At 56.2% G+C, this 229,739-nt stretch carries 224 protein-coding genes, 6 tRNA genes, 3 rRNA genes and 1 other RNA gene (2 of these 234 cut by a window edge); 105 read left to right on the top strand and 129 right to left on the bottom strand.

The genetic code is table 11. The features are described from left to right. On the top strand, positions 1-543 hold the final stretch of the coding sequence (locus ACAM29_RS15915) for an S-(hydroxymethyl)glutathione dehydrogenase/class III alcohol dehydrogenase (protein ID WP_369624689.1). It extends 573 nt beyond the left edge of the window; 543 of the gene's 1,116 nt are visible here — the last part of the coding sequence; its start codon lies beyond the left edge, outside the window; its stop codon occupies positions 541-543. A 14-nt stretch (positions 544-557) separates the two neighbouring features. Next, positions 558-1,409 carry an S-formylglutathione hydrolase gene (gene fghA, locus ACAM29_RS15910; protein ID WP_369624688.1) on the top strand — a complete coding sequence of 284 codons (852 nt, stop codon included), beginning with the start codon at positions 558-560 and terminating at the stop codon, positions 1,407-1,409. Between the two features lie 73 nt (positions 1,410-1,482). On the opposite strand, the gene ACAM29_RS15905 is transcribed toward fghA, so the two are convergent. Together ACAM29_RS15905 and ACAM29_RS15900 are read right to left on the bottom strand one after the other, a co-directional pair. Beyond that, a complete protein-coding gene (locus tag ACAM29_RS15905; RefSeq protein WP_091825850.1) occupies positions 1,483-1,959 on the bottom strand; it encodes a peroxiredoxin in 477 nt (158 codons plus the stop codon). 54 nt (positions 1,960-2,013) lie between these two features. After that, a complete protein-coding gene (locus tag ACAM29_RS15900; protein WP_206837272.1) occupies positions 2,014-2,367 on the bottom strand; it encodes a YacL family protein in 354 nt (117 codons plus the stop codon). Between the two features lie 95 nt (positions 2,368-2,462). Here ACAM29_RS15900 and ACAM29_RS15895 point away from each other — a divergent pair, with 95 nt between their 5' ends. Together ACAM29_RS15895 and ACAM29_RS15890 are read left to right on the top strand one after the other, a co-directional pair. After that, positions 2,463-3,806 carry an ABC1 kinase family protein gene (locus ACAM29_RS15895; protein WP_369624687.1) on the top strand — a complete coding sequence of 448 codons (1,344 nt, stop codon included), beginning with the start codon at positions 2,463-2,465 and terminating at the stop codon, positions 3,804-3,806. Next, complete coding sequence (locus ACAM29_RS15890; RefSeq protein WP_369624686.1) at positions 3,803-4,564, top strand: SDR family NAD(P)-dependent oxidoreductase; 762 nt, start codon at positions 3,803-3,805, stop codon at positions 4,562-4,564. Before ACAM29_RS15895 ends, ACAM29_RS15890 begins: the two co-directional genes overlap by 4 nt. A gap of 16 nt (positions 4,565-4,580) precedes the next feature. Here the strand turns inward: ACAM29_RS15890 and ACAM29_RS15885 are convergent, their stop codons facing one another. Further along, positions 4,581-4,985: a 3D domain-containing protein gene (locus ACAM29_RS15885; protein ID WP_091825864.1), complete on the bottom strand. Its 405-nt coding sequence runs from the start codon at positions 4,983-4,985 to the stop codon at positions 4,581-4,583. A gap of 83 nt (positions 4,986-5,068) precedes the next feature. Here ACAM29_RS15885 and ACAM29_RS15880 point away from each other — a divergent pair, with 83 nt between their 5' ends. After that, positions 5,069-5,731: a 2OG-Fe(II) oxygenase gene (locus ACAM29_RS15880; protein WP_369624685.1), complete on the top strand. Its 663-nt coding sequence runs from the start codon at positions 5,069-5,071 to the stop codon at positions 5,729-5,731. A 3-nt stretch (positions 5,732-5,734) separates the two neighbouring features. Here ACAM29_RS15880 and ACAM29_RS15875 read toward each other — a convergent pair whose 3' ends face one another. Then, positions 5,735-6,727 carry a serine/threonine protein kinase gene (locus ACAM29_RS15875; RefSeq protein ID WP_369624684.1) on the bottom strand — a complete coding sequence of 331 codons (993 nt, stop codon included), beginning with the start codon at positions 6,725-6,727 and terminating at the stop codon, positions 5,735-5,737. A 246-nt stretch (positions 6,728-6,973) separates the two neighbouring features. Here ACAM29_RS15875 and ACAM29_RS15870 point away from each other — a divergent pair, with 246 nt between their 5' ends. After that, positions 6,974-7,447, top strand: coding sequence for a YbjN domain-containing protein (locus ACAM29_RS15870; RefSeq protein ID WP_091825870.1), 474 nt, complete (start codon positions 6,974-6,976; stop codon positions 7,445-7,447). Positions 7,448-7,489: 42 nt separating this feature from the next. Here the strand turns inward: ACAM29_RS15870 and gcvA are convergent, their stop codons facing one another. After that, on the bottom strand, positions 7,490-8,380 hold the full coding sequence (gcvA, locus tag ACAM29_RS15865) for a transcriptional regulator GcvA (RefSeq protein ID WP_354408187.1): 891 nt from the start codon (positions 8,378-8,380) through the stop codon (positions 7,490-7,492). 137 nt (positions 8,381-8,517) lie between these two features. Here gcvA and ACAM29_RS15860 point away from each other — a divergent pair, with 137 nt between their 5' ends. Further along, the gene (locus ACAM29_RS15860; protein WP_091825876.1) at positions 8,518-8,703 is read left to right on the top strand and encodes an RSP_7527 family protein; all 186 of its coding nucleotides are present in this window, start codon (positions 8,518-8,520) and stop codon (positions 8,701-8,703) included. Positions 8,704-8,726: 23 nt separating this feature from the next. Here the strand turns inward: ACAM29_RS15860 and ACAM29_RS15855 are convergent, their stop codons facing one another. The 7 genes from ACAM29_RS15855 to tkt form a co-directional block, all read right to left on the bottom strand. Continuing rightward, positions 8,727-10,112: an HD-GYP domain-containing protein gene (locus tag ACAM29_RS15855; protein WP_369624683.1), complete on the bottom strand. Its 1,386-nt coding sequence runs from the start codon at positions 10,110-10,112 to the stop codon at positions 8,727-8,729. A 56-nt stretch (positions 10,113-10,168) separates the two neighbouring features. Beyond that, the gene (locus tag ACAM29_RS15850) at positions 10,169-11,047 is read right to left on the bottom strand and encodes an EamA family transporter (RefSeq protein ID WP_369624682.1); all 879 of its coding nucleotides are present in this window, start codon (positions 11,045-11,047) and stop codon (positions 10,169-10,171) included. Positions 11,048-11,130: 83 nt separating this feature from the next. Beyond that, positions 11,131-11,394 carry a hypothetical protein gene (locus ACAM29_RS15845; RefSeq protein ID WP_369624681.1) on the bottom strand — a complete coding sequence of 88 codons (264 nt, stop codon included), beginning with the start codon at positions 11,392-11,394 and terminating at the stop codon, positions 11,131-11,133. A gap of 303 nt (positions 11,395-11,697) precedes the next feature. After that, on the bottom strand, positions 11,698-12,762 hold the full coding sequence (fba, locus tag ACAM29_RS15840; RefSeq protein ID WP_091825889.1) for a class II fructose-bisphosphate aldolase: 1,065 nt from the start codon (positions 12,760-12,762) through the stop codon (positions 11,698-11,700). 34 nt (positions 12,763-12,796) lie between these two features. After that, positions 12,797-13,963, bottom strand: a complete 1,167-nt coding sequence (locus tag ACAM29_RS15835; RefSeq protein ID WP_206837298.1) for a phosphoglycerate kinase — start codon at positions 13,961-13,963, stop codon at positions 12,797-12,799. A gap of 34 nt (positions 13,964-13,997) precedes the next feature. Continuing rightward, entirely contained in the window at positions 13,998-15,017 is a 1,020-nt protein-coding gene (locus tag ACAM29_RS15830) for a type I glyceraldehyde-3-phosphate dehydrogenase (protein WP_206837301.1), read from the bottom strand. Positions 15,018-15,095: 78 nt separating this feature from the next. Next, complete coding sequence (gene tkt, locus ACAM29_RS15825; RefSeq protein WP_369624680.1) at positions 15,096-17,090, bottom strand: transketolase; 1,995 nt, start codon at positions 17,088-17,090, stop codon at positions 15,096-15,098. Between the two features lie 273 nt (positions 17,091-17,363). Between tkt and metK the strand changes: the two genes are divergently transcribed. From metK to ACAM29_RS15780, 9 genes are all read left to right on the top strand, one after another. Continuing rightward, positions 17,364-18,554 carry a methionine adenosyltransferase gene (metK, locus tag ACAM29_RS15820; protein ID WP_369624679.1) on the top strand — a complete coding sequence of 397 codons (1,191 nt, stop codon included), beginning with the start codon at positions 17,364-17,366 and terminating at the stop codon, positions 18,552-18,554. Positions 18,555-18,781: 227 nt separating this feature from the next. Beyond that, a complete protein-coding gene (locus ACAM29_RS15815; protein WP_369624678.1) occupies positions 18,782-19,510 on the top strand; it encodes a 16S rRNA (uracil(1498)-N(3))-methyltransferase in 729 nt (242 codons plus the stop codon). A 34-nt stretch (positions 19,511-19,544) separates the two neighbouring features. Then, positions 19,545-20,498, top strand: a complete 954-nt coding sequence (gshB, locus tag ACAM29_RS15810; protein WP_091825907.1) for a glutathione synthase — start codon at positions 19,545-19,547, stop codon at positions 20,496-20,498. Between the two features lie 35 nt (positions 20,499-20,533). Further along, positions 20,534-21,442, top strand: a complete 909-nt coding sequence (locus ACAM29_RS15805; RefSeq protein WP_369624677.1) for an energy transducer TonB — start codon at positions 20,534-20,536, stop codon at positions 21,440-21,442. 37 nt (positions 21,443-21,479) lie between these two features. After that, on the top strand, positions 21,480-22,052 hold the full coding sequence (locus ACAM29_RS15800; RefSeq protein WP_091825912.1) for a YqgE/AlgH family protein: 573 nt from the start codon (positions 21,480-21,482) through the stop codon (positions 22,050-22,052). Between the two features lie 13 nt (positions 22,053-22,065). Then, a complete protein-coding gene (gene ruvX, locus ACAM29_RS15795) occupies positions 22,066-22,548 on the top strand; it encodes a Holliday junction resolvase RuvX (protein WP_369624676.1) in 483 nt (160 codons plus the stop codon). Beyond that, a complete protein-coding gene (gene pyrR / locus ACAM29_RS15790) occupies positions 22,523-23,032 on the top strand; it encodes a bifunctional pyr operon transcriptional regulator/uracil phosphoribosyltransferase PyrR (protein WP_091825917.1) in 510 nt (169 codons plus the stop codon). Before ruvX ends, pyrR begins: the two co-directional genes overlap by 26 nt. A 20-nt stretch (positions 23,033-23,052) precedes the next feature. Further along, positions 23,053-24,063: an aspartate carbamoyltransferase catalytic subunit gene (locus ACAM29_RS15785; RefSeq protein WP_091825920.1), complete on the top strand. Its 1,011-nt coding sequence runs from the start codon at positions 23,053-23,055 to the stop codon at positions 24,061-24,063. 4 nt (positions 24,064-24,067) lie between these two features. Beyond that, a complete protein-coding gene (locus ACAM29_RS15780; RefSeq protein ID WP_369624675.1) occupies positions 24,068-25,342 on the top strand; it encodes a dihydroorotase in 1,275 nt (424 codons plus the stop codon). Between the two features lie 175 nt (positions 25,343-25,517). Here the strand turns inward: ACAM29_RS15780 and ACAM29_RS15775 are convergent, their stop codons facing one another. The 8 genes from ACAM29_RS15775 to ACAM29_RS15740 form a co-directional block, all read right to left on the bottom strand. Beyond that, complete coding sequence (locus ACAM29_RS15775) at positions 25,518-26,489, bottom strand: TRAP transporter substrate-binding protein (RefSeq protein WP_369624674.1); 972 nt, start codon at positions 26,487-26,489, stop codon at positions 25,518-25,520. Between the two features lie 58 nt (positions 26,490-26,547). Beyond that, positions 26,548-27,810, bottom strand: coding sequence for a TRAP transporter large permease (locus tag ACAM29_RS15770; RefSeq protein WP_369624673.1), 1,263 nt, complete (start codon positions 27,808-27,810; stop codon positions 26,548-26,550). A 12-nt stretch (positions 27,811-27,822) separates the two neighbouring features. After that, a complete protein-coding gene (locus ACAM29_RS15765) occupies positions 27,823-28,392 on the bottom strand; it encodes a TRAP transporter small permease (RefSeq protein WP_369624672.1) in 570 nt (189 codons plus the stop codon). After that, positions 28,389-29,102 carry a class II aldolase/adducin family protein gene (locus ACAM29_RS15760; protein ID WP_369624671.1) on the bottom strand — a complete coding sequence of 238 codons (714 nt, stop codon included), beginning with the start codon at positions 29,100-29,102 and terminating at the stop codon, positions 28,389-28,391. The genes ACAM29_RS15765 and ACAM29_RS15760 overlap by 4 nt, the downstream gene beginning before the upstream one ends. Positions 29,103-29,162: 60 nt before the next feature. Further along, a complete protein-coding gene (locus ACAM29_RS15755) occupies positions 29,163-30,023 on the bottom strand; it encodes a VOC family protein (RefSeq protein WP_369624670.1) in 861 nt (286 codons plus the stop codon). An 86-nt stretch (positions 30,024-30,109) separates the two neighbouring features. Beyond that, positions 30,110-31,066, bottom strand: coding sequence for a LysR substrate-binding domain-containing protein (locus ACAM29_RS15750; protein ID WP_369624669.1), 957 nt, complete (start codon positions 31,064-31,066; stop codon positions 30,110-30,112). A gap of 146 nt (positions 31,067-31,212) precedes the next feature. Continuing rightward, complete coding sequence (locus ACAM29_RS15745) at positions 31,213-32,382, bottom strand: PilT/PilU family type 4a pilus ATPase (protein ID WP_369624668.1); 1,170 nt, start codon at positions 32,380-32,382, stop codon at positions 31,213-31,215. A 24-nt stretch (positions 32,383-32,406) separates the two neighbouring features. Next, complete coding sequence (locus tag ACAM29_RS15740; RefSeq protein WP_369624667.1) at positions 32,407-33,441, bottom strand: type IV pilus twitching motility protein PilT; 1,035 nt, start codon at positions 33,439-33,441, stop codon at positions 32,407-32,409. Between the two features lie 97 nt (positions 33,442-33,538). On the opposite strand from ACAM29_RS15740, the gene ACAM29_RS15735 reads away from it, so the two are divergent. The 9 genes from ACAM29_RS15735 (at position 33,539) to ACAM29_RS15695 (ending at position 41,578) form a co-directional block, all read left to right on the top strand. After that, entirely contained in the window at positions 33,539-34,231 is a 693-nt protein-coding gene (locus ACAM29_RS15735; protein ID WP_354408068.1) for a YggS family pyridoxal phosphate-dependent enzyme, read from the top strand. 27 nt (positions 34,232-34,258) lie between these two features. Beyond that, entirely contained in the window at positions 34,259-35,086 is an 828-nt protein-coding gene (gene proC, locus ACAM29_RS15730; RefSeq protein WP_206837331.1) for a pyrroline-5-carboxylate reductase, read from the top strand. Between the two features lie 20 nt (positions 35,087-35,106). Next, entirely contained in the window at positions 35,107-35,664 is a 558-nt protein-coding gene (locus tag ACAM29_RS15725; protein ID WP_369624666.1) for a YggT family protein, read from the top strand. A gap of 19 nt (positions 35,665-35,683) precedes the next feature. Then, the gene (locus ACAM29_RS15720; RefSeq protein ID WP_091825939.1) at positions 35,684-36,856 is read left to right on the top strand and encodes a homoserine O-acetyltransferase; all 1,173 of its coding nucleotides are present in this window, start codon (positions 35,684-35,686) and stop codon (positions 36,854-36,856) included. Beyond that, positions 36,846-37,436, top strand: a complete 591-nt coding sequence (gene metW, locus ACAM29_RS15715) for a methionine biosynthesis protein MetW (RefSeq protein WP_206837337.1) — start codon at positions 36,846-36,848, stop codon at positions 37,434-37,436. Before ACAM29_RS15720 ends, metW begins: the two co-directional genes overlap by 11 nt. 13 nt (positions 37,437-37,449) lie before the next feature. Next, positions 37,450-37,902 (top strand): DUF4426 domain-containing protein, encoded by a 453-nt coding sequence (locus ACAM29_RS15710; protein WP_206837340.1) that lies wholly within the window; start codon positions 37,450-37,452, stop codon positions 37,900-37,902. Between the two features lie 8 nt (positions 37,903-37,910). Further along, complete coding sequence (locus tag ACAM29_RS15705) at positions 37,911-38,519, top strand: XTP/dITP diphosphatase (RefSeq protein WP_206837343.1); 609 nt, start codon at positions 37,911-37,913, stop codon at positions 38,517-38,519. Beyond that, on the top strand, positions 38,516-39,658 hold the full coding sequence (hemW, locus tag ACAM29_RS15700; protein ID WP_369624665.1) for a radical SAM family heme chaperone HemW: 1,143 nt from the start codon (positions 38,516-38,518) through the stop codon (positions 39,656-39,658). Before ACAM29_RS15705 ends, hemW begins: the two co-directional genes overlap by 4 nt. Before the next feature lie 63 nt (positions 39,659-39,721). Further along, positions 39,722-41,578 carry a methyl-accepting chemotaxis protein gene (locus ACAM29_RS15695; protein WP_369624664.1) on the top strand — a complete coding sequence of 619 codons (1,857 nt, stop codon included), beginning with the start codon at positions 39,722-39,724 and terminating at the stop codon, positions 41,576-41,578. Between the two features lie 6 nt (positions 41,579-41,584). Here the strand turns inward: ACAM29_RS15695 and ACAM29_RS15690 are convergent, their stop codons facing one another. Genes ACAM29_RS15690 through ACAM29_RS15665 form a run of 6 tightly spaced genes read right to left on the bottom strand, consistent with a single transcriptional unit; the run spans position 41,585 to position 46,146 of the window. Beyond that, a complete protein-coding gene (locus ACAM29_RS15690) occupies positions 41,585-42,319 on the bottom strand; it encodes an HAD family hydrolase (protein ID WP_369624663.1) in 735 nt (244 codons plus the stop codon). Then, positions 42,312-43,223 (bottom strand): tyrosine recombinase XerC, encoded by a 912-nt coding sequence (gene xerC, locus ACAM29_RS15685; RefSeq protein WP_354408051.1) that lies wholly within the window; start codon positions 43,221-43,223, stop codon positions 42,312-42,314. Before xerC ends, ACAM29_RS15690 begins: the two co-directional genes overlap by 8 nt. A 1-nt stretch (position 43,224) precedes the next feature. Further along, positions 43,225-43,923 (bottom strand): DUF484 family protein, encoded by a 699-nt coding sequence (locus tag ACAM29_RS15680; protein ID WP_091825958.1) that lies wholly within the window; start codon positions 43,921-43,923, stop codon positions 43,225-43,227. Then, positions 43,920-44,750 (bottom strand): diaminopimelate epimerase, encoded by an 831-nt coding sequence (gene dapF, locus ACAM29_RS15675; protein WP_369624662.1) that lies wholly within the window; start codon positions 44,748-44,750, stop codon positions 43,920-43,922. Before dapF ends, ACAM29_RS15680 begins: the two co-directional genes overlap by 4 nt. Positions 44,751-44,765: 15 nt before the next feature. After that, positions 44,766-46,019, bottom strand: coding sequence for a diaminopimelate decarboxylase (gene lysA, locus ACAM29_RS15670; protein ID WP_369624661.1), 1,254 nt, complete (start codon positions 46,017-46,019; stop codon positions 44,766-44,768). Beyond that, a complete protein-coding gene (locus ACAM29_RS15665) occupies positions 46,012-46,146 on the bottom strand; it encodes a lipoprotein (protein WP_206842283.1) in 135 nt (44 codons plus the stop codon). The genes lysA and ACAM29_RS15665 overlap by 8 nt, the downstream gene beginning before the upstream one ends. 139 nt (positions 46,147-46,285) lie before the next feature. Here ACAM29_RS15665 and cyaY point away from each other — a divergent pair, with 139 nt between their 5' ends. Then, complete coding sequence (cyaY, locus tag ACAM29_RS15660) at positions 46,286-46,606, top strand: iron donor protein CyaY (protein WP_091825970.1); 321 nt, start codon at positions 46,286-46,288, stop codon at positions 46,604-46,606. Between the two features lie 88 nt (positions 46,607-46,694). Here the strand turns inward: cyaY and waaA are convergent, their stop codons facing one another. Continuing rightward, positions 46,695-47,960: a lipid IV(A) 3-deoxy-D-manno-octulosonic acid transferase gene (gene waaA / locus ACAM29_RS15655; RefSeq protein ID WP_369624660.1), complete on the bottom strand. Its 1,266-nt coding sequence runs from the start codon at positions 47,958-47,960 to the stop codon at positions 46,695-46,697. A 126-nt stretch (positions 47,961-48,086) separates the two neighbouring features. Here waaA and ACAM29_RS15650 point away from each other — a divergent pair, with 126 nt between their 5' ends. From ACAM29_RS15650 to ACAM29_RS15640, 3 genes are read left to right on the top strand one after another with little or no spacing between them, the layout of a single operon-like run. Continuing rightward, on the top strand, positions 48,087-49,094 hold the full coding sequence (locus ACAM29_RS15650; RefSeq protein WP_369624659.1) for a glycosyltransferase family 2 protein: 1,008 nt from the start codon (positions 48,087-48,089) through the stop codon (positions 49,092-49,094). After that, positions 49,084-49,455: a GtrA family protein gene (locus tag ACAM29_RS15645; RefSeq protein WP_091825977.1), complete on the top strand. Its 372-nt coding sequence runs from the start codon at positions 49,084-49,086 to the stop codon at positions 49,453-49,455. The genes ACAM29_RS15650 and ACAM29_RS15645 overlap by 11 nt, the downstream gene beginning before the upstream one ends. Beyond that, the gene (locus ACAM29_RS15640; RefSeq protein ID WP_369624658.1) at positions 49,452-50,240 is read left to right on the top strand and encodes a ChbG/HpnK family deacetylase; all 789 of its coding nucleotides are present in this window, start codon (positions 49,452-49,454) and stop codon (positions 50,238-50,240) included. The genes ACAM29_RS15645 and ACAM29_RS15640 overlap by 4 nt, the downstream gene beginning before the upstream one ends. Before the next feature lie 25 nt (positions 50,241-50,265). Here ACAM29_RS15640 and ACAM29_RS15635 read toward each other — a convergent pair whose 3' ends face one another. Genes ACAM29_RS15635 through ACAM29_RS15620 form a run of 4 tightly spaced genes read right to left on the bottom strand, consistent with a single transcriptional unit; the run spans position 50,266 to position 55,704 of the window. Continuing rightward, positions 50,266-51,735, bottom strand: a complete 1,470-nt coding sequence (locus ACAM29_RS15635; RefSeq protein WP_369624657.1) for a glycosyltransferase family 39 protein — start codon at positions 51,733-51,735, stop codon at positions 50,266-50,268. Positions 51,736-51,740: 5 nt separating this feature from the next. Then, on the bottom strand, positions 51,741-53,513 hold the full coding sequence (gene msbA, locus ACAM29_RS15630) for a lipid A export permease/ATP-binding protein MsbA (protein ID WP_206837371.1): 1,773 nt from the start codon (positions 53,511-53,513) through the stop codon (positions 51,741-51,743). After that, the gene (locus ACAM29_RS15625) at positions 53,503-54,525 is read right to left on the bottom strand and encodes an NAD-dependent epimerase (protein WP_369624656.1); all 1,023 of its coding nucleotides are present in this window, start codon (positions 54,523-54,525) and stop codon (positions 53,503-53,505) included. The genes msbA and ACAM29_RS15625 overlap by 11 nt, the downstream gene beginning before the upstream one ends. 9 nt (positions 54,526-54,534) lie before the next feature. Beyond that, positions 54,535-55,704, bottom strand: coding sequence for a nucleotide sugar dehydrogenase (locus ACAM29_RS15620; RefSeq protein ID WP_369624655.1), 1,170 nt, complete (start codon positions 55,702-55,704; stop codon positions 54,535-54,537). Between the two features lie 148 nt (positions 55,705-55,852). Between ACAM29_RS15620 and lpxL the strand changes: the two genes are divergently transcribed. After that, positions 55,853-56,782 carry an LpxL/LpxP family Kdo(2)-lipid IV(A) lauroyl/palmitoleoyl acyltransferase gene (lpxL, locus tag ACAM29_RS15615; protein WP_254774996.1) on the top strand — a complete coding sequence of 310 codons (930 nt, stop codon included), beginning with the start codon at positions 55,853-55,855 and terminating at the stop codon, positions 56,780-56,782. On the opposite strand, the gene asnB is transcribed toward lpxL, so the two are convergent. Then, the gene (gene asnB / locus ACAM29_RS15610) at positions 56,783-58,630 is read right to left on the bottom strand and encodes an asparagine synthase (glutamine-hydrolyzing) (RefSeq protein WP_369624654.1); all 1,848 of its coding nucleotides are present in this window, start codon (positions 58,628-58,630) and stop codon (positions 56,783-56,785) included. It abuts the gene before it with no gap. Beyond that, positions 58,630-59,706: a glycosyltransferase gene (locus tag ACAM29_RS15605; protein WP_369624653.1), complete on the bottom strand. Its 1,077-nt coding sequence runs from the start codon at positions 59,704-59,706 to the stop codon at positions 58,630-58,632. Before ACAM29_RS15605 ends, asnB begins: the two co-directional genes overlap by 1 nt. 104 nt (positions 59,707-59,810) lie before the next feature. On the opposite strand from ACAM29_RS15605, the gene ACAM29_RS15600 reads away from it, so the two are divergent. After that, on the top strand, positions 59,811-60,578 hold the full coding sequence (locus tag ACAM29_RS15600) for a glycosyltransferase family 2 protein (protein WP_369624652.1): 768 nt from the start codon (positions 59,811-59,813) through the stop codon (positions 60,576-60,578). Between the two features lie 11 nt (positions 60,579-60,589). Here ACAM29_RS15600 and ACAM29_RS15595 read toward each other — a convergent pair whose 3' ends face one another. The 5 genes from ACAM29_RS15595 to ACAM29_RS15575 are packed head-to-tail and all read right to left on the bottom strand — an operon-like array spanning position 60,590 to position 65,669. After that, positions 60,590-61,630, bottom strand: a complete 1,041-nt coding sequence (locus ACAM29_RS15595) for a glycosyltransferase family 4 protein (RefSeq protein ID WP_369624651.1) — start codon at positions 61,628-61,630, stop codon at positions 60,590-60,592. Then, the gene (locus tag ACAM29_RS15590) at positions 61,627-62,463 is read right to left on the bottom strand and encodes a hypothetical protein (protein WP_369624650.1); all 837 of its coding nucleotides are present in this window, start codon (positions 62,461-62,463) and stop codon (positions 61,627-61,629) included. Before ACAM29_RS15590 ends, ACAM29_RS15595 begins: the two co-directional genes overlap by 4 nt. After that, complete coding sequence (locus ACAM29_RS15585) at positions 62,447-63,700, bottom strand: O-antigen ligase family protein (protein ID WP_369624649.1); 1,254 nt, start codon at positions 63,698-63,700, stop codon at positions 62,447-62,449. Before ACAM29_RS15585 ends, ACAM29_RS15590 begins: the two co-directional genes overlap by 17 nt. Continuing rightward, positions 63,697-64,791: a glycosyltransferase gene (locus tag ACAM29_RS15580; RefSeq protein WP_369624648.1), complete on the bottom strand. Its 1,095-nt coding sequence runs from the start codon at positions 64,789-64,791 to the stop codon at positions 63,697-63,699. Before ACAM29_RS15580 ends, ACAM29_RS15585 begins: the two co-directional genes overlap by 4 nt. After that, entirely contained in the window at positions 64,788-65,669 is an 882-nt protein-coding gene (locus tag ACAM29_RS15575) for a mitochondrial fission ELM1 family protein (protein WP_369624647.1), read from the bottom strand. Before ACAM29_RS15575 ends, ACAM29_RS15580 begins: the two co-directional genes overlap by 4 nt. 241 nt (positions 65,670-65,910) lie before the next feature. Between ACAM29_RS15575 and ACAM29_RS15570 the strand changes: the two genes are divergently transcribed. After that, the gene (locus ACAM29_RS15570) at positions 65,911-66,906 is read left to right on the top strand and encodes a branched-chain amino acid aminotransferase (protein ID WP_369624646.1); all 996 of its coding nucleotides are present in this window, start codon (positions 65,911-65,913) and stop codon (positions 66,904-66,906) included. A 69-nt stretch (positions 66,907-66,975) separates the two neighbouring features. On the opposite strand, the gene glnE is transcribed toward ACAM29_RS15570, so the two are convergent. Continuing rightward, positions 66,976-69,888, bottom strand: a complete 2,913-nt coding sequence (gene glnE, locus ACAM29_RS15565) for a bifunctional [glutamate--ammonia ligase]-adenylyl-L-tyrosine phosphorylase/[glutamate--ammonia-ligase] adenylyltransferase (protein WP_369624645.1) — start codon at positions 69,886-69,888, stop codon at positions 66,976-66,978. Continuing rightward, positions 69,889-70,542 (bottom strand): inorganic triphosphatase, encoded by a 654-nt coding sequence (locus tag ACAM29_RS15560; protein ID WP_369624644.1) that lies wholly within the window; start codon positions 70,540-70,542, stop codon positions 69,889-69,891. A 168-nt stretch (positions 70,543-70,710) separates the two neighbouring features. Here ACAM29_RS15560 and ACAM29_RS15555 point away from each other — a divergent pair, with 168 nt between their 5' ends. From ACAM29_RS15555 to argA, 4 genes are all read left to right on the top strand, one after another. Continuing rightward, positions 70,711-71,388, top strand: a complete 678-nt coding sequence (locus tag ACAM29_RS15555; protein ID WP_354408003.1) for a TIGR00153 family protein — start codon at positions 70,711-70,713, stop codon at positions 71,386-71,388. Between the two features lie 27 nt (positions 71,389-71,415). Next, complete coding sequence (locus ACAM29_RS15550; protein WP_369624643.1) at positions 71,416-72,681, top strand: inorganic phosphate transporter; 1,266 nt, start codon at positions 71,416-71,418, stop codon at positions 72,679-72,681. A gap of 98 nt (positions 72,682-72,779) precedes the next feature. After that, the gene (gene argE / locus ACAM29_RS15545) at positions 72,780-73,943 is read left to right on the top strand and encodes an acetylornithine deacetylase (protein ID WP_369624642.1); all 1,164 of its coding nucleotides are present in this window, start codon (positions 72,780-72,782) and stop codon (positions 73,941-73,943) included. Positions 73,944-73,965: 22 nt separating this feature from the next. Further along, entirely contained in the window at positions 73,966-75,306 is a 1,341-nt protein-coding gene (argA, locus tag ACAM29_RS15540; protein WP_242530054.1) for an amino-acid N-acetyltransferase, read from the top strand. Here argA and ACAM29_RS15535 read toward each other — a convergent pair. From ACAM29_RS15535 to ald, 6 genes are all read right to left on the bottom strand, one after another. Beyond that, complete coding sequence (locus ACAM29_RS15535) at positions 75,290-76,672, bottom strand: ATP-binding protein (RefSeq protein ID WP_206837427.1); 1,383 nt, start codon at positions 76,670-76,672, stop codon at positions 75,290-75,292. The genes argA and ACAM29_RS15535 overlap by 17 nt on opposite strands. Continuing rightward, entirely contained in the window at positions 76,669-77,355 is a 687-nt protein-coding gene (locus ACAM29_RS15530) for a response regulator transcription factor (RefSeq protein ID WP_091826037.1), read from the bottom strand. The genes ACAM29_RS15535 and ACAM29_RS15530 overlap by 4 nt, the downstream gene beginning before the upstream one ends. After that, positions 77,355-77,690, bottom strand: a complete 336-nt coding sequence (locus tag ACAM29_RS15525) for a PepSY domain-containing protein (protein ID WP_354407991.1) — start codon at positions 77,688-77,690, stop codon at positions 77,355-77,357. The genes ACAM29_RS15530 and ACAM29_RS15525 overlap by 1 nt, the downstream gene beginning before the upstream one ends. A gap of 116 nt (positions 77,691-77,806) precedes the next feature. Next, positions 77,807-77,998: a DUF2892 domain-containing protein gene (locus ACAM29_RS15520; protein ID WP_206837432.1), complete on the bottom strand. Its 192-nt coding sequence runs from the start codon at positions 77,996-77,998 to the stop codon at positions 77,807-77,809. Between the two features lie 23 nt (positions 77,999-78,021). Further along, positions 78,022-78,255, bottom strand: coding sequence for a hypothetical protein (locus ACAM29_RS15515; protein ID WP_091826045.1), 234 nt, complete (start codon positions 78,253-78,255; stop codon positions 78,022-78,024). A gap of 49 nt (positions 78,256-78,304) precedes the next feature. Continuing rightward, positions 78,305-79,426 (bottom strand): alanine dehydrogenase, encoded by a 1,122-nt coding sequence (gene ald / locus ACAM29_RS15510; RefSeq protein ID WP_091826048.1) that lies wholly within the window; start codon positions 79,424-79,426, stop codon positions 78,305-78,307. A 135-nt stretch (positions 79,427-79,561) separates the two neighbouring features. Here ald and ilvD point away from each other — a divergent pair, with 135 nt between their 5' ends. The 4 genes from ilvD (at position 79,562) to ACAM29_RS15490 (ending at position 86,408) form a co-directional block, all read left to right on the top strand. Next, positions 79,562-81,394, top strand: coding sequence for a dihydroxy-acid dehydratase (gene ilvD, locus ACAM29_RS15505; protein WP_369624641.1), 1,833 nt, complete (start codon positions 79,562-79,564; stop codon positions 81,392-81,394). Positions 81,395-81,570: 176 nt separating this feature from the next. After that, a complete protein-coding gene (gene ovoA, locus ACAM29_RS15500; protein ID WP_369624640.1) occupies positions 81,571-83,673 on the top strand; it encodes a 5-histidylcysteine sulfoxide synthase in 2,103 nt (700 codons plus the stop codon). 70 nt (positions 83,674-83,743) lie between these two features. Continuing rightward, a complete protein-coding gene (locus tag ACAM29_RS15495; RefSeq protein ID WP_206837443.1) occupies positions 83,744-84,973 on the top strand; it encodes a nucleoside recognition domain-containing protein in 1,230 nt (409 codons plus the stop codon). A 100-nt stretch (positions 84,974-85,073) separates the two neighbouring features. Further along, positions 85,074-86,408, top strand: a complete 1,335-nt coding sequence (locus tag ACAM29_RS15490; protein ID WP_369624639.1) for a DASS family sodium-coupled anion symporter — start codon at positions 85,074-85,076, stop codon at positions 86,406-86,408. Positions 86,409-86,450: 42 nt separating this feature from the next. Here ACAM29_RS15490 and ACAM29_RS15485 read toward each other — a convergent pair whose 3' ends face one another. Beyond that, positions 86,451-86,855, bottom strand: coding sequence for an acyl-CoA thioesterase (locus tag ACAM29_RS15485; protein WP_091826062.1), 405 nt, complete (start codon positions 86,853-86,855; stop codon positions 86,451-86,453). Positions 86,856-87,058: 203 nt separating this feature from the next. Between ACAM29_RS15485 and ACAM29_RS15480 the strand changes: the two genes are divergently transcribed. From ACAM29_RS15480 to phoR, 14 genes are all read left to right on the top strand, one after another. Beyond that, complete coding sequence (locus ACAM29_RS15480; protein ID WP_091826065.1) at positions 87,059-88,102, top strand: substrate-binding domain-containing protein; 1,044 nt, start codon at positions 87,059-87,061, stop codon at positions 88,100-88,102. Positions 88,103-88,214: 112 nt separating this feature from the next. After that, positions 88,215-89,603 carry a phosphate ABC transporter permease subunit PstC gene (pstC, locus tag ACAM29_RS15475; protein ID WP_206837445.1) on the top strand — a complete coding sequence of 463 codons (1,389 nt, stop codon included), beginning with the start codon at positions 88,215-88,217 and terminating at the stop codon, positions 89,601-89,603. Then, the gene (gene pstA / locus ACAM29_RS15470) at positions 89,596-90,870 is read left to right on the top strand and encodes a phosphate ABC transporter permease PstA (RefSeq protein ID WP_369624638.1); all 1,275 of its coding nucleotides are present in this window, start codon (positions 89,596-89,598) and stop codon (positions 90,868-90,870) included. Before pstC ends, pstA (ACAM29_RS15470) begins: the two co-directional genes overlap by 8 nt. 86 nt (positions 90,871-90,956) lie before the next feature. Then, entirely contained in the window at positions 90,957-91,778 is an 822-nt protein-coding gene (pstB, locus tag ACAM29_RS15465; protein ID WP_277987763.1) for a phosphate ABC transporter ATP-binding protein PstB, read from the top strand. Positions 91,779-91,867: 89 nt separating this feature from the next. Then, positions 91,868-92,842 carry a PstS family phosphate ABC transporter substrate-binding protein gene (locus ACAM29_RS15460; RefSeq protein WP_091826072.1) on the top strand — a complete coding sequence of 325 codons (975 nt, stop codon included), beginning with the start codon at positions 91,868-91,870 and terminating at the stop codon, positions 92,840-92,842. After that, a complete protein-coding gene (locus ACAM29_RS15455; protein ID WP_369624637.1) occupies positions 92,832-95,027 on the top strand; it encodes an ABC transporter permease subunit in 2,196 nt (731 codons plus the stop codon). The genes ACAM29_RS15460 and ACAM29_RS15455 overlap by 11 nt, the downstream gene beginning before the upstream one ends. Before the next feature lie 10 nt (positions 95,028-95,037). Beyond that, positions 95,038-96,705: a phosphate ABC transporter permease PstA gene (gene pstA, locus ACAM29_RS15450; RefSeq protein ID WP_175527631.1), complete on the top strand. Its 1,668-nt coding sequence runs from the start codon at positions 95,038-95,040 to the stop codon at positions 96,703-96,705. A gap of 50 nt (positions 96,706-96,755) precedes the next feature. After that, the gene (gene pstB / locus ACAM29_RS15445; protein ID WP_254775002.1) at positions 96,756-97,553 is read left to right on the top strand and encodes a phosphate ABC transporter ATP-binding protein PstB; all 798 of its coding nucleotides are present in this window, start codon (positions 96,756-96,758) and stop codon (positions 97,551-97,553) included. 29 nt (positions 97,554-97,582) lie between these two features. Further along, positions 97,583-98,344, top strand: a complete 762-nt coding sequence (phoU, locus tag ACAM29_RS15440; RefSeq protein ID WP_091826081.1) for a phosphate signaling complex protein PhoU — start codon at positions 97,583-97,585, stop codon at positions 98,342-98,344. A gap of 70 nt (positions 98,345-98,414) precedes the next feature. Further along, positions 98,415-98,960 carry a chorismate lyase gene (locus ACAM29_RS15435; RefSeq protein ID WP_242530055.1) on the top strand — a complete coding sequence of 182 codons (546 nt, stop codon included), beginning with the start codon at positions 98,415-98,417 and terminating at the stop codon, positions 98,958-98,960. A 16-nt stretch (positions 98,961-98,976) separates the two neighbouring features. Then, positions 98,977-99,867 (top strand): 4-hydroxybenzoate octaprenyltransferase, encoded by an 891-nt coding sequence (gene ubiA, locus ACAM29_RS15430; RefSeq protein ID WP_091826084.1) that lies wholly within the window; start codon positions 98,977-98,979, stop codon positions 99,865-99,867. 105 nt (positions 99,868-99,972) lie between these two features. Beyond that, positions 99,973-100,668, top strand: coding sequence for a phosphate regulon transcriptional regulator PhoB (phoB, locus tag ACAM29_RS15425; RefSeq protein ID WP_091826085.1), 696 nt, complete (start codon positions 99,973-99,975; stop codon positions 100,666-100,668). 45 nt (positions 100,669-100,713) lie between these two features. After that, a complete protein-coding gene (locus ACAM29_RS15420; protein ID WP_369624636.1) occupies positions 100,714-101,052 on the top strand; it encodes a hypothetical protein in 339 nt (112 codons plus the stop codon). After that, on the top strand, positions 100,940-102,001 hold the full coding sequence (phoR, locus tag ACAM29_RS15415; protein ID WP_369624635.1) for a phosphate regulon sensor histidine kinase PhoR: 1,062 nt from the start codon (positions 100,940-100,942) through the stop codon (positions 101,999-102,001). Before ACAM29_RS15420 ends, phoR begins: the two co-directional genes overlap by 113 nt. Here the strand turns inward: phoR and cysZ are convergent. Next, positions 101,955-102,740 carry a sulfate transporter CysZ gene (gene cysZ, locus ACAM29_RS15410; protein ID WP_091826090.1) on the bottom strand — a complete coding sequence of 262 codons (786 nt, stop codon included), beginning with the start codon at positions 102,738-102,740 and terminating at the stop codon, positions 101,955-101,957. The two genes, phoR and cysZ, sit on opposite strands and share 47 nt — an antisense overlap. A 121-nt stretch (positions 102,741-102,861) precedes the next feature. Here cysZ and ACAM29_RS15405 point away from each other — a divergent pair, with 121 nt between their 5' ends. Then, positions 102,862-103,800 carry an NADP-dependent oxidoreductase gene (locus ACAM29_RS15405; protein ID WP_369624634.1) on the top strand — a complete coding sequence of 313 codons (939 nt, stop codon included), beginning with the start codon at positions 102,862-102,864 and terminating at the stop codon, positions 103,798-103,800. Here ACAM29_RS15405 and ACAM29_RS15400 read toward each other — a convergent pair. Genes ACAM29_RS15400 through ACAM29_RS15390 form a run of 3 tightly spaced genes read right to left on the bottom strand, consistent with a single transcriptional unit; the run spans position 103,789 to position 105,172 of the window. Next, positions 103,789-104,286 carry a hypothetical protein gene (locus tag ACAM29_RS15400; RefSeq protein WP_091826096.1) on the bottom strand — a complete coding sequence of 166 codons (498 nt, stop codon included), beginning with the start codon at positions 104,284-104,286 and terminating at the stop codon, positions 103,789-103,791. The two genes, ACAM29_RS15405 and ACAM29_RS15400, sit on opposite strands and share 12 nt — an antisense overlap. Before the next feature lie 17 nt (positions 104,287-104,303). Further along, positions 104,304-104,561: a hypothetical protein gene (locus ACAM29_RS15395; protein WP_369624633.1), complete on the bottom strand. Its 258-nt coding sequence runs from the start codon at positions 104,559-104,561 to the stop codon at positions 104,304-104,306. 2 nt (positions 104,562-104,563) lie between these two features. Continuing rightward, complete coding sequence (locus ACAM29_RS15390; protein ID WP_091826101.1) at positions 104,564-105,172, bottom strand: YjaG family protein; 609 nt, start codon at positions 105,170-105,172, stop codon at positions 104,564-104,566. Positions 105,173-105,311: 139 nt separating this feature from the next. Between ACAM29_RS15390 and ACAM29_RS15385 the strand changes: the two genes are divergently transcribed. The 4 genes from ACAM29_RS15385 (at position 105,312) to ACAM29_RS15370 (ending at position 111,505) form a co-directional block, all read left to right on the top strand. After that, complete coding sequence (locus tag ACAM29_RS15385; protein ID WP_091826104.1) at positions 105,312-105,863, top strand: TRAP transporter small permease subunit; 552 nt, start codon at positions 105,312-105,314, stop codon at positions 105,861-105,863. Next, complete coding sequence (locus ACAM29_RS15380) at positions 105,860-107,239, top strand: TRAP transporter large permease subunit (protein WP_369624632.1); 1,380 nt, start codon at positions 105,860-105,862, stop codon at positions 107,237-107,239. Before ACAM29_RS15385 ends, ACAM29_RS15380 begins: the two co-directional genes overlap by 4 nt. 112 nt (positions 107,240-107,351) lie before the next feature. After that, a complete protein-coding gene (locus tag ACAM29_RS15375; RefSeq protein ID WP_369624631.1) occupies positions 107,352-109,598 on the top strand; it encodes an EAL domain-containing protein in 2,247 nt (748 codons plus the stop codon). An 11-nt stretch (positions 109,599-109,609) separates the two neighbouring features. Beyond that, complete coding sequence (locus tag ACAM29_RS15370; RefSeq protein WP_369624630.1) at positions 109,610-111,505, top strand: ATP-binding protein; 1,896 nt, start codon at positions 109,610-109,612, stop codon at positions 111,503-111,505. Here the strand turns inward: ACAM29_RS15370 and rep are convergent. Further along, complete coding sequence (gene rep / locus ACAM29_RS15365) at positions 111,480-113,495, bottom strand: DNA helicase Rep (RefSeq protein ID WP_369624629.1); 2,016 nt, start codon at positions 113,493-113,495, stop codon at positions 111,480-111,482. The genes ACAM29_RS15370 and rep overlap by 26 nt on opposite strands. Positions 113,496-113,722: 227 nt before the next feature. Here rep and ACAM29_RS15360 point away from each other — a divergent pair, with 227 nt between their 5' ends. After that, positions 113,723-114,967: a putative bifunctional diguanylate cyclase/phosphodiesterase gene (locus ACAM29_RS15360; protein ID WP_369624628.1), complete on the top strand. Its 1,245-nt coding sequence runs from the start codon at positions 113,723-113,725 to the stop codon at positions 114,965-114,967. On the opposite strand, the gene ACAM29_RS15355 is transcribed toward ACAM29_RS15360, so the two are convergent. Further along, positions 114,936-116,450: a YifB family Mg chelatase-like AAA ATPase gene (locus ACAM29_RS15355; protein ID WP_369624627.1), complete on the bottom strand. Its 1,515-nt coding sequence runs from the start codon at positions 116,448-116,450 to the stop codon at positions 114,936-114,938. The two genes, ACAM29_RS15360 and ACAM29_RS15355, sit on opposite strands and share 32 nt — an antisense overlap. 29 nt (positions 116,451-116,479) lie before the next feature. Further along, positions 116,480-116,767, bottom strand: a complete 288-nt coding sequence (locus ACAM29_RS15350) for an accessory factor UbiK family protein (protein ID WP_091826125.1) — start codon at positions 116,765-116,767, stop codon at positions 116,480-116,482. A 299-nt stretch (positions 116,768-117,066) separates the two neighbouring features. Here ACAM29_RS15350 and glnK (ACAM29_RS15345) point away from each other — a divergent pair, with 299 nt between their 5' ends. The 4 genes from glnK (ACAM29_RS15345) (at position 117,067) to ACAM29_RS15330 (ending at position 121,452) form a co-directional block, all read left to right on the top strand. Next, complete coding sequence (glnK, locus tag ACAM29_RS15345) at positions 117,067-117,405, top strand: P-II family nitrogen regulator (protein WP_091826128.1); 339 nt, start codon at positions 117,067-117,069, stop codon at positions 117,403-117,405. 46 nt (positions 117,406-117,451) lie between these two features. Next, positions 117,452-118,726, top strand: a complete 1,275-nt coding sequence (locus tag ACAM29_RS15340) for an ammonium transporter (RefSeq protein WP_091826130.1) — start codon at positions 117,452-117,454, stop codon at positions 118,724-118,726. A 159-nt stretch (positions 118,727-118,885) separates the two neighbouring features. Then, complete coding sequence (glnK, locus tag ACAM29_RS15335) at positions 118,886-119,224, top strand: P-II family nitrogen regulator (RefSeq protein ID WP_091826224.1); 339 nt, start codon at positions 118,886-118,888, stop codon at positions 119,222-119,224. Positions 119,225-119,403: 179 nt separating this feature from the next. Then, entirely contained in the window at positions 119,404-121,452 is a 2,049-nt protein-coding gene (locus ACAM29_RS15330) for a putative bifunctional diguanylate cyclase/phosphodiesterase (RefSeq protein WP_369624626.1), read from the top strand. A 7-nt stretch (positions 121,453-121,459) separates the two neighbouring features. Here ACAM29_RS15330 and ACAM29_RS15325 read toward each other — a convergent pair whose 3' ends face one another. After that, complete coding sequence (locus tag ACAM29_RS15325) at positions 121,460-121,612, bottom strand: entericidin A/B family lipoprotein (protein WP_242530056.1); 153 nt, start codon at positions 121,610-121,612, stop codon at positions 121,460-121,462. Between the two features lie 125 nt (positions 121,613-121,737). On the opposite strand from ACAM29_RS15325, the gene astA reads away from it, so the two are divergent. Next, positions 121,738-122,781, top strand: coding sequence for an arginine N-succinyltransferase (gene astA / locus ACAM29_RS15320; RefSeq protein ID WP_354407953.1), 1,044 nt, complete (start codon positions 121,738-121,740; stop codon positions 122,779-122,781). On the opposite strand, the gene ACAM29_RS15315 is transcribed toward astA, so the two are convergent. Then, entirely contained in the window at positions 122,747-124,087 is a 1,341-nt protein-coding gene (locus tag ACAM29_RS15315) for an ATP-binding protein (RefSeq protein WP_091826139.1), read from the bottom strand. The genes astA and ACAM29_RS15315 overlap by 35 nt on opposite strands. Further along, positions 124,084-124,794, bottom strand: a complete 711-nt coding sequence (locus ACAM29_RS15310) for a response regulator transcription factor (RefSeq protein WP_354407949.1) — start codon at positions 124,792-124,794, stop codon at positions 124,084-124,086. The genes ACAM29_RS15315 and ACAM29_RS15310 overlap by 4 nt, the downstream gene beginning before the upstream one ends. 139 nt (positions 124,795-124,933) lie before the next feature. Between ACAM29_RS15310 and ACAM29_RS15305 the strand changes: the two genes are divergently transcribed. After that, positions 124,934-125,398, top strand: coding sequence for a Spy/CpxP family protein refolding chaperone (locus ACAM29_RS15305; protein ID WP_369624625.1), 465 nt, complete (start codon positions 124,934-124,936; stop codon positions 125,396-125,398). Positions 125,399-125,425: 27 nt separating this feature from the next. Here the strand turns inward: ACAM29_RS15305 and ACAM29_RS15300 are convergent, their stop codons facing one another. From ACAM29_RS15300 to ftsY, 9 genes are all read right to left on the bottom strand, one after another. Next, a complete protein-coding gene (locus tag ACAM29_RS15300; protein WP_369624624.1) occupies positions 125,426-125,863 on the bottom strand; it encodes a heme-binding protein in 438 nt (145 codons plus the stop codon). A gap of 21 nt (positions 125,864-125,884) precedes the next feature. Next, positions 125,885-126,577, bottom strand: coding sequence for a tRNA (guanosine(46)-N7)-methyltransferase TrmB (gene trmB / locus ACAM29_RS15295; protein ID WP_091826147.1), 693 nt, complete (start codon positions 126,575-126,577; stop codon positions 125,885-125,887). Positions 126,578-126,625: 48 nt separating this feature from the next. Continuing rightward, a complete protein-coding gene (locus ACAM29_RS15290; protein WP_206842294.1) occupies positions 126,626-127,423 on the bottom strand; it encodes a thiazole synthase in 798 nt (265 codons plus the stop codon). Positions 127,424-127,479: 56 nt separating this feature from the next. Continuing rightward, complete coding sequence (gene thiS / locus ACAM29_RS15285) at positions 127,480-127,680, bottom strand: sulfur carrier protein ThiS (protein ID WP_091826150.1); 201 nt, start codon at positions 127,678-127,680, stop codon at positions 127,480-127,482. Continuing rightward, positions 127,658-128,059, bottom strand: a complete 402-nt coding sequence (locus tag ACAM29_RS15280) for a DUF423 domain-containing protein (RefSeq protein ID WP_206837490.1) — start codon at positions 128,057-128,059, stop codon at positions 127,658-127,660. The genes thiS and ACAM29_RS15280 overlap by 23 nt, the downstream gene beginning before the upstream one ends. A 99-nt stretch (positions 128,060-128,158) precedes the next feature. Then, a complete protein-coding gene (gene rpoH / locus ACAM29_RS15275; protein ID WP_091826154.1) occupies positions 128,159-129,016 on the bottom strand; it encodes an RNA polymerase sigma factor RpoH in 858 nt (285 codons plus the stop codon). A gap of 167 nt (positions 129,017-129,183) precedes the next feature. Beyond that, positions 129,184-130,173: a permease-like cell division protein FtsX gene (gene ftsX, locus ACAM29_RS15270; RefSeq protein WP_369624623.1), complete on the bottom strand. Its 990-nt coding sequence runs from the start codon at positions 130,171-130,173 to the stop codon at positions 129,184-129,186. Beyond that, positions 130,166-130,831: a cell division ATP-binding protein FtsE gene (gene ftsE / locus ACAM29_RS15265; RefSeq protein WP_369624622.1), complete on the bottom strand. Its 666-nt coding sequence runs from the start codon at positions 130,829-130,831 to the stop codon at positions 130,166-130,168. Before ftsE ends, ftsX begins: the two co-directional genes overlap by 8 nt. 9 nt (positions 130,832-130,840) lie before the next feature. After that, on the bottom strand, positions 130,841-132,418 hold the full coding sequence (ftsY, locus tag ACAM29_RS15260) for a signal recognition particle-docking protein FtsY (protein WP_369624621.1): 1,578 nt from the start codon (positions 132,416-132,418) through the stop codon (positions 130,841-130,843). Between the two features lie 106 nt (positions 132,419-132,524). Here ftsY and ACAM29_RS15255 point away from each other — a divergent pair, with 106 nt between their 5' ends. Next, positions 132,525-133,727 carry a hypothetical protein gene (locus ACAM29_RS15255; RefSeq protein ID WP_369624620.1) on the top strand — a complete coding sequence of 401 codons (1,203 nt, stop codon included), beginning with the start codon at positions 132,525-132,527 and terminating at the stop codon, positions 133,725-133,727. A gap of 18 nt (positions 133,728-133,745) precedes the next feature. Beyond that, complete coding sequence (rsmD, locus tag ACAM29_RS15250) at positions 133,746-134,363, top strand: 16S rRNA (guanine(966)-N(2))-methyltransferase RsmD (protein ID WP_206837501.1); 618 nt, start codon at positions 133,746-133,748, stop codon at positions 134,361-134,363. On the opposite strand, the gene ACAM29_RS15245 is transcribed toward rsmD, so the two are convergent. Then, the gene (locus ACAM29_RS15245) at positions 134,337-134,954 is read right to left on the bottom strand and encodes a TetR family transcriptional regulator (protein WP_206837503.1); all 618 of its coding nucleotides are present in this window, start codon (positions 134,952-134,954) and stop codon (positions 134,337-134,339) included. The two genes, rsmD and ACAM29_RS15245, sit on opposite strands and share 27 nt — an antisense overlap. 275 nt (positions 134,955-135,229) lie before the next feature. On the opposite strand from ACAM29_RS15245, the gene coaD reads away from it, so the two are divergent. Next, complete coding sequence (gene coaD / locus ACAM29_RS15240; protein ID WP_091826165.1) at positions 135,230-135,712, top strand: pantetheine-phosphate adenylyltransferase; 483 nt, start codon at positions 135,230-135,232, stop codon at positions 135,710-135,712. Between the two features lie 32 nt (positions 135,713-135,744). Then, a complete protein-coding gene (locus tag ACAM29_RS15235) occupies positions 135,745-135,993 on the top strand; it encodes a YfhL family 4Fe-4S dicluster ferredoxin (RefSeq protein ID WP_091826167.1) in 249 nt (82 codons plus the stop codon). 43 nt (positions 135,994-136,036) lie between these two features. Here the strand turns inward: ACAM29_RS15235 and ACAM29_RS15230 are convergent, their stop codons facing one another. Genes ACAM29_RS15230 through ACAM29_RS15220 form a run of 3 tightly spaced genes read right to left on the bottom strand, consistent with a single transcriptional unit; the run spans position 136,037 to position 139,552 of the window. Continuing rightward, positions 136,037-136,573, bottom strand: coding sequence for a DUF501 domain-containing protein (locus ACAM29_RS15230; RefSeq protein ID WP_206837506.1), 537 nt, complete (start codon positions 136,571-136,573; stop codon positions 136,037-136,039). Next, positions 136,560-138,635 carry an ATP-dependent DNA helicase RecG gene (gene recG / locus ACAM29_RS15225; protein WP_369624619.1) on the bottom strand — a complete coding sequence of 692 codons (2,076 nt, stop codon included), beginning with the start codon at positions 138,633-138,635 and terminating at the stop codon, positions 136,560-136,562. Before recG ends, ACAM29_RS15230 begins: the two co-directional genes overlap by 14 nt. Next, on the bottom strand, positions 138,632-139,552 hold the full coding sequence (locus ACAM29_RS15220; protein WP_091826171.1) for a hydrogen peroxide-inducible genes activator: 921 nt from the start codon (positions 139,550-139,552) through the stop codon (positions 138,632-138,634). The genes recG and ACAM29_RS15220 overlap by 4 nt, the downstream gene beginning before the upstream one ends. Before the next feature lie 49 nt (positions 139,553-139,601). Between ACAM29_RS15220 and ACAM29_RS15215 the strand changes: the two genes are divergently transcribed. Next, positions 139,602-140,438 (top strand): SDR family oxidoreductase, encoded by an 837-nt coding sequence (locus tag ACAM29_RS15215; protein WP_369624618.1) that lies wholly within the window; start codon positions 139,602-139,604, stop codon positions 140,436-140,438. Here ACAM29_RS15215 and ppk1 read toward each other — a convergent pair whose 3' ends face one another. After that, positions 140,439-142,613, bottom strand: coding sequence for a polyphosphate kinase 1 (gene ppk1, locus ACAM29_RS15210; protein WP_091826229.1), 2,175 nt, complete (start codon positions 142,611-142,613; stop codon positions 140,439-140,441). A gap of 50 nt (positions 142,614-142,663) precedes the next feature. Continuing rightward, positions 142,664-143,674: a porphobilinogen synthase gene (gene hemB, locus ACAM29_RS15205; RefSeq protein WP_369624617.1), complete on the bottom strand. Its 1,011-nt coding sequence runs from the start codon at positions 143,672-143,674 to the stop codon at positions 142,664-142,666. A gap of 198 nt (positions 143,675-143,872) precedes the next feature. Here hemB and elbB point away from each other — a divergent pair, with 198 nt between their 5' ends. Continuing rightward, the gene (elbB, locus tag ACAM29_RS15200; RefSeq protein ID WP_369624616.1) at positions 143,873-144,526 is read left to right on the top strand and encodes an isoprenoid biosynthesis glyoxalase ElbB; all 654 of its coding nucleotides are present in this window, start codon (positions 143,873-143,875) and stop codon (positions 144,524-144,526) included. 247 nt (positions 144,527-144,773) lie between these two features. On the opposite strand, the gene ACAM29_RS15195 is transcribed toward elbB, so the two are convergent. From ACAM29_RS15195 to radC, 9 genes are all read right to left on the bottom strand, one after another. Beyond that, on the bottom strand, positions 144,774-145,520 hold the full coding sequence (locus ACAM29_RS15195; protein ID WP_369624615.1) for a 3-hydroxybutyrate dehydrogenase: 747 nt from the start codon (positions 145,518-145,520) through the stop codon (positions 144,774-144,776). A gap of 54 nt (positions 145,521-145,574) precedes the next feature. Continuing rightward, a complete protein-coding gene (locus ACAM29_RS15190) occupies positions 145,575-146,645 on the bottom strand; it encodes an MJ1255/VC2487 family glycosyltransferase (protein ID WP_369624614.1) in 1,071 nt (356 codons plus the stop codon). Further along, positions 146,645-147,175, bottom strand: coding sequence for a phosphatase PAP2 family protein (locus tag ACAM29_RS15185; protein ID WP_091826179.1), 531 nt, complete (start codon positions 147,173-147,175; stop codon positions 146,645-146,647). Before ACAM29_RS15185 ends, ACAM29_RS15190 begins: the two co-directional genes overlap by 1 nt. Positions 147,176-147,268: 93 nt before the next feature. Next, a complete protein-coding gene (locus ACAM29_RS15180; protein WP_369624613.1) occupies positions 147,269-148,156 on the bottom strand; it encodes an alpha/beta hydrolase in 888 nt (295 codons plus the stop codon). An 8-nt stretch (positions 148,157-148,164) separates the two neighbouring features. Beyond that, positions 148,165-148,977 carry a bifunctional DNA-formamidopyrimidine glycosylase/DNA-(apurinic or apyrimidinic site) lyase gene (mutM, locus tag ACAM29_RS15175; RefSeq protein WP_091826184.1) on the bottom strand — a complete coding sequence of 271 codons (813 nt, stop codon included), beginning with the start codon at positions 148,975-148,977 and terminating at the stop codon, positions 148,165-148,167. Beyond that, a complete protein-coding gene (locus ACAM29_RS15170; protein ID WP_369624612.1) occupies positions 148,970-149,872 on the bottom strand; it encodes a DMT family transporter in 903 nt (300 codons plus the stop codon). The genes mutM and ACAM29_RS15170 overlap by 8 nt, the downstream gene beginning before the upstream one ends. A gap of 125 nt (positions 149,873-149,997) precedes the next feature. Beyond that, on the bottom strand, positions 149,998-150,165 hold the full coding sequence (rpmG, locus tag ACAM29_RS15165; RefSeq protein WP_027854336.1) for a 50S ribosomal protein L33: 168 nt from the start codon (positions 150,163-150,165) through the stop codon (positions 149,998-150,000). Between the two features lie 13 nt (positions 150,166-150,178). Next, the gene (rpmB, locus tag ACAM29_RS15160; RefSeq protein WP_091826187.1) at positions 150,179-150,415 is read right to left on the bottom strand and encodes a 50S ribosomal protein L28; all 237 of its coding nucleotides are present in this window, start codon (positions 150,413-150,415) and stop codon (positions 150,179-150,181) included. A gap of 198 nt (positions 150,416-150,613) precedes the next feature. Then, positions 150,614-151,288, bottom strand: coding sequence for a DNA repair protein RadC (gene radC, locus ACAM29_RS15155; protein WP_369624611.1), 675 nt, complete (start codon positions 151,286-151,288; stop codon positions 150,614-150,616). Positions 151,289-151,398: 110 nt separating this feature from the next. On the opposite strand from radC, the gene coaBC reads away from it, so the two are divergent. The 5 genes from coaBC to slmA are packed head-to-tail and all read left to right on the top strand — an operon-like array spanning position 151,399 to position 156,054. Beyond that, a complete protein-coding gene (gene coaBC, locus ACAM29_RS15150) occupies positions 151,399-152,619 on the top strand; it encodes a bifunctional phosphopantothenoylcysteine decarboxylase/phosphopantothenate--cysteine ligase CoaBC (protein ID WP_369624610.1) in 1,221 nt (406 codons plus the stop codon). After that, positions 152,616-153,071: a dUTP diphosphatase gene (dut, locus tag ACAM29_RS15145; RefSeq protein WP_091826192.1), complete on the top strand. Its 456-nt coding sequence runs from the start codon at positions 152,616-152,618 to the stop codon at positions 153,069-153,071. The genes coaBC and dut overlap by 4 nt, the downstream gene beginning before the upstream one ends. 41 nt (positions 153,072-153,112) lie before the next feature. After that, complete coding sequence (locus tag ACAM29_RS15140) at positions 153,113-154,501, top strand: phosphomannomutase/phosphoglucomutase (protein WP_369624609.1); 1,389 nt, start codon at positions 153,113-153,115, stop codon at positions 154,499-154,501. A 28-nt stretch (positions 154,502-154,529) separates the two neighbouring features. Then, positions 154,530-155,432, top strand: a complete 903-nt coding sequence (argB, locus tag ACAM29_RS15135; RefSeq protein WP_091826195.1) for an acetylglutamate kinase — start codon at positions 154,530-154,532, stop codon at positions 155,430-155,432. A 10-nt stretch (positions 155,433-155,442) separates the two neighbouring features. Beyond that, positions 155,443-156,054 (top strand): nucleoid occlusion factor SlmA, encoded by a 612-nt coding sequence (gene slmA, locus ACAM29_RS15130; protein WP_369624608.1) that lies wholly within the window; start codon positions 155,443-155,445, stop codon positions 156,052-156,054. Between the two features lie 9 nt (positions 156,055-156,063). Here the strand turns inward: slmA and ACAM29_RS15125 are convergent, their stop codons facing one another. The 3 genes from ACAM29_RS15125 to gpmI are packed head-to-tail and all read right to left on the bottom strand — an operon-like array spanning position 156,064 to position 160,120. Next, entirely contained in the window at positions 156,064-157,401 is a 1,338-nt protein-coding gene (locus tag ACAM29_RS15125) for a S41 family peptidase (protein ID WP_091826198.1), read from the bottom strand. A 23-nt stretch (positions 157,402-157,424) separates the two neighbouring features. Next, a complete protein-coding gene (locus ACAM29_RS15120; protein ID WP_369624607.1) occupies positions 157,425-158,561 on the bottom strand; it encodes a murein hydrolase activator EnvC in 1,137 nt (378 codons plus the stop codon). Between the two features lie 5 nt (positions 158,562-158,566). Next, a complete protein-coding gene (gpmI, locus tag ACAM29_RS15115; protein WP_354407878.1) occupies positions 158,567-160,120 on the bottom strand; it encodes a 2,3-bisphosphoglycerate-independent phosphoglycerate mutase in 1,554 nt (517 codons plus the stop codon). 166 nt (positions 160,121-160,286) lie between these two features. On the opposite strand from gpmI, the gene ACAM29_RS15110 reads away from it, so the two are divergent. The 3 genes from ACAM29_RS15110 to secB are packed head-to-tail and all read left to right on the top strand — an operon-like array spanning position 160,287 to position 161,463. Next, complete coding sequence (locus tag ACAM29_RS15110; protein WP_091826201.1) at positions 160,287-160,700, top strand: rhodanese-like domain-containing protein; 414 nt, start codon at positions 160,287-160,289, stop codon at positions 160,698-160,700. 5 nt (positions 160,701-160,705) lie between these two features. Beyond that, positions 160,706-160,960 carry a glutaredoxin 3 gene (grxC, locus tag ACAM29_RS15105; RefSeq protein ID WP_206837549.1) on the top strand — a complete coding sequence of 85 codons (255 nt, stop codon included), beginning with the start codon at positions 160,706-160,708 and terminating at the stop codon, positions 160,958-160,960. A gap of 26 nt (positions 160,961-160,986) precedes the next feature. Then, complete coding sequence (gene secB / locus ACAM29_RS15100; RefSeq protein WP_091826204.1) at positions 160,987-161,463, top strand: protein-export chaperone SecB; 477 nt, start codon at positions 160,987-160,989, stop codon at positions 161,461-161,463. A 21-nt stretch (positions 161,464-161,484) separates the two neighbouring features. Here the strand turns inward: secB and ACAM29_RS15095 are convergent, their stop codons facing one another. Beyond that, entirely contained in the window at positions 161,485-162,132 is a 648-nt protein-coding gene (locus tag ACAM29_RS15095; RefSeq protein ID WP_354407873.1) for a DTW domain-containing protein, read from the bottom strand. 98 nt (positions 162,133-162,230) lie between these two features. Between ACAM29_RS15095 and ACAM29_RS15090 the strand changes: the two genes are divergently transcribed. After that, positions 162,231-163,055, top strand: coding sequence for an HDOD domain-containing protein (locus ACAM29_RS15090; protein ID WP_091826208.1), 825 nt, complete (start codon positions 162,231-162,233; stop codon positions 163,053-163,055). 144 nt (positions 163,056-163,199) lie between these two features. Here the strand turns inward: ACAM29_RS15090 and rrf are convergent. From rrf to ACAM29_RS15020, 14 genes are all read right to left on the bottom strand, one after another. Beyond that, positions 163,200-163,315: ribosomal RNA gene (rrf, locus tag ACAM29_RS15085) — 5S ribosomal RNA — on the bottom strand. A 166-nt stretch (positions 163,316-163,481) separates the two neighbouring features. After that, positions 163,482-166,368: ribosomal RNA gene (locus tag ACAM29_RS15080) — 23S ribosomal RNA — on the bottom strand. Positions 166,369-166,597: 229 nt separating this feature from the next. Further along, positions 166,598-166,673 (bottom strand) — tRNA-Ala (locus tag ACAM29_RS15075). A gap of 38 nt (positions 166,674-166,711) precedes the next feature. After that, positions 166,712-166,788, bottom strand: a tRNA-Ile gene (locus ACAM29_RS15070). A gap of 98 nt (positions 166,789-166,886) precedes the next feature. Then, a 16S ribosomal RNA gene (locus tag ACAM29_RS15065) occupies positions 166,887-168,429 on the bottom strand. Together the 16S, 23S and 5S rRNA genes with 2 tRNA genes alongside form the textbook arrangement of a ribosomal RNA operon. A gap of 543 nt (positions 168,430-168,972) precedes the next feature. Next, complete coding sequence (tatC, locus tag ACAM29_RS15060; RefSeq protein WP_091827459.1) at positions 168,973-169,749, bottom strand: twin-arginine translocase subunit TatC; 777 nt, start codon at positions 169,747-169,749, stop codon at positions 168,973-168,975. Further along, positions 169,746-170,096, bottom strand: coding sequence for a Sec-independent protein translocase protein TatB (gene tatB / locus ACAM29_RS15055; RefSeq protein ID WP_369624606.1), 351 nt, complete (start codon positions 170,094-170,096; stop codon positions 169,746-169,748). The genes tatC and tatB overlap by 4 nt, the downstream gene beginning before the upstream one ends. Before the next feature lie 11 nt (positions 170,097-170,107). Continuing rightward, a complete protein-coding gene (tatA, locus tag ACAM29_RS15050) occupies positions 170,108-170,365 on the bottom strand; it encodes a Sec-independent protein translocase subunit TatA (RefSeq protein WP_091827461.1) in 258 nt (85 codons plus the stop codon). Positions 170,366-170,459: 94 nt separating this feature from the next. Next, on the bottom strand, positions 170,460-170,792 hold the full coding sequence (locus ACAM29_RS15045; protein ID WP_091827462.1) for a phosphoribosyl-ATP diphosphatase: 333 nt from the start codon (positions 170,790-170,792) through the stop codon (positions 170,460-170,462). Continuing rightward, entirely contained in the window at positions 170,785-171,195 is a 411-nt protein-coding gene (gene hisI, locus ACAM29_RS15040) for a phosphoribosyl-AMP cyclohydrolase (RefSeq protein ID WP_369624605.1), read from the bottom strand. Before hisI ends, ACAM29_RS15045 begins: the two co-directional genes overlap by 8 nt. Positions 171,196-171,271: 76 nt before the next feature. Further along, complete coding sequence (gene ubiB, locus ACAM29_RS15035) at positions 171,272-172,903, bottom strand: ubiquinone biosynthesis regulatory protein kinase UbiB (RefSeq protein WP_369624604.1); 1,632 nt, start codon at positions 172,901-172,903, stop codon at positions 171,272-171,274. Between the two features lie 37 nt (positions 172,904-172,940). Beyond that, positions 172,941-174,509: a GGDEF domain-containing protein gene (locus tag ACAM29_RS15030; protein WP_369624603.1), complete on the bottom strand. Its 1,569-nt coding sequence runs from the start codon at positions 174,507-174,509 to the stop codon at positions 172,941-172,943. 122 nt (positions 174,510-174,631) lie between these two features. Further along, on the bottom strand, positions 174,632-175,255 hold the full coding sequence (locus ACAM29_RS15025) for a thiol:disulfide interchange protein DsbA/DsbL (RefSeq protein ID WP_091827466.1): 624 nt from the start codon (positions 175,253-175,255) through the stop codon (positions 174,632-174,634). A 125-nt stretch (positions 175,256-175,380) separates the two neighbouring features. Then, positions 175,381-175,983, bottom strand: a complete 603-nt coding sequence (locus tag ACAM29_RS15020; protein ID WP_206837934.1) for a cytochrome c — start codon at positions 175,981-175,983, stop codon at positions 175,381-175,383. A 203-nt stretch (positions 175,984-176,186) separates the two neighbouring features. Here ACAM29_RS15020 and yihA point away from each other — a divergent pair, with 203 nt between their 5' ends. After that, positions 176,187-176,858, top strand: coding sequence for a ribosome biogenesis GTP-binding protein YihA/YsxC (gene yihA / locus ACAM29_RS15015; protein WP_369624602.1), 672 nt, complete (start codon positions 176,187-176,189; stop codon positions 176,856-176,858). A gap of 166 nt (positions 176,859-177,024) precedes the next feature. On the opposite strand, the gene polA is transcribed toward yihA, so the two are convergent. Then, the gene (polA, locus tag ACAM29_RS15010; protein WP_369624601.1) at positions 177,025-179,769 is read right to left on the bottom strand and encodes a DNA polymerase I; all 2,745 of its coding nucleotides are present in this window, start codon (positions 179,767-179,769) and stop codon (positions 177,025-177,027) included. Between the two features lie 99 nt (positions 179,770-179,868). On the opposite strand from polA, the gene ACAM29_RS15005 reads away from it, so the two are divergent. From ACAM29_RS15005 to uvrD, 3 genes are all read left to right on the top strand, one after another. Continuing rightward, positions 179,869-180,147, top strand: a complete 279-nt coding sequence (locus tag ACAM29_RS15005; protein ID WP_369624600.1) for a DUF2782 domain-containing protein — start codon at positions 179,869-179,871, stop codon at positions 180,145-180,147. 6 nt (positions 180,148-180,153) lie between these two features. Further along, complete coding sequence (locus tag ACAM29_RS15000; protein ID WP_369624599.1) at positions 180,154-181,125, top strand: homoserine kinase; 972 nt, start codon at positions 180,154-180,156, stop codon at positions 181,123-181,125. A 103-nt stretch (positions 181,126-181,228) separates the two neighbouring features. Further along, positions 181,229-183,439 carry a DNA helicase II gene (gene uvrD / locus ACAM29_RS14995; protein ID WP_369624598.1) on the top strand — a complete coding sequence of 737 codons (2,211 nt, stop codon included), beginning with the start codon at positions 181,229-181,231 and terminating at the stop codon, positions 183,437-183,439. 4 nt (positions 183,440-183,443) lie between these two features. On the opposite strand, the gene astB is transcribed toward uvrD, so the two are convergent. From astB to ACAM29_RS14955, 8 genes are all read right to left on the bottom strand, one after another. Further along, on the bottom strand, positions 183,444-184,769 hold the full coding sequence (gene astB / locus ACAM29_RS14990; protein WP_369624597.1) for an N-succinylarginine dihydrolase: 1,326 nt from the start codon (positions 184,767-184,769) through the stop codon (positions 183,444-183,446). Further along, positions 184,766-186,244, bottom strand: coding sequence for a succinylglutamate-semialdehyde dehydrogenase (gene astD, locus ACAM29_RS14985; RefSeq protein ID WP_369624596.1), 1,479 nt, complete (start codon positions 186,242-186,244; stop codon positions 184,766-184,768). The genes astB and astD overlap by 4 nt, the downstream gene beginning before the upstream one ends. 2 nt (positions 186,245-186,246) lie before the next feature. Continuing rightward, on the bottom strand, positions 186,247-187,467 hold the full coding sequence (locus ACAM29_RS14980) for a hydrolase (protein WP_369624595.1): 1,221 nt from the start codon (positions 187,465-187,467) through the stop codon (positions 186,247-186,249). 63 nt (positions 187,468-187,530) lie between these two features. Further along, complete coding sequence (locus ACAM29_RS14975) at positions 187,531-188,286, bottom strand: sulfite exporter TauE/SafE family protein (protein ID WP_354411507.1); 756 nt, start codon at positions 188,284-188,286, stop codon at positions 187,531-187,533. After that, complete coding sequence (locus tag ACAM29_RS14970; RefSeq protein ID WP_254775052.1) at positions 188,283-189,530, bottom strand: EAL and HDOD domain-containing protein; 1,248 nt, start codon at positions 189,528-189,530, stop codon at positions 188,283-188,285. The genes ACAM29_RS14975 and ACAM29_RS14970 overlap by 4 nt, the downstream gene beginning before the upstream one ends. A gap of 106 nt (positions 189,531-189,636) precedes the next feature. Next, entirely contained in the window at positions 189,637-190,176 is a 540-nt protein-coding gene (locus ACAM29_RS14965) for a DUF411 domain-containing protein (protein WP_369624594.1), read from the bottom strand. Between the two features lie 78 nt (positions 190,177-190,254). Beyond that, positions 190,255-190,596, bottom strand: a complete 342-nt coding sequence (locus ACAM29_RS14960; protein WP_369624593.1) for a hypothetical protein — start codon at positions 190,594-190,596, stop codon at positions 190,255-190,257. A 143-nt stretch (positions 190,597-190,739) separates the two neighbouring features. Next, complete coding sequence (locus ACAM29_RS14955; protein ID WP_369624592.1) at positions 190,740-191,639, bottom strand: DUF1853 family protein; 900 nt, start codon at positions 191,637-191,639, stop codon at positions 190,740-190,742. Positions 191,640-191,797: 158 nt separating this feature from the next. Between ACAM29_RS14955 and ACAM29_RS14950 the strand changes: the two genes are divergently transcribed. Further along, positions 191,798-192,586, top strand: a complete 789-nt coding sequence (locus ACAM29_RS14950) for a TIGR00266 family protein (protein ID WP_369624591.1) — start codon at positions 191,798-191,800, stop codon at positions 192,584-192,586. Positions 192,587-193,101: 515 nt separating this feature from the next. Here ACAM29_RS14950 and ACAM29_RS14945 read toward each other — a convergent pair. The 3 genes from ACAM29_RS14945 to ACAM29_RS14935 form a co-directional block, all read right to left on the bottom strand. Further along, entirely contained in the window at positions 193,102-193,635 is a 534-nt protein-coding gene (locus ACAM29_RS14945) for a hypothetical protein (RefSeq protein ID WP_369624590.1), read from the bottom strand. Positions 193,636-193,642: 7 nt separating this feature from the next. After that, entirely contained in the window at positions 193,643-194,098 is a 456-nt protein-coding gene (locus ACAM29_RS14940; protein ID WP_369624589.1) for a hypothetical protein, read from the bottom strand. 410 nt (positions 194,099-194,508) lie between these two features. Beyond that, positions 194,509-194,632: non-coding RNA, RtT sRNA (locus tag ACAM29_RS14935), on the bottom strand. 476 nt (positions 194,633-195,108) lie between these two features. On the opposite strand from ACAM29_RS14935, the gene ACAM29_RS14930 reads away from it, so the two are divergent. Together ACAM29_RS14930 and ACAM29_RS14925 are read left to right on the top strand one after the other, a co-directional pair. Continuing rightward, positions 195,109-196,149, top strand: a complete 1,041-nt coding sequence (locus ACAM29_RS14930; protein WP_369624588.1) for a hypothetical protein — start codon at positions 195,109-195,111, stop codon at positions 196,147-196,149. Further along, on the top strand, positions 196,146-196,382 hold the full coding sequence (locus ACAM29_RS14925; protein WP_369624587.1) for a hypothetical protein: 237 nt from the start codon (positions 196,146-196,148) through the stop codon (positions 196,380-196,382). The genes ACAM29_RS14930 and ACAM29_RS14925 overlap by 4 nt, the downstream gene beginning before the upstream one ends. A gap of 130 nt (positions 196,383-196,512) precedes the next feature. On the opposite strand, the gene ACAM29_RS14920 is transcribed toward ACAM29_RS14925, so the two are convergent. Both ACAM29_RS14920 and ACAM29_RS14915 read right to left on the bottom strand, forming a co-directional pair. After that, positions 196,513-196,938: a restriction endonuclease gene (locus tag ACAM29_RS14920; RefSeq protein WP_369624586.1), complete on the bottom strand. Its 426-nt coding sequence runs from the start codon at positions 196,936-196,938 to the stop codon at positions 196,513-196,515. A 34-nt stretch (positions 196,939-196,972) separates the two neighbouring features. Next, complete coding sequence (locus ACAM29_RS14915; protein WP_369624585.1) at positions 196,973-197,302, bottom strand: hypothetical protein; 330 nt, start codon at positions 197,300-197,302, stop codon at positions 196,973-196,975. Positions 197,303-197,435: 133 nt separating this feature from the next. Between ACAM29_RS14915 and ACAM29_RS14910 the strand changes: the two genes are divergently transcribed. Next, on the top strand, positions 197,436-198,305 hold the full coding sequence (locus ACAM29_RS14910) for a hypothetical protein (RefSeq protein WP_369624584.1): 870 nt from the start codon (positions 197,436-197,438) through the stop codon (positions 198,303-198,305). Positions 198,306-199,479: 1,174 nt separating this feature from the next. Here ACAM29_RS14910 and ACAM29_RS14905 read toward each other — a convergent pair. Beyond that, a complete protein-coding gene (locus ACAM29_RS14905; protein ID WP_369624583.1) occupies positions 199,480-200,454 on the bottom strand; it encodes a site-specific integrase in 975 nt (324 codons plus the stop codon). Between the two features lie 109 nt (positions 200,455-200,563). Between ACAM29_RS14905 and ACAM29_RS14900 the strand changes: the two genes are divergently transcribed. Beyond that, the gene (locus ACAM29_RS14900) at positions 200,564-201,487 is read left to right on the top strand and encodes an HNH endonuclease (RefSeq protein WP_369624582.1); all 924 of its coding nucleotides are present in this window, start codon (positions 200,564-200,566) and stop codon (positions 201,485-201,487) included. 179 nt (positions 201,488-201,666) lie between these two features. Here the strand turns inward: ACAM29_RS14900 and ACAM29_RS14895 are convergent, their stop codons facing one another. The 4 genes from ACAM29_RS14895 to ACAM29_RS14880 form a co-directional block, all read right to left on the bottom strand. Continuing rightward, positions 201,667-203,670, bottom strand: a complete 2,004-nt coding sequence (locus tag ACAM29_RS14895; protein ID WP_369624581.1) for a hypothetical protein — start codon at positions 203,668-203,670, stop codon at positions 201,667-201,669. Positions 203,671-203,725: 55 nt separating this feature from the next. After that, positions 203,726-203,899 carry a hypothetical protein gene (locus tag ACAM29_RS14890; RefSeq protein ID WP_369624580.1) on the bottom strand — a complete coding sequence of 58 codons (174 nt, stop codon included), beginning with the start codon at positions 203,897-203,899 and terminating at the stop codon, positions 203,726-203,728. 202 nt (positions 203,900-204,101) lie between these two features. Beyond that, on the bottom strand, positions 204,102-205,058 hold the full coding sequence (locus ACAM29_RS14885) for a nuclease-related domain-containing protein (RefSeq protein WP_369624579.1): 957 nt from the start codon (positions 205,056-205,058) through the stop codon (positions 204,102-204,104). A gap of 152 nt (positions 205,059-205,210) precedes the next feature. Beyond that, positions 205,211-205,287: transfer RNA gene (locus tag ACAM29_RS14880), tRNA-Arg, on the bottom strand. Positions 205,288-205,575: 288 nt separating this feature from the next. On the opposite strand from ACAM29_RS14880, the gene ACAM29_RS14875 reads away from it, so the two are divergent. From ACAM29_RS14875 to ACAM29_RS14855, 5 genes are all read left to right on the top strand, one after another. Beyond that, positions 205,576-206,013 carry a cytochrome c5 family protein gene (locus ACAM29_RS14875; RefSeq protein ID WP_091827546.1) on the top strand — a complete coding sequence of 146 codons (438 nt, stop codon included), beginning with the start codon at positions 205,576-205,578 and terminating at the stop codon, positions 206,011-206,013. Positions 206,014-206,114: 101 nt separating this feature from the next. After that, a complete protein-coding gene (locus ACAM29_RS14870) occupies positions 206,115-206,966 on the top strand; it encodes a DNA ligase (protein WP_369624578.1) in 852 nt (283 codons plus the stop codon). Positions 206,967-207,061: 95 nt separating this feature from the next. Next, a complete protein-coding gene (locus tag ACAM29_RS14865; RefSeq protein WP_369624577.1) occupies positions 207,062-207,958 on the top strand; it encodes a phosphate/phosphite/phosphonate ABC transporter substrate-binding protein in 897 nt (298 codons plus the stop codon). Continuing rightward, the gene (locus tag ACAM29_RS14860) at positions 207,955-210,087 is read left to right on the top strand and encodes a putative bifunctional diguanylate cyclase/phosphodiesterase (RefSeq protein WP_369624576.1); all 2,133 of its coding nucleotides are present in this window, start codon (positions 207,955-207,957) and stop codon (positions 210,085-210,087) included. Before ACAM29_RS14865 ends, ACAM29_RS14860 begins: the two co-directional genes overlap by 4 nt. Continuing rightward, a complete protein-coding gene (locus tag ACAM29_RS14855) occupies positions 210,066-210,977 on the top strand; it encodes a hypothetical protein (RefSeq protein ID WP_369624575.1) in 912 nt (303 codons plus the stop codon). Before ACAM29_RS14860 ends, ACAM29_RS14855 begins: the two co-directional genes overlap by 22 nt. A gap of 21 nt (positions 210,978-210,998) precedes the next feature. Here the strand turns inward: ACAM29_RS14855 and hisF are convergent, their stop codons facing one another. Genes hisF through hisB form a run of 4 tightly spaced genes read right to left on the bottom strand, consistent with a single transcriptional unit; the run spans position 210,999 to position 213,821 of the window. Next, positions 210,999-211,772, bottom strand: coding sequence for an imidazole glycerol phosphate synthase subunit HisF (gene hisF / locus ACAM29_RS14850; protein WP_091827487.1), 774 nt, complete (start codon positions 211,770-211,772; stop codon positions 210,999-211,001). 11 nt (positions 211,773-211,783) lie between these two features. Then, positions 211,784-212,524: a 1-(5-phosphoribosyl)-5-[(5-phosphoribosylamino)methylideneamino]imidazole-4-carboxamide isomerase gene (gene hisA, locus ACAM29_RS14845; protein ID WP_091827488.1), complete on the bottom strand. Its 741-nt coding sequence runs from the start codon at positions 212,522-212,524 to the stop codon at positions 211,784-211,786. A gap of 52 nt (positions 212,525-212,576) precedes the next feature. Next, entirely contained in the window at positions 212,577-213,224 is a 648-nt protein-coding gene (gene hisH, locus ACAM29_RS14840; protein WP_369624574.1) for an imidazole glycerol phosphate synthase subunit HisH, read from the bottom strand. 3 nt (positions 213,225-213,227) lie between these two features. Next, a complete protein-coding gene (gene hisB / locus ACAM29_RS14835) occupies positions 213,228-213,821 on the bottom strand; it encodes an imidazoleglycerol-phosphate dehydratase HisB (protein WP_091827547.1) in 594 nt (197 codons plus the stop codon). 149 nt (positions 213,822-213,970) lie between these two features. Here hisB and ACAM29_RS14830 point away from each other — a divergent pair, with 149 nt between their 5' ends. The 4 genes from ACAM29_RS14830 (at position 213,971) to ACAM29_RS14815 (ending at position 217,586) form a co-directional block, all read left to right on the top strand. Beyond that, entirely contained in the window at positions 213,971-216,127 is a 2,157-nt protein-coding gene (locus ACAM29_RS14830; RefSeq protein WP_369624573.1) for an AsmA family protein, read from the top strand. Beyond that, positions 216,124-217,167, top strand: a complete 1,044-nt coding sequence (gene mutY / locus ACAM29_RS14825) for an A/G-specific adenine glycosylase (protein WP_354408977.1) — start codon at positions 216,124-216,126, stop codon at positions 217,165-217,167. Before ACAM29_RS14830 ends, mutY begins: the two co-directional genes overlap by 4 nt. Before the next feature lie 15 nt (positions 217,168-217,182). Continuing rightward, positions 217,183-217,455 carry an oxidative damage protection protein gene (locus tag ACAM29_RS14820; RefSeq protein ID WP_354408975.1) on the top strand — a complete coding sequence of 91 codons (273 nt, stop codon included), beginning with the start codon at positions 217,183-217,185 and terminating at the stop codon, positions 217,453-217,455. Positions 217,456-217,510: 55 nt separating this feature from the next. Continuing rightward, positions 217,511-217,586 (top strand) — tRNA-Phe (locus tag ACAM29_RS14815). A 65-nt stretch (positions 217,587-217,651) separates the two neighbouring features. Here the strand turns inward: ACAM29_RS14815 and ACAM29_RS14810 are convergent. Continuing rightward, positions 217,652-220,009, bottom strand: a complete 2,358-nt coding sequence (locus ACAM29_RS14810; RefSeq protein ID WP_369624572.1) for an EAL domain-containing protein — start codon at positions 220,007-220,009, stop codon at positions 217,652-217,654. A gap of 827 nt (positions 220,010-220,836) precedes the next feature. Here ACAM29_RS14810 and ACAM29_RS14805 point away from each other — a divergent pair. Next, complete coding sequence (locus ACAM29_RS14805; protein WP_302847906.1) at positions 220,837-220,968, top strand: hypothetical protein; 132 nt, start codon at positions 220,837-220,839, stop codon at positions 220,966-220,968. A 103-nt stretch (positions 220,969-221,071) separates the two neighbouring features. Here the strand turns inward: ACAM29_RS14805 and ACAM29_RS14800 are convergent. The 3 genes from ACAM29_RS14800 to znuA all read right to left on the bottom strand — a co-directional run bounded on the left by ACAM29_RS14800 (position 221,072) and on the right by znuA (position 222,349). After that, a tRNA-Leu gene (locus ACAM29_RS14800) sits at positions 221,072-221,158 on the bottom strand. Positions 221,159-221,233: 75 nt separating this feature from the next. Further along, positions 221,234-221,320: transfer RNA gene (locus ACAM29_RS14795), tRNA-Leu, on the bottom strand. Positions 221,321-221,380: 60 nt separating this feature from the next. After that, positions 221,381-222,349 carry a zinc ABC transporter substrate-binding protein ZnuA gene (gene znuA, locus ACAM29_RS14790; RefSeq protein WP_369624571.1) on the bottom strand — a complete coding sequence of 323 codons (969 nt, stop codon included), beginning with the start codon at positions 222,347-222,349 and terminating at the stop codon, positions 221,381-221,383. Between the two features lie 68 nt (positions 222,350-222,417). On the opposite strand from znuA, the gene ACAM29_RS14785 reads away from it, so the two are divergent. The 5 genes from ACAM29_RS14785 to ACAM29_RS14765 are packed head-to-tail and all read left to right on the top strand — an operon-like array spanning position 222,418 to position 226,987. After that, positions 222,418-222,915: a Fur family transcriptional regulator gene (locus ACAM29_RS14785; RefSeq protein ID WP_369624570.1), complete on the top strand. Its 498-nt coding sequence runs from the start codon at positions 222,418-222,420 to the stop codon at positions 222,913-222,915. Next, positions 222,908-223,696: a zinc ABC transporter ATP-binding protein ZnuC gene (znuC, locus tag ACAM29_RS14780; protein ID WP_369624569.1), complete on the top strand. Its 789-nt coding sequence runs from the start codon at positions 222,908-222,910 to the stop codon at positions 223,694-223,696. The genes ACAM29_RS14785 and znuC overlap by 8 nt, the downstream gene beginning before the upstream one ends. Further along, on the top strand, positions 223,689-224,486 hold the full coding sequence (gene znuB / locus ACAM29_RS14775; protein WP_091827548.1) for a zinc ABC transporter permease subunit ZnuB: 798 nt from the start codon (positions 223,689-223,691) through the stop codon (positions 224,484-224,486). The genes znuC and znuB overlap by 8 nt, the downstream gene beginning before the upstream one ends. Next, a complete protein-coding gene (locus ACAM29_RS14770; protein ID WP_369624568.1) occupies positions 224,483-225,820 on the top strand; it encodes an MATE family efflux transporter in 1,338 nt (445 codons plus the stop codon). The genes znuB and ACAM29_RS14770 overlap by 4 nt, the downstream gene beginning before the upstream one ends. A 60-nt stretch (positions 225,821-225,880) precedes the next feature. Beyond that, positions 225,881-226,987: a sorbosone dehydrogenase family protein gene (locus ACAM29_RS14765; protein WP_369624567.1), complete on the top strand. Its 1,107-nt coding sequence runs from the start codon at positions 225,881-225,883 to the stop codon at positions 226,985-226,987. An 18-nt stretch (positions 226,988-227,005) separates the two neighbouring features. On the opposite strand, the gene ACAM29_RS14760 is transcribed toward ACAM29_RS14765, so the two are convergent. The 3 genes in view from ACAM29_RS14760 to prlC are tightly spaced (at most 11 nt apart) and all read right to left on the bottom strand, a layout consistent with a single transcriptional unit that may run on beyond the window. Next, positions 227,006-227,620 (bottom strand): DNA-3-methyladenine glycosylase I, encoded by a 615-nt coding sequence (locus ACAM29_RS14760; protein ID WP_369624566.1) that lies wholly within the window; start codon positions 227,618-227,620, stop codon positions 227,006-227,008. Beyond that, the gene (locus ACAM29_RS14755; protein WP_091827500.1) at positions 227,610-227,885 is read right to left on the bottom strand and encodes a YheV family putative zinc ribbon protein; all 276 of its coding nucleotides are present in this window, start codon (positions 227,883-227,885) and stop codon (positions 227,610-227,612) included. The genes ACAM29_RS14760 and ACAM29_RS14755 overlap by 11 nt, the downstream gene beginning before the upstream one ends. Positions 227,886-227,896: 11 nt before the next feature. Further along, positions 227,897-229,739 carry the 3' portion of an oligopeptidase A gene (gene prlC / locus ACAM29_RS14750; RefSeq protein ID WP_369624565.1) on the bottom strand. The gene runs 188 nt beyond the window's last position, so the window shows 1,843 of its 2,031 coding nt (coding positions 189-2,031); its start codon lies off the right edge, out of view; the stop codon is at positions 227,897-227,899.

Raw genomic sequence — 229,739 nt, 5'->3', positions numbered from 1 at the left:
ATCTTTGGTTTGGGCGGCATCGGTTTGTCCTGCATCCAGGGCGCCCGCATGGCCAATGCGGCGCGCATCATCGCCATCGACGTTAACGAAGACAAGTTCGAGATGGCACGCCAGTTCGGTGCCACCGACTGCGTCAACCCGAAAGACTTCTCCGATCCGATCCAGCAGGTGATCGTCGACATGACCGACGGCGGCGTGGACTACTCCTTCGAGTGTATCGGTAACGTTCAGGTTATGCGTTCTGCACTGGAGTGCTGCCACAAGGGTTGGGGTGAATCCATCATCATCGGTGTTGCCGGTGCAGGTGAAGAGATTTCCACCCGTCCGTTCCAGCTGGTGACCGGTCGCGTCTGGAAAGGCTCCGCCTTCGGTGGCGTCAAGGGCCGCAGCCAGCTGCCGGGCTACGTTGAGGACTACATGAACGGCAAGATCGAGATCGATCCGTTCATCACCCACACCATGGGTCTGGAGGACATCAACAAGGCGTTTGACCTGATGCACGAAGGCAAGAGCATCCGCTCGGTGATTCTGTTCGAACAGTAATCAAGGAGAGTCCCATGACTCAAGCAGCCCCCGAGCTGGTCGCCAGCAACAAATGCTTTGACGGTTGGCTCAAGCGCTACAAACACAGTTCGACGACGACCGGCACGGAGATGGTGTTTGCCATCTACCTGCCACCGCAGGCACAAACGCAGCCGGTACCGGTACTGTACTGGCTGTCGGGCCTGACCTGTACGGATGAGAACTTTATGCAGAAAGCCGGTGCCCAACGCGTTGCCGCCGAACTGGGCGTCGCCATTGTTGCGCCGGATACCAGTCCGCGTGACACCGACCTGCCCGGCGAGCATGACAGCTACGATTTCGGCTCCGGTGCCGGTTTTTATGTGAATGCGACCGAGACGCCCTGGTCTGCTCACTATCGCATGTACGATTATGTGACCGACGAGCTGCCGGCACTGATCGAACAGCATTTTCCGGTAACCCCAAAACGCGCCATCAGTGGCCACTCCATGGGCGGTCACGGTGCGCTGATCTGTGCTTTGAAGAATCCGGGCCGATATGTATCGGTATCGGCTTTCGCGCCGATCAGTAATCCGATCAACTGCCCGTGGGGCGAAAAGGCGTTTTCAGGCTATCTGGGCACTGATCGCGAGGCATGGAAAGCCTGGGACAGCTGTGAACTGATCGCAACCGCGAAAGAACGGCTGCCGATTCTGGTGGATCAGGGCGAGGCGGATGATTTCATGCAGGAACAGCTCAAGCCGGAAGCGCTGAAAGCAGCCTGTGCGTCGGCGGGACATCCGCTGGAGCTGCGCATGCGCCCCGGTTATGACCACAGCTACTTCTTCATCGCCAGCTTTATCGAAGACCACCTGCACCATCATGCCAGGGCGCTGATATCGGCCTGATATCAGCATAAAAAAACGCCGACTGCACAGAGTGCAAGTCGGCGTTTTTTATTGAGGCTCAGAACCTCAACACTTACAGTGCGGCCAGAACGGTCTCGGCGCTGCTCTTGTCGATGCCTTTTTCGTCGATGTTCAGCAGCTCGATCTTGCCGTCGTTGACGATCATGGCGTAGCGCTGGCTGCGCTTGCCGAACTGGATGCCGGACAGGTCCTGATCCAGGCCCATGGCAGAGGCAAATTCACCGATGCCGTCGGCCAGCATGATAATTTCGTCGGCGTTCTGATCCTTGCCCCAGGCGTCCATTACGAACACGTCGTTGACCGCGGTGCAGATGATGCTGTCCACGCCCTTGGCCTTGATCTCGTCAGCCTTGACCACGAAGCCCGGCAGGTGGGTCATGGAGCAACCCGGGGTAAAGGCGCCCGGTACCGCAAACAGTACCACTTTCTTGCCGGCGAAGAGGTCAGCGGTCTGAACCGCTTCCGGCCCTTCCTTGCCCATCACGCGCAGTTCTACATTGGGAATAGTGTCACCGATCTGGATGCTCATATGATCTCTCCATAGCGTTATTGTTGACTGATTTACTCGGGATTGTAGCAGATCCTATTCATCAAGATAGTCAATCCAGCCACGCAGCAGACCGATAAAATCCTCCAGCCCCGACTCGCAGGCTTCATCGGCCAGACCAAAGCCTCCTTCCAGCTCATCCAGATCGCCTTCAGCCTGGAGCCAGACGCGTGCGCTTTCGCTGTCCAGCTGCAGACTCAACTCTTGCCCATGCCAATCAAACTGCCCACGACGATCACTCAGCAGGGTTTCGGCTCGCTGCAGGATGCGTTCGGCTTCGCCCCGGTTATCACCCAGCGCCTCGCTCAGCCAGCGACCAAACAGCGCCTGTTCCATCTCGACGATCGCTTCGGGCTGATCGTAGAGGTCTCGTCTGAATTCGTATTCCATCGCGTTGTCTCACTCATGCATCCACTCGCGCCAGACGCGCGTAAGATGGAAATAGTACACCACCTGAACCGGGACCGGATGTCCCAGGAGATCCCATGACCGACACCCACAGCAAACCCCGCCGTGCTGCAGCAGTGCCCAGCAGCCGTTTTTCACGCATGGCCAGCCTGACCGGCCTGGCCGGGCGGGTGGCCGGCAATCTGGTTACCGAAGGCAGCAAGCAGTGGATGCAGGGCCGACGACCGGCGCTGTCCGAGCTGCTGCTCAGCCGCAAGAACCTGGAGCAGGTCGCCGACAAGCTGGCACGGATGCGCGGGGCGGCGATGAAGCTTGGCCAACTGATCTCCATGGACTCAGGGGCGCTGTTGCCACCGGAACTGGCAGCGGTACTGGAGCGGCTGCGTGATGATGCGGTGATCATGCCCGCGGCTCAGCTGGTCGGCGTACTGGAAAGCAACTGGGGCAGCGACTGGGATCAGCGCTTGGCGCAGTTCAGTTTTGATCCGGTGGCCGCCGCCTCCATCGGGCAGGTACACAAGGGCCGCACCCATGGCGGACGCGAGCTGGCGATCAAGATTCAGTATCCAGGTGTGCGTCGCAGCATCGACAGCGATATCGACAATGTTGTTTCCCTGCTGCGCCTCAGCGGTCTGCTGCCGCGGGAATTGGACATCGACCCGCTGGTGGCTGAAGCCAAGCAGCAGCTGCGGCTGGAGACGGATTACCTGCATGAGCAGCAACAGCTGCTGGCCTACGATGCGGCGCTGCTGGGCTTTCGTCATTATGATGCCCTGGCACTGCCCGGCGTCGACACCGAATTATCCACAGAACAGATCCTGTGCATGGATTTCATCGAGGGGGTCAGTCTGAAACAGGCGGCCGCTGAACAAGTCGCGCTCAAGGATCATATCCCCGCCCTGCTGCTGGAGCTGTTCTTCTGTGAGCTGTTTCAACTGCACTGCGTGCAGACCGATCCCAACCCGGCCAACTACCAGTACAACCTGCAGCAGGACCGGCTGGTATTGCTGGATTTTGGCGCCGTGCGCCGTTTCTCGATCGACTTTGTACTGCAGTATCACCATGCCATCTGTGCCGCCACCGATCGTAACCAGACGGAACTGGCGCAGGCACTGGAAACGCTGGGCTTTTTCAGTCAGCGTCATGATGCCGCCAACCGCCAGGTTGTGCTGGACATTTTCATGGAAGCCACTGAACCGCTGCGCACGCCGGGGGCCTATGATTTTGGCAACTCAGATCTGGCCCAGCGGATTCATCAGCGCGGCATGGCGATCAGCAGCGACCCGGACGCCTGGCATACACCACCGGCAGATGTGCTGTTTCTGCACCGCAAGATGGGCGGGCTGTTCATGCTCGCCTCCCAGCTCGGTGCCAACGTCGATGTTCATGTCATCTTCAATCGCTATCGGGAGCTTTCATGAGCCTGTTGAGTTCGTTCGATTCCCCCATCACTGCTGTACTGATCGGTGCCAGCGGCGGCATTGGCCAGGCGGTGCTGGCACAGCTGCTGGACGAACCTCGGGTCAGCCGGGTATACGCTTTCGCTCGCCGGATTCCCGAGCCACTGAAACAACAGACGGAACGCAATCCGGATCGGCTCAGCCTGCACCCCATCGACTTGAGTCAGGAAGACTCCATTATCGCCTGTGCCGAACAGCTCAAGGACGTAACCCCAAATCTGGTATTGATCACCTCGGGGCTTTTGCATTCAGAGGAGAGTCTGCCGGAGAAAAGCTGGCGCAACCTGGAGAGTGATTACTTCCAGCAGCAGATGCAGATCAATGCGTTGGCACCGGCCTTGCTGGCCAAACATCTGATCCCACTGCTGCCGAAGGATCAACGAGCAGTATTTGCGGCGCTGTCGGCACGGGTAGGCAGTATCGGAGACAACCGGCTCGGTGGCTGGTACAGCTACCGCGCCAGCAAGGCGGCGTTAAACATGCTGCTGCGCTGTACCGCTATTGAAGCCAAACGGCGCTGGCCCAAACTGGTGGTGGCGGGGTTGCATCCAGGCACCGTGGATACACCGCTGTCAGAACCGTTCCAGGCCCGTGTACCGGAAGGAAAATTGTTTACGCCCGAGTTTTCGGCCCGCTCACTGCTGCAGGTGATCGATGACCTGACACCAATGGATTCAGGCAATGTGTATGCTTGGGACGGTCAGCTGATTCAGCCCTGATGCGGTAGCGGGGACCTCAACCTTCGTCTGAAACCGGCTTCCAGCGGATGGTGACATCGCGAACACCCCAGTCGAGCGCGGCCCCAACATCCTCGCCCATGTAAATGTCGATCTTGCGCTCCCAACGGGGGTGCATCTTATCCAGTACCCGGTAGGTGCCCGGCAGGCCTTCGATCTGTACCTGCATGTTGTAATCCAGGCCTTCTTCCAGCAGATCACGTGACACGGCAATCGCTTTCATTCCCGGTTTCAAGCGATCACCCCAGGCGGCAATCGCCGGGTTCCCCACCGTTTGCTCAGGTACCGAGTTATAGGCGGACGCCCTGACATCAAGTGCATGCTGCTCAGGTGCCGACTCGGCACAGCCCGAGAGCAGCAACCCACCGGCGAAGAGCAGACACTTGTATGAAGAAGATGGCATTTATCACCCTGATCGAATCTTTTGCGTGACTTTACCACTAACCGGGGGTATATAGCATCATCTCTGTTATGGAGGATACCCCTGTGTATTCACCGCCCGAACTTGATCTCGACCTGACCCAAAGCCTGTACGATAAGATCGCTGACGCACTGGTTGAGCAGGGCTATATCATTCTGCCCTCTGCCTTGCCTGAATCACTTGGCCATGCGCTGCGTCAGCACCTGCAGGCAATGGATGACGAGCAGTTTCGTCGCGCCGGTATCGGTCGTGAACAGGATCACCAGCTGCACGGCGAGATCCGCCGTGATCAGATCCGTTGGCTGAGCCATCAGTCACTGATCGAGGCACAGTATCTGCGGTGGATGAACGATTTGCGTGAAGGGCTGAACCGGCGGCTATTCATGGGGCTGTTCGATTATGAGGCTCACTTTGCCCACTATCCTGAAGGCGCGTTCTACAAACGGCACCTGGATGCCTTCCGTGGCCAAACCAACCGCGTGCTGACAACGGTGTTTTACCTCAACCCTGACTGGCAACCTGAGCTTGGGGGCGAACTGTTGATCTGGCCGACCCACGACAGCGAAGAGGTGGTCGAAAAGGTGGTGCCCCAGATGGGCACGCTGGTGGTTTTCCTCAGCGAGCGTTTTCCGCATGAAGTACTGCCGGCACGTGCCGATCGCTACAGCATCGCCGGCTGGTTCCGGGTCAATACCAGCATCAACAACCAGATCGACCCGCCCCACTGAGCCCTACAACAGTTTAAGCGGCGGCTGTTGCAATGCGCTCAGCTGTTCGCGCAACTGCAGGATATGCTCACCCCAGTAGCGTTCGGTGTTGAACCAGGTGAAGTTGTGCGGAAAAGCCGGGTCTTCCCAGCGCCGGGCAAGCCAGGCACTGTAATGCATCATTCTCAGGGTACGCAGTGCCTCTACCAGATGCAGCTCACGCGGATCAAAATCAGCGAACTCACTGTATCCCGCGATCACCTCAGCCAGCTGCAGCTGCTGCTGCACGCGGTCATCGCCGGTCAGCAGCATCCACAGGTCCTGAATCGCCGGGGCCATGCGCGCATCATCAAAATCGACAAAGTTGGGCGTATCATCACGCCAGAGAATGTTGCCGCCATGACAGTCGCCATGCGCGCGAATCAGCTTCACCTCACCGGCGGCGGCAAAGCAGGCCTCGATCCCGTCGAGCAGATCGGCGCAGAGACTGGTGTACGCCTCACGCAGTGAAGACGGAATAAAGCCTTCACTGATCAATGCCACACTGTCACGACCGTAGGTCTGGATATCCAGCGCCGGACGGTGCACGAAGGGGCGCACAGCTCCGACCAGGTGGATTCGCCCCAGAGTCTGCCCCAGCTGATACAAATGGTCGGGGTCATCCAGCTCCGGTGCGCGCCCACCTCGGCGCTTGAACAGGGAGAACCGATAATCCTTGAAATGGAACAGGCTTTCACCGGCACTGTTGGTCAAGGGTGCTACCACCGGCAACTCCTGCTCAACCAACTCAAAACAGAGCTGATGTTCTTCCAGGATCTGTTCATCACTCCAGCGCAAGGGGCGGTAAAACTTGGCGATCAGTGGTTCACTTTCCTCTATACCCACTTGATAGACGCGGTTCTCGTAGCTGTTCAGTGCCAGAATACGGCCATCACTGAGGTAGCCCATCGACTCCACCGCATCAATCACAGTATCGGGCGTCAACTGGTAGAACGGTTGGAGATTTTCTTGCTGCATGAGTCACCCCGAGTCAGATAGAACGGCATTCCAGTATCATCATTTGCCACTTAGGAATCGCTAGGATGACTTGGTATGCAAAGATAAACCACCTTGATTTATTATGAACCTGCTCTTTTACCAGGAAAGATCAGGTTCTGTAATTGCAGGAAATGCCATATGTCACATCAGTCCAACGGCACTGAAGGTATAACCGAATGGGAAGGTGTACAATAAAGGACCTCAACTTAAAACATGGAGATAGTTATGAAAGCAGCATCTATTCTGCTGTTGGCAGCAGGAGTTGGCACCATGAGCAATGTTACCGGCGTTCAGGCGTCTTCTCTTGTTGAGGCCTCCGATCCGGAGAAGATCGTTCAACTGGCCCGTGGCTTCGGTTCCGCCACTTTGGGAACAGATGACTATGGTGACCCGCTTATTACGGGCCGGATTGACAGTAACAAATATGGTATCTATTTCTACAACTGCGAAGACAACAAAGACTGTGAAAACATCGTATTTTCCGCTGCCTGGGCTGACCAGCCTGTATCCTTGCAGAGAATCAATGAGTGGAACGAGACACAGCTTTTTGGCACGGCTTACCTGGACGAAGACGGCGACCCGAACATCGACATGCCCGTTAATTTGAAATATGGCGTCAGCAGCAGCAACTTCGATGACACTATCGACTGGTGGATGCTGACCATGAAGGAATTCGAAAAGTACATCCAGGACAACTGACCCACTATAGCTGACGCTGACTCATCCAGGAATAAGTCAGCGTCAGGCTTCGGATACAGGTGTCAGGTCCTGCTGCATCTCCTGCAGAATCCAGTCACGAAACGCTTGCATGCCATAGGTGAGCTGGCGCTTCTCCTGATAGACCAGATAGAACGCCCTTGGTTTGTCCAGCGTGATATCAAACGGCACCACCAGCTGTCCCGCTTCCAGTTCTCGCTGCACCAGCGCCCGATCAGCCAGTGATACACCTATCCCTTCAATGGCCGCCGACACGGCCAGTGCGGTACTGGAGAAAGACATGGTTCGGGTTGATGTGTTGGCTCTGACGCCCAGCTGCTGCAGAATCTGCTGCCATTCCTGCCTCCGTCCACTGACGTGAATAAGCGTTCGCTTGAGCAGATCTTCAGGGCTGTTCAGCCCCTCTGCCAACTTGGGGCTGCACACCGGCGTCGAGACCAGATAGCGCAGAAAATGGATATCCACCCCCCGCCAGTTGCCTTCGCCGTAATACACCGCCATATCGGTATCGGAGTGCTCGAAATCGATAAAGCCAGTGGTGGAGCTGAAGCGCAGCTCCACGTCCGGGTACTGCTCCTGAAAGCGGGTAATGCGAGGCACCAGCCAGCGGGTCAAAAACGCAGGCGCTACGCTGATGTTGACCGCACTCAGGTTCGGTGATGTCATCAAACGCCGCGTTGCACTTTCAATTTCATCCAGCGCCAGCTGTACGGAAGGAAGGTAGCGCTCGCCGGCCGCGGTCAGACTGACCTTGCGTTTCTCGCGCCGAAACAGCTTCAAGCCCAAAAATTCTTCAAGCAACTTGATCTGATGGCTGATCGCAGACGGGGTCACGAACAGTTCCTCTGCAGCTTCGTTGAAGCTCAGGTTTCGCGCGGCAGACTCGAAACTGCGCAGGGCGTTGAGCGGTGGCAGACGGCGGATGGTGGCGCTCCTCTTATAGTTTAGTTTTTTTCAACTATAGCCTGAAAAACAATCTTTTGTGGCAATGCAGCATAGACCTTAGTATAACGCCTGAAAATTAACCCCCATTTGAGGAGCTCTACTCGAAAATGTCCGACTTCAATCGCATGGTAATGACACAAAATGGAATGGTAGACGTGGATTACTATGTTGAACAAGCTCGCCGTGAGCGTGCTGAATTCATCATGCAGGGAATCGCGTCACTGTACCGCCGCGTTGCTCGCCTGTTGAAACCGCGTCGTCCGCTGGCAGGTGCCACCGCGCTGGTTAACTGAGACAGAGTAGACTGTGGAGCGGGTCACAATCCCGCTCCTGCATTCACTTCAGCGACATCCAGTTCCTGAATCGCGGCTTTCAGCGCTGCAAAACAGTCGGCATCGATTGCCGTGTGCAAGTTCTCCGCCATCATCTCCAGTGCCTGTGCTACCGGAATGGCTCCTCGATAGGGGCGCTCAGCCGTAATGGCATCGAAGATGTCTGCGGTTGTGATAATCCGGGTTTCCCGCGTGATCTGTTCTGCCTTGAGCTGTTTGGGATATCCCTTGCCATCCAGCCGTTCATGGTGAGCTCCAGCCACCTGTGCCAATTCGCTGAATACGCCAATACGCGACAGAATCTCTTCCGTAAAGCGGGCATGATTCTGTACCTGTTGCCATTCATCCGCATCCAGCTTGCCAGGTTTGTCGAGAATGCTGTTACTCACGCCCAGCTTACCGATATCGTGCAGCAGTGCACCACGTCGAAGCCAGCGGCGCCGTTGCGGCTCAATACCCAACTGCTCGGCTATCAGATCGGTATAGAGCGCCACTCGCTCGCTGTGACCGGCGGTGTAGGGACTTTTGGCATCCACTACCTGACCAAAGGCTGCAGCCACTCGGTCCAGGTAGTCTTCATTCACCTCAATTTCATGTCCTGCCGGCGACAGAGCCAGCACGCGTTCAGGCAGCTCTGGGCTGGCCAGCATCGACCAGAAGTCAGCCGACTCGGCTGCCTGCTCAAGGGCTTTCACCAATGCCGGATCAAACCATTGGCCGCTGCGCGCTCGCGCCTCATCCAGCGCTGCATCAGGCCCGGCCGCGGCATGGAACACCTCCACCACCTGCGCCAGTAGCGCCACGCGTGAATACAACGGAATGGCCTCACCGGACCGTTGTTCGGGTTGACCTGTTCCGCTCCAGTGTTCATCCAATGAATGAATACCGGCCGCTACCGACTCACTGAAACCCAGATCTCGCGCAATGGATGCACCCCGTTCACAGCGGGTCGCAATCAGCTCAGTGGCAATGGATTCACCGTTGCGGGCAATATTCAACAGCCGCTTGAAACGTTCGGCAACACCGGCATCACGCCCGGTATGCTGCAGCAGAAACCTGATCACCTGCGTCAGGCTACCGTTAACCCATTTAAAGTCACGCTTGAAGCCAAGATCATCCGTGCCATACAGCTGACAGATACGCGCGGCATTGCTGCTGCAGCCCAAGTCTTTCAGTAAAAGCGTGTAATACAGCTCCCAGCGTGCAGCGTCATCCAGGCCCAGCTGATCCGCCAGATGCATACCAATCCAGCAACAACGCATGCAATGCCCCGGTGGTTGCCCCTCGGTCATGTCCAGCGCATGCGACAATGCACTGATCAGCTCTGACAGTTTCATGCCGGTGGTACCGGCCAGATTCCAGCGTTCCATTCATCGCTCCAGCAACATGTCTGGTACTCAGTATACGCACAGAGCAGCGGGTTGAGTCACCCTGCCCGCAACTCGGCCCGCGTCCACTGACGCCAGCGAGCATTCACCCAAAGCGACAACAGGATAACCGCGCCACCGATCAGCAAACGCGGGATGTCCGCATCCCGATTCCAGATCACGAGGTTGACGACCAGCCCGGCCGGCACCAGTGCATTATTCATGATGCCCAGCGTACCGGCATCCACCTGAGTCGCACCCTTGTTCCAGAAAAAGAACCCCAGCCCTGAAGCCACCAGCCCAAGCCAACTCAACACTGTCCAGTGTGTTGTCGTCTGAGGCAGACGTTCCATGTTACCCAGCATCAGAAAGGCGGGCAGTACCAGTGCAAACGCTCCGATAAAGAAAAAGCCAAACACCTGCCAGAGATTTTGCCCATCAGGATAATAGTGGCGCACCAAATGAGCATAGCCGACCTGACCCGCCGCAAAGGCAAGATTGGCCAACTGCAGAATCAGAAAACCGGTAATAAACGCCTCGCTGACACCATCGTAGCGGATAATTGCCGCGCCCAGCACAGCGACCAGCGTCGAGATAATGGGCCCGAGGCTGAAACGACGTTTCAGTGCGTTATCCACCAGTGCCACATAGAGCGGCGTGAAAATGGTGAACAGCAGCACCTCCGGCACACTGAGATATTCAAACGAGAGATACAGACAGGTATAGGTCAGCCCGAATTGCAGCGCCCCAACCAGCGTGACACCGACCATAAACCCGGGTGCAAAACGGGCAGGACGCAGCAGCGGGATAAATATCATCCCCGCCAGCACAATGCGAGTCAGGACTGAAAAGTAACTGTCCACCTGACCGGCGAGATACTCACCGATCAGGCTGAAAGACACCGCCCACAGCAGCGTGACGGCAATCAGGTAGTTCATTCACTATGCTCCAGCATGATGGCATTACGCCGCAAGCATACTGGATTTTATCCCTTGAGCAGACCTGCTTGGTAGCAAGCGGTTCAACTTTGCGAGCGCGGCTGCATTACCAGCTCGGCCCATGACTGGGTCGATGTCAGATCCGGCCCTGTCACCTTGCCGGCCTCTTCCAATGCGCTGCTCTGTGTCTGCACACGCTGCGGGGCATGTGGATTGATTACATGCGGCACCTCTTCAGTATTGAACATGACCAGCCGAGGCGGACCACTCATCAAAAGGGGCTGCAGGACCTGAGGCAAGCCGGCAAAAGTCAGTATAACTGTCAGGATCATAATCAGACGCAGCATGGACGTTCTCCTTGAATCGTTTCTGAACAAGCAACATCAAAAGCTGTGCCATATTAATCAAAGCCATTTGATATCAATTGGTTACAAACAAAATCAAGCGAAGATCATAAGCGTTCGGGGTTTGGCAGAAAGCAATACTGCCAAAAGTGTCGCAGTATACTTGACATATTGTGACGTGAAGAACCTATTTATTTAAAATCAATGAGTTATGGCGTATCTTTTTAGCAACACACATTTACCCAACGTCCAGAAAGACAAAACCCGGCCTGAGCCGGGTTCTGGGGTATCGCATGTGCGCTCCGATCAGTTGATCTTTGCGTCCAGTTCTCCGCGCTCGTAACGCTCGGACATATGCTCCAGCGAGATCGCCTTGATCTTGCTGGCATGACCGGCGGTACCAAAGGCTTCGTAACGGGCGACACAGATCTCGGTCATCGCTTGCATGGTGGCCTTGAGGAATTTGCGCGGGTCGAACTCGGCCGGGTTTTCGGCCAGGAAGCGACGCACGGCACCGGTAGACGCCAGACGCAGGTCGGTGTCGATGTTGACCTTGCGCACACCGTACTTGATGCCTTCAACGATCTGCTCCACCGGTACACCGTAGGTTTCCGGAATCTCGCCACCGAACTGGTTGATCACCGCCAGCCATTCCTGAGGAACGGAGGAGGAACCGTGCATCACCAAGTGGGTAGTGGGGATACGTTCGTGGATCGCACGGATGCGGTCAATTGCCAGAATATCGCCTGTCGGCGGCTTGGTGAACTTGTAGGCACCGTGGGAGGTACCGCATGCGATCGCCAGCGCATCCACGTTGGTGGCCTTGACGAAGTCGGCGGCTTCATCCGGATCAGTCAGCATCTGGTCGTGGGTCAGGATACCCTCAGCGCCAATACCGTCCTCTTCACCGGCCTGTCCGGTTTCCAGCGAGCCCAGGCAGCCCAGTTCGCCTTCAACGGAGACACCACAGGCGTGCGCCATCTCAACGGTACGACGGGTGACGTCGACGTTGTAGGCATAATCGGTCGGGGTCTTGCCGTCTTCGCCCAGAGAGCCGTCCATCATGACTGAGGAGAAGCCCATGGCGATGGAACGCTGGCAGACTGCCGGGCTGGTACCGTGGTCCTGGTGCATGCACACCGGCACGTCCGGGAACTCTTCGATCGCCGCCAGAATCATGTGGCGCAGGAAGTTGGAACCGGCGTACTTGCGCGCACCGGCAGAGGCCTGAACGATCACCGGCGAGTCGGTCTTGGCCGCCGCTTCCATGATCGCACGCATCTGCTCCAGGTTGTTGACGTTGAACGCCGGAATGCCGTAGCCATATTCGGCGGCATGGTCCAGCAGCTGACGCATGGAGATCAAAGCCATGGTTTCACCCTTTGAATTGGTTCATCAAAAAATCTTATTTGGCTGCACGCTGTTCCAGCATGGCAACCGCCGGCAGTACCTTGCCTTCCACAAACTCCAGGAAGGCACCACCGCCAGTGGAGATGTAAGAGATCTTATCAGCGATGTCGTATTTATCCACCGCAGCCAGCGTGTCGCCACCACCAGCGATGGAGAAACCGGCGCTGTTAGCGATCGCCAGTGACAATGCCTTGGTGCCTTCGCCGAACTGATCGAACTCGAACACGCCGACCGGTCCGTTCCAGATAATGGTGCCGGCGCTGGTCAGCAGAGCAGCCAGGTTCTTGGCAGATTCGGGGCCAATGTCCAGAATCATTTCGTCGTCGGCTACGTCGTCAGCGGACTTGATCACCGCTTCAGCGGTCTCGGCGAATTCCTTGGCAACAACGACATCAACCGGCAGCGGGATGTTGACCTTTTCCATCAGCGCCTTGGCCGCCGGAATCAGATCATGTTCGCACAGAGACTTGCCCACCGGCTTACCAGCTGCCGCGAGGAAGGTGTTGGCGATACCGCCACCGACGATCAACTGATCGCACTTCTCGGACAATGCATTCAGCACTTCCAGCTTGGTGGACACCTTGGAGCCGCCAACGATGGCAGCCATCGGACGAGCCGGGTTGTCCAGCGCCTTGGCCAGCGCATCCAGTTCATTGGCCAACAGCGGACCTGCGCAGGCGATGGGAGCGAATTTGCCAACACCATGGGTCGAGGCCTGAGCGCGGTGGGCTGTACCGAAAGCATCCATCACGTAGACATCACACAGTGCCGCCATCTTTTTCGACAGCTCTTCGTTGTCCTTTTTCTCGCCCGGATTGAAGCGTACGTTTTCCAGCAGGACCAGTTCACCTTCACCCACTTCAAAGCCGCCGTCCAGCCAGTCCTTGACCAGCGGTACCGGACGCTGCAGCAGTTTGCTGATATGTTCGGCCACCGGCGCCAGCGAGTACTTTTCTTCGTATTCGCCTTCGGTGGGGCGGCCCAAGTGGGACATTACCATCACTTTGGCACCGGCTTTCAGTGCCACTTCGATGGTGGGCAGAGAAGCACGGATACGGGCGTCGGAGGTCACTTGACCATCCTTGACCGGAACATTGAGATCTTCACGGATCAGCACGCGCTTGCCGGCCAGATCCAGATCAGTCATCTTCAAAACGCTCATCAGAGGGATTCCTGTTTCTTGTTAGTTCAGTCAATCAGTCCTTGAGCTGCAGCCAGTACCGGGAGAGATCCAGCATCCGGTTGGCAAACGCCCATTCATTGTCAAACCAGCACAACAGCTTCAGCAGTCGGCCACAGGACACCCGCGTTTGGGTACCGTCAACCACCGCCGAACGGGGATCCGTATTGAAATCCACCGACGCGTGTGGCTCTTCGGTATAGCCCAACAGCCCGGCCAGTTCATTGTCGGCCGCTGCGCGCAGCATGGCGTTGATCTGTTGCGGGTCGGTATCCTGCTGCAGGTTCACCGACAGGTCCATTAGCGAAACGTTGATGGTCGGCACCCGCACGTGCAAACACTCGAAGCGCCCGGCCAGATGCGGCAACAGACGATCAATTCCACGGCTCAAGCCGGTATCCACGGGGATAATCGACTGCATGGCACTGCGCGCCAGCCGCAGGTCACTGCGGTGATAGCTGTCGATCACCGGCTGATCATTCATCGCCGAGTGGATGGTAGTCGTCACCCCACTTTCGATGCCGAAGTGGCGATCCAGTAGATCCAGCACCGGCACCACACAGTTGGTGGTGCAGGAGGCCGCCGAGGCGATGCGGTGTTCTGCCTTGAGGCTGGACTCGTTAAAGCCAAATACCACTGTGGCATCGATATCCGCCTGCGCCGGGTGCGAATACAGCAACCGCTTGGCACCGCTGGCCAGATGACGCTCGGCATCGGCTCGAGTGCGAAAGGCGCCGGAACATTCCAGCACTAGGTCCACATCCAGCTCGCCCCAGGGAATCTGCTCGGGCTCTGCCAGGCTGAATACCCGGATACGGTCACCGTTGATCAGCAGGGCTTCGCCGTCGTTTTCGACAGAACAGGGAAAGCGCCCATGAGTGGTGTCATAACGGGTCAGGTAGGTGAGCGTGTCCAGATCCGACAGCTCATTGATCGCCACCACCTGCAACTGGTGCTGCAGGCCGCGTTGATAGACCGCCCTGAGCACGCCCTGGCCGATACGGCCATAGCCGTTGATCGCGATTCTGTAGCTCATCCGGCGCTCATGCTGACCAGAACTGCAACAACATGCCGCCGGGCGCACAGAGTGCCCGGCAGTACGTTTTGCAGCGGTTTACAGCAGGCCTTCAACAGTGCTGACCACATTCTCGACGGTGAAGCCGAAGTGCTTGAACAGGTCGCCGGCCGGGGCGGATTCGCCGAAGCTGCGCATGCCGACGATGGCGCCGTTCAGGCCCACGTACTTGTACCAGAAATCGGCGTGAGCCGCTTCCACGGCAACGCGAGCGGTAACGGCGGCGGGAAGTACCTGCTCCTTGTACGCCGCATCCTGCTTGTCAAAACGCTCGGTACAGGGCATGGAAACTACACGGATCTGCTTGCCCTTGGCGCTCAGCGCATCGGCTGCGTCCATGGCCAGACCGACCTCGGAGCCGGTGGCGATCAGGATCGCATCCGGAGTACCGGCGCAGTCACGCAGGATGTAGCCACCGCGTTCAATGGCGTCGATCTGAGCCGCATCGCGGTTCTGGTGCGGCAGGTTCTGACGCGAGAAAATCAGCGCGCTGGGGCCGTCGGTGCGCTGCACGGAAGACTTCCACGACACGGCGGATTCCACCGCGTCACAGGGACGCCAGGTTTCCATGTTCGGGGTCAGACGCAGGTTGGCGATCTGCTCGATCGGCTGATGCGTCGGGCCATCTTCGCCCAGACCGATGGAGTCATGGGTGTAGACGAACAGCACGCGCTGCTTCATCAGGGCGGCCATGCGCACTGCGTTGCGGGCGTACTCCATGAATACCAGGAAAGTGGCGCCGTAGGGAATGAAACCGCCGTGCAGGGCAATACCGTTCATGATCGCGCTCATGCCGAATTCGCGCACGCCGTAGTGGATGTAGTTGCCGTTGGCATCATTGCGGCTCAGGCCCTTGGAGCCGGACCAAAGCGTCAGGTTGGAACCGGCCAAATCGGCAGAGCCGCCCATAAATTCCGGCAGCATCGGACCGAAGGCTTCGATGGCATTCTGCGAGGCCTTGCGCGAGGCGATGGTGTCGCCCTTCTCGGCCACTTGGGCGATCCAGGCATCCGCCTTTTCAGCGAAGTCGGCCGGCAGGTCGCCGGACAGACGGCGCAGCAGTTCTTCGGCCAGTTCCGGGTACGCGGTCTGATAGGCGCTCAGTCGCTCATTCCAGTCATTTTCGGCGTTGGAGCCAGCTTCACGCGCATCCCAAAGCTCATACAGCTCTTCGGGGATTTCAAATTCAGGATGTGCCCACTGCAACGCGTCACGCGCCAGCATGATCTCATCATGGCCCAGAGGCGCACCGTGGCACTCTTCCTTGCCCTGCTTGTTGGGCGAACCGAAACCGATGATAGTCTTGCAGCAGATCAGGGTCGGCTGCTCGGTGTTTTCACGAGCATTCTCGATGGCAGCACGAATCTGGTCGCTGTCGTGACCATCGATGTCACGGATCACTTGCCAGCCGTAGGCTTCGAAACGTGCCGGAGTATCGTCAGTGAACCAGCCTTCCACTTCGCCGTCGATGGAGATGCCGTTGTCATCCCAGAATGCGATCAGTTTGCCCAGACCCAAAGTACCGGCCAGAGCACAGGCTTCGTGAGAGACCCCTTCCATCAGGCAGCCATCGCCCATAAAGGTGTAAGTGTAATGGTCGATGATGTCGTGACCGTCACGGTTGAACTGGGCCGCCAGCGCTTTTTCGGCAATCGCCATGCCCACGGCGTTGGTGACACCCTGACCCAGCGGACCGGTGGTGGTTTCAACACCCGGGCAGTAGCCGTATTCCGGATGACCGGCAGTCTTGCTGTGCAGCTGGCGGAAGTTCTTCAGATCATCGATGCTGACATCGTAGCCGGTCAGGTGCAGCAGCGAGTAGATCAGCATGGAGCCATGGCCGTTGGACAGCACGAAGCGGTCACGGTCATACCAGTGCGGGTTGCCGGGGTTGTGCTTCATGAAGTCGTTCCACAACACTTCGGCGATATCCGCCATGCCCATGGGGGCACCCGGGTGACCGGATTTTGCTTTCTGTACGGCGTCCATGCTCAATGCGCGAATGGCATTGGCAAGTTCTCGGCGAGAGGACATCAATCTACTCCTGGGGCTGGACCCAACCTTGAGGTTTACGGAATCGGAATATAAAGGCGCAATTTTCGCCCAGATAGCGACCAGCTTCAAATCCATTTGTGCAAATGGAGTGTTTTTCATGCAGTCATCGCAAAATTTTCAGCCAAAATCGAACCAGATGTTATGCACAACCCCTGCGCTGACGTTAAAATGTGCGGTTTATTCAACCCAAACCGTATCAGCCCGGCATCGCCCCGGCTGCTCCTAACCACTGTGTGAGGATTATTACCGGAAATGAGCGAATATAGCCTGTTCACCTCCGAGTCCGTGTCTGAAGGGCACCCGGACAAAATTGCCGACCAGATTTCCGATGCCGTCCTGGACGCCATCATCGCGGAAGACAAGTATGCCCGTGTTGCCTGTGAAACCATGGTCAAGACCGGTGTGGCGATCGTCTCCGGCGAAATCAGCACTTCGGCCTGGATCGACCTGGAAGATCTGGTACGCGGCGTGATCTGTGATATCGGCTACACCTCTTCTGACGTGGGTTACGATGGCGAAACCTGCGGCGTGATCAACATCATCGGCAAGCAGTCCGTGGATATCGCCCAAGGCGTTGACCGCAGCCGTCCGGAAGATCAGGGTGCCGGTGACCAGGGCCTGATGTTCGGTTACGCCTCCAACGAAACCGACGTGCTGATGCCCGCGCCAATCACTTTCTCTCACCGCCTGGTGGAACGTCAGGCCGAAGCACGCAAGTCTGGCCTGCTGCCTTGGCTGCGTCCCGACGCCAAGTCACAGGTGACCTGCCGCTATGAAAACGGCCAGCCGGTGGCGATCGATGCAGTTGTACTGTCTACCCAGCACAACCCGGACGTGTCCCAGGCCGACCTGCAGGAAGCGGTACAGGAGCTGATCATCAAGCACGTACTGCCGGCAGAACTGCTGCACAAGGGCACCCAGTATCACATCAACCCGACCGGCAAGTTCGTCATCGGCGGCCCGGTGGGCGACTGTGGTCTGACCGGCCGCAAGATCATCGTGGACACCTACGGCGGCATGGCCCGTCACGGTGGTGGCGCGTTCTCCGGCAAGGACCCGTCCAAGGTAGACCGTTCCGCTGCCTACGCCGGTCGCTACGTAGCCAAGAATATCGTTGCCGCCGGCCTGGCCGACCGCATCGAGATTCAGGTCTCCTACGCCATCGGCGTGGCCGAGCCGACTTCGGTATCGATCAATACCTTCGGCACCGGCAAAATCAGCGACGACAAGATCATCGAACTAGTGCGCGAGCACTTTGATCTGCGTCCGTACGCAATCACCCGTATGCTCGACCTGCTGCACCCGATGTACCGTCAGACCGCGGCCTACGGCCACTTCGGTCGCGATCCCTTCGAGATGACTGTGGGTGATGACACCTTTATGGCCTTCCCCTGGGAGATGACCGACAAGGCTGACGCTTTGCGTGCGGCGGCTGGTCTGTAAGTTCGATCGACTCCAAGGCGGTGAGGCCAAGTCTGGCTGACCGTCTGCCGCCAGGACGGCGGCAGCCGAGCCCCCATGGATGGGTTCACGGCGTGTCAGACAGGCTTGGCCTCACCGACCCGAAGAGTCTTTTGCCGAGACAGCCTTTCGGCCTTCCCACCACAACTGGCATCCCCCACCTGCCCTGCGCCATAATAGCGGCTGAACTTTCAGTCAGCAGGACCGCTATGCGTATCCCCCGGGTATATGAATCCCAGCCTTTGGCCCCTGGCCTCTGTATCGACCTCGGCGATACCACCATCCAGCACGTCATCCGTGCCCTGCGCCTGCGCGAAGGCGATCGCATCTGCCTGTTCAACGGCGATGGTCATGAATACCCTGCCGTGCTGACTCAGGTCGACAAGCGCTCGGCCCAGGCAACGCTGGAACCGGCACTGACACCGACGGTCGAATCAGCATTGCAAATTCATGTCGGGCAAACCCTGTCCCGCGGTGAGCGGATGGATTATGTAGTACAGAAAGCCACCGAGATGGGCGTCAGTCGTATTACACCGCTGACCAGCGAACGCTGCGAGGTCAAACTCAAGGCCGAACGTGAAGACAAGCGTCTGCGTCACTGGCAGCAGGTAGCTATCAGCGCCTGCGAGCAGAGCCAGCGTACTCGGGTACCCGAGATCGCCGAAGTCAGCCCGCTGCTGGACTGGATTCAAACCGTCGAAGCCGATCTCAAACTGGTACTGCATCACCACACGGCTCGCCCGCTGCAGACGATGGAAGCGCCCGGCTCGGTTGCGCTGCTGATCGGCCCCGAGGGCGGACTGACCGAAGCCGAAGTGGACGCGGCACTGGCCGCCGGCTTCGAACCGGCCGCCTTTGGCCCGCGGGTGATGCGCACCGAAACCGCACCGGTTGCGGCCTGCGCCATTCTGCAGTATCTCTGGGGCGATCTGGGTTAAGATTGAACGCACATTCAGCACAGGAATTTTTCAGATGACGATTAAAGTCGGCGTGGTGATGGACCCCATCGAGCAGATCACCTACAAAAAGGACAGCTCACTGGCGATGCTCTGGGCCGCGCAACGCAAGGGCTGGGAGCTGCACTACATGGAGCAGCAGCACCTGTTCCTGCGTGACGGCAAGGTGAAGGGGCAGATGGCACCGCTGAAGGTGGCCATGGACCCGGACAACTGGTTTGAGCGCGGCGAGTATGTGATCCGCGACCTGGCCGAGCTGGACGTGATCCTGATGCGCAAGGACCCGCCGTTCGATAACGAATTCATCTACAGCACCCACCTGTTGGCGATGGCGGAATCCGAGGGCACCCTGATCGTCAACCGTACCGGCAGTTTGCGTGACTTCAATGAAAAGTTGTTTGCCACCCACTTTCCACAATGCTGCCCGCCGGTACTGGTGACACGCCGGGCCGATCTGTTGCGCCAGTTCCACGCTGAGCACAAGAATGTCATCTTCAAGCCGCTGGACGGCATGGGCGGCTCGTCCATCTTCCATATTCGTGAAGACGGCACCAACCTGGGCGTCATCATCGAGACCCTGACCGCCCACGGTACCCAGACCATCATGGCGCAGAAGTACATCCCCGAAATCAAGGACGGCGACAAACGCATCCTGATGATCAACGGTGAGCCTGTACCCTATGCGCTGGCCCGTATTCCCATGGCCGGTGAAACCCGTGGCAACCTGGCCGCCGGCGGTCGTGGCGAAGGCCGCCCACTCACAGATCGCGATCGCTGGATCTGTGAACAGGTCGGCCCAACGCTGAAAGAAAAGGGCCTGCTGTTCGTGGGTCTGGATGTGATCGGCGACTACCTGACCGAAATAAACGTCACCAGCCCTACCTGCATCCGCGAACTGGACCAGCAGTTTGATCTGGATATCGGCATGCAACTGATGGACTGCATTGATGAGGTATTGAAAACACGATGATCAAAAGGGGCACGCACCTGCCGCTTTGGCATATTATGAACAGAGATCGCTTCGGCTTCATGCTGTTCATTGCCACGGCAGTACACGGTGTGCTCCTGCTTGCCTTGAGCTTCTCACTCCCTGAACGAGAACCTCCGCGCCAGACACTGGATGTCACCCTGGCGCAGTATCCGCAGCAGGACGCACCGGACAAGGCCGACTTCATTGCCCAACATAACCAAATGGGCAGCGGGAGCAATGATGACGCTACCACTCCGGCTACCACTGAAATGGCGCCACTGGCCAGTGAAAAACCCCAGGAGCAAGCCGCTCAGCAGGCACCCGCACCGCCAGAACCTGAGCAACCCCCGGCACCGGAACCCGAGCCGGGCAACAGCCCCGAACAACAGGAGAGCCAGGCACAGGGCCAGAAGGCTATTGTCGCTACTCAAAGCGAGCAAAAGCCCCGCGCCAGCGAGCCGAAGCCACAACAGGCCGCGGCTGCTCCTCCACCGGTCAACGCCAACTCCACTTCATTGCTAAACCGGGCTTTGGAAATGGCCAGTCTGCAGACACAACTGGATCTGGAGCGTGAAACGCGTGCCAGAAAGCCTCGTGTCCTGCGCCTGACATCAGCCTCTACCCAGGCACATTCCTATGCCAGCTATCTGGATAACTGGCGTCGCCGAGTCGAGACCGTGGGCAACCTGAACTACCCGGAGCAGGCCCGCAATCAGGGGCTGCAGGGCAAACTGCGACTGCTGGTGGCACTGCGCCCTGACGGCAGTGTCGAAAACATCGAAATTCTGCAGTCCTCCGGCCACCGAGCACTTGATGAGGGTGCCATTCGCATCGTACAGCTGGCTTCTCCGTTCCAGAGTTTTCCCATTGAGCTGCGCAAGGAAGTGGATCGACTTGAAATCATTCGTACCTGGAAATTTGAGAAACAGACACGGGTGTACTAAGCCTTAACCATACCCAAGCGGCGAAGAGAGATTCACCATGTCCCACACACTTACCTCACTTCGTGATCATTTCCTGATCTCCATGCCGCATCTGCATGATGAGACCTTCACCCAAACAGTTGTCTACATCTGCGACCACAGCGAGTACGGCGCCATGGGGATTGTCGTCAACCGTCCCAGCGGTATTCGCCTGTGTGACCTGCTGTCACACCTGGAGCTGGAAGACAACACCGGACTCTGGTCCGAACGCCCGGTGTTCAATGGCGGTCCTGTACGAGATGATCGCGGCTTTGTACTGCACCGCACCGAACCGCAGCAGCAGTGGCTATCCAGCCATCCCATCAATGACGAAATCAGTCTGACCACTTCACTTGATATTCTGGAGGCGATCGCACGCAACGAGGGCCCTGATACCTTTCTGGTCGCCTTGGGTTACGCAGGCTGGGGTCCAGAGCAACTGGAGCAGGAAATGTGCGACAACCTCTGGTTAAGCTGTCCGGCAAATTCAGATATACTTTTCCATCTGCCGCTGGAAGACCGCCTGCAGGCGGCTGCCGCGACTCTGGGTATCAACCTGAACCTGTTGCCGGCCCATGCCGGACACGCCTGACTGAACGGACTTGATGAGCAGCGACACCCAACAGGTGCTGGGGTTTGACTTCGGCACCACACGCATAGGTCTGGCCATCGGCCAGAGCCTGACCGCCACTGCCACCCCGATTGAGCCAGTGCGGGCTCGCGACGGCATGCCTGACTGGTCACAACTGGATGCTGCCATTGCCGGGTGGCAGCCTGACGCACTGGTAGTGGGCATTCCACTCAACATGGACGGCACCATCTCCGAGATGGCACGCCGCGCACGCAAGTTCGCCAACCGGATTCAGGATCGCTACCAGCTGCCCTGTTATCTCTGTGACGAACGCCTGACCACTGCAGAAGCCAAACGCATTCACCTGGACGCCGGCGGCGGCACCAACTTCAAGCAGGAATCGGTCGACGGTATCGCCGCCCGCCTGATTCTGGAGGACTGGTTCAACAGTCCCGACCGCATTCCCAGCCACACCCGACTGGAGGACCTCTATGGTATCGGGAACACTGAGTGTTGATGCACTGCTCGACAAGATGGCGAGCGAAACCCGCGCCCTGATCACCCGTCGCGATCTCAAGGACCCGCTGATGATCGGCATCCGTACCGGCGGTGTCTGGCTGGCAGAGCGCTTGCATCGGCAGCTGGAACTGACCAGCCCGCTGGGCGTATTGGATATCAGCTTCTACCGTGACGATTTCACTCAGGTGGGCATCAACCCGAAAGTACAGCCCAGCCAACTGCCCTGCGCCACCGAAGGCCGGGACATTCTGCTGGTGGACGATGTCATCATGAGTGGCCGCACCATTCGCGCCGCCTTGAACGAACTGTTTGACTATGGCCGTCCCGCTTCCGTCAGCCTGATTACCCTGTTGGATCTGCAGCGCCGTGAGCTGCCGATTCAGGCCGATGTGATCGGCGGCACTCTGGCACTGGGACCGGACCAGCTGGTCAAGCTGAACGGCCCGGAACCCCTTACCCTGACCATCCGTCAGCGTGACTGAACCGACAAGAGACTGCATCCATGTTTGAGGCCAATGACCCGAACTCCATTCAGCTGACCGCTGACGGTCAGCTGCGGCACTTCCTCACCACCGAGGGGCTGCCGCGAGAGCTGTTGATCGAGATTCTCGACACGGCGGATTCTTTCGTCGACATGGGCGAGCAGCAGGTGAAGAAAGTCCCGCTGCTGCGTGGCAAAACCGTTGCCAACCTTTTTTTCGAAAACAGCACCCGTACCCTGTCCACCTTTGAACTGGCCGCCAAACGCCTGTCGGCGGACGTGCTGAACCTGAACATCAACACTTCGTCCACCAAGAAAGGGGAAACCCTGAAGGACACGTTGATGACCCTGCAGGCGATGCACTCCGACATGTTTGTTGTTCGCCATGCCGACAGCGGCGCCGCCCATTTCATCGCTCAGCACGTGACACCCAATGTTGCCGTGATCAACGCCGGTGATGGCCGTCACGCCCACCCGACTCAAGCGATGCTGGACATGCTTACCATCCGTCGTCACAAAGGGGAATTCGCCCCGCTGAAGGTCGCTATTGTGGGTGATATTCTGCACTCCCGCGTGGCCCGCTCGCAGATCCATGCCCTGCGCACCTTGGGCGTGCACGAGATACGCGTCATCGCGCCCAAAACACTTCTGCCGCGCCACATCGAGGCCCTGGGCGTTAAGGTGTATACCGAGATGGCATCAGGGCTGCGCGATGTGGATGTCATCATGATGCTGCGTTTGCAGAAGGAACGCATGCAGAGCGCCCTGCTGCCGAGTGAAGCCGAGTTCTACAAGCTCTACGGCCTGAACCGCGACAAACTGGCCTATGCCAAGCCGGATGCGGTGGTGATGCACCCCGGCCCGATCAATCGCGGCGTCGAGATCGAGTCCGAGGTCGCCGATGGCCCGCGCTCGCTGATTCTGGATCAGGTAACCAATGGCATCGCCGTACGTATGGCTGTCATGTCCAAAGCGATGAGCGGTCAGCTGTCCCAGCGAGCCGCCACTGACAATGCATCACGGGAGGCCTGAGTTGATGAATATTCTGATTTCCGGTGGCCGCGTGATCGATCCGGCTCAATCGCTTGACCAGATCACCGACCTGTATATCAGCCAGGGTGAAATTTGCGCCATTGGCGCCGCTCCCGAAGGTTTTCATGCCGATGAGGTGATCAATGCTGAAGGTCAGATCGTCTGCCCCGGCCTGATCGACCTGTGCACTACCCTGCGCGAGCCGGGCCAGACCCGCAAGGGCACCATCGCCAGCGAAACCGCCGCGGCCGCGGCCGGTGGCATCACCACGCTTGTCGTGACGCCCGACACCAGTCCGATAGTGGAAACCGCTGCCGTGGCCGAATTGATCCAGGATCGCGCCGCCGATATCGGCTTTGCCCGAGTCCTGCCCATGGGGGCTCTAACCCAGGGCTTGCAGGGTGAACAGCTCGCACCGCTGCACGGACTGGCCAGCTCCGGCTGCATCGCCTTTACCAACCTGCGCCGTCCCTTCGGTAACAGCCAGATTCTCCTGCGCTGCCTTGAATATGCGGCCACCCACGACCTGCTGGTGGTGTTCCAGGCACAGGATGCTGCACTGGCTGCGAACGGTTGCATGCATGACGATACCACCAGTACCCGGCTGGGCCTGAACGGCATTCCCGAAGCGGCCGAAACCATCGAGGTATCACGCTGCCTACTGCTGGTGGAACAAACCGGTGTGCGCGCCCACTTCGGTCAGCTCTCCTGTGAGCGCTCGGTACGGATGATCGAAGCCGCCCGTGAGCGCGGTCTGCAGGTCAGTGCCGATGTGGCGATCCAGAACCTGTTGCTGACCGATGAAAGCGTCAACGGCTTCAACTCGGCCTATCATGTGCAGCCGCCGCTGCGCAGCCAGCTTGACCGAGCCGGGTTACGCCAGGGACTGGTTACCGGCACCATCAGCGCCATCTGCTCCGACCATCAGCCGCATGACCCCATCGCCAAACAGGCACCCTTCGCGGCAACCGAGCCCGGTATGAGCGGGCTGGAAACCCTATTGCCGCTGAGTCTTCGACTGGTGGAACAGCAGTTGCTGAAGCTGCCGCAGCTGATTGAGTCACTGACGATTGCCCCTGCCCGCATTCTGGGTCTGGATGCCGGCACACTGGAAGTGGGGTCTCAGGCCGATATTTGCGTGTTTGATCCTGCAACCGAATGGACTGTGAGCGAGGACAGCCTGAGGTCCGCCGGCAAGAATACGCCATTCCTCGGTCAGACACTCAAGGGACAGGTCAAAGCCACCCTGATGGATGGTCGCATCGTGTTCCGGCGTTAAATTACGCACTGACGCTAGCCAATAGCTTGTCGACACCGCGAACAAGAAAGGGCGGTTCTGTTCAGAACCGCCCTTTTTACACTTACTTGCTCACCATGAAGCTAAATATTATTAATTCTTAGCTTTAAAAATCAAAGTTTGACGTAGGTACATATATCAAAAATACCTGTATAAATCATTTTAGCTGCGCAGCTTCCTTTTCTAAAGCAACCAAAGCAGGTGCCCGCTTACGCCACTCCTCATACCAAGAATCAATTGAGCTTCCGAAGAATTCACGGTCTACCTTAACAACTTTAGCACCAGATTCTTTAATCTTCCCTAGATAAACCTCATCTAATTCGCTATACACCTTAAACATTTCATCTAGATGCTTCGTCACCAGTTGCTTTATGATTTCACGATCACCATCCTGCAAAGTTTGCCAAGTCCTTCCAGAAAAAACAGCTACCATGGGTAACAACATATGCGAGGAATCAATTACTATTTCTGCGTGATCAAGATACCGAGTGTTCCAAGTGCCCTCAAAATCTATCTGCATACCATCAATTTGCCCATTTGCAAAGGCATCATAAAGAGCAGGTAAAGGGAGGGGTGTCGGAGCCGCACCAAGCTTGATCCAAAAGTCTCTCTCTGGCTCAACCGGCATGGTTCGAATTTTACGTCCAGTCAGGTCATCTACTGTGTTGACCTCACGATTGACTAGTATTTGACGCATCCCGGCCGTACCATAACCCAGCCCTACCAAACCTAGAGAACTCAGCTCCTCTAACATTTCTTTAGCGGTTTCTCCATGAAGTAGGGTTCTTGCTTGCTCTATCGTATCAACAAGATAAGGCGCAAATAATGCTGCAAAGTTTGAACGTCGATTAGAAATTTCACCTGCTGCCAAAAAAGCTCCATCGAGAGCGCCACGCTGCATTTGTTGCAACATCATGGCTTCATTACCAAGCTGACCTGAAGGATATATATTAACTTCAATACGTCCTTCCGTTCGTTCAGATAACTCTTCTGCAAAAGCCTCTGCAGATTTTGTCCATTGATGACTAGGTGGCGTTATCATTCCCAGCCTCAATGTTTGAGCATTGCTCATTATAGGCAAGACCATTAAAAATAGAGCTGTTGATAGTAATCTTATTTTTGTTTTCATCTTATTCTCCTAATGCACTTCATGGTTTAATCAGTCTAGGATATTGATCAATAAAGCTTCAGATCATGAATGTAACAAGAGCAGGTACAATAGCAAGTAGTAACAAAACTAACAGCATCACACCAAGATAAGGCGCCAACAAAATTGCTATTCGTTCTGCTTTAACACCGGATAGTGCAGATGCCGTAAACAGAGCGGAACCAACTGGTGGCGTCAAGAGCCCCATAACTAGAGTCAAACAAACAATAACACCAAAGTGATATGGGTTAATATTATAAACATCAACGGCCACTGGCAGTAATACTGGAACAACAAGTATTAGAGCAGGAATTGGATCCAGTACCATACCAATTACAAGAAGTAATGCCATTACTAGTAAAATGAATACAGTTGGTGATTGAGATATAGACTGTATCCACTGAGCAGTGATCATTGGTATATTTTCAAAGGTTATAACCCAGCCAAATACTTGAGCAGCAGCAATCATCATTAAGACCATTGCAGAATTTCGAGCCGTACGCTGAAGAGCTGGCCAGAAGGAATCAAAAGAGAACTCTTTATAAACAAAACGCCCTATTAGAATAGCACCAACACAGGCGAGTGCTGCCGCTTCAGTCGGTGTAGCAAGCCCTCCAAGGATACTGCCAACAATAATGAATGGTACAAGCCCAGCCGCCAAGCCTTCTCTCACAGCAACAAAACGCTCAGTCAAAGTTAGACCATCATTACTCGGAAAATCATGCCGACGAGCCATCCAGCCAATCAAAGCCAGAAATGCACAACCCAACAAAAGCCCAGGAACAATTCCAGCTATGAACAAGTCACCGATTGAAATTTGGGCAATCACTCCAAAAATAACAAATAACATTGATGGTGGAATGATCGGAGCCAGCAGGCCCCCTGCTGCAGTCAATGCCACCGCTGCGTCTTTTTTATACCCAGCTCGCTCCATCTCTGGCACTGCCATTCTGGTCATAATTGTAATCTGAGCGACTGTTGACCCTAATATCGAGGCCATCATCATGTTAGAAATGAGGTTTACGTAAGCCAGGCCACCTTTCATGGAGCCAATCATCGCCATAGACATAGACATAAGTCTTCGTGCGATTCCCCCTTCATTCATAAGCTCCCCAACAAGAATAAATAACGGCATTGCCAGTAATCCGTAATTTTCTAGCCCTCCCATAAATTGCTGAGGGTAAGAGTCCATCAATACTAAATTACCACTGACGACAACATATATAATTGCGGTCATTGCTAATACAAACGCTACTGGTACACCCAATACCAATAACCCTAAAAAACCAAGAACAACCATCATCTACTCCTCCAGCTAAGAAGCTTCATACTGCGTAGCAGGCTTACGGTTCAGTAGTAAAACCTGTACGCTAGTCTGTAGACAGGCCAAACAATGCAGCACTGATGTAAAAGAAAAAATAGGAAGTATTAGCCATACCCAAAATTTACGAATACCTAGTGTTTGAGTAGGCTCTTCATAAATAAAATTAAAAGTATCAGCCGAGAACGCCATAATATCCCACTGATTTTCATATAATCCAAGCAAGTCAAACCATTTCCAGACCATCACTAAGAAGAAAGAAACAAAAATCAGCATCAAAAGATCGACAACTACTGACATCAGTCTTTGTAAGAAATCTGGTACAAGATCCTGAACTAATGTCATTGCAATATTGCTGCGTGCTTGAAGACATGCCGATGCGGCAAGAAAGGTCATCCATACCATAGCTGTAATAGCTGCTTCATCCACCCAGTATTGGGCCTGCGCCGCAGCCCTGGTAAAGATGTTGAATATTAGCAGGCACAAAACGATTGCCAGCATAACCCCAGCACAACGAAGCTCCATCCGAGCCAGATGAAAACTGAGTCGAGGTAGGCTATTCATTCCGGGTCACCATGGGTCAAATAGTCCCACATCCGCTCAAAGATTCGACCTGATCGTGTTGCTCGTGCTTTTGCCTCCGTCTCTGTAAGCACTATCACTTCATCAGCTGCAGCAAGGCAATCAAGCTCAATCCTTGCGGAATCCTCCAGATACCAGGTCAACACTACTGCATCCTGTACTGAGTCAGCGGCTACCACGGTGCCATTTCCTCGCATAACAACGGCACACCCCATGCCCAAAAGTTCCGCCATCTGCTCGGCAGATTCATCAGAACGAATTAGCTGAGGATCGTTCCAAAGCGGAATCGAGGGTGAAAAGTAAGCTCCCATACCGTGTAGCATACGTGGTGTACGCCCTAACGCAGATAGGGACATTGCCCTTGGAGGCATGCTGCGCACGATCCCGCCAACATCAGGCCGACGACGATATATTTCCCGATGAATACGCACTTCACCCAAGACATCCGGCGGCAACGGTTTATCTATCGCAACAACTGTACCGTTTACCTCGTTTGGGATCGTGCCCATTGGCCTGGGAGCACACACAAGAAAGTGCTTTTCATCGAGGCGCTGACTACAATGGCCGTATGCATGTACCAACCCATGACGTCCAAGAGCACGAGCAGCACGTCGCACAATAATTTCGCTTTCATCCCGGTCTCTAATGACAGGCAAGACTGTGCCGTCCTGCAAATTTGAGGCTGAAGTCATAATATATTCTCAATCTAAAAAGATATCTGGGAGTGATAGGGAGGGGTATCCTCCCCATTATTAATCTTTTTTGAATTCAGCTATATCGGGTTTTGAACCCCACATACAGAAACCTGACGGTTCCGCTGGGAATTGGCGAGGTCGATGATTTACTTCATCTTCAATAGCAGATACTCCACAGGAGTATTCATAGATCATCCCTTCAGGCCCCTCGAAGTATAGAAAACGAGCTCCCGATGTGGGATGACGCCCAGGACCAAACACCACTTTGATACCCTGCTCCTGGAGGAAATACCAATTGCGCATGATGTCATCGATCGTTTCGACCTGATGATTGATATGCTGGATGCCGCTACGTGTAGTTGGGAATAGTGCAATTTGATGATGTATGGTGTTAACCCTCAGCAGCGGAGACACACCAATCCAGTCACTGACACGAGCATTGAAGACTTTGGTCCAAAGCTTTTCATCACGGGCCGGATCAGTTGAACACAGTCCAACATGATTGAAGCCCGTAATGCCAGCATCACGACTAGGAAAGTAGCGCCTGCCGCTAGCATGTGGCCTCCAGACCAGCTCTATTTTATTACCCGTCAAGTCTTTAAAAGTAATGAATTCGTGAACTCGCCTTAACTCACACTCTTCACTCGTACCGATACGGTATTGGATCTCCGCCGCATCCAAGTCAGCTGCTGCCTGACCTAGCTGGTCTTCATCAGAAAGTTCAAACGCTAAAGTATGGTCAGAAGGGTCACCTTCGAAATAACACAAGGTATGATCGCGGTTATCTGATCGGAAATAGGCGCAACCACCCTCTTGTCTCACCAGCTCCAATCCAATAATACGTGTTGCGAAATCAATTGCAGCTGTTAAGTCGCGGGTGCCTAAGCGGACATATCGAACATCATGCAAGTCGGCCATCAACTGATCCTCATCATTTTCTTATAATTGATTGTTAGGAACACTCTAGCGCCAGCTTACCATTACCTGAAATGAATATATGTCCCTCAGCCATAACCTTTAGGAATATCACTATCCTCCCAGGCCTCACCAATAGTGCGGAGTTCCTTGATTAGCTCCTCCGCAACTCGACTGAAAGGGTTGTCTTTTAGCCAACTAATCCCGACGGGACCAAACGATATCGCTGGTGTTATGTCAACACGCGCCAATAAGCCAGTATCAATATCCGGCTGTACCACCTGCACGGGAAATACACCTACATAATCGGTTTCAATAATTAAGCGACGGTTTGTGACAACGGAAAGGGACTCGCATGGAATCATTGGCAATTCAAGGTTTTGCTCATGAAATACGGACTCCAGCATTTGGCGTAAGGTCGTATCGGGTAGAGGCATTATCCAAGGCCAATTCCTCAGATCAGCAAGTGTCGGGACCGTTTTTTTTAGAACCGGATGTGAGGGGCGCACAGTAAAAGCTATTTCTTCCTGATAAAAAGACTCTACTTGCAACCCTTCACGGTACCGATGAGGCGGCAATCTGCCTGCAATAAACTCTAAACCGCCCTGTTTGAGTTGAGGAACCAAGTGGTCATAAGTCCCTTCGATTATAGTTACACGAATACCTGGTAGCCTGCTATGGAGCCGCGCGATAGCCCTAGGAAGAATGTTAGCTCCTCCAGCTAGAAGACTACCTACAACCACATGACCACTTAGCCCTTGGTAAATATCATGAATTTCCTGCGCAACAAGCTCTAATTGGCCAAAGATCGCTCGTGCGCGCTCAGCCAAAATTTTTCCTACGCCTGTTGGATGGGTACCCCGGCTGGTACGGACAAAAAGCTCAACACCGAGATCTTTTTCAAGTTCTCGAAGACTTTTCGTAACGGCAGGCTGGCTCAAGCCTAGTTCATCAGCAGCTGTAACCAAGCTTTGACTGCGAGCAACAACCATTACTGTACGTAGCTGCTGTAGCTTTACTCTACGTACCCACGAGAAGTCGTGCATCTTGATATAGCCTCACAGAGTTGTTATTCCTGAACGTGATAACAAACTTTAGAGGCTATCATGCTACATAGTCTTTCAGCATTACATGATTTTGATACGCACTAAGACGCCCAACGAAACATCAGGCGCCTCAAAGGAGCGCAGGATTACATCCCCTTCACGTCCACATTGCCCTTCAAGTTCAGGCTGTCGTCTTCATCCTGCAGCGTGAAACTGGGCATATCATCCGCCGCACCATCGGCCTTGCCACTGGTTTCTTCATCCAGCTTGATCATCAGACGCAGGTCGTTGGCCGAGTCGGCGTGAGCCAATGCCGCTTCGTAGGTGATGACACCATCGCGATACAGCTCGAACAGCGCCTGGTCGAAGGTGCGCATACCCAGATTGGTAGACTTTTTGATCACATCCTTGATCTCATGCACCTGACCCTTGCGGATATGATCCTGGATCAGCGGCGAGTTGATCATTACTTCAATTGCCGCACGACGCCCCTTGCCATCCACGGTCGGCAGCAGCTGCTGCGCCACAATGGCCTTCAAGTTTAGTGACATATCCATCCAGATCTGGTCATGATGCTCAGGCCCAAAGAAGGAGATGATGCGATCCAGCGCCTGGTTGGCGTTGTTGGCGTGCAGGGTTGCCATGCACAGGTGGCCGGTTTCGGCGAACTGCAGGCCGAATTTCATGGTTTCAGCCGAGCGAATTTCACCCATCAGAATCACGTCAGGTGCCTGACGCAGCGTGTTTTTCAGTGCCACGTCAAAGGATTCTGTATCGATCCCCACTTCACGCTGAGTGACAATACTCTTTTTGTGATTGTGGATATATTCGATTGGGTCTTCGATTGTGATGATGTGACCGGCATGGTTTTCATTACGATAGTCGATCATCGACGCCAGAGAGGTAGACTTACCGGTCGAGGTACCACCCACGAACAGAATCAGTCCACGCTTGGTCATGGAGAGCTCACGCAGCACGTTCGGCAGCTTCAGTTCATCCATGGTGGGAATATGGTTGTTGATGGCACGCAGCACCATCCCCGGCGTATTGCGCTGCATGAATGCACTGACACGGAAACGGCCAATGCCGGGCGCACTGATGGCGAAGTTACACTCGTTGGTGCCTTCAAACTCGGCCAGCTGTTTGTCGTTCATGGTGCTGTACACCAGAGCGCGTGTCTGGCTGGGTTTGAGTGTTTCCTTGGTCAGCGGCCGGATGGTGCCGTCTACCTTGATCGAGGGGGCGGCACCTGCGGTGACAAACAGATCCGATGCCCCCCGGTCCACCATTACCTTCAGCAGTTGAGTAAAATCCACTGTATTGCTCCTGTTGAATCAGGCTCAGAATGAGCTGGGGGTCTTCGCCTTTTCACGGGCCGTTTCACGCGAGATCAGGCCCTTCTGAACCAGTTCAAGCAACGACTGATCCAGCGTTTTCATGCCGTAGGCGGCACCTGTCTGAATCGCCGAGTACATCTGCGCCACTTTGTCTTCACGGATCAGGTTACGTACTGCAGCAGTACCGATCATGATTTCGTGCGCCGCGACACGTCCACCCTTCGGTTTTTTCAGCAGAGTCTGAGAGATAACCCCCTGCAGTGACTCCGACAGCATGGAACGCACCATGTCCTTTTCCGCCGCCGGAAACACGTCAATGATACGGTCGATGGTCTTGGCCACCGAAGTGGTGTGCAGGGTGCCGAACACCAGGTGACCGGTTTCCGCTGCGGTCAACGCCAGGCGGATGGTTTCCAGGTCTCGCATCTCACCCACCAGGATCACGTCCGGGTCTTCACGCAGCGCCGAACGCAGCGCGTTGGCAAAACTGTGAGTATCACGATGGACCTCACGCTGGTTGATCAGGCACTTCTTGCTTTCGTGGACAAACTCGATAGGGTCTTCAATGGTCAGAATGTGGTCTGAGCGGGTATCGTTGACGTAATCGATCATCGCCGCCAAGGTGGTACTCTTACCGGAGCCGGTGGGGCCGGTGACCAGTACCAGGCCGCGCGCCTGTTCCGCCAGATCCTGAAACACCTTGCCCATACCCAGATCATCCAGTGTGAGCACTTTGCTGGGTACGGTTCGGAATACCGCAGCCGCGCCCCGGTGCTGGTTGAAGGCGTTGACACGAAAACGGGACAGCTTGGGAACTTCGAACGAGAAATCCACTTCCAGATTCTCTTCATATTCCTTACGCTGTTTGTCGTTCATGATGTCGTACACCAGCGTGTGCACCTGTTTGTGCTCCAGTGCCGGCAACTTGATTCGGCGCACATCACCGTCTACACGGATCATGGGCGGCATGCCGGAGGTCAGGTGCAAGTCGGATGCGCCCTGTTGTACGGCAAATGACAAAAGTTCTGTAATATCCATAATCAGTCGAGATCCGCAGCAGCTTCCTTTAAACTTTACTGTTCTAGCAGAATAGGTACAGCCTGCCAATGACAGTCGTCAGTATTCATACAGCCTTATGTTAGCAGACAAATATTCAGCCGTACGCCAGCAGATCAGGCTGGCATGTGAAAATGCCGCACGCAGCCCTGACAGCGTATCACTGCTGGCCGTGAGCAAAACGCGCAGTGCCGATGAAGTACGCGAACTGAGCCACTGTGGCCAGCGTGCCTTTGGCGAGAACTATCTGCAGGAAGCACTGGACAAGATTGACGCCCTGTCTGACCTGGATCTCGAGTGGCACTTCATCGGCCCGATACAGTCCAACAAGACACGCCCGATTGCCGAGCACTTCGATTGGGTACACAGCGTGGATCGGCTCAAAATTGCCAGCCGCCTTTCAGAACAGCGTCCGGTACAGCTGCCACCTCTGAACATCTGCCTGCAGGTGAATATCAGTGATGAGGCAAGCAAGTCCGGCTGTACACCAGATGAGTTGCCCGCACTGGCCGACGCCGTTGCCCGGTTGCCGAATCTGCGCCTGCGTGGTCTGATGGCAATCCCGAAACCGGAAGATAATCCGCAGCGCCAGCGAGCGGTCTTTGCACAGGTGAGGCAGTTGCTGGAGCAGCTGCAGCACACTCAACCTGCGCTGGACACATTGTCGATGGGGATGTCAGCTGACATAGAGGCAGCCATACTGGAAGGCTCGACCATGGTACGTGTCGGTACCGCCTTGTTTGGTCCACGCAACCCGCCTTCAACCCGTTAAGCCACCTACAGGATTGAGACAGACATTATGAGCCAGTCACCCGTAATTGCATTCATCGGCGCCGGCAACATGGCCCGCGCCATCATCGGCGGACTGTTGGAAAACGGCTTTGCTGCCGCTGACCTCTGGGCCTCCGAGCCGGATACCGAGCGGTTGCAGGATCTGGCCGAGCGTGGCCTTAATGTGACCAGCGACAACCGTGCCGCGGTTGCCGCCGCCGATATTGTAGTGCTGGCAGTCAAGCCACAGGTGATGAAGGCCGTTGTCACTGATCTGGCAAGCGCTGTTCAGTCTCGTCAGCCGCTGATGGTATCGATCGCCGCCGGTATCAGCCTGGATGCGCTTGATCGCTGGCTTGGCGGCGAGATCGCATTGGTGCGCTGCATGCCCAACACTCCATCACTGGTACAAACCGGTGCCAGTGGCCTGTTTGCCAACAGCCGTGTCAGTGCCGAACAACGCCAGCAGGCCACCACCGTGCTGGAAGCGGTCGGCATCGCACTTTGGGTACAAAGTGAGGCTGAGCTGGATGCCGTTACCGCCATATCAGGATCAGGCCCGGCCTATTATTTCCTGATGATGGAAGCAATGACCGCTGCCGGTGTCAAACTGGGTCTCAGCGAAGAGACCGCGCGCGGCTTGACTCTTCAGACCGCCCTAGGTGCCGCACGTATGGCCAGCAACAGTGAGGTGAACCCGACCGAGCTGCGCCGCCGCGTCACCTCGCCCAACGGTACGACTGAACGCGCCATCAAAACGTTCCAGGCCGAAGGTTTCGACGCACTGGTTGAACACGCACTCACCGCTTGCCGTGACCGCTCTGTGGAGCTGGCCGGTGAGCTGTGCCAAGACTGATTACCGAGACAGGAGCCATTATGGGACAGGACCCGATCACCCTCATCATTCGCACGCTGGGTGAGATTTATGTCTTCATGCTGGTGCTGCGCTTTCTGCTGCAGCTGGCCAGAGCTGATTATTACAATCCGATATCCCAAGCCGTGGTACGCCTGACACAACCACCGGTGCGTCCGTTGCAAATGCTGCTGCGCCCGCGTGGTCGCTTTGATGCCTCGCCACTGATCGTTGCACTGGTGGTCAAGGCCGTAACGCTGCTGCTGATCTTCCAGCTCGCCGGCGCACTGGCCCAGGGATCGATCAATCCATTGCAGCTACTGATCTTCTCTGCCGTCGGGGTGATTGATACCATTCTGACAATTTATTTCTGGGCGGTGATTGGTGCCGTCATCATCAGCTGGATCTCGCCTGACAGCTATCACCCGGCACCACAGCTTTTGCTGCAGCTGACCGAGCCCCTGTTTGCACTGGCGCGCAAGGTAATCCCGCCGATTGGCGGACTGGATCTATCGCCGATTCTTATTTTTCTGGTGATCCAGATCCTGCAGTCCCAGCTGGGTCGACTGCTGGCGTTCTGAAATCGATTGAGAGACAAAAATGCCCGCTGTAATCCCTGAAGATTCCGTTGGTCTGGTTACACCTCGGAAAATCCATTTCGATCAGCCACTGGCTCTGAGCTGCGGCCGCAGCCTTGAACGGTGGGACCTGATGGTGGAAACCTACGGTGAACTCAATGCCGATGCATCCAACGCCGTGCTGATCTGCCATGCCTTGTCCGGCCACCACCATGCCGCCGGCTACCACGACATGGATGAACGCAAGCCCGGCTGGTGGGATTCGGCCATTGGCCCCGGCAAAACCATCGACACCAACCGTTTTTTTGTGGTCAGCCTTAACAACCTGGGTGGCTGCCACGGCTCCACCGGCCCGAACAGCCTCAACCCTGACACCGGCAAACCCTATGGCCCCGATTTCCCGATCATGACGGTTCTGGATTGGGTCAACAGTCAGGCACGGCTGGCGGACCGGCTCGGCATCACTCAGTGGGCCGCTGTGGTCGGCGGCAGCTTGGGTGGCATGCAGGCCCTACAGTGGTCGATCAGTTACCCCGAGCGGCTGCGCCACTGCGTCGTGATCGCTTCGGCTGCCAAATTGAGTGCCCAGAACATCGCGTTCAACGAGGTTGCCCGGCAGGCCATCAGCAAGGACCCGGAGTTCCATAACGGCCACTATTATGAGGAAGGCGTAGTGCCGCGTACCGGGCTGATGCTGGCTCGCATGGTGGGCCATATCACCTATCTATCGGACGATGGAATGCGTGAAAAATTTGGCCGTGAACTGAAAGACGGTAAGCTCAGTTTCGACTTCAACCCGCAGTTTGAAGTGGAGTCATACCTGCAATATCAGGGCGAGCGATTTTCATCCTCCTTCGATGCCAACACCTATCTGTTGATGACCAAGGCGCTGGACTACTTCGATCCAGCCGGTGAACAGGGTGACAACCTGGCCGCGGCCCTGGCACCGGCTCGCTGCAACTACCTGGTGGTTTCCTTTACCACTGACTGGCGTTTTTCACCAGAGCGCTCACGTGAGCTGGTGGATGGTTTGATCGCCGCTGGCAAGCCGGTCAGTTATGCCGAAATTGACGCACCACAGGGGCACGACGCCTTCCTGATTCCGATTCCGCGCTACATGGAGGTGTTCGGTGGCTACATGAACCGCATCGCCAACAGTCTGACACCGGCCGAAGGAGAACTGAATGCGCGCTGATCTGGAAATTATTGACGAGTGGATTCAGCCCGGCTCACGGGTGCTTGACCTGGGCTGCGGTGATGGTGAGCTGCTGGCGCACCTCGTGCAGCACAAACAGGTCAGTGGCTACGGCCTTGAGATCGACCACGACAATCTGACCACCTGTGTCGAGCGCGGCGTCAGCGTGATCGAGAAGGATATCGACGATGGCCTGACCAGCATTCGCAACAACAGTTTCGACTACGTAATCATGACCCAGGCATTGCAGAGCATGCACCGCCCGGATCTCATCATCGACGAGATGCTGCGTATAGGACGCGAGTGCATTGTAACCTTCCCCAACTTTGCACACTGGCGTGCGCGTGGCTATCTTACCTTCAGGGGCAAGATGCCGGTTTCAAAGTTTCTGCCCTACACTTGGTACAACACACCGAACATTCATTTCTGTACTTTCAAGGATTTCGAGCAACTGTGTGTTGACCGCAATATCGAAATCCTGGAGCGGACCGTGGTTGACCACGCCCATCGCCATCGCTGGTGGATCAAGCTGTGGCCCAACATGCTGGGCGAAATCGCCATCTACCGCATTACCCGCTGACAGGAGGCCTGACATGAACCTGATTACCACCCACCTGACCCGGCTGCTATTGAGCAGCACACTGCTGCTGAGCACGACGGCTCTGGCGGAACAGATGATCTCTGATGGCCGTTATGAAATTCATTACAACGCCTTCAACTCCAGCTTCATCACCCCTGAAGTGGCGCAGCTCAACAATATTACCCGAAGCAAATACCGCGCTTTGGTGAATGTGTCGGTACTGAAGTTTGAGGAGGATGGCAGCAAGACACCGGTCACCGCTATCGTGAACGGGCAGGCCGCCAATCTACTGGGGCAGGCTCAACAGATGGAATTTCAGAAGATCGACGAAGGCAATGCGCTGTATTACATCGGCAGTTTCCGCTTTACTGAGGAAGAGCGTCTCAAAATCAGCCTGGAAGTACAGCCTGATCCGAATGAGTCTCCCTACAATATTGAATTTGAACAGACCTTTTACACGGATTGAATGAGTACATGATCAACAAAATCGTGCTGGCCAGCGGTAATCGCGGCAAGTTGAAAGAGTTCAACGAAATCTTTGCACCGCTGCAGATCGACGTAATGCCCCAGTCCGACTTTGCGGTGCAGGATGCCGATGAGACAGGCCTCAGTTTCGTAGAGAACGCCATCATCAAGGCACGACATGCCGCTCGGGTTACCGGCCTGCCGGCACTCTCTGATGACTCAGGGCTGGAAGTGGATGCGCTGAATGGTGCACCGGGTATCTACTCGGCGCGCTACGCCGGCGCCGGCTGCGGCGATGACGAGAACAACCGTAAGCTGCTGCAGGCGCTTGAACAAGTGCCCGCCGAGCAGCGCAGTGCCCGCTTCCAATGCGTGCTGGTGTTCATGCGTCACGCAGAGGACCCGACCCCTCTGATCTGTCAGGGAAGCTGGGAAGGTGTCATTCTGGATACTCCACGCGGTCATAATGGTTTCGGCTATGACCCGCTGTTTTTCGTTCCCGAACTCAACTGCGCCAGCGCCGAGCTCAGCTCGGAGCAGAAACAGAAATACAGCCACCGCGGCAAAGCGGTGCGCCAGTTCATCGAACAGATCGGCCCCTGGCTCAAGCACGCATGAGCCTGCCGCCTCTGTCTCTCTACATACACATCCCCTGGTGTGTACGCAAATGTCCCTATTGTGATTTCAACTCCCATGCCGCTCCAGAGCAGCTGCCGGAAGACACCTATGTACAGGCCCTGATGGATGATCTGGACATCGAACTGTCGCTGATACAGGGGCGACCCTTGCAGTCCATCTTCATCGGTGGCGGTACACCCAGCCTGTTCAGCGCACAGGCCATCGGACAGATCCTGCAGGGTGTTGCTGCCCGAACACCGTTTGCCGACGATATAGAGATCACTCTGGAAGCCAACCCCGGCACCTTTGAACTGGCCCGCTTTGAAGGTTTCCGGAACGCTGGCGTCAACCGCCTTTCCATCGGTGTGCAAAGCTTCAATGCCGAGCACCTGCAGCGCCTCGGACGCATTCACAATCCGGTCGAGGCCCTTGCCGCGGCCCGTGCCGCAGTGGAAATTTTTCCGCGGGTCAATCTGGATTTGATGCATGGACTACCGGAGCAGACACCGGCCGAAGCCATGGATGATCTGCAGCAGGCACTGGAGATTAACCCCGGTCACCTGTCCTGGTATCAGCTGACCATCGAACCCAATACCGAGTTTCACGCCCGCCCACCGAGTCTGCCACTGGATGAAGCGCTGTGGGATATTCAGGAGCAGGGGCAGGCACTACTGGAAAAGACCGGCTACCGGCAGTATGAGATCTCAGCCTACGCTCGGCCTGGACAGCAGGCTCGACACAACCTGAATTACTGGCAGTTTGGTGACTACATCGGTATCGGTGCGGGAGCCCACGGAAAAATCAGCCGTTTCGATGCCACGGGCCAGCTGCAGATTCAACGCCGCCACAAGCAGCGACAGCCCAAGGCCTATCTCGACCTGGCACGCCGTCTGGCGGGCAACGAGCCCATTGCACTGGAGGACCGCCCCTTCGAGTTTATGCTCAATGCCCTGCGTTTGAGCGAAGGAGTATCTTCAGACTTGTTCAAAACACGAACAGGCGTTAGCCTGTCTTCAGTTGAGACCCTGTTACAGCAGGCCCGGCAACGCGAACTTCTGATCAATGACACAACCCGGCTGGCACCAACCCCCCTGGGACGCCTGTTCCTGAATGACCTGCTGTCCCTGTTTCTGAACTGAGGATTGCGTTAATACACTGCCCCCTGCGTTAGTCCTGTCACCTGACACTGGAAATCCGCGCATATGACCATAAAAAAGAAATTGGGCACCCTGATCGCACTCATACTGATTGGCTTTATCGGCATGGGCGCGATCATTTTCCACACATTGGGGCAATACCGTGACCTTGTACTGATCAGTGAGACCCTGGCCCATGTGGAGGCTCGCAAACAGGATCTGCGACGCTACGAGAAGGATTTTCTAGCACGACACGACGCACGCTATCTTGAGCACTTCAGCAACACCTACAGTGAGTTCAAAACCCAACTGAGTCAGTTGAGACAATTGCTGCCAGAACCGGACCTGCAGGATAAACTCGATACACTCGCCAATCGCATGCAGATTTACGACCGCTCTTTCGCCGCTGTCAGCGAGCTGCGAACCGAAATAGGACTGGACGAAAAATCCGGCCTTCTCGGTCAGCTTCGGGGGGCAATTCATGCTGTTGAAGATGAAATCCGATCAGCTGACAACAGCGAACTGCTGAGCACCCTGCTGATGCTGCGTCGCCATGAGAAGGACTTTCTTCTGCGTCTGGACACCAAATATCTTGATCGTTTCCTGAAAGAAATCTCTCTGTTCAACCAACAGATCGATCGGCTAATGCCGCCGTCTCAGCGTGCTTCCATGGAACCACTATTGGTGCAGTACCGTGACCAGTTTCAGCGTCTGGTCGATGCCTACGTCCAGCTGGGCTTGACCGTAGATAGTGGCCTGATGGGCCAGATGCGCCAGGCGGTCAAAAGCACCGATGAGCTGCAGATCAAACTTGAAGAGCATCTCAACCATCGTATGGAGCGTGAACAGCAACGCTTGATGACCACCGCATTGATTGCCATGGCACTGGCCATCCTGGCGACAGTGATTCCGGCGCTAATGTTGGGGCGCAGCATCCTGCGTCCCATCAATACGTTGGCCGCCACGATGAAGCGGGCCAGTGACGAGCACGACCTGACATTGAGAATAGCCTCCGATGGCAAGGACGAAGTCGGTCGGATGGCGCAGGATTTCAACAGCATGATGGACAGCTTCCGCGCACTGATCGCACGGGTCGCCGGAACCTCTGGGCAACTGGCCACGGCGGCCGAACAACTGTCCGCGACAACCCGGGACACCTCGACAGGACTTAACCAGCAGCAGGCACAGGTACTGCAGGTTGCCGCCGCCGTACAGGAAATGGAAAGCTCCATGCAGGAGATAGCCGGCAACACCGAAAACACGGCTGCAACCGCCTCGCGGGCACAACAGGATGCCAGCGACAGTGCCACCCGTGTGCGCGGCAACATCAGTGCCCTGCAACTGATGGCCGAAAAGGCACGTGAAACCGCAGGCGTCGTCGATCAGCTGCGCTGCGAAAGCGACAGCATCGGCACCATGCTGGATGTGATCAAGGATATTGCCGAGCAGACCAACCTGCTGGCGCTGAACGCCTCCATTGAGGCAGCGCGGGCCGGTGAGCAGGGCCGTGGCTTTGCAGTCGTTGCCGATGAGGTGCGCACCCTTGCATCCCGCTCACAGCAGTCTGCCGCTGACATTGAGAGGCGCATTCGCAGCCTGCAGGAGCAGACCCACAACGTCAGCCAGTTAATGCAGGAAAGCGTCAGCAACAGTGAGCAGAGTGCAGCAGAAGCCAGTGCCACCATTGACGCCCTGGATACCATCATTACGGGCGCTGCCAGCATCGTCGACATGACCACTCAAGTGGCATCGGCCACCGAGGAGCAGGCCGCGGTGGCTGCCGAGATCACACGCAACATTGAGCATATCCGCGGCATTATGGCGACCGCAAATGACCAGGTGGGGCAGAATGCGGATGCCAGCCACATGGTGGCTGAGCAAGCCAGCGAGCTGCAGACGGCTGTTTCCCGTTTCCGTACCTGAACGGTGTCAGAGCGTCACTCGGCTCTCGCCCTGTGACGCAAGCCGCTGCACCTCAAAGGGAATCTTCGACAGACAGCTGACACACGCATCCGCACGAACCGGCTGTGGCCAGTTTTGCCCTGGCAGATTCACCCAAATTGTCCACATGCCTACCTGCCGAGCCGCCTGCACATCATTGATCGGGTGATCACCCACATGTACCACCTGCTCCGGCCGCAACCCGGTATGTTCCAGCGCTTTCTCGAACATGCCTGGGTGCGGCTTGGCCGAACCGACCCCGTCGGCGTTGTACTGGAAATCAAACAGGCTGCCGATCAGTGTCTGGCCTACATCGGCATTACCGTTGCTCAGCGCACCGATCACATAACCATCCCGGCGCAGCTGCTCCAGCATCGCCTGGGCGTGCTCAAACAGTTCAACCTGATGGCGGGCACGGATAAACACATCAAAGGCCGCTGCCGCCATCTGCCGAGCCTGATCATCAGAATAACCGGCACTCAGGCACCCCTGTTCCAGCAGGCGCAGGCGCACCTGAGTCATGCTGTGCGCAATATCCGGCTCCTGCTGCAGCAATCGCTGACGCATGGCCGAACCTTCGGCCAGATCGGCCAGCACATGGTTTTGAGTAAACAGCGGCGCATTCTGTTCCAGCCAATCCCAGAGCTCACGGTTTGCCTGATGGATCACCGGGTCGACCGCCCAGAGGGTATCGTCCAGGTCGAAGGTTACGCACTTAATCATCCGTTTTCTGCCTTGCCCGCGGGTGGGCCTGTTCGTAGACCTCCATCAGATGCTGGAAGTCGAGATGAGTGTAGATCTGGGTGGTGCTGATATTGGCATGCCCGAGCAGCTCCTGCACCGCACGCAGGTCACCGCTGGATTCCAGCAGGTGACTGGCAAAACTGTGACGCAGACGGTGCGGATAGACCCGCCCCTGCGTGCCCTGTTGTTCACCGCGCTTGCGCAGGCGTTGCTCTACCGCACGTGTAGTCAAGCGCTTGCCTCGCTGGCCTGTAAACAGTGCCGTTTCATCCGGCGCGGCCAGCCCCTGCCTCACCCCCAGCCATTGGCGTATCGCCTGTACCGCCAATCGACCAATCGGAAGCTGGCGCATCTTGTTACCCTTGCCCGTTACCACAAGGCTGGCATCAGCCAAATCGATATCGCGCATGTTCAGGCTAACCAGTTCAGATACACGCAAGCCGGACGAATAGATCAATTCCATCATGGCTCGATCGCGAATATCCAGCGGTTCGTCCCCTTCCACCTCCAGCAGTGCCGATACCTGTTCGGTATCCAGTGTCTGCGGCAGACGACGTCCTGCCCGAGGGGCCTGCACAGCCAGTGCCGGATTACTCTGTACCCAACCTTCACGCGCCAGAAAACGGTAGAAGCTGCGGGTTGCCGACAGCAGTCGCTGCAGGCTGCGGCCTGACAGTCCCTGACCATGCAATCCTGCAATGGCGCGGCGCAGCACCGGCTCGGTCAGCTGGTCCCAGCACTCGTGGTGGGTGCGGCTCAGCTCGGCATGGAGGGTTTCAAGGTCGCGACGGTAATTCTTGAGGGTGTGCGGGGAGAGCTGACGCTCCACCCGCAGGTAGTGCAGAAAGGTATCGGGCCAGTCATGTACGCCCGGAGCCGCCATGTCAGCCCCGCTGTTCCTGAAGAATGCGGAAAATGATGCGGCTGAGGACCTCCCCCACATAACTCAGAAACAGGGTACCCTGACTGCTCTGGAAGTAATTGGGATCATAACTTCCGATCGCCAGCAGGCCGAGGGTATCACCCTTAACCAGCGGTACCACTGCCGCAGACTGTACCTTGACCGCGCGGTCCTGAAACAGGAAACGGTTCATCGCCTCCGACAGCTGACCGCAGCTGGGCAGATTGGTCTCGATCAGCGGCTGCACCAGCGAGTCTTCGGCTCGTGCCAGGGTACGGATGCTGTTGCTCTCCAGCGAACGCTCACTGAACAGCAGCAGTGCGGTTTCATCACCATAGAAATCGTGGCACAGACTCTCTTCAACCGCCACAGCCACATCATCCAGGGTCCAGGCCTCCAGCAGCGCCAGCACCATGCGCTTGGTCTTCTCGAACTGCACATCATTGTGACGTGCGGCATCGATCATATCGGCAAGATGACCGTGCAACAGCTGGTTGCGCTCACGCAGCAACGAGGTCTGGCGTTCCACCAGAGACACCGTCGTCCCACGCTGATGCGGGACATAGAGCTTTTCCAGCAGCCAGGTGTGTTCGGTAAAGAAATCCGGATGACTCGCCAGATAGTCAGCGACCTGTTCGGCGCTCAGCGTGGGTGCCTCCAGCACATTGCTTGCATCATTCATAAGTAGATCTGTCCTTCGTAAACGGTTGCTGCCGGGCCGGTCATGCGCAATGACGAGCCTTCACCCGGCCAGTGGATGCGAAGCTCACCACCAGGCAGGTGTACCAATACCTCTTCATCGAGCAGCCCACGCAAACGCCCAGCCACCACAGCGGCACAGGCCCCCGTACCACAGGCCAATGTTTCCCCGGCGCCACGCTCATACACGCGCAGGCGAATCTCGCCCCGATTGATCACCTGCATGAAACCGATATTGGCCTTTTTCGGGAACCGCGGATGGGCTTCAAGTGCCGGCCCCAGCGTTTCCACCGCCGCCGTATCCACATCATCCACCAACAGCACACCATGGGGGTTCCCCATGGAGATAACGCTCAACTCAATCGTCTCGCCATCAACCTCAACTGGATAGACGACTGCCTGCTGCTCGGCGCTGAACGGCACCTCGGCGGGACGCAGCTCGGGTACACCCATGTCCACATCCACCTGACGGTCAGGCAGCAGATACAGAATGGCCTGACCGCGAGCCGTCTCCACATGGATTTCGTCCTTCACGGTGAGCCGACGCTCGCGCACGAAACGGCCGAAACAACGAGCGCCGTTACCGCAGTGTTCCACCTCGGAACCGTCTGCATTGTAAATGCGGTAACGGAAGTCCATGTCCGGTCGGCTTGGCGGCTCCACCAGCAGCAGCTGATCGAAGCCGATGCCGGTATGGCGATCGGCGAGTTTGCGCACGATTTTGGGTGTCAGACGAACCCGCTGTGACAGCGCATCGATCACCATGAAATCGTTACCCAAGCCGTGCATTTTGGTAAAGCGAACCAGCATGATGCTTAGACTCCGTCAGGCTTCAGGCAACAGCTGTTCGCCGCGCATCAGATCATTAAGCGTTTCGCGCGCACGGACCAGGCAGGCCTGATTGTCATCCACCATCACCTCCGCCGGGCGCGGACGCGTATTGTAGTTGGACGCCATCACAAAACCGTAGGCGCCCGCGGAACATACCGCCAAAAGATCACCTGGCTGCAGGTTCAGCTGACGATCCTTGCCGAGGAAGTCACCGGTTTCACACACGGGGCCCACCAGATCCCAGTGCTTGCTTTCGCCCTCTTCACGCAGCTCGACCGGAATGATCTCCTGATAGGCACCGTACAGAGACGGGCGGATCAGGTCATTCATGGCACCATCAATGATGGCAAAATTCTTGTCACCGGTTTGCTTGAGGAATTCGACCCGTGTCAGCATGACACCAGCATTGGCAGCGATGGAACGACCCGGTTCGAAGATCAGTTTGTAATCACGCCCTGCAAGCTTTTGCAGTATTGCAGCAATGTATTCACCCGGTGCCGGCGGTGTTTCATTGGTATAGCAAACCCCAAGCCCGCCCCCAAGATCCAGATGGTGGATATGAATTCCTTCCTTCGCCAATGTATCCAGCAGCGCCAACAGACGATCGATGGCATCAAGGAAGGGGCTGACGTCAGTCAGCTGGCTGCCGATGTGGCAATCCATACCCACCACATCCACATACTCCAGCGCCGCAGCGCGGCGATAGACATCAGCGGCCGTATCGATATCGATGCCAAACTTGTTCTCTTTCAGCCCCGTCGATATGTAGGGATGTGTGCCCGCATCCACATCCGGATTGACGCGGAAGGAGACCGATGCCTTGACGCCCATCTCCCCGGCGACCGCATTGACGCGATCCAGCTCGGCATCGGACTCGATGTTGAAGCAGAGAATACCCACTTCAAGCGCGCGGCGAATTTCGGCCGGCTGCTTGCCGACACCTGAGAACACCACCTTGCGCGGATCGCCGCCGGCACGCAGCACGCGCTCCAGCTCGCCGGCGGAGACGATATCGAAACCGGCACCCAGACGCGCCAGTACGTTCAGCACCGCCAGGTTGGAGTTGGCCTTGACGGCGTAGCACACCAGCGCATCACGCCCCTCAAGTGCCTGGGCGTAATCCAGATAGGCCCGCTCCAGCGCATCGCGGGAGTAAACGTAGGTCGGGGTACCGAACTCTTCAGCGATGCGGCTCAGAGCCACTTCTTCGGCGTGCAGGCGGCCGTTGCGGTATTCAAAGTTATCCATGGACACTCTCGTTGTGACTGATGTGGTGAGCCGCCGTCTCGTCCGGCAGATAGAGCGGGCCCTTCTGACCACAGCCCGACAGCAGCAGAGCGCCCAGCAGGAGTGCGGGCCAGCAGCGTTTCAGCATCATCAATCCCTTTTTAATCGGTTGACCACCCACCAAGGGCAGTGTTTAACCGGCAATTATACCCTTAGCCACGGGGGCTGAGTACCGCTGCAGGCTGAGTTATACTCATCGCCCATACATACCTGCAGAGAGTGACCCGATGACCGAATCCGAATTCATGAGCCGAGTGGATGCAACACTGGAACGGATCGAAGAGATCCTGGACGACGCCGAGAGCGATCTGGATTATGAAAGCCAGGGCGGCATGATGACGGTGAAATGCGAAAACGGCAGCCAGATCATCTTTACCCGCCAGCCACCGGTGAAGCAACTCTGGGTTGCCACCCGCAACGGCGGCTTCCATTTTGACCATGATGGCGAACAGTGGCTGCGCGATACCGATGGCGCGACTCTGGCCGAGGTGCTGGCGGGCGCCTTTGCCGAACAGGCAGGTGAAAGCTTCGATTTTAAGGGCGTCTGATTTCAGTGAAGTCGGATTTGCTTGGGGGGAGTGAAACGGGGGCAGCCCCGGCAACAGTGCCCCTCTCGATTCAACGGGTCACTGCCCTTCAGCCCTGACTGAGCAGGCGTGATACCGCCTGCTCCTGCCGATCCAGCGCGCCTCGATTGGCGGCGACAAAGGCCGCTGCCTGCTGCCCCGCTTCACGCCGCCGATCCACGCCTTCAAGCCAGATCGATAACTGCGCCTGCAGCCCGGCAGCATCGGCAACCCGCACCAGCCCACCTGCTTCCTTCAGCGCATCGGTAATGCTCTGGAAGTTGAAACAGTCCGGTCCCATCACCACCGGCAGCCCCAGTGCCGCCGGCTCCAGCGGATTATGCCCGCCGGTACCGCTGAAGCTGCCGCCGACGAAGGCGATATCCGCCGCCGCGTAGAACAGCATCAGCTCACCCATGCTGTCACCCAGATACAATTCGGTGTGTTCGTCTGGCCGATCGCCACGGCTGCGACGTACCAGCCTGTCGCTGTAGCCACGGCATAATTCCGCCACAGCATCGAAGCGTTCCGGGTGACGAGGCACCAGGATCAGCGCCAGCTCGGGATGCACCGCCTTGAGTTGCTGCCAGGCCTGCAGCAGAATCTCATCCTCGCCCTGATGAGTACTGGCCGCGATCAGCACAGGGCGCTCAAGCCCCAGCCGTTCCCGCAACGTGCGCCCCGACGTAACTTGCCCGGCATCCGGCTGCAGATCGAACTTGATACTGCCGGTCACTTCGACCCGCTCAGGTGGCATGCCCAGTGTCAGGAAACGATCCGCATCCGCCTGCCCCTGTGCGGCGATCAGGCTCAGCTGCTGCAGCATCGGTTTTGTCAGAGCTGAAAAGCGCTGATAGCCGCGCGCCGAACGCTCCGACAGCCGCGCATTGGCCAGCAGCACCGGCACCTCGGCGCGGGCACATTGGTTGATCAGATTGGGCCAGAGTTCGGTTTCAACAATGATGCACAGCTCGGGATGGGTTCGACGCAAAAAAGCCCGCAGCGCCAGCGGCAGATCCCAGGGACAGAAGCGCTGTTCAACTCGATCACCGAACAGCGTGCGCACCTGAGCCGCACCGGTGGGTGTCATATTGGTGATCAACAACCGATGCTGTGGATAACGCGCCAGCAGGCGGTTCACCAGGGGCGCAATCGCCACCGTTTCACCCACTGATACGGCGTGGATCCAGATCACCGGCTGGCCGACGGCAGGCCCAAGCCCCAGACGCTGAGACCAGTTTTGCCGATACCCGGGTGCCTTGCGACCACGCCACCAGAGGCGCAGCAGCAGGATGGGCAGCAGCAGGTAGAACAGGAGAGTGTAGAGCTGTCGCATAGGCGCCGATACATGGTTGAATAAAGCCTGCAGTGTAACACTGCCGGAGCATACAGCCGAACGCTGGAACCCCCGGCGCATATCGGGGACAATGCAGGCAACTGCCACCGTTCAGCGGATCTGAATATGGATAACACTCAACATCTGCCCGAGGCCGACTCTCGGCCGAAGCGACCAAGTCTGACCTGCATACTGCCGGCCTTCAATGAGGCGGAAAACCTGCGTCACTTGATCCCGGAGTTGAGCCAGTACCTGCAGAAATTCTCCGATGAGATTGAGCTGCTGGTGGTCGATGATGGCAGCCAGGATAATACTGCAGCCCTGGTCAGTGCCCTGACCCATGAATATCCCGTCACGCTGCTGCAGCTGTCACGCAATTTCGGCAAGGAAGCGGCGCTCAGTGCAGGGATCGACCATGCTGATGGTGACGTTGTGTTGCTTATGGACTCCGATGGTCAGCATCCGCTTGCCGTGGTGGATCAGTTTTTTCATCACTGGCACCGGGGCTGGGACATGGTCTATGGCGTGCGTGAAGACCGCTCGGACGAGTCCCATGCCAAGCGTCATCTGACCAATCTGTTTTACAAAATCCTCAGCCGCAGTGCCGAGATCGACATCCACCCGGATGCCGGTGATTTTCGCCTGCTCGATCGCAAGGTGGTGCAGGCATTGCGCCAACTGCCTGAGCGCTCGCGCATGATGAAGGGGTTGTATGCCTGGGTCGGCTTTCCCAGCAAGGCGGTGACCTTTCAAGTCGCACCGCGCATGGGTGGCAGCACCAACTTCCGCCTGCGCCACTTGTCGTCCCTGGCCCTGACCGGCTTCACCAGCTTCAGCAGTGCGCCACTGCGCATCTGGATGCTGATCGGGGCCGGAGTCTCAGTGCTGTCAGTCTTGTATGCGTTCATTATCGTGCTGCGCACACTGATTTTCGGTTCAGACGTACCCGGCTGGCCCACCATCGCGGCAGGAATCGCTTTTCTTGGCGGTATTCAGCTGTTTTCGGTGGGGATTCTGGGCGAGTACATTGCCCGCATCTTCTCTGAAGTGAAGGCGCGTCCGCTGTATCTGGTTGGGCGTCAGGTTTCCTTCCGCGATCGTGCCGAAACTCGGGATAACAGCGATGACGCGTGAAGCCCTGAGTTTTATCGCGGTCGGGGTCAGTGCCCTGCTGGTACACTGGTTGGTAGTAATTGCACTGGTCCCTCTGGCCGGACTGCACCCGCTGATCGCCAACGTGATCGCCTTTCTGGTGGCGTTCAATGTCAGCTACTTTGGCCATCGCCACCTGACCTTTCGCGCAAGTGACCGCTCACACCGCCAGACACTGCCGCGCTTTGCAGCTGTCGCGGCCAGCAGCTTTCTGGTGAATGAGGCGATGTACTGGGCGCTGCTGACTCTTACCCCAATGCGCTACGATATCGCCATGCTGCTGGTACTGGGCACGGTGGCCGTGCTGACCTATCTGCTGGGCAAGTTCTGGGCGTTCGCATGACTCGATCACTTGTGCTGTGTGCCGATGATTTCGGCCTGGCTGACGGCATCAATCGTGCCATTCTGGAGCTGATCGACCTTGGTCGCCTGTCGGCCACCAGCTGCATGACCACCATGCCAGCCTGGACAGAAGGCGCCGCTGCCGCTTTGATTGCACGACATGACCGCGCCGCGCTGGGCCTGCACTTCAATCTCACCGAAGGCGATAATGCCACTCCTCTGGGGAAGCTGATGCAGCAAAGCCTGCTGGGGCAGCTGGATACCGGACGGGTACAGCAGGCATTAAACCGGCAACTGGACCGTTTCGAGGCGTTAACCGGACTGCCACCGGACTTTGTCGACGGCCACCAGCACATTCAGATGTTTCCGGGCATTCGCGATATTGTGCTGCAGACGCTGCAGCAGCGTTATCAACAGCAGCGCCCCTGGGTTCGGGTATCAAACCCTGCAATCAGCGGTCATGATGCCAGTTTCAAGGCTGTGGTACTGCGGCTGATGGGGCTGGGGTTTGAGCGGCAGCGACGACAGCACGCCGTTGCCGGCAATCGAAGTTTCGCAGGCATGTACTCTCTGCAACCGGACGCCGGTTTTGAACGCATGCTGCAACACTGGCTGAAAACGCTACCCGAAGGTGCGTTGATCATGTGCCACCCGGGGCACACCGATGGCCAATCCGGACTGGCCCGTGCACGGCAACAGGAATACGACTGGCTCGCCGGTGATGCCTTCGGCGCCGCCCTGCAACAGAGTCAGCGCTCACTTACGGTGAAACCTGCACTGGATTGAACCGTTGTTTACTGGCTGGAAACGTCTATCGGCTGCAATCGGCTTGCGGCAACCACAGTCGCCAACTGATCGACAACGGCGCCCGATCAGGCAAACGTGGCCAGGGCAGACTGAATTCACCTTCGGAATCCCATTGCCCCGCTTCCGGCAGCGCTGACTGCCAGCGGCTGTCTTTCGTTTCCCAGATCAGCAACCCGCCCTGCCGTTGTACGCGTGCCAGATCCGCCCAGGGCGCAAGTGCCAGATCCGCATCCGGAATGGCCGAGGCACGCGGGCTCAGATTGATCGCCACTGTCTCTGCCAGCCAGTAGTCACCGGCCACCAGCTGCAGCGGACAGTCGGTATGCTGCTGCCACTGCTGCTGCAGCGAACCGGACAGCGCTTGATCCGGCCAGCCGGTGCGAGACGGCTTGTCACGGATCTGATCCTTGAAGCCCACAAAGAGCAGCATCAATACGCTCAGCAGCAGCAGGAAAATGGCAAATGCCCACAGCAGGCGCTTCCAGCGCTGGCGCAGCACCTCCAGCGGAATTATCGATGCCAGTATCAGACCGGACAGGTTCCACATGGGCGCGCCCCACATGTCACGGGTGCCAGCCCCTGTGATCATGGCTCCCAGCGCCGTCAGCAGTGCCGGCATCAGCCCGATCCAGAACAGAAAGGCGGCGCCTTCAACGGGACGCTGCCAGCAACTCCGGCGCCAGAAGCCCGCCATCAATAGCAAGAGCAGCAACGGCAGATGGTCTACAAGCTGTACCAGCAGGAACTTCAGCGGCCCCAGCCAGCGGGATTCGGTGGCAGACGCTGCAGCCGAGCGTGCCGCCGCATAGCTGAGCGGCAGAAAATCATGCGCCACCAGCCAGAGCAGGTGCGGCAAAAAAACCAGCCCCATTACCAGCACACCGAGCCAGAGCTGCGGCTTCAGCAGCTTCTTCCTCAGCGGTGGATGTACAACCAGCCACAGGAACATGGGCGCCAGCAGCATGATGTAGGAATACTTGGTGAGCAGACCAAGCCCGGACACCAACCCGAGCAGCAGCCAGTTCAGCCAGCGATCCTGGCTGATGGCGCGGTGAAAAAACAACACTGCCGCCGCCCAGATCGGCATCTGTGCCACATTGTGGTTGAATTCGATGGTGGGCCAGGTAAAGAAATACACGCCCAGCAGCGCCAACACGCCAAAGGCCGCACGTTCCCGATCCAGGGTGCGGCAGCCAAGATGCCAGACACAGAGCAGAGTCAGGCCGATGCACAGCTGACTCAGCAGAAAGGGACCAACATCACCCAGGGCGCGCTCAAACAGGTACAGAATCCAGGCCGGAAGCGGCGGATGCTTGTAATAGCCCCACTGCCACTCCTGCCCCCAGTAGACACCCTCCACCACATCGAGCGGCAGACTCTCAACCAGCAAACCCGGCAGCAGTGCCCAGCTGATCAACTGCAGTGCAAGCAGCCACAGCAGCCCGCGGTAACAGATCGACTGCGCGGTTTTCATGCCTGCTACTCCGTATCGGTCTGCAGAATATGGAACTTGGAATAGGCCCCCTGCTGCTCCAGCAGTTCGGAGTGAGAACCCTGTTCAATGATGCGACCGTCCTCCATCACCACGATGATGTCGGCTTTTTCAATGGTGGACAGGCGGTGTGCTATCACCAGCGTGGTTCGACCACGCATCACCTCTTCCAGTGCATCCTGAATGTGCCGCTCAGACTCACTGTCCAGCGCCGATGTCGCCTCATCCAGGATCAAAATCGGGGCATCCTTCAAAATGGCGCGGGCGATGGCGATACGCTGACGTTGACCGCCGGAGAGCAACACACCATTTTCACCCACTCGGGTATGAATTCCCTGCGGCAGACGTTCGACAAACTCGGTTACGTGAGCAGCTTCTGCCGCCGCCAGAATGGCAGTCTCACTGGCACCGGCCATGGCGCCATAGGCAATATTTTCGGCGATAGTGCCGTTGAACAGCACCACATTCTGGTTCACCAGTGATATCTGGCTACGCAGGCTATCCAGCGTAAACGATTCCAGTGGCTCGCCATTGACCAGCAACTCACCCGTCCAGCCATCATTGAAACGTGGCAACAGGCTGGCCATCGTGGTCTTGCCGCTGCCGGAACGCCCCACCAGAGCAACACTTTTCCCCTGCGGCAGGCTCAGGCAAATATCCTGCAGCACCTCCTTGTCCGTGCCGGGATAGGCAAAATGCAGGTGGCGGAATTCGATATCCCCGATCCGCTCCAGCGTGCGGCTGCCACTGTCCTGTTCAACCGGCTCATCCAGCACTTCAAACAGACTTTCTGCTGCGGCGATCCCCTTCTGCACGATAGACGTGATATCGGTAAGCAGGCGCAGCGGTTTGGTGATCATGCCGGCTGCGGTCAGAAACGCCACAAAGCCACCGGTGCTCATGCTGCCCATCACATCCGGGTGCATCGCCAGAAACAGCAGCGCCGACAGAGCCAGCGCGACCAACAACTGAATAATCGGAGTATTGAGCGACTGGGTCACCACCAACTTCATGAACTGACGCTTGTTGTGCAGGCTGGCCTGCTCAAAGCGCCCCCGCTCGGCTTCGGCACCACCAAAGATGCGCACCACCTGATAGCCCTTGATCGATTCGGAGGCCGACTCGGTGATATCACCCACCGATTTCTGAATGCGGCGGCTTAACTTGCGCATCCGCTTGGCGGCCATGGATACCACCAGCCCGATCAATGGCCCGGCGGCGATGAAGATCAGGGTCAACTTCCAGTTGAGGTAAAACATGTAGCCCAACAGCCCTGCAACCGTAAGGCCTTCACGGAACAGAACCTTGATTGCATTGGTTACGGCCTCAGTTACCTGCTCGACGTTGTAGGTCAGTTTTGCCAACAGTTCACCACTGGATTTGTGGCTGTAGTAATGAGAAGGCAGCAACAACAGGCGTTCGAAAACTTGGGTACGCAGGCGATGGATCACCTCCCGCCCTACATAAGCGATGCTGTAGTTGCCAATAAAGGCCCCCAAGCCTCGCAGAATGAAAATCCCCATCACGGCAGCGGCCAGGAACCAGCGCTGGTCATAGTCATTGCGCTGTACTGTATCGACCACCATTTCAAGCCATTTGGCTGAGAGCGCCTGGCCTGCACCATAGATGGCAAAACCGATAAAGCTGACCAAAAATATCAGCCAAAGCGGGCGCACATAGACCAGCAAGCGCTTGTACGTTTGCCAGGCGCTGTCTACTTCCGGATGACTTTCACTTTTCAAGGTCTGGTCAGACTGCATAGTACTCCCGATACCACTGCACAAATCGATTCACCCCCTCGTCAACAGACGTAGCCGGCTTGTAACCAACACTCTGCTGCAACTCACTGCTGTCGGCGAAGGTATCAGGCACATCACCCGGCTGAAGTGGCAACATTTCCTTGCGCGCTTTCTTGCCGGTGGCCGTCTCGATTGCAGCGATAAAATCACCCAACTTGACCGCATCACTGTTGCCGATGTTGTAGAGCCTGAAGGGTGCCTTGCTGGTGGCCGGATCAGGATGATCGCTGTCCCAGTCCGGGTTTGAACGGGCCGGTTGATCACTGGCGCGAACCACACCTTCAACGATGTCATCGATATAGGTGAAATCACGCGAGTGATTGCCGTTATTGAACACCTTGATCGGCTCGCCGGCCAGAATACGACTGGTAAACAGATGAGGCGCCATATCGGGGCGCCCCCAGGGGCCATATACCGTAAAAAAGCGCAGCCCCGTGGTGGGCAGGCCAAACAGGTGACTGTAACTGTGCGCCATCAACTCATTGGAGCGTTTGGTGGCCGCATAGAACTGTACCGGATGGTTAACGCCGTCATGTTCACTGAAAGGCATGTGGGTATTGGCACCATAGACACTGCTGGTGCTGGCATAGGTCAGATGCCCGACCTGATGCTGTCGGCACGCCTCCAGTACGTTTACAAAACCGACCAGATTGCTTTCCACATAGGCGTGAGGATTTTCAATTGAGTAGCGCACACCCGCCTGAGCGGCCAGGTGAATGACTCGGTCAAACCGGTGTTCGGCAAAACAGGATTCAACCGCATCACGATCTGCAAGATTGGCGCGGATAAACTGGTAGGTTGAGCCGGTATCTGCTGCCGTCTGCTCCAGACAGCTCAGGCGAGCCTCCTTCAGACCGGTGTCATAGTAGTCGTTGACGTTGTCAAAACCGACCACCTCATCACCACGCTGGAGCAGCTTCATCGCGGTATGGAAACCAATAAATCCGGCATTGCCGGTGACCAGTACTTTCATGGTATCGCCTCAGGAGTCGCTGCCAAACAGATCTCGTGTGAAAACCTTTGCTTCACAATCCTGAATCTCGTTCGCCAGCCGATTGGCCAGAATTACATCACTGATCTGTTTGAACTCGTTCAGATCACGAATCACGCGGGAGTTGAAGAAATAGTCTTCATCCAACACAGGCTCATATACCACCACTTCAATTCCCTTGGCCTTGATCCGTTTCATCACGCCTTGTATGGCAGAGGCTCGGAAGTTGTCCGAGCCGGATTTCATCACCAAACGATAGACTCCCACCACTTTCGGGTTACGCGCAATCACGGAGTTGGCGATAAAGTCCTTGCGGGTGGTATTTGAATCCACGATGGCGCGAATCAGGTTGTTGGGTACCTGATCATAGTTGGCCAACAACTGCTTGGTATCCTTGGGCAGACAGTAACCGCCGTAGCCAAAAGAAGGATTGTTATAGTGGTTACCAATACGTGGGTCGAGTCCAACACCTTCAATAATCTGTCGGGTACTCAGGCCATGCGACTGAGCGTAGCTGTCAAGCTCGTTGAAATAGGCAACACGCATCGCCAGATAGGTATTGGCAAAAAGTTTGATCGCTTCGGCTTCAGTGGAGTCAGTGAACAGAACCGACACATCCTGCTTCAGCGCGCCTTGCCTGAGCAGGCTTGCAAAGCGCTCGGCTCTCTCGGACTGTTCGCCCACGACGATGCGTGAAGGATACAGGTTGTCATACAACGCCTTGCCTTCGCGCAGGAACTCCGGCGAGAAAATCAGGTTGTGTGTGCCCAGACGCTGTGCCAGCTCACGGGTATAGCCCACCGGCACCGTGGACTTGATCACCATCACCGCCTGTGAGTTTATCGCCAGTACATCCTGCACCACGGCTTCAACACTGCGGGTGTTGAAGTAGTTGGTCTGTGGGTCGTAATCGGTGGGCGTGGCAATGATGACAAACTCGGCACCGGCATACGCCTCGTGCTTGTCCAGTGTTGCCCGCAATTGCAGCTTGCCGGAGGCCAGGTACTGGCTGATCTCGACATCCTCGATTGGCGACTCGCCTCGATTAAGCTGATCCACCTTATGACTCAGGATATCCAGCGCTACTACCTCGTTGTGCTGAGCCAGCAATACCGCATTGGAAAGCCCTACGTAGCCTGTGCCTGCAACTGCTATTTTCATCTATAACCTTTCAGCTATCGGGTCCGAAGATAAGTGGTGCATCATACCATGAGAAAATCGGGCAGGGATGTTACAGCCCGTATCGGTTTGCCGCTTGGGTGTCACCACTTTACAATCAGCCCTGTCATGACCTGCTGCAAGAGAGCCCGTGAGCCAACACACCGCACCTGACAAGCGCTTTATGAGCCCTCGATTCTGGCCTGCCCGAATCGGTATCGGTCTCTTATGGCTGCTTAACCGCCTGCCTTGGCGCTGGCAGATCCGTCTCGGCCGCGTATTGGGGCATATGCTTTTTTACATGAGCCCGCGCCGACGCCATGTGACAGAGGTCAACATCCGCCTGTGCTTTCCTGAGCTGAGCGACGTTGAACAAGCGAAACTGGTCCGCTCGGTGTTTGCCAACAACGGCATCGGCCTGTTCGAGACAGCCATGGCCTGGTGGACTCCACGGGAAAAGCTGAAGGGTCACTTTACACTCAAGGGGCAAGAGCACCTGGATGCTGCCTTGGCCAAGGGTAAGGGCGTTATTTTATTGGGCGCACATTTTTCGACCCTCGACCTGGGCGGACTTCTGTTTTCAGACTTTTACCCAGTCGATGCCATGTATCGCCGCCACAACAATCCACTACTGGAACGGATCATTACCCGTTGCCGCCAACGCTGTTTCGAGCTGGTGATTGAGCGCTCGGAGATTCGAACCGTCCTGAAGGCTCTGCGCAACAACCACATTGTCTGGTACGCACCTGATCAGGACTTTGGCAGTCACCAGTCGGTGTATGCACCCTTTTTCGGCGTTCCTGCAGCAACCATTACCGCAACCACACGCATGGTAAAGCTGAACAATTCACCGATTTTGATGCTGGCACAGCACCGCCTGCCAGACGACTCGGGCTACGAACTGGAACTGTTCCCTGCAATCGAGCCATTCCCGACCGGTGATGAAGAGATCGATGCAGCCCGGGTCAATGCCGAAATTGAGCGCGCCATCCGCAAGGACCCAGCGCAGTACATGTGGGTGCACCGTCGCTTCAAAACGCACCCACAGGGCAAGAATTACCTGTATCGCAGGCAGCCATAGTCAGCTCAGCAGCCACTCCAACGGGTCTGCCGTTTCTGGCGGCCTGGCCCCCGCCTGTTCTACAAACAGGCGATACCAGATCGCCAGCTGAATCAGCGCAGCAACAGGTTCTACCAGTTTCCTGTCCAGTTGTGGCAGTTTGGCAAGCAGGCCCTGCAGCTCCTTTCTATCCAGTATCTCGGCCAACAACGGGGACCCCATAAGCGCCTGCTCAAGCCTGACAGGGTCCAGTGATCTGACCCAGTCGGCAACCGGCACGGAAAAGCCTTTTTTGCGCCCTTGCTCAACCTGAGGAAGGTGTGCCTGAAGCCATTTGCGCGGCAGATATTTACCGGTTCGCCCACGCTGTCGTAACGACTGCGGCAGCGACAGTCCGAACAACACCAGTCGATGATCCAGAAAAGGCACCCTGCCTTCTACACCCTTGACCATCATCATCCGATCCGCCTTTACCAGCAGATCATCCGCCAGCCAGGTCGCGATATCGGTCGCCTGCATGCGTGTCAAACGATCAAGGCCTGCAAACCGTTTCCAGTTCTGGATAAAGGGCGCCCGCCAATGGCCAAACAGTCTTGCCTGCTGTGAAAGCTTGATCAGACCCAGTGCCTGCGGCCGGTTAAACCGGCCTTTGGTTCTAAAACCACCACTGCCAGGAGCCTTCAGCTGAGCTAACCATCGCTGAAACATGGGCATGCGATAACGACCGTAACCGGCAAACACTTCATCGCCACCTTCGCCGCTCAATACCACTTTGTGACTCTGCGAGGCTCTGTCAGCCAGTACCAGCGTTGGCAGCGACGCGAAGTCACCCATCAGCTCATCACTGGCCCAAATCGCATATACCAGTTGGTCAAACAGCCTGATCGGCTCTGATTTAACGTACTCAAGCTCAAGGCTACAGGCCTGAGCCACAGCACCTGCGGCCTCTGACTCGTCATGCACGGTTGTGCTGTTAAAGGCCAGACTCCAAGCTTTGGGCAGTTGTTTACCAAAACTGCAACGACTGAGCTCTGTAGCCAATATTGATGAATCAACACCTCCGGACAGAAAGAGCCCCACCGGCACATCGGAGCGCAGATGCTTTTGCAGCACATCCTGCAGCAGCTCATCAAAGGTCTCCAGGGCAGCCTGCTCGTCACCCTTGAATACCGGCTGTTCTTTAAGCGACTGTTCCAGCGACCACCAGATGCCTGTCTCAATATTTCCATCCGGCAAAACCTTGAGGAATCCACCCGGTGGTACACGGCAAATACCCTTGATCGCCGTTTCATCACCAGACGCAAAGTTGATCTGCAGGAATCGCCCTACCGCTTCCAGATTGGGCTGCAGTTTGTCCGGCAACACCCTGACCAACGCCTTGATTTCCGAAGCAAAAGCAATGCCGCCGGGCAATTCGCAGTAATAAAGCGGTTTGATACCGAAGCGGTCGCGTACCAGCAGCAGCTCACCGTTGCTGCGGTTATAATGCGCAAAGGCAAACATGCCTTCCAGCTGATGCGCAAAGTCTGCGTCGGGGCCTGAGTCCGATACAGACAGTGGCAAAATGGTTTCGCAGTCAGAGCCGGTATTGAATCTTTCACCCCGCCCCTGCAGCGACTGCCTCAGCTCCACATGGTTATAGATTTCCCCATTGGCGACCAGGACCCGCTGCCGGTCTTGTGAATACAGAGGCTGTTGTCCGTGTTCCAGATCGATAATTGAAAGTCGAGTATGGATGAGGGCGACCCCCTGCTCGGCAAACATGCCCTGCCCATCGGGTCCGCGATGAGACAGCGCAGCCGCCATCCGAGCAGGAAGTTCAGCATCAATGTCACGCCCTGGGGTGTAGATGCCGGCTATTCCGCACATCAGCGAGCCCCCGCCAAGAGCTGCTCATACAAGGCGTGATAGGCCGATACAATGGCCTCTTGGCCAAAACGCTGCTCCAACGTACAACGCCCGGCACTTATCATCGCGGCTTTCTGATCATCAGAGGCGGTCAGTACCTGCTGCATGGCGGCGGTCAGCGCCTCACAGGCATCGACCTCTGTCAGCACACCGTCAATGCCATCCGTCATCAGCTCCAACGCACCATCACTGCGTGTGGAAACAACGGGGACACCATGCGCCCAGCCCTCAAGAATCACATTACCCAGTGGCTCATGCCGTGAGGGGCAGACGAACAGGTCTGCCATGGCAAAAAAGGGAGCTGGATCCGACTGCCAGCCCAGAAAATGGATGCGGTTACTGGCCGTACTTTTGCTCGCCTGATCCTTGAGCTGATCGGCCAGAGGGCCATCCCCCGCCAGCAGCAACTGCACACGACGCCCACCGATCTCTTCCGGCAAGGCCGAAAAGGCATCCAGCAGCGTGTCAAAAGCCTTGTTGGTATGCAGCCGCCCAAGAGCAAAGATCACCAGGTCATCTTTCAGGTTTAACCGCATCTTCCACTGCTGCAGTTGTTCAGCTTCAACCGGTTCAGGACGAGGAACAAAGTTGCTGATGTAGTGTACGCGATCAGCAGGGTAACCGTGCCTGATCAGGTAATCACAAATCCCCCGGGTATTGCCAACCAGTGCATGTACATGCCGATAGTGATCCGGATTGTAGAAGCCTCCGAGCCGGGCCACATGAACCGGCCCCTTGCCCGGGCGTAGATGAACCAGACGCGTCGCCCGTCCCATCCAGGTTTGGACTATGTCGGGCTGCTCACGCCGGATCAAGGCCCCCAGACTGAAACGCGACAGAGGGTCGAACACACTGCGCATGGCACTGGTCGCTACAGGCGCAGACAGGCTACTGAGCAGTTCACTTCTATGTGGAACGATGGCAGTTGAGCCCAAATCACTCGTCTGGTTAAACGCATGGTGAAGGCGAACAAAAAAGCTTTCGGCGCCACCCAGTTTCTTGCTGCCGATGATCTGAAGCGTTTGAATCCGGCTCACGGGAACTCCTGTCGTTGTGCGAAACTTGCCAGGCGAACCTGTTTGCCCCGACAATAGAGCGCGATTATAGCAACCTCCAGACCCTTGAAACCAACAGGCATCACATGACCGACACCACCCTGCCCATCAGTGTCACCATCATCGCTCAGGACGAAGCGGACCGCATCGGCATGGCGATCGAAAGTGTGCGGAACTGGGTCGATGAGGTTGTCGTAGTGGACTCGGGCAGCACTGACGGTACCCAGGAGATCGCAGCATCACTGGGCGCGCGTGTCGTTCATCATGACTGGCCCGGGTATGGCCTGCAAAAGCGGTTTGCAGAGGATCAGGCCCGCAATGACTGGATCTTCAACATTGATGCGGACGAACGTATTCTGCCTGAACTACAGGCGGAAATAGTCGCCATGTTTACTCAGGCGCCCGATGCCGATGGCTACTTCATTGCCATTCACGACCGTCTTTACTGCACCGACCGGTTGAGTGCTTACACACCCTACAAACCGGTACGGTTGTATCGGAAGTCAAAAGGACGCTACAGCACCAGCCCGGTACATGATCGCGTACAGATGGAGGCAGGGGCGAAAACCGCCACACTCAAGGGTCGCATGGCACACGATTCGCTCAAATCCTTCCACCATCGCATAGAAAAAATGAACGAGTACACCGAGGCGCAGGCCAAAGACCTGCTGGCCCGTGGCCGCAAGCCATCGACCTTTCGCATTCTGACCGAATTTTGGACCGCCTTTATCGTGGGTTACTGTTTCCGCGGCTACTGGCGTGGAGGGCTGATGGGTTATATCTATGCGGTTAACTTTGCGTATAGCCGGTTTTTAAGGCAGATAAAACTTTATGAGTCTGAACGAAAAAAGTAACCCTTTTGCGATTATTTTTTTCGGCCTAGATAAATACTCTGCTCCAGTATAGCTTTCAAACGGGGCTGAATTGCTTCTACAGTGTAACTTTCACTGCGTTTATACGCCATTGTGGCAACAGATGCTCTATGCTCTGCATGCTGCAATGCAGCACAAATACCGTCTGCCAACTGCTGCGCATTACCCGGGGGCACCAGCCAGCCGTCACTGCCTGATTGGACCTGACTGGCAGGTCCCGACACATCACTGGCTATGACTGGGCAACCATGGACAGCCGCTTCCAATATAACGATACCAAAGGTTTCACTCAAAGACGGCACGACTAAAAGATCAATGTCACGCAGCCATCCACCAATATCTTCCACCCAACCATGAATATGAACCTTGTGACGGATAGAAAGAGACTCTGCAAGAGCAAGAATATCCTCTTTATCCGGTCCGCTGCCAGCAAGATGTAACTGCGTGTCAGGCATTATTTCAACCACTTGAGAAAATGCCGTTAATAGCGTATCCAGCCCTTTTTCAGCTGTCATACGCCCGACAAATCCAACATTGCCCGTGTCTTTTTTGATACTTTTAACAAAAGGTGGTCGTTCAAATACAAAGTTGGGCAAAATCGCTGTTCTATCCTTTTCGTATCCAGCGTCCCAAAAGCGCTGACACATGTCTTCAGTAAGACCAATCAGGTAGTCTGCCTCAAGCATTCGCCGTATTTTATTGCTGTGAGAGAATCCAACAAGTGGCGTCGTCAGGCTTTTTAAGGCCAGACCAAGAATACTGGTAGCACGGGCGTTATGCGTTAGCACCAGATCCGGCTTGACTGTCCTCAAGCGCAGGTGTGCCTGAATAATACGAAAAACATCATAATAGCCCCGGGGAGAAAATGCGTAATAACTGTGGCTATCCCGTTGTAAAGAATCACGATAGGGTGATTCAAACGGTAGCCACACCTCAACTTCGTGGCCCAGTCTTATCAGCAACCTGTTTATATTAACAAAAGCCGTTTCCAGCCCTCCTTTCTGGCTGGAACAAAGCACATGTACGATTTTCATGCCTTGTATTCCTGCGGAAAAGAATCCAACAACTCTTCTTGTATACGCTTGACTGCCTCAACAGAGACTCGATCACTCTCCGCGACATCATACAGTTGCTCAGCAGTGATCCTCCCCTTTGTAAGCTCCGAGCAGTCAACTGAGCACAGTGCCTCGCGGCCAAATACCGAGAGGTAGTCATATATCTTATAGTCGCCACCAACATGAATATTGCTTCCTGTCTGTAGATAAGCAGTGGGGACATCATAGCTGTGGGCTACTATATAAGGGTGCATAGCTGTCGTAATCACCAACTTGGCAGATATTATCGCTTCGATAATAGTCACATGATCATCAGCCAAACTCATCTGTACAACGTTATCATTTGGAAATTTACAACGAATTGTATCGATCCATTTACCGGAGTGGTGGTCATGAAGGTGAGGGAGGCATAGTACGTGCTGGCCTTTACTCAGGTGATCCGACGGAAAGAAATGAGAGCACAACAGCCCGGGATCTCCCAAACAAATTTTATCAATATCCATATTGAAGCGAGCCGCCGACAGCTTACCTCTAAGTGCATGCGCACGAATAAACCTGCCAGATGTTGACTCTCCAGGTGCCAAAAAGCCTGTACCCCAAAGATGCAAAGGCCGACCAAGATTGATTAGCCAACGTTTGAAACGCTTTTTGACAACACGCTCAGCAAGACTTCCTATCGCGACCAGATCAGCATATTTCAAATCACTGAACGCAACATCAGCGCCAGATGCTTTCTGTGTAATTTCTCTGGAAAGGATATCGCCGAAGTTACCTTCAGAGTTCTGATAATAAAGCCTAACTGGCGATCTCATTTTTCATTTTCCCATTCGCTGAAATGATGGAGTAAGCCATTGATAACGCCAAGCATAAAAGGTAAGAGTTAGCACCGAGATTGTTACGTAATGTCGCACTGGTCAAACCAATAACCAAAAAAGACACTGTCACAAAAAAAGTTGGCGCTGCTTCAACAAGCGAAACTCCGTAATAACGAAGTATGTAAAAGGGGAACAATACAAACAAAAAAAGGCAGATCAGTCCAAATATACCACCTCTCTCCAGCATATAAAAATACTCAGAGTGAGTATGAAAACTCAACATATAATCAGGATAATTCCCTGATGCCAATATTTCCTTTTTCACTTCCAAGGCTTCTCTTACACCATAGCCGAAAATAGGGTTGCGCAAAAAAACATCCCATGCCAGCCGCCATGACTCTATTCTTACTGCTATAGAGTTATCAAAGGATATGTCACCTGCCACCAAATAATTGCTTGCTTCAATATAGGCAAGAGTTATTCTATCCCAGAGTAAAAAATAAATTACAAGCAATATTATCAGAGCAAAAAATGACAACATCTTGAAATTTGAAAGACTTTTCAGGTTATACCTGTAATGTATGAAAACCATGATTATATTTATGATGGTAAAGGCTAGAATGGGTCCTCTGGCTTCAGTCATGACCAGAATAACCGATACCGCCACGAATCCCGACAACAACCAGCCAAAGGGCGTCTTTCTCACAGGAACAAAAAACATACCTGCCAATAAAGAATAAAAAAACACGACAGCTGTTGAAAATGTTCCCTTGTTATACCATAAGCCTGGATATTCACCGTCATAGTGTTCGGACTGACTTGCAAATATTCCTCCTTCCTGAAGAAAAAGAAAGAACAATGTATAGAAAAACATCAGAACAATCGCTTTCGTCAGAAGATCATTCGATATATTCCTGTAATATAAAATAGCACCAACCGGCAACACCAGGAGCACATTACGTGATATTTTTTCAATATCACTTACTGAAGAATAACCTCTTGCCATGTTAATAATGTCAGGCAGAACAAAAACCAAAAGACTTATGGAAAAAAGTCTCGAAAACCGAAGATCAATTTTAAAACCAAAAAAAAATCCAATAATACAAAAAATGGAAACAAGGTAGACAAAATCCTTGTACAGCCCTGGCCAAACAAAGTAATTTACGATAAAGAAACAGGCTATTATTCTAAACAAGAGAGCCGTTTGCGTCTTTTCTGTCAGAATTTGATTCATATTTTTTCATATAGCGAGAGAGTTTTCTGTATCATTTTATCAAGTGTGTACGGCCCCTCCAGCATGTCACCACATCCCTTACTATCCAAACAGAAATTCACCTTTTGAGCAGCCAGTGAACATTGACCTGTAGGGACTTTTCCTTCCGAATAAATGGCCCCCAAGGTTTCAGCCACTGCCCCATGGGCATACCCCACCACCGGTGTACCAATCGACAAACACTCCACAACCGTTCGCCCAAACGCTTCTGCGGTTGTTGATGTAAGGGACAACATCACATCTGAAATGGCATACAGCTCTTTCATATCCGAGCGGGTACCGAGGAAAGAGAAATATTCATCCAGTCCAGCCGTACTAATGGCAGCTTTTACCTCATGAATAAACTTGTTCTTGGGGTCACTGCCGATGATCAGGACATGAAAGTCCTGCCGCTGTTGACTGAGCTCTGCCACTACCTTGACCAGATCAAGATGCCCTTTCCAGCGCGTAATGCGGCCAGGAAAGCAGATCAGGTGTTTGTTCCGGGCCTGAGGACAGTCATCAAAGAGACGTGCTTTCCACTCCTCTGTGGGCTGATATCCACGCGGAAACTCCTCCGGGTCAATGCCCCGATGAATCACGGTTACCTTGGCAGGGTCCACTTCCGGGTAGTTGTCCAACAGGTAGCGTTTGGCCGTTTCAGATACGGCAATCACGCGCTCCCCCTTCCCCATGATGGCGCTGTAGCGATTTACAGAGTGCATACCATGCAGGGTAGTGATGAAGCGCGGCCGAGTCTCCGGGTTCATCTTGCGCCAGGCCAGCCATACAACCCAGGCGGGCATGCGCGAGCGCACATGCACGATATCCGGTTTTTCTTCGGCCAGCCAACGGCGCAGCCCGGGCACCTGCAGCAGCGTCAGCAACGATTTCTTGCCCAACTCCCATTGCACATGGCGGCTGCCTTCACATTCAAGCTGTGCAACAAGGCGCCCCCCGGCCGACACAACAATTGACTCATGGCCAGCAGCAACCAGTCCACGGGCAACTTCAAGCGTACCTCGCTCGACACCGCCCAGTTCAAGGGCGGGCAATACCTGTACAACCTTCACAGCCACTCCCTCCTGAGTACTTCCTCGGCACAGCGTTCTGCTTCATTCAATACGATGCTCTCTGCAGCGAGCCCGGTCATCGACCAGTCTGGTGCACGCACCACCAACCCTTGCGCTGTCAGCTGCTCAACACCCTTGCTGATCCGGCTGTCTGTATCACCAGTCAATGGCAAAACGCCCACCCGACAACCGGCCGTCAGCGCTTCATACACCATGGATGCGCTGTCCTGAGTCACCCAGCAGACTTCGGCACGAGCCAGCTGCTGCGGCAGCCAGTCAGGGCCGGTTGCGGAGGCAGGTACAAAACGATCCCCACACAACCCTGACAAAGCCTGTTCAGTGCTGGCAGGCGTACGCCGTGACGAGCCGATCAGCCAGTTGCGCGGCGCATGTTCCAGCAGTGCACGCACCTGTACAAGCATGCCGGTTTCATCCCAGTTGTAATGTTTTGACGGCCCGCCGATCAGTATGACACCGCTGCCTGGAGCCTTCTTGCCCGGTTGCATCCGGTTGAGCGCCCCGTGAGTGACAATGATATTGGGACGTTTCGGAGGCTGGTCATGCTCAGGCACCAGACAGAGATCAAAGAACCCCATCGGTATAGACGGTTTCATCAGTACAATGGCGGGTACACGGTACAGTTTGCGCAGCGCCAACAAGGTCAGGTGCGTGTCGTGTCCTGCACCGATCAGCAGATCAGGGCAATCATCCAGTTGCGGCAAGGCGCCGCCCAGGAAGAGCCTCAGCGCCTCAAAGCGCCCCATTGGCTCGCGCTCGCTGATCTCCACCGCAGTACGGCAGGCAATCGCTTCGGCCAGTCCCATTGACTGGTTGCGATGCCCGGGCTTGCCATCGCTGATAATCAGGATCTGTTTCACGCGCACCCACTTTGCTGTTTCCAATACGCTCGGCCCAACAGACCAGACGCTTGCCATAGGCGTCAAATGATACCATTGCAGCCGCTGTGCAACGAAGGCTGCAACACTATTTATCCGCCAGGCAATTCCATTTTTTCGCTGAATGCATACAATCTAAGGGTCTGAATTTCTCGGATCGCTCGTGTCTGCTGGCTCCGCCCCGCCAGCCTTCGGTCTTAGCCCAGCTTGTTAGGAAGGTGATATGTCTGCTTTTGGTTCCGTTTTCATGCCTGAAATGGCAATTTCCTGGTTCGACGGCTCACAGTGGAGCAACGCCGAGGTGGTATCGAGCGACAGTATTCAACTGCACCCCGGGGCACACGTACTGCACTATTCCAGCAGTTGCTTCGAGGGCTTGAAGGCATTTCGCCATGAGGATGGCTCGGTCAAGATTTTCCGCATGGACCGCAATATCGCCCGCCTGCAACAAAGTTCTGACATTCTGGCATTGCCGGAATTTGCACCGGAAAAGCTGGAGCAGATGATTGTGGATATCGTCACCCGCTTCGCCGACCAGGTACCTGAGGCGCCTGGCTCCATGTACATTCGCCCAACTCATATCGGTACCGAGCCCGCCATCGGCAAGGCTGCTGTACCGTCACTAACTTCATGCCTTTACGTGCTGCTGTCTCCAGTAGGTGATTACTTCACCGGCGGTGACAAGGCGCTGCGCCTGCTGTTGGACGACGAGGGCATGCGCTGTTCACCGCACATGGGTGTGGTCAAGAGCGGTGGCAACTATGCCAGCGCACTGCAGCCGATCATGAAGGCGCGAGCGGAGTATCAGGCCGATCAGGTACTGTTCTGCCCGGGCGGTGATGTTCAGGAGACCGGTGCGGCCAACTTCCTGTTGATCGATGGCGATGAGATCATCACCAAAGCGCTGGATTCGACTTTCCTGCATGGCGTCACCCGCGATTCCATCCTGACACTGGCTCGAGACATGGGCATGACCGTGTCCGAGCGTCAGCTCACCGTTGAAGAGCTGCTTGAGCGCAGTGCACGCCCACGATGCGAGGCCGCGCTTTCCGGTACCGCTGCGGTTCTGACCGCGGTAGGCACGTTCATTTACAAAGGCAAGGAGTATGAGGTCGGTAACGGCGGCATTGGCGAAACTACCCTGCGCCTGCGCCGGGCTCTGAATGATATTCAGTGGGGCAGAGCCGAGGACAAGCACAGCTGGCTGACCAGCCTCTGATCGAACAGCACGACTCTTGATTCTGAACAGCCGGCCCGGCTTACACCGGGTCGGCTTTTTAATGCCAAATTACGGCGCCAGCAGCCTCTGCCAGAGTTCGGCCACACCTTCACGATAGGCGGCCATTTCCTGATCGCCCAGCACACCGGAGAGGTTTTGCATCGTCTGACGGTGGCCGGCGGCACGATAGGCCTTGTAGGCTTCCCGCAGCAATTCCACCTCATCGGATGCCAGCAACCCTTCGGCTTCAACACTGGCCAGAATGCGGATGTTGTCAGTCCAACGCATCAGAGCAGGCATCTCGGCTGCGTGGCGCAGCACCAGATATTGCACCATGAACTCGATATCGACGATACCGCCACGGTCCTGTTTCAGATGGAATACACGACTTTCTTCATCGGCCGCAGGTTTGCTGCCCAGATGCCCGCGCATCTTCTCGCGCATCGTGGTCACATCCGATTTGAGTTTTGCTTCTTCCCGAGGCTGTCCCAATATTTCACGGCGCACGGACTGGAACCGCTCCGCCAGGGCCGGGCTGCCGGCCACCACACGCGCCCGAACCAACGCCTGATGTTCCCAGGTCCAGGCTTCCTTCTGCTGATACTCTCGGAAGGCGTTCAGTGAGCTGACCAACAGGCCGGAGTTGCCGGAGGGGCGCAAGCGCATGTCCACTTCATACAGAATCCCGGATGGGGTGAACGTGTTGAGGATATGGATGATCCTCTGCCCCAACCGGTTGAAGAAGACGCTGTTGGCGATGGGCTTGCCACCATCGGTTTCCAGGTTACCAGCCGCATCGTGCAGGAACACCAGGTCAAGATCAGAACCATAGGACAGCTCTATGCCACCCACCTTGCCATAACCGATGATGATAAAGTCGGGATCACAGGGCACGCCGGGGCTTTTCTGTGGCACGCCGTGTTTCTCGGTGAGGTTGCGCCAGGCGATATCCAGCACCGCTTCAAGCACGGCTTCCGCCAGCCAGGTCAGGTAATCACTGACCCGCATCAACGGCAATACTCCGGTAATATCGGACGCAGCCACCCGCAACATGTGTGCATGCTTGAAGTAGCGCAGGGTCTCCATCAACTGCTCGATGTCATCTTCCGGTATACGCAGCAACTGCTGGCGCAGCTCGGTACGCAGCGCCGTCAGGTTCGGCGGCGTGTAAAGAGTGCGTGGATCGATCAATTCATCCAGCAGAACCGGCTGTTTCGACAGCTGCTCGGCAAACCAGGCACTGGCGGAACAAAGTTGAACCAGCTGCTTCAATGCCGCCGGATTTTCGTTCAACAACACCAGATAGGCGGACCGGCGCAATACCGCCTGAATCAACACCAGCACCCGTTCCAGCGTAATCTCCGGGTTACTGCACTGGCCAACATTCTCCAGCAGTGCCGGCAATACCGCTTCCAGTCGTTCCAGTGCCACTTTCTGCAGCATCTGTACCGTGCGCAACCCCTTGAGATCCTGCAGCGCCTTCAGTGCCTGCTCAGGGGATTGGTACCCCTGCTCAGCCAGAAATTCCAGCGCACTGGCATCCTCCATCAACCCCTGCCAGAGTGCCAGCCAGTCACCGCGCAGGTCATCCGGTTGCTCTTCTCCCTCGTCCACCGGAGCGATCACATCGGCAAAGTGACGCGACACATCCGCCCGACATTTCTGCAACGCCTGGTCCAGCGCATCCCAATCGGCAAAACCCTGGGCAAAGGCCAGACGCTCCCGGCCCATTTCATCTTCCGGCAACTCCTGCGTCTGCTTGTCGGCGATCGCCTGAATACCATGTTCTACATTGCGCAGGAAGGTATAGGCATCGGTCAGCTCGGTCACGGCCGCTTCAGGCATACCCACCTTCTCCGGCAGCTGTGGCAGAATATTGAGCAGTTCACGCTGCTGCAGCTCATGATCGCGACCGCCGCGTATCAACTGGAACGCCTGCGCAATAAACTCCACTTCGCGGATGCCACCGGCTCCCAGTTTTACGTTATGACTCAACCCCTTGCGGCGCACTTCACGGTTAATCATGCCCTTCATGTCGCGCAGTGACTCAAAGGCGCTGAAGTCGATATACTTGCGATACACAAAGGGACGCAACAGCTGGATCAGCTCTTCTCCGGCCTCCTGATCACCGGCTACAACGCGCGCCTTGATCATGGCATAACGCTCCCAATCGCGACCCTGATCCTGGTAATAGCTTTCCATGGCACCAAAGCTGCACGCCAGCGGGCCAGCCGAGCCAAAGGGCCGCAGGCGCATGTCGACACGAAACACAAAGCCATCGATGGTCAGGTTATCCAGCGCCTGGATCAGCTTCTGCCCCAACCTGATGAAGAAATCCTGATTTTCCAGATTCTTGCGCTCGCCGTCAGTTTCGCCATTGGCCGGAAAGGTAAAAATCAAATCAATATCGGATGACAGGTTCAGCTCATGCGCACCCAGTTTGCCCATCCCGAGCACCACCATCCGTTGTGGATGACGCTGACCTTTGGCGTCCGGGCGCGAGTGTGGCACGCCCCAGCGCTGGCAGGCCTGCTGGTACAACCACTCCAATGTGCGATCAATGCAGGCATCCGCCAGCCATGACAGCTCGCGGGTAGTACCGCGCATGTCGCTGAGCCGGTTGAGATCACGCCAGATCAGGCGGATCATTTCGCGCTGACGGAACAGACGCAACAGGCGGTGCAGCTCCTTCTCGTCCTCAATCGGTGTCAGCAACGCCTGCAGTCGTTCGGCATACTCAGTTTCGCCGTAGGCCTGTTGCAGGTCTCCGCTTTGAATCAGCTGAGCCAGCCAGTCAGGGTGACGCTGCAGCTGCTCGGCAACAAAATCACTGCCAATCAGTGTTCGCTGCAACTCAACCGTCAGCCAATCCGGCTGATCCTGCAACTCACCGAGGGCGGCTTCGATGCGGGCAAGGTTATCCTGCAGCAAAGGCCGCAATTGTTCCGGCACGTTCTGCAATTTCTGTTCATCAATCGACATTCATGCGTCTCCCCTGCAATCCATTGAGTGCTGGCTACACTGACTGAACAGTCGATAGCCGCGCTGTGCCTTACTGATATCGCCAGGCTGCAGTTCTGCCTGCTCGGCCAACCGATGTGCCAGCGCAAACAGAGCATCGGCAGGGCCTGATTTGAGCTCCAACTCCAACTCACTGATCGGATCTGTCAGGTGACGACCATCCCCGCAGTCGCACACCACTTCACCCAGATCCAGTGCCACTTCGATCTCGGCACCTTCAAAAGTCAGCCACCAGAGACGTCGCGTGAAGTCAGTGGTAAACACCGGTATCAGTGCCAATTGATCCGGCGCAATCAGCTCGGCGGGCCAGATGTCGGCTTCAAGCAGGGCGGGATCGAGCTGTTCGCTGGCCAAACCCCACTCCCATTCACCCCGCTGGTGCAGTCCATCGATGCTCTGCCCCCGTGTTTTCAGCGTCTGAATAAACCGCTCCCCCTGACGCCGAACCCGCAGTGCCACCTTTGCCCGGGCCAGGTCAAGGGCCGCTGTATCATAGTAAGTGTTATGCAGCAGGCGGGCCGCTTGCCCGGTTGCATGGCACAGCAGTGAATGCCGGCTCAACCGTTCCATTGCTGCCGGCTCGATCAGCAGCTTGAGTTCTGTTTCTGTTGCCATCGTTCAGACACCTTGTTGATCTTTCACCAGTGTACCGAATCCAGTGTCCTGATCATCATCAGATTCGCGCAAAATTTGTGACGCTTTTTATGACACTATCACTACAGATCTGTGACAGCAGCACGTATACTTGCGCCCAGTTTTTTCCACCTGCAACAGGAACGCAACATGGTTAATAGCCCAATTATGCAGATGTTCGCCCGTTCCCCGTTCAAGCCGATGCAGGAGCACATCATCAAGGCGCAGGCAAGCGCCGCAGAACTGATCCCCTTCTTCGATGCGGTGATCGCGAACGACTGGAACACGGCATCCGAATGTCAGCACCGTATCGCTGTCATTGAAGGTGAAGCGGATGACATGAAACGAGATATCCGCCAGCGTCTCCCTGCCAGCATTTTTCTGCCTGTCCCCCGCACCGATTTGCTCGACCTTCTGCGCATGCAGGACAAGATCGCCAACCGAGCCAAGGATATTGCCGGTTTGATGCTGGGTCGCCAGATGCAGATCCCGGAACCGATCCAGGACGAGCTGCGCGAGCTGCTCCGCACCGCTTTGCAAACGATTGAACAGGCCGTACTGGCACTGAGTGAGCTGGACGAGCTGTTGGCAGCGGGTTTCCGCGGCCATGAAGTGGATATCGTTGAACGCCTGATTACCGAGTTGGACCGACTGGAGCACAAGACCGACGAGCATGAGCGCGAATTGCGTGCATCACTGTTCCGTGTTGAACGCGACCTCTGGCCGATCGATGTCATGTTTCTCTATCAGATCATCCAGTGGGTTGGCGATCTTGCCAACCGTGCCCAGCAGGTTGGCAGCCGACTGCAGCTGCTGCTGGCCCGTTAACTACACAGACGACCAAGGCTTAAACCTATGGAAATCATTGCTCAGTACGGCACCATCATGGTGGTTATGGCCTGTATCTTCGGCTTCTTCATGGCCTGGGGTGTAGGTGCCAACGATGTAGCCAACGCGATGGGGACTTCTGTCGGGTCCCGCGCCCTGACCCTGAAACAGGCCATTCTGATCGCCATTCTGTTCGAATTCGCTGGTGCCTATCTTGCCGGCGGGGCCGTAACCGACACAATCCGTAAAGGTATTATCGAGCCCTCCATGCTCAGTGCCAACCCGGAACTGCTGGTCTTCGGCATGATGGCCTCGCTGCTGGCAGCGGGCATCTGGCTGTTGATTGCGACCCACTTTGGCTGGCCGGTTTCCACCACTCACTCCATTGTCGGCGCCATTGTCGGCTTTGCAGCCGTTGGTATCTCCATGGAGGCCGTACACTGGAATAAGGTCGGCAATATTGTGGCCAGCTGGGTAGTATCGCCCGTCACGGCCGGCGTCATCGCTTTCTTCCTGTTCCGCAGTGTACAAAAGCTGATTCTTGATACCGAGAATCCCTTCGCCAATGCCAAACGCTATGTACCCATGTATATTTTCCTGGTGGGCTTCATCATCGCCATGGTGACCTTCACCAAGGGCCTCAAGCATGTAGGCCTGCACCTGAGCTGGGGCGAAAGCGCTGCGGTTTCGGTGTTGATCGGCTTGGTCACCATGGGTATCGGCATATTTATGCAGCGCGGCATCAAGCTTGACCCCGAAGCCAATCGCGACTTCCATTTCACCAGCGTGGAAAAGGTATTTGGCGTCCTGATGATGTTCACCGCCTGCGCCATGGCCTTTGCTCACGGCTCCAACGATGTGGCCAACGCCGTCGGCCCGCTGGCCGCCATCGTCGGCATTGTCAATGCAGGTGGTGAGGTGGCGCAAAAAGCGGCCATGCCCGCCTGGATTCTGTTGCTCGGTGGTGCTGGCATTGTTGCCGGCCTGGTGATGTATGGTCATAAGGTGATCGCCACCGTCGGCCAGAACATTACCGAGCTGCCCCCGAGCCGCGGTTTTGCGGCCACGCTGGCGGCCGCCAGCACCGTGGTGGTCGCTTCAGGTACAGGGTTGCCGATCTCCACCACTCATACGCTGGTGGGTGCGGTGCTGGGTGTGGGCCTTGCCCGTGGCATGGCTGCGCTCAACCTGCGCGTTGTAGGCACCATTTTTGTATCCTGGATCGTGACACTGCCGGCCGGTGCCATCCTGTCGATCATGTTCTTCTTCATGCTCAAGGGCATGTTCTCCTGACAGCTCGCCCGGGGTGGTCAATCTGACCACCCCTCGCTTCACACTCATGGACCCGCAACCGCAAAGGTAGCAAAATGGGTCAAACAGTGGAGCCCATCATGACCACACACTCGACCCGACACTCGCTCAGTACCCTTGAAATGATGCGCCGGCTTATCGCCGCGCCCTCCGTCAGCTCTGCATCTGCACACCATGACCAGAGCAACCTGGTTGTCATCGAACAGCTGCATGAATGGCTTGAAGCGCTTGGCTTTAACACTGAAGTGATGCCGGTGCCGGGACATCCTGAAAAGGCCAACCTGATCGCCACTCTGGGCAGCGGCCCGGGGGGGCTGGTGCTGTCAGGGCATACCGATACCGTCCCCTGTGATCCGGAGTTGTGGCGCTCGGACCCTTTTTTCCTGACCGAGCGTGACAACCGGCTGTACGGGCTGGGTACCTGCGACATGAAAGGTTTTTTTGCCCTCGCCATTGAGGCCGCCAAGCACTTCCTCGATCAACCCCTGAAGCAGCCGTTGATCATTCTGGCCACCGCCGACGAGGAAAGCTCCATGTCCGGTGCCCGTGCGCTGGCCGAAGCGGGTCGCCCACTGGCCCGTGCCGCCGTGATCGGCGAACCCACCCGCCTGCAGCCGATCCGAATGCACAAGGGAATCATTATGGAGTCAGTGCGCATACAGGGCCGATCAGGCCATTCGTCCGATCCTTCACTGGGTGCCAACGCACTGGAAGCGATGCATGCAGTGATGAGCGAACTGCTGACCCTGCGCAGCGAGCTGCAACAGAAACACCGCAATGCCCAGTTCCGGGTCGACATACCCACCCTGAACCTGGGCTGCATTCATGGTGGCGACAGCTCCAACCGGATCTGTGGTCGCTGTGAGCTGGAGTATGATTTGCGGCCACTGCCCGGCATGTCCATTGACGGGTTGCGCAACGCCATCAGTGAGCGGTTGCGACCGCTGAATGACCGTTTTGGCGTTAAAATCGAGACCCACTCCCAGTTTCCGGGCATTCCACCCTTCGAGACACCAGCCGACTCGGAGCTGGTACGGCTGGCCGAACGCTTGACCGGCCACCGCGCCGAAGCGGTAGCTTTTGGCACTGAAGCCCCCTTCCTGCAATCGCTGGGGATGGATACCATAGTGATGGGACCAGGCAGTATTGATCAGGCCCACCAGCCGGACGAATACCTGGCACTGGATCAGATCAGCCCCACGGTGGAGTTGTTACGCAACCTGATTGCCCACTACTGCCTTTAATACAGAACAGCAGGAGCCTGACTTGAGCGCCGTGACTTCCGAATACGTTAACTGGTTTCGCCACTCGTCACCCTACATTAATGCGCACCGGGGCAAGACCTTCGTACTGATGCTCAGTGGCGAGGCGATTGCCGATGCCAACTTTGCCAACACGGTGCATGACATCGCTCTGCTCAACAGCCTCGGCGTACGACTGGTGCTGGTGCACGGCGCTCGTCCGCAGGCGGAGCAGCGGCTGCAGGCACGCGGGGTGGAAACACGACTGCACCACGACCTGCGCGTCACCACACCGGAAATACTGGAGTGCGTGATCGAGGCCGTAGGCAGCCTCAGAACCGAAATCGAAGCCCAACTGTCAATGGGGCTGGCCAACACGCCGATGCACGGGGCACGTATCCGTGTCTGCAGCGGCAACTTTGTCACGGCCCGACCGGTGGGTGTACTGGATGGCGTAGACATGGGCCACACCGGCGAGCTGCGGCGGATCGATCATGAAGGTGTGCGCCGCCTGCTGGACCTGAATCAGATCGTATTGCTGTCCAATCTGGGCTACTCGCCTACCGGCGAAGTATTCAATCTATCGGTAGAGGAAGTCGCCACTCAGGCTGCGATCGCCCTCAAGGCCGACAAACTGATTCTGTTCGGTTCCCGCCCCGGCATTCAGGACAGCCAGGGTGAGCTGCGCAGCGAACTGCTGGCGTCAACCGCCGCGCGCCTGGTACAGCAATATCTGGCCAAACTGGATGACCCCGAACAGCCTTACAGTGAAACCGCCTGCCTGCTGGAAGCCGCCGCGACCGCCTGCCAGCAGGGCGTACCGCGCTGCCACCTGATCAGTTACCACGACGACGGTGCACTGCTGGCAGAGCTTTTCACCCGCGACGGCCAGGGCACCATGGTCGTGAGTCATTCCTATGAGCAGGTGCGACCCGCCAATATTGAAGATGTGGGAGGTATTCTGGAGCTGATCGCCCCACTGGAAGAGAAAGGAGTACTGGTGCGTCGCTCCCGCGAGCGACTGGAAGCCGAGATCGAGCGCTTCACGGTCGTAGAACGTGATGGCGCCATCATCGGCTGTGCCGCGCTCTACCCCTTCCCGGAAGAAGCGATTGGAGAGCTGGCCTGTGTCGCCATCGACCAGACCTACCGGGGCGGACAGCGTGGTGACATGCTGCTGGAAGCAATCGAGGATCAGGCCATTGCGCTGGGGTTGAAGCGACTGTTCGTACTCACAACCCGTACAGCCCACTGGTTCCTTGAACGGGGCTTTGGCAATGCACCGCTGGATGAGCTGCCGGGCGAGAAAAAGGCGCTCTACAACTTCCAGCGCAACTCCAAGGTGTTCTTCAAGCGTCTTGGCTGACCGGCCCACCCGGCAGCTCAACCCGGAAACAGGCACCACCCAGCGTTGAGCTGCTGACCTCCAGCGCACCGTCGTAGCTGCTGACAATATCCAGCGCTACGGCCAACCCGATCCCCTGTCCAGGGGTTTGGCTGTCCAGACGGGCGCCACGCTGCAGAATCACCTGCCGCTGCGCCGGTGCCACACCTGCACCGTTGTCGCTGATGCTGATCACCAGCTGGTCCGCCTCCAGACCCGCTTCAACCGCCACCTGTCCATTGCCATACTTGAAGGCGTTATCCAGTAAATTCCCCAACAGCTCCATCAGGTCGCGTTCGTCACCGGCAAACCCTGCATCCGGCTGCAACGACAGGCTGACTTCTGCCGGCTGGGCGGCGTATACCTTCTCCATCACCCGCACCAGTCTTTCCAGCAAAGGAGCGACTGCCACTGCCTGTGCCAACACCCGCCCCTCACTCTTGACGGCTCGAGACAGCTGGTACTGTACAATTTGCTGCATGCGCTGGGTTTGCTCTTCCACCAGCCGGCGATAGCTGTGTTGATCGGCGCAGTCGTCACCTGCACCGCGTATCACCGCCAGAGGGGTCTTCAAACTATGGGCTAGATCGGCCAGCGTATTGCGGTAGCGCTCGCGCTGACGCCGCTCGGACTCAATCAACCGATTCAGGCTCTGCGTCACCCCCTGCACTTCCTCCGGGTAGCGTCCATCCAGATGATCGGTCGTGCCCACCTCGATGCGTTGCAGGTCAGCCGCCAGCTGATCCAGTGGCCGTAACCCCCATCGCATGATGAAATATTGCGCCAACAGTGCCACCAACCCAACCCCGCTGAGCCACCCCAAAAGCTGCAGACTGAAAGCTTTCATCTCGGAGACTACATGGCTATCGCTGCGCAATACCGACACCAGAAAGCGAATATCAGTACCGTCTGCTTCCCAAATCACCGGATACTGGAACAGATACAACCCCTGCTGTGGCAGGTGACTGAACAGTGCCTGTCCCGGCTGCAGCAATGAACTCGGCAGCCGCTGCACCACATCCGGATCGATGCTCTGACTGGAGCGGGAGCGCCATAGCAGACTGCCGTCTGCGTTATGAATAAAGCCATAGACACCCGAGCCATCACGACTGAACCCTGGTTCGAGCACAGTGCTGGGCAGTTTGAGCTGGTTGCCATCCACTTCAACAGCCCCCAGCAAGAGGTAGACATGCAGCCGCGCCTGTGACGCTTCAGCATTTTCAAGACTGCCATGAAAGGCTTTAAGCAGCGCCACCCCCGCCAAAATAATCACAAGCGGCAGTATAACCGCCGAGGCCCGCAGCAAACGTGCACGCAGTGACAGGGATACGGCGGCTTCTGAACTCACGCGGCGGATCCGCCTCCAAGAGCAAAGCGATAGCCCAGGCCACGCACGGTGGTAATCGGTTGCAGACTTTGATCCGGATCCAGCTTTTGCCGCAGGCGTCGGATGAACACCTCCAGCACGTTGCTGTCTCGGTCATAGTCCTGATGATAAAGATGTTCGGTCAGTTCTGCCTTGGAGATGGTTTTGCCGGCGTTGAGCATCAGATACTCAAGCGTGCGGTACTCGTAGCTGGTCAGTCTGACCTCAGTGCCGTTCAGGCTCACCACCCGAGCTGCGGTATCCAGTTCCAGCGGACCATAGCGCAATATCGGACTGGCATGGCCGGATGCACGGCGCACCAATGCATTCAGACGCGCCAACAGCTCTTCGGTGTGGAAGGGTTTGGCCAGATAATCGTCCGCACCGGCTTCCAGACCTTCGACCTTGTCCTGCCAATCACCACGCGCCGTCAAAACCAGTACGGGCATGGTGTGTCCCTCTTCCCGCCACTGCCGAATCAGGTCCAGACCGGACATCTCCGGCAGGCCGATATCAACCACCGCGATATCGTATTCATACTCCTGACCGAGATAAAGCGCTTCACGACCACTGCCGGTCTGCTCAATAGTGTAACCCCGCTGCTCCAGCAGGTTGCACAACTGCCTTCTCAGGTCGGCATCATCTTCAACTATCAGGGCCTTCATCAGTCAGCTGCCTCCGCTATCTCATCAGGTAACAACATCTTGCCACTGGCGGCGTCCACCAGTACTTCACGGATACGTCCCTGTTCCAGCAGGCGGATGGTATAAACAGGCACCCCCTCGTGTTCAATCAGTTCCGCCTTGATCACCTCCCCTCCCAGCTCATCGCGTACTCGCTTGGAAGCCTGCAGTAAATTGACCGCCACAGGGGTACGAGCACCGGAACCCTCGACAGGCTCCGCCGACAGCAATGGGCTTACACTCCAAAGCTGCAGGGTAATCAACAGGGCTGTAATCACAGCGGTATGTACAGAGCGGTGATGACGCTCGGCTGGCATGGTTCTACCTCATGTGACCTTCTATGGTCGGCGAACGGTTGCGGCTGAACCGCAACCGATTTCACCCGTCAATGGATGCGTAGGCTAAAGATCCTGATCTGAATCGCGCGTGAACGTCAGCCGCACTTACGACAGGTGCGCATGCCCAGCAGGCTGTAAAGAGGGCAGGTTCCGGAGATGGCGATCGCGATGATCGGCACGCCAATCAACCCCCACCATGTCTGAGGTCCAAAAAAGATCAGTACAATCAGCACCAATCCAATCAGGATTCGCACCAGTTGATCCAGTACACCGATATTGCGTTCCATATTGCAGTCTCCTCGATGATATTTCAGCTCTGCCGGGTACGCTTGCGACGTTGTACCAGCAGCAGATACCTCAGGTTATAGGCAAATCCGATCAGCAGTACCAGCGGTGCACTGAGCACAAACAGCCAACCCAGCGCCGGTACACCAAATGTCTGCCCCAGCCACAGGCTGAGAATACAGATCAGTGCCAATGGAATGCCGGTTTTCATCAACCGTCGCAGCCAGATATCAGAGCCGATCCTGTTATTTTCCTGCATCAGATACTCCTTATATCTGTGTCGAGCATAGAGCCGCCGGCGGTTTGGTTCAAGCGCTGCCCAGTTCAATCTGGGGCGGGTTAAAGGGCATATCAAAGGCCGCGGCTACCCCGGCACAGGCAACACGACCCGAATGGATGTTCAGCCCGTGAATAAAGCCCGGGATATCCTGCAAGGCCCGGCGCCACTCATGCTGTGCCAGTGCTTCGATATAGGGCAGGGTTGCATTGGTCAAGGCCAGCGTGGCGGTACGGGCAACCGCCCCCGGCATGTTGGCGACACAGTAATGGATGATGCCATCCACTTCGAACACCGGGTCGGCATGGGTTGTCGGGCGGCTGGTTTCGAAACACCCACCCTGATCGATCGCCACATCCACCAATACTGCACCTGGTCGCATCAGCCCCAGCATACCGCGTGTCACAAGCTTCGGCGCTGCCGCACCGGGCAGCAGCACGGCCCCAATAACCAGATCGGCCTGTGCCAGCTGCTGCTCAATATTTTCCTGCGTAGAGTAAAGGGTGATCAGCTCTCCGTTGAAACGCTCATCCAGCTGCCGCAGTCGGGCAATGGACTTGTCCAGCAGGCATACCTGTGCGCCCATACCCAGCGCAATTCGGGCCGCGTTTTCACCCACTACTCCCCCGCCAATAATCATCACCCGCCCCGGGCTCACGCCCGGTACACCGCCGAGCAACACTCCACGTCCGCCCTGTGCCTTTTCAAGACAGTGAGCACCCGCCTGCACAGCCATTCGCCCGGCTACCTCGCTCATCGGCGCCAGAAGTGGCAGGCCTCCGTGCTGATCTTCTACGGTTTCATATCCGATGGCGGTACAGCCACTGGCCAACAAGGCATCCGTCAGCTGGCGATCTGCGGCAAGATGCAGGTAGGTAAACAGCACCTGATCGGCACTGAGCCAACTGCATTCATCGGGTTGCGGCTCTTTCACCTTGACGATCAAGTCGGCCCAGGTAAACACGGCACGTGGATCATCCACGATCACGGCACCGGCCTGCTCATAGTCCGCATCGCTGAAACCAACGGCTGCACCAGCATTCTGCTCCACTTGCACCTGATGGCCCTGCTCGGTCAGCTCCCGCACGCCCATGGGGGTCATTCCCACCCGGTACTCGTGATTCTTGATCTCTTTAGGCACACCGACTCGCATGGTCTTCTCTCCTTTGTGCACTGAGTTTTGCTCTTCAGTCTAGCTGAAAAGACTCGGCTTTTACTCCCCTCGGCGCTAGGCGTTTATCTGATATACTCAGGCTTGTTTGCACAACCGAATTCCGAGGGGAGCCCCATGCCTGAGTATCGTTCCAAGACCTCCACCGCCGGCCGCAACATGGCGGGTGCCCGCGCACTGTGGCGCGCCACTGGTATGAAGGATGAAGATTTCCACAAGCCGATCGTCGCCGTGGCCAACTCCTTCACCCAGTTCGTTCCCGGCCACGTCCACCTGAAGGACATGGGCCAGCTGGTTGCTCGTGAGATCGAGAAAGCCGGTGGCGTAGCCAAGGAATTCAACACCATCGCCGTGGACGACGGCATCGCCATGGGCCACGACGGCATGCTCTACTCGCTGCCGAGCCGCGACATCATCGCCGACTCAGTCGAATACATGGTCAATGCCCACTGCGCCGATGCGCTGGTGTGCATCTCCAACTGCGACAAAATCACCCCGGGGATGCTGATGGCCGCCATGCGCCTGAACATCCCGGTCATTTTTGTGACCGGCGGACCGATGGAAGCCGGCAAGACCAAACTTGCCGAGCACAAACTGGACCTGGTCGATGCGATGGTACTGGCTGCGGACCCGAATGCGTCTGACGAAGAGGTCGAGGCTGTCGAGCGCTCCGCCTGCCCGACCTGCGGTTCCTGCTCCGGCATGTTCACCGCCAACTCCATGAACTGTCTGGCTGAAGCGCTGGGTCTGGCGCTGCCGGGTAACGGCACGGTTGTAGCGACCCATGCGGATCGCAAGCAGCTGTTCCTGCGTGCCGGCCGTTCTATCGTTGAGATGGCCAAACGCTACTACGAGCAGAATGATGCTCAAATTTTACCCAGGGCCGTAGGCCTGAAAGCGTTCGAAAACGCCATCACTCTGGATATCGCCATGGGCGGTTCCACCAACACCATCCTGCACCTGCTGGCCATCGCCCAGGAAGCTGAAATCGATTTCACCATGAAAGATATCGACCGGCTTTCTCGCACCGTTCCCCAGCTGTGCAAGGTGGCACCCAATACTCAGAAGTACCACATTGAAGACGTACACCGCGCCGGCGGCATCATGGCGATCCTGGGTGAACTGGACCGTGCCGGCAAGCTTCACACAGACGTACCCACCGTCCATGCCCCGACAATGAAAGACGCTCTGGACCAGTGGGATATCATGCGCAACCCCACGCCAGAGGTGATCGAGTTTTACAAGGCAGGTCCTGCCGGCATCCCGACTCAGGAAGCGTTCAGTCAGGCCACGCGCTGGCCAACACTGGACGGTGACCGAGAGCACGGCTGCATCCGTTCCATCGATCACGCCTTTTCTCAGGAAGGCGGCCTCGCCGTGCTGTACGGCAACATCGCTCTGGATGGCTGCGTGGTAAAAAGTGCCGGTGTTGATGAGTCAATTCTGGTGTTTGAAGGGAACGCCAACGTGATGGAATCACAAGACGAGGCGGTCCGGAAAATTCTCAACGATGAGGTGAAGGCCGGTGATGTCGTTGTAATTCGCTACGAAGGCCCGAAAGGCGGCCCGGGCATGCAGGAGATGCTGTACCCGACCTCCTACCTGAAATCCAAGGGACTGGGCAAGGAGTGTGCTCTGCTGACCGACGGTCGTTTCTCCGGCGGTACCTCCGGCCTGTCCATCGGACACGCTTCGCCTGAAGCCGCTGCAGGCGGTGCCATCGGTCTGGTGAAAAACGGCGATCGCATCCGCATCGACATCCCCAACCGCACCATCAACGTGCTGGTGTCCGATGAGGAGCTGTCGATCCGTCGCGCCGAGCAGGACAAGCTGGGCTGGAAGCCGGCCGAAGAGCGACCACGCAAGGTATCTGCAGCCCTTAAGGCCTACGCCCTGCTGGCCACTTCGGCCGACAAGGGTGCCGTGCGTGACCTGAGTATGCTCGACTAAGCCCAACCCCGCTGTATCCGTCGGCAGGCGCCCGCCTGCCGACGTCTTCCACTGATCCAAATCCTTCTGTCGGCAGTAACAAGACCCATATTTTGCAGCCGGCACCTGTCCTCCCCCCTTATCCGGCTGTCTATACTGAACTGACGTTACCGTCGTTAACCGGATCAGGACTGCACATGGAACGCCTTAACCGTACCCCTCGGCTGGACAACCCGGACAGTGACACCTTGCGTCACGAGATACTGGACTATTTTCATACCACCTTCGATCGCTACGAGCAGCTGTTCGAGGTATTGACCTGTGACGAAGCCTTCTTCGTCAAGCCGATCGCCCTGCGCCATCCGCTGATATTCTACTATGGCCATACCGCCACTTTTTTCATCAACAAGTTACTGCTGAGCGGACTGGTGGAACAGCGAATCAATCCTCACTTCGAGTCGATCTTCGCCATCGGCGTCGATGAGATGAGCTGGGATGATTTGAACGATGATCACTACAACTGGCCGTCAGTCGCTGAGGTAAAGGCCTACCGTGACCAGGTGCGTCAGACACTGGATCGGATCATTCGTGAAGCGCCGCTGACATCCCCGATCAACTGGAACCATCCCTGGTGGACCATTGTGATGGGGATCGAGCACGAGCGTATCCACCTGGAAACCTCATCCGTGCTGATCCGCCAGCACGAACTCAGGTACGTACAGCCCCACCCTGCCTGGCCAGTGTGTCGCGACTCAGGACCAGCACCTGCAAATCAGCTGATTGAAGTGCCGGCCGGCAAGGCAGTTTTGGGCAAGTTACGTGAAGACTCCCGCTACGGCTGGGATAACGAATACGGCCATCGCGAGATCATGCTGGACAGCTTCAAGGCGGCACAGATGTTGACCTCCAACCAGGAGTTTCTGGCCTTTGTAGAAGCAGGCGGTTACACCGAACGCCGCTGGTGGAGTGAGGAAGGCTGGAATTGGCGTGACTTCACCGGTGCCGTATATCCGACCTTCTGGGTTGAATCGGAGGACGGCTGGCAACTGCGCCTCATGTGCGAGCAGGTTTACATGCCCTGGGACTGGCCAGTCGAGGTCAACTGTCACGAGGCGGAGGCGTTCTGCCGCTGGAAGTCGGAGCAGACCGGCGAGTCGATCCGTCTGCCCAGCGAGGATGAATGGTATCGGCTCTACGATTTGGCCCGCGTGGCCGAGCCGGACAGCACAGCGTCGGTTAATGCCAACTTGCATCTGGACCACTTCGCGTCATCCTGCCCGGTGTATCGTTTTGCCCAGGGTGATTTTTACGATGTCAGCGGCAATGTCTGGCAGTGGACGCAAACACCGATCTACCCGTTTGAGGGGTTTGAAGTGCACCCCTGCTACGATGATTTCACCACACCCACCTTTGACGATCGCCATAACCTGATCAAGGGCGGCAGCTGGATCTCCTGTGGCAACGAGAGCCTGCGCAGCGCCCGTTACGCCTTTCGACGCCACTTCTTTCAGCATGCCGGTTTCCGCTATGTGGCCGGCGCACCTCCAAAGGCAGTGCCCTCATCACGGTATGAAAGCGATGCACTGGCGTCCCAGTACGCCGAGTTCCACTACGGTGACGAGCAGTTCGGTGTTACCAACTTTCCGCAGGCGCTGGCCCGACTGGCGATTGAGCTGGTTGGCCAACGCAGCGGCAAGGCTCTGGACCTGGGCTGCGCCACCGGGCGCGCAAGCTTCGAACTGGCGCGCCATTTTGAGCAGGTAGACGGTGTCGATTTCTCTGCCCGCCTGATCAATCTGGGCGTACAGCTACAGCAGCAGGGCCGATTGCGCTATACATTGCCAGACGAAGGTGAACTGGTCAGCTATCACGAGCGAGACCTGACTTCACTGGGGCTGGCTGATACGGCTGATCGCGTCAATTTCATGCAGGGGGATGCTTGCAACCTCAAGCCGATCCTGAAGGGCTATGACCTGATTCTGGCCGCCAACCTGATCGACCGTCTTTACAGCCCGCGTCAGTTCCTGTCACAGGTGCATACCCGTCTGAACCCCGGCGGCCTGCTGCTGATCGCCTCGCCCTACACCTGGCTGGAGGAACACACCCCAAAAGAGGAGTGGCTGGGAGGTTTCAAGCGTGACGGTGAGAGTGTCACCACACTGGACGGTCTGCATGAAGTGCTGGACGAGCACTTCGAACTGATCCGCGAACCTGAGGCTGTCCCGTTCGTAATTCGCGAAACCCGGCGCAAGTTCCAGCATACGCTGTCGGAGGTTACCTGCTGGCGGTTACGGGGTTAATGACTAACCCTGTGGCCAGACCTGCTTTCGGTCGCTAGAATCGAGGCAGGTTTTCCACAGGACGTCCTCCATGCTGCACCGGATCTGGCTCGGTTTCTTTCTGATCGCCTTTGTCGCGGCACTCTGGCAGTGGCTGGTCATGGGTGACTCTGCCGTGTTCCAACGCCTGATCCAGAGCAGTTTCGACATGTCGAAACTCACCGTGGAGCTGTCCATCGGCCTGATCGGTACGCTGGCGTTCTGGCTGGGGATGATGAAACTGGCCGAAGCCTCGGGATTGGTAGATCGCATCGCTCGTCTGCTCGGCCCTCTGTTTACCCGGCTGATGCCGGAGGTGCCGCCGCGACATCCGGCGATCGGTTCCATGACCATGAACCTGTCCGCCAACTTTCTCGGTCTCGACAACGCCGCCACCCCGCTGGGGCTGAAGGCGATGCAGGATCTGCAGAGCCTCAACCCTGACAAGGAAACCGCCAGCAACGCCCAGATCCTGTTTCTGGTGCTCAACACCTCGGCGGTCACCCTGTTCCCGATCACCATTTTCCTGTACCGCGCCCAGCAGGGCTCCAGCGACCCAACCGCCGTTTTTATCCCGATCCTGATCGCCACCAGCTGCTCAACACTGGTGGGGTTGCTGGTCACCTGCTGGATTCAGCGCATCAACCTGCTGCAACGCACCCTGCTGCTCTGGTTCGGGGTCGGCTCAGCCCTGTTGCTCGCCTTCGTCGGCTATTTCGCCACGCTCAGTGCCGAAGAGCTGCAGCGCCAGTCAGCACTGACCGGCAACCTGCTGCTGTTCAGCGTCATCATCCTGTTCCTGTTGCTGGCGCAGCGACGCGGCGTCAACGTGTATGAAACCTTTATCGAGGGGGCGAAGCAGGGGTTCGAAACCGCCATCATGATCATCCCCTACCTCCTGGCGATGCTGGTGGCGATCGGCATACTGCGCGAGAGCGGTGCCCTGGAGGGCTTCATCTGGCTGCTGCGCGAAGGAATCGGCCTGCTCGGCCTGGACACCCGTTTTGCCGATGCTTTGCCCACGGCACTGATGAAACCCCTGTCCGGCTCCGGTGCCCGCGCCATGATGCTGGAAACCATGAACACCCACGGCGTTGATTCCTTCGCCGCTCAGGTGGCCTCTATCGTGCAGGGCTCTACCGAAACCACTTTCTATGTACTGGCGGTCTATTTCGGTGCAGTCGGCATCCGGCGTACACGGCATGCCGTGCTGTGTGGCTTGAGCGCTGACCTGGCCGGGGTGACGGCTGCCATCGCCTGTGGCTACTGGTTTTTTGGCTAAGCCTTTCTACACTTCCAACAAGGCCCTGCGACTAAAGTAGCCCACTGATAGACAACTGTGTAAAATCCGCGCTCTTTTGCAATCAACCCTGGAGACACCCATGCCCGGAAAGTGGATCACCTTCCTGCTGGCGGTACTGGCAGGTGCCGGCATCTGGTGGCTGGCGCCACTTGAGCCTCAGCTGCGTACCGGCCTGGCCATTCTGGCCGTTATTGCCATTCTGTGGATGACCGAGACCTTCAACATTACCGTAACGGCACTGCTGATTCCGGTGCTGACTGTGGTGGCGGGCGTGTTCAGCGTCTCCGATGCGCTCAAGAGTTTCGCCAACCCGATCATCTTCCTGTTCCTGGGTGGTTTCGGCCTCGCGGCGGCACTCAGCGCACAGGGGCTGGACAAGTACATCGCCGGTCATGTGATCCGTCTGGCGCAAGGCAAGTTGGGGATGGCAGCCGTGTTGCTGTTCCTGACGTCCGCGGGCCTGTCCATGTGGATCTCCAACACTGCAACCGCTGCCATGATGCTGCCACTGGCACTGGGCCTGCTGCGCCAACTGCCCTATGAAGGGCATGAGCGTACTTACTGGTTCGTGCTGCTGGGCGTGGCCTATTCCGCCAATATCGGCGGCATCGGTACGCTGGTCGGCTCGCCCCCCAACGCCATCGCCGCCGCTGAAGTGGGTCTGAGCTTTGCCGACTGGCTCCGGTTCGGTATTCCGACCGTTGCACTGTCACTGCCGCTGATGATTGTGGTGCTTTGGGCGCTGCTGCGGCCTGAACTGAACCACCGTTTCCCGGCGATCCACCGCCACGAGCCGCTCACCAGCAAGCAGTGGATGACGCTGGGTGTATTTGCGCTGACCGTTACACTGTGGCTGTTCAGCAAGCCGGTATCAGGCTTCTTGGGCATCAAGGGCGGCTTTGACTCGATCGTGGCAATGTTCGCCATTCTGCTGTTGTGCATGCTGCAGCTGGTGAACTGGAAGCAGATCGAGAAAACGGCCGACTGGGGCGTACTGTTGCTGTTCGGGGGAGGGCTGACTCTGTCGGCCATGCTGTCGACCACCGGTGCCAGCCTGTTCCTGGCCGAGACTGTCAGCAGTCTGATGAGTGGTGCATCGGCTCCGCTGTTCATTCTGGTCGTCGCGGCTTTTGTGGTAATGCTGACCGAGATAGCCAGCAATACCGCCAGTGCCGCACTGCTGGTGCCGATTTTTGTCGGTATTGCCGGCTCCATGGGCCTCTCCACCGAAATCATGGCGGTAGTCATTGCCGTGGCCGCGTCCTGCGCCTTCATGCTTCCGGTGGCAACACCCCCCAATGCCATCGTGTATGGCTCGGGATTTTTGCCTCAGGGTCAAATGATGCGCGCAGGCATGGCACTCAACGTGATGATGATTGCGATCATCGCAGGCGGCGCCAGCCTCCTGATCTGACCGGCCAGATCCGGCTGTCGCAGTGGCAGCCGGAACCTTGCATCAGTCCTGCTGGGGCAAGCTGCGGATATGCCCCTGACGATCGATGGCGACCTGTACACATTCGGTGCTGGTCACTTTGCGCAACTCACTGCCGTCCGGGCAGCGCCCCCAGACTTCAACCTGAATCCGCAACGAGCTGTTACCCCGCTCCAATACCCGAGTGTAAAAGCTCAGCACCGTGCCGCACATAACCGGCGACATGAAGCTCATGCGTCCAACCGATACCGTGGCAATGCGGCCCTGCGCCTCCTGACCGGCACGGATCTCACTGGCGAGCACCAGCTGTGAGGCTACCCAACCGCCATACACATCACCAAACATGTTGACCGCCTCATGACCGGCAGGCAGCTGCAGTGTCAGCTCTCCTGCGGGTTTCAGCACCTCTGTGTCATCACTGCAACTCATGCTTGTCTCCTTTTATTATTCGGTAGAGCGAACGACGCGCTCTTTGCTGCAGTGCACATAATAGAGAATCTGGCCGCAAACGGCACTAGCTCAAGCTCTCTGAAAAACTTTTTTACGCTTTGTGACAACTGTCATAAATCAGTCATCTTTGCCCCCTATAGTGGGCCACATCAAAAAACGATCAGTTCAGAGAGGGTAACTCAATGAAATTGCGCACCAAAGCTCTTGCACTTGCCATGACTGCCGCTGCCGGCATCAGCCTGGCCGCACCGGCTGCCGCCCGTGACACCATCAGCATCGTGGGCTCTTCCACTGTTTACCCGTTCGCAACCGTAGTTGCCGAACGTTTCGGCAGTAACACCGAATTCAACACGCCGAAGCTGGAATCTACCGGCTCTGGTGGCGGCATGAAACTGTTCTGTCAGGGTATCGGTACCCAGCACCCGGACATCACCAACGCTTCACGTCGTATGAAAACCTCCGAGTTTGAGTTGTGCCAGAAGAACGGCGTGACCGATATCACTGAATTCCGCATCGGTTCTGACGGCATCGTTATCGCCAGCTCCAAGGATGCCGAGAACCTGAATCTCACCCTGGAGCAACTGTTCCTGGCGCTGGGTGAAAAGGTGCCGGTCGATGGCAAATGGGTTGCCAACCCGAACAAGAACTGGAGTGACATCGACGCTGGCCTGCCGAACAAGCCGATCCGCGTAATGGGTCCGCCGCCGACATCCGGTACCCGTGACTCCTTCAATGAACTGGCACTTGCCGCTGGCTGTGACAAGCTGCCGGAAGCCAAGGATCTGAGCAAGGACGAGCACAAGGCTATCTGCGAAAGCATTCGTGAAGACGGCGTTTTCATTGAAGCAGGCGAGAATGACAACCTGATCGTTCAGAAACTGATCAGCGATACCGGCATGTATGGCGTGTTCGGTTTCAGCTTCCTGGAAGAAAATGCTGACCGCCTGCAGGCCGCTACACTCGATGGCATGGTACCGACCGCTGAAGATATCGCAGCGGACAAGTACCCTGTAGCTCGCTCACTGTTCTTCTACGTCAAGAAGGCACACGTTGGCGTGGTTCCGGGCATCGCTGAATACGTGGGTGAGTTTGCCAGCAACTCTGCGCTGGGCCAGAACGGCTACCTCAAGGATGTGGGTCTGATCATTCCGCCGCGTGACCAGCTGGCCGTGCTGATGGACAAGGCCGAAAACATGCCGAACCTGACCATTGACGAGCTCAAGTAAGCGGGTCGCATAGGCAAAACTCGGGGTGCGGTCCTGAAAACGGGGTCGCGCCCCTTTGCACGTCTGGACAATATTCGATTCATTTACCGAAAAATCGCAGACAGGAACACTCATGCAACCGGCAAATCTGCTTCTTTTCACGCTGGCATTCGCTGCGATCGCCTACTGGCTGGGATATACCCGTTCGCGCACGCTGGCCATGCCACTGGGCGGAATTCGACACCTCAAATCACTTCCGTTCTACTATGGTGCCCGCGCCGCACTCTGGTGCGGTATTCCGGCACTGATCATATTGGCGCTCTGGGTCGGCTTTCAGGGCAAGGTAATCCAGACACTGGTCGTCAGTTCGCTGCCACAGGAGATGATCCCCGACAGTGCGGGCCAGGCCAGTCTGTTGCTGAGTCAGATCGGTAACGTGGCCAGTGGCGCCCTGCCGCGAAACTTTGCTGAGCCCGCTATTGTCGAAGCAGCGGACCGTCTGGTACAGCTACGCGAACAGAGCCGGCTGTACATGAACCTGCTGGTAGTGGCCGTCGCAGTGCTGGCCGGTTTTCTGGCCTGGCTGCGTATCCATCCGCGGCTTAACGCCCGGGTTCAGGTCGAGATCATTCTGAAGTGGGTGTTCTTTGCCTGTGCCGGCCTGGCCATTCTGACCACCGTCGGTATCATCTTCTCGGTCGCTTTTGAGACACTGCGATTTTTCCAGCAGATATCCTTCATTGATTTTATTTTCGGTTCTCACTGGAGCCCCCAGACCGCCTTGCGTGCGGATCAGGTCGCGTCTCAGGGTGCGTTCGGGATGATCCCCCTGTTTACCGGTACTCTGCTGATCTCAGGCATCGCCATGTTGGTCGCCGTTCCCGTGGGGCTGATGTCAGCCATCTATCTATCGGAATATGCCAACCCGAAAGTTCGCGGTGTGGTCAAACCGTTGCTGGAGATGCTGGCCGGCATACCAACCGTGGTATACGGCTTTTTTGCCGCGCTGACAGTGGCGCCGTTCATCAGTAACCTGGCCGCATCCTTTGGCATTGAAGCCTCATCACAGAGCGCTCTGGCTGCCGGCGCGGTCATGGGCATCATGATCATTCCGTTCGTATCTTCCCTGTCGGACGACGTCATCAACGCCGTACCCCAGTCACTGCGCGACGGCTCGCTGGCGCTGGGTGCAACCCAGTCGGAAACCATGAAGAAGGTTGTCTTCCCGGCGGCGCTTCCCGGCATCATGGGGGGCATTCTGTTGGCGGTATCCCGTGCCATCGGTGAAACCATGATTGTGGTGATGGCAGCAGGCCTTGCAGCCAACCTGACCGCCAACCCGCTGGAAACCGTGACTACGGTAACCGTGCAGATCGTTACCCTGCTGACCGGGGACCAGGAGTTCGACAGTGCCAAGACGCTGGCGGCTTTCGCACTGGGCGCCATGCTGTTCCTGGTAACACTGGTCCTCAACATTATCGCCCTGCATATCGTACGCAAGTATCGGGAACAGTATGACTAAGCAACTTACACAGGCGGAAATCGTCCGCAAGTCATTGAAAAAACGCTACCGCAAGGAGAAGCGCTTTCGCGCCTACGGCATTCTTGCGATCGCCATCGCCTTGTCGGCCCTGCTGATTCTGTTTACCGACATCATCGGCAAGGGGTACAGCGGTTTCATGAAGACCAGCCTGAACCTGGAAGTGGTGCTGGATGGCGAGGTAATGTACCTGGATGACCCGACAGATCCTCGTCAGGTAAAAATGGCCGACTTCGTCGAGCCGCTGGTTCGGGCCCTGATGCGTGAAATTCCGAACGCAACCGACGCCAACCGTGAAGCGGTACGCAAGCTGATCAACCCCTATGCGTCTGCCGATCTGCGCGATGCGCTAAAAGAGAATCCGGAATGGTTGAACACCACTCGCAAGATGAGCTTCCTGGCTCACAGCGACGTGGATGTTTACTCCAAGCACGCCGGTGACAAGGCCTACTCGATCAAGCTCTCGCCACAGCAGCAGGAATGGGTGAACATGCTGAAGGACAAGGGCGTGATCGAGACCTCGTTCAACGATGTCTTCTTCAAGGGAGGCGATTCTCGTGACCCCGCCAAGGCCGGTATCATGGGCGCTGTAGTCGGCTCGCTGCTGACCATGTTTGTCACGCTTGTGCTGTCGTTCCCGATCGGCGTGGCCGCGGCAATTTACCTGGAAGAGTTCGCTCCCAAGAACCGTCTGACCGATTTTATTGAGGTCAACATCAATAACCTGGCAGCGGTGCCGTCGATCATCTTTGGTCTGCTGGGTCTGGCCGTATTCATCAATCTGTTCGGCATGCCCCGCTCGGTTCCGGTGGTGGGCGGCATGGTGCTGACTCTGATGACACTGCCCACCATCATCATTTCCAGCCGGGCCGCAATCAAGAGCGTACCGCCCTCGATCCGCGAAGCGGCGGAAGGGATTGGCGCCTCGAAAATGCAGGTGGTATTGCACCACGTCCTGCCGCTGGCGATGCCGGGCATGCTGACCGGGTCCATCATCGGCATGGCGCAGGCACTGGGTGAAACCGCCCCGCTGCTGCTGATCGGCATGGTGGCCTTTATTGTTGACGTGCCCGGTGGCTTCTTCGACTCGGCCACCGTATTGCCGGTACAGGTATTCCTCTGGGCAGGCAGCCCTGAACTTGCCTTTATTGAACGTGCTTCAGCCGCCATCATGGTGCTGCTGAGCTTTCTGATCGGAATGAATGCATTGGCCATCTGGCTGCGCAAGCGTCTTGAGCGCCGTTGGTAAGGAGAACAGATATGAACATGACCGCAACACTGAGTGATAACGCAGCCATGACCAAGACTACAGCCACGGCCACTGAGTCCACTGCCATCGAGAGCAGCTCGGATGCCGGTATTGAAGAGGGCAAAACCGTTGGCAAGCCCTATGCTGCCAAGGAGCCAAAGTTCAAGCTGCGTGACGTGGAAGTATTTTACGGCGCAGATCGGGCAATCAAAAATGTCAGCCTGGATATCGGCAAGAATGAAGTCATTGCCTTCATCGGTCCATCCGGTTGTGGCAAGTCCACCTTCCTGCGCTGCCTGAACCGAATGAACGACAGTATCGACATCTGCAAGGTCAAGGGCAGCCTGCAGCTGGATGATCAGGACATCTATGATCCGCGCCAGGACGTGGTTGAGCTGCGTGCCCGCGTAGGCATGGTGTTTCAGAAGCCTAACCCCTTCCCCAAGTCGATCTACGACAACGTGGCCTATGGCCCGCGTATTCATGGTCTTGCCAACCGCAAGTCGGATCTGGACGAAATCGTCGAGAACAGCCTGCGCAAGGCTGGTCTGTGGGATGAGGTGAAGGACCGTCTGGACTCCACTGCCACCGGCATGTCCGGCGGTCAGCAGCAGCGCCTGTGCATTGCCCGTACCATTGCGGTCAACCCGGAAGTGGTACTGATGGACGAGCCCTGTTCGGCACTGGACCCGATCGCCACGGCGAAAGTGGAAGAGCTGATCTCGGAGCTGTCCGAGAGCTATACCATCGTCATCGTGACCCACTCCATGCAACAGGCATCTCGTGTATCAGACCGTACAGCCTATTTCCATCTTGGCCATCTGGTTGAGGTCAACGATACTGTGAAGGTGTTCACCGCACCGGAGCACCATATGACCGAAGCCTATATCACCGGTCGTTTCGGCTGATCCGGCGGTGCCGCTAAGTGTACAGCCTGGCTGCCTGCGGCCAGTGCTGTACAATCAGCCACTGACTTGACCCAGCCAGGATTCAGACATTGAAGCACTCCGGACTCTTACTGTTGTTGGGCCTGCTGTTGCTGGCGACAGGAGCCCGCGCGGACGTGAGCAATACGGCCACCGAACTGCAGCCTTACCAACGCGTTGCCGGCATTTCCGGCAACCTGTCGAGTGTCGGCTCCGATACCATGGCCAGCCTGATGCTGCTCTGGTCACAGGAATTCAATCGTCTGTATCCCAATGTGAATATTCAGCTGCAGGCCCCGGGCTCATCAACGGCTCCGGTAGCCCTGATCGAAGGGACCGCAAGCCTTGCCCCCATGAGCCGCCCCATGCTGGAGCGAGAGCTGTTGGCATTTGAACGCCGACACGGCTACCCCCCAACAGCGATTACCGTCGCAATGGATGCTCTGGCAATCTTCGTACATCAGGACAATCCGGTAGCAGGTCTGAACCTGCAGCAGCTGGATGCGATCTTTTCAGCCACTCGGCGCTGCGGGGGAAAGCTCCGGATTGATCGCTGGCAACAGCTGGGTGTAGAGGGGCAACTCGCAACCCAGCCACTGCTGTTGTACGGCCGCAATGCCGTGTCCGGCACCTATGGCTTTTTCCGTGAACAGGCATTGTGCCGCGGCGACTTTCATAGTCGAGTCAACGAACAGCCGGGGTCGGCCTCGGTGGTTCAGTCGGTGGCAACGGCGTTGAACGCGATCGGTTACTCCAGCATCAACTACCGCAACGCCTCGGTGCGCGTGTTACCGCTGGCACGGCTGGGCAATGATTATGTCGTACCTGAGCCAGATAGCTTCATTGATGGCCGCTATCCGCTGGCTCGTCCCCTGTACATGTACATTAACCGACCACCAGGGCAGCCACTTCACCCTTTGGTGCGGGAGTTTCTGCATCTGGTGCTGTCACGTGAAGGGCAGGAAGTGGTCTTGAAAGAGGGCTACACACCATTGCCCGCCAGTGCCATCGCTCGTCAGCTGGGGAAGATATCGGATGTCGACTAGCCCGCTGCCACCGCCTCCAGAGTTGCGTCTCACGACACCACTGCGCAAGCGCTGGCTACAGCTGCGCCGCTACAAGGATCGACTGGCCACGCTGTTCATCATGCTCGGTGGACTGGGCGTGATCCTGTCGGTGTTGATGATCCTGTTCTATTTGTTGTATCAGGTGGTTCCTCTGCTGACATCGGCCCGAATCGTGCCGCTTCAACAGCAGATCGAGCAGCCTTTGACGGGGCAGAGTCTGTACATGGCCCTGGATGCCGAAGGTCGGATCGGCGTACGGCTCACGCAACAAGGTGAGCTGCAATTTTTTCAACCAGCCAGCGGCGCGCTTCTGCAACAACAGAGAATTGCCCTGCCCGACAACAGCCACATTACCGACCTGGCCGATGCCGGCGACGGCCTGATGGTACTGGCACTGAGTGACGGACGCGTGTTGCCGGTGCAGCGACAGTACTCTGGCACGAATAATCTTCAACCGGTTTTACACTACCCACTGGGTATCGAACCCCTGAGCCTGCAACCGGCTCCCGCCGGCCCGCTGGCGGCGGCCGTTAACCAGAAACAGCTGCTGCTGATCAGCTTCCATGACGGCCAATTACACCAGTTCCACTTTGATCTGAGCCAACCCGGGCCTACCCCTATACAGTCTGTCAGTCTGCCCACACCTGGTTTCGAGCCACGCAAACTGCTGTTGATGCCACAGCAATCCCGATTGCTTGCACTGGGCCCTGAGGGTCGCATTGGTGTAATCCCCCTGCAGGGAGGGGGCCAAACCTACGAAGTAATCCGCGCCGCTCGGGAGGAGATAACGCTGTTTGAGCTGCTGCCGGGGCGGCGCAGCCTGATGCTGGGTGATCAATCGGGTGCCTTGTCACAGTGGTTTTTCGTTCCGGATGAATATAACAGCCTGAAGTTGCAGCAGATCCGTCAATATGACCCCCTGCAGTCAGCACCCAAGCGGCTGGCCGGGCGAGAGCAGGACAACAGCTTCATAACGCTGGAACAGAACGGAACACTAAGTGTGTACAGCCTGACATCCAGCCGCGCCTTGCTGCGCACCAATCTGCTCGGTGACGAGCCTGACGCGCTGGCGCTGTCTGCGTACAACAGCTTCCTGCTGATGGAGCGCAACAACCGGGTCAGCAGCTGGCAGCTGCAGGCCCCCCACGCCGAAATCACGCTGAGCAGCCTGTGGAGCGAGATCTGGCACGAAGACTACGACGAGCCGGGCTACATCTGGCAGTCATCCACCAATGGCACGGACTCAGCCGCCAAATACAGCTTGGTGCCGCTGGTATTCGGTACGCTCAAGGCTGCACTCTATGCCATGCTGATGGCGACCCCCATGGCGATCTGCGGCGCCATCTATACCGCCTATTTCATGGCGCCGGCCCTGCGCCGCAAAATCAAGCCGATGATCGAAATGATGGCCGCCGTTCCTTCTGTGGTTTTGGGTTTTCTCGCCGGTCTCTGGCTGGCGCCGTTCATGCAGGTTCATCTGGCCGCCATCCTGTTACTGGTCCTTCTGCTGCCGATCAGCATTCTGCTGTTCGCCTTCGGGTGGGAGAAAATGCCGCAACGCATCCGTTTCCTGTTGCCTGAAGGCTGGGACGTGATCCTGCTGCTGGGGGTGATTCCGCTGGTGGCCTGGCTGGCCTTCCTACTGGCAGTACCTATTGAGGCATGGCTTTTTGATGGTCAGTTGGTACTCTGGCTCGGCAATCAGGTGGGTATCAGTTATGACCAACGCAACGCACTGATCGTCGGTATTGCAATGGGGTTTGCCATTATTCCCACCCTGTTTTCCCTCACCGAAGATGCCATTCATGCCGTACCGCGCCACCTCAGTAACGGTGCTCTCGCACTGGGGGCTACCCCCTGGCAGGCGCTGACCTGGATGATCCTGCCTGCTGCCAGCGCCGGTATTTTTTCGGCCCTGATGATCGGCTTCGGGCGTGCCATCGGTGAAACCATGATCGTTCTGATGGTCACCGGCAACACCCCGATCATGGAGATGAACATCTTCGAGGGAATGCGAACCCTCGCCGCCAATATCGCCATCGAAATGCCTGAATCCAGCGTCGGCAGCAGCCATTACCGCGTGCTGTTCCTGTTCACACTGGTCGTTAACACCATCGCCGAATTGATCCGTCAGCAGCTGCGGAGGAAATACCGTGCGCTCTGATAACCGACTGATGCGATGGTTTCATACCGATACCCCTTGGGTTTGGCTCAATGCCGGTGCCGTTGCACTATGTCTGCTCACCCTGCTGGGTATTCTGCTGCTGATCAGTATTCAGGGGCTGGCCCACTTCTGGCCCAAAGGCCTGGTGCAGGCAGAGGTGACGGCCGACAGTCAGAGTCGGCGCGTCATTGGTGCAGTCATCCGGCATGAGCACGTGAGCGTACGCCAGCTGCAGGAGGCAGGCCTGTCACTCGACTCGGAACAGGCTGAAGTACAGCGCACCCTGATCCACAGCGGCAATCGGGAATTCAGCGACAGTGACTATTTTTGGGTACTGGACAATGCCCTGTCAGATCGGCACTACCCCGATCATCTGGCTGTATTCGAGCGCACTCGTTGGGGACAGCTGTATGGCTATCTGCGTGGATTGAGCGAAAACGGCACCCTGCTGCAGCAGGGCCCGGACATCGACCAGGACATGCTGTGGCGTGAATTCGAGCAGCGCCGGCAGCGTACCGAGGCACTGCAGCAGGAAATTGATCGCATCGAAAGCAACATGCTTGGGCAGATCAACCGCACGCTGGAACAGTTGCGTCTGGAGCAGCGCCGGCTTGAGCTGCTCGGCCCACTGAAGGTGCCTCAACTGGAGGTTCTGGCCCGTGAACGGGCCGACCTGGAGCAGGACTATCATCTGCTGCAGAAACGGCTGACCCGCCTGCAACAGCAGGTCACCCGTGACCACTTCCACGTTGAAGTGGCTGATGGACGGGTGCTGGAATTCGCCATGGTGGACGTTATTCGCGCTTACCGCCCGAACGGCATGAGCCTTGTCGACAGGCTGGAACACTTTGGCATCAAGCTGTGGGAGTTCCTGTCTGACTCACCCCGCGAGGGTAATACCGAGGGCGGCGTCTTTCCCGCTCTGTTCGGCACCGTGCTGATGGTGTTACTGATGTCACTGCTGGTCACGCCATTCGGCGTGCTGGCCGCCGTATACCTGCATGAATACGCTTATCAAGGACGGCTCACCCGAATCATTCGCATCGCCGTCAACAACCTGGCCGGGGTACCTTCCATTGTATACGGCATTTTCGGGCTCGGCTTTTTCGTCTATTTTCTGGGGGGCAGTATCGATGCGCTGTTTTTCCCGGAAGCCCTGCCAGCACCGACCTTCGGCACTGGCGGCCTGCTATGGGCATCGGCCACCCTGGCCCTGTTGACACTGCCGGTGGTGATCGTGGCCACCGAAGAGGGGTTGCGCACCATTCCGTCCAGCCTGCGCGAAGGCGCCCTGGCACTGGGTGCAACCCGGGCGGAAACCCTGTGGAGAGTTGTGTTGCCCATGGCCAGCCCGGCCATGATGACGGGAGTGATTCTGGCGATCGCCAGGGCTGCTGGTGAGGTCGCACCACTGATGTTGGTAGGAGTGGTCAAGCTGGTCCCCCAGCTGCCTGTAGACGGACATTTCCCCTATCTGCACCTGGACCAGAAATTCATGCACCTTGGTTTTCACATTTATGATGTCGGTTTCCACAGCGCCAACACTGAAGCCGCTCAGCCACTGGTCTATGCTACCGCTTTGCTGTTGTTGCTGGTGATCCTGCTGCTGAACCTGTCAGCGATCCTGATGCGCAACCATCTGCGGGCCCGATTCAGAACACTGGAACCGGAACTCTAGCGTGCAACCTTCATCAACGGAGCTATGCCTTGATACGCCTGGACACACAGATATCGGCCGATCCGGCTACCACCAGCCCTGAATCTGACCTCCCGGACACCCGGCTGCAAGTGCGAGACCTCAGCCTGCGCTATGGCGATAGCCGTGCGCTGAGCAATATCAATCTGGATCTTCCCGGCAACCGAGTAACCGCTTTTATAGGCCCGTCCGGCTGCGGCAAGTCGACTCTGTTGCGCTGTTTCAACCGCATGAGTGAGCTGGCAGCGGACTGTAATATTTCTGGAACAATTCTGCTGGATAATGAAGATATTTACGCTCGATCAGTCAATGTGGCAGAGCTGCGACGTCGGGTCGGCATGGTGTTCCAGAAGCCCAATCCGTTTCCGGCTTCGGTGTATGAAAATGTCAGCTTCGGCCTCAAGATTCAGGGCGTCCGCAAAAAGCGAGTGGTGGATGAAGCCGTTGAGTGGGCGCTGCGTTCGGCAGCACTTTGGGACGAGGTCAAGGACCGACTGCACGAGAGTGCTCTGGGGTTGTCCGGGGGGCAGCAACAGCGCCTGGTGATCGCCCGCACCATCGCCATTCGCCCCGAGGTCCTGCTGCTGGACGAGCCGGCCTCGGCACTGGACCCAATCTCGACACTTAAGATCGAGGAACTGATTCATGAACTGAAACGTGACTTCACCATCCTGATTGTCACACACAACATGCAGCAGGCTGCCCGCGTATCCGATTACACCGCCTTTCTGCATCAGGGGCGTCTGATCGAATTTGGCGAGACCGAGAAGCTGTTTACCCGGCCGTCCAGACGACAGACTGAAGATTACATCACCGGACGCTATGGCTAGGCCAGCTGTCCGTAACGGAGACAAACACTGTGGAACTGGAAAAAGACAACTACTCAACCCACATCTCCCAGCAGTTCAACGAAGAGCTGGAAACCATCCGTACCCAGATGCTGACCATGGGCGGCATGGTGGAACATCAGGTCAATGACGCCATCGAAGCGCTGCTGACAGCGGATGTGGATCGTGCCGAGGCGTCACGCAAGGTCGACCAGCAGACCAATGCCATGGAGCTGATGATCGATGATCTTTGCACCACTACCATCGCCCGGCGTCAGCCGGCAGCCAGCGACCTGCGTCTGATCGTGTCGATCAGCCGTGCCGTATCCGATCTCGAACGCATTGGTGATGAAGCGTCCCGCATCTGCAGACAAGCAATCGAACTGGCACAGAGCGGCACTTCGCAACGCGGTCATCAAGAAGTGCGCCACATCGGCAATCTGGTGCGCGACATGGTACGCAACGTCCTGACCGCTTTCGCTCGCAATGATATCGAGATGGCCTACCTGGTCGCCAAACAGGACAAGGAAGTGGACCGTGAATACCGCACGGCCATGCGCTCACTCGTGACCTATATGATGGAAGATCCGCGTGCGATCTCTTCCGTACTGAGTGTCATCTGGGCTCTTCGCAGCCTTGAACGCATCGGTGACCATGCCCGTAACCTGGCCGAGCACCTGATCTATCAGGTCAGCGGTACCGACGTGCGCCACCGCAGCCTGAAGCAGATCCGCCAGACCGTTGAGGACGAAGCCGACACACTGCTGAGCGATGAAAGCAGCACAGAAGAGTAACCCGCACTACAGCACTTGAGTGGGTGAAAATGCTAGACTTGGGGCCGTCTCACTAACGGAAGCCCTTCAGGTGTCAGCACGCGAATCTCTGCTCATCCATTCTCCCCACCGGCACTGGCTGCTTGCGGGCAGCAGCAGTTTCCAGGTGCCGGCACACTGGCGTCCCTGGCTGTATGACTCGGGCTCGCTGAGCCAGCGCCTGCAGCGTGCGGCCGGGGGCGAGTTCAGCGTTCGCGTGCTGAGCGAATGCTGGCAGTATCCGAGCGCCGACGAGGCACGGGCACTCGGGATCAGCCCGCGACGTCGCGCCCTGATTCGGGAGGTTGAGCTGCTGGGCCGTAATGCCGAACCCTGGGTGTTCGCTCGAACGGTCATTCCCGCCACCACGCTGACCGGGGTGGAGCGACGCCTGCTGCGACTGGGCTCGCGCTCCCTCGGTTCCTACCTGTTCCGTGACCCCAGCCTTGAACGTGCCCCGCTGCGCGCCTGCCGGCTGCAAGACAGCGGCGGGCAGCACTATTGGGCACGACGCTCCGTATTCCGTCTGCACCACAAGCCCTTGCTGGTATGCGAGGTTTTTCTCCCGGCCATGGAGCACGTACAATACCCGCTCTGACCGCTCAGGAGTGATCATGCAGGCAACGACCCCGTCACAGCACCCATTAAAGCAGAAGCTGCAGGCCTATGTGCACCTGATGCGTGCCGACCGACCGATCGGCACCTACCTGCTGCTCTGGCCGACCCTGTGGGCACTCTGGATCGCATCGGAAGGCCTGCCGGCGCTGGATCTGCTGCTGATCTTCTGTCTGGGTGTGTTCCTGACCCGCTCTGCCGGCTGTGTCATCAACGACTTTGCCGACCGACATATTGATGGCCACGTCAAACGCACCCTCAATCGTCCACTGCCATCAGGCCGAGTCCGTGAGCGTGAAGCGATCTATCTTTTCTGCGGTCTGATGCTGGTCTCGTTTCTGCTGGTGCTGATGACAAACGGCATGACCATCCTAATGTCCTTCGGCGGCCTTGCATTGGCGTTTATCTACCCGTTCATGAAACGCTATACTCACCTGCCACAGCTGGTGCTGGGAGCGGCTTTTGGCTGGGCCATTCCAATGGCGTTTACCGCCACTCAGGAAGCACTGCCGCTGACCGCCTGGCTGCTCTACCTGGCCAAGCTGCTCTGGACCGTGGCCTATGACACCCAGTATGCCATGGTGGATCGTGACGATGACCTGAAAATTGGCGTCAAATCCACTGCAGTGCTGTTTGGCCGCCACGACCGTCTCATCATCGCCCTGCTGCAACTGGCCACTCTGGTAGTGATGCTCTGGGTAGGTCAGATTGAGCAACTGGGGCTCTGGTATTGGCTGGGGCTGGCCGGTGCCGCCACCCTGTTTGTCTACCAGCACTGGCTGATCCGCGCCCGCGAACGGATGCCCTGCTTCCGCGCCTTCCTCAACAACCACTATGCCGAGCTGTTGGTGCTGCTCGGCCTGATACTGGAATACGCGCTGCGCACCTGAGCCGACACTGACAAGTGAAAGAAAATCTGCCAATGTCATATTTGTGTAACCAAAACGTCTTGTAATACCAGACTCTGATTAAATGTCTGTAAAAGAGGCAGAAACATGTCTGCGTCCAAACGCGTACTGATCGTTGATGACGAAGCACCGATCCGCGAAATGATTGCGGTAGCATTGGAGATGGCAGGTTACGAATGTGATGAGGCAGACAGTGCCCAGTCCGCTCATGCCCGCATCGTCGATAACAAACCCGATATGCTGTTGCTGGACTGGATGATGCCCGGTACCAGCGGTATCGAGTTCGCCCGCCGCCTGCGCAAGGATGAAGTGACGGCTGACATCCCGATCATCATGCTGACTGCAAAGGCCGATGAGGACAACAAGATTCAGGGGCTGGAAGCCGGTGTGGATGACTACATCACCAAGCCGTTCTCGCCACGTGAGCTGGTCGCACGACTCAAGGCCGTGCTGCGCCGCGCCACACCCAAGGGGGTGGAAGAGCCGGTCACGGTGGACAGTCTGACTCTGGACCCTGTTTCGCATCGCGTTACTGCAGAGAGCCGACCGCTGGAGCTTGGGCCAACCGAATTTCGCCTGCTGCAGTTTTTCATGACACATCCGGATCGTGCCTATACCCGCAGCCAGCTGCTGGATATGGTGTGGGGCGGCAATGTATATGTGGAAGAGCGTACCGTCGATGTCCACATTCGCCGCCTGCGCAAGGCGTTGGGCGAGCGTCACGACTATCTGGTACAGACGGTACGTGGCACCGGATATCGTTTCTCGGCACAGGTGGCCTGATCGGCTTCGGTCACCACATTCACAGGATCGGAATGGAATGACTTCATGCACATAGCGCGGCACTCGCTGCTGATGAGCCTGCTGCTCAGTGCCGGTCTGGGCCTGATTCTGGGTGCGGTGCTGGGCTTCCCGATTGCCGGCATCACCCTTGGCATGATCGTGTGGGCCGTGATTCAGATCCGTCGCTTCAATGTCCTGCGTGAGTGGCTGGTCGGCGATACATCTGAAGAGCCACCCGAGCTGGGGCGAAATTCTGGACGCGTTGGCACGCATGCAAAAGCGCACTCAGGCACGCGAAGCTTCTTTGCGCAACGTCATCTCACGCTTTCAGCAGTCTTCAGCGGCCCTGCCCGATGCAGTCATCATCATCGATCGCAACAATAACCTGGAATGGTGGAATCTGGCCGCCGAGCGGCTGCTTGGGCTGCGTCATGCATCCGACCGAGGCAAGCCGCTGCTGAATCTGGTACGTGATCCCGTATTTGTGGATTACTACCGCAAGGGCCGCTATCAGGAGCCGCTGGAGCTGCCATCACCGCTGGGCGGCGATACCCGACTGCAGTATCAGATCAGCCTTTTTGGCGCGGATGATCGCCTGCTGGTGGCCCGTGACATCACCCGACTGACCCAGCTGGAGCAGACTCGGCAGAACTTCGTGGCCAACGCATCGCATGAACTGCGCACCCCACTGACGGTCATTCGGGGTTACCTTGAAACCTTCCTCGATCAGGACCTGCCCAAACCGCTGATGCGGGGGCTCAGTCAAATGCAACAGCAAGCGCGACGAATGGAAAACCTGGTCCAGGATCTGTTGCTGCTGTCGCGACTGGAGGCCACCTCACGTCAGGCCGCCACGCTCAAACCAGTGCTGATCCAAAGCCTGATCAGCCATATCCATGAAGATGCCGTTACCCTGTCAGGAGAGCGTCAGCATCAATTCGAGCTGCAGATAGATCCACAACATGACCTGCTGGGTGTTCCGGCAGAGCTACAGAGTGCGCTGTCCAATCTGGTGTTTAATGCCGTGCGTTATACGCCCGATGAGGGCCATATCCTGATCCGCTGGTGGGCTGATGCCAAAGGCGGCCATTTCAGTGTGACCGACAGCGGTATCGGGATAGAAGCACGCCACATTCCTCATCTCACCGAGCGTTTCTATCGCGTGGACGACAGCCGCTCGTCCGCCAGTGGCGGTACCGGGCTTGGGCTGGCCATCGTCAAGCATGTATTGATGCGCCTTGGCGCCCGGCTGGAGATCGACAGTAAGCCTGGCAGGGGCAGCTGCTTCAGCTGCCATTTCCCCGCTGAGCTGGTAGTGCCGCCCCGGGATTGATATCCCTGGCTTCGGCGGCATACTCCTCCACCCAGAAAATAGTCGCGCCCACAACCGCCGCCGGCATCAAAAACAGATTCAGCACCGGCACCAGCATACCCAGCTGAACCAGCCCGCCAAACCCGATCGACGTTACTCGACGCGCCTTCATCAACTGCTTCATCTGTGGAAAGCTGACCTTGTTGTTGTCCATCGGGTAATCGCAGTATTGAATCGACATCATCCAGGCCCCGAACAGAAACCAAAGCAGTGGCGAGAGCAGATTCAGGCCCGGTATAAACGTAATCAACAGCAACAGCAGAAAGCGTGGCAGATAGTAGCCCAGCTTCTGCAGCTCCCGCTGCAGCGCCCGTGGAATCATCGCCAGCACCGCGCCCCAGCCCTCATCCACCAGCGGGGCACCGCGCAACCTATGCTCCACCTTTTCGGCCAGAAAGCCGTTAAAGGGCGCTGCTATCAGATTGGCCACGATGGAAAAGCCGTAATACACCCCCACCATCACCACCAGGGCAAACAGGGGCCAGAAAAGCCAATAGAGAAAACCGGCCCAGTCGGGCAGATATCCCAACCCATACTCGACCCAGTGGGTGAATTGCTGAATCAGCAGCCAAATGGCGGCAATAAACAGCAACAGGTTGATCAGCAGCGGTACCAGCACAAAACGCCGAATACCCGGTTGCGGCAGCATGGCCGCTCCACGCAGCAGATAACTGCCGCCACGTATGGGGTTTCCCTTCATCTTGCCTCCTGAAGGTGATCACATAGCATTTGCCGACATGGCAGGATCACTTTACTCTTGGTATCAGTTAACGTTTGATGACGGCGGCTCACACCAGCCGAACAATCCGGGGAGAGTACACATGAAAGCGATCCGTATCCACGCCTTTGGCGGGCCCGAAAACCTGCAGCTCAACGAGCTGGAACAGCCACAACCGGGGCCGGATGAGGTACTGATCCGCAACCACGCGGCCGGAGTGAACCCGATCGACTGGAAAACCTGCTCCGGTGGTGGCGCCAGCAGTTTCATTGAAGCCCTGCCCTTTTGCCCCGGTTGGGAGTTCGCCGGCCGTGTTGAAGCTCTGGGTGACGGCGTCAACAACGTGCGTCAGGGTGATGAAGTCATGGGGTTTATCCGCTTTCCGCAGCCGGCCGGCTGCTATGCCGAGTATCTGATCGCCCCGGCTGACCAGATCTGTCAGCGCCCCAGTGCACTGGATTCGGTAACCGCAGCAGGACTCGGACTGGCGGGCCTGACCGCCTGGCAAGCCCTGTTTGAAGTCGGTGAGCTAAAAGGAGGTCAGTCGGTTCTGGTACTCGCAGCTGCGGGTGGCGTCGGCCATCTGGCAGTACAACTGGCGAAGTGGAAAGGCGCCTATGTGATCGGCACAGCTTCGCATGGCAACAAGGCATTCCTGCAAAGCCTGGGCTGTGACGACATCATCGATTACCAGCGTCAGCAGGTAGACAATCTGATTCATGACGCGGACCTGATTATCGATGGTGTTGGCGGTGAAACGGCCATCCGTGCTCTGAGCTGTCTGCAGCCCCATGGCAAAATGATCACCCTGCCTTCCGTCACGGCTGCCGAGGTGATCGCGGCCGGTGAGGCCAAGGGGCTTAAAGTGAGCGGCATTCGTGCCCGACCGGACGCCGGCCAGTTACATGAGCTGGCAATGCTGGCGTCCAGCGGCAAGGTGATGTTGAACCTGACCGACAACTTGCCGCTGGATCAGGCAGCCGAGGCACACCGCCTGAGCGCCACTGGGCATGTGCGCGGCAAACTGGTGTTAACCATCTGACTCGGGTTTAGGCAGGGATGCCGCCGTTTCATCTTCTGCCGGGCCACAGAACAGCTGCTGCTGACGCATCAGCAGGCGGCAGCCTTCGCCGCGAATGTTGCGGCCCCAACACTCATCCTTGGCCCAGGCCTTGTCATCTTCGGTCGGCTCTTCACGAAAACCCGGTACCGCTTCGCAGAAACCCTCGCTGATCTGTGCGGTTTCCAGGCAGGCCCGGAGAAAGCGGCCATAGTTGACAGTGCAGTCAAACCCGGTACAGCCGTCAAAGTTGCTCAGGCTTTGCTCCAGACAGGTTTGCTGATTATTCAATCGACCGAACGCCAGCCCATCATTGCGCCAGTTGGCAGCCGCCTCGGCACGTTCGGCATTGAATTCGGCCAGCCACTCGGCCTTCATCGACTGCCACCAGCTCGGGTTGACCTGCCACAAAAACAGAACGAACAGCAGGGGCAGCACGACCAGTATCAGCAGAATTTTTTTCCACATGCAGAAACTCCTGAGGATTAACGACGCCGGTACAGGCCTGCGATACACAAAAGCAGCCCCAGCACTGAAAGCAGCATGCCACCGTTAACCAGCAGTGGGTGCCGCGCCATATAGGGTACAAAAGGGTGCTGCCGTTCGGTGTCACAGCGCGCTTCGATATAGTCCCAAGAGCCGCCACAGTCGAGACAGGCCTCGACCAGCGACAGGTCATACAGGTAAGCACCCATCAGCAGCATACCCGGCAACACCAGCAATAACAGACCGAGCTTGAGCATGATCAGTCGTCTTCGTCGCTGATGCCGATGTTGCTGACACCCTCATTGCGCGCCAACTCACGCAACTCGCGCACAAATGCTGCACTCGGCTGTTTTTGATTCTGCAGCCGTTCGATCACTTCGTCACGAAAGCCATCTTCGGCCTGCATCAGCTCATGGGTATTGATTAGCCTGACCAGATCCTCGTCAGACAGCTCGTCATCACTTTCGGTGACTTCGATAAAGGTCGCCACACTTTCGCGGGACAGCTGGCCCACGTTAGCAGCCTCTGAGCGGTCTTTTTCCAGCAGGCAGTTGATAGTGGCATTCAGTGCTACGATCGCGTCCAGTGCCGGCAGGGCACCATACATGTCGTACTCATCCAGGTCCGGCATGTTGGCTTCCACCTGATCCAGCTGGACCTCAAAGTTTACCCTGGCACCGGTGCCAGCCAGGCTATCCCAAACGCCATCCAGCAGCAGACGCATTCGAGCCGGGTCACCAAAGTTGACCAGCCGGGCAAAGAGGGCAAAGTTGGGGAACATGCGCTCCGTCAGTGCCGCGGAAAAGGCGGTCAACTGCCAGGGTTCAAATGTCTCCAGCTCGCGCTCCAGGTTCAGCATTTCGCTCATCAGTGTCTCCGCTTGGGATGTGTTGAGGTCTATTGTACGGCACAGCCGGCTCAAGCTGTAGTCATCTGCATTAATGCCATACCAGACTTTACTGATATACTTTCGCACCGTTGTCACACTCACAGAATCGAGAAATACAATGAGCCAATCTCATCCCGCTGCAGTGCTGGTGCGCTGCCTGGACTGCTTCAGTGAATGGACCGGGCGCACGGTCGCCTGGATGACCCTGCTGATGGTATTGGGTACCTTCGTTGTCGTCGTACAGCGCTACGTGTTCAATCAGGGCAATACGGCACTGCAGGAATCCATCATTTACATGCACAGCCTGGTGTTTCTGCTGGGAGCTGCCTACACCCTGAAGCACGACGGCCACGTGCGCGTGGACATCATTTATCGTCCGCTGGGCGAGAAGGGCAAGGCCTGGATAAACCTGTTCGGCACCCTGTTTCTGCTTATGCCGGTGTGCATTTTCATTTTCTGGATGTCCTGGGACTATGTAGCATCATCCTGGTCCATCAAGGAAGCCTCGCAAGAATCAGGCGGTCTGGCCTATCGCTATCTGCTTAAAACCGCACTACTCGTCATGCCTGCCATGATGATCCTGCAGGGACTGGCAGAACTGCTGCGCAGCCTTCTGGTGATCAGCGGCAACGCCCATCTGCCCGCTGCTGAAGAGGAGCACGCACTGTGATCGAGTATTTGCCTCTGCTGCTGTTTGTCGGCGCCATTTTCATTCTGCTGATGGGCTATTCCGTTGCCTTCGCGTTGGCCGGCACAGGCCTGTTGTTTGCCGGCGTCGGCATTTTGACCGGTCACTTTGACAGCGTGTTTCTGCAGGCTGTGCCCAACCGCATCTTCGGTGTGATGTACAACGAAGTCCTGATTGCGGTGCCTCTGTTCGTATTCATGGGGGTAATGCTGGAGAAATCGAAGATCGCCGAAGAGCTGCTGGATACCATGGCGGCGCTGTTCGGCTCCATGCGCGGCGGTCTCGGCATCTCGGTGACATTGGTGGGAATGCTGCTGGCCGCCAGTACCGGCATCGTGGGCGCTACGGTTGTGACCATGGGGCTGCTGTCGCTGCCAACCATGCTGCGCCGGGGCTATGACCCGGCCGTTGCCACCGGTACCATCTGCGCCTCGGGCACGTTGGGCCAGATCATTCCACCCTCAATCGTACTGGTGCTGTTGGGGGATGTGATCTCGTCTGCCTATCAACAGTCGCAGATCGATCGGGGCATTTTCTCGCCGGATACTGTCACCGTGGGAGATCTGTTCCTTGGCGCGCTGATTCCGGGCCTGCTGCTGGTGATCGCCTATATCGGCTACATGGTGTTTGTAGCGATCACCCGCCCAAAGGCGGTACCGGCCATTCCCGCTGAAGAGTTAAGCCAGATCACCAACCTCTGGATGCGTGCACTGAAGGCTCTGCTGCCGCCTGTGCTGCTGATCGGGCTGGTACTCGGGTCCATTCTGGGCGGCTTTGCGACGCCCACCGAGGCCGCCTCGGTGGGTGCTGTGGGTTCCATTCTGTTGGCGATGATGCGTCGGGCATTCAGCCTCAAGACCCTTCACGCAGTAATGCGCTCCACCACTCAGGTCAGTTCCATGGTGTTCATGATCCTGATTGGCGCATCAATCTTTTCGCTGGTGTTCCGTGGCTACGGCGGTGACGAGATGGTCAGTGACTTTCTGACCGACCTGCCCGGCGGCGTTGTCGGCGCCATGGCGGTAGTGATGTTGATCGTGTTCCTGCTCGGCTTCTTCCTCGACTTCATCGAGATCACTTTTGTGGTGGTGCCGATTGTGGCGCCGATTCTGCTGAGCATGGGGCTGGACCCGATCTGGCTGGGTGTCATGCTGGCGATCAACCTGCAGACCTCTTTCCTGACACCGCCGTTCGGCTTTGCCCTGTTCTATCTGCGCGGGGTGGCGCCCGACAGCGTGTCCACCGGACAGATCTACAAGGGTGTGGTGCCATTCATCATGATTCAGTTGCTGGTACTGGCGCTGATTGCCTGGCAGAGCGGGCTGGCCACCTGGCTGCCCAAATTTGTATATGGATAATTTCTCATGATCATCTGACGCAAGCAGCATTTACAAACGGATTTTTGTAAACCATGCTGAAGCTGCCTGTTTTTTGACCACTTGGGCGTAACAGGAAAAAGGATTGAGAGCTATGCCGACGGATGATCTATTCAAGTTTGAGCCATCTACTGTCTCCCAAGAGGCATTTAGACCGTGGAAAGTGCTGAGTGTCGAGGATGATCCTGTCTACCAGGCATCCTTGGTGCACGCTCTGTCTTGCATCAAGGTTGCCGGTCGACCACTGGAGGTCATTTGCACACAGTCGGCCCTTGATGCTGCACGAGTACTTCCAGAACATGCAGACATTGCACTTATCCTGCTCGATGTCGTAATGGAAAGTGATGACGCAGGCCTGCGCTTGGTCAGTACCATTCGTGATGTCATCGGCAATAACCAGGTCAGAATAGTACTTTTGACAGGGCAGCCGGGGATGACACCTCCTCGCCAGGACCTGCTGGAGCACTTTGAAATTGACGATTACTGGTGCAAATCGGAGCTGACCCACGAGCACCTGTTGTCGGTCATTACCGGCAACCTGCGTGTGTGGGAACGTACAGCCCAGCTGGAAAAGGCCCGACAAGGATTACAGTTGATTGTTGACGCCTCCCAGGCACTCAGCAAACGTCGGGATCTAGACAGCTATACACAAACCGTTTTGTCCTCTTTGCTAAAACTGCTCAACATCGACACAGGTGGCCTCATATGCAGGCTGCGCTTCTCACCTTCTGTGCACCAGAACACAACGTATACGCTAGCGGCCTGTGGTGCTTTTCAGCATCTCAAGGGGCACACGCTGGACCGTTTGGAAGATCAAGACCTGCAACAGCTCTGCTCAATAGCGATTTCCCAGCGACAGCACCTGTACCTTGAGCACTACACGCTGCTGTATTTTCCTGCCGACAACGATAAGACAGATGACTATGCTGGCAGCAATAAGACAGATGACTACCTGGTGCTTGTCAAAACGGAGCGCCAACTCACGTCACCCGAAGTCAGCATGCTGGAAGTGTTTTGTGAAAATATCAACAACGGGTTCACCAACCTGTCGCTTTATAACCGGCTGACACGTATTGCCTATCAAGACTCGTTGCTGAATATCCCTAATCGTAACTACCTGAAACGCACACTGAGGGCTTTATCCCCTTCCACGCTGTGCCAACATCAATTGCTCGTAATATCACTGGACAATTTGAACGAAGTTGCGCTGTATTTTGGTGAATCGTTCTGCAACAGCACACTGAAAAGTGTTCACCGGCACTTGCAGGCGTCCATCACCGAACAGCTGCTACTCGCGCGTATTGATCGGCATGTATTTGCCATCTTAATCCCAGAGAATACATCACACTCCCTGCATGATTTCTCTACAATACTGCCTGAACCATTGCTGATTGACGGCGGTGAGCATCAGATCTCATACGCAACTGCTTTGCTGCCCCTGTCAGGCTGTGACACGAGAGAGCCCGAACAGATTCTCAGATTGGCCGAACTGTCTGTAGAGTCAGCCAGACACGACGGTAAACGTTTTATCGAATATGATGATTCCCAACAACAGGTCATGCGCCAGCGCTACCACATGCTGGATGAGCTGCGAAAGGCTTTACAAGCGGAAGCACTAAGCATTGCTCTCCAACCTAAAGTCGATATCGTCACGGGAGCAGCCGTAGGATTCGAGGCGCTGGTTCGCTGGCAGCAAGATGATGGTTCCATGACGCCACCGAGCGAGTTCATCCCTGTTGCAGAAGCTGCGGGGCTAATCAGTGAGCTGGATCTATTCGTTCTCAAAAAAACACTGGAAGCGGCACATCAACTGATTCAAGCAGGACTGAGGTTGCCCATCTCATTCAATACCTCATCAAACGACCTCCTCCGCCCTGGCTATTTTGATGAGATGCTGAAAATGGTTACGGCATCGGGGTTGCCCTTCAATTTGCTTGAGCTGGAAGTAACTGAAACTCAGGCGATGATCGAATACCAGCATATTGCCACACAGTTGAGGAAGTTGTTGCAACTGGGTATGAAGGTCAGCATCGACGATTTTGGTACCGGTTACTCATCATTGGCCCACATCACAGAGCTGGCAGCCTCTACTTTGAAGATAGATCAAACCTTTGTTGCACGGCTAGGGCAGTCAGAAGGCGCGAACCATATCATCGAAATGATCATGCGTCTTAGTGATCGCTTCGGGTTTCACGTCGTTGCCGAAGGGGTCGAAACCGAGCAGCAACGTCAATTGTTGATTGCAAAAGGGTGTGTCGTTTGCCAAGGCTACCTGTTCGCAAAACCCATGCCGGTCGCACAGGCACTTGAGTGGGCTCAGCACCACATTCTGAATCCATAGAGGGGCCTATCATGCGGGTCTCAAAGCGCAGAGTGCTGTCAATTTGGTTCATCCTCATGTTGCCATTGACCGCAACCATTGTGGTTAGTGCATGGTTTGCCTACTCCGAACTGTTCCGCCTCAAGCTGGAGCCCATCGAAACACGTCACAATGAGCTAATTGATCAGATAAGCAATCGATTCAGTCGCGAGCTGGGATATTTCGGCCAATTGACAATGCTGCTGAAGCGAAGTGGCCCCTTACAAAGTGGTCTTGATCAAACCGCTCCCCCGGATATAGATGCACTTGAGCGGCTACTGGTGCGTTTCAGTCGCGCATCATCGCTCATATCTCAGCTGCGTTGGCTGGATAGTGCTGGACAGGAACGGATTCGTGTCAATGTCAGAAACGGTGTCACCATCACGGCTCCTGAGCATACGCTGCAAAACAAGAACGACCGTTATTACTTTCAGTCAGGCTCATCGGTATCTGCTGATGAGGTTTATTATTCGCCATTAGACCTGAACATTGAAAATGGCGTATTGGAAATGCCCCCCAACCCGACACTGCGCACCAGTGTACGCACCGGGGTAAACGACGGTTTACACAATGGCTTGCTGGTGTTGAACTTCAGCCTGAGAAAGCTGTTTGATGAGGTGCGCCAGTTGCACAGCGCAGACACTCAAACAGAGATCGTCAACGCAGACGGGTATTGGCTTTTGCATCCCGAGCTCTGGCGTGAGTGGGGGTTCATATATCATCAACCCAAGCTGGTGATTCAAAATGAGTTTCCAAGTCTGTGGCAGCATATGACCAAATCGTCCAGCGCCAGAGGCCTCAGGATCGATGAGCGCCTATGGAGCTACGCTCACATTACAGCACATACGCAGGAGAAAACGCTCTCTCCTTCCGGTTGGTACCTGGTACTCACAACTCCACCTGACCTGCTTGCATCACTGCGTCGGTCTGTATTACTCCCAACCCTTTCAGGTAGCCTGTTGGTCATGCTGCTATTGGGTGGCGTGCTGTACCGAATTGCGCAAGGGGAAGCTCAGAGAATGGCGCTGCTAGAGCAACTCAAAGCGGAGCAGAAAGAGCTTCAACATACCAATGAGGAGCTGTGGCAGTCTCTATCACGCCAGCAAAAACTTCAGGACGAGTTGGTGGAAACACGAAAATTGTCATCGCTGGGCATGATGGTGGCGGGTGTTGCTCACGAGTTGAATACACCCACAGGAGGAGCCCTCGTCACCCTCAGCACACTTTCAACCGCCCATCGGCAGCTTAAAAATTCTGTTCAGGCCGGAACCTTGACACGAGAACAGATGCAGAATTTTCTCGAGCACACTGACGAAGGGTTGTCTCTTGCTCAGAAGAATCTCGGCAAGTCCATCGAGCTGATTAAAAGCTTTAAGCGCCTAGCCATTGATCGGAACCAAGATCAGCCATCACATTTCGACCTACAAAGCTGTGTTCAGGACTTAATACTCACGTTAAACCCAAGGCTCAAGCATTCACCTGTATCATTGGAAAGTGACATCCCCCCATGTGAAATGTTCAGTCATCCAGGCATTGTGTCTCAGGTTCTGCAAAACTTGATCAGCAATGCGCTCAGTCATGCCTTTAAACCAGATCAGCGTGGGAAAATTGTTCTACGTGGGGTATTAAGGGAGGACGGTCACACCATACAGTTGAGCGTCCAGGATAATGGCTGCGGCATAGCACCTGAAATACATCCCAAATTATTCGATCCTTTTGTAACCGCAGGCCGAGGCAAAGGACACACAGGTCTTGGGTTACATCTTGTACAACAGTGGGTTACACAAACACTCATGGGCAGCATACAGGTGAGCAGTACTCAAAACGGCGGAACATGCTTTACCATAGACATTCCGGTCTCGGTCACAGATCATCCAGCAACCCTTTGAGCCCGTTCAGCGTCGCACGACCGCGGGCCCGGTTCTGTTCCGGGCTCGCTTCACCCAACCCCTCACGCTCCAGATCTTCCTGCGGCAATTCATCGATGAATCGACTGGGTGTGCAGTCCATCCACTCGCCAAACTGCCGCCGCTGTTTGGCCAGCGTCATGGTGAGTGTTTTCTGCGCCCGGGTAATACCCACGTAGGCCAGCCGGCGCTCCTCCTCGATGGTATCCATTTCGATGCTGTTACGGTGCGGCAGCAGCTCCTCTTCCATACCGAGTAGAAATACATGGGGGAACTCCAGACCCTTGGAGGCATGCAGGGTCATCAGCTGTACCCGATCAGAATCGTCTTCTTCCTCCTGCCGGTTGAGCATGTCCAGCAGCACCAGCCGAGCAATCGCGTCCTCGATACCTGCGCCTTCATCTTCTTCCTGCAGCCGCTCCAGCGTGGACTGCAGTGACTCGATCAGAAAGTAGACATTCTGCATCCGCTTCTCGGCCACCACATCGCTGGAGGCGTTCTGACGGATCCAGCCAGGGTAATCGATCTCGTCCATCAGTTCATGGATGGCAGCGATGGGGTCACCGTCACGGCAGCGCTGATACAAACGGTCGATCAAATCACAGAAGCGGCGCAGCCGTTCCACCGCCTGTGCCGGCAAGACCTGCTCCAGCCCCAGCTCGCCACACGCGTCGAACAGACTGACTTCACGCCCGGACGCGTATTCGCCCAGACGTTGCAGGGTACTGGGGCCGATCTCGCGCCGCGGCAGGTTGATGATGCGCAGGAAAGCGTTGTCATCATCGCGGTTGATCAACACTTTAAAGTAACTCATCAGGTCTTTGATCTCGGCCCGGGCGAAGAAGGAGGTCCCACCGCTGAGTTTGTAGGGCACCTGATAGTGCTGCAGCTTCATCTCAATCAGACGTGCCTGATGGTTACCACGATACAGGACGGCAAAATCACGGAAGCCGATCCGTTCACGCAGATGACGGTCGAGAATTTCGGTGGCGATTCGCTCCGCCTCGGCATCATCGTTGCGGGTATGAATCACCCGGATCGGGTCGCCGTAGCCCATCTCGCTCCACAGGGTTTTCTCGAACACATGCGGGTTGTTGGCGATCAGGGTGTTGGCCGCTTTCAGAATGCGGCTGGTGGAGCGGTAGTTCTGTTCCAGCTTGACCACCTTGAGGCTGGGAAAGTCGGTCTGCAGCTGGGCCAGGTTCTCCGGCCGAGCACCGCGCCAGGCGTAGATCGACTGGTCATCATCCCCCACTACGGTGAGACCGCTGCGGTGCCCCACCAGCAGGCGTACCAAACGGTACTGGGACAGGTTGGTGTCCTGATATTCATCCACCAGCAGGTACTGAATACGGCGCTGCCAGCGTTCCAGCACATCGGAATGGTTGCTGAACAATTGCACCGGCAGCAGGATCAGGTCGTCAAAGTCCACCGCGTTGTAGGCTCGCAGATGGCGATCGTAGGCCTCGTAGGCGCGTGCTGCCAGAATATCCTGTGGCAGCTGAGCCTCTGCCAGCGCCTGATCCGGCGTCAGCATGTCATTTTTCCAGTTGGAGATCCGGTGCTGCACCTCATTGAGCTGGTCGGTATCTTCGTCATTCTGCAGCATCAGATCACGCAGCAGTGCCTTGCTGTCCTGATCATCAAACAGCGAAAATCCGCTTTTCAGTCCCAGATGCTTGCGTTCACGGCGAATGATCGACAGCCCCAGGGTATGAAAGGTAGACACAGTGAGGCCTCGCCCTTCCTGTTTGCCAAGCAACTGGCTAACGCGCTCCTTCATTTCACGCGCGGCCTTGTTGGTAAATGTGACGGCGGCGATGCGACGCGCTTCGATGCCCGCGTCCTGCACCATCCAGGCAATTTTCCGCGTGATCACACTGGTTTTGCCAGATCCGGCACCGGCCAGAACAAGCAGAGGGCCGCCGATGTAGTGCACCGCCTCGCGCTGGCGTGGATTGAGTCTGCTCATGTCACCTCGAAAAAATTAAACCCGGATCGATACCGGCCGATACAGTTTTGATACAGCTGTTTGCTGTAATACTGCAAACAGAAGGCTGGATCGCGTACTTCTGGCCATCACCAAAGCGTGATAACCTCGAACGTCGATCATGGCAATCGCCTATTATGACATGGCCCCCTGATGAAATTCAGACCCTCTGCGGAGGTATTATTCAGGTGTAAAGGGGAAGCAGTACCATGCTGGCAGATGATGAGCCGCTAAACCCGACAGAACCCGGACACCCAGCCCTGGTACTGATCAGCGAGTCTGATGTACTGGAAACAAGCTGGCGAAGCTGGCTGGAACCCTGGTGGCAGGGGCACCTGTATCGCTGCCGCTCCCCAGAAGACGCCGTCCCCATCCTGCAACAGTTTTCTTCTTTGATCATCCTGCTGGAAACCGATTGCCCCGAGCACGCCAGCCGCACACTGAACCACCTACGCAAGCACTGCCCCATTGCCCCTTCTGTATTATTGCTGAAAGAGCCGCCTGACCAGCGCTGGCAGGCGCTGCTGACGGACCCCTGTAACGATCACATTCTGTCCTCCGGAGCCTGTGAAACCACCCTGCACCGCGTGCTGCGCTACTGCAGCAACCTGCTGCAGTGCCATGATCGGCTGCGCAAGCTGGAACAGCTGCAGCACCTGCAGAACCCTGAACCCACATCCAGCTATAATCCCGAACTCTGGCGCGCTCTGCAGCGGGAAGAGTTTGTGCTCTTCTATCAGCCACGCATCGACCTGCACGAAGGCAGTATCTGCGGCGCCGAAGCATTGATCCGTTGGCAGCACCCCAAGCGCGGTCTGCTCACTCCGGATCATTTCATTCCCGACTGCGAGGCTTCAGGGCTGGTGGTGCCACTCGGCTACTGGGTCATTCAACAGGTGGGCAAGTCACTGCCGAACATGCTGGCCTCTGGGTTGAAGGGTCGTATTGGTGTCAACCTGTCGTTCCGACAGTTTCAGGACCGCTTTCTCGCGACCACCATTGAACGCCTGATCAAACAGCACCTGATCGATACCCGAACCCTGGAGTTTGAGCTGACCGAAACGGCACTGTGCAGTGACGAAGAACATGTACGTGAATCGATCACCCAACTCAGCGCGCTGGGCGTGGAATTTTCACTGGATGACTTCGGTACCGGATACTCTTCGTTCAGCCTGCTGCAGAAGCTGCCGGTCGCCACGCTCAAGATCGACAAGTCCTTCATTGCCGGCATACCCGGTAACACGGACGATGAGGAGATCGTGCGTGCCATGATCAGCCTGGCTCACAACCTGAACAAACAGGTGATTGCAGAAGGGGTCGAAAACCGCGAGCAGCTGGAGTTTCTGATTCGGCATGAGTGTGATCAGGTTCAGGGCTACTTCTTCAGCCGCCCCATCTGCGAAGAGCAGTTTCTGACCCTGCTCAGTCGCAGTCAGCGCCAGCAAGCCCCCTGAAAGCCAGTGCCTCCAGCAGTTGTTCCTGACCCACTCGCTCTTCTCCCGCCAGATCTGCCAACGTCCTGGCCACCCGCAACAAACGATGACAGGCCCTGGCCGAAAGCTGGGTCTGCTGCATCACCCTGACCAGCACGGCGCGAGTCGCATCATCAAGCGCACAATATGCTTCGAGATCACGGCCTCCAAGTTCTCGGTTCATGCAGCCCTGCCGCTCCAGCTGCCGTACGTGGGCTGCTACCACCCGCTGACGCACACGAGCACTGGACTCCCCCGGCTGATCCGGCTGCAGCAGTGCTTCGGGTGGCAGTGCCGGCACCTGCAGCTGCAGGTCGATCCGATCCAGCAAAGGGCCGGAGATCTTTTGCTGGTAGCGCCGAATCTGGTCGGGGGTGCAGATACAACGGTCCGTCCCATCGTCATGATAGCCACAGGGGCAGGGGTTCATCGCCGCCACCAGCTGAAATCGGGCCGGGTAGCGGGTCTGCCGCGCTGCACGGGAGATCAGTATCTCGCCTGTTTCCAGTGGCTCACGCAAGACCTCAAGTACACGGCGCGGATACTCGGGCAATTCATCCAGGAACAGAACCCCCTGATGCGCCAGCGATATTTCACCGGGACGGGGGTGACTGCCACCACCCACCAGCGCAATCGCCGAGGCCGTATGGTGTGGTGCCCTGAAACTGCGCACGCCATGACAGGCTGGTCGAACATCATGCCCGGCAACGGAGCAGATTGCGGCCACTTCAAGCTGCTGTTCAGTCTCAAGTGGCGGCAATAATCCCGGCAACCGTGCCGCCAACATACTTTTACCGCTGCCGGGCGGCCCGGAAAACAACAGGTTGTGTCCCCCTGCAGCCGCCACCTCCAGCGCCCGACGCGCCTGTAGCTGGCCTTTCACATCGGCCAGATCAGGCCCTTCCTCAACAGGTGTAACAGAGAGCGAGCCCAGCACCGGCTCCAGCCGCTGCTTGCCGGTCAGATGCGCCACCAACTCCAGCAAATGGCCCACCGCAAACACTTCCGTGCGCTGTGCCATCACTGCTTCAGCCGCATTATCAAGTGCCACTATCAGGCTGCGGCCGCTGCGACCTGCCGCCACGGCAGCCGGCAGAACTCCCCTTACCGGTCGTACCGCACCGGACAGCGCCAGCTCACCGATCATTTCGGTTGCTTCGCTGCCCTTCCAGCGCTTCAACTGGCCGGATGCCAGCAGGATACCCACGGCAATCGCCAGATCATAACGGCCACCTTCCTTGGGCAGATCAGCCGGTGCCAGGTTGATGGTGATACGGCGCTGAGGAAAGTCGAATCCGGCCGTAATAAGGGCACTGCGTACCCTTTCACGGCTTTCCTTGACCGCCGTTTCCGGCAGACCAACGATCGACATTGAGGGCAGGCCACCCGACAGATGCACCTCAACGGTGACCGCTGGCGCCTCGATTCCGAGCTGGGCTCGGGTATGAATAACAGCAAGTGACATGACACGATCCTTGTGTCGCTGGAAAGGGTTCAGAGTTGAGTATCGTTATCCGTTGCTGCCGGAGCAGGGTTCTCCACCGACGGTTCAAGTGCCGCCAGGCGCTGCTCAAGCTGTTCAAGCTTATCGCGAGTGCGCATCAGCACCGCCTGCTGTGCTTCAAACTCATCCCGGGTTACCAGATCCAGTTTGGCAAAGGTTCCCTGCAGCATGCTGCGTACCTGGCTTTGCAGCTCTTGCTGACCGGGAAGGTCCGGGCGTCCGGCCAGCAGCTGGCTAAACTGGCCGGAGAGGCTATCGATCAATTTCTGGTGGATCATCCGGGGCTCCTGCACAAGGTTGCATCTCAATGCCGCTACTATAAACCAGATCGGCCTCGGCGTCAGATTCCAGAACGTGCACCAAAAGAGCACTTGCACCAAACCAGTGCATGAAAACAGACCTGTATCACCCGCATATCATTCGAAAATGCCCTTTCAGTCCTCAATAAAAATCGCAACCTGCTGTTTTAAAAAGATAAAAACAAATTGGCACAAGCTTCGCTTAGTCAGTACACACGGCCTGACAACCCGCTCCCGAGGACGCAGGCCTTATGAGTACTGAGAAGAGGACCCAAAACATGAAACTGATCTCAGCCATCATCAAACCGTTCAAGCTCGATGATGTTCGTGAAGCACTTTCGGAAATCGGTGTGCAGGGCATCACCGTCACCGAAGTGAAAGGATTTGGCCGTCAGAAAGGTCATACCGAACTCTACCGCGGCGCAGAGTATGTGGTCGACTTCCTGCCCAAGGTTCGCATTGATGCAGCCGTAGCAGATGACATTGTCGATCAGGTACTTGAGGCGATATCCAAGGCAGCTCAGACCGGCAAGATCGGCGACGGCAAAATCTTCGTCACCAGTCTGGAGCAGGTGATCCGCATCCGCACCGGCGAGTCCGGTCACGACGCGCTCTGAACCTGCCTGACAATCGACGTTTTTTATCTCTCTGGAGGATAAAACAATGGAAGAACTACTCAATGCGACAGCCGGGGATTTGACCCAGCTGAAATATGCGGTCGATACCTTCTACTTCCTCATGTGCGGTGCACTGGTGATGTGGATGGCGGCCGGTTTCGCGATGCTGGAAGCGGGCTTGGTGCGTGCCAAGAACACCACCGAGATTCTGACCAAAAACATCGCGCTCTATGCCATCGCCTGTACCATGTACCTGCTGTGTGGCTACTACCTGATGTACAGCTCTGACGAAGGCGGCATCATTCCAAGCCTTGGCGCCCTGATCGGCGACGAGAACGGTGTTGATGCGGTGTTGGCCGGTGGCGATGATGCGCCCTACTACTCAGCCCGCTCCGACTTCTTCTTCCAGGTGGTGTTCGTGGCTACAGCCATGTCCATCGTCTCCGGTGCTGTTGCAGAACGCATGAAGCTCTGGGCATTCCTGGCCTTCGCTGTGGTCATGACCGGCTTCATCTACCCGACGTCCGGCTACTGGACTTGGGGTGGCGGTTTCCTGAGTGAAGCGGGCTTCTTCGACTTCGCTGGCTCCGGCATCGTACACATGGCAGGCGCCTCCGCTGCACTTGCTGGTGTATTGGTACTGGGAGCTCGTAAAGGCAAATACGGCAAGAACGGCGAGATCAATGCGATCCCGGGTGCCAACCTGCCGCTGGCCACGCTGGGTACCTTCATCCTGTGGCTGGGCTGGTTCGGCTTCAACGGCGGTTCCGAACTGAAACTGTCTGATGTGGGTGAAGCCAACGCAGTCGCTCAGGTCTTCGTGAACACCAACGCAGCTGCTGCCGGCGGTGTAATTGCAGCCCTGATCCTGGCCCGCCTGTGGTTCCGCAAGGCTGACCTGACCATGGCGCTGAACGGTGCACTGGCTGGCCTGGTAGCGATCACTGCTGATCCGCTGAGCCCGTCCGCTCTGGCATCCAGCCTGATCGGTGCGGTCGGTGGTGCACTGGTGGTGTTCTCCATCGTAACCCTGGACAAGCTGCGTATCGACGATCCAGTCGGTGCCATCTCCGTTCACGGTGTAGTGGGTATCTGGGGTCTGCTGGCGGTACCGCTGAGCAACGCTGATGCCAGCTACGGTGCACAGCTGCTGGGTATCGTGTCCATCTTCGGCTGGGTCTTCATCGCCAGTCTGGTGGTATGGTTCATCCTCAAGGCGATCATGGGCATCCGTGTCAGCGAAGAGGAAGAGTACGAAGGGGTTGACCTGGCTGAGTGCGGCATGGAAGCCTACCCCGAGTTCTCCGGTGGCAAGAAATAAGATCAAAACTCCGGGAGGCAAGCATGCCTCCCGCGTGTTTTTCAGGCTGCGCCGATATGCGCGGCCTTTTGATTATGGGTATACTGACGCCACTGGTTTCTCCGCCGACCTTTCGGCCGGAGCTCCGTGGGATTACCACAGATCATGAGGACTTGAATGATGAAACTCGTCACCGCGGTCATCAAGCCGTTCAAGCTGGATGACGTTCGTGAAGCCCTGTCCGATATCGGCATTCAGGGTGTGACCGTCACCGAGGTCAAGGGTTTTGGCCGCCAGAAGGGCCACACCGAGCTTTACCGAGGCGCCGAATATGTTGTCGACTTCCTGCCCAAGGTCAAGATTGAAGTGGCCATTGATGACGACATGCTGGATCAAGTGATTGAAGCGGTCAGCAAAACCGCCAATACCGGCAAGATTGGCGACGGCAAGATTTTTGTCATGCCGCTGGAGCAGGTGATCCGTATCCGTACCGGTGAAGCAGGCCCGGACGCTCTCTGATAACCAATGCCCGGCATTATTGTCGGGCATTCAATACACTACCAAGATCATCCCTCCTCATAAACGTCTCCATTCTGAATCACCATAACCGTTGCCAACCCCGCTTTCTCCTGCCATGATGCTTTTTTATACAAAGACTAGGGGTATTCTGATGGACCAGCAGCAAATGGCGCCCTGTCATGGCCAACACGCTACCTTGTAACTCGGCGCTTGTCGCACAGCTACTGCCGGCTCTGGAGCACTCACCAGCCGGCATTTGTCTGCTCGACCTTGATGGCCGCTGCCACTATAGCAACCGCACACTGCGGCGTCTGTTGCACCATACAGAGGGCGAGCTGCCACAGGATCTTTTCCTGCAGGCACCGTTGGGATCGTTGCTGAAAAAGAACTTGGCCCATTTGGCCAGCGGTCGCCAGCACGCCTTTTCCCTGTCGCTGTTTCGCGGTCGGCATCAGCACCATAGCTTTTCTCTTCAACTAAATGCTTCCGTGCTGTACGACGAGCAGCGCAAAGTGTGTGGCTGCCTGGTACTGGCGATTGACGAACAGCAGTATCATCAGCGTGAGCTGGAGCTGCGCCAGCTGTCCAGCGCGGTCGAGAACAGCGGCAGTGCCGTGGTCATTACGGATATCAGCGGCCGCATCGAGTACGTCAATTCCCGTTTCTGTGACATCACCGGCTACAGTCTGCAGGAAGTACTGGGCCAGACACCGGCACTCCTGCGCTCGGGCGAAACCGACCCCACCACCTATCGTGATCTGTGGCGCACCATTCGCGCCAATCGCAAGTGGCGCGGCACCCTGCGTAACCGACGCAAGGATGGCTCGCTGTACTGGTCGATGCAGTCGATTGCCCCGATCAGCAATGAAAAGGGTTCCATTACACACCTGGTTTCCGTAGGGGATGACATCACCCAGCTGAAGGAGTACCAGAGTCAGCTGGAGCAGCTGGCCTATTTTGACCCACTCACAGAATTGGGCAATCGCCGCGCCTTCCGCCAGCATCTTGATCAACTACTGGAACAGCCCTCAGAGCAGTATCATGCTCTGCTGCTGATCGATCTTGATCACTTCAAGAAGGTAAACGATACAATGGGACATGAGGCGGGCGACTTGATGCTGAAAACCGTGGCCAACCGGTTGCGCTTCTGCATTCCCGAGCAGGACCGGGTATTCCGCCTTGGCGGCGACGAGTTTTCAATTCTGATTGATAATCTGGACAGCCTCGATACCCTCCGCGAGCGGGTCAGTGAAATGATCGCGCTGCTGTCGCAGCCGATGGATATCGGTACCCATGAGCTGCAGACCAGTGCCAGTATCGGCATCACCCTGATCGGTATCGACGCCTGCGATAACAGCGGACTCCTGCGCAACGCTGATCTGGCCATGTACCGGGCCAAACGTGCGGGTCGCAACACCTTTGCCTTTTTCAATCACAGCATGAACACGGAAGCACGCCGTACGCTGACACTGGAACATGACCTGCGCCACGCACTGGAACAGGGCGAGTTACACCTGCACTATCAGCCTCAGGTTGACCTGAGCAGTGGACAGATAATCGGTATGGAAGCACTGCTGCGCTGGCAGCACCCAATTGATGGCAACATCCCCCCTGACGAGTTCATCCCCATCGCCGAAGAAACCGGCATGATTTTGCCCATCGGGCGCTGGGTACTGGAGCAGGCTTGCCAGACCGCCGCGCGCATCCGCCGTCTGTACACGCGCCCCTTTCGCATGGCAGTAAACCTTTCGGCACGGCAATTTGAAGACTCTGAACTGATCTTGCAGGTCGACCAGATCCTCGCTGATACGGGCCTGCCCGGGAATTATCTTGAGCTGGAGATTACCGAGAGCCTGTTGGTCAACAATTTCGGTCATATCAACGATATTCTGCGCCAACTGCGCCGTCGTGGTATTACCATCGCGGTGGACGATTTTGGCACCGGCTACTCATCACTAAACTATTTGAAGAAGCTTGAGGTCAACCAGCTCAAGATCGACCGCTCGTTTGTACAGGATATTCCGGGGGACCGTGATGACGTGGCGATCACCTCCACCATCATCCTGATGGCCCGCCAGCTGGGGCTGGACGTGATCGCTGAAGGTATCGAGACCGAACAGCAGCAACAGTTCCTGCTGCAGCAGGGATGCCGCACGGGACAGGGCTTCTATTTCAGTCGCCCCGTGCCCTTTAGCCAGCTACAACAACGTTGGTCACACGGGACCTGACCAAGCATCACTGAGACTTGCGTGCGGCTTCCTTGATTGCCGAACCGGCTTTTTCAATATCCTTGCCTGCACCTTCAATGGTGCTGCAAGCGGTCAGTGCGCTGGCACCGGTGAGTACCAATAAAGCACCGAACAGCATGCCAAGTATTGTTTTGCGCATAGTGAATCCTCTTGCTGCAGTCTTGTTTATCATAGCGCCCCCAAGCCCCCTGCACCATGCAGGGACCTGACCATTGTGTCCAGGCTGACTATACTCAGGCTGAACGGTACCATGCTGGAGGCTCGATGCTCAGAATAAGACCCATCGACATGGATGACCATGCACTGCTGCAAACCGTGGCAACCGAGTCAGGCACGGGATTCACCTCGTTGCCCAATGATGCTGAACTGCTGGCACAAAAAATCGAACGCTCGGTCGAGGCTCTGCGCAGCACGGAGAAAAAGCCGCTGCCGGTCACCTACCTGTTCGTAATGGAGGAAACCGGCACCGGCGAGGTACTCGGTACCTGTGGCGTCACCGCCGCTGTTGGTCTGGACGCACCCTGGTATCACTATCACATTGGTACCATTGTGCATGCGTCACACCAGTTCAATATCCACAACGAATTTCAGACCCTCTATCTGTGTAATGACTACACTGGCAGCAGCGAGCTGTGTTCGCTGTTCCTTCGACCGGATTACCGAGGCCGTGGCGGCGGCGGGCTGTTGTCGCGGTCCCGCTTTCTGTTCATGGCCGAACACCCGCAGCGCTTTGCCGATCGGATCATTGCCGAGATGCGCGGTTTTACCGATCAGCATGACAGAAACCCTTTTTGGGAGGGGCTGGGGCAGCATTTTTTCTCCATGCAGTACCAGCAGGCAGATTTCCTGACCGGTTCTGGCAATAAGGTGGTGATCGCCGAGTTGATGCCAAAGCACCCGATCTATATCCACCTGCTGCCTGAAGAGGCTCAGGCGGTAATCGGCCGGGTACACCCCAATACCGAACCGGCCTGCCGCCTGCTGCAATCTGAAGGCTTCCGTTATGAAAACTACGTAGATATCTTTGATGCTGGCCCGACACTGGCGGCCCGGCCGAACGAAGTACGGGCCATCCGTCGCAGCCGCCGAGCCGAAGTAGTCATTGATACGGCTCCGGTACCGCCTGATGCTCGCGATTTTCTGATCAGCAATACCCGTTGCCAAGGCTTTCGCTGTACTCAGGCACGCCTTAATCCCAGCCTTAACCGGGTCCGTGTCAGCCCCGAGTTGGCGGCCTGCCTGGAGGTAGAGGCTGGCGAAACTGTCAGGCTGGTCAGTTTGCCAGCACACTCAGGGGCAGGCGGATAATCAGCTCCAGACCTTCGTCCGGGTGATTGTGCGCCTGCAGCTCTCCGCCCAGTTGCACGATGGCTCGCTGAGCAATGCTCATCCCCAGCCCATAGCCCTCGCCATGCCCCCCACTGCCCCGCACAAAGGGCTCAAACAGTTTCGGCAGCAAGTCGGGGCTGACACCTGGCCCCCGGTCTCGCAGCCGAATTTCGACCGTATCATTGTTAAGGCTGGCGCTGATCCTCAGTGCCGCCGTTTCCGGTGTATGCCTGAGTGCATTATCAATCCCGTTGTGCAGGGCCCTTTGCAGCAGCGAGCGTTGCAGGTGCAATTTCAGTTGCGGGGGCTGTACTGCGATCTGCACGGGACGGTCAGGCTGCCGAAAATGCACATCTGCAGCCAGTTCGGCAAACAACGTCTCTACACTGAACACCTCTGTGTCAAAGTTGCTGTCTGCCTGCTGCAGTCGGGTGTAGCCGACAATTTCCGCAATCAGTCCATTCAAGCGCTCACACTCACGGTTGATTCGACGTGACAGAGGGTTGTCATCGCCAAGGCGCTGTTCAGCCAGCCCTGCCGCAGCCTGCAGCCGGGCCAGGGGTGCCCGTAATTCATGTGACACGTCCTGCAACAGTCGTTGCTGGTTCAGTAGCGTCGTTTCAACATATTCCGCCATCTGATCAAACTCGCGACTCAGCTCACCTAGTTCATCTCGGCGCCGACTGAGCCGGTCATCGGCCCTGAGACTCAAGTCCTGTTGCCGGTGCAGGTTATGCACATGTCGACTCAACTGTCGGATCGGTCGAACCACCAGTGCACTCAACAACAGCCCGGAGAGTGAAGAAACTACCAGTATCAACCCCATCTGCAACGAAAACAGGCGTCCCAGCAGGCGGTCAGCGAATACCCCATCGGGAGGACGTGGCACATGCACGCGGTACTCCCTCCCGGCGTCCGATGTCAGGTTGAACACATAAGCATCAGCCGGTGGCTCACGCCGCCAGGTTGTGATCGGTTGATCACTGCCCTGCGGATAGATCCACAACCGCACACGATGGTGGTCCCGCCCCTCTCGCAGCCAGCGTGGGTCATTCTCTTCATACCGCTCCAGCATCAGCTGCGCCTGACCCCGGGCACGCGCTTCCAGCACCTCCAGCCGATGCACCGAGTCCACCCGACTGCTGAGGTAAAGAAATACGCTGGTCATGCCGATTGCACTCACCAGCCAGATCACCAGAAACATTTTCCAGAACAGCTGCCGAAACCAGCCTTTGGCCAAGACCCGCGACAGGCCAGACTGCAGACGCTGAAAGAGGGTTGTCACAACTCCTCCCGCACAAACTGGTAGCCCTGACCGCGTACTGTCTTGATCAGATCGCACTCCTCACCAAAGGCCGTCGCCAGTTTCTGCCGAACCCGACTGACGTGAACATCCATCGCCCGGTCATAGGCCGTCAACTTGCGGTGCAGTACCCGTTCTGTCAGCAGTTCCTTGCCCAGTACCTGTCCGGCGTTTTGCATCAGCAGTGCCAGCAGGTTGAATTCCGTGCTGGTCAACTCCAACGCCTCATCATTGACTTTTACTTCACGCAGGCCCGGGTCCAGACAGATCCCCTGCATCGACAATACGTGTTGCGGCATACTGCCGGTCGCTGTGCTACCTTGGCTGCGCCGCAGAACAGCCCGTATGCGAGCCAGCAGTTCACGCGGATTGCAGGGTTTGGCCAGATAGTCATCGGCACCCATCTCCAAACCGACAATACGGTCGATATCATCGCCGCGCCCGGTCAGCATGATAACCGGCAGCTTGAATCGCGGTCGCATCTGCTGCAGCAGCTCCAGCCCACTCTGACCGGGCATCATGATATCGAGCACCATCAGGTCAGGCACGCCCTGCGCCAGCCTGGCCAGCGCCGCTTCGGCATCATGCACCGCCTCCAGTTCAAGGCCTTCGTGACTCAGGTAGTCCACCAGCAGCTCACACAACTCGATATCATCATCGACCAGCAATATCTGTTTTGACTGCATCATTCGGTCCTCCTGTTGGCATCATAATGCCCCCGCCCTGTCGGTTGGAAAAGCTTTACCCAACTTTACGCTTCAGGCACACAACTTTGCCTGTCACCGCGCCATACTGCAGCCATCTGAATGCAACAAGTGGAGAACAAACATGAAGACACGTTCCTTGATGACCAGCCTGATCGCCGGCTCTCTGGTGCTGGGCAGCAGTGCTGCGGTGTTTGCTGGACAGAAGGCCAACTGCGACCGTGACAGCCGACAAGAGCAGCGAGCGGAAAAACGTCTTGAGCGAATGACCGAAAAGCTCGCGCTTACACCTGATCAGCAGGCCGCCATCAAAACCCTTTGGCAGCAGCAGACCAAACCAGAACGCTCAGCGATGGCACGCAACGGGCTGCGAGGGCTGGATCCGAATGCCGATAACTATGACCGCCAGGTGCAGCAGCATATTGAGCAGGCACAGCAGCAGATGGCGAAGCACCTGCAGGCTCGCGCTGATCACAAGGCAGCACTGTATGACATTCTGACCCCGGAGCAGGAGCAGAAACTAGAGCAGATGCGTGATCGAAGTGATCGGCACAATGGCAAGCGATATCACGGTCGGGGAGTTGAATAAGCCTCCCTGATCCGGGCGAAGCCGACTTCAGTCGGCGTTCGCTCCGAGCGTCCCCAGCGCCGCTTCGGCGCAGGCGATGTCCTCTGCCTGAGAGGCTCCCGATACACCCACGGCACCGACACATTCGCCATTGAGGATGATCGGCAGACCGCCACCCAACATCAGCAGATCAGGGTGGGTATCCAGTGCCGCCAGCAGATGTACATCATCCGAGTTGTTGTCACGGAAAAAGTTGCTTGGCACCTTGAAGCCGGCGGATGTCCTCGCCTTGCGCAGGGCCAGCAACGACGTCTGCGGCGGTGCATCGTTCAGGCTCAGCTGCGCCAGCGGCTGGCCGGAACGCCCTACCAGAGCAATGCTCACATTCACGCCCAGCGCTTTGGCCTGCTCGGCAGCGGCCGCAACCGCTTTCAATGCCGCACGATAGTCCAGTGTTGCTCGGTTGACGGTCAGATTTTCGCTCATCATTGCTCTCCCGTACTGCGCTCAATCGACGCGCTCAAAGATCAGATCCCAGACACCATGCCCCAGACGCTCACCGCGGCTTTGAAACTTGGTTACCGGGCGCCACTGCGGCTGAGGTGAATACTGCCCTGTACCGGCGGCATTGCGATATCCATCGGCTGCAGACATCACCTCCATCATGTGCTCGGCGTAGTTTTCCCAGTCAGTGGCCATGTGAAAACAACCACCGATTGTCAGCTTCTGCCGGATTTTCTGCGCAAATTCAGGCTGTACAATGCGGCGTTTGTGGTGACGTTTTTTCGGCCATGGGTCAGGGAAGAACAGTTGCAGTGTATCCAGGCTGGCATCGGGGATACAGCGCTCCAACACCTCAATCGCATCATCGCAGTACACGCGAATATTGCTCAGTTCCTCTTCGGCCGCACGGGCCAGCAGGCGTCCCACACCTGGTGGATGCACCTCAATGCCGATAAAGTCCTTCTCCGGAGCCTGGCGTGCCATTTCGATCAGGGAATCTCCCATGCCAAAGCCGATCTCCAACACCACCGGTGCCTCGCGACCAAACACTTCGGCATAATCCAGGCGACCATCCGCCAGCTCAAGTCCATAACGGGGCCAGTTTTGATCCAGTGAACGCTGCTGACCTTCGGTCATGCGCCCGGCACGCACCACAAAGCTGCGCACACGGCGCAGCGGTTTCTGCTCTTCAGTCATTTTGTATCTGTCTGTTGCGGGCGCCCCTACAGGCACCCGGATTCGGTATCAGTTGCTGATCACGCCATCCAGCGGTGATGAAGCACTGGCGTAGGCTCGACGCGGCATACGCACGGCCAAGTGAGCTTCTCGACCGGCCTGCACCGCTTTCTGCATCGCTTTTGCCATCAGTATCGGGTTTTGTGCACCGGCAATGGCGGAGTTAACCAGCACACCGGCACAGCCCATTTCCATCGCCATGGCCGCTTCCGAAGGCGTACCGATGCCGGCATCGACCAGGATCGGCACCCGCGCCTCCTCCATGATCAGGCGAATGTTGTGCGGGTTCTGGATCCCCAGTCCAGAGCCGATCAGCGAGCCCAGTGGCATTACCGCCACACAGCCGATCTCTTCCAGGCGCTTTGCCACAATCGGGTCGTCGTTGGTGTAGACCATCACCTTGAAGCCATCATTGACCAGGGTTTCGGCCGCCTTCACCGTTTCGATGATGTTGGGGTAGAGGGTTTTCTGATCACCCAACACCTCCAGCTTGACCAGATCATGGCCGTCCAGCAGTTCACGGGCCAAACGACAGGTGCGAACGGCATCGTCAGCGGTATAGCAGCCTGCCGTATTGGGCAGCAGGGTGTAGCGTTCGGGGCTGATCACGTCGAGCAGGTTGGGCTCGTCCGGGTTCTGGCCCAGATTGGTGCGGCGTACGGCCATGGTGACGATCTCGGCACCACTGGCGGCAATCGCCGCACCGGTTTCAGCCATATCCTTGTATTTGCCGGTACCAACCAGCAAACGAGAGTTGAAGGATTGTCCTGCAATGATCAGCGGATCGTTGTGTTCCAGTTCTGACATCATCTGTACCCTGATATGAAAATGGTTATGTACTGTGCCGTTGCAAGGTTATTGCATCAGCCGCCGCCGATCGCATGCACGATCTCGATCCGATCACCCGCCTTAAGTGGCGTATCCGCATGTGAGCTGCGCGGAATGATCTCCAGATTCAGCTCGATCGCGATACGCTTGCCACTCAGTTCCAGTTGAGCGACCAGATCACTCAGATTTGACTGTTCTGCCACCTCAAGCGGTTCACCGTTCACCTGAATCTGCATTGTTCTTACCCTGTTGATAGATCGAAAAGGCCAGTACCAGCCAACCGGCAATGAAGGCGCTGCCGCCAAGCGGTGTGATGGCTCCCAGCCAATGTACGCCGCTCAATGCCAGCACATACAGGCTGCCACTGAAGATCAAAATACCCAGCAGGAACAGCACAGCTGCCCAACGCAGACCTCGGCTATCATCTCGCTGCAACAGCAGCCCTACCAGCAAGAGTGCGAACACATGGTAGAACTGGTACTGCACACCGATCTGAAACACCTCCAGTAAGCGCTCACTCAGCTGACTGCGCAGGCCATGTGCGGCAAAGGCTCCCAGTGCTACAGCCACGGCTCCCAGCACTGCAGCGATTGTCAGTGTAAAACGCGCGGACATCGGATTCTCCTGAGCAGACATTATAACGGTTTGGCGCCACCTGCCTGAAATGAAAAAAGCCGCACAGCGGCGGCTTTAAGATGGACACGAAACCGGGGCTCAGGCCTCCAGCATCGCACCGCGAATTTTCTTCATGGCATTTTTTTCCAGCTGGCGGATGCGCTCTGCCGACACACCATATTCAGCTGCCAGCTCATGTAGGGTGGCCTTTTCGTCAGCCAGCCAACGTCGAGCCAGAATATTGCGACTGCGCTCGTCCAACCCCTCCATGGCGCTCATCAGCCTGCGCTGGGACTCCTGCTCCCAGTTGGACTCTTCCAGCTGCATGGCAGGATCCGCCGAGTGGTCTTCCAGGTAAGCAGACGGAGCCAAGTAACGGCTGTCTTCATCCTCGCTTGCCAACGCGTCAAAGGCGGTGTCATTGGAGGCCATGCGGCCTTCCATCTGGCGTACTACCTTGGCATCAACACCCAGATCAGCTGCGATGGCATCCACTTCTTCGTTATTCATCCAGCTCAGTGACTTCTTCTGTGAGCGCAGATTGAAGAACAGTTTGCGCTGCGCTTTGGTGGTCGCCACTTTAACGATGCGCCAGTTGCGCAGGATGAACTCATGCATCTCGGCCTTGATCCAGTGCACCGCAAAGGACACCAGACGAACACCCATGGTGGGGTCGAAACGCTTCACGGCCTTCATCAGGCCCACATTGCCTTCCTGAACCAGGTCACCCAGCGGCAGACCGTAACCGGAATAGCTGCGTGCAATGTGTACGACAAACCTCAGATGCGACATGACCAACTGGCGTGCCGCTTCAAGATCGCTCTGGTAATGGAGACGCTCCGCCAGCTCCCGTTCCTCATCTGCAGTGAGGATCGGAATCGCACTCACAGTCTGAACATAGGCATCGATATTACGGCCCGGTGACAGATGTTCAATAACTTGCAAGCTTGTGCCCATCTAGGAATGACCTCGCAAAATACGTTAATCCCAAGGATTGATTGCTCGTTACAGTGACCTTTTATAGCCGCGAAAGTTCCACTGCGCCACTGCCATGAACAAGCGACCGAAAAACTTAACGTGAAATGGTCCGCAGAGCAAGCCCTGCAGACCTGCTCCAGACGCGATCAGTTATCTCCCGGTTCGATCTCGTTCAGGTGACGCGCGACCGCAAGCCATGACCCGGTAAGCCCCAGCAGTGCAGCCGTTGCCAACAGGCTCAGCGTCCCGACCAATCCCAGCCCTCTGACTTCAAACCGGTTCAGATACAGATCGGCCAGGGCCTGCGCCGGTGCGGTCAGCATCAGCAGCGCCAGCTGTACCAGCAGCCAGGCCAGCAGGCCTCCGATCAGGCCGTACCAAAAACCACTGTACAGGAAAGGCCGACGTACCCAAGCATCGGTCGCCCCAACCAGCTTACTGACGATGATCTCGTCACGGCGGCTCTCGATGGTCATGCGCACGGTATTACCCACCACCAGCAGCACCGCCAGCGCCAGCAGTCCGCCAAGGACATAGCTGCCACGCTTGGCCAGCGCGATGATCGCATTGAGGCGCTGCACCCACTCCATGTCCAGCTGGGCCTCATTCACGCCCGGCAGTGCCTGCAGCTCAGCCTGCAGCAGCGGCAGCTGGACCGGGTCACTGGAGAGGGGTGTCACCATGATCACCGCCGGCAGAGGGTTGTGATCAAAATAGTCCAGCAGGTCGGCAAAGGCAGTATAACTGCGGAAATCCTCAAGCCCCTTGTCCCGGCTGATCAGCTCAACCGAGCTCAAATCATCCCGCAACAGCAGCTCACGGCTGAAGCTGTCGATCGACTGATCGCTCAGCTCAGTCTGCATGTACAGGGCGATGCGCGGCTCCGGATCCCAGCCCGAGGTCAGCGTCTGCAGGTTGCTCAGTGCCGTAAACAGAAACCCCGGCAGTGCCAGGGCGATCGCCAGCACCGCCAGTGTCATCAATGAAGCCACCGGTGTCTGTCGCAAACGCACCAGTGCCTGACGCGCTACAAGTGCATGATGGCGCCGCCAACTGCGGCTGCGGTCGGCAAACTGAATACGGTGCTGCTGCGCGCCGCGCCGAGGGGGCTGGGTCGGTGTTTCTTTTCTAGCCATCTGCCACCAGCCTGCCGTTTCTGAGTGTGAGCATGCGATGTTTCATCCGGTTGATCAGCGACAGGTCGTGGCTGGCAATCAGTACCGTGGTGCCCACCTGGTTGAACTGGCCAAACAGGCGCATGATATCTTCCGACAGCTGCGGGTCCAGGTTACCAGTGGGCTCATCCGCCAGCAGCAACCGGGGCTTGTGCACGATGGCACGGGCGATACCGACCCGCTGCTGCTCACCGGTCGACAGCGTGACCGGATTGTGTTTTTCTCGTGCCAGTAACCCAACCTTGTCCAGTGCCGCCCTGACACGACGGGCCGCATCGGCGGGGTCATAGCCGCTGATCTGGAGCGGCAGTGCCACGTTGTCAAAGATCGAACGGTCAAACAGCAGGTGGTGATTCTGGAACACCACACCGATCTGGCGCCGCAGATAGGGGATCTGCGAGCGGTGCAGCCGGGACAGGTCCTGTTGTCCCACCCAGATCTGACCTCGACTGGGCCGCTCCATCAGCATGATCAACCTCAGCAGGGTGCTTTTGCCCGCCCCTGAATGCCCGGTGAGAAACGCCATCTCGCCGGACTCCAGTTCGAAGTCCAGGTTGAGCAGGGCGTCCTGACCACTGGCATAGCGTTTGGAAACGTTACTGAACCGGATAGCTGCCATCGCGAAATCTCAATCGAACAAAGCGTGTACGAATTCGTCCGCTTCAAATGGGCGCAGATCATCGACCTGCTCACCCACGCCGATAAATCGGATCGGCAGGCCAAACTGCTTGGCAATGGCGAAGATGATGCCACCCTTGGCGGTACCATCAAGCTTGGTCAACGTGATACCGGTCACGCCCACCGACTCCTTGAACTGCTTGGCTTGGCTGATGGCGTTCTGACCGGTACCGGCATCCAGCACCAGCATCACTTCGTGCGGAGCATCAGGGTCGAGCTTCTGCATCACGCGTACCACCTTCTGCAACTCTTGCATCAGGTTATCCTTGTTTTGCAGTCGACCCGCCGTATCCGCGATCAGCACATCGACTCCCTTGGACTGAGCGGACTGCAACGCATCAAAGATCACTGACGCGGAATCGGCACCGGTGTGCTGAGCAACCACTGGAACACTGTTGCGTTCACCCCATACCTGCAGCTGCTCCACGGCAGCAGCGCGGAAGGTATCGCCCGCAGCCAGCATCACCGACTTGCCTTCAGTCTGATACTTTTTCGCCAGCTTGCCGATGGTGGTGGTCTTGCCTACGCCATTGACACCAACCATCAGGATGACAGCCGGTTTCTTCTCTGGCAGACGCAACGGATGCTCAACACCACCGAGCAGCTCTCCCAGTTCCTGCTTGAGCGCCTCTTTCAGGGCTTCGGCATCCTTCAGCTGCTTGCGCTCGACGCGATCCGTCAGACGCTCTATGATTTCGGTGGTGGCTTCAACGCCAATATCCGCCATCAGAAGGGTGGTTTCGATCTCTTCGAGCAGGTCGTCATCAATTTCCTTGGCACCGAGAAACAGATCACCCAGCTGCTCGGTCAAGTTCGCTTTGGTACGGCTAAGGCCAGACTTGATGCGATCAAACAGGCGCTTTTTCTGCTGTTCGGGTGCTTCTGCCGTCAGCTTTGCTGCTTCGGCAGCCTCAGCGGCCTTCCGCTCCTGCTCGGCCTTTTCAGCCGCAGCAGCCTGACGCTCTTCTTCGGCCTGCATTTCCGCTTGCGCTTGCGCAGCCCGCTCAGCTGCCGCCTGGCGCTCGGCCTCGGCGGCGACTTCTGCAGCCTTCCAAGCAGCTTCTTCCGCCTGACGAGCCACTGCTTCAGCTTCCTGCTGACGCGCAACTTCACGTGCCTGTCGAGCCGCCTCCTCTTCTGCCTTGAGCGCCACCTCTGCAGCAGCCTGCTCTGCCTGCTGTTTGGCCTCCGCTTCGGCCTTCTCGGCCGCACGGCGCTCAGCCTCTGCAGCCGCCTCGGCAGCAGCCTGTTCTTTTGCTGCCTGCTGTTCAGCCTTTTGACGCTCGGCCTTTTCAGCCGCTTCGGCCTCACGCTTCGCAACCTTCTCGGCTTCTGCCACTTCGGCGGCACGGGTCTCTTCAATCCTGCGCTGAGCATCCGCCTGAGCCTGCTGCTCCAGCCGTTGCGTGCGGCGTTTTGAAACCTGAGCAATCACCAGTACCAAAACGACCAGAAAAACCCCTGCAATCCAGGGCAAAGTGGCAGGGTCAAGACCGCGATCGGCCATCCAGGTGTAGAGCGCTTCCATAGTCTGTAATATCCACCGTAACAGCCCGTCTGACGGGCATGAATGAAACGAATCAACAAGGCTGGCTATCTTAGCACAGAGCCAACGCCGACAAACCCGGAGATGCATGATGGAAAGCAAATCCCGCCGTTCAGCCCTGTTAAGCCGGGGCCAGCTGCGACTGCTGATCTGGGTCCTGCCGGTTGTTATCCTGTTGCTGTCCCTGTTGGGACCAGAATCACAGCCAGAAGCTGTCATCAGTGCCGACTCGGATCGGCGTATCTATCAGCAGGTAATCCCACAGCAGACACTGTTCCGCCTGCACCTGATCGCTCCGCACCCACCCGCACTCGACGCCAGTACCCAGCTGCGACAGCGTCTGATCACACAGGCCTGCATCATGCGCCTGCAAAAACCGGATGAGCTGGGTGACTGGCTGTCAGCTCAGGGCTGGGAGGTACAGGTGCAGTCGAATGCCGGCTACCGGTTGCTGCAGCTGAAAAGCGGCAGACCCTTTGCCGATAGTGACGTGCGACAACTGCTGCAGCAACTGCAAACACCTCCCACAGTTGACTGGTCGGCGCTGTTGCAGCGTACCCAGGCCGAACAGTACATGATGAGGCAGAATGCAGAGGTCTGGCTGGCCAGTCCACCTTCAAGCAATGAGCACCTTTCGCTGGATCCGCTGGCTGATTATGCACGGCAGCTGCAGCCGTCAGACTGGCGAATAACCCTGACCGGGCCTAAATACCAGTCATTGTCGTCCGTCATATTTGACCTGGCACCATCATCGGCACCCTTTGAGGATTTGATGCTGAGCCCGAAGCCGCTGCCGGTTACGCCAGCCGCAGACGCCCAGCTACAGCTGCACCGCTGGACTTTGCCTCAGGTGAAATCGATACAGGACTTCGCACAACTGCTGTTGGGGCGGGAGCTGGTTGTCCAGCCGCTTTCACGATGGTTGAAACAGCAACTGGCAGACGCACCCGCTCATCAGGCCGGGTACAGCCTGCGCTGGGAAGCGACTCAAAACGGTGGGCTCGTGACATTACTGCTGCAAGGCGAACAGTGGCCCGAGATCCCTGCCTGGCTGCCACAGCAGCTACAGCCAGAAAATGTGGAAACAGCACGCCAGACCCTGCTGAAACAGCTGGAGGGCAATACTGGGCAGCAGCAATGGATGGACCTGCTGGCCCTGTATCAACTGCCTCCGGACAGCCTGCAGCGCTTGCCCACACAGCTGGAAGTACTGGAATTGTCCGCCATGCAGCAGTGGTTGCAGTCACAGCTGCTGTCTGATTACTATCACACCCTTTCTCTGCCGCACTAAATTTCAAGGACTCTGCCCATGCCGCGCCGCAACAACCACCGCCCACAAAAAACCAGAGTTACCGATACATCCACGGTGCGTATCATTGGCGGTGAATGGCGCGGACGCAAACTGAATTTTCCCGAAATAGAAGGACTGAGGCCAACACCGGATCGAGTCAGAGAAACCCTGTTCAACTGGCTGCAGGGCTACCTGCCGGGGGCACGCTGCCTGGACCTTTTCAGCGGCAGCGGCGCGCTGGGCATCGAGGCTCTGTCTCGGGGTGCCGCCTCGGTAACCTTTGTGGATCAGGCCACGGAAGTGGTGAGTCAACTTAGAAGCAATATCAATCTGCTCAAGGCGCAAAACGCCGAGATCATCGCCGCATCGGCTCTCGACTGGCTCGACAGGCGCCAGCCGGATCAGGAACCCCGCTACGACCTGGTATTCATGGACCCACCCTTTCACAAGGGGCTGGTGGCACCAATCTGTGAAATGCTGGAACGTCGCAGCCTGCTGCGTGAAGAAGCGATGATTTATATTGAGACGGAAAAATCGCTGACACTGGATACATTGCCGGCCAATTGGGTTATACACCGGGAAAAAGCTGCCGGCCAAGTCGCCTATCGTCTATTTGTAAGGCAGCCCAGCGAATAGCAGCTCTACCAGCTGCTCCCCTCGCGCCTTAAGGCCAAAGCTGCGACTGGTTCTTAACCATTCATGCAGCAAGCCGTTCATGGCCTGTTGCAAGGTGAAGGCAAGCTCGACAGGGTCTGGCTTTTTTCTGAGCTGCTTCTGCTTGCGTGCCTGTTTCAGAAATCGGCGCAGCTGGTCAAGCCACAGTTCACGATTCTGTTCCAGAGAGTCAGACAAAGGCTTCAGGTCATTACACAGCACCACCGGCTGATAGAACACTCGATACAGGGCACATGCCTCGGCATCCTGCTCAAATCCGTCCAACACGCCAAGCAGATACAGCTTCAGGGCCGCCAGCGCATCCTGTTGCAGCGCCTGACACTGCTCCAGCCAGACCGGCTCGAACGGCAGCATCCAGGCATGGTGGATCTGCTGCAGCAGATCAGCTCGATTGCGAAAATGCCAATACAAGGCTCCGTGGGTCACGCCCGCTACCTGTGCAATCTGCTTCAAGGTTGTGGCTTCAACCCCCTGTTCACTGAACAGCTTCAGCCCCGTTGCCAGCAGCTGCTGCCGCGTCTGTTCCGCTTCTTCCCGTGTACGCCTGGCCATGGTCGTTGTACCGCTCCCTAACACTTTTACATTTGAGGGGGTATGGATAACAAGCTAACCTAAGTGTAGTCGTACTGGCACGCAAGCCGGTTACGAAGGGTTTAACAAAAGCGTCATAATTGACATGGACGTATATAACCCTTAAAAATAAAAAGGTGAATTTTAATAACCTTTTTGTTATCTATCATTCCTCTAATCTATTTGTGTGCCCCCCGCAATTGGGCTAACATCCGCTCGAACAGTGTTGCCACATGATGCAAAGGTCAGCAACCGATATGAATACGGCGATCTATCCAGGCACCTTCGACCCGATCACCAATGGCCACTCCGATCTGGTTGGGCGCGCTTCGCGTCTGTTTGACCGGGTTGTGGTGGCTGTAGCCGCCAGCCCCAAGAAAAAACCGTTGCTGTCTTTGGATGAGCGGGTTGAACTGGCCAAAACCGCGCTGTCCCACCTGCCCAATGTGGAGGTGATCGGCTTCGATTGTCTGCTGGCAAATCTGGTCCGCGATCAACAGGCCAACATTATCCTGCGCGGACTGCGAGCCGTATCCGACTTCGAATACGAGTTTCAGCTGGCCAACATGAACCGCAAGCTGGCCCCTCAGGCTGAAAGCCTGTTCCTGACACCGGCGGAGCATCTATCCTATATCTCTTCCACCTTGATCCGCGAGATTGCGGCACTGGGTGGCGATGTGGATCAGTTTGTACACCCGGCGGTTGCCAGTGCACTGAAGCAGCACCAGAGCCAGAAATAACGAACCTGTCAGAGCGAGTGAGGTAGCCAGTCATGGCATTGATGATTACTGACGAATGCATCAACTGTGATGTATGCGAGCCGGAATGCCCCAACGAGGCAATCTCTCCGGGTGATGAAATTTACGAAATCGACCCGGGCAAGTGCACAGAGTGTGTCGGTCACTATGACACGCCGCAGTGCGTTGAAGTATGCCCGGTTGACTGTATTCCGAAAGATCCGGACCACGTCGAAACCGAAGACATGCTGATGGACAAGTACCACAAACTGACCGGCAACTGAGGTCAGGTGCAGGGCGTGAGTTCATACACGCCAGCAGCATTGTTTACAGCCGGATTTCGGTCCGGCTGAGTTCAAATTCCTGCTCCAGCCTTTCACCGATTACGTTGTCCCCTTCCGCCAGCCAGTGTGCATACTGCATGTGCAGGCAGCGTACCTTGTCCCACTGTGCAATACCGCCAATGCCATAGCGGGTATACAGCTCGGCAAGCCCCTTTTCCTCTATGCGCGCCCGATCTTCCGGTCGCATCAACGCCTGCCGACGCTCCACATAGCGCTGCTGCTGGGCGTAAAAGGCCTCGCGCAGTGTTTCATTCTGCTGCAGCTCTTCCTCGATCTGTTTGACCCAACCATTCGCCTCAATGCGACTGATCGCCACATCCAGGTCCTTCGAGCTGAGCCAGTAGAGCGTCGGGAAAGGGGTATCCCCCAGCAGGCTGCGCATCTGCAATACCAGCGGAATACCCGTTTCTGTCTGGCAGGCGATCGCTTCAATCCCTCGAGGCGTGCGTCCGATCTGGCGCTCAATCAGCAGCAGCTGTTCCGGGGTCGGTTGCGTTCGGGTGGTATCAAACCTGTGCATAGTCTTCTCCGCTGCCCAGCCAGCGCCGGATCAGGCTTTCATTCAGTGCTGGCAGCTGTTCAAGATCAGCTGCCAGCTGGTGTATTTTGGGCAACAGGTCGGCATCACGCTGCAGGTCAGCAATACGAAACTGCATCATGCCGGTCTGACGTGTACCCAGCACTTCGCCGGGCCCGCGCAGTTCCAGATCCTTTTCGGCAATGCGAAACCCATCGGTGGTCTCTCGCATCACGGCCAGTCGCTCGCGCCCCTGTTTCGACAGCGGCGCATGGTACATCAGGACACAGAAGCTTTCGACACTGCCACGCCCTACCCGCCCACGCAACTGATGCAGTTGCGCCAGCCCCAGCCGTTCAGGGTTTTCAATGATCATCAGACTGGCGTTGGGGACATCCACACCCACCTCGATCACAGTGGTCGCCACCAACAGATCCAGTTCGGCAGCCTTGAAGCGGGCCATGATCTCGGCCTTCTCGGCCGGCTTCATGCGACCGTGTACCAGCCCGATGCGCAACTGTGGCAACGCTTCCTTAAGGCTCTCGGCCGCCACTTCCGCCGCCTGACACTGCAGTGCCTCCGACTCTTCAATCAGCGTGCAGACCCAGTAGGCCTGTCGCCCCTCTTCGCAGGCCTGACGCACCCGCTCGACCACTTGATCCCGGCGCGAGTCGGCAATCACCACAGTCTGAACCGGTGTGCGTCCCGGTGGCAGCTCATCAATGATGGAGCAGTCCAGATCGGCATAGGCGCTCATGGTCAGCGTGCGGGGAATGGGCGTTGCCGTCATGATCAATTGATGCGGACTGCGTTCTCCGTTACGCCCCTTTTCACGCAGACTGAGGCGCTGATGTACGCCGAAACGGTGCTGCTCGTCAATCACCACCACACCCAGATCGGCAAACACCACCTCCTCCTGAAACAGGGCATGGGTGCCAACGGTGATCTGTGCTTCGCCGGTGCGAATGGCCGCCAGCTGAGCCTCACGTGCCTTGCCTTTCACCTTGCCCGCCAGCCAGGCTACTCGAATCCCCAGTGGCTCCAGCCAATTGCTGAAATTCAGATGATGCTGTTCAGCCAGGATTTCGGTGGGCGCCATTACCGCCGCCTGCAAGCCGTTTTCCACCGCCTGCAGTGCCGCCAGCACAGCAACGACGGTCTTGCCGGAGCCCACATCGCCCTGTACCAGACGCAGCATGGGAAGCGGTTTTTGCAGATCGCGGGCAACTTCTCTGGCCACTCGCAGCTGTGCCGCCGTGAGTGAAAACGGCAGCTGATCAAGAAAGGGGCGACTCAACTCACCCGTAGCACGCAACTGAGGCGCCCCCTGCTGCTGCACCTGGCGACGTATTTTTTGCAGTGACAGATGGTGCGCCAACAACTCCTCCAGTGCCAACCGACGCTGCGCGGGGTGCTTACCTTCCAGCAACAATGCTTGATCCGCATCCACCGGAGGATGATGCAGATAGCGGATTGAGTGCTGTAGATCGGGCAGTTGCCAGCGCGATCGCAAGGCTTCAGGCAGCAGGTCATCCAGCCCCTCCCGTTCCATCCATTCCAGTGCCAATGTAATTAACAAACGGACACGGTTCTGCGTCATCCCTTCCGTCAGCGGATACACAGGCGTCAGGCTTTCAGCCATCCGCGCAGCGCCTTCAGTTTTCAGCAGTTTGTATTCAGGGTGTACCATTTCCAGCCCGGCGGGGCCGGGACGAGCCTCACCAAAGCAGATCAGTCGTTTACCTGTCGACAGGCTGTTTTTCTGCGCCGCATTGAAATGAAAAAACCGCAGCGTCAATGTGCCGGTACCATCCTGCAGCCGGCACAGCAGGCTGCGTCGACGCCCCTGTACAATATCTGCCGCACGAATCGTGCCTTCAACAACGCCTTCATCGCCAGGTCGCAATGAGCCGATCGGCAGAACGCGGGTACGGTCCTGATAGCGATTGGGCAGGTGTAGAATCAGGTCCTGCACCGTACGGATGCCGAGCCGCTCCAGCTTCAGCTCCAGCGCAGTACCGACGCCTTTCAGCTCAGTAACCGGCACACCGCCTGCCACACTCACGCTTTACCCTTGTCCTTGCTGACCTTGACGCTGCAATGATTAATTGCTTCCACCAGCACATCGATCGCCTGAGGTCTGGGGAAGCTGGCTCGCCAAGCCACTGCCACCGTACGCATCGGCTGGGGCTGTTTGAAGGGCCTGACTTCAATCAGTTCAGTAGTGGGGTGATTTTCGATGGCTGACAGCGGCAACACGCTGGTTCCCAGCCCAGACGCCACCATCATGCGGATGGTTTCCAGCGAGCTGCCTTCGGTGACTGTATGCTGATCATGAAAGGACTGGTTCAGCGTCGGACAGGCTTCCAATACCTGATCACGGAAGCAATGCCCTTCACCCAGCAACAGCATGCGAATTTCATTCATCTGTCGAGAGTCGATCTCCTGCTGTCCGGCCAATTCATGCCCCTTGGGCATTACCATCATAAACGGCTCATCATAGAGCGGACGCGTCAGCACATCAGACTCGTGGAACGGCAGTGCAACGATGATCGCATCCAGTTCACCGTTGCGAATTTTGGTACGCAAGTTCTCGGTAAAGTTCTCTTCGATATACAGCGGCATGTTGGGTGCCAACCGTTGAATCTGCGGGATCAGCTGCGGAAACAGGTAAGGGCCGATGGTGTAGATGGCACCAATGCGAAGAGGACTGGCCAACTGGTCCTTGCCTTCACGCGCCAGCTCTCGCACCGCTTCGGCCTGCTCCAGAACAGTCTGGGCCTGACGGACCACCTTCTCGCCCACCGGGGTCACCCGCACGGCATTCTTGCTGCGTTCGAACAGCGCAACCCCCAGTTCTTCCTCCAGCTTCTTGACTGCAATCGACAGTGTCGGCTGGCTGACAAAGCAACGTTCGGCGGCATGGCCAAAGTGCTGCTCCTGGGCCAGAGTGACAATATATCGAAGCTCCGTCAGCGTCATCGGCGCGTACCTCTGTTAGGATGAACGTAAATCAATGAGTGGGGTAGTCATGCAGGAACAACGAGTGCTGATCGCGGGCTGTGGCGATGTCGGAACCCAGCTGGGGGTAAGGCTGAGTACGCAGGGAGCACAGGTGTTCGGGCTTCGCCGTACTATAAACCAGCTTCCCGCCGGCATCCATGGCATTGCCGCCGATATGACCGATCCGGATACGCTGGGGACTTTGCCGGCCTGCGACTGGCTGTTTTACACTGCTGCCGCCAAGAGTCGAGACCCCGACATATATCGCCGTACCTATGTCGATGGATTGAAACATGTGCTGGACGCCTTGCCGACGCCCCCACGCCACCTGTTCCTGACCAGCAGCAGCGGTGTGTATGCCCAGACCGAGCATGAGTGGGTGGACGAGCAGTCCGTCACCGAGCCGGACAGCGAGAGCGGCCGCATTCTGCTGGCCAGCGAACAGCTGGCCCTGAGCAGCGGCATACCCGCCACGGTGGTACGGTTCAGCGGCATTTACGGCCCTGGACGAAATCATCTGCAGCGACTGGTCGAATCCGGCATTGCCGCCCCCCGTGAGCCACTGCATTACAGTAACCGCATTCACAGCGCGGACTGTGCCGGTGTACTTGAGCACTTGCTGCAGCTGGCATTGCAGGGACAGACATTAAAACCGCTGTATCTGGCCAGTGATGACGCACCCACGCCGATACATGAGGTGATGGAGTGGCTTGCCGCTGAGCTGGGGGTCGAAGTTCGTGAGCGGCAGGCGGTGCGTCGAGGCGGCAGTAAGCGTTGCAGCAACCGCCGACTCAGAGCCAGCGGCTACCGCTTTCGCTATCCGGATTTTCGTAGTGGCTACGCGGAGCTGCTGCGAAAAGTGTGATCAGACCGCCAGCTCGTCCAGCAGCTTCTGCTGCGCACTGAAGCGCTCTTCACCCTCTTTCGGCTGCACCAGGGTGTAACTGCCATCCGAGTGCAGCTCCCAGGCCTGGGCGTTGTCCTGCAGATAGTAGTCCAGCTCCTTGCGAATGCGCTCGGCGTTCTTGCCGAACAGCTCGAAGCCGGTTTCCACCCGATTGAGCATGTTGCGCTCCATCCAGTCGGCGCTTGAGCCGATCACCACCGGCTTGCCACCATCATTGGCGAACCAGTAGATGCGGGTGTGTTCCAGGAAGCGACCGATGATGGAGCGAACCCGGATGTTCTCGGAGATCCCTTCCAGCCCCGGGCGCAGGCGGCACATGCCACGAATGATCAGATCAATCTGCACACCGGCCTGTGACGCCTCGTACAGGGCACGGATCAGTTTGGGTTCGGTCAGACCGTTCACCTTGATGATGATGTGCCCCTGCTTGCCTGCCTTGACGTTGCGAATCTCGTTCTGAATCAGTTCCAGCATCTTGGCGTGCAGCGTGAACGGCGCGTTGTACAGCTTCTGCAGCTTCTGGATCTTGCCCATGCCGGTGAGCTGCTGGAAGATCTTGTGAACGTCCTCGCCCACTTCGTTGTCGGCGGTCATGTAGCTGTAGTCGGTGTAGAGCCGCGCGGTTCCAGAGTGGTAGTTGCCTGTGCCGAGGTGGCAGTAGCGCACCAGTTCGCTGCCTTCGCGGCGCACGATCAGCATCATCTTGGCGTGAGTCTTGTAGCCCACCACACCGTACACCACCAGACAGCCCGCTTCCTGCAGACGGCTGGCCAGCTGCAGGTTGCTCTCCTCATCGAACCGCGCCCGCAGTTCGATCACCACCGTCACCTCCTTGCCATTGCGTGCCGCTTCCACCAGCGCGTTGACGATGTCGGACTTGACCCCGGTACGGTACAGGGTCTGCTTGATCGCAATCACGTCGTTGTCTTTCGCCGCCTGACGCAACAGGTCCACCACCGGAGTAAAGGACTGGAACGGATGCAGCAGCAGCTGGTCGTTCTTGCGCAGTGCGCTGAAGATGTCTTCGTTGTTCTTCAGCTTGTTGGGCAGGTTTGGGGTGAAGCTTTTCCAGCGCAGCTCTGAGCGCTCCACCAGATCCCGTACCGCCATCAAGCGTGTCAGATTGACCGGCCCGTTAACACGATAGACGTGGCTGTCCGGAAGGTTGAACTCTGCCTGCAGAAAGCTGATCAGGCTCTCGGGCGTACGGCTGTCCACTTCCAGCCGTACTGCATCACCGAACTTGCGCGAGTGCAACTCACCGCGCAGGGCACGGGCCAAATCTTCGATCTCCTCGAAGTCGAAGCTGAGGTCGGCGTTACGGGTGATACGGAACTGGTAGCAGCCATCCACCTTCATCCCCGGGAACAGCTCTTCGGCAAACTCATGGATAATCGATGACAGGAAGATCAGATTGTCACCGCCATCACAGAGCTCGTCCGGCAGACGAATCAAGCGCGGCAACGAGCGCGGAGCGGGAATGATCGCCATGCCGGTCTCACGGCCGAACGCGTCCTTGCCATCCAGCTCAACGATGAAGTTTAGGCTCTTGTTTACCAAGCGCGGGAAGGGGTGCGAGGGGTCCAGCCCAATTGGGCTGATCACCGGCACGATTTTCTCTTCAAAGTAGTCCCGCACCCAGGACAACTGTTCCGCCGTCCAGTCACTACGGCGGCGGAAGTGGATATTTTCTGCTTCCAGAGCCGGAAACATTATGTCGTTCAGAATCTTGTATTGCCGCTCAATATTGATGGCACAGATCTCGGCAATCTTGTCGAGCACCCTCTGCGGGTGCATTGCATCCGGCCCCACCGCCTCACGGCCATACTTGAGCTGTCGCAACTGCTCCGCCACCCGAATTTCGAAAAACTCATCCAGATTGCTTGAAAAGATCAGCAGAAACATCAGCCGTTCCAACAAGGGGTAGCTTTCATCCAGCGCCTGTTCCAGCACTCGCACGTTGAACTGCAGATGACTCAGTTCCCGGTTGATGTACAGCTCGGGCGCTTTCAGATCCACCGGCAGTTTTTCGATCGGATCAATGGTCGGCAGTATCTCCCGGCTCTCCAGCAGGGCTGCGGTGGCTTCGCTCTGCTCCAGCGTCACAGTCACATCCTGACTGATATCATTCATTGCACTTTCTCCCGGGTTGATACTGTCGTCCATTCGTTTCACTCGTTGGTTTAGCGCTGCAGCAACTCGGCAGCCCTGACCGCAAAATAGGTCAGAATGCCGTCGGCACCGGCGCGTTTGATGCATGTCAGGCTCTCCAGAATCACCGACTCCTCGTCGAGCCAGCCATTCTGGAACGCCGCCATGTGCATGGCATACTCGCCACTGACCTGATAGACAAAGGTCGGCACTTTCAGTTCGGTTTTCACACGGTGCACGATATCCAGGTAGGGCATCCCCGGCTTAACCATCACCATATCGGCCCCTTCGGCCAGATCCATCGCAACCTCGTGCAGTGCCTCATCGCTGTTGGCTGGATCCATCTGGTAACTGAATTTGTTTCCCTTGCCCAGATTGCCTGCCGAGCCCACCGCATCGCGGAAGGGGCCATAGTAGGCACTCGCATACTTGGCAGAATAGGCCATAATGCGAGTATTAACGAAGCCGTTGCTTTCCAGCTCATCACGGATTACGCCGATACGGCCATCCATCATGTCACTGGGGGCCACCACATCGGCACCTGCTTCGGCGTGGGACCGAGCCTGCTGCACCAGTGTGTCCACGGTACGGTCGTTGAGTACATAGCCAGTCTCGTCGATGATGCCGTCCTGGCCGTGGGTGGTATATGGATCCAACGCCACATCGGTCATAACACCCAATTCCGGTACAGCGGCTTTCAGGGCACGCACCGCACGCTGTACCAGCCCATCTGGGTTGTAGGCTTCCTCGGCAAACTCGCTCTTGGCTTCGGCCGGCGTAACCGGAAACAGCGCAAGCATTGGAATACCCAGCTGATGCCAGTATTTTGCCTTTTCCACCAGCAGATCGATGCTGTAGCGCTCCACACCCGGCATCGACGACACCGCTTCCACCTGGTTCTCGCCTTCCAGCACGAAGACTGGATAGATCAGATCATCGGTGGTGAGGACATTTTCACGCATCAGACGACGCGAAAATTCGTCGGCGCGCATTCGGCGCATGCGGGTTTCAGGGTAGAAACGCTGACTGTTGGTAAAAGCCACGGCTCGATTCCTTTTTCAGGTGCATTGGACGACAAAAAGATGACATACAGGTGACAACGGCCCGTTTCACGGCACATCACCTGTTTGGTATTGGTCTCATCTTAACGTAATCTGTGACCAGTGCGACACGACCCCTGTGGGGCGAGTACGGAAAACACTCAATTGCATCGATGGTTACAGCCAAAAGGAGTTCAGCCCATGAAAAAGATCGCGGTGATTCTGTCCGGAAGTGGTGTATTTGATGGCTCCGAGATCTACGAATCGGTCCTTACCTTCCTGCGCCTTGAGCATAACGGCGTGGCGTATCAGTGTTTTGCCCCCAATGTGGAGCAGATGCACGTGATCAACCACCTGACCGGTGAAGTGGCCGAAGGTGAAAGCCGCAACGTACTGGTTGAAGCGGCGCGTCTGGCGCGCGGTGAAATCAAGGATCTGGCCGAGGCGAACCCAGCCGAGTTTGATGCGCTGATCATCCCCGGTGGCTTTGGGGCCGCCAAGAACCTGAGTGATTTTGCCGTCAAGGGCGCCGACTGCACCGTCAACCCACAGTTGGTCACATTTGCCCGTGCCATCCATGACGCCGGCAAGCCCGTAGGCCTGGTCTGCATTGCGCCAGCCATGACGCCGAAGCTGCTCGGTACCGGTATCCGCTGCACTATCGGCAGTGACGAGGGCGTTGCCGGCGCGATCAACAGCATGGGTGGAATACATGAAAACTGCCCGGTGGATCAAATCGTGGTCGATACCGACAACCGGGTCGTGACTACCCCAGCCTATATGCTGGCAGGCTCAATCAGCGAAGCCGCTTCTGGAATCAATCGCCTTGTGGATGAAGTGATCAAAATGGTTTGACCCGCAAAATTAGGAAAAATTCCTATATCCATAATTTTTGGACTCGGCATAATGGGTCTTGTGGATCTCCTGTTCAGGGAACGAATACAAGGACGGCCACGCAGCAGTTCAGGACGCACGGAGTGCACAGGCAAGAAGCCGCTTTTACAACTGCAGGGATACGGATGCCAGAGAGAGGAGCCTGATGATGGATCATCGGCTCCTTTCGCTTTTTATGGGATTTGCAAAAGCCTCTATGGACGGCTGTTCAGCGTGCCGTCCACCCCCCATCAAGCGTGATGGTCTGACCGGTCATGTTGCGCGCCGCCGGGCTGATCAGAAACTGACACACGCCCGCCAACTCCTCTATACTGATGAACGCGCCCTTGGGCATCGGCTTGAGCATAATCTCGTCGATCACATCCTGCTCCGAAATTCCGTTGGCCTTGGCCTGTGCAGCAATTTGCTGTTCAACCAGCGGCGTCAGTACGTATGAAGGACAGACCGTATTGATGGTAATGTCAGTATCGGCCGTTTCCAGCGCTACAACCTTTGAAAAGCCCAGCAGGCCATGCTTGGCCGCCACATAGGCGCTTTTATACGGTGATGCGACCAGTGCGTGTATGGAACCGACATTGATGATGCGCCCGAATCCCTGCTGTCGCATGCCGGGCAGCAGCGCGCGAGTCAACATGGCGGCCCCGGTGAGCATCACCTGTATCAGCTGATCGAACTTTTCCGGCGGAAAGTCTTCCAGCGGAGCTACATGCTGCAGCCCTGCATTGTTGATCAACACATCAACAGGCTCGCCATTCAGAGCCTCAATACTGCCGTGATCCGACACATCCAGTGCCAGCGCCCGGGCTTCTCCGCCTGACGCCTGAATTTCTCTGGCCACGTCGTCTGCAGCCTGTTGCCTGAGATCCGTCACCAGAATGGTATGGCCCTCGGTCGCCAGCGCCAGCGCAAGCCCCTTGCCTATGCCACTGCCGGCACCGGTAATCAATACGCGCATCTGCTCTCTCCTTCATAACGTCACTAAACGGGCATTTCAGACGAGTGCAGATAACTATAGCAGGGGTTGGCGCAACCTGGCATGAGAGGGTGAAAACTGACGGACATATTCCTGCTGCCAAAGCTCGCGCCCCAGTGCATCCAGCGACTGTTGACGACCCGAGGCAATCCACTGCGCCAGTGCAGTTGCCACATCCGGCCAGGGCGACGGACTTGGAGACGACTGTGCCAACCATGCCTCTACCGGCTCCAGCGCCAGCTCCGACATGGTATTGGCCAGCCCCATCTGTTTCAATACAGCGGCGTTGGAGCGCTGTTCCACCTGACTGTGCAGCGGTTTGACCAGCAGTTTTTTTCCCGCCTGAATCGCCTCGCTGCACAAACCAAAACCGGCATTGCTGATCACGCCGGCACAGCTGCACAAGTCACGCTGAAAACCATCACGCGAGAAGGGTTGCAGTTCCAAAGGCCCGCGTTGCTCAGGTGTTGCAATATTGCAATAAACGCGAAAGCGATACTTCGGAAAGGCACTCAGCCAGTAGATAACCTCATCCATGGACTCAAACGGCAGATACACCAGAATTTTGTCCGGTTCCTCAGTCAACGGATAGGGCGGAGGGGCTACCAAGGGTGGCAAAATGGGAGCATCGAAGTGGTACCAGTGCACACCCACCGCCTCATCCACAGGTGCGAACAGTTTGAGTGACGGTTTCAACCAGGGTTTGAATCCGGTCCCGGGAATGGGGTGATGGAAAGCATACTGGTGAGCAATACCGAGTGAGGGTGCGCCCTGATGCCGTGCTGCCCAAGCCGTGACAGGTTCAAAGTCACTCAGCACCAGATCGTAGCGGCTCAGATCCAGCTGGCGGTAATCGCGCCAGAACTGCACTGGCCGACTTTGCCTAAGAGTTTTCAGCCAGCCCACCCGCCCTGCAGAGGTGACAAAGGTAAAACCACGCCGGGTTTCAAACCGACCAAAGCACTCCATATTGAACAGTTGTTCAGGCGCCCGTCCACTCAGCAGCACATCAACCTCAACGCCTGCCGCCTGCAGCGCAGGCAGCAGCACCCAAGCCCGGGTGATATGTCCATTCCCGGTTGCCTGCACGCCATACAGAATACGCATCAGATCCACTCCCAGACGCCCAGCGCCAGCAGGGTCGAAGTGATGCCAAGCAAAGCACCTGCGGCAATATCAGTCGGGTAGTGAACACCAAGCAGCACTCGGGAGCTACCGATCAACAGTGCCAGAATAAAACCAGGCAGCATTAGTGAAGGGTAAAATTGCGCCAGCAGCATGGCAAATACGAAGGCGGCTGCGGTATGCCCGGACGGGAAGCTGAATTTGTCCGATGGCTCGATGGCCGCTCGAAACCCCTGCAGACGATGGCAGGGCCGGTCACGCCGGATGGTGTTTTTCAGCAGCAGATAGAGCGGCAACTCAATGCCGTAGGCCAAAAGCCCGACCAGCAGAAAGGCCTGGCCATCTTCAGGCTCCCACAGAGCCAGCGTCAGGCCCAGTATGAGATAGAGGCCGCCATCCCCAAGCCGGGAGATCCATCGGCTGCCCGCCATCACCGGTGCATGCTGACCGTAGCCGTTGCACCAGAAGAAGGCGCGGGTATCGAAGGCGTTAAGCTTCTGCAAACGGTTCATGGCGACCACCCCTTGTTGGCACTCAGGTGATCATTTTTCGTTCAAAGCGGTGAAAGTGCAGTTACATCAAGGTGAAGCTTTAATGACAGCCACTCAGTGCTGCAGCCAGTCAGTAATCAGTTGCGTCAGGCGATTCGGGTTGTCCCAGGGCAACATATGCCCCTCCTCTTCCACATTGATCAGTTCAAATGGCTGTTTTAGCCATTCCTGTACCCGTTGGGAGTAACTCAGTGGCAATACCTCGTCTTCGCTGCCGTGGATGATCAGGCCGCGGAAGTTGAACGTCCTCGACAGGCTGCCGAAGCGGTGTGTGAACAGGCTGGACAGGGTGCGTAGCGGATAGTCGAAGACAATCAGGGGATCGCTGTTGATCTCTTCGCCGGCAGGGTGACCGGCCAATAGACGATCGTAGTCGATGAAATTCTTCATCGGCAGCTGTAAGCCCGGCAGCAGCAACGCACTGCTCCAGATCCATGACCAGCCGACTTGATGCAGCATATCCGGTGCCATTTCGGGTACCAGCAGCGTACCGCAAACTAATCGTTCAATACGTGACTCCCGCTCGGCACAGGCCAGCCCCAGCAATGCTCCGATGGAATAGCCGTATAAGTATACGGGGCCACTGAAAGTCTGCTGGTAATAGTCGAGGATCTCGCTCAGATCGGTACAGACTTGGTCTACTGTGTACAGGCCACGCTCGCCACCGGAGTAGCCATGGCCACGCAGGTCCACACCGACCACATTGAGGCCCTGAGCGGAAAGATCGGACAGCAGCTCGGCATAGAGCTCGGAATACGTGCCGATGCCGGGAATGAACAGCAGCAGGGGTGCCGTCTCATCAGCACAGGAGTATAGCTCGGTATGCAGCGGTAACGTGCCGATACGAACACATCGACGCAGTTCCAGCCGAGACTCAATACCCAGCTTTCGGCGCAGCTCGGTACGCTGAAGATCAACGGGCGGGTTATAGCAACTGTTCATGTAACTCCTCAACGCTGGCAGCGGCGACAGAATACAGTACTGCGCTGACCCAGCTTTATTTCGGTAAGGTGCTCGCCACAACCATTGCAGGGCTGACCACCTCGGCCATACACATCCAGCACCTGACTGAAGTAGCCAGGCTTGCCATCGCCCCCCACAAAGTCGCGCAAAGTGGTGCCTCCCTGTTCAATGGCGGCTGCAAGTACAGTCTTGATGGTTTCAACCAGTACCGACAGCCTCTCTGCAGAGATACGCCCCGCCGCTCGGCGTGGATCGATTCCGGCACGATACAGGGCTTCATTGGCATAAATGTTACCGACCCCGACCACAACCTGCGCATTCATGATCAGTGCCTTGATTGCTGTTCTGCGCCCTTTGCAGGCGGTCTGCAGATACTCGGCGGTAAAGTCCTCGCTCAGCGGCTCCGGCCCCAGATGGGCCAGCAGGCTGTGTTCGGTACCGTTTTCCTGCCACAGCACGGCACCGAAGCGACGTGGATCAGTCAGCCGCAGCAGCTGCCCGGACGCCAGCACCAGATCCACATGGTCATGCTTGCCCGGAACCGTACCCTGCGGCAGGATGCGCAGACTGCCTGACATACCCAGGTGCACGATCATCTGTCCTCGACTGAAACTCAGCAGCAGATACTTCGCACGCCGCTCGACGCACCGCACCTCATCACCTTCAACCCATTGTGCCAACTGCTCGGGAATGGGCCAGCGCAGTCTGGATTGACGCACCTCCAGCCGCGTGACACGCTGATGAACAATATGGGGCGCAATCCCACGGCATGTGGTTTCAACTTCTGGCAACTCAGGCATGACCCTTCTCCCGTGAAGGCTTGGCAGGGCGCAGTACCAGATAAACACCGAATACCGCCAGCGCCATGCCACCCAGCGCCAGCCCCGACAGCTCTTCACCGAACAGCCACCAGGCTTCCAGTGCCGTTACGGGCGGCACCAGATAGAAGTAGCTGGCCACACGTGCCACTTCGCCCTCTCGGATCATCAACATCAGCAGCAGAATGGCACTGACCGACAGACCAAACACCAGCCACAGCAGGGCACCAATAAGCTCCGGGTGCCATTCAACTTCTCGCGTTTCCAGACCAAAACTCAACAGCGCCATCATCAGCGCCGTGGACAGGTACTGGAAAAAAGATCCCGTCAGCAGGTCCGTCCCCGCCCCGAAGCGCTTCTGGTACAGCGTGCCTACCGAAATACCCACCAACGCCACCATCGCTGCCAAAATAGCCTCAATGCGCACCTCAAAGTTGCCCGGTTGCAGCCCGCTGCCCAGCACCAGCACCACACCCAAAAGCCCCAGCAGCAGCCCTCCCCACTGGGGCCGGCGCAGGGTCTGCCCGGTCATCATCCAGGCCAAAACCGCTGTCAGAACCGGTTGCAGCCCGACCAGAATGGAGGTCACACCCGCCGGCAGCTGCCATTTGATGGCGGCAAATACACCGCCCAGATAGCATCCATGCACCAGCGCCCCTGCAACGAGCTGATGCATCGCCTGCGACGGCGAAGGCCAGCGGGCACGGAATATGAAGATAAACGCAAGGAACACGCCCAGCGTCAGCAGCATGCGGATCAGCAACAGGTTGAATGGCTCGATGTACGGCAGGCCGTAACGGGCACCGATAAAACCGGTACTCCACAGCAGTACAAACGCCAGAGGTACAAAACGAATCAACGCGGGAGGAACAGACATTCAGGGGCCTTCTGCACAGGAAACAAACCATACAACAACGGTCGGATATACAGCATGCCAGAAAATAAAAAACCCCGCAGCACATTCAGCACTGCGGGGTTCCGGGATCTCCAGTCCAGAACCAATTACTTGATCTTGGCTTCCTTGTAGATCACGTGCTTACGAACAACCGGGTCGTATTTCTTGAATTCGAACTTGTCCGGAGTGTTACGCTTGTTCTTGTCGGTGGTGTAGAAGTGACCGGTTCCTGCAGAGGATACCAGACGGATCTTCTCGCGTGCGCCTTTAGCCATGATTCAAATCTCCTCAGACTTTCTCGCCACGGGCACGCAGTTCGGTCAGAACCGAATCGATACCCTTCTTGTCGATGATACGCATGCCCTTGGAGGAAACACGCAGACGTACGAAACGGTTTTCGCTCTCTACCCAAAAACGGTGCCAATGCAGGTTCGGCAGGAAGCGACGACGCGTTTTACGGTTTGAGTGGGAAACGTTGTTCCCGGTTACCGGGCCTTTGCCCGTTACCATGCAAACTCGAGACATAGTGACTAAACCTTTCTAACAAGGGTTATGTTTACTTCTGTTCGATGTTTATTGGCCACACAACCGGTGCGACCTCAGGCGGAGCGTCCCATACGAATAAGCCGGACAGAATACCGTACCATTAAGGAACAGAAGGCCGCATATCATACAGAAGCCAATGCAGCCACGCCAGCGAATTGTTGAATTTTTCACCAGCGGTCACAGCAGCCCGCGTTCGGCGAACGAAACCGTCTCGCCATCACCAATCACCATATGGTCCAGCACCCGAATATCGACCAGTCCCAGCGCCTGAATCAACCGATCGGTGATCTGTCGATCGGCCTGCGATGGTTCGGCCACGCCGGAAGGATGGTTGTGCGCCAGGATAACCGCCGCGGCATTATGTGCCAGCGCCAGCTTAACCACCTCGCGCGGATGTACGCTGGCGGCATTGATGGTGCCATAGAACAGCGCCTCGTAGCGGATCACTCGGTGGCGGTTATCCAGCAGCAGACAGGCGAACACTTCACGCGGCTCATGCCGCAGACGACTGGCCAGGTACTGACGCACCATGGTCGGGCTCTCCAGCGCCGACTCCCGCACCAGTTGAGCTTCCAGGTGACGCCGCGACATCTCCAGCACCGCCTGCAGCTGAACATACTTGGCCGGCCCCAGACCATGAGCTGTGCAAAAATCCGCCTGGCTGCACTCCAACAACGGTCGCAGGCCGCCGAAATGATCCAGCAGTTGTCGCGCCAGGTCTACCGCGCTGCAGCCCTGCACACCGGTGCGCAGAAAGATCGCCAGCAGCTCGGCATCCGACAACGCAGCAGCCCCCCGCGCCAGCAGTTTTTCTCTTGGCCGCTCTTCCGCCGGCCAGTCACTGATCGCCATGCTCACCTCCCTGTGAGTGTGAATCCGGGCTGAATCGTCTACGCATTGCCCGGCTGAAGTGGTATCTTAACGCTCCAAACCAGAATGAGAAACTATCGGACATTCAGGGTATGCACAGACTCACTAACCGGCAGATTCTGCTCGGAATCACCGGCGGCATTGCCGCCTACAAAAGTGCCGAACTGACCCGACTGCTCAAGGGCGCCGGGGCCGATGTACGCATTGTCATGACCGACGCGGCAACCGAATTCATCACCCCGCTGACACTGCAGGCACTGTCTGGACACCCGGTACATCAACATCTGCTCGACCCCGAAGCCGAAGCGGGCATGGGCCATATCGAACTGGCCAAATGGGCCGACCTGATTCTGATCGCACCGGCCAGTGCGGACTTCATCGCCCGCTTCAGCGCCGGCATGGGTGACGATCTGCTGACTACCTTGTGTCTGGCCACCGATGCACCCATCTGCCTGGCACCGGCGATGAATCAGGCGATGTGGCGCGACCCGCGCACCCAGCACAATATCCAGCAGCTGAGCCATCAGGGCGTCAAGGTGTTTGGTCCTGGGGTTGGTGCTCAGGCCTGTGGCGATACCGGCCCCGGACGCATGTTGGAGCCGGAAGAGCTAGCCGAACTGACCGCCGAGCAGTTTCAGCACGGTGCACTCAGTGGCAAACGGGTATTCATCACAGCCGGCCCCACTCGAGAGCCCCTGGACCCGGTGCGCTTCATCTCCAATCACAGCTCCGGCAAAATGGGCTATGCGCTGGCGGAAGCCGCTGCCGATGCCGGTGCTGATGTGCGCCTGATCAGCGGTCCTGTCAATCTGCCATCCCCCCCGCGAGTGGAGTGTGTTCAGGTGGAAAGCGCCGAACAGATGCTGGCCGCTTCGCTGGACGGCGTTGAGCAGTGCGATATTTTTATCGCCGCCGCTGCCGTGGCCGACTATCGCCCGGTGGCGGTCGCCGAACACAAGATCAAGAAAGGCAGTGAAGAGATCATGGAGCTGCGCCTGATCAAGAACCCGGATATCGTTGCCACGGTTGCCGGGCTGGAACGGCCGCGCCCCTTTACCGTGGGGTTTGCCGCCGAAACCCGTGACGTACTCGAATATGCCCGCAGCAAGCTGGAACGCAAGGGGCTGGATCTGATCATCGCCAATGACGTGTCCAATCCCGATATCGGTTTCAACAGCGATGACAACGCCGTTACGCTGGTCAGTACAGCCACGACCCTGACCCTACCACTGGGTCCGAAGCGGTTGCTGGCACGCCAGCTGATTGATCAGATCGCCGAGCATTTCCACCGCAAGAGCCAGAGAACAGAATGAAAGCACTGCAAGTCAAGATTCTGAACGACCGCATCGGTCGTGACATCCCCCTGCCCGCCTACGCCACTGAAGGCTCCGCCGGTCTCGATCTGCGCGCCTGCCTTGATCAGGCACTGACGCTGGAGCCGGGGCAGACCGAGCTGATTCCTACGGGACTGGCGATCCACATCGCGGACCCGGGCCTGTGTGCCATGATCCTTCCGCGCTCGGGCCTCGGCCACAAGCACGGCATCGTATTGGGTAACCTGGTCGGTCTGATCGACTCTGACTATCAGGGCCAGCTATTTGTGTCCTGCTGGAACCGGGGCCAGACCACCTTCACCATCGAGCCGGGTGAGCGTATCGCTCAGATGGTTCTGGTACCGGTGATGCAGGCCGAATTCGAGATTGTCGACGAATTCAGCAACTCTGAGCGCGGCGCGGGTGGCTTCGGCTCTTCCGGTCGCCACTGAATCAATCAGTAAACACTTACTCACGACAGGGAACAGTATCAATGCCCTATCCGTTACAGCAGTTCGACCGTGACATTTTTCGGGCCTACGATATCCGCGGTATCGTTGGTCAGTCGCTGACCGATGCAACCGTGTATCACATTGGTCGCGCCTTTGCCGCTGCAGCCGCTGCACGCAACATTCGTGAAGTCGTCGTTGCCGCCGACGGTCGCCTTTCCGGCCCGTCACTGAAGCAGGTTCTGATTCAGGGACTGACCGACAGCGGCTGTCAGGTGCTGGATATCGGCTATATACCCACACCGGTACTGTATTTTGCCGCGCACCAGCGTGACGACCAGACCGGCATCATGATCACCGGCAGCCACAACCCGGCTGACTATAACGGCTTCAAGATGATGCTCGGTGGCGAAACCCTGTCCGGCGATCAGATTCAGGATCTGGCTCGCTGCATCGAGCAGCAGGCATACGTGGACGGCACCGGGGCCGCCGAACCGCTGGCGATCGAGCGCGCCTACAGCGAGCGCATCCTGAAGGATATCAACCTCAAGCGCCCGATGAAGGTGGTGGTGGACTGCGGCAACGGCATCGCCGGTGGCATCGCGCCCGAACTGCTGGAGCAGCTGGGCTGCGAGGTTATTCCGCTGTTCTGTGAGGTGGATGGCACCTTTCCCAACCATCATCCTGACCCGGGCAAGCTGAAAAACCTGCAGGATGCCATTGCGGCGGTTAAGGAACATCAGGCCGATCTGGGGCTGGCGTTTGACGGAGACGGTGACCGCGTCGGCGTGATTACGCCATCCGGCCATGTGGTCTACCCAGACCGGGTCATGATGCTGTTCGCCGAGGACGTTTTAAGCCGCAACCCAGGGGCCGAAATTCTGTTCGATGTGAAGTGCTCCCGCCTGCTGCCGCAGGTAATCGAGCAGGCCGGCGGCAAGGCCACCATGTGGAAAACCGGCCACTCGCTGATCAAGCGGCAGATGAAGGCGTGCGGTGCCCTGCTGGCCGGTGAGATGAGCGGCCACATCTTCTTCAAGGAGCGCTGGTACGGCTTTGATGACGGCCTCTACAGCGCTGCTCGCCTGTTGGAGATTCTGTCCGGCCGTTATGAGGATGCCGATGCCATCTTCAGCGCCTATCCGGAAGATATCAGCACCCCGGAGATCAATATCGAGGTGCGTGAAGACAACAAGTTCGCGCTGGTTGAAGCGCTGCAGCAGGCGGCGTTCCCCGGCGGCAATGTCAGTCACATTGATGGTGTGCGTGTCGACTATGCTGATGGCTGGGGCCTGATGCGTGCGTCCAACACCACACCGGTATTGGTTCTGCGCTTTGAGGCGGAGAATGACGCGGCGCTGTCCCGTATCAAGCATGAATTCCAGTCGCGCCTGAGCGCGATCGATCCCGGTCTGCTGATTCCCGATGCCTGACCGGCACTTATATATGCAAGGAGAGAATATGCCTCTGTCCCGTGAACAAGCCATGTCGACCGCTCACATTCTGTCGGTCGCCCTGCCCTACATCCAGCAGTTTGTCGGCAAGACCATCGTCATCAAGTACGGCGGCAACGCCATGATCGACGAAAAGCTCAAGGCCAGCTTTGCCCGCGATATCGTGATGATGAAGCTGATCGGCATCAACCCGATCGTGGTCCACGGCGGCGGACCGCAGATCGGCAGCCTGCTGGAACAGCTGAAAATCGAGTCCCACTTCATCAACGGCATGCGTGTGACCGACTCCAAGACCATGGACGTGGTTGAGATGGTGCTGGGCGGCATGGTCAACAAGGAAATTGTGGGCCTGATCAACTCCGCCGGCGGCAAGGCGATCGGCCTGACCGGCAAGGATGGTGAACTGCTGCGGGCACGCAAGCTGAAGGTCAAGCACAAGACCCCAGAAATGGAGGCGCCCGAAATCATCGATATCGGCCATGTGGGCGAGGTCGAGAGCGTCAACGTCAAGGTGCTTGGGATGCTGGAGAACTCCGACTTTATTCCCGTCATCGCCCCGATCGGTGTGGGTGAAGACGGCCATGCCTACAACATCAATGCGGACCTGGTAGCCGGCAAGGTGGCAGAAGTACTGAGGGCCGAGAAGCTGATGCTGCTGACCAATATCGCAGGCCTGCTGGACAAGAACGGCAAGGTTCTGACCGGACTGACCACTGCGCAGGTAGACGAGCTGATCGCTGATGGCACCATCTATGGCGGCATGCTGCCCAAGATCGATTGCGCCCTGAGCGCCGTGAAAAGCGGTGTTCGCAGTGCACACATCATCGATGGCCGGGTCGAGCACGCCTGCATGCTGGAGATTTTCACCGATGAAGGTGTCGGTACTCTGATCACCAACAAGGCACTGTGACAGGCGGATGATGAGCGACAAGGAACAGAAAATTTCACGCCGCGAGCAGATTCTGCAGGCGCTGGCACAGATGCTGGAAAACAACCCGGGGCAACGGATCACCACCGCGGCCCTGGCGCGTGAGGTGGGCGTGTCTGAGGCGGCCCTCTACCGCCACTTCCCGAGCAAGGCACGCATGTTCGAAGGATTGATCGGCTTTATCGAAGAGACTCTGTTCTCGCGCATTACGCTGATCACTCAGTCAGATGTGGGCGGCGTGCGCCAGTGTGAGCAGATTCTGACCCTGCTGCTGGCATTCGTGGAAAAGAACCCGGGCATGGCCCGGATTCTGACGGGTGACGCCCTTTCGGGTGAAACCGAGCGCCTGCGAGTACGCATCAACCAGTTGTTCGAACGACTGGAAACCCAGTTGAAGCAGATCATGCGAGAGGCAGAGGTGCGTGAGGGGCTGCGTACGGAGATCCCTGCCGGCTCGGCTGCCAACCTGATGCTGGCCGCAGCCGAGGGTCGTATCCGTCAGTTTGTGCGCAGCGAATTCAAACGCCGTCCGACCGAGCTCTGGCCTGAGCAGTGGGCGCGGCTGGGAACCGGGCTGTACCGCGCACCCGCCGCCTCGGCATAACGAAGGGCGTCAACCCTCGGAGCCTGCCTCAGCAGGCTCCCGCTTCAGGATGTGCATCGCCTTGAGCAGATTCAGAGATTCGTACAACTGATAGTCTCGCTCAGCAAGATCACGACTGCTCGAGCTCTGCTCTGACTGAACGTTCTCCGCATTTCCATTTTCCAGATGCCCTGCAAGATTGCGCTCCTTTACACCCATCTCCTTACGGATCCCGGTGAGCTTGCCCTCATCTACCCGTAGATCAGGCGTAATACCCTGCGCCTGAATGGAACGCCCACCAGGGGTATAGTAACGTGCGGTTGTCAGCTTGATCGCACGCTCCCCCCCCAATGGCAACACGGTCTGTACCGATCCTTTGCCAAAGCTGTCTGTCCCCATGATGATGGCGCGTTTGTGATCCTGCAGAGCGCCTGCCACAATTTCAGACGCCGAGGCTGAACCACCGTTTATCAGCACCACCAGCGGCGTATTGGCGGCCGCTGTCTGGGCATTGGCATTGAAGCGCAGCTCGGAGTTTGGCAGCCGGCCTTCGGTATAGACGATCAGGCCTGAGTCAAGGAATGCATTGCTTACCTCAACCGCTGCCTGCAATACCCCACCGGGATTATTGCGCAGATCCAGTACCAGCCCCTGCAGTGGCGCTGCCTGCTGCATCTCATTAATCGCCTTGACCAGGTCTTCACCGGTATGGGACTGGAACTGGGATACCCGCAGATAACCGTAACCCGGCTCAAGCAGTTCATGACGCACGCTGGTCACCTTGATCACGTCGCGTACGATTTCCAGTTCAAACGGCTTGTCCTCTCCATCACGCATGATGGTCAGGCGGATGCCGGTACCTACTTCTCCACGCATCAGCTCAACGGCCTGATTCAAGTCCATCCCCTGCACCGGTACATCGTCGAGCTTGATGATAAGGTCACCGGCGCGTACACCGGCACGTTGTGCAGGTGTATCATCGATCGGGGCTATCACGCGAATGAAGCCGTCTTCCTGTCCCACTTCGATGCCAAGGCCGCCAAATTCACCCCGGGTATGAACCTGCAGGCTTTCGAACGCCTCAGGTTCCAGATAGGCAGAATGCGGGTCAAGGCCTGCCAGCATGCCGCGGATAGCATCTTCAAGCAGCTGCCGGTCATCAACCGGCTCCACATAGGCCTGCTTGATGCGGTCAAATACATCCGCAAACATCCGCAATTCTTCCAGCGGCAGAGTTTTCTCTGTCGTCTCTGCAGCAGCACTGGGCTCGGCTGACGCTTGCTGAGCCAGTGGACCAAAGAAAGGCAGTAAACTCAGCGCCGTGATGGCTGTGGCAGTTGCCAGCGGTGTACGCCCGTAGAGCTTCATAAGTGTGTTCCCTGCATGGTGAATTAGCGTTTGCCAAGCCAACTGATTGGATCGATTGAGCGACCCTGATGTCGGATGGCAAAATAGAGTCCCGTTTCCCCGTTACCGCCGCTGCTGCCCGCCAGAGCAACTGCCTCTCCGGTACCAACCCATTCGCCCGGCTCTCGCAGCAGGCTGTCGTTGTGACCGTATAGGGACAGGTAACCACCTCCGTGATCCAGGATCAAGACCAGTCCATAGCCCCGCAACCAGTCTGCAAATACAACCCGTCCATGGTGTACCGCCTTGACCCGAGTACCAGCCTGAGCAGCAATCAGCATGCCTTCGTAGCTGACATTGTCAACCTGACTGCCAAAGGCCCTCCTCACAGAGCCACTGAGCGGCCAGTCCAGCTTGCCCTTGCGTTGGCTGAACTGAAGGCCGTCTGTCTGCAGCCTGATCTTCTCGAGTGACCGACGAATCTCGGCCAGAACCGACTCCAGCTGTTTCTGATCCTGCTGCAGCTTACCCAGTTTTGACTGCTCTTCCTGCAGACTTCGCTGCAGTCGAGCCAGAGCGCTGGCCTGCCCGGTACGGGCCTGCTTCAACGCTTCCCGTCGCTGTACCAACGCATCACGGGTCGTTATCAAATCGGTATCGGCACGCGCAATCTCGCTGCGTGTTTGCTCCAGCTGTTCAAGCTGTTGCCTGAACTGCTCCAACTGACTGGCAAGCCCTGAACTGACACTATCATAATAGCGCAGCATGCGAGCCAGCTCTTGCGGATCCTGCTGTGACAGGATCAGCTGAACACCGGGCTGCCGCCCCAGCCGGTACTGCTCCTGCAGTAACGTTCGGATCTGGGCCTCACGCTCCTGCAGCCCGGACAGCAGACGGCTTTCATCCGCGCCCAGATTACCGCGATGCTGCTCCAACTGCTTCAGTCGCTGTTGCAGCTGATCCAGCTCGGCCGTCACTTCGCCTATCTGACGGTCAAAACGGCGCAGCTCTGACTGGGCGTTCTTGAGATCATCCTGGCGCTTGCCTACCTGCTGCTGCAAACGCTCGATCTGCTGCTTGAGTGCCTGCAGCTGCTTTTCCGTGGCAACCGGATCCTGTGCCGCCAGCGATAGTGGCAGGCAGAGACACAGGCCGTACAGCAAACGGCGGAGTTGTCTCAAGATAATCAGCCCAGACTGACCAGTGAGTGGCCAGTCATCTCTTTGGGCGACTCCAGCCCCATCAATGCCAGCAGTGTGGGTGCCAGATCACACAGGGCACCATCACTGAGTTTTACACTGCCTGTACGCGGTCCGTCATAGATCAGAGCAACCGGCCATGTGGTGTGCGCAGTATGGGGCTGACCACTATCAGGATCCACCATCAACTCCACGTTTCCATGGTCGGCAGTAATCAGCGCTTCACCGTCGACTTCCTTCAGTGCTGCCAGTACGCGGGTCAGGCACTGGTCAACGGTCTCAACCGCCTGGACGGCTGCATCGAACTTGCCGGTATGACCTACCATGTCGCCATTGGCAAAGTTGCATACGATCAGGTCAAAGCGACCACTGCGAATGGCATCACAGAGCTTGTCGGTCACCTCAGGCGCACTCATCTCCGGCTGCAGATCGTAGGTTGCGACCTGAGGAGACGGCACCAAAATACGCTCCTCACCGGGATAAACGGCTTCCTGACCTCCATTGAAGAAGAAAGTCACATGTGCATATTTTTCGGTTTCGGAAATACGCAGTTGCGTCTTGCCAAGGCTCGACAGGTACTCACCCAGATCGTTGTGAATTGCCTCCGGTGGATAGGCTACCGGAGCAGCAATATCAGCCGAATACTCGGTCAGCATGACATAGGCGCTCAAGTCTGGACGCTGTTTGCGGTCAAAGCCGGTAAAAACGTCACCGTCAACAAAAGTGCGTGTTATTTCACGCGCCCGATCAGGGCGGAAGTTGGCACAGATCACAGTGTCACCGTCGGCAATCAGCCCAACAGGTTGAGCGGATTCATCGACAATTACAGTTGCCTGTACAAATTCGTCGTTTTCATCCCGGGCATAGGCATTGTGCAGCGCCTCCAGTGCACTGTTTGCCTGTTGCGGTGCATCTCCATTGGTCATGGCATTGTAGGCCAGTTCAACCCTATCCCAGCGATTGTCTCGATCCATGGCGAAGTAGCGCCCGACCACCGTCGCAATCGCACCCGTGCCGAGGCGTTCAAAAACCGCCTCGGCAGCGTTGATGGAAGGCTCGGCGGAGCGTGGCGGCATGTCACGCCCATCCAGAATCGCATGCAGATATACCTGCTTGGCGCCACGCTTCACTGCCATTTCCAACAGTGCAAACATGTGATTTTCATGACTGTGCACACCACCTGGCGACAACAGCCCCAGCACATGCACTGCTCGTCCCTGCTCGATGGCTTTATCCATAGCTTCACAAAGCACCGGATTTTCAAAAAAATCACCATCCGCAATCGACTTGGAGATGCGAGTGAAATTCTGGTACACGGTACGACCTGCACCGATGTTCATGTGGCCTACTTCAGAGTTTCCCATCTGCCCTTCAGGCAAACCGACCGCCATGCCCGATGTCTGGATGCGAGAGTTCGGGTTGGATGCCAAGAGGCGGTCCCAGGTCGGGGTGCGGGCGGCATCCACCGCAGACGAGGGGGTCGACTCGACTCCGAAACCATCGAGAATAATCAGTGCCTTGGTTGCGCGTGCGTCTGTCATGATCAGCAGTTCTGTCCGGTCGGTTAAAAAACAGGCAACCATTTTACTGCCTTGGCGTCGGTTTAGCTAACCGAGCACCCGCGGATTTGGCCTCAGCCCTTATCCCTGTCACGGCAGCATTGTATACTTGTTCACCTGATATCCCGCTCATCTGACCGGAACGACTATGGAACGCCTGATCGAATTCGCAATACAGCACTATTATCTGGTCGCTGCCTGGGTTGTGACCCTGGCAGTGCTGCTCTGGACCGAGAAGCGCAAGGCCGGCAAATCAGTATCACCAGCAGAAGCCACTCGCTTGATCAATAAAGAAAGTGGCGTGGTACTCGATATCCGCCAGCGCAAGGAGTGGGATACCGGCCACATTACCGGCGCACACCACATCCCCTTTGCTGACCTCGATCGCCGCCTCAACGAACTGGACAAATTCCGCGACAAGCCTGTTATTGTTGTCTGCAATCTGGGCCAGGCTGCCGGCAGCGCCGCCAAGAAACTCAAGGCTTCAGGCTACAACCATGTTGTGCGCCTGTCTGGCGGAATGACCGAATGGAAAGCCCAGAACATGCCGATCATAAAGTGAGAGCCATGCCTGAAATTACCGTTTACCTGACCCGCTGGTGCCCGTTCTGCACCCGTGCCATCGCACTGCTCGACAGCAAGAACGCTGAATACAAAGCCATTGATGTGGATGCCGACCCCAGCCTGCGTCAGGAGATGATGCAGCGCAGCGGTCGACGTACGGTACCGCAGATTTTTATTGGTGAAACCCATGTGGGCGGCTGTGATGATCTGTTCGCCCTCGAACGACAGGGCAAGCTGGATTCCCTGATCAACGCCTGAACCCATCTTCAAATAAGGAATTATTCATGTCTGACGCTCAAGCCGCCAACCAGCAAGCTACTCAGCCCCAGTTCGCCCTGCAGCGTGTTTTTGTCAAGGACGCTTCGCTGGAAACACCGGCAGGTGCCAAAGCCTTTACCCAAGCTTGGCAGCCTGAAATCAACCTTGAAATGAACACCCGTACCAGCCAGCTTGACGAAAAACACTATGAAGTCGTTTTGACTCTGACGGTCACCGGCAAGAATGCTGATGAAACCGCCTTTCTGGTTGAAGTACAGCAGGCAGGCATCTTCCTGATTGCAGGTATCGAAGGCCCTGAACTGCACCACACACTGGGCGCATTCTGCCCGAACCTGCTGTTCCCCTACGCACGTGAAGCGGTAGACAATTTTGTGACCAAGGCCAGCTTCCCTCCGCTGATGCTCGCCCCTGTGAACTTTGATGCCCTCTATGCTCAGCAAATGCAGCAGCAACAGGCTGCCGCAGCAGAAGAGGCTCACTGAGTGCATGCAGGAGCGGTGGCCTCACCGCTCCTGTTTGGCCCAGCGCCGGCGTGAAGCAATATAGCTGGCGTTGAAGCGCTCGAAATAACCCTCCAGATGTTCTGCTGCTGCTTGATCTCCTGCCTGCTCAAGCAGCGCAACCGCCACTTCAGCCGTGCACAGGTGCTCCTCAACCGTAGAGCGTCGCAACTGATAACGGCTAAGTCGATCAGTTTCCGGTTCAATCACCGGCAGGTGTTGCAGGTAACGGCTGTGCCTAAACATGCGCCGCGCCTGTCGCCAGGTTCCATCCAGAATAATGAACACCGGAATACGCCCATCAGCCGGTACCTGCTTGAGCATTCGGTGCTCGTAGTCCTCCCCTGCAGGAAACACCAGACAGGGAACATAGCGGTCATTCTGAAGTGCATCAAGCAGATCCTGGGTCGGCTCGGTACGTGACCACTCGAAGATACGGGTATTGGCAATTGAGTCAAGGATCAGTCGCCCCGTATTGGTCGGCTTGTACAACTCATAGCGGTGCGTTAACAGCCAAAATTCACAGCGCGATTGAACAACCTTGCGCCACTGGCAGATACACACATCAGTCGGCAGCCTGCAACCATCACAACGCTTTACACCCGAGCCTCTGGCGACAAAGGGCTTGCGCGGGGGATTATCGATTTTCACCCTCTCTCCTGCTGAATCCTGAACGGGCAGGCACTATACTGTGAGGCCACCAGAACAGACAAGCTCTGTTAACGACGCCTGCAAGAGCCACTTTCACAATGAATGACAGCCGCTTTAACTCACTCATTCCCCCACAGCCGGAAGTACTGATTGACATTGCACGGCTACTTAAGGCCGAAAACCCTGATCTGACCCACATCGCAACACTGATCAAGTCCGATGTGGCACTCTATTCGGTAGTCCTTAAAAGCATCAACAGCCCCTACTATGGCCTGCGCGTCAGCGTAACCTCCATAGAGCATGCAATCAGTCTGCTGGGGCTAGATCAGATATATAATCTGGTACGACTAACGATACTGCGCAACACATTGAAAAAGACAGGCCGTATGGAGCGCTTCTGGGACACAGCCAAGGATGTGTCCCAGCTGTCGCTAAGTGTTGCACGCAAGCTGCGTCTTCATCTGAACAAGGATGATATATATACCCTTGGCATGCTGCATGACTGTGGATTGCCACTGATGATCCAGGCCTTTTCAGGCTTTCGTGAGTTCCTGCAGTCATCACCCGGTTTCAACGTGACAGAACTGGCTAAACAGGAGCGTGATAGCTTTGGCTTCAGCCATTATCAGGTAGGTGCCAGAATGGCTGAGCGCTGGAACCTGCCTCAGCACGTTGCAGATGCCATCCGTTTACAGCCTCAGCTGGATGATGTTCTGGCAGACAAGGTTGATACTGACGAGAAGACACGACACCTGCTGGCCGTGCTGGCTCTGGCACAGGATATCAGCTCTGAATACCGCTACTACTGGCGTATTCAGTCGGCTCAACAGCTGGAGCAGCTCCAGCCGGCATTGCGCTTCCTGTCGACAACCGATTATGACTATCTGACCCTGAAGGAGAGGCTGATCGAAGAGATGGCGTAGTTTCGCGCACAACCGGCTTGAGATCAGTGACAGGGTCCTCCGCAGGGAATGCGCCGGGCCCTTTCTTTTGTCTGGCGCCTGCCTGTGCTTAGCCCCAACGCAAAAACCCCGGCCTCAACGAGACCGGGGTTTCTGGTATTAAGTGCCTGGCGATGACCTACTCTCACATGGGGAAGCCCCACACTACCATCGGCGATGACGCGTTTCACTGCTGAGTTCGGTATGGGATCAGGTGGTTCCACGTCTCTATGGTCGCCAGGCGAAACTGGTACAAACCGGATCTGATTGAGCCTCGTGCCTATATGTCACGTTGCTCTGATTGTCTGTGTTGTTGCTACAAGCGTTCAATCGGTGCTCTTGCGAGCCGATAATCGTATTTTGACTGTTTCCAGTCGAACCATTCATTTCAAACGCCTTGGGCGTTATATGGTCAAGCCTCACGAGCCATTAGTACAGGTTAGCTCAACGCCTTACAACGCTTACACACCCTGCCTATCAACGTCCTGGTCTCGGACGGCTCTTCAGGGGGCTCAAGGCCCCGGTGAGATCTCATCTTGAAGGGGGCTTCCCGCTTAGATGCTTTCAGCGGTTATCCCGTCCGAACGTAGCTACCCGGCAATGCCACTGGCGTGACAACCGGAACACCAGAGGTTCGTTCACTCCGGTCCTCTCGTACTAGGAGCAACTCTTCTCAAATCTCAAACGCCCACGGCAGATAGGGACCGAACTGTCTCACGACGTTCTAAACCCAGCTCGCGTACCACTTTAAATGGCGAACAGCCATACCCTTGGGACCGGCTTCAGCCCCAGGATGTGATGAGCCGACATCGAGGTGCCAAACACCGCCGTCGATGTGAACTCTTGGGCGGTATCAGCCTGTTATCCCCGGAGTACCTTTTATCCGTTGAGCGATGGCCCTTCCATACAGAACCACCGGATCACTAGAACCTGCTTTCGCACCTGCTCGACGTGTCTGTCTCGCAGTCAAGCACCCTTCTACTCTTGCGCTCATTGGCTGATTTCCGACCAGCCTGAGGGTACCTTCGTGCTCCTCCGTTACGCTTTGGGAGGAGACCGCCCCAGTCAAACTACCCACCACACAATGTCCTCGATCCGGGTAACGGATCTGAGTTAGAACCTCAACAGTACCAGGCTGGTATTTCAAGGTTGGCTCCACCGGAACTGGCGTCCCGGTTTCAAAGCCTCCCAGCTATCCTACACAAGTAATGTCAAAGTCCACTGTGAAGCTATAGTAAAGGTTCACGGGGTCTTTCCGTCTAGCCGCGGGGACGCTGCATCTTCACAGCGAGTTCAATTTCACTGAGTCTCGGGTGGAGACAGTGTGGCCATCGTTACGCCATTCGTGCAGGTCGGAACTTACCCGACAAGGAATTTCGCTACCTTAGGACCGTTATAGTTACGGCCGCCGTTTACCGGGGCTTCGATCAAGAGCTTCGCGTGAGCTAACCCCATCAATTAACCTTCCGGCACCGGGCAGGCGTCACACCCTATACGTCCACTTTCGTGTTTGCAGAGTGCTGTGTTTTTAATAAACAGTCGCAGCCACCTGGTATCTTCGACCGACATCAGCTTAGGAAGTAAATTCCATCACCGACATCGGCGTGCCTTCTCCCGAAGTTACGGCACCATTTTGCCTAGTTCCTTCACCCGAGTTCTCTCAAGCGCCTTGGTATTCTCAACCTGACCACCTGTGTCGGTTTGGGGTACGGTCGCCTGTAACCTGAAGCTTAGAAGCTTTTCCTGGAAGCATGGCATCAACCACTTCGTCTCACATGGAGACTCGTCATCAGGTCTCAGCCTTAAGGGAGAGCGGATTTTCCTACTCTCCCAGCCTACACCCTTAAACGCGGACAACCATCGCCGCGCTGGCCTAGCCTTCTCCGTCCCTTCGTCGCAGTTACAGCCGGTACAGGAATATTAACCTGTTTCCCATCGACTACGCATTTCTGCCTCGCCTTAGGGGCCGACTCACCCTACCCTGATTAGCATTGGATAGGAAACCTTGGTCTTCCGGCGAGGGGGTTTTTCACCCCCTTTATCGTTACTTATGTCAGCATTCGCACTTCTGATACCTCCACCATGGTTTACACCTTTGGCTTCAACGGCTTACAGAACGCTCCTCTACCATGCCCTAAGGCATCCGCAGCTTCGGTGTCTGGTTTGAGCCCCGTTATATCTTCCGCGCAGGCCGACTCGACTAGTGAGCTATTACGCTTTCTTTAAAGGGTGGCTGCTTCTAAGCCAACCTCCTAGCTGTCTGAGCCTTCCCACATCGTTTCCCACTTAACCAGAACTTTGGGACCTTAGCTGGCGGTCTGGGTTGTTTCCCTTTCCACGACGGACGTTAGCACCCGCCGTGTGTCTCCCATGATTGCACTCTTGGGTATTCGGAGTTTGCATCGGGTTGGTAAGTCGGGATGACCCCCTAGCCGAAACAGTGCTCTACCCCCCAAGGTGAGACATGAGGCGCTACCTAAATAGCTTTCGAGGAGAACCAGCTATCTCCGGGCTTGATTAGCCTTTCACTCCGATCCACAGGTCATCCGCTAACTTTTCAACGGTAGTCGGTTCGGTCCTCCAGTTGATGTTACTCAACCTTCAACCTGCCCATGGATAGATCGCCCGGTTTCGGGTCTACTCCCAGCGACTGATCGCCCTATTAAGACTCGGTTTCCCTACGCCTCCCCTAAACGGTTAAGCTTGCCACTGAAAGTAAGTCGCTGACCCATTATACAAAAGGTACGCAGTCACCGTCCGAAAACGGCTCCCACTGCTTGTACGTACACGGTTTCAGGGTCTATTTCACTCCCCTCACAGGGGTTCTTTTCGCCTTTCCCTCACGGTACTGGTTCACTATCGGTCAGTCAGGAGTATTTAGCCTTGGAGGATGGTCCCCCCATATTCAGACAGGATAACACGTGTCCCGTCCTACTCGATTTCACTGCATATAGGTTTTCGCATACGGGGCTATCACCCACTATGGCCGCACTTTCCAGAGCGTTCTGCTAACCACAACACAGCTTAAGGGCTGGTCCCCGTTCGCTCGCCGCTACTAAGGGAATCTCGGTTGATTTCTTTTCCTCCGGGTACTTAGATGTTTCAGTTCCCCGGGTTCGCCTCTCAAAGCCTATGTATTCAGCTAAGAGATACCCGCAAGCGGGTGGGTTTCCCCATTCGGAAATGTTCGGATCAAAGCTTGTTTACCAGCTCCCCGAACCTTATCGCAGGTTACTACGTCCTTCATCGCCTCTGACTGCCAAGGCATCCACCGTGCACGCTTATTCACTTGACCATATAACCCGAAGGCGTCTGTTCAAATGAATGGTTCGTAACGATTATCGCCGATTGGCGCTTGTATCAAACAATACAAGACAATCTTTCAGATCCAATTTGTTAAAGAGCGTTTAAAGCATGATGCTTTAAAATATAGACTCGGTATTGATGCAAGGGACAGACTGTCCAGTGATGGATACCTGAGCGTATGTTTTAAAACTCATTCAATCACCATTCCAGGCAAGGAATGGTGGAGCTATGCGGGATCGAACCGCAGACCTCCTGCGTGCAAAGCAGGCGCTCTCCCAGCTGAGCTATAGCCCCAACGAGATATTCCAAACAGCCGGGACCGAATGGAAAATTGGTAGGCCTGAGTGGATTTGAACCACCGACCTCACCCTTATCAGGGGTGCGCTCTAACCAACTGAGCTACAAGCCTACTGTGCGAGCTACCGATTCAGATCGACAGCTCTACGCTCTCTCTAACGTTATGATCAGGTAATATGTGTGAACGCTTGCCAGAATTTCGCAATCGTTTAAGGAGGTGATCCAGCCCCAGGTTCCCCTAGGGCTACCTTGTTACGACTTCACCCCAGTCATGAATCACACCGTGGTAACCGTCCTCCCGAAGGTTAGACTAGCTACTTCTGGTGCAACCCACTCCCATGGTGTGACGGGCGGTGTGTACAAGGCCCGGGAACGTATTCACCGTGACATTCTGATTCACGATTACTAGCGATTCCGACTTCACGCAGTCGAGTTGCAGACTGCGATCCGGACTACGACCGGTTTTGTGAGATTAGCTTGCTCTCGCGAGTTTGCAGCCCTCTGTACCGGCCATTGTAGCACGTGTGTAGCCCTACTCGTAAGGGCCATGATGACTTGACGTCATCCCCACCTTCCTCCGGTTTGTCACCGGCAGTCTCCTTAGAGTTCCCGACATTACTCGCTGGCAAATAAGGATAAGGGTTGCGCTCGTTACGGGACTTAACCCAACATTTCACAACACGAGCTGACGACAGCCATGCAGCACCTGTCTCAGAGTTCCCGAAGGCACCAATCCATCTCTGGAAAGTTCTCTGGATGTCAAGAGTAGGTAAGGTTCTTCGCGTTGCTTCGAATTAAACCACATGCTCCACCGCTTGTGCGGGCCCCCGTCAATTCATTTGAGTTTTAACCTTGCGGCCGTACTCCCCAGGCGGTCAACTTATCGCGTTAGCTTCGCCACTAAAGGATCAAGTCCCCCAACGGCTAGTTGACATCGTTTACGGCGTGGACTACCAGGGTATCTAATCCTGTTTGCTACCCACGCTTTCGCACCTCAGTGTCAGTATCGGTCCAGGTAGTCGCCTTCGCCACTGGTGTTCCTTCCGATCTCTACGCATTTCACCGCTACACCGGAAATTCCACTACCCTCTACCGTACTCTAGCTCAGCAGTATCAGGTGCAGTTCCCAGGTTGAGCCCGGGGCTTTCACATCTGACTGACTGAACCACCTACGCGCGCTTTACGCCCAGTAATTCTGATTAACGCTCGGACCCTCCGTATTACCGCGGCTGCTGGCACGGAGTTAGCCGGTCCTTCTTCTGCTGTTAACGTCACAGCAAGCGGGTATTAACCACTCACCTTTCCTCACAGCTGAAAGTGCTTTACAACCCGAAGGCCTTCTTCACACACGCGGCATGGCTGGATCAGGGTTGCCCCCATTGTCCAATATTCCCCACTGCTGCCTCCCGTAGGAGTCTGGGCCGTGTCTCAGTCCCAGTGTGGCTGGTCATCCTCTCAGACCAGCTACGGATCATCGCCTTGGTGAGCCTTTACCTCACCAACAAGCTAATCCGACGCGGGCTCATCTGATAGCGTGAGGTCCGAAGATCCCCCACTTTCCCCCGAAGGGCGTATGCGGTATTAGCAGTCGTTTCCGACTGTTGTCCCCCACTACCAGGTAGATTCCCACGCGTTACTCACCCGTCCGCCGCTCGTCACCCAAGAAGCAAGCTTCTCTGTGCTACCGCTCGACTTGCATGTGTTAGGCCTGCCGCCAGCGTTCAATCTGAGCCATGATCAAACTCTTCAGTTTAAAATCTTGTGAACTCAAAGCTGCAAGCAGCTTTTCGTTCGGCTCAAGGTATTACACAACGCTAAATGAATATTCAGTTAGGTTGCTTGCCTTGATTAAGCTTTGTGTGCTCAATCCTGACAAGCGCCCACACATATTACCTGATCAATTTGTTAAAGAGCGGGCTTGGCCAACCGCACCGTTCGGTGCAACCTGTTGTCTCAAGCGAGGCGCGTATTCTACCGCAATACGTTTCAGTGTCAACCGTTTTTTTCGTTTTCTGTTTCAGTGCTGAGCACTCAAACAACGATTCGGCAGTCACTCAAGAAGCGCAATGATGAACCAAAAAAACCACTTAATTCAACATCTTACCACTTGCTCAATCGATCGCCCTGAACCGTTTCCGGTGGGGCGTCTCAAGCGAGGAGGCGAATTCTACAGACACCACCGAGGGAGTCAACACCTGCGTGTAAAAAAGTTTCAGAAAGATGAAAACCGGCATTGCCCCTCCCCAAAACAACAACAGGCGCCAGAGCGCCTGTTGTTGTTTTGGGTGTAATAACACTACTTATTAGGATCAGCCGCGGAGTCACTTTCATCCTCAGCTTCATCCGGCTTCCGAACCAGTATGGTTCCAAGCAGTATGCCAAGTTCAAACAGCAACCACATTGGAACAGCCAGCAGGCTCTGGGAAATTATATCGGGCGGAGTCAGCAGCATGCCAAGAACAAAACAGCCGACGACGACATAGGCACGCTTCTCTTTTAGGCTTTTGACCGTCACAGCACCAGACCATAACAGCAACAGGGTAGCCACGGGTATTTCAAAGACGATGCCGAAAGCAAAAAACAGTTTGAGGACAAAATTGAGATAACTGCTTATATCGGTCATTACCGCAATATTTTCAGGCCCTACACTGGTAAAGAAACCGAAGATGATCGGAAACACCACATAGTACGCAAATGCGATACCCATATAGAACAGCAGGATGCTCGAAATCAGCAATGGAATGGCTAGACGCTTTTCATGCTTGTACAAGCCAGGCGCAATGAAGCTCCAGGCCTGATGCAAAAGGAAGGGCATGGCAATGAAAGCTGATGCCACAAGTGTCAGCTTGAATGGCGCAAAGAAAGGAGAGGTCACATCCGTTGCGATCATGCTTGTGCCTTGCGGCAGCAAGGCTGTCAATGGCGCGGAAATCCACGTGTAGAGGTCGTTGGCAAAGTAGAACAGACCGAGAAAAATCACCAGTATCGCCAGGACGCTGTAAAGCAGTCGTTGACGAAGCTCCACCAGATGGGCAATCAATGGTTGTTCCTGATCAGAGTGATCCACGCTCATGGTGTCTCTTTCTTGTCACTGGTTTTACTTTCATCTGTATTAATACCGGCCTCGCCTGAACCTTTGGCGTTATCGGCTGTGCCGGTTTCAAAAGGCGAGTCTGAAAATGGTTGGCTCATCTCCCGCAGCTCTCGCTCGAGCTGCTCTTTTTCGATCGCAGTTGTCCGCTTCAGCTCTTCCATTCTGAGCTCTTCCCTGATCTCACTCTGGATGGAGCCAACGGTACGTCGCAGACGCCCCAGCCACAGGCCGCAGGTGCGTGCGGCCATCGGCAGACGCTGAGGACCCAGCACCAGCAGCGCAACAACACCTATGACCAGAAGTTCAAAGAAACCGATATCAAACATCTGCCGGCAGCTTACTTGTCTGACTTGCTGTCGGATTTGGTCTCAGTCTTTTCAGACTCTTTGAACTGAGCATCCTGCTCGGCCGAGATCTTTTTCTGCTCGGCTTCACTGTCGCTCTTGCCTGAATCATCCTCATTCACGGCCTTCTTAAAGCTTTTCAGGGCTCCACCCAGATCACCACCGATATTGCGCAGTTTTTTGGTGCCAAACAGCAGAATGATGATTACCAGAACGATCAACAGCTGCCAAATACTGATTCCACCGAGCATATTGCCTCCCGCGGTTGTAAAGATTCACTGTAGTGAATATATCAGTCATATCTTATAGCACCGTTACAGCCCGCAGCTGAAACGGTTTTAATGTTTATTGTTTGCCTCGCGAGGCCTTCTCTTCCAGACCTGAAAGATCAAAACGACGTGCCAACTCCTGCAGTACAGCCGTATGACTCTCTCCCAGATGTGACAGCATCACCAGTGTATGGAACCAGAGGTCTGCGGTTTCATAGATCAGATCGGTATTGTCACCGCTGAGGCCGGCATCCTTGGCAGCCAGTATCGTTTCGACACTTTCTTCACCGACTTTTTCCAGAATTTTGTTGAGTCCCTTGGCATGCAGAGATGCCACATAGGAAGTTTCGGCATCCGCCTGCTTACGAGCCTCAAGCACCTGTTGTAGTTGATCAAGCACATCACTCATCATGCGAGCCTTTGCTGGTATAGATTTGATTCGGATCCTTGCGTACGGCATCAATGGTTTCCCATTCTGTGCCATTGCGCAGTACACGATAGAAGCAGCTCTCACGACCGGTATGACAGGCGATGTCGCCCAACTGTTCAACACTGAGCAGAATCACGTCCCCGTCACAGTCCAGTCTAAGTTCATGCAGTTTCTGCACATGCCCGGACTCTTCACCCTTGCGCCAAAGCCTGTTGCGCGAGCGCGACCAATAGATGGCTCGCTGTTCGGACACCGTCAACTGCAGCGCCTCTTCATTCATCCAGGCCACCATCAGGATGCGCCCGGTTCTGAAGTCCTGGGCGATGGCCGGGATCAGGCCCTTTTCGTCCCACTTGATCTGCTCAAGCCAGTCTGCAGACATGATGCCTCTCTGTACTGTTCCGATTGAATTGGAAGCGTCGAAGCATAACTGATCGTGACGACCTGAACCAGCAGCCTCAGGCTCGCCAGATCAGCAGCCAGCCGCAGCCAGCCGCTAACAGCGCATACCAAGGCAAATCCTGTACGCTTTGTTGCAATGCTGGCAGTGCAGTCACAGTCGCGACAGCCAGCAGGGTTATGCCCGTCAGCAGATAACGTCTTTTACGTTGTTCATCCCGTACCCGCTGTTGCTGAAGCTTGAGTTGCAGCCCCTCATTGTTCTCGGAACCAAGTTTGAGTTGTTGCAGGCTGTCGTACACCAGCTGGGGTAAATGGGGCATTTTTTCCAACCATTCCGGTGCCTGTTGCTTGATGCTTTGATAGGCTGCCTTAACGCCCATCCGCTGCTGCATCCAGTTTTCCAGAAACGGTTTGGCGGTCTGCCAAAGGTCGAGGTCAGGGTAGAGCTGGCGCCCCAGCCCTTCAATATTAAGCAGGGTCTTCTGCAACAATACCAGCTGCGGCTGAACCTCCATATTGAAGCGACGCGCGGTCTGAAACAGCCCCAGCAGCACCATACCAAAAGAGATATCCTTCAGCGGCTTCTCAAAAATCGGCTCACAAACGCTGCGGATCGCTGTCTCGAACGCATGGACGTTAGTATCTCTCGGCACCCAGCCTGAGTCGATGTGCAACTGCGCAACCTGCCGATAATCGCGCTTAAAGAAAGCGAGAATATTACGTGCCAGATAGTTTTGATCCTCGGCATTGAGTGAGCCGATGATGCCAAAGTCCACAGCAATATATTGTGGATTGGCCGGATTATCCCGTGATACGAAAATATTGCCCGGGTGCATGTCGGCATGGAAAAAGCTGTCACGGAACACTTGCGTAAAAAAGATTTCCACGCCACGCTCTGCCAGCAGTTTCATGTCAGTCCCCTGCGCCCGCAGCTGTGCCACATCAGCAACAGGGACTCCCTGTATACGCTCCATCACCAGAACTTGCTGACGGGTGTAATCCCAGAATATTTCGGGCACATACAGGATGTCAGAGTCATCAAAGTTGCGTCTCAGCTGCGACCCGTTGGCTGCTTCCTTGCGCAAATCCAGTTCGTCGAAAATGGTCTGTTCATACTCATGCACCACCTCGACAGGGCGCAGCCGGCGCCCTTCAGACCAGATCGCCTGCATCAACCGCGCCAGCAGATACAGCAGCGCCACATCTTGACGGATAACGCTGCTGATACCGGGGCGTATCACCTTGACTACAACCGCCTTGCCATCATTCAGTGTCGCCGCATGTACCTGCGCCACCGAGGCAGATGCCATTGGCTCTACACTGAATGATGAGAAAATCTCCGTAACAGGTCGCTTCAATTCACGCTCGATTATCTTCTGCGCCAACTGACCGGAGAAAGGCGGTACCCGGTCCTGTAGTTTTGAGAGTTCCTGTGCGATGTCATCCGGTAGCAGATCTCGACGCGTAGACAGCATCTGACCAAACTTGATGAACACCGGCCCCAATGCCTCAAGCGCCAGGCGCAAACGTTCCGCCTGCGGGTGGCGTGCAGGAATAAGGTAGCGGGATGGGAGTAGCCAGAACAGAGCCCTCACATACCAGGGCAACAGTGGCTGATTGAAAAACGTGTCGAGACGATAGTAAGAGAAGATCCAGGCGATCTTCAATGAGCGCAATACGGTCCGCACAGCTCAGGATATCCCGTGGTTGACGAAAAGCTCCATTCTACCCTGTCGTGGCCAGCTGTGTCTGGTTTCGGCCCTGCTGCTTGGCTCGATAAAGTGCCTGGTCCGCACGTGTAAACAGATTTTCTGCGTCATCTTCGGAGGCAACTTCGGCGACACCAAAGGAGATACTGACCTCAACCCGCTCACCCTTGAAGTTGAAGGGGCTGTCGGCAATGGCCTGACGCAACTTTTCGGTGGCACGGTAGGCCTCATCGGCACTGGTTGAGGGAAACAGAATAACAAACTCTTCACCGCCAAAACGGGCAATAAAATCAGTGCTGCGCAGATTATGCATCAACACCTTGGTTACAAGGCGCAACACTCTGTCACCAGCAAGGTGCCCCAAATCATCATTGATTCTCTTGAAAAAATCGATATCTCCGACAGCAAGGGAAAACCGTGTTTGATAGCGTCGCCAGCGATCCATCTCCGATTCCAGATGCTGCTCATAGGCGGTTCTGTTCGGCAGACCGGTCAGGGGATCCGTGCGCGCACGCAGTTGCTCCTCTTTCATCCTTGCCTTGACCTTGCAGGTCTCGACTTCCATCTGCTCCACCTTGTGCAGCAGGTCATCATAACGCCGGTTCAGACGGTCTTCGCGCGTCTGCTCCTGCTGTCGGTAGCTGTCCATGGTACGCACGATAGAGGCCAACTGCCGGGCAACACTCTGCTTCAGCAGGTTGAGGTCCTCGGACTCTTTCACCGTAAGATGAATATTGCGTACATCACGACGCACCGTCGAGTCCAGCTGATGATGCGCCTGCACCGCCTGCGCCTCATCATTTCGACTTTCTTCCAGAAACTGTTGTACATACGAAAGCTGGGAGTTCAACGTCAGCAGGTAATTTTCAAAATCTTCCTGAGTGTTTCCTCCTGCAAGACGTACCAGTTCAACCACTGTGGACAGCATCTCCGGCAGCTGCTCCAGTTCCAGCCCTTCCTCAAGCTGACATACCAGGCTCCGAGCACGTTCAACACCCTCTGCCGGCACCTGCAATGCTTCAAGCAACTGCAGCAGCTCCGATGCGACACTGGCACGGAGCATATCAATATCCTGGCCCACATCAGCGTTCAGTTCAAAATCATTTTCAGGGGAACCAGAGGTTGCGTTACTCACCAGCATGCCATTTTGCAGCTCGACCAGGTCCATCAGCAAATCAGATAGCTTGTACAGACGCTCGACTGCATCAGGGATACGGTTTTCAACGTTGGCCAGAAGATTATCGACAGAAGGAACCTTATTGACCCGACGCAGCTGCTGGCTCCAGCGGCGCAGCACCTTGGCAAGGCTGTCGGAGACTCCGTGCCGATCCTGATCCAGTTGCTTGACGCTTTTACGGACCTGACGTGACAACGATGCCACACGTTCGGTATTCTGTGACTTCAGTGAAGCCAGAAGGGAAGCAAGTTCGCTGTCAAGTTCAGACCCATTGCCCTGCAGGCCCAGTGCCATGTGCTCGACCAGTGCAGTAAGCTCACTTTTGATACGGGCATCAGACTGCTGCTGCCGCTCAACTTCGAGCGTCAACTCCGTATATTTGCGCTTCCAGTTTTCCTGGTCAGACACTCACTTTCCTCACCACAAGACAATCTACGCTTCTGAGCTACAGCATATTACCTTGCGTTTCTGAATGGAAACGAAAAAACCGCCTGCAAAAGGCGGTTTTTGGTGTTGCGGCATGACCTGAATCAGAGTGCCGAGCGTTCGCGCTCAACCAGATAATCCACGACCTCAAGCATTTCCTTGTGCCCCCCGGCTGAAGCAGCACTTACACGGTACTTGCCATTCACAACCATGGCCGGAACACCGGTAATTTCATAGCCACGCAGCTTAGAGTCTCCCTGCTTGAGTTTCATGTTAACGGCAAAGGAGTCATAAAGCTTCGTGAACTCTTCCTTCTCAATACCCAAGGTAGCATAAAACTCAGCCAGCGCTTCCACACTGCTGAAACGCTTGCGCTGAAGGTGGATTGCATCAAACATTGGCTGGTGCGTTTCTTTAACTTTATCGCTCAATTCGGCAACATAATAGGCCCGCGCCAGCGGCTCCCAGCTGCGACCAAACACCACAGGCAGACCAACGAAAGCAACATCATCAGCCTGCTGTTCGCGCCAGTGAGCCAACATAGGTTCAAAGGTGTTGCAGTGAGGACAGGCATACCCGAAAGCCTCAACCACTTCTACCTTATCATCCGCGACCGTTTTGACCGGATGAGACAGAGCGAAATAGTGCTCACCTTCGCGATAGTCCTGAGCCCAGGACAGTGCGGCAAACAAAGACAGCGATGCTGTCAGCAACAGCTTTTTCAACATTTCAATTCTCCCAGAGCTGGCATCTTGTCGGATAGTGACCTCGACAAGCCTGAATAAGTTTCATGCTCAACAAAAAAGGCAGCCTATGCTGCCTTTTTGATCAGACTGGACGCAACACCTGCCGCTTAGTGCAGGCCCTGAACGTACTGGGAAACCGCTTTCATTTCCGCTTCGCTCATCTTGGATGCAATATCGCGCATCATGTTGGCCGGATCGTTGTTACGATCACCGCTGGCAAACTTCTTCAGCGTAGACTCAACATACTGGGCGTGCTGGCCGCTCAGCGACGGGTAAGCCGCAGAGTCAATCCCCTTGCCGTTGGGGCCGTGGCAGGCAGTACAGGCTGCTACGCCCTTATCTGCAACACCGGCGCGCCATATTTTCTGACCCGCTTCAACCTGGTCTGCTGCAGCCTGCCCCAGCTGAACTTTCTTGCTGGCGAAGAACGCCGCAATATCAGCCAAGTCCTGTTCATTGAGGTTATCCAGCATACCGGTCATTTCCGGCACGGAACGTACACCGCTTTTGATTTCGAGCATCTGCTTGAGCAGATATTTTTCACCTTGCCCAGCCAGTTTTGGGAAGTTACCCACGACGCTGTTACCATCGGTGCTGTGACAGGCAGTACATACGGCTGTCTTGCCCTGGCCTGCAGTTGCATCACCTGCCGCATGCGCGACGCCGGTGATACCGATGCTTACCAGTAAGCTGATCAGTAGTTTGTTCATTGACTAACCCAGACTCTTGCTTGACGAAATGTGTTTTAATCTACCGCTGATTTTGCAGTAAAACAGCAGTAAACGGCCAATTTCCACTATTACCCTGACTGGAGACAGACTCGGTTCGCGGGTAAAATTGGCGGCATTATAAACCAATATCCCCACAAACTGGAACGTATATGTTCACTTTGTGGCCACCCGAGTCTTGCGCCATGTCTACGTTTGACCCCGTTATCCATTACAACCTTGCTCATTTCGAGACCAGCGCATCACGTCTCGATCAGTGTCCGCCCGACAGCGGTGCCGAGGTTGCCTTTGCCGGCCGCTCCAATGCCGGCAAGTCCAGCGCGATCAACGCACTGACCGCACAGACCGCGCTGGCACGCACCTCAAAAACCCCAGGACGTACGCAGCTGATCAACTTTTTCAGGCTCAATATTGAAGGTCTTAGACTGGTCGACCTGCCGGGTTACGGCTACGCCAAGGTGCCGGTTGCGATGAAACTTCACTGGCAACGACATCTGGATGCCTACCTGCAGCACCGCGAATGCCTGCAGGGTGTGGTACTGGTGATGGATATTCGCCATCCAATGAAGGAATTCGACGAAATGATGGTGCATTGGTGCTCATCGACCGGTGTCCCCCTGCACGTGCTGCTGACCAAGGAAGACAAACTCAAGCGAGGTCCGGCCAAGAGCACCATGTTGCAGATTCAGAAGCAACTCAAGGAACGGTTGGGCGACAAGGTGAGTGTGCAGACGTTTTCGGCTCTGAAAAAGTCAGGTGTGGACCAGCTGCGCCAGAGGATCAACAATTGGCTGCTGCCGGATCTGAAAGAGATGCAGCCGGATGAGGTGGAGCTGATTCCACCCAAAGCAGACTGACAGCCAAGAAAAACCCCGGCAGACGGAAGGGGAGCACCACTGCCGGGGTCAAGATGTCATGACAGACAGAGCCGCGACTCCACGCTGGCAAGACTGGGATTTCATGCCGCGGCTCAACAGTTAAGACCTTTGATTCGACAAAAGTTCACTTTTGTACAAAAAAAGATCAGTGCGCCTGTTCCCAGTTATCGCCAACACCGGCTTCAACCAGCAGGGGCACCGCCAGTTCGGCGGCGTCTTCCATCAGCGGTTTGACCTGCGCGATAAAGTTATCCACTTCGCTTTCACGCACCTCGAACACCAGTTCATCGTGTACCTGCATAATCATGCGGGCATCCATCTGACCCTGTTCCAGCCAGTTATCCACCGCGATCATAGCGCGTTTGATAATGTCCGCTGCCGTACCCTGCATGGGTGCATTGATCGCGGTACGTTCGGCGGCCTGACGCTTCATCGGATTGCGGTCGTTGATCTCCGGCAGGTAGAGACGGCGACCAAATAGTGTTTCTACATAGCCCTGATCCCGGGCCTGAGCACGAGTTTCATCCATGTAGCGCTGTACGCCGGGATAGGTGGCAAAATAGTGCTCGATATAGGTACCGGCCTCCTTGTTGCCGATTCCCAACTGCCGTGCCAGACCAAAGGCGGACATGCCATAGATCAGGCCGAAGTTGATCGCCTTGGCGCTGCGGCGCTGATCTGCCGTTACCTTGTCCACAGTAATGCCGAACACTTCGGCGGCGGTCGCCTTGTGGATATCTTCGCCGTGTCGGAAGGCGTTGAGCAGCCCCTCGTCACCGGACAGGTGCGCCATGATGCGCAGTTCAATCTGTGAATAGTCCGCCGCAATGATTTTGTAACCCTCGGGTGCAACAAAGGCGTTGCGGATACGACGCCCCTCAAGGGTACGTACCGGGATGTTCTGCAGGTTGGGCTCGGATGAGGACAAGCGTCCGGTCGCCGTCACTGCCTGATGGTAGGAGGTATGGATACGCCCGGTGGCCGGATTGATCATCTGAGGCAGCTTGTCGGTGTAGGTACTCTTGAGCTTGCTTAAGCCTCGCTGTTCAATCAGCAGCTTGGGCAGCGGGTAATCCAACGCCAACTCCTGCAGCACCTCTTCGGCCGTAGACGGCGCACCCTTCGGTGTTTTCTTTTTCACTGGCAGGCCCATCTTGTCGAACAGAATCGCCTGCAGTTGTTTGGTGGAGTTGAGGTTGAACTCTTCGCCCGCCAGCTCGAAAGCGTCTTTCTCTATTTCGCCCAGCCGCTTCTCCAGCTCCTGACTCTGTTCGCCCAGAATCTTGGCATCCACCAGCGCACCACGATATTCCATGCGTGACAGCACCGGGATCAGCGGGCGTTCAATGTCATTGAAGACCTTGAGCAGTTCACCCTCGGCGGCCAGCTGCGGTTGCAGTTTATGATGCAGGCGCAAGGTTATATCGGCATCTTCAGCCGCATAGGGCGCCGCCTGTTCCAGCTCGATCTGGTTAAAGGTCAGCTGTTTTTTGCCCTTGCCGGCGATATCCTCAAAGCTGGTCGTGGTCACGCCCAGATGACGATCCGCCAGCGTATCCATGTCATGACGGCTGGCAGTGGAGTTCAGTACGTAGGACTCCAGCATGGTATCGGCGCCGATGCCCTGCAGCTCGATGCCATAATGGCGCAGCACATTCATGTCGTATTTGATGTGCTGACCGATTTTTTTCAGCTCGGAATCTTCCAGCAGCGGCTTCAGCTGCGCCAGCACAGCCTCGCGATCAAGCTGTGCCGGAGCGCCCATGTAATCGTGCGCCAGCGGTACATAGGCGGCCTTGCCTGGCTCGACCGCGAAAGAGACACCCACCAGCTGAGCTTCCATGTAGTTCAGGCTGGTGGTTTCAGTATCGAAGGCAAACTCACCCGCGGCCTTGAGCATCTCAAGCCAGGCATCGAAGGCTTCCTGCGTCAGGACCGTTTCATATTCGGTTTCGATGGCGTCTTCCAGAGCCACTGGCTCCTCAGCCCCCAACTCTTCGGCATCTCCTGCTTCCAGTTCACGCACCCAGCTCTTAAACTCGAACTGTTTGAACAGCTCCAGCAGCTGCTCCGGCTGAGGTTCAGGCAGGGTGATGTCGTGCAAGTCGATCTGCAGCGGTACATCGGTCTTGATGGTAGCCAACAGATAGGACAGCTCCGCCGCTTCGCGATTCTCCTCCAGCTTTTTCGGCATGGTCTTGGCGCCACGGAAGCCCAGCCCGGGTATTTTATCCAGGTTCTCATAAAGGTCCTGGATGCCGCCGATCCCTTGCAGCAGTGCCAACGCGGTCTTTTCACCCACACCGGGCACACCGGGAATGTTGTCTACCTTATCCCCCTGCAGCGCCAGCAGATCGATCACCAGCTGCGGCGGCACACCAAACTTTTCCTCGACCCCTGCCACATCCATCTTGCTGTCGTTCATGGTATTGATCAGGGTGACATGTTCGTCCACCAGCTGTGCCATATCCTTGTCACCGGTGGAGATAACCACCGCGCGGCCGGATTCGCTGGCCTGACGCGCCAGGGTACCGATCACGTCGTCCGCTTCCACGCCGTCTTCGACGAACAGCGGCAGTCCCATGGCCCGAATGATGGCGTGGATCGGCTCCACCTGAGCGCGCAGGTCATCCGGCATGGGCGGGCGATGTGACTTATACTCAGCATATATCTCGTCGCGAAAGGTTTTGCCCTTGGCATCGAAAATCACGGCGACGGGGCTGCCGGGATAGTCCTTGAGCAGACGTTTAAGCATCGAGGTCACAACTCTGATGGCACCGGTTGGCGTACCGTCCGCTGTACGCAGATCAGCCTGCTGGGAGGCGAAAAATGCTCGATAAAGGTAGGAGGAGCCATCCACCAGAATGACCGGGGCGTGCTGTTCGCTCATGGGAGTATCCATTTAAAACTGTTTCGGGGTTGTCGGCGCCTGCGACAAGGCCCACAATCATAGACAATTCGACCCCGACTAACCAATTGGGAAGCAATGATGCTGAAAAAACTGACGCTGGCGGCAGTATTGGCACTGGCCCCTCTGGCCCAGGCAGAAGTGGTGGATGACCCGGCCCTGACCGAGCCAGAGATAACCATCACCCACGATGGTGAAAGCACCTATTACGAGTACACCATCAACGGCCAGCTGCGCGAAATAAAGGTCGTGCCCAAGGTTGGCAAGCCCTACTATCTGGTGCCGGCTGATGGCTCCAAATTCATTCGTGTAGAGGAGTCGCAGCTGCTGATTCCGAAATGGGTCATCTTCCGCTGGTAACCGACATTGGCCGTATATACCGATATCAGCCGCGCTCAACTTGAAGCCCTGCTGGAAGACTATGCGCTGGGTAGACTGGTCAGCTTCGAAGGCATCGAAGGTGGCATCGAAAACAGCAACTTCTTCGTTACGCTGGACCTTGACGGCCACGAACAGCAGTACGTTCTGACGCTGTTCGAAGAGTTGGCCTTCGACGAGATGCCATTTTTTGTCGAGTTGGGCCAGTGGCTGCATACGCGTCAGGTACCTGTTCCCTATGCGATCAAGGATCGCAACGGTATTGCGCTGAAACAGTTATGCGCCAAACCCGCCTTTTTCCAGCCCCGCTTCCAGGGACATCATGTCAGTCGCGAACAGCTGACAAAGGCACACTGTGCAGAGATCGGCACAGCACTGGCACAGTTCCACCTTGCCGGCGAAGAGTTCTATCTGCGCAGACAGGCTCAGAGAGGCGTGTTCTGGTGGCGACGCGAGAGTCAGGCCATTCGTCACCTGCTCACACCCGAAGATGCCGAGCTGCTGCAGCAGGAAGTAGCCCTGTTCGACCAGTTGCGAGAAAAACCCTTCGGCTTGCCGCTGGGTACCATTCACGGTGACCTGTTCCATGACAACGCTCTGTTCCGTAGCGGCCATCTGGAAGCGATTCTCGATATCTACAACGCGGCAACCGCTTTCCTGCTGTTTGACCTGGCCATTGTCGCCAACGACTGGTGTACCGATGCACAGGGGCAGGCTGATCCGGCACGGGAGCAGGCACTGCTCCAGGCCTATGCCAGTGTGCGCCCGTTTACTGATGAAGAAGTCGCCGCCTGGCCGACACTGGTTCGCACTGCTGCCATGCGGTTTTGGCTGTCGCGGCTAATACCTTGGCTCGGAGTTGAGCAAGCTTCACGCAGTGGCATCAGCACCAAACTGAAAGACCCGGACGAGTTCCGTCGTACCCTGCTGGCACGTATCGAAACACCCGCCTCAATCTGACGGTTCCGGCCCGGATCGGCTGTTGGCTTCAGGCCAAGTCGTCCGGGCTGGTATACTGCAGTCTTTCCACCTCGATTCATCTGATTTCAACTCGGCAGGGCCCATGGACGTTACACACATCATCGATTCGCTCAACGACGCCCAGCGGCAGGCGGTTACCGCTGATCTGAACAACCTGCTGGTTCTGGCAGGTGCCGGCTCCGGCAAGACGCGGGTACTGGTGCACCGCATCGCCTGGCTGATCGAGACCGAAGGCCTGTCACCCTATTCAATCATGGCGGTGACCTTTACCAACAAGGCGGCACGGGAGATGCGCGGGCGAATCGAGCACCTGCTGGGAATCAACACCCAGGGCATGTGGGTGGGCACCTTCCACGGTCTGGCACATCGCCTGCTGCGTGCCCACTGGCGCGATGCCGGACTGCGCGACAACTTCCAGATCATGGACAGCGACGACCAGCTGCGCCTGATCAAGCGTCTGTGCAAGGAGATGAATCTGGATGACAGTCGCTGGCCGGCACGTCAGTTTCAATGGTTCATTAATGGCCAGAAGGACGAAGGCCTGCGCAGCGCCCACATTGAGCGGACGGGCGATCCGTTCCAGGCGATGATGATTCGGGTCTATGAAGCCTACGAAGAGGCCTGTGAACGAGGCGGCATGATCGATTTTGGCGAATTGTTGCTGCGGGCACTGGAACTGCTGCGCGACCGCGCACCCCAGCTGCTCAAGCACTACCGCGAACGTTTCCGCTATGTGCTGGTGGACGAGTTTCAGGATACCAACGCCATTCAGTACGCCTGGCTGCGCCTGCTGTGCGAGGGCGAGAACAAGCTGATGGCCGTGGGCGACGATGACCAGTCGATCTACGGCTGGCGCGGTGCTCGCATCGAGAACATCCAGCATCTTGAGCAACACTTCCCGGGTACCGAAACCATCCGTCTGGAGCAGAACTACCGCTCCACCGGCACCATTCTCGGCGCCGCCAACGCCGTGATCCAGAACAACTTCGGCCGCCTGGGCAAAGAGCTGTGGACCGAGCTTGGCGATGGTGAGCCGATATCGCTCTACAGCGCATTCAACGAGCAGGACGAGGCACGCTTCATCGTTGACCAGATCCAGAAGTGGGTGGAGGAGGGCAACCGCCGAGATGAATCGGCCATTCTATACCGCTCCAACGCCCAGTCGCGGGTGCTGGAGGAGATGCTGATCCGAGCGGGCATGCCCTATCGAATCTACGGTGGCCAACGCTTCTATGACCGGCTGGAGATCAAGAACGCACTGGCTTATCTGCGTCTGCTGGCCAACCGCGATGACGATACCGCCATGGAGCGAGTGATCAATGTTCCCACCCGCGGTATCGGTACCCGCACCATCGAGGCGATTCGCGAACACGCCCGAGGCGAGAACGTTTCCATGTGGCGGGCCGCCAATGAAATCACTGAGCTGAAGACCCTGCCGGCCCGCGCCAGCAATGCGCTGCAGGCGTTCATTGATCTGATCAATCAGCTGGATGCTGGTACTCGTGGTACCGAGTTGCACGAACAGACCGAGCATGTGGTGCAGCATTCCGGCCTGATTGAACACCACGAAAAAGAGAAGGGCGAAAAAGGCCAGTCCCGTATCGAAAACCTTGAGGAGCTGGTCAACGCCGCCCGCCAGTTTGCCGGCCAGTGGCAGGAAGACAACGAAGAGGGCTTCAATTCACCGCTGGCGGCATTCTTGGACCAGGCGGCACTGGATGCCGGTGAAGCCCAGGCCGATGTGCACACCGACAGTGTACAGCTGATGACGCTGCACTCCGCCAAGGGGCTGGAGTTCCCGCTGGTGTTCCTGGCGGGCATGGAGGAGGGTCTGTTCCCGCACAGCATGTCGGCGGAAGAACCGGGCAGGCTGGAGGAGGAACGCCGCCTCTGCTACGTGGGCATCACCCGCGCCATGCAGAAGCTGTACATGACCTACGCTGAATCACGCCGCCTGCACGGCAAGGAAACCTTTAACCGCGTATCGCGCTTCATCAACGAGATACCGGCAGAGCATATCGAAGAGGTACGCCTCAACGCCACAGTACGCCGTCCCTACAGCAGCGGGTACGATTCAGAGAGCAGCCTGTTCGGGGGTGGCAGCTCGCTGTCCAGCGCCGAGATCCCCAGTACCGATCTGCGCTTGGGGCAAGCAGTAATGCACGCCAAATTCGGCGCAGGCATGGTGACCAACTTCGAGGGCAGTGGCCCCAAGGCACGGGTACAGGTCAACTTCGAAGAAGCCGGCAGCAAGTGGCTGGTGGTGGGTTTTGCCAACCTGCAACCCTTGTAAAACGTCAATGCTGGAACGGGTAGAGACTATCCAACTGCAGAATGCGCGTCAGCTCATCCAGAGCGGCGCGCGACTCATCCAGCAGTGCCGGGTCGGCCAGCTCGGAGGGTACCAGCCGATCACGGTAATGGCGCTCAACCCAGTCGATCAGCTGCGCATATAGTTGATCGCTGAACAGAACTCCCTGATGGCAGGCTTCCAGAGCTTCAGACTCCAGCACCACCCTTAGCCGCAGGCAGGCCGGACCGCCACCATTGCGCATGCTCTGGCGCAGATCTATCACTTCCACCGCATCGATCCCTTTGCGTGCTTTCAGCAATGTTTGCAGGTAATGCCAGACCTGTTCGTTTTCGCGACATTCCAGTGGTACCAGCAGCAAGGTATGGCCCCCTGAAAGGGTCAACAGCTGGCTGTTGAACAGATAGCTCTGCACTGCTGCCTGCAGCGCCACTTCCTGCTCACTCACCTGAATCAGATTCAGCTTGCCATCGAGTGCATGGCTCAAGCGACCAATCACCTGTGTCTGATCTACAAAAGCGCCTTCGTGACAGAACAGCAGGTTACGATTGGCGACTGCAATAACATCATTGTGGAAAACACCGGCATCGATGGCGTCAGGTTGCTGTTGTGCATAAATAACCCGTACCGGATTCAGCCCATGCTGACGTGCCACCGCCTCACTGGCTTCAAGGGTTTGACGCGCAGGGAAGCGGTGCAGTCCTGACTGCTGCCGGCTGCGGCCATAGACAAACAGAGCAACACCCGGATCGGAATAACCTGTGCATAACCGATTGTGATTGGCACCACCTTCGTCACCGAGTGCCGAGCTGGCCGGCAGCGCGTTGTGGACACAAAAAAACTGCTCGTTGTGGAAAACCCGCCGCAGAATTTCTCCTGTCATCGCGCTTTCCATGCTGCGATGAAGCTGAGAGACCAGATTGGCTGGTGTAAAGTGCACACGCCTGTCCGCTGTATCAGCCGCCGGTGACACGGTCGCCGCGTTTGCTGTCCACATGGAAGAGGCGGAACAGGCAGCTGAAAGTAGCCAAGGAGCCTCGACTGCAGCGCGAGACAACACCTGTGAATCCGAGCCGGCAAAGCCCAGCCGACGCAGCAATGCAGGCTCCGGCCTGGGTTGCGGCGGCAGCACCCCCTGCGTCAGCCCCAAATCATGCAGCCGTTTCATCTTGGCCAGCCCCTGCAAGGCCGCTGCCCTTGGATTCGAGATCTGGTCACGATTACGGACCGAAGCCAGATTGCCCGGCGCCAATCCGCTGTAGTTGTGGGTAGGCCCTACAAGACCATCAAAATTGACCTCTACCGCCTTCATCCCTTCGCTCCCAATACCATGCCCGGTGGCAGGCTCTGTGGCAGCTCAAGCCGTGCACTTTCCAACCCAGCCACGGGGTAGGCACAGTAATCCGCCGCATACCAGGCACCGGGGCGGTGGTTACCGCTGGCACCGATGCCGCCAAAAGGCAGTGCACCGGATGCCCCGGTCAAAGGCCTGTTCCAGTTCACCACACCGGCGCGAATATGGCGGTGAAAGTGGTCAAACTCTGCCTCACTGTCACTGATCAGCCCAGCACTGAGGCCATATCGGGTACGATTGGCCAGGGTAATGGCCTGATCAAAATCCTGGTAGCGAATCAGTTGCAGCAGAGGACCAAAGTACTCCTCATCAGGCGCCCGCGCACCCAGTTCGGTCACATCAATCAATCCCGGCGTCAGCAAAGCACTGCCTTCACGCACGGATTGCATCGCCAACACCACTTCAGCCCCCATCGACTGCAGCCGCAGCTGTGCAGCCAGCAGGTTATCCACAGCTTCAGGCGAAATCAGGCTGCCCATGAACGGCTGTGGATCAGCAAAGGGGGCATCCACTGTCAGCCTGCCCACCGCTTCAACCAACCTGTTGATAAACTCATCGCCCCAATTACCCACAGGTATCAGCAGACGGCGCGCACAACTGCAACGCTGCCCACTGCTTAAAAAGGCTGACTGGATAACACAGAACAGCGCTGCCTCAATATTATCCACAGACCGCACTACGAGCGGATTATTCCCTCCCATCTCCAGCGCCAGCAGTTTGCCGGGGCGGTTGCCAAACTGCTGATGCAAGCGCTCTCCCGTGGCCGAACTGCCGGTAAAACAGATACCGTCAAGCTGCTCACTGGCCGCCAACGCCTGCCCGACTTCCGCGCCGCCCTGTAACAGGTTGAGCACGCCGTGCGGCAGTCCGGCTCGTTGCCACAGTTGAACCATGTGACGGCTCACCAGTGGGGTCTGTTCACTGGGCTTAAACAGCAGTGTATTGCCCGCCAGCAGGGCCGGTACGATATGACCATTGGGCAGGTGACCGGGAAAGTTGTAGGGTCCAAACACCGCCAGCACGCCATGTGGCTTGTGACGCACGGCTGTGCGAATACCATTCTGTTCGCTGATATGGCAACCGGTGCGTTCTGAATATGCCCGGATTGACAGAGCAGTTTTGCCGATCATGCTGGTAACTTCGGTACGTGCCTCCCACAACGGCTTGCCGGTTTCTTCCGCGATACAAATCGCCATTGGTTCGGCTTCCTGCTGCAGCAGGTCTGTATAACGTTCGACCAGCTGTCGACGCAGATCAAACCCCAGCCCACCCCAGTCCGGCGCCGCCCGCCTCGCAGCAGACAACGCCCGGTCAACCTGTTCCAGACTGGCACTTTGGCCACTCCAGAGCCGCTCGCCATTCACTGGATTGATGGAAACCAGTGGCGTACCTTCACCGGTCACCCAGATGCCGTTGATCAGCAGATCCAGCATGCTTACCTCCGTTTACGGCGCCACTGCGCCGGGTCATCCTGGGCCAGTTCGAACAACAACGCGGCTGTCAGTCGGGCGCGCTCTGAAAGACTGCCAACCAGCAGAAATTCATCGCTGGAATGGATTGAGCCACCACACACTCCCAGCGTATCAATGTTAGCCACTCCTGCAGCGGCCAGATTATTGCCATCGCAGCAGCCTCCACTGGGCAGCCAGTTCAGCTTGGTGCCCAACCCTTGGCCTACCTGGCGCAGGCGTTCAAACAAACGCAGGTGCGGCCCAAACGGTTTGGGCTTGCGTCCAAAACCACCGTCCAGCTCAATTTGAATACCCTCCTGCCGGAGGATTCGCTGTTGTAACTGCTCAAGATGCTGCAGGCACCAGAGCTCATCTTCAGGCTGTTCAATACGTATATTGAAACGCGCCATCGCCCGATCGGGCACCACGTTGACTGCACCACCTCCATGAATATAGCCGGGGTTGATGGTCACCCCTCTTCGCTGACCGTTAAGATCATCCAGCGCACTGATGAAATCGCACAACGCCCGGATCGCGTTACGACCCAGGTGATGTTCGCGCCCCGCGTGGGCAGCACGTCCTGTTACACGCACACTGAAATTGCCACTGCCCTTGCGCGCGCCGGCGAGAGAACCATCGGCCAATGCCGGTTCAAACACCAGCCCCAGGTCAGCCTCTGCCGCACAGCTCGCAATCAGTTCAGCAGAGCAGGGCGAGCCGATCTCTTCATCCGGGTTAAGCAGCCATCGCCAGCCAATTTTGCCCGCCAGCGGCGAGGCTTCCAGCGCCGTCAGAGCATGCAGTGCTACCACCAGGCCACCTTTCATATCGGTTACCCCGGGGCCGTTGAGGCGCTCTGCATCAAGCCAGCGTATCTGCTGGAAGGGATGGTCAACGCCGTAGACCGTATCCAGGTGTCCCATCAACAACAGCTGCAGCGGCGCATCTGGATGTTTTTGCAGCTGCAGCGCCTGTCCCAGTGGTTGCTCCTGCCATTCGGCCTTGTCCGTGAGCTGACGGTAATGCGGCAGATCGATCCGCTGCACCACGGCATTCAACCCAGCGGCCAGTTCAGCGAGCCTGTCAGCGACGGCATTAACGCCCGTGACATTGAACGTACCCGAATTGATTTCGGCCAGCGCAATTGTCTGTTCCAGCATCAGCGCCTGCTGATCGGGTAACCAGTGGTAATAGGATTGCCGCACACGACCTCCGATTCCGTTGCACGGTTTCAGTATCGGTCAGGCCGAAAGGGGATGCCAGTTCGTTTAGATAAGGGGTTGCAGTGCCTGCCACAGCAGACGCAATGCCAACACAGTGACGATGATGCGGAACAGGCGGTTGAACCAGACCGAGCTGACTTTCTGCAGCAGGTTAAGCCCGATCCAGGTGCCCAGCATACCACTGAGAATCATCAGGCCGATCAGTGGCAACCAGTCGATAAAGGAAAAGCCAATAAAGGAGAACACCACACCCTTGAGCAGGTGCTGACCAGTCATCGCCGCGGCAAAGGTGGCAACGGTCTGCATCTTGTCATGGCTGTGACGGTGCACGAACGCAGCGACCAGTGGACCGCTGGCCCCGACGAACATGGAGACAAAAGTGGTTAATGAACCGGCCAGCAGGGTGCGCAAGGGTGTCAATGTGCGCATAGCCGGCTTTGGCCCCCACACCATCCACAGAATGAAACCGGCCACTGCCAGCTGAATCACCTGCAACGGCAACTGTACCACAACCAGTGATGCGAGCCCTGCGCCAATCAGAGCACCGAGCAGAAATCGGCCACACAGAGGCCAATCAATATGCTGACGAGTCATCAGGGCACGGTTGCCATTGGAGCCAAGCTGAACCAGGCCATGCACGGGGATCAGTGCGGCGATCGGTACAATCTGTGCCATCGCAACCAGCAGCAAAACACCGCCACCAATACCAAGGGTCGCGGTCATAAGGGAGGTAAAGCCGGCGGTCAGGATCAGCCAAACAGCATCCAGCGCCACCAGTTCAGGCGGTAGCCAGCCGATCACGCCTGCTGCATGGCCAGCATCACCTGCTGTGCCCAGTTCAGGCTGTGGCGATAGGCCACCTCATAGAAGGGCTTGTCCAACTCCCGGCTGAGCTGCTCAAACTCACCCCTTTCATAATGTTCAACCTGCTGCAGCAGCTCACCGCATGAGCCTCTGCGGCCAACCAGAGCATCTTTCATATCCTGCTGCAGGGGGACCTGAGACAGAAGATCTTCCATTTCCATGTCCAGCAATACATCCAGCTGTGACAGCAGGCCTACGATGAAATGGTTGATCGGCTCATTTCGCCCCAGCATCTCGGCCAGCAGCTCGCAAAAACGGCCACGCACCAGCATGTTGCGCGTCAGCTCGTCCGGCTTGGTTTTATCGGTGCTGGTCAGGAACAGCATCACCCAGCGTTTGATCTGATCGATACCGAGCAGGGAGATGGCGTGGGAGAGCGAGCTGATTTCACGTTTGAGATTGAAGGCAGCGGAGTTGACCACCCTCAGAATCCGATAGGTCAGCGCCGGATCATGCAGGGCAATCTGTTCGATGGACTGTGCCGTGGCGCTGGGACGCTGCATTTCGGTGAGCAACTCCAGCAGAACCACCTTGTTACCGGTGATTTTCTTGCCTTTGACCGCCTCGGGCTTGCTGAGGAAATAGCCCATATAGAGGGCAAAGCCCATCTCCAGACAGCGACGAAACTCTTCCTGAGTCTCCACCTTGTCGGCCAGCAGCTCAAGCTGATAGGTTCGCAGGCGCTGCAACAACGCAGGAATGTTATCCAGCCCCAGCAGCTGAATATCCAGCTTCAGTACATGAACGATGTTCAACAGTGGCTCGAACTTGGGGTCTCGCGGGTCGTAATCCGCCAAAGCCAGTCGGTAGCCCTGCTGCGCCAGTCCCTTCACTCGGGCAATGAACTCGGGCGTTACGTCCGAGTGGCCCAGAATTTCCAGCACAAAATTCTGCTTCGGCAATTCGGGCACATCATTATTGAGCAGGAAGCTGTCCGTCACCTTGAGGAAACAGGGCAGTGACTGAACCGCACCGCCCTTGGTGATACTGGAGTAAGTACCCAGCAACACACCGAGCGTGGCATCTTCATCCTTCAGACCTTCAACGAAATTGCCATCCGTATCACGGAACAGCAACTCAAAGGCGACCACATCCTGGCTCTTGGTATAAATCGGCTGTCGCGCCATTAATACCTGGAGCTGCTGTTCATCTGCCATGATTTGAGAGCCGGTCGACGCCACTGTTGACTCCTTGTTGGTCTGTTTCTGCTTGTTTTCAAACGAGGGTTAGAGTATAGCCACTCACCCTCGCCGAGAACAGAGCCTTACAAGGTTACATTGTATTGGATCAGTACTGATCAGCTTGCTCTTCGATGGTTGCGTAAACCTCGTAGCTGCCATCTTTCTTCACCAGCAGCACCTGATACGGGCTGAAGCGATCATCAACCTCCATACCTGGACTGCCCATCGGCATGCCCGGTACCGCCAGCCCCAAAGCATCGGCGGGCGGCTGCTCCAGAAAGTCTTGCATCAGCTTCGCCGGCACATGGCCTTCAAACAGATAGCCTTGCTCGGATACAGCGGTGTGACAGGAGTGATACTGCCCCTGCAAACCCATATCCAGCTTCAGTTGGGTCAGGTTATCTGGGTGATGGGTCACCGAATGGAAGCCTGCATCTTCGACATGGTCAATCCAGTCCACACAGCAACCACAGGTAGGGCTCTTGTAGACACGCAGGTTCATGGCATCAACGCTGGCTTGCTGGGCCGTTGTCTGTGTTGCCGGCTTCGGTGCTTCTGAAGTTGCCTGAGAATCGCTGCAGGCACTCAGCAAAGCGGTAGATACAACTAACGAAAGGGCCACAAGGCCAGTACGATAAAGGGACATGGAATTTCTCCTCTGTGCGAACGATCAGGCCGCACAATGCTGTTTCAAGGGGAGGGAGCCAGGCTCCCTGAACACACTTCAGACCAATGTGCGGGGTCTGGGTGGCTCATAGCGGGAGAAAACCGGTGCATCCGGTAGCTGTAACAGATCGATAGGGCGGTGCACTGCGGTCGGTCGCAACAGCACCATTTGGCTGTTTAGTACCAGTGCACTGCCCTGAGCACAGTGATCGGCGCAGTCAGCTTGAAAACTGTCGCAACAGGCTACTTCGTGAGGCTGCTCCAGATGACAGCTGCTACCCGAAGGTTGATGCGCAGTGTTCATCTGAGCCATGCAGTGACTACTGACGGCATGATGTTCAGCGGGGAGGGACGCCTGAACCAGACTAAACAGCTGCAGCACCAGAACAGCCATCAGCATCAGAACCACAAGGGCCTGAGGGCGATGGGAGTCAAAAAGGTCAGTGCGGGTCTGAAACACGTCGGGTTCGTCAATTGAAAGCTAAACGCTTAAGGTACCCACAAGCAGAAGCGGGTTCAATGCTGCTGACAGAACCACTGGTACTAAGCTTTATCCATGCTGGTATAAGGCCATTCATCCGGCACCAGAAAAAAACGCTTTGTCTCGTGCCATACACCGTTATTTCCATCCTGCCCCAACTGTGCAAACAGCTTTGGTGGGCCTCCGGAGGCAATTCGAGAGGCCTGCGCATGCGCCAGCATTCCATCCGGGTGACATGTCTGGTGCCAGGGCCCCAGCCAGTCAGGCTTGTTCAGCTGCACACTGGTTTCCAGCCGTAATTCACTTACCTGCGATGCTCGCAGCCAGTCGCCACGCAAGTGGTTCTCCGACACATTCGGCGGCAGCGGCAACGCACTCTGCCCGGCTGGATAAAACAGATATCCCGGCATCAACACCCGTGATCGAGCCGACTGCGGCAGCCCTTTTTCAGCCAGCATAGCCCGGCTGGCGGGCTGTTCAGCCATCTTTACCTGATGACCAAGCAAGCGCTCGGTTTTCAGATCCAGCCGGTCACGGCTGTTGGGGCCGTACCAGTGCGAGTCATCAGCACCGGCCGCCAGATAGAATTTCACCGCGATTTCGTGATGCTCAACTTCACCGCTGAGCGGATTGCGCAGCAGAAAGTCCAACTCGCCCAGGGTACGACCCTGCTCACGCACCTGAAGATTGTGCCCCAGCAGTTCCCAACCCAATACATGGGTCATCAGGCAGGCATACAGCTGCTCAAAGTACAGGCCAAGGCGCAGCTCTGCCGCCATATTCAGCTGCTGCAGCACATCGGGACAATGTGCCAGACGATCAATCCGCAGCCTGTAGTCCTGTGGCAGCGCTGCTGTCAGGTCAAATACCCGCTCATGCCTCACCAATGATGGCGCCTGACAGAGCCAGTACAAATGACGCAGGCTTCGCGGCAGGTATTCAATTTCATTTGCCCTGTACATCACCCTCTCCACTGACCTGAACCCGGTATTCGGCATCATAGCCCATATGGCTTGAGGTTTCGGAACTTGACCTTCATATTGCGCGACGAGCGGCAGCAGGGTGCTTTCCGTTATACTCATTCACAACAACACGGAGCAAATCGACAGGAGAAAGTGCCATGCGTTGCCATGAAGTGGATTACGAGCTGATCGGCTCGGAGATGCAGCTGGTTGAAGTGGAATTGGACCCGGGCGAAGCCGTCATCGCCGAAGCTGGTGCCATGACCTATATGGAAGAGGACATCGCTTTTGAAACCAAAATGGGCGATGGTTCCAATCCCGACGAGGGCCTGATGGGCAAGCTGTTTTCCGCCGGCAAGCGCGTGTTCACCGGCGAATCGATATTCACCACTCACTTCAGCAACCGAGGCAGCCACAAACGCCGGGTAGCCTTTGCCGCGCCTTATCCGGGCAACATCGTGCCTCTTAACATGGCACAGCTGGGCGAAAAGGTGATCTGCCAGAAGGATGCCTTCCTCTGTGCCGCGCTGGGCACCCGCATCAGCATAACCTTCAACCGTCGCATCGGCGCCGGCTTTTTCGGTGGTGAAGGTTTTATCCTGCAGAAGCTGGAAGGCGATGGCATGGCCTTCATTCAAGCTGGCGGCACCGTGGTGGAAAAGAAACTGAACGGCGAAACCCTGCGCGTGGATACCGGTTGTCTGGTCGGGTTCACAGAAGGGATCGACTACGACATCCAGCGCGCCGGCAACCTGAAATCGATGGTGTTTGGCGGTGAGGGATTGTTTCTGGCCACGCTCAAAGGCACCGGCACTGTCTGGCTGCAAAGCTTGCCGTTCTCACGCATGGCAGACCGAATTCTGGCCCACGCCCCATCCAACGACGGCAAGGACCAGGGCGAAGGCTCGGTGCTGGGCGGTATCGGGCGGATGATTGGCGGGCGTTGACTAGATCTTTATTGATCCAGAACACACACAAACTCGCCTACCACCCGATACCCGGTAGGCTTCGTCACCACTCAACTCAATGGGCAGGAATCGGTCATCGCAGGAATTGGTGACCTGCCCAAGCCACCGCATCTGATCTGAGTGTGAATGACTTGGCCTGTGGCTTGTGCCCCTTGATACGAACCTGCGCCTGCCATTTACTGCGTAACTTCCGGATTGTTGCCATCGCTTGCTCCGACAAATCATCTTCAACTTGATAAGCTGATGACGATTGTAGGGAGCCGGTCACACGGTGTCGGGCAGGAAATGCAGTCCAGTGTGATCAGATTGTGACCGGCACAGTGATCACAGCATTGCTGGCGCTGAAAGAACAAAGGGGAACCAGCGTGGTGACTGGTTCCCCTTCATGATCAGTGTGTGGGTGAGCAACGGTTTCGAACGCTGTTGCTCGGCAACTGACAGACTTCAAACGCCTTATTGCTAGATCAATCAAACTCCTTCATCAGTAAAAGATGCTAAATCCGAGGTAATTTCAACGCTTTAACATCCAGCACATAATCATCCCCTTTGGCGGGACTGCGTTTAGAGGTCGAAACTAGATATGTGCCAGAGAGATCCCCGGTACTCTTGAGCTGATTCTGCATTTGGAAATGCAGTGAGTGAAAAGGCACTGGAGGCTGTGATTTTTTCATATACACATCAAGCGCTTTAGGATGGCAGATCGAGCGCAAATGGGACTCATAGCCAGCATCCACAATAAACTTGGCTCGATCGGTACTCATCCAAGTTAACGCCTCAACCATCAAATCAATGTATTCATTCAGCCGAATAATGCTTTCTTCCGGCGTAGTTGGACCTCGTCGAATAAGTACCCCACCACCATCAAAAGAATCTTTAATCTTCCATAACGGTTCGTGATGTCCCACCCTATTTCGAAAGTCTTTGATAAAGTTGAAGCGCTTGTGGATACTTGCTCTAGTAGCGTGTGCTCCACGAGCATTTGGGAAGGCTATAGGAATAGCTCTTGGCCATAATTTTGTATTGGTCACAGGGTCATCATAGTATCTCGTACATAACTGAACCCAGAATCCAAAAGTAAGCCCTGCAACTATAGAGTCTGAAGAAGGTGGGGGGGTAAAGGCTACGATAGCTTTTTTGAATTTTTCCATTTCGGTCCCTGACCGGAGCACCGGCGGCGTCACGCCGAACTTGATCGTCGCCATATTTGTACTTTATTGTTTTTTGAGAACTTTGTGACATGAGCCGCTTGATTCGAAACCATTCTCGGTTACCCGAGAACAAAGTGACACCAGCGTCATGAACGGCATTTCTAAACGTAATCTCGATAGCTTGCAGGAGAGGATAGAAGGCACTGCCAACGGCTTTATTCCACATGTAAGCGCCATACGCTTCAGTGTCATCAGCTGCGTTGAAATACACTCGATAAGCATTGAGCCTTTCTGTAGAGAGTGCAGTTTCCAGCGAATTTAGAAAGTTTTGATCTACTTTCATTTGCATCTATCCCTATATCGTGGCTACAATAACCCTGTAAGTCCTTGGTACACCCCCCTCCAGACTTAGGTCTGCGATTATGGCCCAAGGGCAGAATTAAAGAAAGATTTGCTATCTAATCAACATGTTGGACGGCGAAACTTTCAAAGCGAAAAAAAGCTGCTGTCAAAGGCGGCTTTTTTTCGTCTAGCTTTACCCTCCTTTGCTCCCAGCATAGAAATCATCGCGCACAAGTCTGTTACTGGACCACGCACCAAAAGCGTTCCACCGGAGTTGAACCACCCGCCACTGTGATCAGATTGTGACCAAGCCGGAATCCAGACTGTGCAAAGTTTTCCACGCGCGCCGTAGCTCAGGTGGATAGCGTAGCAGTTCCGAAGGAACTCAATAACATAGGGAGAGGTAAAAAATGGCGCGCCTGGAGGGATTACTCGGCTATGCCTCGCCCTGCGGGTCGTTGCCTTCGGCAACGCGGTCTCGCTTCGCTCGGCTCGAACCCATCGGGGGTTCTCACCCTCCAGGCGATAAGGCTCTGTTTGAAGCTGTAGAGAAACTGGAAGGGTGTTGCAATAAGAAAAAATGGCGCGCCTGGAGGGATTCGAACCCCCGACCAACAGGATCGGAAACCGGGTCCAGAGCCAATCAGCGTTACATCCAGCATGTGATCACAGGCGGCATGCGCTGCCGGTCGATGCCAGAGACTCCAGCTAGGTTTGCTGGTGCAGAAATCCGGAGCGGCACTGTGACCACACTGCGCCTCGGTTTTCTTGCCATTGCAGCTTCCCCCGTGGCAGAGGCAACTATCCGTGCCAGTTTACGCGGGTAAGTATACCTCTTGAAAAGTCGCTATTCATTTGGTTAGATATTATTTGTCAGAGAACGTGGGTACGGGTTGCCGTGCTGTTCCCCGCTGACATCATCATACAAACTAGACCTTATAAGGTTGATGTTTGCTGCACATTTAACGGCGCTTCCAGTGCAGCACTAGACATCGAACTCAGGGGATAGTTATGTCCAAAAAAAGTCTTCGACTTCCCATTAGCCAAGTCGTATCTGACCGTCTTCTTGAAGCGATTCCCAGCGAATTCGACAACAATGATAAGAACAACGGTCTTGCACAAGTTATGCACTCTCTGCTTGGTACTGTCAGCCCGGAAGTGGCTGGCAGAAGTAAACTACCCATAGAAAAAGGTTGTGGTAGATACACGCACTACAACCGGTTCCATGGAACAAAACGTGCGCAGGAAAAGTTTCGTGTTGACTGGTGGCATGCTACGCGGATAGCTGAACTTGCTATACAAGACTTGAAAAACAGCCAATTCGGCGTCAACCAAGTCAGACTATTGCTCGACACTCAATACAGCAAAAAAGACAGAGACAGCGCATTTAATCATCTTAAAACGAGCCTACAACTCGACAACTCACGCTTAGAGTATCAACCACCGAGTACTGCGACATTAGCGATCGCGTTAGGCTTAATACCGGCGCCGGATACTTCATGGCAAAACAGGTTCATGGTGGCAGCGAAGGGATACTTGACACAAGCGTCAGTCGCAAAAAACCTTATTTCCCACGTCAACACACATGAATGCTTCCTTTGGGTTTTTCCTCCCGCGCGGGCCGAAGAAACCCACTCTGCAATATCAAATCAATACTTCTCTGACGTGCCGGCACCTTCCGCTATCATGGGAATGGGGTTTGCTATTATTGAGAGCCCTTGGAGACGGCCATACCAAAGTTCACCAGTCGGTTACATCGATCAGTACTCCATTTACACTCCTTTGTGGCAGTACCGAGCCGGTGACAGGACCAATGAAGGCCAGAATCGGAGCTGGAAACCAGGCCTAATTCTATATTCTACCCTCCGTGAAGGTGCGCCGAACGCTTCAAAGCTTGCTGAACTGCTTCCAAGCGGGCTTCACTCTCTACCTAGAATCCATGGCTGTGATGTCTGTAACACACTTTTTATTAGTGACCATGCTGGCTTTCCGGATGTGCCAATTGAGTGCAAATGCTCAAATCCCACGCACATGAAGGAGGCCTCTTCATGAGAGACGATAAACATAGACAAGAAGCATTGACTATCGCAGCAGTCGCTGCAGAGATCGCATACGACCAAGGGCTCTCGAATGGCATTCAACAAGGGTTTGTTGCTGGACAAGCCGTGGGGTTTATTTTGGGTGTATCAAGCCTGAAAGCAGCCTTATCCTCAGGTCTGAGACATGGGTCTCCTGAGTGTGGTCGTGCGCTGGAAAGCCTAAAACGACTATGTAAGGAAAAATAGAAGACCGTGGCCGGTCTAATAAAAATGGCCGGCCACTTCAGCTTAAGCCTGTCGTATCCCCCGACGCTTGGGATACCTTGAACAGCCCCAAAACGCCCGCCCCGCATTGACGCCCTGCCGGGCGACCCGTTTAACCATAGGGGAAATTGCACCTAGGACACAAAATCGCCTCAGGTGGGCTCTGTGTAGCTTCTGGCTCGCAATCGGGCTGCACCTGACCGACCTTACGCAATATCTTGTCGAGCTTGGCACCATTGATCAATCCAATCGACTTGTCGCGGGCAAACTGGTGGGCTTCATTCGTGAAATCGCCGGAAGTGACGATAAACGCGACCTTGGCTCCTTGATCGACCATTACGCCGAAAAGCTCCCGGACCACAGCCACGCCGACCCGACGAGTCTTCCAGTGCTTACACTGCACCAGATACTGATGGCCATCCTTTTTCAGATGCACATCGACACCACCATCAGGGCCGGCATCACCTCCATGAATCACTCGATACCCCTGTTGCCTGAAGGCTTCTCCGACCAGTAATTCAAACTGATCCCAGCTCATGGTGCTGGTAGGCCTTACCTCGCTCTGTGGAGCATCAGGTGCCACGATTGGGGTGTCTGGAGTATAGGTACTGCTTACGCAAACTCAGCCCTGAGAGGCTCTTAATCATCGATACTGCACCACCGAGAGCAAACGCCAGCGGCACGATGTATTGCAGCGCTATCAGCACGGGCCTGTAGAAGGCAGCTGCGAAATTAGACGGCAGGACCGAGCCCGGTTGCGGTTCCATTGTCATGGGCTGAGCATTGAAGTGGTCGAGTACCAGATACACGACGACCGCTAAGGTGAAGCTAAACCACGCCGGTAGTCGTGCGGCAAACGTTGCGAGGTCTTCGAAGAGCGATGCGCGGCTTCTACGTGCCATGGTGCGATCCCTGCAGGCAATTTCGATAGTGGCTTTGTAGTCAACCACATTTCTCAAACGAAACGAAGCTTCGTTAAAAACTGTAGAATAGTGGGCAACTACTTCACCCTTTAACCAGTCATTCGTGAGCACCATGTACGCAGAGCGAGACCTTGATATACTCAATGACGATCCTAATACATATGACCCAGAGCGCGATGGGCCTATTGATATGCCGGTTACTGAAGCATTGGAACTGGCTGATCGAATTCTGAACAGCAAATCAGATGCTGAAATATTGACGGCGCTCACCTCCGCCAAAGCACATGCTAAAATCAAGGCCAGCGACGACCAAGCGGCCTTTGAGCATGATCAGGTGCGCATTACTTTTTTGGCACTGAACTTCGCCGCAAATCAACGCTGCTTGTTAGCACCGACCTTCCGTGAGCGTTTACGCCCGGCAATTCGACCATCTGGACAAGGTAAAGCCCAGCTACCAGAGCTCATTGATGTCATATACTCGCTTGACCGGCAACTGATTGACCTGCACTGGCTATTTTGTCGTGAAAAAGAGCGTGGCAATCTCAACTCACCCAAAATCGATGATTATCAGGTATGGGTTGATGGCGTTTTGAAGCCGGAGTCAGCTGAGGATTTCGTACAGCTGAACTGGAAGGCCAGTAAAAAAGCCGAGAAGCTACACATTATCGAGGATGATCAGCTCGAACTGGGCATACTTCGATCTAAGCAAGTGTCTGATCGGAGTTTCGATCTACAGAGAAGCCACGATGCTGATTTCATCACAATCAAAGAGTATTGCATCAAGAGCCGGCAGCTGAGCCTTTCAGACATCGAGCCCATGTATAAAGATCTTGTTGCACTGCGCTTAACACAGCAGGATGTCACCCGTGCTTCACGCTTGAGACGCCTCATGGGTGATATAGAGAAAGACGAATCAGCTATTCAGAAGCAGATGAGACGACGAAAATCTCTTTTCAAAGAAAAGCTGCGGCTGCTTCGTTGATCATCACGGTGACCATCATATTGCACATGTTAAAACCCACCTTTCCGGACAACATAACGGACAGCTTAAATACCCTGAAGCCCTCGTGATTACTGGGCCGACGGCATTTCATAGCCCGTATAGTAATTAGCTTTGTAGTTAAGTAATGAATAGAGGGATAGATCCGCTGCCGCGGGGGCGGCGGGCTGGCCCTTCGGGCCGGGCGCCCGCTCACTTCAAAAAAAGGTTCCGGACTAAAAAACAAAGTCAAAAAGCTACTTCTTTGATTATTTCATTTGGTTTCGTTATAGGTTCCACCCGGGGTGCAAAGAGGTGCGGTAATAATGACAGCTTTTAAATGATAATGATTACGTTTAATTTTGTCGAAAAAAGTTGCTCTGCTTCAGCCTTTATTTCAACCTAACCAACGCTCATCCCTGTCCGGGCGCTGATCTTCGGTCAACCACGTTTCAACTTCGACCGCGGCCCCCGTCTCGCGTATTACAGTCCCCAGACCACGTTCATCCAGGTCAGTGAAGTGCCGGCCACCTTGCTCACGCTCTCCAGTGCCATACTTAAACGAGCAATACAGTGAACCACTCGGTTTCAACGCTCGGAAAAGACGCTTAAAAGCTTCTGGTAATTCACTTCGGGGACATGCAATAACGAAACACACGCCCAAACAACGTCAAACGTTCCCTCCCAAACGATCTCATCAAAGCACAGATATGTACGTCTTGTCCAAGGTGAGCTGAGGCGAGCTTACAGAGCGCTTCAGACGCATCCGTTGCGGTCACTTCAAAGCCTTGATGTTTAAAGAAAGCTGCATCACACCCGATCCACACCCGGCATCGAGAATGCTGCCGCCCGGATTAGCGGGGACAACTACATCTACAGAGATGTCCACTCGAAGCCGAGCAAGCGCGGGATACTATCTGTCATAGTCATAGGTGGTAACGGGAGACATGACCCGGGCGGTGCCTGTCTCGATTCATCAACGGCACTCATCCTTATATAAGTAACAGCATCATGCTTCTGTCTGCCGCGTGGCTTTCACTCAGGTTCCTTATACTTTGATCAGCAAACGCAGCAACCACGCGGCCTACAGAGAAACCATTAACAGAAATGTGCTGATTTGTTACAACTGGGAACCAACTACTCATGACAAAAAGGCATTGCTTGAGCTGTATTTTCGTCAGGATGCCAACCGGTCAACCAACGTCTCAGCCCGCAGGTGAGTATAACGACTCAGCATCTCCAAGGTTTTGTGTCCGGTGATTGTCGCCACTTCCATCGTGTTCAGGCCCATTTCAAAAAACCGGCTGGTGGCTTCATGCCGAAGATCGTGGAAGCGCAAACCCTCAATCCCGGCACGCTTGCACGCACGCTCAAACGCCTGTGAAACGCTGTCTGGCTGGATATTGAATACTTTGCCCAGCTGATCAGCACAGCCACTAACGGCCTTCAAAACGGCAATGGCGCGCTCTGACAGTGGTACATCACGAGGCACCCCGGTCTTGGTTTCCGGGATGTGCAGGGTTCGGGTATTCCAATTGATATGCTTGCGCTCAATTTTGACCAGTTCACCCCGGCGCATGGCTGTTTCAACAGCCAGGATCACTATCTGCTGAACCTGAGGCGTTTCTGACAGGGCATCCAGCAACTGATCAAGCTCCCCGTCCAATAACCGGCGATCACGCCCACGAGGCCGTTTGGGTTTACGCACCCCCGGTATGCCTTTCGGAAAAGGCACGTTCCATTCTTGAGCCGCGATTTTAAGCACTTTGCTGAGCAGTGAGAGCCGATGCACGACGGTCGTTGTCCCGACCAACTTCAGCTGTTCATCACGGAAGTCAGCCAAGTGCTGGTTATGTAGATTGAACAGCGAAATGTGACCCAATGAAGCAACCACAGGACGCGCTGTAGAACGCTCTATGCGCTGTTTCTTCTGATCATTAATGGAGGTGAGGTAACGTTCAATCGCGTCTCTGACGGTCATTTGTTCAGCCACAGCGGTATCAACAAAGAGACCTCGTTGGATTTCCGTTTCGACCTGACGTGCCCAAGCCACCGCATCTGATCTGAGTGTGAATGACTTGGCCTGTGGCTTGTGCCCCTTGATACGAACCTGCGCCTGCCATTTACTGCGTAACTTCCGGATTGTTGCCATCGATTCATCACCTATTGCTGGGTTTCTAACGAATGCTGATGTTAGGATGCCAGGAGATGACTGTCGGGCTCCGGCACATTAAAAATGCCTAATAATCAGGATGTTGACGATGAGAATGGATGACCTCAGTGAAGCACAACGTTGGTTCCTTGAACATGCTGGCAAGACCTTACCCTGGTCAACGATCAGCGCAAACAGGCCGCGACTCACCACTCAGGCCAAGGGCATTTATAAGCCGGCAGATAGCGAATATGCTCTCAGCGTCAAAGAGACTCTCAGCGGAGACTACCCGGATAAAGAACCCATCTATAGAGACGACGGTTCGTGGCTATACGAATACTTTCAAGAGAATTCAGACCCGACGCAACGGGACGCTGAATACACCAACCGGGCACTTATGAAGTGTATTCACGACGGCGTGCCGGTCGGAGTCATGATCCAGACGAAGCCAAAACCCGGTGTGGAGTATAGAATCATGGGCTTGGCTTATGTGACAGGCTGGGATGAGGGGTATTTCTACCTTGAAAGCTATGACTCTGATCGAGCATTCAACCCTGGCCCTAGAGCCGAGATTGAACGGATAACGCAGCAGCTTGAGATCAATGAGGAAACTGGCAGCTACAATCCTGATAATGTTAGTGACTCCAGAAAGAAAATCATTGCAAGCATCGTCCAACGCCGCGGACAAGCCAAGTTCAGAGCACAGCTCATAGAGGCATACCGAGGCTATTGTGCCATTACCGGCTGCGACACTATCCCCGCCCTTGAGGCCGCCCATATCACGCCCTACAAGGGCGATGACAGCAACGCTACTGCCAATGGCCTGCTATTGCGTGCGGACATCCATACCCTCTGGGACCTTGGCATGATCGCAGTGGATCCTGATACTGGCACCGTAGTGATCGCAGAAGAGCTTCGGGGAAGCTATTCACAGATTGAAGGCGCGACCCTCGCAGAGCCGGTAGACGGCTCAGACCGCCCCTCTAAAGCGGCGCTTTCAGCCCATATTGTGTGGACTGGGCTAAAAACCTAATCAAGTGTGATCAGATTGTGACCAGCACAGTATTCACAATGGTGCTGGCGCTCAAAGAACAAAGGGGAGACAGCGTAGTTACAGGCTCCCCTTCAGTTCAGGTAGCAGGGTGAGCAACGGTTTCAGGATCTATTGCTCAGCATTGAGCACTTTCATAAAGTTATTTCTTTGAGTAAATTCTATTCTGGGTAAAAGGGCCTATGCTCTATCTGATCACGAGATAAGTAAAAAACTTCCTTAAATTTCAACAACGCATTTTTGAGGAGCTCATTAGAGTCCTTATAATCACCGCTATATCGCCCAGACTTAGAATTAATAGCCCAGCAATAATTTTCGTAAAAAAGCTCTCCAGCAATCCTCGCAGGCTTGAGACCTGTAATACTCGGATGACCTAAACCATCCTTTTCTGCACCTATTAAAAGAGCACCTTCATGCGAAATAGCCCAAATAAGTTTTTTATCTTTATGTAAAGCAAACTTTTCATCCAGACTGGATTCACACTCCCCATAGAAAGTATCTAACCTAGATTCACCATCAATGAAACTTTGAACTTCTTTTTCAGTCAGATACTTAGGAGCCCTAAGCGCTCCATACTTTTCATCAAGATAAGACTGATAACTATTTCCAGCGAGCTTAATACTAGATAAAAATGAATCCCAAAAATGTTCGCCATGGAATCGGTTACTAATTTTCTCAACATCATTAAATTTAGCCAAACGTGCTGCAATTAGGTCAAACTTTCCTTTATCATATTTTGCTATTATAGATACAGCGTTACCTTGGGGTATATCTGTTGCATCAAATAGAACATCGAACACCTTATCCGCCCCGAACAGAAAGGATGCTACCCATTGAAATCTAGCCAAACTAGAAAGTAAGACTTCACTCTTATTAACAAGAGACGAAAATAATATTTCTTTTTTATATCTTCCAACCTGCTGAAGTTTAATTTTGTATCTAACTTTATCTTTGTGAAGCGATACATCCTTGCCAGCAGACTCTAAGCTTTTTACAAAGCTATCATACCCTGCAACAATATAGTCACAAGTATTCCTAACATAGCTCTCTGGAATTCTATTCTTTCTGTGAGAGGGAATAATAATACTTTCTGGCACCAATATCTGATGAGGTTTTTTCCAGTTTGAGTATTCATCTTTCTCTTGGAGGGTTAAACACCAACGATCATTGAATCCCTCACTCTCACCTTCATATTTACTCAGCGGTTCAATCGCAGCTCTTGCGAAAGGACCAATACGATCATCATGTATATAAACAGATTCATGTCCTTCCAAGTCTTTATACCCTAGAACTGTGACAGCATGACCGCCAAGATACCTAGGTTTTTCATGAGAGGACAACTCGTAAATCTTTGCGCCCAAAATTAATGGAAGTCCACTATCAATGTGTGATTTAACCTTATTAAAGAAAAATATTTTATCTTTTGATCCGACATCGAATCGTTGATGTTTCAAACCCTCAACATCTAAAGCCCTCAATATCTGCTTGTTAGTCAAACCATTATTAGGGAATCTGTTAGATGAATCAGATATATGATTAATAGCGGATGATGTAATCTTACCGCAAGATGATATATTTTTGGTGTCCTTCCACTCAATCGCGTGCAATGATGACCATATTGCAGTAGTAGCACATGCAGACAATACTTTGTCTTGCTCCTGAAATGCAATAGAATTTACTTTAAGTTCAATACCAAAAAGGTTAACAACATAGTCTCTAGATATTAAGTTTCTGCATTCGTCTATTGCAAATGCAGGATAAGTTCTCAAGCAGGTTTTACCTATAAATGTTTTAGGAAGTGGCTTAACAACAATAAAACCAAGATAAGATTCCTGAATATCATCGAGATCTTTTTGACAAGCATTAGCCAAAACATTATCCATCACAGTATGATCAATATGCTTGCTAAAAAAATGTAATCTAGCGCTCCTAGATCCATATTCATTAAAACATTTCACATAATAATTTGAGTAATCTTCCAAATAGTCTTTATCAACATAACTTGACTCTAACAATACAGATTCTGCGCCCAAGTCTGAAAGATAATTATATATATAGTTAATTTGTCTTTTGTTAATAATGTTTGGAAAATCAGATCCGAAACATTCTTTTACCAAATTACTTACGGTAGACTTCGCGAATTGACATACAAGATAAGGAAACATTTACTATCGCCATAAAAAAAGCGACCAATAGGTCGCTTTAATAAATAATCATCAATTAAAGAGTATAAGTTCGGGCCATGAAGGCGTCTTCAGAAGCCTGTGCACGAACTTCTGCTTCAAACTCTTCATGCTTTTTGTCTATTACTTCAGCAAAAAGAAGAACCTCAGCCGAAGTAGCTGGCTCATGAGCGCTCGCCCTGGCAGCTTCAATAAGCTCTTCGATACTCATTGGCTCGACTCCATGTCTCGAATAGTAAAATTGGGGTAGTATCTTACGCAAAGACTGGCACATGGTCAAATCTTAGTCAATCCATGCATCCATATTAGTATACTTCTGGGACTAGGCTTCAAACTCCAAACAACAGGCCATCCAATTCCAAAAAACCATACATTTCATGCAATTAAAACAACCACACACTTCCATAGATTGTTTATAGCACACGTTCGCGGTCTACATCCCGCACCCGTTGTGCTACTTGATACGCCACAGCTTGGACCTGACCCAAGTCCAGAGATCCGACGGTCAATTTCGGTAACTGACCTGACAGCGCCTTACCGCTCAGTACATATGGATCATTAGCTCTCTGCTTTAGATCGACATACCATCCTGGTAACACCAAAACCCCAGCCACCGGCACATCGAACCCAGTTGCCTGATTGAGCCAGCTCCGGACAGCTTTCACATTCATCCGCACCTGCTCAAGTGGTTTGGTCTCAACATGAGTCGGGAAATGCAGAGCATCTCCTTCCAAACGAACACGAGCCTGTTTCTTGCCATCCAGAACCAGCTTTGAGCGACCTTTTGTTTCAATAACGAACACGCCGTTGGGGCTCACCACGAGGTGATCGACATTAAAGCCTTCAAACGGCAGATCATGAAAAATTCGATATGGGTGGCCTTCTGGACGAATGATCTGCTCCAGTTCCTGACCGACCGCCATTTCGCAGGCAAGACCCAAACGCAAGCGTGCCAGCTTCTTCACAATCGCCACTGCCTTGTAAATGTAGTAACCCACAACACAAGCCACAGCGATGGCAATCAAAGCCCATGTACCCCAACCGAACGCCTTACCGAGCAGTTTTTCTTGCACCAAAAGGATCAGGGGCATGCAGCTGCTCATGAGAGGAATGGCAACGAATGACTCCATCAAGTCAAACTGCAAATCATCAACCGATTTTTGCAGGCTGTAACCTGCTGGCCGCAGTAAGTCAGATCCAAGGGGAGAGGTGCGATTTCGAGACAACATCCGCTTGGTGTACAGCGCGATGCCTGCCAACAAGAACAATGGCAAAAGATACAATAGGACAACGAGTAAAGAGGCTGATAACGAAGAGAGCCATTCCATGAGCTGTGCCAAGTCCCTGCGATCAAGATAAGACTCGATCATACCACTCCGCCGGAGTTGAACCACCCACCACTGTGATCAGATTGTGACCAAGCCGGAATTCAGACTGTGCAAAGCTTTTCCACGCGCGCCGTAGCTCAGGTGGATAGCGTAGCTGTTCCGAAGGATTTCAATAAAATAGGGAGAGTAAAAAATGGCGCGCCTGGAGGGATTCGAACCCCCGACCAACAGGATCGGAACCTGCTACTCTATCCAGCTGAGCTACAGGCGCGTAATAGAAGTGTTTGCGGGCCATATACTACGGATCAGAACCGTGTTTGCCAAGTGAATTCTAACGCCTCTGCAGCCCGCCGGGTGATCCTTGCGACTAAAAAGCAGGTATAAAGTGGCGCGGGAATGCTTCAACTCAATTTCCGTATGGGCTTTTTTGCCGGTATAATCCCGGGTCAGATTTTTGTGTGCGCAGTCATGTCTGCATCGGGTCCTGCCGCTACGGCATCTTCGACCATCAGCCAGGCATCGCTGCCCCGCCAACTTACCAAGTGATGAGGTCGTGACTGTGAATAAATTTGCTGCAAAAGCTGCGTCTGCACTCTGCGCGTTTGGTCTGGGCATGGCCCTGACTGTATCGGTTCAAGCTGCTACTCCTGCTGAAGAACAAATCATCGAGCGCATCAAGCCTGTCGGTTCAGTTTGCGTTGAAGGCGACGAGAACTGTGGCGGTGCTGCGGCTGTTGCCGCCGCTGGCAGTTCTGCCGGTGGCCGTTCTGGTGAAGATGTGTACAAGGCCAGCTGTTCAGCCTGTCACGGCACCGGTGTACTGGGTGCGCCCAAGTTTGGCACCAATGAGCTGCAGCTGCGCCTTGACGAAAAGGGCATGGAAACCCTGCTGACGCATGCTCTTAATGGCTTCAATGCCATGCCACCGCGCGGCACCTGCTCTAGCTGTTCCGACGAAGAGATTCAGGCCAGCATCGACTACATGCTGGGTAACTGATACCTCTCGAGTACTTGTTTTGGACAGGGGCTGCTTCGGCGGCCCTTGTTGTTTCTGGTCGGCACGGATAGCCGATCCAATCTGACTCAAGGATGACACTCATGTTCAAACCCGCCTCTGCCTTGTTGCTGCTTGGGCTTCCTTTCGCTCTGCAGGCAGCCCCGGCTTCTTCGCACACTCCCATGCTTGCCACCTCAATTGGTCCTGACGTAGTGCAACCTGAAAGCTTGCATGACTGGCTGGTCAGTGAAAAATATGATGGTGTGCGTGCCTACTGGGATGGTCGTCAGCTCTACAGCCGCAGTGGCTATCCGATCAACCCGCCCGCCACAATTACGCAGAACTGGCCCAACACGCCACTGGAAGGCGAGTTATGGATTGGCTATGGCCGTTACAGCGAGGTCGCGGCCCTGATCAATCGCCACCAGACAACCGCTGATGACTGGAAGAATGTGCGCTTCATGCTGTTTGATCTTCCGCACTGGCCCGGCAATTTCCGCCAGCGCTTAACCCGGCTTGAGGCCCTGATTTCGACAACTGAAGCCGACAACCTCGTGACAATTCGCCAGCACAGCGGGTTGGATCAGCCGGCTCTGGAACGATTGCTGGATGTGACAGTCGGCCGCGGTGGTGAAGGGCTGATGCTGCACCGGGCCAGTGCCTTGTATCAATTCAGCCGCAGCACTGATCTGCGCAAGCTGAAACGGCACCAGGATGCCGAAGCCGTTGTAGTGGCTCACCTGCCGGGCAAGGGCAAATACACAGGCATGCTGGGTGCCTTGCTGGTCGAGCTGGAAGATGGCCGTCGTTTTCGCCTCGGTACCGGCTTCAGTGATACCGAACGGGCCGAGCCGCCTCCCATTGGCAGTCAGGTCACCTTTCGTTATGACGGGTTGACCACGCATGGGCTGCCACGGTTTGCTCGTTTTCTGCGAATACGTCGATCGGAATGACATCGCTCAAGCTCAGGGTATGCCTGGATATGGTTTTCATTCACGGGGTAACGTAGGATCAGTGTCTGTAAGCCCGACCTCTGAATGCGATAGCCATGACTCTTTCCAACCTGACCACCTTCCCCTTACGGCTGGGCAGCACTCTGCTTTTGCTGTTGCTCAGTCTGCCGCTGACTGCACAAACACTGGTGCTGGCCCAGATCAGCGATCGGCCCAAGAAGGATTTTCGCCAGCTGCGACCGATGGTGCAGTTCATGGCAAAAGCACTTGAGGCAGAGGGCTTCAGCCGTGGTGAAGTGCGCCTGTTTCCCGACTATGAACAGTTGAGTGCCGCCATCAGAGCCGGCGAGGTTCACTGGGTGACTGAAACACCGCTGACCGCTGCCCGCCTGGTGCAGGCAGATCTGGCGACGCCACTGCTGCGTAAATGGAAACGGGGCCAGCGTTCCTACCAGAGCCTGATCTATGTGCGTGCTGACAGTGATATCAACACACTGCAACAACTGAAAGGCAAAACAATCGCATTGGAGCACCGGGACTCTTTCAGCAGCTACCTGCTGCCCCTGATGGCGTTACAGGCGGAAGGACTCAAGCCCGTCGAGCTGGACAAGCCCGGCCAGCCCACTCCTGCCGATCAGGTCGGTTACCTGTTCAGCCGCAATGAGAAGAACAACATTCTTTGGGTAGATAAGGGGGTCACGACAGCAGGCAGCGTGAACGATGGTGACTGGACAACAGCCGGCCGCCTGCCTGCCGGTTTGACCGAAAAGATGCGAATCATCCACCGCTCGGAACATTATCCACGCGCATATGAACTGGTAACGCCTGCGCTGGCCCCTGCTGCTGCCGAAGCATTGGCACAACAGCTGCTGACACTTGATGACGCGCACCGCTCGCTATTGCAGCGCTATGAACAAACCCGTCGCTTTGAGCCTGCCAGCCAACAGGACCTGGATCTGCTGCAACAGCTCTCTACCGGAATAGCACCATGAAGCCACTGCGTTCACTGGCTGATCGACTGACGCTCAGTTTTGCACTCGTTGCCTGTGTGCTCGTTACGATTTTGATGCTGACCCTGCTGTCGGCATTCGGGCGTTTTAATCAGTTCACAACAGAAAGCGGCCAGCGTCATCTGTCCGAGGTGCTTAAAACTCAGCTGGAACAGGATGCTGCCCTGCTGACCGATACGCTCAGCGCTCAGCTGGATATCCCGTTATATCATCTGGACCTGACCGAAATCGGCAAGCAGCTGCGGCAGGTACAGGCCCAGCCGGGACTTGATTACGTACTGCTGTTCGACCATGAGCTGAAGCTGGTACACGACGGCTCCGAAGCAGTGGCCGACTACGGTCGTCCACTGGAAAGCATCGACCAGGTGCCGGGCGATGCTGAACAAGCTTGGGTGGACAGCACCCTGCACCTGTTCAAGCCGATACAGGTCTCCAACCAGACCATCGGCCAGCTGGCACTGGCGGTGGACTTTACCCGCGCGCTTGAGAATCTGACCGCACACAGCAATGCAATCTCGTCAGAGGCTGCGCAGAAGCAGCGGCAGCTGGCTGGCCAGCTGGTGATGGGGTCTGTAATCCTGTTGCTGCTTGCGCTGCTGTTTACCTGGCTGTTCTGTCGCCGTCTGTTCCGCCCACTGCGTCAGTTGGCGGATAAAAGCCTGCGCTACGGCGAAGGTGACAAAAGCATCAGCTTCAGGCTGGAACAAACAGATGAACTGGGGCAGTTGGGCAATGCATTGGAGCAGATGCGGCGCAGCCTGGAACAAAGCCATCATCAAACTACCCAGCTGGCCTATCTGGACAACCTGACACAACTGCCCAACCGCCACTGGTTCCAGCAATCACTGGAACGGCTGCTGCAGTATTCGGAGCGCAACGGGCAACGGCTGGGTGTTGTCTTTATCGATCTGGATCACTTCAAGGAAGTGAACGATACCGCCGGTCACGACATGGGCGACCTGCTGCTGTTCGAAGCCGCAGCGCGGTTACGCAACTTGTTGCTGGAGCTGGATGTCTGCGATCCGGAAACCGGTGAAGTACTACTGGCACGCCTTGGCGGCGACGAATTCGTAACGCTTTATCCCGCACCCGAGCGCAGCGACCAGGTTGCCGAGCTGGCTGGCAAGGTCGCCGCGACCCTGGACCAGCCATTCCTGATCGATGGACGCTACTTCAACATCTCGAGCAGTATCGGCATTACTCTGTATCCCGATGACGGCGCCAGCAGCAGTGAAATTCTGAAAAATGCCGATATCGCCATGTACGCGGCTAAGCAGAGCGGACGCAACCAGTACGCCTTCTTCTCGCCACAGATGAACCAGGAACTGTACGAGCGGCTGGAAATACTGCAGGGCGTTCGCACGGCACTGGCAGAGTCCCAGTTTCATCTTGAATATCAGCCGGTGATTGATCTGCGCAACGGCCGTATTCGAGCCGCTGAAGCCCTGCTGCGCTGGAATCACCCCGAACAAGGGTTAATTTCACCGGCACGTTTTATCCCGTTGATTGAAGACTCGGATCTGATGGAGCCGGTTACCCGTTGGGTCGCTCACCAGGCCATTCATGATCTGCTTGAGCTGCAGGCGCTTTACCCAGGCTTTGCCATCTCGATCAACATCTCCGGTGCCGCACTGCATCAGGCCAGTACTCGAACATTCCTGACTGAACTGATCCAGGCACGGGGCGTACCGCCGCACTGCCTGAGCATTGAACTGACCGAAACCAGCATGATTCGTCATCTGGATGACTGCCGCGATACCCTCACGCAGTGGAAAGATGCCGGCATCAACATCTGGATCGATGACTTCGGTACCGGCTACTCCTCATTGAGTTACCTGCATCAACTGCCGATTGATGGTCTCAAGATTGATCGCAGCTTTATCCGTGAGCTGAGACCCGAATCTGATCACTCGCTGGTGGAGTCGATCGTGACTCTGGCGCGCAGCATGAAGCTGAAGACCGTTGCCGAGGGGATCGAAACCGACTCCCAACTGGCGTGCATCACTGCATTGGGCAGCCACTATGGTCAGGGCTTTGGCCTCTATCGCCCCATGCGCTATTCATCTCTGAAACCGCTGCTGGAACAACAATGCACCGAAACCTCCTCCTGAGCGGCCTGCTGCTTGGCAGCCCGGCACTGGCCATGGACATTGAGCTGCAAACCGATCTGGAATACAGCCGCAGCCCCGAAACCCGTGAAATCCAGTACAAGAAAAGCGGTGCCTTTGATGAACTGGACGTAAGTCGTAAAACCCGCTGGGAAAGCAAAACCCTGCTCATACTGGGGTTTTGGCAAGGTGAGCGCTGGACGTGGCAGGGTCGAATGGGGATGAACTACCGCCGCACACAGGACATGAGCCTGGAGTTTCGTGAAGATGGCTCACTCAAGAACGACAAAAGTCGAACCGAGTGGCGTACCACTCCCGTTATCGGCGCCGGTTTCCGTTACGACATCGGACGTGCCCTGGGTGGTTATAACTGGACGCTTGATGGCTACCACGACCGCTTTATAGACGTTTCTTACAAGGCCACCAGCGTTGCTGCCGATGCCAACCAGCGCAGCGGTCGTGGTACCGGCCATGAGTCGAAACTGCTGTTGAACGGCGAATACATGACGCCGGTCAGCAGCCTGTTTTTGCAGCCCCGGCTGGAAGTAAAGCATCAATATTTCAGCCAGTGGCATGACAGTGCCCGTGAGCGTGACGAAGCAGCAGAACAGGAGCTGCAGTATGAGGCCAGCCTCTGGCTGAGCTGGATTCCGCCATTGGATGGCTGGGAGCTGACTCTGGGCCCTACCTGGCAGCGGGAAGACAAGGCAGAACGGGATACGGACAGCCACCAGTGGAGCTGGGAAGACGAGGAACGTTGGCTGGGGCAGGTCAGGCTGGAGTACGAAGCCCCTGTGCCCGGGTTTGAATTCGAGTTCAAGATCGAGCGCCATCTGAACGGTCCCGACCGACGCGAAATGAAGTACCAGGCCGAGCTCAGCTACGAATTCTGAGCCCGGCCGGCCTTAGCCTGTTTACAGACGCACTTCAATCCCGTGCTGGCGCATGTATTCCTTCGCCTGCGGGATGGTGTATTCATTGAAGTGAAAGATCGAGGCTGCCAGCACGGCATCGGCCTTGCCCAACGTGCAGCCCTCTACCAGATGGTCCAGATTGCCAACGCCACCCGACGCAATGACCGGCACATGCACAGCCTCGCTGATGGCACGGGTCACGCCAAGATCATACCCGCTCTTGACACCGTCCTGATCCATTGAAGTGAGCAGAATCTCGCCGGCACCATAGTCGACCATTTTCCTTGCCCATTCCACTGCATCCAGTCCGGTCGGCTTGCGGCCGCCGTGGGTGAAGATCTCCCAGCGGTCGGGTTCGCCCGGCTGGCTGACCTTCTTGGCATCGATCGCCACCACGATACATTGGCTGCCAAATCTTTCCGCCGCTTCACGCACGAAGTCGGGGTTGGTCACCGCCGCGCTGTTGATCGACACCTTGTCGGCACCCGCATTGAGCATGGTGCGGATATCCTCGCAGGTGCGAATGCCGCCACCTACAGTCAGAGGAATGAACACCTGAGACGCCATCTTCTCCACGGTATGCACCATGGTGTCGCGGCCTTCATGGGTGGCGGTAATGTCGAGAAAGGTGATCTCGTCTGCGCCCTGTTCATCGTAGCGCTTGGCTACTTCCACCGGGTCACCGGCATCACGAATGTCGAGGAACTTGACCCCTTTCACCACGCGGCCGTTTTCAACGTCGAGACAGGGGATGATGCGTTTTGCCAGAGCCATCTCGTGTCCTCTTACTTGGCAGTCAGCTGATCGCTCAGCGTCTGGGCCTCGGCCACGTCCAGCGTGCCTTCATAGATGGCACGGCCGGTAATAGCGCCCAGAATACCCTGATCAGCGACTGCTGCCAGTGCCTTGATATCGTCGATATTGGTCACACCACCGGAGGCGATTACCGGAATACCGGCTTCACGCGCCAGTTCCACCGTGGCGTCCACGTTCACGCCCTGCATCATGCCATCGCGACTGATGTCGGTGTAGACAATGGCACTGACACCATCGTTCTTGAAGCGCTTGGCAAGATCAACCGCTTTCACGTCGGTAACTTCCGCCCAGCCATCGATCGCCACATAACCATCCTGTGCGTCCAGTCCCACAATGATGTGGCCCGGGAACCGCTTGCACATTTCGGTGACGAACTCCGGCTCTTTCACCGCCTTGGTACCGATGATGACGTACTCTACGCCAGCATCCAGATAGGCCTGAATGATCTCGGCGGAACGAATTCCTCCGCCGATCTGGATCGGCAGGTCCGGGTAGGCCTCCGCAATCTTCTTCACGATCTCGCCATTGACCGGCTCACCGGCAAAGGCGCCGTTCAGATCGACCAGGTGCAGACGACGACAGCCGGCGTCCACCCACTTGGCGGCCATATCGACCGGGTTGTCGGAGAATACGGTGGAGTCGTCCATGCGCCCCTGACGCAAACGAACACAGGCACCATCTTTAAGGTCAATCGCGGGAATAATCAGCATATCGGCTCAGATCCAGAATAATCAGTAAAAAGTTTTCGTGCGAATGTATGGCTCAGGGGCGGCCGTCCCAGTTGAGGAAGTTCTGCAGCAGCTGCAGCCCCACCTTCTGGCTTTTCTCAGGATGAAACTGCACCGCAAACACGTTATCGCGAGCGATCGCCACATCGAAGTCGACACCGTAATTACAGGTCGCAGCCACGAGTTCAGGCTGCTTTGCCTTCACATAGTAACTGTGCACGAAGTAAAAGCGGCTGCCGTCATCGATATTGGCCCAGAGTGGGTGATCGATTGTCTGGTAGACCTGGTTCCAGCCCATATGCGGCACTTTCAGACGCTCGCCATCGGCATCCTTGAGGTCGTTGCCGAAGAAGTTGACGCGGCCCCCAAACTCGCCGAGGCAGTCGACGCCGCTGTTTTCCTCGGAAAAGTCCATCAACGCCTGATAGCCGACACAGATACCCAGAAACGGCTTGCCTGACGCGATCGCTTCACGCACTTCGGCATCAACACCCAGACGGCGGATCTCGGCCATACAGTCACGAATTGCCCCAACACCGGGCAACAGAACACGGTCCGCACTGCGCACCTGCTCCGGGTCAGCGGTTACCCGTACCTCAACGCCCGGCTGAACATGCTCCAGCGCCTTGGCCACCGAGTGCAGGTTGCCCATGCCATAATCAATTACTGCGATACTGCTCATGACTTACAGGCACCCTTTGGTGGAGGGCATAATCCCTTCGCCACGTGGATCGAACTCCAGCGCCATGCGCAGAGCACGGCCGAACGCCTTGAAAACGGTTTCGGCCTGATGGTGGGTGTTCTTGCCACGCAGGTTGTCGATGTGCAGCGTTACCTGAGCATGGTTGACGAAGCCGTGGAAGAATTCACTGAACAGATCCACGTCGAACCCACCCACGCGGCCCCGCGTGAAATCCACATGCATTTCCAGGCCGGGACGACCGGAGAAATCGATCACCACACGCGACAGAGCTTCATCCAACGGAACATAGGCGTGGCCGTAACGACGGATACCCTTTTTGTCACCCACCGCCTGCTTGAACGCCTGACCTAAGGTGATGCCAATATCTTCCACGGTGTGATGGTCATCGATATGCAGATCGCCGATGGCGCTTATTTCAAGGTCGATCAGGCCATGCCGGGCGATCTGATCCAGCATGTGATCCAGAAAAGGCACACCGGTATCCACATCCAGCTGCCCGGTGCCATCAAGGTTGATTGCAACACTGATCTGGGTCTCCAGCGTGTTGCGGGTTACCTGGGCTTTGCGCTCGGCCATCTTTCTCTCCGCCATGGTTTTACCAAAACGATCATTATACATTCAACCGTCGCTGAACGGCAGGTTCATTGCCTACTGACAGAATCTGGCGTTCAGTTCCGCTATACTCAGACTCAGTCTAAATCCCCGGGGAAACACAGGGCCACTTTATGAAAGCAATCAAGTTGATAGCTGTAATCTTCCTGCTGATCATTGCCCTGCTGGTGGCGGCCGCCATCGCAGTGGTGACGCTGGTTAACCCCAACGATTACAAATCACAGATTCGTGATGCGGCGTTGAAGCAGGCCGGCATTGAACTGGATATTGCCGGTGATATCGGCTGGTCTTTTTACCCCTGGCTGGCACTTGAACTGAACAGTGTAGGTGTGGGCTATCCCGAAAAACCAGCACTGGGTCGGCTTGAACGTGCTGAGATTTCAGTCAGCATTCCAGCTTTGCTGAGCGGGCAGCTGCAGATGAACCGTATTCTGGTCGACGGTCTGCAACTGGAGCTGGTGCAGTCGGCCGAGGACAACAACTGGACTGCAGATACTGAGGCCCTGGCAGCCGCTTCTGAGGCTGGAGAGACAGCGGCAGAAACCAAGCCTGCAACGCCGGCCGATGGGGGCAAGACGCTGGCGATCGATATCGAGGCGATTGAGCTGCGCAACGCGGCCCTGACTTTTACCGACCAGACCAGTGACAGCCGCATCGAGCTGAGTGACCTTAACCTGTCCACTGGGCGCGTCAGCCAGGACAGGGCATTTCCACTTGAGCTGAGTTTTGCCCTGCAACAGTTTGCAGCCAACGAACTGCAGCTGAGTACCCAAGCCAATCTGACTACCGATATCACTCTGGACCTGACACAAAACCACTACCGTCTGGGCAATCTCAATTCCACCCTGAAACTGATTGAGGGCGCAGCTGTTCCCGCCGTCCTTGAGTTTGCGCTGGCAGCCAACATTGATGCCCGCATCAATGAGCAGCAGGTGGACATCAGCAACCTTAGCCTTAAAGCTGATCCACTGATACTGAGCGGTAACATCAAACTGCGCAATTTCAGTCAGCCTGAACTCAGCGGCGCTCTACAGAGTAACAGTTTCAGCCCGAAACAGTTGCTGACCCAACTCGGTCAGAACACGCCGGAAACGTCCGACAGCAACGCTCTGACCAGCGCATCCTTCAAGGCGACTCTCGGTGGCCCTGCCGGTACGGTACAGCTTAAACCGTTTTCTGTGCAGCTGGACGATACCCAACTCGACGGTGAAGCCAGTTTTGTACTCGCTTCTCAGGTGATCGCACTCAAGCTCAGGGGTAACTCTCTGGATGCAGATCGATACCTGCCACCGGCAACCGGCTCAGCCGCCAAAGAGTCGGACGGCACCGGCAACCGTTCAACGGCTCGCAGTTCTGGCTGGCCCAAAGACGAGATCATTCCGCTGGAGCCCCTGCGCGCGCTTAACCTCAGTGCCGACCTTGATCTGGAGAGTCTGAAGGTCAACGGCATCAACATGAGCAACCTCGGACTTAGTACGAGCGCTGACAATGGCCTGATTCGTCTGACCCGTTTCAAGACCGATGTATTTGAAGGGCAGATCAAAGCTACCGCTCGCATCGATGCTCGCAAGACACCGCTGCAACTGAGTGTCAGCAAGCAGATCAACGGTATACAGATCGGTTCGGTGTTACAGACACTGGCCGACACCGATGTGATGGCCGGCAAGTTCAATGCAAAGGCAGAACTCAGCATGAGCGGACAGTCAATCCACGCCTGGATCAACTCCCTCAACGGTACTGCCAATCTGGGCATGGCAGAGGGCCTGATCAAGGGAATCGATGCCGCTCAGTCCATGTGCCAGGGCATCAACAATCTGTCGGCGCTGTGGATCAACGCCGAACAGGTCGACAAAACCACGCCCTTTGCCGATCTGGGCGCCAGCTTCAACATCCGCAACGGTGTGGTCAGCAATCAGGATCTCAAGGCCCAGTTGGATGCGATGGCACTGGCAGGAAGTGGCAGTATCAATCTGCCACAGCAGACACTGGACTATCGAGTGGGCCTGACCATTGAAGACAACCTGTTCAACCAAAGCTGCTCGGTCAATGACCGGCTGGAAGGCGTCGAGGTGCCGGTAAACTGCAAGGGCGGCTTTTACGATGAGCCTGCCAAGTTATGCCGCCTTGATACCAGCTTCATTTCCGACATCATCAAGGCAGAAGCCCGTCGCAAGATTGAAGAAAAAGTCGGTCCTCAGGTGGAAGACAAGCTGAAGGAGAAACTGGGCGAAGAGGGTGCAGGCGTGCTCAAGGGGCTGTTTGGCCAATGACAGCAGAGCAGTTCCACTCAGCCGTGCTGGAATGGTTTGACCGGCACGGCCGCCATGACCTGCCTTGGCAGGCCGAAAAAACCGCTTATTTCACCTGGATCTCCGAGATCATGCTTCAGCAGACTCAGGTGAAAACGGTGATTCCCTATTTTCAACGTTTTGTGGAGCGCTTCCCGACTGTGCATGAGCTGGCAGATGCCGACCAGGATGAGGTGCTGCACCTCTGGACAGGTCTTGGCTATTACGCCCGTGCGCGCAACCTGCACAAGACCGCCCGCATCGTCAGCCGTGAGCTGGGCGGCGAATTCCCGCATACGGTTACAGAGATGGAACAACTGCCCGGCATCGGTCGCTCCACCGCCGGGGCCATAGTCTCGATCTCGACCGGCAGGCGCGCCGCCATCCTCGATGGCAACGTCAAGCGGGTACTGGCACGCTTTTACGCCGTGGAAGGCTGGCCCGGCACCCCCTCGGTGATGAAGGAGCTTTGGGCCTATGCCGAGCACAATACCCCGCATCAGCGGGTGGGCGACTACACTCAGGCGATGATGGACCTGGGCGCAACGCTTTGCACCCGCAGCAAGCCGAGTTGTCTGCTCTGTCCGCTGCAACAGAGCTGTGAGGCCCGAGCGCTGAATCTGACTGACCGTTTGCCGTCCCCTCGGCCGAAGAAAGTGTTACCAGTGAAACAGACGCTGATGCTGCTGATCCGCAATGAAGAGGGCGAAATCCTTCTGCAGCAGCGCCCGCCCAGCGGTATCTGGGGTGGCCTTTGGAGCCTGCCTGAAGTGGCCGACCTGCGCGATGCCCCCACAACCCTTGGTATCGCGTTGGATGATGCTGCGACACAGGTACTGGAGCCGCTGCGCCATACCTTCAGCCACTACCATCTGGATATCACTCCGGCCCGGGTTGCACTTAAAGACCCCACAAACTCTGTCATGGAAGGCCCGCCTGCACTCTGGTATAACGTGGACCATCCTGCAAATATCGGGCTGGCCGCACCGGTCAAGCGCCTGCTTGAACGTTACGCCAGCTGAAATCGGAGACAGCATATGACACGCACGGTTTTCTGCCGCAAGTACAAACAGGAACTGGAAGGTCTGGAACGCGCGCCCTATCCGGGTGAGCTGGGACAGCAAATCTATGACAACGTATCGAAAAAGGCCTGGCAGGAGTGGACCGATCATCAGACCATGCTGATCAACGAGAAGCACCTGAGCCTTATGGACCCGGAAAGCCGCAAGTATCTGCAGCAGGAGATGGAAAAGTTTCTCTCCGGTGAAGAATATGACAAGGCTGATGGCTACGTGCCGCCGGAAAAATAATTCCACCTGCGGGGCTTGACCACCTTAAGGCTTTCCGGTTTAATACGCCCCCGTTGCCCAGATAGCTCAGTCGGTAGAGCAGGGGATTGAAAATCCCCGTGTCGGCGGTTCGATTCCGTCTCTGGGCACCAAAATTCAACAAAAGAGCCCCGCGAAAGCGGGGCTTTTTTGTATCTGCCTGTTTTATCTGTCTATCTCAGCGTCTCGTCACCGGAGCCCGAAGCTGCTGCACGGACGTACTGCGTCCGCAATAGGTCTGCTGCACCAACTCCTTGGGCACACTCACCATCAACTCAGACGAGGGCATACCGATAAGGGCACCCTGTGAGAAGCTGATCCCAAGCCTCAACACCTCCATCTGAATTTCAGGCGAGTGTACAAACTCCGCCACGGTCTCAATCTTCATACTGCGTGCAAGGCCGACAATCCCGCGGGTAACTCGACGCGCATTGGTGTCACTGTCCAGGTTGCGGATCAGGCTGGCATCAATTTTTATCAGGTCCACCTGCAGCTGCAGCAGATGCTCGAAGTTGGAATAGCCTGTACCGAAGTCATCGATGGCAATGCGACAGCCGCGCTGCTTGGCCTGATCGACAAACTCTTTCACCTGATCGTAATTGTCGATACTGTCCGACTCCAGAATTTCGAATATAACCCTCGGCCCCACGCCTGTTTCATCCAGTTTTTCAAGAATGAAGCCGGTCAACTCGATATCCTGCAGGTCACCGTAAGCCAGATTAATCGAAAATTGCAGCGGCGAGTCCTGAAAACGGGCAAAGCAGCGTTCCACCATGATCCGGGTTATATGACGGTCAAGCCGCAGCTTTCCGGCAACTCCCAGAAAGTGCCCGGGGCTGGCCGGGTTGCCTTCGGCATCCAGCATGCGCACCAGGCATTCGTACTTGTCGATACGACCGGTGGTATTATTCAGTATCGGCTGATACCAGGCTACCAGCCGCTCACTGTCCAGCGCTTCACGCAGTTTCCCGGCCCAGATCTGATTGTGTTCAAACTGCTGCTCCAGCGGCTGCGAGCCATCATACACACGATAATGCAGCCCCTGCTGACGTGCTTCTCGTAACGCTTCCTTGGCGTGAATGAACAGGCTGTGCTGACGCGGAGCATCGTACCAGGGCACCGCTGCACTCAGGGTTGCACTGAGGTTAATCTGGTGGTTTTGCCAAAACACCGGAGCCTGACGCAGGCAGCGCAGCAACGCCTCCAGTTCAGCTTCAATCAGTTCCGGTTTACGCCGTGGTGCCTGAATCGCAAACTCATCTCCGCTGAGGCGGTAAAGCCGGGTTCCATGCCATTCCATGCTACTGATATACCCTTCAAGCCGCAGTGCAACCTCTTTCAGGATATAGTCACCGCAGGCATCACCAAACAGGCCATTGATCTCGCGGAATCGGTCCAGATTGACCAATATCAGTGTCACACCACTTTCGTAATGCAGCTCCTGTAACAGACGAGCGCGGTTAGGCAGTCCCGTCAATTCATCGGTGTAAGAGGCTTTCAGCTCGCGCAGAGGGGCAGTGACCTTGAACAGAATGGGCGCCGACAGCAGCAGGATCGCCAGCCCCCCCAACAGCAGAATACGGTTACTGTTTTTCTGCAGTGGCAACAGCACCGCGCTCATCTCATCTCTTGGTACCGCTGCCGTCAGGCGCAGGCCGGCACGGGTGGTAGCGTAATACAGCTCCAGTGGCTGCCCTGCTATCCGGTAGGAATCATGCTGCATGGCGGCGCCCGCCGTTTCGAACATCAGATACTGTTCGACCTGGTCCAGTATGGCGCCCGCCTGTGCTTCGTCCAGCGGCGTAGCCTGACGCCGCTCATGCCCTGAACTGAGCCAGATTCGCGCACCGGAAGCGATATCAGCACTGTTCAGCAAGGTCAGCAGGTTTTGGAGTTGCCAATCTGTGCTCAAAACTCCCACTACACGGGAGCCTTCCAGTACGGGCATGACCAGGCTTATGACAGGCTCGCCACTGAGTGGGTGGGTATACATGGGGGTCCACCAATAACGGGGAGGGCTCACATTCTCGGTCAGCAGTGGCTCCCAGTGCTCCTTGCGCAGCTCCAGCCCTGCCTGCGCAGACGCAGTCTGTGCACCGTCCTCCATGCGATAGACTTGAACACCACCACCGGGCACACCATCACTGCTCACTCCATACCAGAACCCAACTCCAGCCAGTTCAGAGCGTTCCAACAACAGCTGCATCAGTTCAGTTTGCTGACCGGGAGTGGAGCTGGCTTTCAGACGCTGCCCGATGCGTACCAGCCTCAGGGAGTCCTGCTCTATTTGCTGCAGGCGGCTATTAACCCGATCAAGACTGTTGGTAAAGGCAACTTCGATCTGACGCTGGTGAAATTCGGCCAGCGTTCGCTGAGAATATTCCAGATTGAGGCGGGAAATCACCCAAAGCCCGACAATAAAGAGCCCGACCAGTGACAACAGCCCCCAGATAATTGACTGCTTGAGGGGTGCTGTCGCACGCGGTCGTCTGGCCAGCAGGCGGGCTTTGGCTCGATTACTACTACCGAAAGTCATCTCGGGTCTCCAATCCCTGGGGCCAGCAAACGAGCTGCCGCTGTCCCTGTGGCAAAGTGCTAGTCACCATTATGCAACATACCAGTGCCATCGGCACCTTGCATGGGTCAATGAACCCATGGAAACATGTTCTTAAAGAGCAACGCAATAAATCAGTAAGTCACTACGCTTTAACCTTACATAACCAATACGAGTGATCCAATGAGTTGCAGATGCGAACAGGTTACACACATAACTGAGATCTTCAGCCGCTCCTGTGCACAAAAGATCACGAGCACTCTGTCTTCTGAAAGACCTGTGGATCAAAGCGCTTGATTGTTATCCCCAGTATCGCTGCACAGAGGTGTTAACAACCTTGGTACGGTTTTATGACAACCCGCCACAGCCCCCACTATATAAGGCTTGTGAAAAACTGGTTGTTTAATGTCCAGTTTACCGAACAACCTGTGCCATACACATTTTACCCACAACTCGATTGATTCCAGGGCCAGGGAAGCCAAGGTTGATGTTTTCCGAAAAAGCTGTGTGTAACTTTAGTTCTGTGGATATTCCGTCCATGGATCTGTACTTGACGACCACTGTCGGATTTACGCAAATAAGCTGAACCGGAAAACAATCATCACTGTCAATAATGGCGTCAGATGCCATAAATGACATACGAGTCTGCCAGTACGATTCTGATAACCCGCCCTCAATCGTTGCTAACATACTGAAAATTATCACTTATATGGCGATTAGTCAGGTTGGCACCGGGTTTGCTATACCCATTATAGATACAGGGTAAACGATACGCTCTGTAGTGAATCGATCTTAAAGGGGTATTTGCCATGAGTTATGCACATGAAGAGAAAGGCGTAGAAGTAGTCGGAGTGGTACCGTCAATCGCCATGGTACTGGCAGGGTTGGTCGTGGCTATTTTTCCGGCACTGGTGCAATTGTATTTGCTGGTGGCCAACTGAAAATATTGAAACAAAACAACAGAAAGCCCTGATGACATATGATGTTGTCGGGTTTTTTGTTTATCTGTGGTTTCATCCCGGATGATCAGGAACCTGATCGGGATGGTGCAGATGGGGAGACTCGAACTCCCACGCCCGTGAAGGCACTAGCACCTGAAGCTAGCGTGTCTACCAATTCCACCACATCTGCATTGGGTGAGACGTTTTAATGTGCCTTACCACTCAAATTTTGCTTTCGAAGTGCCTTACATCCTGGGATGAAAGGTGGTGCAGATGGGGAGACTCGAACTCCCACGCCCGTGAAGGCACTAGCACCTGAAGCTAGCGTGTCTACCAATTCCACCACATCTGCTTCGAAAGTGGGGCGCATTATATAGCGCCCCATTGGGCTTGTGAAGCCCGTCTGCGATTTTTAGTCCGCTTTTTTTGCCAGACAGCTACGAAAGCTGTCGCTCAGGCTCTGCAGATAATCCAGATAACCCTCAGCACTGACGTTGATCGAACGAGCCAGTGGATCAAGCTCGCCCTGAGCAACCGGCAAGCCGCTGATGATTGCGTCCACTACCGCACTGGTAAACTGGGGTTCGCTGAATACACAGACAGCTTTCGCTGCTTCAAGCTGCTGCCTGATCTCGGCCAGATGTCGTGCACCGGGTTTGCGTGCAGGATCTACCGTGAAGTAACCCAGCTGCTTCAGGCCATAGTGTTCAACAAAGCCTGAATAGGCATCGTGGAATACAAAGAACCCAGCATCACCGTAGGGAGCCAACTCTTCTGCAATGGCACGCTCCTTTTGCTTCAGTGCACTGGCAAAGGCCTCATAGTTCTGTTGCAATTGGACCGAGTGCTGAGGCAGTGCCTGCTGCAGTTCAGGCAGTAACTGCTGTGCAATCTCCAGCCCGTTCATCGGATCCAACCAGATGTGCGGATCATTGCCTGCGCCGTGATCGTGGTGCTCTTCGGTATGATCATCGGCCACATGATTTTCGTGCTCATGTTCGTGCTCATCATGATGGTCATGATCGGAAGGCTCAGCCTCCTGATGCAGGTGCGCCTCAAGATCGGGACGCAGTGTTACAATCTCTGCATCGGTTCGGGCAAGAGGGCGCACCATGAACTGCTCAAGCCCGGGGCCAACCCAGATCACGACTTTCGCATCCGTCAGCTTACGCATGTCTGATGGCTTGAGGGCGTAATGGTGGGGTGAACCCTCGGCCGGCAGCAACACCTCCGGGCTGGTTACACCTTCGGTCAGGGCAGCTGTAATCAACTGCAGCGGCTTGATACTGGTAACAACCTCGGATGCTTGAACCACGGGCGCCAGCGCCAGGGCAGAAAGCAGGGTCAGTGTCCGCAGGGGGCGGGCAGAATTATGCAGCATGGTGTAAAGTCTCCTCAGGATGCTTTATAGGTTATAATATAACACATTGAATCGGATGTACTCACGTCATGACGACTGACTCGCTTGCCTTCGCGGCCGATCATAATCACCAGCATTGCATCGATCAGGCGCTCACCCTCGCTCGGCAAATTTGCCGCGAGCGACGCCAGCGTCTGACACCGATCCGTGAACTGGTATTGAAGCTGATCTGGCAAAGCCACCAGCCACTGGGCGCGTACGAGCTGCTGCCGGCACTGGCCGAGGCAGGCTTCAACTCGGCACCACCCACCGTATACCGCGCACTGGAGTTTTTGCAGCAGCAGGGGCTGGTCCATCGGATTGCGTCACTGAACGCATTTGTCGGTTGCCCTCACCCGGAACATCCTCATCAAGGCAGCTTCCTCATCTGTCGACGTTGCGGCGCAACCTCTGAGCTGGACTCGGCCTCGATTCATGCCGTACTTGAACAAAGTGCTGCTGCGCTTGGATTCAAGGTCGAACAGGAAACTGTCGAAGTCACCGGTCTTTGTCCCAATTGCCAGCGCCAGGAGCACTTACATGGCTGAACACGGGCCAGACCTGGTCAAGCTTGATCAGGTCAGCGTACAGTTCAATCGCCAGCCGGCGCTGCAGAATATCAATCTGCATCTGCATGATAACTGCATCACAACCCTGATCGGCCCCAACGGGGCAGGGAAGACTACTCTGGTACGAGTCATCCTGGGCCTGATCAAACCTTCCAGTGGAAATGTTTGGCAAAAACCACAACTCAAGATCGGCTATATGCCGCAGAAACTGCATATCGACCGCACTTTGCCTCTGTCGGTCGAGCGCTTTCTCAGTATTCCTAAACGGGTAGATCAGAACCTGATGCTCCAAGCTTTGGAAGATGTCGGCGCGGCCTATCTGCTTAAACATTCCATCCACAATCTTTCTGGTGGTGAGACCCAGCGCGTGTTGCTGGCGCGAGCGTTGCTGCGTGATCCCGAGTTGCTGGTGCTGGATGAGCCTGTTCAGGGGGTGGATATTAACGGCCAGCTGGAGTTGTATCGGCTGATCTCCGATATTCGCAAACAGCGCCAATGCGGGGTACTGATGATCTCACATGACCTGCATCTGGTGATGGCCTCTACCGACCATGTCGTGTGCCTCAATCATCATATCTGCTGTTCGGGCCACCCCGAGCATGTCAGTAACGACCCGTCGTTTCTCGAACTGTTCGGCCCGGCACAGGCGAGTGCTCTGGCACTTTATAATCATCACCATGGCCACAAGCATGATGTCCATGGCGATATCATCGTTGACCATCCGCAACCGGATGAATGCAGTGGACATCATTGTGGCTGATTTTCTGATCCTCGCGCTGGCCGGCGGCATAGGCATTGCCGCGTTGGCAGGCCCGCTCGGTGCCTTTGTGGTCTGGCGCCGCATGGCCTATTTCGGCGATACCCTCGCGCACTCGGCCCTGATGGGTATCGCGCTGGGATTCCTGTTTGATATCAACCTGAATCTGGCAGTCGTTGCCTGCTGTGTAATGCTGGCGGTGCTGCTTGTGTCTCTGCAACGCCAGCATCTGGTCGCCACCGACACTCTGCTGGGGATCATGGCACACAGCGCTCTGTCGCTGGGGCTGGTCGCGGTGGCCCTGCTGGATAACGTACGCATTGACTTGATGGAGTATCTGTTCGGTGACCTGCTGGCGATCGCACCTGCCGATCTCTGGTGGATTTACGGCGGTGGAGCCGTAGTAATACTGCTGTTGTGGCGGCTCTGGAACCCCTTGCTGGCGATCACCATCAATGAAGAACTGGCGCAGGTGGAGGGGGTCCCTGTGGCGCGGGTACGTCTGGGCCTGATGCTGCTGATTGCGGTGGTGATCGCGGTTGCAATGAAGCTGGTGGGCATCCTGCTGATCACCTCGCTGCTGATCATACCGGCTGCAGCCGCTCGGCGCCTGGCCAACACCCCTGAGCAGATGGCACTGTTTGCGTCGCTGCTGGGGATGCTGGCGGTAGTCGGTGGGATCAGTGCTTCCTGGTTCTGGGATACGCCCGCCGGGCCATCGGTCGTGGTCACGGCGCTGGTTGAATTTTTGATTCTCTATTCACTGCCGATGCGCTCGCTGCAGGGCAGATGAAAATGGCGCAGCACTGGCCCGACCGCGCCACTCACCGGCGGGTCTGGTCACTGGCCTGGCCCATGATGTTGTCCAATATCACGGTGCCGCTTCTGGGCCTGGTGGATACTGCTGTTATCGGTCATCTGCCCGAGCCCCATCATCTGGGTGCCGTTGCGCTGGGCGGCATGATCTTCTCCATCCTTTATTGGGCATTCGGATTTTTGCGCATGGGTACCACTGGCATGGTGGCGCAGGCCCATGGCCGCGAGGATGGCGACCGGCTGCGCACGCTGCTGGGGCAGTCGCTGGTACTGGGCGCATGTATCGGGCTGCTGATCCTGCTGCTGCGCACGCCGCTGACCACACTGGCACTGCAGCTGATGGGCCCCGAGTCGGATGTATTGACCGAAGCCACCCGCTATACCGAAATTCGGGCCTTTGGCGCACCCGCGGTGCTGTGTAACTTCGCTCTGCTGGGCTGGTTTGTGGGCATGCAGAATACCCGCATAGCCCTGATTCTGCTGACCAGTACCAACCTGCTCAACATGCTGCTGGACCTGCTGTTCGTGTTCGGGCTAGGCATGAAAGCGGACGGGGTTGCCTTAGCCACGGTGCTGGCCGAATATTTCAGCCTGTTGCTTGGGTTATGGTTCTGTCGCCGCCTGCTGCTCAAAACCGCGGGGCAGTGGCTCTGGCCTCAGCTACGGCGCCTGCGCGACTACAAGGCACTGATTCAGGTAAACCGTTATCTGTTTGTACGCACGGTTAGCCTGCTGCTGACCTTTGCCTTTTTTACTGCACAGGGTGCCCAGCAGGGTACGGCGATACTCTCCGCCAATGCCGTACTGCTGAACTTTCTGCTGCTGATCTCCAATGCCCTGGACGGCTTCGCCCATGCCACGGAAGCGCTGATCGGGCGTGCCGTAGGCAGGCGTGACCCAAGTGAATTCAGACGCATACTCGGCTGCACCGCCTTCTGGTCGCTGGTCAGTGCGATTATGCTGACGCTGGTGTTCTGGCTCGGCGGCAACACCATCATTCACCTACTGACCGACATCACTGAGGTACGCGAAATCGCCGGCCGCTACCTTCCCTGGATAATCATACTGCCGCTGATCGGTTGCTGGAGCTTTCTGCTCGATGGTCTTTTTATCGGTACCACTCAGGTCAAGGCAATGCAGGACACCATGCTGTTCTCGGTGTTTATGGTGTTCGCTCCAATCTGGTGGATAGCCCAGCCCATGGGTAATCACGGCCTCTGGCTGGCCTTCATCTCCCTGTTTGCAGCCCGCGGCCTCAGCGGTGGCTGGGTGTTCTGGCGCATGCAGCGGCACAATGTCTGGTTTAGCTGAACTGGCAAAATCACGGCGTGGCAACCAGACTTATCCCGAACACAGGCAGGGGAGAACAGGATGCGCATTACACTGACCACAACACTGTTGGCACTGAGCCTGCCGCTGGCTGCCGCGCCACTGGAGCAACTAAAACTGCCAGATGGCTATAGAATCGAGGTCGCAGCTGAAGTGCCCAACGCCCGGCAGCTGGCACTGAGCCCCGATGGCACACTGTTTGTCAGCACACGGCGCGATGGACGGGTGTTTGCGCTGCAGGATCTGGACGGTGATCAGCGCTATGAAACCCGTCATACTCTGCTGGAACGCAGACGCCTGCCCAACGGCATCAGCTTTGTGGATGGCGATCTGTATGTGGCCGAACTGACTCAGCTGATCCGGCTTGTCGATGTGGAGTCACGACTGGAGCAGCCGCTCAAGCCCGAGGTTATACTGGATGGCCTCCCCGATATCACCCACCACGGCTGGAAGTATCTGAAGCAGGGGCCGGATGGGGCTTTCTACTTCACGCTTGGTGCTCCCTGCAATGTATGTCTGCAATCGGACCCTCAGTTTGCCAGCATCATGCGTTTTGATCCTGCCACCGGCGAGGCCGCACCCTGGGCTCGAGGGGTACGCAACACAGTGGGATTTGACTGGCATCCCGAAGATGGCAGCCTCTGGTTTACCGACAACGGACGCGACCATATGGGCGATAATCTGCCTGATGACGAGCTGAACCGAGCCGACCGCGCCGGGCTGCATTTCGGTTTTCCCTTTGTACATGCCGACGGAGTTTCAGACCCGGAGTTCGGCAAGGGCGCCAATGCCATCAATGCAGAGCCGCCGGTGGCGCTGCTGGGCCCCCATGTCGCGGCGCTGGGCATGAGCTTTTACCACCACAGGGATGGGGCCTTCGATAACGCGTTCCCCGATACCCCCAATACCACCGCCTTTATTGCCCTGCATGGCTCCTGGAATCGCTCCAGCAAGATCGGCTATGAGGTGATTCGGGTGGATACAGAAGGGGAAGAGGTGACGCAGATTCAGACCTTTATCAGTGGCTGGCTGCAGGACGAGCGGGACTGGGGACGTCCGGTGGATGTGCTGGTGCGGCCACAGGGTGATCTGCTGATCTCCGATGACAAGGCCGGGCTGGTGTATCGGGTCTGGTATCAGACCCAGTAACGTTTCTACCGCGGGGCACTACAGTTCAATGTGTCCGGCCAGCTCTCGACAAGCCTTCTGGCGAGGGCAGTGTAGTAAGTGGTCATTCACCAACCCCACTGCCTGCATATAGGCATAAGCGATGGTGGGGCCGAAAAAGCGTATGCCTTCACGCTTCAGATCTTTCGCCAGCTGCACCGACAGGGCAGTCTGGGCCGGAATCTGCTCCATCCGTTCAAAACCGGACTGGATCGGCTGGCCCTCAACATAGCGCCACAGAAAGCGGGCAAAGCTGCCGTGGTGCGCCTGCAGGCGAAGAAACACTCTGGCATTGTTGATTGAGGCTTCGACTTTGGCACGGTTACGGATGAGGCCGGGATCCGCCAGCATCGCGGCCACTTCCGTTTCACCGAAAAGAGCCACCCGCTCGGGGTCAAAGTCGCAATAGTGACGCCGGTAACCTTCACGCTTCTCCAGCACCGTGCGCCAGCTCAGACCTGCCTGAGCCGACTCCAGTACCAGAAATTCGAACAACACCGGATCATCCGTCTGCGGCACACCCCATTCATGGTCATGATAGGCATGCTCAAGCGGACTTTGCATCGCCCAGCCACAGGACTGGTGCGATGCAGTATCGGGCTTGTCAGTGATCACGACGCAGGCCGCCCGCATCAAGGATGCGAATCGGCTGAGGACTGTCATCCGCTTTGGAGGCCGGTGCACGGTCCGAACGCTCCCCGCTGACGCGGGTTTCGATCTGCTCAGGATCAGGGCGACCATCCAGTCGCAGCGAATCCGAGAAACCGCACTTTACACACTCGCGGTATTCTCGCTCGTCATCACGGTACATTCTGACCGTATCCATCTCGCCACAGCGCGGACAGACCGCACCGGCAATAAAGCGCTTGCTTACACTCATTTTTCAACCTCTCAGCGGATACCGGAATGGCGCAGCAGGGCATCCACACTGGGCTCCCGGCCACGGAAGGCCACAAACAGATCCATCGGATCACCCGAACCGCCCTGTTCCAGAATCTCCTGACGGAAGGCGGCGCCGGTTTCCGCATTGAAGATGCCTTCCTCCTCGAAACGGGAAAAAGCATCGGCCGACAGCACCTCGGCCCACTTGTAACTGTAGTAGCCTGCGGCATAGCCACCTGCAAAGATGTGACTGAAGCTGTGCTGGAAGCGGTTTTCTGCCGGAGGGCGTATCACCGATACCTGATCCCGCACCCGGTTCAGCAGCGCCTGAATATCGGTTTTGCCCGGCTGGTATTCATGGTGCAGACGGAAATCAAACAGTGAGAATTCCAGCTGGCGCAGCATCATCATCGCCGACTGGAAGTGCTTGGCCGCCAGCATCTTGTCCAGCAGTGACTGCGGCAGCGGTTCCCCGGTTTCATGATGACCGGAGATCAGCGCCAGTGCTTCCGGTTCCCAGCACCAGTTCTCCATAAATTGACTCGGCAGCTCCACCGCATCCCAGGCGACACCGTTGATACCGCTGATGTCTGCCTCTTCCATCTGCGTCAACATATGGTGCAGGCCATGACCGAACTCATGGAACAGAGTCGTCACTTCATCATGGGTCAGCAGCGCCGGCTGGCCGGGCAGGGGCGGGGTGAAGTTGCATACCAGATAGGCCACCGGGAGCTGCAACTGGCTGTCGCTCAGGCGGCGCCGTACACGACAGTCGTCCATCCAGGCACCGCCACGCTTGCCGCTGCGGGCAAAGGGGTCCAGATAGCAGTAGGCAAAGGGCTCGCCGTTGCGCTTGAGTGCAAACAGACGCGCATCGTTGTGCCAGCTGTCGAAGCTCGACTGCTCTTCAACGTCCAGATCAAACAGACGACCGGCGATGGTGAACATGCCATCCAGCACTTTCGGCAGCGGGAAGTAGGGACGCAGCTCCTGCTGGGAGATGTCATAGCGCGCTTGTTTCAGCTTCTCACCATAGTAGGTGACATCCCAGGCCATCAGCTCTTCAATGCCATCACGTTCCTGGGCAAAGGCTTGCAGCTCGGCCAGCTCACGCTCGGCAATCGGGCGAGTTTCCGTGGCCAGCTCTTCGAGGAAGGTCACCACCTGTTGCGGTGACTGCGCCATTTTGGTTGCCAGCGAGTAATCGGCATAGGTGTCGAAGCCCAGCAGCTGCGCCAACTCGTGGCGCAGATCCAGAATTTCCTGCATCACCGCCGAATTGTCCCATTCACCGGCCTTCGGCCCCTGATCGGATGCGCGGGTGCTGTAGGCACGGTACAGCTCTTCGCGCAGATTACGGCTGTCGGCAAAGGCCATCACGGCGTAGTAGGCGGGGAAGTCCAGCGTGATCACCCAGCCCTCAAGCTCTTTCGCCTTCGCGGCCTCTTTGGCGGCGGCAACGGCATGATCCGGCAGCCCGGCCAGCTCCGCTTCATCATCGATCTGTTTCCACCAGCCCTGTGTGGCATCCAGTACGTTCTCAGAGAACCGTGTGGTCAACTCGGACAGGCGCTGCTGCAGCTCTGCATAGCGCTTCTGCTGGGCTTCCGGCAGGGCAATACCGGACAGGCGGAAATCCCGCAGAGCATTATCGATCACCTTTTTGCGTGACTTACTCAACTGCGGGTAGGCATCACTCTGTGCCAGAGATTCGAACGCCTTGAACAGTCCCTGATGCTGGCCCAACTCGGTCCAGTACTCGGACAGTTTCGGCAGACAGGCGTTGTACGCCTCACGCCAGGCATCCGAGTTCATCACGCCGTTCAGGTGCGATACCGGTGACCAAGCCTGT

Origin of the sequence: Marinobacterium sp. BA1 (assembly GCF_041155135.1) — a bacterium.
In the GTDB taxonomy this organism is placed as follows: Bacteria; Pseudomonadota; Gammaproteobacteria; order Pseudomonadales; family Balneatricaceae; genus Marinobacterium; species Marinobacterium iners.
Note: the sequence above shows the minus strand (reverse complement) of the source record. Positions and strands in the feature narration are given on the sequence as shown.

Coding starts and splice junctions, on each gene's coding strand:
- fghA (WP_369624688.1), top strand. CDS start 558: ATGACTCAAGCAGCCCCCGAGCTGGTCGCCAGCAACAAATGCTTTGAC.
- ACAM29_RS15905 (WP_091825850.1), bottom strand. CDS start 1,959: ATGAGCATCCAGATCGGTGACACTATTCCCAATGTAGAACTGCGCGTG.
- ACAM29_RS15900 (WP_206837272.1), bottom strand. CDS start 2,367: ATGGAATACGAATTCAGACGAGACCTCTACGATCAGCCCGAAGCGATC.
- ACAM29_RS15895 (WP_369624687.1), top strand. CDS start 2,463: ATGACCGACACCCACAGCAAACCCCGCCGTGCTGCAGCAGTGCCCAGC.
- ACAM29_RS15890 (WP_369624686.1), top strand. CDS start 3,803: ATGAGCCTGTTGAGTTCGTTCGATTCCCCCATCACTGCTGTACTGATC.
- ACAM29_RS15885 (WP_091825864.1), bottom strand. CDS start 4,985: ATGCCATCTTCTTCATACAAGTGTCTGCTCTTCGCCGGTGGGTTGCTG.
- ACAM29_RS15875 (WP_369624684.1), bottom strand. CDS start 6,727: ATGCAGCAAGAAAATCTCCAACCGTTCTACCAGTTGACGCCCGATACT.
- ACAM29_RS15870 (WP_091825870.1), top strand. CDS start 6,974: ATGAAAGCAGCATCTATTCTGCTGTTGGCAGCAGGAGTTGGCACCATG.
- ACAM29_RS15860 (WP_091825876.1), top strand. CDS start 8,518: ATGTCCGACTTCAATCGCATGGTAATGACACAAAATGGAATGGTAGAC.
- ACAM29_RS15855 (WP_369624683.1), bottom strand. CDS start 10,112: ATGGAACGCTGGAATCTGGCCGGTACCACCGGCATGAAACTGTCAGAG.
- ACAM29_RS15850 (WP_369624682.1), bottom strand. CDS start 11,047: ATGAACTACCTGATTGCCGTCACGCTGCTGTGGGCGGTGTCTTTCAGC.
- ACAM29_RS15845 (WP_369624681.1), bottom strand. CDS start 11,394: ATGCTGCGTCTGATTATGATCCTGACAGTTATACTGACTTTTGCCGGC.
- fba (WP_091825889.1), bottom strand. CDS start 12,762: ATGGCTTTGATCTCCATGCGTCAGCTGCTGGACCATGCCGCCGAATAT.
- ACAM29_RS15835 (WP_206837298.1), bottom strand. CDS start 13,963: ATGAGCGTTTTGAAGATGACTGATCTGGATCTGGCCGGCAAGCGCGTG.
- ACAM29_RS15830 (WP_206837301.1), bottom strand. CDS start 15,017: ATGAGCTACAGAATCGCGATCAACGGCTATGGCCGTATCGGCCAGGGC.
- tkt (WP_369624680.1), bottom strand. CDS start 17,090: ATGTCCTCTCGCCGAGAACTTGCCAATGCCATTCGCGCATTGAGCATG.
- metK (WP_369624679.1), top strand. CDS start 17,364: ATGAGCGAATATAGCCTGTTCACCTCCGAGTCCGTGTCTGAAGGGCAC.
- ACAM29_RS15815 (WP_369624678.1), top strand. CDS start 18,782: ATGCGTATCCCCCGGGTATATGAATCCCAGCCTTTGGCCCCTGGCCTC.
- gshB (WP_091825907.1), top strand. CDS start 19,545: ATGACGATTAAAGTCGGCGTGGTGATGGACCCCATCGAGCAGATCACC.
- ACAM29_RS15805 (WP_369624677.1), top strand. CDS start 20,534: ATGAACAGAGATCGCTTCGGCTTCATGCTGTTCATTGCCACGGCAGTA.
- ACAM29_RS15800 (WP_091825912.1), top strand. CDS start 21,480: ATGTCCCACACACTTACCTCACTTCGTGATCATTTCCTGATCTCCATG.
- ruvX (WP_369624676.1), top strand. CDS start 22,066: ATGAGCAGCGACACCCAACAGGTGCTGGGGTTTGACTTCGGCACCACA.
- pyrR (WP_091825917.1), top strand. CDS start 22,523: ATGGTATCGGGAACACTGAGTGTTGATGCACTGCTCGACAAGATGGCG.
- ACAM29_RS15785 (WP_091825920.1), top strand. CDS start 23,053: ATGTTTGAGGCCAATGACCCGAACTCCATTCAGCTGACCGCTGACGGT.
- ACAM29_RS15780 (WP_369624675.1), top strand. CDS start 24,068: ATGAATATTCTGATTTCCGGTGGCCGCGTGATCGATCCGGCTCAATCG.
- ACAM29_RS15775 (WP_369624674.1), bottom strand. CDS start 26,489: ATGAAAACAAAAATAAGATTACTATCAACAGCTCTATTTTTAATGGTC.
- ACAM29_RS15770 (WP_369624673.1), bottom strand. CDS start 27,810: ATGATGGTTGTTCTTGGTTTTTTAGGGTTATTGGTATTGGGTGTACCA.
- ACAM29_RS15765 (WP_369624672.1), bottom strand. CDS start 28,392: ATGAATAGCCTACCTCGACTCAGTTTTCATCTGGCTCGGATGGAGCTT.
- ACAM29_RS15760 (WP_369624671.1), bottom strand. CDS start 29,102: ATGACTTCAGCCTCAAATTTGCAGGACGGCACAGTCTTGCCTGTCATT.
- ACAM29_RS15755 (WP_369624670.1), bottom strand. CDS start 30,023: ATGGCCGACTTGCATGATGTTCGATATGTCCGCTTAGGCACCCGCGAC.
- ACAM29_RS15750 (WP_369624669.1), bottom strand. CDS start 31,066: ATGCACGACTTCTCGTGGGTACGTAGAGTAAAGCTACAGCAGCTACGT.
- ACAM29_RS15740 (WP_369624667.1), bottom strand. CDS start 33,441: ATGGATATTACAGAACTTTTGTCATTTGCCGTACAACAGGGCGCATCC.
- ACAM29_RS15735 (WP_354408068.1), top strand. CDS start 33,539: ATGTTAGCAGACAAATATTCAGCCGTACGCCAGCAGATCAGGCTGGCA.
- proC (WP_206837331.1), top strand. CDS start 34,259: ATGAGCCAGTCACCCGTAATTGCATTCATCGGCGCCGGCAACATGGCC.
- ACAM29_RS15725 (WP_369624666.1), top strand. CDS start 35,107: ATGGGACAGGACCCGATCACCCTCATCATTCGCACGCTGGGTGAGATT.
- ACAM29_RS15720 (WP_091825939.1), top strand. CDS start 35,684: ATGCCCGCTGTAATCCCTGAAGATTCCGTTGGTCTGGTTACACCTCGG.
- metW (WP_206837337.1), top strand. CDS start 36,846: ATGCGCGCTGATCTGGAAATTATTGACGAGTGGATTCAGCCCGGCTCA.
- ACAM29_RS15710 (WP_206837340.1), top strand. CDS start 37,450: ATGAACCTGATTACCACCCACCTGACCCGGCTGCTATTGAGCAGCACA.
- ACAM29_RS15705 (WP_206837343.1), top strand. CDS start 37,911: ATGATCAACAAAATCGTGCTGGCCAGCGGTAATCGCGGCAAGTTGAAA.
- hemW (WP_369624665.1), top strand. CDS start 38,516: ATGAGCCTGCCGCCTCTGTCTCTCTACATACACATCCCCTGGTGTGTA.
- ACAM29_RS15695 (WP_369624664.1), top strand. CDS start 39,722: ATGACCATAAAAAAGAAATTGGGCACCCTGATCGCACTCATACTGATT.
- ACAM29_RS15690 (WP_369624663.1), bottom strand. CDS start 42,319: ATGATTAAGTGCGTAACCTTCGACCTGGACGATACCCTCTGGGCGGTC.
- xerC (WP_354408051.1), bottom strand. CDS start 43,223: ATGGCGGCTCCGGGCGTACATGACTGGCCCGATACCTTTCTGCACTAC.
- ACAM29_RS15680 (WP_091825958.1), bottom strand. CDS start 43,923: ATGAATGATGCAAGCAATGTGCTGGAGGCACCCACGCTGAGCGCCGAA.
- dapF (WP_369624662.1), bottom strand. CDS start 44,750: ATGCTGGTTCGCTTTACCAAAATGCACGGCTTGGGTAACGATTTCATG.
- lysA (WP_369624661.1), bottom strand. CDS start 46,019: ATGGATAACTTTGAATACCGCAACGGCCGCCTGCACGCCGAAGAAGTG.
- ACAM29_RS15665 (WP_206842283.1), bottom strand. CDS start 46,146: ATGCTGAAACGCTGCTGGCCCGCACTCCTGCTGGGCGCTCTGCTGCTG.
- cyaY (WP_091825970.1), top strand. CDS start 46,286: ATGACCGAATCCGAATTCATGAGCCGAGTGGATGCAACACTGGAACGG.
- waaA (WP_369624660.1), bottom strand. CDS start 47,960: ATGCGACAGCTCTACACTCTCCTGTTCTACCTGCTGCTGCCCATCCTG.
- ACAM29_RS15650 (WP_369624659.1), top strand. CDS start 48,087: ATGGATAACACTCAACATCTGCCCGAGGCCGACTCTCGGCCGAAGCGA.
- ACAM29_RS15645 (WP_091825977.1), top strand. CDS start 49,084: ATGACGCGTGAAGCCCTGAGTTTTATCGCGGTCGGGGTCAGTGCCCTG.
- ACAM29_RS15640 (WP_369624658.1), top strand. CDS start 49,452: ATGACTCGATCACTTGTGCTGTGTGCCGATGATTTCGGCCTGGCTGAC.
- ACAM29_RS15635 (WP_369624657.1), bottom strand. CDS start 51,735: ATGAAAACCGCGCAGTCGATCTGTTACCGCGGGCTGCTGTGGCTGCTT.
- msbA (WP_206837371.1), bottom strand. CDS start 53,513: ATGCAGTCTGACCAGACCTTGAAAAGTGAAAGTCATCCGGAAGTAGAC.
- ACAM29_RS15625 (WP_369624656.1), bottom strand. CDS start 54,525: ATGAAAGTACTGGTCACCGGCAATGCCGGATTTATTGGTTTCCATACC.
- ACAM29_RS15620 (WP_369624655.1), bottom strand. CDS start 55,704: ATGAAAATAGCAGTTGCAGGCACAGGCTACGTAGGGCTTTCCAATGCG.
- asnB (WP_369624654.1), bottom strand. CDS start 58,630: ATGTGCGGAATAGCCGGCATCTACACCCCAGGGCGTGACATTGATGCT.
- ACAM29_RS15600 (WP_369624652.1), top strand. CDS start 59,811: ATGACCGACACCACCCTGCCCATCAGTGTCACCATCATCGCTCAGGAC.
- ACAM29_RS15595 (WP_369624651.1), bottom strand. CDS start 61,630: ATGAAAATCGTACATGTGCTTTGTTCCAGCCAGAAAGGAGGGCTGGAA.
- ACAM29_RS15590 (WP_369624650.1), bottom strand. CDS start 62,463: ATGAGATCGCCAGTTAGGCTTTATTATCAGAACTCTGAAGGTAACTTC.
- ACAM29_RS15585 (WP_369624649.1), bottom strand. CDS start 63,700: ATGAATCAAATTCTGACAGAAAAGACGCAAACGGCTCTCTTGTTTAGA.
- ACAM29_RS15570 (WP_369624646.1), top strand. CDS start 65,911: ATGTCTGCTTTTGGTTCCGTTTTCATGCCTGAAATGGCAATTTCCTGG.
- glnE (WP_369624645.1), bottom strand. CDS start 69,888: ATGTCGATTGATGAACAGAAATTGCAGAACGTGCCGGAACAATTGCGG.
- ACAM29_RS15560 (WP_369624644.1), bottom strand. CDS start 70,542: ATGGCAACAGAAACAGAACTCAAGCTGCTGATCGAGCCGGCAGCAATG.
- ACAM29_RS15555 (WP_354408003.1), top strand. CDS start 70,711: ATGGTTAATAGCCCAATTATGCAGATGTTCGCCCGTTCCCCGTTCAAG.
- ACAM29_RS15550 (WP_369624643.1), top strand. CDS start 71,416: ATGGAAATCATTGCTCAGTACGGCACCATCATGGTGGTTATGGCCTGT.
- argE (WP_369624642.1), top strand. CDS start 72,780: ATGACCACACACTCGACCCGACACTCGCTCAGTACCCTTGAAATGATG.
- ACAM29_RS15530 (WP_091826037.1), bottom strand. CDS start 77,355: ATGAAGGCCCTGATAGTTGAAGATGATGCCGACCTGAGAAGGCAGTTG.
- ACAM29_RS15525 (WP_354407991.1), bottom strand. CDS start 77,690: ATGCCAGCCGAGCGTCATCACCGCTCTGTACATACCGCTGTGATTACA.
- ACAM29_RS15520 (WP_206837432.1), bottom strand. CDS start 77,998: ATGGAACGCAATATCGGTGTACTGGATCAACTGGTGCGAATCCTGATT.
- ACAM29_RS15515 (WP_091826045.1), bottom strand. CDS start 78,255: ATGCAGGAAAATAACAGGATCGGCTCTGATATCTGGCTGCGACGGTTG.
- ald (WP_091826048.1), bottom strand. CDS start 79,426: ATGCGAGTCGGTGTGCCTAAAGAGATCAAGAATCACGAGTACCGGGTG.
- ilvD (WP_369624641.1), top strand. CDS start 79,562: ATGCCTGAGTATCGTTCCAAGACCTCCACCGCCGGCCGCAACATGGCG.
- ovoA (WP_369624640.1), top strand. CDS start 81,571: ATGGAACGCCTTAACCGTACCCCTCGGCTGGACAACCCGGACAGTGAC.
- ACAM29_RS15495 (WP_206837443.1), top strand. CDS start 83,744: ATGCTGCACCGGATCTGGCTCGGTTTCTTTCTGATCGCCTTTGTCGCG.
- ACAM29_RS15490 (WP_369624639.1), top strand. CDS start 85,074: ATGCCCGGAAAGTGGATCACCTTCCTGCTGGCGGTACTGGCAGGTGCC.
- ACAM29_RS15485 (WP_091826062.1), bottom strand. CDS start 86,855: ATGAGTTGCAGTGATGACACAGAGGTGCTGAAACCCGCAGGAGAGCTG.
- ACAM29_RS15480 (WP_091826065.1), top strand. CDS start 87,059: ATGAAATTGCGCACCAAAGCTCTTGCACTTGCCATGACTGCCGCTGCC.
- pstC (WP_206837445.1), top strand. CDS start 88,215: ATGCAACCGGCAAATCTGCTTCTTTTCACGCTGGCATTCGCTGCGATC.
- pstA (WP_369624638.1), top strand. CDS start 89,596: ATGACTAAGCAACTTACACAGGCGGAAATCGTCCGCAAGTCATTGAAA.
- ACAM29_RS15455 (WP_369624637.1), top strand. CDS start 92,832: ATGTCGACTAGCCCGCTGCCACCGCCTCCAGAGTTGCGTCTCACGACA.
- pstA (WP_175527631.1), top strand. CDS start 95,038: ATGCGATGGTTTCATACCGATACCCCTTGGGTTTGGCTCAATGCCGGT.
- ubiA (WP_091826084.1), top strand. CDS start 98,977: ATGCAGGCAACGACCCCGTCACAGCACCCATTAAAGCAGAAGCTGCAG.
- phoB (WP_091826085.1), top strand. CDS start 99,973: ATGTCTGCGTCCAAACGCGTACTGATCGTTGATGACGAAGCACCGATC.
- ACAM29_RS15420 (WP_369624636.1), top strand. CDS start 100,714: ATGCACATAGCGCGGCACTCGCTGCTGATGAGCCTGCTGCTCAGTGCC.
- phoR (WP_369624635.1), top strand. CDS start 100,940: ATGCAAAAGCGCACTCAGGCACGCGAAGCTTCTTTGCGCAACGTCATC.
- cysZ (WP_091826090.1), bottom strand. CDS start 102,740: ATGAAGGGAAACCCCATACGTGGCGGCAGTTATCTGCTGCGTGGAGCG.
- ACAM29_RS15405 (WP_369624634.1), top strand. CDS start 102,862: ATGAAAGCGATCCGTATCCACGCCTTTGGCGGGCCCGAAAACCTGCAG.
- ACAM29_RS15400 (WP_091826096.1), bottom strand. CDS start 104,286: ATGTGGAAAAAAATTCTGCTGATACTGGTCGTGCTGCCCCTGCTGTTC.
- ACAM29_RS15395 (WP_369624633.1), bottom strand. CDS start 104,561: ATGCTCAAGCTCGGTCTGTTATTGCTGGTGTTGCCGGGTATGCTGCTG.
- ACAM29_RS15390 (WP_091826101.1), bottom strand. CDS start 105,172: ATGAGCGAAATGCTGAACCTGGAGCGCGAGCTGGAGACATTTGAACCC.
- ACAM29_RS15385 (WP_091826104.1), top strand. CDS start 105,312: ATGAGCCAATCTCATCCCGCTGCAGTGCTGGTGCGCTGCCTGGACTGC.
- ACAM29_RS15375 (WP_369624631.1), top strand. CDS start 107,352: ATGCCGACGGATGATCTATTCAAGTTTGAGCCATCTACTGTCTCCCAA.
- ACAM29_RS15370 (WP_369624630.1), top strand. CDS start 109,610: ATGCGGGTCTCAAAGCGCAGAGTGCTGTCAATTTGGTTCATCCTCATG.
- rep (WP_369624629.1), bottom strand. CDS start 113,495: ATGAGCAGACTCAATCCACGCCAGCGCGAGGCGGTGCACTACATCGGC.
- ACAM29_RS15360 (WP_369624628.1), top strand. CDS start 113,723: ATGCTGGCAGATGATGAGCCGCTAAACCCGACAGAACCCGGACACCCA.
- ACAM29_RS15355 (WP_369624627.1), bottom strand. CDS start 116,450: ATGTCACTTGCTGTTATTCATACCCGAGCCCAGCTCGGAATCGAGGCG.
- ACAM29_RS15350 (WP_091826125.1), bottom strand. CDS start 116,767: ATGATCCACCAGAAATTGATCGATAGCCTCTCCGGCCAGTTTAGCCAG.
- glnK (WP_091826128.1), top strand. CDS start 117,067: ATGAAACTGATCTCAGCCATCATCAAACCGTTCAAGCTCGATGATGTT.
- ACAM29_RS15340 (WP_091826130.1), top strand. CDS start 117,452: ATGGAAGAACTACTCAATGCGACAGCCGGGGATTTGACCCAGCTGAAA.
- glnK (WP_091826224.1), top strand. CDS start 118,886: ATGAAACTCGTCACCGCGGTCATCAAGCCGTTCAAGCTGGATGACGTT.
- ACAM29_RS15330 (WP_369624626.1), top strand. CDS start 119,404: ATGGCCAACACGCTACCTTGTAACTCGGCGCTTGTCGCACAGCTACTG.
- ACAM29_RS15325 (WP_242530056.1), bottom strand. CDS start 121,612: ATGCGCAAAACAATACTTGGCATGCTGTTCGGTGCTTTATTGGTACTC.
- astA (WP_354407953.1), top strand. CDS start 121,738: ATGCTCAGAATAAGACCCATCGACATGGATGACCATGCACTGCTGCAA.
- ACAM29_RS15310 (WP_354407949.1), bottom strand. CDS start 124,794: ATGATGCAGTCAAAACAGATATTGCTGGTCGATGATGATATCGAGTTG.
- ACAM29_RS15305 (WP_369624625.1), top strand. CDS start 124,934: ATGAAGACACGTTCCTTGATGACCAGCCTGATCGCCGGCTCTCTGGTG.
- ACAM29_RS15300 (WP_369624624.1), bottom strand. CDS start 125,863: ATGAGCGAAAATCTGACCGTCAACCGAGCAACACTGGACTATCGTGCG.
- trmB (WP_091826147.1), bottom strand. CDS start 126,577: ATGACTGAAGAGCAGAAACCGCTGCGCCGTGTGCGCAGCTTTGTGGTG.
- ACAM29_RS15290 (WP_206842294.1), bottom strand. CDS start 127,423: ATGTCAGAACTGGAACACAACGATCCGCTGATCATTGCAGGACAATCC.
- thiS (WP_091826150.1), bottom strand. CDS start 127,680: ATGCAGATTCAGGTGAACGGTGAACCGCTTGAGGTGGCAGAACAGTCA.
- ACAM29_RS15280 (WP_206837490.1), bottom strand. CDS start 128,059: ATGTCCGCGCGTTTTACACTGACAATCGCTGCAGTGCTGGGAGCCGTG.
- rpoH (WP_091826154.1), bottom strand. CDS start 129,016: ATGGGCACAAGCTTGCAAGTTATTGAACATCTGTCACCGGGCCGTAAT.
- ftsX (WP_369624623.1), bottom strand. CDS start 130,173: ATGGCTAGAAAAGAAACACCGACCCAGCCCCCTCGGCGCGGCGCGCAG.
- ftsE (WP_369624622.1), bottom strand. CDS start 130,831: ATGGCAGCTATCCGGTTCAGTAACGTTTCCAAACGCTATGCCAGTGGT.
- ftsY (WP_369624621.1), bottom strand. CDS start 132,418: ATGGAAGCGCTCTACACCTGGATGGCCGATCGCGGTCTTGACCCTGCC.
- ACAM29_RS15255 (WP_369624620.1), top strand. CDS start 132,525: ATGATGGAAAGCAAATCCCGCCGTTCAGCCCTGTTAAGCCGGGGCCAG.
- rsmD (WP_206837501.1), top strand. CDS start 133,746: ATGCCGCGCCGCAACAACCACCGCCCACAAAAAACCAGAGTTACCGAT.
- ACAM29_RS15245 (WP_206837503.1), bottom strand. CDS start 134,954: ATGGCCAGGCGTACACGGGAAGAAGCGGAACAGACGCGGCAGCAGCTG.
- coaD (WP_091826165.1), top strand. CDS start 135,230: ATGAATACGGCGATCTATCCAGGCACCTTCGACCCGATCACCAATGGC.
- ACAM29_RS15235 (WP_091826167.1), top strand. CDS start 135,745: ATGGCATTGATGATTACTGACGAATGCATCAACTGTGATGTATGCGAG.
- ACAM29_RS15230 (WP_206837506.1), bottom strand. CDS start 136,573: ATGCACAGGTTTGATACCACCCGAACGCAACCGACCCCGGAACAGCTG.
- ACAM29_RS15220 (WP_091826171.1), bottom strand. CDS start 139,552: ATGACGCTGACGGAGCTTCGATATATTGTCACTCTGGCCCAGGAGCAG.
- ACAM29_RS15215 (WP_369624618.1), top strand. CDS start 139,602: ATGCAGGAACAACGAGTGCTGATCGCGGGCTGTGGCGATGTCGGAACC.
- ppk1 (WP_091826229.1), bottom strand. CDS start 142,613: ATGAATGATATCAGTCAGGATGTGACTGTGACGCTGGAGCAGAGCGAA.
- elbB (WP_369624616.1), top strand. CDS start 143,873: ATGAAAAAGATCGCGGTGATTCTGTCCGGAAGTGGTGTATTTGATGGC.
- ACAM29_RS15195 (WP_369624615.1), bottom strand. CDS start 145,520: ATGCGCGTATTGATTACCGGTGCCGGCAGTGGCATAGGCAAGGGGCTT.
- ACAM29_RS15190 (WP_369624614.1), bottom strand. CDS start 146,645: ATGCGTATTCTGTATGGCGTGCAGGCAACCGGGAATGGACATATCACC.
- ACAM29_RS15185 (WP_091826179.1), bottom strand. CDS start 147,175: ATGAACCGTTTGCAGAAGCTTAACGCCTTCGATACCCGCGCCTTCTTC.
- ACAM29_RS15180 (WP_369624613.1), bottom strand. CDS start 148,156: ATGAACAGTTGCTATAACCCGCCCGTTGATCTTCAGCGTACCGAGCTG.
- mutM (WP_091826184.1), bottom strand. CDS start 148,977: ATGCCTGAGTTGCCAGAAGTTGAAACCACATGCCGTGGGATTGCGCCC.
- ACAM29_RS15170 (WP_369624612.1), bottom strand. CDS start 149,872: ATGTCTGTTCCTCCCGCGTTGATTCGTTTTGTACCTCTGGCGTTTGTA.
- rpmG (WP_027854336.1), bottom strand. CDS start 150,165: ATGGCTAAAGGCGCACGCGAGAAGATCCGTCTGGTATCCTCTGCAGGA.
- rpmB (WP_091826187.1), bottom strand. CDS start 150,415: ATGTCTCGAGTTTGCATGGTAACGGGCAAAGGCCCGGTAACCGGGAAC.
- radC (WP_369624611.1), bottom strand. CDS start 151,288: ATGGCGATCAGTGACTGGCCGGCGGAAGAGCGGCCAAGAGAAAAACTG.
- coaBC (WP_369624610.1), top strand. CDS start 151,399: ATGCACAGACTCACTAACCGGCAGATTCTGCTCGGAATCACCGGCGGC.
- dut (WP_091826192.1), top strand. CDS start 152,616: ATGAAAGCACTGCAAGTCAAGATTCTGAACGACCGCATCGGTCGTGAC.
- ACAM29_RS15140 (WP_369624609.1), top strand. CDS start 153,113: ATGCCCTATCCGTTACAGCAGTTCGACCGTGACATTTTTCGGGCCTAC.
- argB (WP_091826195.1), top strand. CDS start 154,530: ATGCCTCTGTCCCGTGAACAAGCCATGTCGACCGCTCACATTCTGTCG.
- slmA (WP_369624608.1), top strand. CDS start 155,443: ATGAGCGACAAGGAACAGAAAATTTCACGCCGCGAGCAGATTCTGCAG.
- ACAM29_RS15125 (WP_091826198.1), bottom strand. CDS start 157,401: ATGAAGCTCTACGGGCGTACACCGCTGGCAACTGCCACAGCCATCACG.
- gpmI (WP_354407878.1), bottom strand. CDS start 160,120: ATGACAGACGCACGCGCAACCAAGGCACTGATTATTCTCGATGGTTTC.
- ACAM29_RS15110 (WP_091826201.1), top strand. CDS start 160,287: ATGGAACGCCTGATCGAATTCGCAATACAGCACTATTATCTGGTCGCT.
- grxC (WP_206837549.1), top strand. CDS start 160,706: ATGCCTGAAATTACCGTTTACCTGACCCGCTGGTGCCCGTTCTGCACC.
- secB (WP_091826204.1), top strand. CDS start 160,987: ATGTCTGACGCTCAAGCCGCCAACCAGCAAGCTACTCAGCCCCAGTTC.
- ACAM29_RS15090 (WP_091826208.1), top strand. CDS start 162,231: ATGAATGACAGCCGCTTTAACTCACTCATTCCCCCACAGCCGGAAGTA.
- tatC (WP_091827459.1), bottom strand. CDS start 169,749: ATGAGCGTGGATCACTCTGATCAGGAACAACCATTGATTGCCCATCTG.
- tatB (WP_369624606.1), bottom strand. CDS start 170,096: ATGTTTGATATCGGTTTCTTTGAACTTCTGGTCATAGGTGTTGTTGCG.
- tatA (WP_091827461.1), bottom strand. CDS start 170,365: ATGCTCGGTGGAATCAGTATTTGGCAGCTGTTGATCGTTCTGGTAATC.
- ACAM29_RS15045 (WP_091827462.1), bottom strand. CDS start 170,792: ATGAGTGATGTGCTTGATCAACTACAACAGGTGCTTGAGGCTCGTAAG.
- hisI (WP_369624605.1), bottom strand. CDS start 171,195: ATGTCTGCAGACTGGCTTGAGCAGATCAAGTGGGACGAAAAGGGCCTG.
- ACAM29_RS15025 (WP_091827466.1), bottom strand. CDS start 175,255: ATGTTGAAAAAGCTGTTGCTGACAGCATCGCTGTCTTTGTTTGCCGCA.
- ACAM29_RS15020 (WP_206837934.1), bottom strand. CDS start 175,983: ATGAACAAACTACTGATCAGCTTACTGGTAAGCATCGGTATCACCGGC.
- yihA (WP_369624602.1), top strand. CDS start 176,187: ATGTCTACGTTTGACCCCGTTATCCATTACAACCTTGCTCATTTCGAG.
- polA (WP_369624601.1), bottom strand. CDS start 179,769: ATGAGCGAACAGCACGCCCCGGTCATTCTGGTGGATGGCTCCTCCTAC.
- ACAM29_RS15005 (WP_369624600.1), top strand. CDS start 179,869: ATGCTGAAAAAACTGACGCTGGCGGCAGTATTGGCACTGGCCCCTCTG.
- uvrD (WP_369624598.1), top strand. CDS start 181,229: ATGGACGTTACACACATCATCGATTCGCTCAACGACGCCCAGCGGCAG.
- astB (WP_369624597.1), bottom strand. CDS start 184,769: ATGAAGGCGGTAGAGGTCAATTTTGATGGTCTTGTAGGGCCTACCCAC.
- astD (WP_369624596.1), bottom strand. CDS start 186,244: ATGCTGGATCTGCTGATCAACGGCATCTGGGTGACCGGTGAAGGTACG.
- ACAM29_RS14965 (WP_369624594.1), bottom strand. CDS start 190,176: ATGTCCCTTTATCGTACTGGCCTTGTGGCCCTTTCGTTAGTTGTATCT.
- ACAM29_RS14960 (WP_369624593.1), bottom strand. CDS start 190,596: ATGCTGATGGCTGTTCTGGTGCTGCAGCTGTTTAGTCTGGTTCAGGCG.
- ACAM29_RS14955 (WP_369624592.1), bottom strand. CDS start 191,639: ATGTACAGGGCAAATGAAATTGAATACCTGCCGCGAAGCCTGCGTCAT.
- ACAM29_RS14950 (WP_369624591.1), top strand. CDS start 191,798: ATGCGTTGCCATGAAGTGGATTACGAGCTGATCGGCTCGGAGATGCAG.
- ACAM29_RS14940 (WP_369624589.1), bottom strand. CDS start 194,098: ATGAAAGTAGATCAAAACTTTCTAAATTCGCTGGAAACTGCACTCTCT.
- ACAM29_RS14930 (WP_369624588.1), top strand. CDS start 195,109: ATGTCCAAAAAAAGTCTTCGACTTCCCATTAGCCAAGTCGTATCTGAC.
- ACAM29_RS14925 (WP_369624587.1), top strand. CDS start 196,146: ATGAGAGACGATAAACATAGACAAGAAGCATTGACTATCGCAGCAGTC.
- ACAM29_RS14920 (WP_369624586.1), bottom strand. CDS start 196,938: ATGAGCTGGGATCAGTTTGAATTACTGGTCGGAGAAGCCTTCAGGCAA.
- ACAM29_RS14915 (WP_369624585.1), bottom strand. CDS start 197,302: ATGGCACGTAGAAGCCGCGCATCGCTCTTCGAAGACCTCGCAACGTTT.
- ACAM29_RS14910 (WP_369624584.1), top strand. CDS start 197,436: ATGTACGCAGAGCGAGACCTTGATATACTCAATGACGATCCTAATACA.
- ACAM29_RS14905 (WP_369624583.1), bottom strand. CDS start 200,454: ATGGCAACAATCCGGAAGTTACGCAGTAAATGGCAGGCGCAGGTTCGT.
- ACAM29_RS14900 (WP_369624582.1), top strand. CDS start 200,564: ATGAGAATGGATGACCTCAGTGAAGCACAACGTTGGTTCCTTGAACAT.
- ACAM29_RS14895 (WP_369624581.1), bottom strand. CDS start 203,670: ATGTTTCCTTATCTTGTATGTCAATTCGCGAAGTCTACCGTAAGTAAT.
- ACAM29_RS14890 (WP_369624580.1), bottom strand. CDS start 203,899: ATGAGTATCGAAGAGCTTATTGAAGCTGCCAGGGCGAGCGCTCATGAG.
- ACAM29_RS14885 (WP_369624579.1), bottom strand. CDS start 205,058: ATGATCGAGTCTTATCTTGATCGCAGGGACTTGGCACAGCTCATGGAA.
- ACAM29_RS14870 (WP_369624578.1), top strand. CDS start 206,115: ATGTTCAAACCCGCCTCTGCCTTGTTGCTGCTTGGGCTTCCTTTCGCT.
- ACAM29_RS14865 (WP_369624577.1), top strand. CDS start 207,062: ATGACTCTTTCCAACCTGACCACCTTCCCCTTACGGCTGGGCAGCACT.
- ACAM29_RS14860 (WP_369624576.1), top strand. CDS start 207,955: ATGAAGCCACTGCGTTCACTGGCTGATCGACTGACGCTCAGTTTTGCA.
- ACAM29_RS14855 (WP_369624575.1), top strand. CDS start 210,066: ATGCACCGAAACCTCCTCCTGAGCGGCCTGCTGCTTGGCAGCCCGGCA.
- hisF (WP_091827487.1), bottom strand. CDS start 211,772: ATGGCTCTGGCAAAACGCATCATCCCCTGTCTCGACGTTGAAAACGGC.
- hisA (WP_091827488.1), bottom strand. CDS start 212,524: ATGCTGATTATTCCCGCGATTGACCTTAAAGATGGTGCCTGTGTTCGT.
- hisH (WP_369624574.1), bottom strand. CDS start 213,224: ATGAGCAGTATCGCAGTAATTGATTATGGCATGGGCAACCTGCACTCG.
- hisB (WP_091827547.1), bottom strand. CDS start 213,821: ATGGCCGAGCGCAAAGCCCAGGTAACCCGCAACACGCTGGAGACCCAG.
- ACAM29_RS14830 (WP_369624573.1), top strand. CDS start 213,971: ATGAAAGCAATCAAGTTGATAGCTGTAATCTTCCTGCTGATCATTGCC.
- mutY (WP_354408977.1), top strand. CDS start 216,124: ATGACAGCAGAGCAGTTCCACTCAGCCGTGCTGGAATGGTTTGACCGG.
- ACAM29_RS14820 (WP_354408975.1), top strand. CDS start 217,183: ATGACACGCACGGTTTTCTGCCGCAAGTACAAACAGGAACTGGAAGGT.
- ACAM29_RS14810 (WP_369624572.1), bottom strand. CDS start 220,009: ATGACTTTCGGTAGTAGTAATCGAGCCAAAGCCCGCCTGCTGGCCAGA.
- ACAM29_RS14805 (WP_302847906.1), top strand. CDS start 220,837: ATGAGTTATGCACATGAAGAGAAAGGCGTAGAAGTAGTCGGAGTGGTA.
- znuA (WP_369624571.1), bottom strand. CDS start 222,349: ATGCTGCATAATTCTGCCCGCCCCCTGCGGACACTGACCCTGCTTTCT.
- ACAM29_RS14785 (WP_369624570.1), top strand. CDS start 222,418: ATGACGACTGACTCGCTTGCCTTCGCGGCCGATCATAATCACCAGCAT.
- znuC (WP_369624569.1), top strand. CDS start 222,908: ATGGCTGAACACGGGCCAGACCTGGTCAAGCTTGATCAGGTCAGCGTA.
- ACAM29_RS14770 (WP_369624568.1), top strand. CDS start 224,483: ATGAAAATGGCGCAGCACTGGCCCGACCGCGCCACTCACCGGCGGGTC.
- ACAM29_RS14765 (WP_369624567.1), top strand. CDS start 225,881: ATGCGCATTACACTGACCACAACACTGTTGGCACTGAGCCTGCCGCTG.
- ACAM29_RS14755 (WP_091827500.1), bottom strand. CDS start 227,885: ATGAGTGTAAGCAAGCGCTTTATTGCCGGTGCGGTCTGTCCGCGCTGT.